Origin of the sequence: Actinoplanes sp. M2I2, from assembly GCF_023544445.1 — a bacterium.
In the GTDB taxonomy this organism is placed as follows: domain Bacteria; phylum Actinomycetota; class Actinomycetes; order Mycobacteriales; family Micromonosporaceae; genus Actinoplanes.
In genome coordinates this window covers 285,504-465,511 of the sequence record NZ_JALPVJ010000008.1, presented here as the reverse complement: position 1 = coordinate 465,511, position 180,008 = coordinate 285,504, and the positions used below count along the sequence as shown (strand labels likewise).

Below are 180,008 nucleotides of genomic sequence, written 5' to 3'. Positions count from 1 at the left end.
AGGCAGCCTCACCCTCGGCCCGATACCGGGCGATGAGCTTTGACACCCAGCCCTTGGACACGCCGTAGGCGCGGGCGGTCTCGGCCTGGCTACGACCCTCGAGGACAACGGCAGTGATCACGACACGCGCTAAGGACACCCCGCGACGATCACCGTCATCCAAAGTTTCCTATGTCCCGACACACCAGTTTCCGATGACTTGAGACAGGGGTTTCCTATGTCTTGAGCCAGGACACTACCGGGGGCACCAGGTCAGAGCCTTGACCACCGATCATGAGTCCTGCTTCAGGCACGTCCGCGGGTTTGTATCGCGCTTCCGAGCTCGGCGACCGGCCGGTCAGACGCAGGACGCTTCACTCTCCAAGCCCCGCCTTCCCTCAGCCCGTCCAGCAGGCGAGAGCTGACGCCGCGGGCAGATGACGGCCACCCGTGATGGTGTCAGGCTCGTCAGTGGTGGATAGTCGCTGGCATGGAGGAGAGCGACCACCAGCGAGCCCGCGCCCGGATGTCCGCCGCGGCCGACAAGATGGCTGAGAATTTCGAGGCTCTGGCGGAGCGGGCCGATGAGTTTGCTGAGACCGCCGCCATGAGCGCCGACATCCATGACCGCGCCGCACCGAACCTTCCCGGCGCGGCGGAGCATGCTGAGCGTGAGCGGGCTTTTGCGGCGGCGGAGACGGCGGCGGCGGACGCGTACCGCAGTGGGGAGGTGCCGTCGGATGAGGTGCGGCAGTCGGTTCGCGCGGCCGGGTCCGCGTCGGATGAGCAGCGTGATGATGACCAGCATGTGGTTGACCTGGAAGTTCGGGACACCCGGGCCACCATTCGCGAGTTGGAGCTGAACGTGCGCGAAGGGGTTGGTGACGCCCGCGAGGAAACGCGCGACGGCCGGCACCGGCTGCGGGAGGGGCAGGCCGACGAGCGGGAGCGGGCCGCGGAGGCCCGGGACCGTGCCGCCGACGCCCGTGACCGCCTCGCTGATTCCCGGGACGCTCAAGCCGATGAACGCGACCGGGCCGCCGACCAGCGGGAGATCGACTCCCAGGCCGGCTAGGTGTTCCCACGAAGCAGGAGCGTGGACCTGTGCTGAGCGACCGGGATCGCACTCTGCTGGCCCCGCATCTCGCGCTGCTGCGGTCGGCTCAGAAGGACCTCGCGGCGGCCCGGCGCGGCTTCGACGAGGCCGAGCGTGGTCTGGCCGAGTCGTCCGGCGGCACCGACTGGCGGGATCGGATGTTGGGCGGCCTGTTCAGTGCCGACGACGGCCGCACCCAGCGATACCGGCGCGCTCGCGATGCCCGCCGTGCCGCCGAGAAGACCTTGGCGGAGGCCGAGGCCGCGTACGCCAAGTATGCGCAGCGTATGGACGGGCTTCTCGACCCGATCCTGACCCGCGACGACCCCGGCTTCCGCGCGCTGCTGGATGCCGTACGGGCTTGCGACAAGGCGCTTCGGGCCTGCGAGGGGATGCGCCGGGCCATCGCGGCGACCCTCCGGACCGAGGCGCCCAAGGGTAAGCCCGTGCGTGACAGCGAGAGCTGGCACGAGGCTGAAGCCGCCCGCCGGCGTCGCACCGAGCTCGTCGACGACATCCGCGCGAAGGGGCCGGGGCTGGGACGGACGATCGAGCGGGCCGCGCGGGCGGTCGAGGAGGTGACCGGGGAGGCGCCGCGGCGACGGATCGAGCTTGATACGGGCGATGTGGCGGCCACCGGGATGGCTGTGGATCAGCGGCTGCGGGCTCTGCAGCTGCAGCTGGACGGGGCGATCAAGGAAATCGGCCGGTGGCGGGCCGCCGCCGATCAGGCTCGGGCCTCGGCACTGCGAGCTGCGCACGACAAGGTGTGAGCATCAGCCCGCGGCGGGGACGCCGCGGGCTGTTCTGCGCTGAGCGTCAGCCGACGCCCTGCTTGGCGTCCTTGAGGACGTGGACGCCGGCGCCCAGTTCGACGATCTGCGCCTCGGTCAGGCCGAGCCCCTGCCACACCTGGACGATCAGGTAGATGCCGGACGGCTGCTTGACCCACAGCGACCAGCCGCTGTCGCCGTTGGCGTCGGCCGGTTCCAGGCTCTTGAGCAGGATGCCTTCCTGGTCGCCGACTTTGACGGTCTTGCCTTCGCGTCCCGGTCCGCTCTGGTCCTTGGACTCGAGCATGACGGTGATCTTGTTTTCGAACGACTGGGGGTTGTCAAAGCCGGCGCCGGGCTTCGCCTTCTCGGGGGCGATCGTCAGGAAGCCCTGCTCGCTCGTGTGCACGTACCAGCCGTCGGGGACCTTGTCGACGGTGAAGCCTTCGGGCTGCTCACCCTTGTAGGCGACGAGCTGTACGGCAACCGTGGCGGCGGTGGTCCGGTCGGCCGGTGCGCTGGGAGTTCCCGTACTCGTGGCGACCGCGATCGCCGCGGCCAGGGCGGCGACACCGAAGGCCGAACCGGAGCAGGCCTGGACGACCCGGCGGCGGCGCAGGGCGCGGCGGCCGCGGGCGAGGTCGGCCTCCACCTGGTCTTCGGTGGGGTCGGGGACGGGACCGGCGATGTTGCGGAAGTGGTCACGCAGGTCGGTCATGGGGTGGCTCCCTGGCTGAGAAAGGTGGGTCGGACGCTGTCGTGCAGGGCGGCTCGGAGACGATCCAGAGCGCGGGCCGTCTGGCTCTTGACGTTGCCCTCCGAGCAGCTGAGCGCGTCCGCCGTCGCTGCCACGTCGAGGTCGTAGAAGTAGCGGAACACCACGGCGGCCCGCATGCGGGGCGGCAGTTCACGCAGCGCCTGCTTGACGGCCTCGCCCGCGGCTCCGGCGCCGGCCGGCGTGTCACCGGGGACGTCGGGGAGGACGGCCATGCTGCGTTCGCGGTGCCGCCAGACCCGCCGCTTCTCGTCGATCAACGCGTTGACCAGCACGCGACGCACGTACCCGTCCGGGTTGTCGGCTCGCTTGAAGGCCGGCCAGGCGACGTACAGCTTGGTGAGCGCTGCCTGGACGAGGTCCTCGGCCAGGTGGATGTCGCCCGCGGTCAGCAGGGTGGCCGTGTGCAGAAGCCGAGGGCGCCGGCTGACCACGAAATCGTGGAACTGCTCGTCTCGCTCGGTCCGGCCCGAGCCTCTGTCTCGTCTCACACCCCCATGACGATCGGCTCGGCGGCTGGGTTGCATGCGGCCCATCATCGACCAGCTCAACAACGCGAGAACAGAGATGTCCGGCTGGGCATTGCGCATGATCGATCACTTAGATCATTCTGGTGACGTCACGATGACCCACAGCGACGGGAGTGACCTGGTGAACGCGGACTCCATGCGTACCCTGCAGATCGACCTGGACGAACCGGGACCCGATCTACGTCTCGAGTCGTCGACTCAGGAGATCCGCCGGAGCTTGGCGGATCTCGGCCTCGCGGTCACTGTCCCGACGAAGCCCGCTCCACCGGGAGGCCGAGGCGTCGACCTGGTCGAGATCGGCGCGCTGATCGTGAGCTTGAAGCCCACCATCGAATTGATCACCGAGATCGTCAAACTCGTCGGCGAGTGGCGCGGCCGGGACAGAGGCGCCCGAGTTGTCCGGCTCACTTCGGGCGGCCGGGAACTGGTCGTCGAAGGCGCTAGCGATGACGACATCGCGAAAGCACTGGAACTGTTCGACGACGACGAAGACGACGAGTAGGCCGGGGTGGCGGCCTACGGGCGGGCTCTGGTTGTCGCCGTTCAGGACTTCGAACATTCGGGGATCCCTACGCTGACCGCCCCGCTCGCCGACGCGGAGCGACTGGCGAACGTTCTGCGCCGCCCTGACATCGGCGAGTACGCGGTCGAGAGCGTGCTGGTCAACCCGGATCGGTTCGCGCTGGTCAGTCGCCTGAGTGCCTTCCTCTCCGAGGTCACGGACCACGAGGTGGCGCTGGTGCACATCGCGACCCATGGGCTCGTCGCCCGCGACGGCATGTTCTATCTGGCCGCAGCCGACACCGACCCGGGCAGCCCGGACACCGGCCTCGACGCCGACACCCTTCACCGGCTGATCCGGGAATGCCGATCCCGCCGGCTTGTGGTGATCCTCGACTGTTGTTACGCCGCTCGTGCCTTCGGGGGGCCGCTCGAGCCCGTCGAGAAGTACGTCGGCCAGGTGCTCGGCCGGCCCGACGGAGGCGGCGGCAAAGTGATCATCGCTGCCGCGGCCTCCCGGGAGACCGCCTACGAGAATGAAGGCCGGTCGGTGTTCACCGGCGCTCTCGTTGCCGGGCTGGAAGGGGGCGCCGCCGACGTCGACCGCGACGGCTTCGTCACGGTCGACGACCTGGACCGCTACCTGCACAAGGCCATGCAGAATCTGGCGCAGGACCAGACTCCGCGAATGCTCGCCGACGTGCGGGGGCTCCGGTTCCGCATCGCGACGAGCCCGCTCGGCCCGGCCAAGGACAATGAGGTGCGATACCGCGAGAACTTGGATCTCGCGGTCAAGGACCGGCGCATTCTGGAGGACCTCGGTCGCCGCTACCTGATCGACAACCCGACCGACCCGGAACACGTCCGTGAACGGGTCGACTGGACGGTGAACTTCTGGCGCGAACTACAGGTGCGAAACGAGTACGAGTATCTTGCCCTGCTCCGGTGGCTCCAGAATGAGCACAAGACCAAGTACGAGGCCGTCTTCGCCGATCCCCTTGAAGATCGGCTCTTCGAGATTCAGCATGTCGTCGAGGACAGTCGCGACGCCTCCCGGGACCCGCGGAACAGGATCACCGGGATCGCCGGTTCCTGGCAGATCTGCCGGCGCAGCGACGCCGAGCGGATCCGGCAGGAGTCCGGCCTCACTGCCGAGGACCTCGAGCGCCTCGTCGACGAACTGGGCATCTATCTGGAAGAGCCCGCTTCACTGCCGGTTCTGACGCCGCTGCTGCGGGCGACCCAGGTCCAGCAGGTCATCGTCAGCACCGGCGCACGGCACGTCCTTGACCTGCTTTGGGCGGGTGACAACGCGCTCGCTGACATTCTCGGCGTGCTGGGCGATGACGTGCAGGTCGCTGATCGACCTGAGATCCGGCTCGATGAGGCGGCGGTGGCAGCGGCCGCTCGGCGAAGGCCGGGCGAGCTGAGGACTGTCTGGTCCGCACTGGAACCTTTGACGGCCGGCGATCTGCGGCACCTGTTCCTCTGGCAGATCGCCGAGCACGGGCGGAAGACGCGTCGCGCCGGATCGGACCTGATGGCGGCGCTCCGAAAGTGGGGGCTGGTCGAGGAAGACGTACGACGGCTGGCGTATGCCATCGATGCCGAAAGCACGCCGAAGCAACGACCGGCACTGGAGCACTTGCAGTCCGACCTTGACCTCGGCCGCTGCTATGGCTCCTATACCTACGTTCGGAATCTACCGCCCGACCGTCGCGACAAGGAGCTGGAACGCGCCGCTGTCTGGCTGACCCGACGGGTCGAGCAGGCCCAGGAGTGGCTTGAGGAGGCCGGCCGGGAAGAGAAACCCGAGCTTGCGTGGCAATTGCTTCACTACGCCGAGACGTGGGTGCCGGATCTGCCCGGTGTTGCGGAGGCGTGGCGACGGTTCCCGCCGCCGGCGCCGGAGCAGGTCGAGGTGACCGTGCGAGACCTCAGCGTGGAGATTCGCTGGACGCCGGCCGGGCCGCCGTCGGACGACGTGACGTACCGGGTGGTCAGGAAGATCTCGGCCAAGGACGACTTCCGTCCCGTCGAGACGGAACCGGGCGCTGATGCCTTCAGCGCGATCGACAACCGGCCGCCCGTGAGACAAACCGTGTGGTACGCGGTCGTCGCCGAACGGAACGGTGTGTCGTCTGCCCCACGTCCCGCCGAGAGCGTTCGAGTTCTCCCGCCGGTCACCGGGCTCAACGGCAGATTCGAGGCCGACCGCATCATCTTGTCCTGGCAGCTTCCTCCGGGGGCGGAGGCAGTCATGATCCGCTGTGGTGACCGAGCCGAACCGTGGGAGGTACGCGGCTACAGCTACACCGACACCGATGTCTCGGCCGGCCCGACGTACGAGTACGACGTGCTGGCCCGCTACCAGGAAGGCACGTCGGCGCCGCGCCGGGTGACTGTTTCCACGACGCGTGCGGGGGAGGCGGTGCGGCGGCTGGACGTCGGATACGCGGCGACACCCGGTCGGCTCAGCGTGAAGTTCGATCATCCGGATCGCGGCGAGTTGATGATCGCCTTCTCCCGCTCCGAGCCGCCCGCCTTCGGTACGACTCTCCGGGGTCAGGGCCTTGAAGAAGCCGGCACCATGGTCGGCGGCACTCACATCGAGATGATGATGCCGAACCGACCAGGTTGGGTCTACGCGGTCACCGTCTCCGGCGATTGGCGAACCTACGGTGCACGAACGACCTACGCGCCGATCCCTTCGATCGGCGAGCCGCCCACGGTGCTACGCCGGGGAACCGACATTCAGGTGTCCTGGAGCTGGCCGGTCGGCCTGCTCGAGGCCGAGGTCAGCTGGACGGCGACCGACGGAACTGACGGCCGCCAAGCCGTGACCAGAGGCTCGTACGAGAACCGGGGTGGCGTCTGGATACCGGCGACGGGCGCCGCCACCACGGTGCGTGTTTTCCCGATCGGGGTGTGGGCCGGCGAGCGCAAACGGGGAGCCGCCGCCGATGCCCAGGTGGCCGCCCGCCCGTTCGTGCGGTACACGCTGGACCGGACTCCGGACGGCGGGATCGACATCGGCCTGGTGAGCCCGACCAAGGTGCGCATTCCCCGGCTGCTCGTGGTGACCGCGACCGACCGCCAACCGCTGCATGGGGATGACGGGCTGGTGCGGGAACGACTTTCGGACGTCGTCCTGGACGGAGAGACGCCCTATCGGCTGACGGTCGGACCGCCGGCCGCCACGGTGAGATGGGTGCGGTGTTTCGCCCCGGAGTCGGACGTCGAACTGATCGATCCGCCCATCGGCCGGCAGCGTCAGTGGGGTGAGCGGCGGTGAAAATCTTCTGTCCGTACTGCCGCCGGCGACGGGCGACCACCGACATTCTCTATCGCTGTTCCGAACATCACGGCTGCCAGCCGATCCGGGGCCGATTCTTGCGACAGCCGACAGTGTGCCCGAAACGCCACGAGATCGAGGAGCGGGTTTGCCTCTGCGGACGCCGCCTGCCCACCAACTACTGCGAGTCCCGCAGCTATGTCGTGGCGATCGTCGGAGGTGCCGGCTCGGGGAAAAGCACGTACCTCACCGTCCTCATCCGGCTGATCAGTAAGGTCGTCGCCCCGGAACTGCACGCGGGGTTCAGTGACGCTGACGACGACACAGCACGCCGCTATCTCGAGATGGAGACCCGGCTTTTCGAGAACGGCATCGCGTTACCGGGGACGCAAGTGGAGACGCCGGCCGATCCCCGAGACCCGCTGATCTTCCGGTGGGAGCGGGGAACGGACTCGCGACACCAGAAACTCGGCTTCCTGCTGTTCTACGACACAGCGGGCGACGACGTGGCTGATGAGCAGCACACCAGGTACATCGGTGGCTACCTCAGAGAGGCCGCGGCCCTGATTCTGCTCGTCGACCCGGAGCATCTTGATTCCGGCGCGGACCTGGCCGATCGGCTGCCGGCCCAAGCGCGCCACCGGGTTCCCGGCCCTCGTACGGTTCTGGAGTACGTGACCCGCCCCCGCCGCGCACCGGGGAGGAAGTCACCGCCGATAGCCGTCACCTTGACCAAGATCGACGCACTCGCGGAACGGCTGACAACGCAGTCCGCGATGCACCGTCGACGTAGCCCGGACAGTGACGACCGCGAGTCGGTCGACGAGCAAGTTCGGTCGCTCCTGCACAGCTGGAATGCCGACCTCGAACAGTTCCTGTCGCTGCACTACCGGCGCAGCGGGTACTTCGGAGTCTCATCGCTCGGTGCGGCGATCGACCAGGGCAAGGTCGACAGTCTCGGCGTGCGGCCCCACCGGGTCACCGACCCGTTCGTCTGGCTCATCGGCGAGATCGGACTGGTCTGATGGCGTACGAGTTCTGGTACATGAGCACGTCGGCCGGGCTCGAAGCTCGCTCGGGGTGGCAGTTCGTCGCTGTTTCGGCCGGTGCCGGCACCGCGATGCGCGACGCCGTGCTCCCGTGGCTGAGGTACAAAGCGCCGCCCGACACTCCGATCGACCTGGTCGCCGAGGACGAGGCTCGGCTGCCCGTGGCTTTCTCGTACGCGCCATCCGAACTCGGCCTCGTCTTCGCTGAATGCCGGCCGCACGGCGAGGACTTCATGGGCCGGCCCGGCAACTTCCTCGGCCATGCCGTCCTCACCACCCCGGACGAGATCGAAGGGCTCCGGCCGATCGAGCTCTGGCAGTCGGCGTGGTCGACCGCGACGCCGCCGGCGCGGCTGCCGGACGACAACCTTCCGCCGGCTCAGCCCGCGCTGCCGGGAACCGAAGTCGACCCGGTGCGCGTCATGTCCTGGCTTCGCCAGGCCGGCCCCCGCGCCGAGCATTTCCTCGCTGCCCTGATCGAGGCGGTGCTGCCCCTGCTGGGCGGACATCGAGGACGCATCGTGATCGTCACCGACGAGGCCCCCGACGTTGTCAGATGGATCGCCGCCGTCTCCTACTCGCTGCCGGCCGACCTGGCCCAGCGCTTGTCGTTCGTGACGTACAGCGGCGATCCGGCCATCGCCGGCACCCTTGTCGTCGGGACCACGCCGGCGGTGTGGGCCGCGGTCGGGGGTGGCCCCGCGTACTTTGCGGAGTCGCTCGAGGCGCCGGCGACAGCCTCGAGCATTTTCGCCCGTTCGATCGCTCAGTTGTGGGCGTCGGAGGAGCTCAGAGCCTTGGGCGAACTCGTCAGCATGGCGGGCTCGCTGGCCACGGTCGCGATGCCACAGCACCATGAGTACGCGGCGATTCTGGGGCTGTTGAGCCGACCCGGGGAGAGCACGGCCGACCTGCTCCGGCTGGCGGGCACGAAGGCGATAACCGAGGCGCTGCGGGTGGGGGCACACCACTTCCCCGACGACGACTGGCAGCATCGGGAACTCGGCGTCGGCTGGACGTTCGAGGCGTACGCCACGGTGGCCGAGTCGGCCGCCGCGGCCGGACAGCAGCGATTCGCCGAGTCGGCGGTCCTGCACTGTGTCGAGGCGGTCTGCCGGGTGCCGGCCCGGCAATCCCGGGTGCCGCGAGTCAGGTCGCTGTCGGCCGCGACCAAGGACGCCGCGGCCGGGATGCTGATCACGGCCCTCAACTCGATCACATCGGTGGATGAGCTGACCGACCTGGTGACGCTGGCCGACCAGCTCACCGGGGTGTGCCCGGAAAGTGACATCCGCCGGGCCGCGGTCGGATGCGGACGCCGCGGAACGGTCGACCTCGTGAAGGTCCTCACCATGCCGAAGTATCCGCGGGAGCTGATCCTCGCGGGCGTCCTGGGTGGACTGGAGGAAGCCCCGACCGAGGTGATGGACCGTGTCCTGACTCCGCAGGCTCGCCTGGGCCTCGAGGACCGTGACCTGACGGCAACCCCGCGGATCGCGTTGGTCGTGCTCGTCGACATCGCGCGACGGGTGCCGAAGCGGCGGATCGAATGCTCGCGTCGCGCGCTGGCACTCGTCTCCGCCCACGTCTCGGTGGTCTCGGCACTCAAGCACATCTGGGAGGTGCCGCCGACCCCCGAGAACTGCCTGGAGATCTTCGGCCGGCCCGGGCACCCGCGCCCCGTACCGCCGGCATCGCCGGAGGTGCTCGAACTGTGCAGCCGCGCCTGGGCGACCTACGCCGTGAGCGGTACGGCGCCGGTCATGCTGGCGCGACGGTTGCAGGAGTTCCCCGGCGCCGGCAGGCCGGTGGGCGCCATGGTCGACGCGGTTCTGGTCCTCGGTCTCGCCGCGCTGGACGGCACCGACGAACGCGAAGCGAGAGAAGGCGCCCGGGCGATCGGCCAGTGGTACGGAGCCGCCGGTCCCGTGACCGCGCGGCGCGTCCTCGACGCCGTGGCCGCCTGGATGCTGCAGGTGTCACCCAAAGGCGTGCGAGCCGTCGGTCCCTCCCTCCGGGCGCCGCTGGCCGCCTTCGCGTCCTCGGCGCCGGACGGCCCGATGCGGAAGGCCGTCGATCGGATCGACCAAGTGAACAAGCCTCGGCGCCACTTGTTCCGGAGGCCGTCATGAGCGAAACGGGTGATCAGGACTCAGGCGTCACCCGTTTCCGTGAAGGCATGGACAAGTTCGTCTTCTACGTCCTGGTGGCCGCGGTAGTCCTCCTGTTTCTGCTCTTTCCACTGGTGACGATCGTCTCGCTCGTGATGGTCAGCGTGCAGGGCGGCCGGGCCCTGCTGGACGGGGTGCGAAACGCACCTGCCGGCAGTGCCTCCGAGGAAGGCACCACGTATCCGCCCTATCTTCAGCACCGGCTGTGGCCGGACTTCAAGCAGTTGTCGGGCCAAGGCGCGGAAACGGCGCGCGCACGGCTGGAACGAGCCTCCAACGACGCCGCCCACTGGTTCGCCCGGCCGGGCACCAAGCAGCTCTTGATTCCTGTACGTCTGGCTTATCGGCTGGGCTGGGGACTGGCGGTGGCGGTTCTGGCCATCTCCAGCGCGGTGGTAGCGGTCCTGCTCGCCGTGATCTGGCTGCTGCTCAGTGGATCGCGCTGGGCCGCCGGGTGGCTGCTCCGAGGAGTGGACGCCGCCCTGGGGTGGCGTCGCCGGATCCGGACGACCTGCCCACACAGCTCCTGCTGGCGAAAGATCAATCAGGCCGAGTACCTGTGCCCGGGAACGCGGGACGCGGCCGATCCCCACGTGCACACCGACCTGCGACCCAATCGATTCGGCGTGTTGTGGCACGTCTGCCGATTGTGCAACCGGCGTCTGCCGACCGCGACGGTGCTCGGTCGGCACCGGCTGACCGCACGTTGCCCACACTGTCACCAGCAGTTGCCGGCCCGCACCGGACGGGTGCCGATCGAGCCGATCCCGATCATCGGGGGCACGGGCGCCGGCAAGACCACGTATCTCACGTTGGCCCTGCACGAACTGACGGGGTCGTTTCACGGCGCTGTCACCATCACCGACCCCGCACAACACAACGAGCAAGAGCGTCGCCACCAGGAACTGCGGGCCGGCAATACCCGGCCGACCCAGCGAGACATGCCCACGGCCGTCGTGGCCGACGTTTCCCGGGTCGGCCGGGGAGGACGCATCCTGACCATCTTCGACGCGGCCGGCGAGCTGTTCCGAGACGAGAGCCGGACGACGCGCCTTGGTTACCTACGGCACGTTCGCAGCCTGATGGTTGTCGTGGACCCCGGCGCGGTGGCCGAGTTGCACGAGGTTGTCCGGGACAGCCGACCCACTGCCACCGGTCCCGATCCGTCGCGGGACGATCCCGTCGACGTCCTTCGGGCCGTTCTGCTGAAGATTCTGAAGGACCGATCCACCCTTGACCGGATCGCCGTGGTGATCACCAAGGGCGACCTGTTGAACGACTCGATCGTCGGCCGGCCGGCCGACGGCGACGAGGCCCGAGCGTGGTTGATCGACCGGAACCTGCGACCGTTGGTGGACCGTCTGGAACGGGTCGCGCGCGAGAAGGTCCGGTATGTCACCTCGGACCGTGACACTGATGACGACGGCCACCGCCGAGCCGACCTCCTGCTGTGGCTGGCGCACGAGGACCGCAGCAGATCACCGCTCGGACAACCGGCCACGTCCGAACGTATACGCGTCCCGGCCGGCCACGCCGGCGATCCTCCGCTGTCTTACCGCGCCGGCCGGAAAGCCATTCTGGGCCTGTACGCCGTCGGCCTCGGCGCGCTGCCGATTGCCTCGACCGTCCTGGCCATGACCGTCCGGTGACACCCGCGGCCCCGAAGTGCGCACACAACCGGGCCGGGCGGTGGGACCGCCCGGCCGTACGGCTGCTCTTTGATCCAGGACTTAGTCGAGGGCGCCCTTGATCTTGTTGACCACGTTGGCGACGCCCTGGCCGTGGGCGGCCGCGCCGGTGCCGGGCTTGCCCTTGCCCATGGAGCCGTCGTAGGTGACGTACAGCTTGGGGTCGGGGGCGGGGCCCAGCGGCTTGTCGTCGGTGAGGGGCTGGGCGTCGGGGACGTAGTCGATCTTGTCGCCGAGCAGGGTCTCGCCCTGGGCCCAGCGGCCTTCGCCCGCGGTGCTCTCCGGGTCGAAGCTGTAGAAGGTGCGGCGGGCGAAGTCCTTCTCCACGTCGGCGTTGGACTGCTCGATCGGGGAGTCGGTGAAGCCGTCCGCGATCAGCTGCTCGATGCCGAGGAGCCACTGCTGCTGGTGGTAGGTGTCACGCGCCAGGTTGAACTGGAGCATGTCCTTGACGCCGCGGTCGTCGGTCATGTTGTAGACGCGGCTGGTCATCAGCCTGCTTTGCGCCTCGGCGGCCACGTTCGACCGGAAGTCGGTCAGCAGGTTGCCGCTGGCGATGATGTAACCGGTGTTCCACGGCACGCCGGCCGCGTCGCGGGGCAGCGCTCCGCCGCCCGTGACGATGGCGTGCTGCGGGTTCATGCCGCCGATCACCGCGGCGAGCACCGGGTTGGCGGCGACCGCCTTCTCGGTGGTCTCGCTGGGAGCGCCCTCGAGCAGCCGGGCGAGCATGGTCGTCAGCATCTCGACGTGACCGATCTCCTCGGTCCCGATGTCCATGATCATGTCTTTGTACTTGCCGGGCACGCGACAGTTCCAGCCCTGCCAGAGGTACTGCATCATCACGGTCATCTCGCCGAACTGGCCACCCACCAGCTCCTGGAGCTTGGCGGCGAAGAGGGCGTCCGGCTTCTCCGGCTTGGCCTGGAACTGCAGGTAGTCGACGTGCTTGAACATCAAGTCCTCCAAGTCGATGGAAGCGGAACACTCCTCACCTACCCGAAGGGCTGTCCCTGGCGGGACAGCCGGTGGCCCGGCGGTGTCACATCACTCGCGCACCACCCGGAACGTCTTCAGATCGGGATCGGCGCTGTCCGGGATCGTCATGCCCGCGGCCAGCCCGGCCCGCAGATAGTCGACGACCGCCTCGTTGAAACGCTCGCCGGGCAGGATGGCCGGCACCCCGGGCGGGTACGGGCTGATCATCTCGGCCGAGATGCGGCCGGCCGGGTCGGCGACCTGCTCGGTGGCGGCGAAGTAGGCCTCGCGGGGGTTCATCGCCTGGTCGAGGTCGAGGTCGTGCAGTTCCGGAACGGCCGGCGCGGGACGGTCGGGACGGGGCGGCTCGGCCGCGAGCTGTTCGAAGGCGCCGGCCAGCCGCTCCATCGCGACCTCGTTGTCCGAATAGGTCAGTGAGCAGATCACTCGCCGGGCGTCGCCGAGCTGGACGAGCAACCGGTGCCGCTCCTGCATCCAGTCCTTGACCTGATAGCCGGTGAGCCCGAGCTGGGACACGTCCACCGACAGCTTGAGGGCGTCCCATTCGGCGACGCTGTCGTGACCGATGATCGACTCGTCCAGCACGCCCAGACCGGGCACCTTGCCGAGACGTACGCGCAGGTGGTTGGCCCGGCGCAGGGCCTCGTCGAGCAGTTGGTGCCCCTCGGCCACCATCCGGCGGCGGAAGCCGTCGATCGAGCCGTAGAGCAGCGCCGACGGGCTGGTGGTGGTGAGCAGGTCGAGCCGCAGGCGCAGGTCGACCGGATCGACCAGGTCGCCACCGACCAGGATCATCGACGCCTGGCAGAGACCGCCGTCGGCCTTGTGCAGGCTCTGCACCACGAGGTCGGCCCCCGCCTGAATGGCCGCCGTGGGCAGGTCGTTGTGGAACGGGAAGTGCGCGCCCCAGGCCTCGTCGACCAGCAGCGGTACGCCGTGCCGGTGCGCGAGTCGGGCGATGCCCCGGACGTCGGCGCCGGTGCCGTACTCGGTCGGCGTGATCATCAGGACGGCGGAGATGTCCGGTTCGCGGCGCAGCGCCTCGGCGACGTCGTCGGCGCTCGCCGGGTGGGCGATCTGGTTCTCCGGGTCCCAGCGCGGCCGCAGCCAGACCGGGTGGGCCCCGGCCAGGATCAGCGAGGCCACGACCGACTTGTGGACGTTGCGGTCGACCAGGATCTTCTTGCCCGGCCCGGTGACGGTGAGCATCGCGGTGTGCATCGAGACGGTGGAGCCGCAGGTGGCGAAGACAGCCTGCCTGGCGCCGACCGCATCGGCCATCAGAGCTTCGGCCTCGGACACGGCGCCCTTCGCCGTGATCACGTCCGCCTCGAAGGCGCCGCGGGACAGGACCGCAGCGGTGCGGTCGTCGATGCCGAGCCCTAGGCGGTGTCCGGGCAGCGCGAAGGTGTACCGGTCTTCCTGCCGGAACTGCTCGATGGCGTCCAGCACCGGTGTTCGTCGTTGGTCCATGGCGCGCCGGATCCCCCGGGGTCATAGGCATAAACCTTGGCCCCGACGGGTCTGCCGGTGGCACTCCTGGGACACCCGATCGGGGGACAGGACCGGCCATGGTGGTTCTCGACGTCGCGCTCCCGATCCGTCGACAGGTTGCGCGGGTGGCCCCCTGGTTCGGGCCGGCGTTCGTGGCCGCCATCGCCTATGCCGACCCCGGGAACTTCGCCACCAACTTCACCGGCGGCGCCACCTTCGGCTATCAGCTGGTCTGGGTCATCGTGGCGGCGAACCTGATGGCCATGCTGATCCAGTCGCTCTCGGCCAAGCTGGGTGTGGTCACCGGCCGCGACCTGCCGGAGCTCTGCCGCGAGCACCTGTCCCGCCGGACCTCGCGGGTGCTGTGGGTGCAGGCCGAGCTCGTCGCCATGGCGACCGACCTGGCCGAGATCATCGGCGGGGCGCTGGCGCTCTATCTCATCTTCGGCATCCCGCTGCCGGTCGGCGGGCTGATCACCTGTGTGGTGGCGTTCGCGCTGCTCGGTCTGCAGAAGCGGGGCGTACGGCGGTTCGAGGCCGTCATCGGCGGTCTGCTCGGAGTCATCCTGCTGGGCTTCGTCTACGACGCGCTGCGGGCCGGCACCGACGTCGCCGGGATCGCGGGCGGGCTCGTGCCGACGTTCTCCGGCACCGACAGCCTGCTGCTGGCCACCGGCATCCTCGGCGCGACGGTCATGCCGCACGTGATCTACCTGCACTCCGCGCTGACGAAGTCGCGGGCCCCGGCCGCCGCCGACCCGGAACAGCGGCGCACGGTGCTGCGCTGCCAGCGCGTCGACACGCTGGTCGCGCTGGCCCTGGCCGGACTGGTCAATCTGGTGATGCTCACGATCGCCGCGCGACTGTTCTTCGGCAGCGGCATCCCCGGCACCGACACCCTGGAAGGCATTCACGCCGGGCTCGGCGTCACCCTCGACCGGTACGCTGCCCTGGCCTTTGCCATCGCCCTGCTGGCCTCAGGGTTCGCGTCGTCGAGCGTCGGCACCTACGCCGGCCAGGTGGTGATGCAGGGCTTCATCGGCCGCACCATCCCGCTGACCCTGCGCCGGCTGGTCACGATGGCCCCGGCGATGGTCATCCTGCTGATCGGGGCCGACCCCACCGCCGCCCTGGTCTGGTCGCAGGTGGTGCTGTCGTTCGGCGTGCCGTTCGCGCTGGTGCCGCTGATCTGGCTGACCCGGCGCCGCGACATCATGGGCGACCAGACCAACCACCCGGTGACGACGGCCGTCGCCATGCTGGCCGCCGCTCTGATCATCGCGCTCAATGTGTTCCTGATCGTCCGTACTTTCGCCGTTTGATCCGGAAGGCCTCGGGAATCCCGCCGACCATGTCGACCTGGGGTCACAGCAATCCGGCGCTGCCCGCCAGCGCGGCTGCCTCGGCCCGGGTCGAGACGCGTAGTTTGCGCAGCAGGGTGGCGGTCTGCCGCTTCACGGTCCGCTCCGAGACGTGCAGCTTGGTGGCCATCTCGGTGGTCGACGCCCCGGCCGCGATGAGCTGGAGCAGGTCACGTTCCTCTTCGGACAGTGGTACGGAGATCCGCCGCGGCCCGGGCGACTGGGCCATCACCGAATGCAACAGGTCGGACGGCAGCACGACCCAGCCGTCCAGCGCGGCCAGCAGAGGCTGCAGCAGATCGGCCGGCTCGCTGCTCTTGGGCAGGAAACCCTCGGCCCCGGCCCGCAGCGCCTGCACCGCGGGCGCCGGGTCCTCGTCCCCCGACATGGCCAGCACGCGTACGCGGGGAGCCTCCTGCCGGATGGCGGCGATCGCCCGCACCCCGCCGGGTGGCGGCATGTGCAGGTCGACCATGACCAGGTCGGGCACGCAGCGGCGAACCATCCCGGCCGCCGAGGCCGCGTCGCCGGTGCTGTCGATCACGGTGGCCCGGCCGCCGCTGACCTCGGGCAGCAGCAGTTCGAGTCCCCGGACGAAGAGAGGGTGGTCGTCCACGATGGCGATCCTGATGCCAGCACGCATGGCGCGCGCATTCCCGGAAGAAGCCGACTCATGCGCGTGAGGCCGCGCCCCGCCGAGCCCGACGCCGCGCTACTGGCCCTCCGCAGCGTCTGCCACGAGTTGCGGCCGCCGATGGCCACGCTGTCGGCCCTGTTGAAGGCCATCGAGCACCAGTCCTCCCCGGAGCGCCGGGCGGCGATGTCCCAGCTGGCCGCCGAGCATGTGGCGCACGCCGAGGAGGTCCTCCGGCAGGCCGCCGCGGTCGCGCAGGGCATGAACACCCGACCGCCCGAGCCGGCGCCGCTCGACGAGGTGCTGCCGGTCGTGGCAGCCACCGCGCCGGCCGGCCGCCTGAGCGTGCGGGCCAGCCCGGCCGCGATGCGCTGGCGGGTGCATCCCCAGCACACCCGGCAGATCCTGATCAACCTGGTCGGCAACGCGGTGCGCTACTCCCCCGGCCCGATCCGGCTCGCCGCCCGCCTGCACGGCCGCCGGCTGCGGCTCACCGTGGCCGACGAGGGCGGTCCCAACCCCGACTTGATGACGGCCATGAGCCGGCAGAGCCCCCCGCCGGACGACCGCGGCCTGGGCCTGTGGGTGGTGCGCCAGCTGACGAGGGCGCAGGGCGGCACCCTGCGCGCGCTCCCGATCACGCCGGCCGGCCTGCTGATGGAGGTGAAACTCCCCCGCTGCCGCGGCTGACCCCGCGGGGCCACCGCGGGCCCGATCGGGTCAGACGACCGGGCACCCGGCATCCATGGGACTCGCGATACTGCTCCGGACGATCGTCCTCACCCCATGGCTGGCCGGCCTCTTCTGGCGCGGCACGGCCGACGTCGCGGCCGCGGTGCTGGCCGTGGCCCTGGTCGCCCTCTGGGTCGTGCCCCTGCTGCGCGACCAGGCCCAAGCCCGCCGCGTCGCAACCGGCGACCTGCGCCTGCGAGGCGTCGGCGCGAGCTAGCGCCGGCTCCATCTGAGCGCGGTTCCCGTACGAGTGGCACGATGCCGCCGAGGCTGAGGTCGCCCGCAAACTCGACCCGTCGGCGGGCACGGTGTCCCGCCATGGCCAAAACCTAGAGGCGCCCGGCTCGACGGATGCGCTCCGCCGCCGCATTTGCGGCTCGAATGCTTCCCGTCCGCCGGCGCAAAGCCTCGAGTTTCGCCGCATGAGCGCGGATCTGCTGGAGGTCGGCCGCGTATCCCTCCGTCATCTCGCCTGACCTTTCATCGCCCGCAGCACCCCCAGCGTCTCGGCGTAGGAGTGGAAACGCACGTCGCTGCGGTTCGCGCGCTCGGCCAGGGTGAGGACGAGGCCCCGTACGAGGGGAAGGGCGTCGATGATTTCGCGAACGTTGCCCGGTGTGTAATCCAGTCCCACGATCGTCGGGTGACGGCCGGCCAGCTCGTTCAGGTCGGCGATCTGGAATTCCTCTTCGTACTCGGGGGCGCGGTCGCGCAGGAACGCCCAGGAGTCGCGATACTCCGGCAGCACGTCGGCCTGGAAGAAGGACGCCTGCAGATCCGGGGCATCGAGATAGTCGCTGAGCACCCACGAAGGGTCGTCGTCGTGGGCGATCTCGATGCTGCCGTAGACGATGCCGATACCGGCGTCGCTGAGCCTGGCCCGGATGTCGGCCGGGGGAATCATGCGCCGCACGGGCTGCACCATCCGAGCGTGCACAGCCTCCGCGATCCGCAGAACCCGGATCGGGTCGCCGGCCAGATCCAGTACCGGCACCACCGAAGCCCGCGCGAGCCTGGTGTCGATCGCCACGGCCTGCTCGACGGAGATCTCCCGACCGTCGTCGAAGCGCGGATCGGGCGTCAGGTCGACCCCCAGCAGGTCGGCGCCCCACCCCTCGAGCTCGACGGCCTCGTCCACCGAGCGGACCCGGTCGACTTTGATCAGGCTATTCGTCATAGCGCACCACTTTCCCGCCCAGTTCGTCAGCGCCCCGGAAATCCCTCGGTACGACCCAGATCTTTCCCTGGGTACTCGTGGAGATCTTCCAATACGGCGACCCTTCCGGCGTGTGCCGACCGCCGCCGGGGTGAACTTGAATGTTCGTGACCTCGGGATGCCCTTCGATACGTACCTGCTGCGCCCGCAGCGAAGTTCCCCTCTTGGTGCTCTGCTCGACATGAGCCACGTGACCGGCAGCGGTGAATTGGTCGGCGATGTCCTGGGCTGATTTTCCCGCCACCGACCGTGGTTCGCTGACGACATTGTCGACAAAGCCGCGTGGGCTTACGACGTCTGGCCGGACCGCGCTGAGCGCGACGTCACCGTTGGTGTGTCGGTCACGGCCGATGTTCCCGGACGCTTCGCCGGCCCGCCCCGCTCGGAGCCGCGCCGACGCCATCTCCTGCTGAGCCGCCACGCTGTCGTCGCCCTCGCCGCCGGGCTTGGGACGTGGCGCGGGCGGCGGACCGTCATCACCGCCTCCGCCGCTTCCTCGCGATTTGGGCGGCGCCATGTGTCTCCCCACCAAGCGATGATTGCCATCGATGGGTGACTGTAGTTATCAGGCGCTACTGCACTAGCACACCGAGCGAGCCTGCCGACCGACTTGCCAAGCCGACAGGAAGGCGGGGAACAGCAGCTGTCCCGCCGCGCTTGCGCGGAGGGACAGCCGGACCAGGGCTGGCCGGCAGCGCGAGCGGCGTATAGCTCTCAGCGCGGGTTGGCGGCCACGAAGGCGGCGATGTATTCGTCCAGGCTGCGTTCGGGGCGCCAGCCCAGCTCGGCGGCCTTGGTGATGTCGGCCTGGCCTCGGATGCGTTCGCCGCGGAGGGCGGGGATCAGCTCGTAGGGGACGCCGAACATCTGGGCGACCTCGATCAGGGGCCACTCGTGGCCGGCGCCGAGCAGGTAGCCGTCGCCGCTGCCCTTCTGGGCGACCAGGACGATGCCGCGCACGATGTCGTCGATGTGGGTGAAGTCGCGGGTCTGGGTGCCGGGGGAGACGACCGGCAGGGGCTCGCCGCGCAGGTACTTGTCCTCGAAGATGCCGATCACCGTCGCGTACTTGCCGTTGGTGATCTGGCCGGGGCCGTAGACGTTGTAGAAGTACGTGATGGCGTAGTCGAGGCCGTACCAGCTGGCGTAGTTCCTGATGTACTCGATGTTCTTGGCCTTGGTCCACGCGTACGGGTTCAGGTGCTCGTCCTGGCCGTCGTTGCCGAACTTCGAGCTCGAACCGGCGTAGATCAGCTTGGCGCCGGCGGCCGAGGCGAACTTGACCACCTCTTTGGTCCCGAGGAGGTTGTAGTCCCAGGTCAGGTCGTGGTCCTCGAACGAGGTGACGATCCGGGAGTACTCGCCGAGGTGGAAGACGATCTCGGGGCTGGGCAGGCCGCGATCGGCCCAGATCTTGGCCAGGTCGGCGGTGGAGCCGTCGAGGTAGGTGACGCGGGGGTCGTTGACGTGGTTTTCCGGGACGCCCGTGAAGTAGTTGTCGAGCGACACGACCGCCGCCGCCGGATAGTCGGTGAGCAGGGTCTTGATCAGTGCGGAACCGACGAAACCGGCACCACCGGTGACCAACAGCGTGTGACTCAACGTAACTCTCCCGACTGACGACTCCCAGCGGAAAAGGCTACCAAGACCAGGCCGTCCCGCCCGAATCGTTCGGACGGGACGGCCGCATCGGCTACCAGGGAGCGGGGGCCGGAGGCGCGACCACCGGGGGCCGGTCGTCGCAGGTGATGGTGTTGGGCAGCAGCCACGGCGCGAGCCAGCCGCCGTCGTTGCCGCCACGGTCGGTCACGGTGAATTCGGAGCCGGCCGGGGTGAAGCCGAAGCTGCCGCAGTTGTTGACGCCGACCGCGCCGACGTTGCGGGCGTCGACGTTCTCGAAGGTCGCGCCGCCGGCCACCCGAGCGCTCAGCACGCTCGTACCCGTACCGTCGATTTTCAGGTCTTTGAAGTGGACGTTCGGGATCGAGTAGAGGTCCTTCACCGGCCAGTCCGAGACCATCATGATCGCGTTGTAGGTGCTGTCCAGGTAGTGGTCGTCGGTGACCTGGATGTCGGCCTCGATACTGCGGTCGAGCGCGAAGATCCAGATCGCGCCCAGGCCGATGTTCCAGTTCAGCTCGTACGTGCCGGCGCGCACCGTGGTGTTGCCGGTGATCTTCAGCGTGCCGGTGAACGGCTCGGCCCCGAACCGGGCGCCGGCGTGGATCGCACTGCCCTCGCGGATCGGGTCGGCGATCAGGTTGTTCGACACCGTGGTGTCCCGGCCGCCGTAGATGGCGATGCCGTTGGCCAGCACCGGCGTCTGCACGGTGTTGCGGTCGAAGGTGTTGCCGGCGTTCGTCGTCTTCTCGGCCCACATGGCCAGGCCGTCGTCGCCGCTGTTGCGGACGAAGTTGTTGCGCGCCGACGAGCCGGTGACGCCGGTGTGGAAGTTCAGGGCGTCGGCGATCTGGTCCACGATGATGTTGTTCTCGACCCGGGTGTTGGCCATCGGGCCGTCGAACCAGAGACCGACCTTGGTGTGCCGGATGTACAGGCCCTTGATCGTGGAGTCGCTCATCGCGCCGCCGACGCCGTTGACCTGGTCGGTGTCGATGCGCTCGCGGACGTCGCCCTGGATGGTGAAGCCGGAGAGGTGCACGTTGCGGCTGCCGCCGTCCTTGGCGTCCTTGCCGTAGAAGCCGACGCCGGTGTGCACCGAGCCGTCGGGCGCGGGCTCACTGAGCGCGACCTCGCGGCCCCGGATGATCGTGTACCAGTTGCCGGCGCCCTCGATCGTCACGTCGTCGACGATGATGTGCCGGTTGACCTGGAAGGTGCCCGGCGGGACGTACACCTTGAGGTTGGTCTTGCGGGCGAACGCGACGGCCTTGTCGAACGCGGGGGCGGAGTCGCGCCGGCCGGTCGGGTCGGCTCCGAAGGCCAGCACGTTGGCGGCGGCCAGGTTCACGTGGGGCAGGCCGACCAGTTCGGAGTCGAGCAGGTCGATGACCGTCCAGGGCACGGCCGACGACGCGGTGAGGCGGACCTTCTCGCCCGCCTTGACCGTGCGGCCCAGCAGCAGGCGCTGCTCGTCGTAGAAGTGGCTCGGCCGGAACGGCTTGGTGATCACCGGCGTGGGCGTGGTGGCGGCGGGCACGCAGGCGCACTCGGTGATCCACCAGTCCGGGTGCAGCAGGTCGGCGTTCGGGTCGTTGGTGAACGGATATTGGTTGTAGAGCCACGAGTACTGCGAGGTCAGCGTCATCGTCCGGCTGGCGCTGCCGGCCTTGACGGCCAGCGGGGCGGTCAGGCCGCCGCCGGTGGCCGCGTCCGGGATGCTGTAGCGCACGGTGATCGCGTTGGCCGCCCTGGGCACGGTGAACTCGACGTACTGACCGGGGGTGAGGCGGACGGCGGACCGGCCGGACGCCTCGGCGGGCAGCGTGTAGGCGGTGCGGTCGGGCCCGATGACCGTGCCGTTGGTCCGGGCCCGCTCGGCTTCCTGTTCGAGGAAGGGCACCGTGGCGCCGCGACCGGCGACGAGCGCGGGGGCGAGCGCGGCCCGGGTGACCGAGGGAGCGGCGGCGGGGGCGGCCTGGGCAGCGCCGGCGGGGACGGCCGCCACGGCACTCAACGCTATGACGGCCACGGCGACGGGCCGTCGGAGTTCCAAAAACATCGACGAACTCTTCTCTTCGCGGAGCGAGCGGGAGCAAGCGGGTGAGCGGGAGCAAGCGGGGTGAGCGGGAGCAAGCGGGGTGAGCGGGAGCAAGCGGGGTGAGCGGGAGCGTGGCTGTGACCATAAGATTGCTGTGACGTAGTCCACAAGGTTTGGTCCATTGTTTCCGGCAGATTGCTCGGTGCTTACGTGAGGTGGTCGCTTTCTTTCACGCTGGTTGCCCTGCTGCTCGCCGCTTGCAGCAACGCGCCGCAAGAGCCCGCGTGGACCAGGATCGATCTGCCGGCCGACGGAACTGTCGTGCTCAGCGAGGTCGCCGACTGCGGTGGGCAGTGGTGGGCAGTCGGAGCGGTCAGGACCGGGGAGACGACCCGTCCGGCCGCGTGGACCGGTCCACCGTGGCGGCCGGTGTCCTTCGCGCCCCGGCCGGAGAGCTACTACGGCCCGCGCCAGGTGATCCGGAGCGTCGCCTGCGCCGGTGACCGGGTCGTCCTGGTCGGCGCCACACCCGGCGGCGCGCACGGCAGCCCGCGGGTCAGCACCTGGCACCGCCGGCCCGACGGGAGCCTGGCCGAGAACGCGGCGCCCTTCGAGACGTACGGCGGGGACGAGGCCGTCGACGTGGGCCCGATCGCCGCCGGCCCGGCCGGTTTCGCGATCGCCGGTAACCGGACGAGCGGCGCGGCGGCCTGGTTCTCGCCGGACGGCACGACCTTCACCCTGAGCCAGTCCGGCCGGGCCGGCACGGCCGCACGCGACGTGGTGGCGCTGCCCGGCGGCCGGTGGCTGATCGTGGGGACCGGCGGCTGGACCGGCTCCTGGGCGCGGGACACCGAGCTCGGCGAGATGCAGCGGGCGGTCCGTGACGGTGACGACGTGCTCGCGGCCGGCCTCGACGGCGCCGACTTCCAGGTCTGGCGGCGGCACGACGGCGAGTGGCGGGTCACCGAGACGTTTCCGGGCGACCCCCGGGGCGTACGGTCGCTGGCTGTCGCCGACGGCCGGAGCGTCGTCGCCGGCGGTGGCCTGTGGATCGCCGGCGAGCGGCGCGAGGCCCCGGCCGAGCCGGTCGCCGTCGCCGCCCGCGGTTCCACTGTGCTGCTCGCCTCGGACGACAGCCTCTGGCAGACCACCGTTCACCGCTGAGACATCCATCGCTGTCGCTGCCTTGGGATGCTCGGGCCATGACCGGCCACGAACACCACCACCACTCCCCCGATCCCCTGACCCGCCGATCCCTGCTCGCGGCGTCCGGCGGCCTGCTGATGCTGGCGGCCACGCCCGGCACCGCGCACGCGGCCACCGCCGGCGTCGCCGTCGACGGCTCGCCGAAGCGGGCCACCGGCGCCTCCCGCACCTCGCGGCTCACCCAGGGCACCGCGCTGGTCCACGCCGACCTGCACAACCACACCCTGATGTCGGACGGCGACGGCGACCCGGCCAACGCCTTCGCCTCGATGCGCTCGGCCGGCCTCGACGTCGCCGCGCTGACCGACCACACCACGCTCTTCGCGGTCGAGGGGCTCTCGTCGTCGGAGTGGCGACGGGCCGGGCAGCTGGCCGACGCGGCCAACGTGCCCGGCGTCTACACCGCGCTGCGCGGCTTCGAGTGGTCGCACCCGCTGCTCGGGCACGTCAACGTCTGGTACACCGGCGGCTTCACCGACCTCGGCGGCTCCTCGAGCATGGGCCGGCTCTACGACTGGATCGAGGGGGCGGGCGGCATCAGCGGCTTCAACCACCCCGGCCGCGAGCTGCTGCGGTTCAACGACTTCTCGTACGACGCGAGCCTGCGCGACCAGATGGTCGGTCTCGAGATGTTCAACCGGGGCGACGACTACCTCTTCGACGGCTGGTCGAACGGGCAGAGCTCGCCGCTGAACGCGTGCCTCAACGCCGGCTGGCGCACCGGGCTCACCGGCGTGACCGACGAGCACGGCACCGACTGGGGCTTCCCCGAGGGCAAGGGGCGCACCGGTCTGTGGGTCGCCGAGAACACCCGCAACGGCGTGCTCGAGGCCATGCGGGCGCGGCGCTTCTTCGCCACCCGGGTCAGCGGCCTGCGGCTGGACGCCACGGCCGACGGCGTACGGATGGGCGGCAGCCTGCCGGTCGCCCAGGGCGACGTACGGTTCGCGGTCGACCTCGACCGGGGGCCGGAATGGGCCGGCAAGCCGCTGCGGCTGCAGGTGCTGCGGCCGGGCTCGCGGGCGCCGCAGGTGGTCGACGTGATCGACACGACGGCCGGCGTGACCGCCGAGTTCACCGTGCCGCTCGACCTGGCCGACGGCGCCTGGGTGGTCCTCAGGGTGTCCGACCCGGCCCAGGCCAACGCGTCGCCCGGCCCGGCCGGGCACCCCTGCAACGACTGGGGAGTGGCCTACTCGAGCCCATGGTGGCTCTCGGCCTGACCGGACGACCTCATACGGACCAATCCGCGTGCGCCCTTGCGCGATTCACCCGCCCGTCACCCGGGGCCTTGGCATGCTCCTCGGGTGAGCGCGAACCAGCACCGAGTCCGACGCCGATCCCTGCTGACCGGCGCCGGCGGCCTGCTCGTGCTGGCCGGAACCCCCGGCCACGCCCGAGCCGCGCCCGCCGGCGCCCGGCGGCGGTCGCGGGTCACCCACGGCACCACCCTGGCGTACGCCGACCTGCACAACCACACGCTGCTGTCGGACGGCATGGGCGAGCCCGAGCTGGCGTTCGCCTCGATGCGCAAGGCCGGGATCGACGTGGCCGCGCTGACCGACCACGCCACCGACTCGGCGTTCATGGGGCTGACGAGCCACAAGTGGCGCAAGCTGGGCGCGCTGGCCGACAGCGCGTACCGGCCGGGCGAGTACACGACGATGCGTGGCTTCGAGTGGTCGCACTCGCACCTCGGCCACATCAACATCTGGGGCACCGACGACTTCACCGACCTGACCGACTCGGACGACACCGCCGCGCTCTACAAATGGCTGGCCGGCACCTCGGGGATCGCCTCCTTCAACCATCCCGGCCGCCAGCGCGAGCAGTTCGGCGACTTCGCGTACGACCCGCGGCTGGCCGGTCACATGGTCGCGCTCGAGATGTTCAACAGCGGCGACGACTACCTCTTCGGGGGCTGGCCCACGCACCGCTCGCCGCTGGTGGCCTGCCTCAACGCGGGCTGGCGGACCGGGCTCACCGGGGTCTCCGACGAGCACGGCAGCGACTGGGGACACGACGAGGACAAGGGGCGTACGGGTCTCTGGCTCTCGCACAACACCCGGGCCGGGGTGCTGGCCGCCATGCGGGCGCGCCGGTTCTTCGCCGGCCGGGTGGACGAGTTGCGCCTGGACGCGACGGCCGACGGCGTACGGATGGGGGGCCGCCTGCCGATCACCCGGGGGGACGTGACCTTCCGGGTCGACCTCGACCCGGGGCCGCGCTGGGCCGGCCGGCCGCTCTGCCTGCAGGTGCTGCGGCCGGGCTGGGACACGCCCGAGGTGGTCGACATGGTCGACCTGACCGGCGGGCCGGTGGTCAAGGTGACCGTGCCGCTCGACATCGCCGACGGCGACTGGGTCGTGCTGCGCGTCTCGGACCCGACCCTGGAGAACCCGACGCCGGGCCCGGTGGGGCACCCGTGCAACGACTTCGGGCTGGCCTATTCGAGCCCGTGGTGGCTGACCGGCGGTTCCGTCCGCGCCAAGTCGTCAAGTTCCCATCGGCCCGGCCGATAGGCAGCGCGTGAGATCATCGGAGTCAGCGGACGGCACCAAGCTCGTGCACGTCGGTCGCCAGCCGATCTTCGATGTGCACGGCGACGTGGTCGCTTACGAGTTGCTCTTCCGCGGGAGCATGGACGCCGTGGCGGCCGGGCGGCAGGACACCTACGCCACCAGCACGGTGATGATCAATACGTTCACCGAGTTCGGCATCCGCGAGGTCGCCGGTGACCGCCTCTGCTTCATCAACCTGACCCGCGAGTTCCTGTCCGGCGAGCTGCCCCTGCCCTTCGGCCCGGCCCAGGTGGTGCTGGAGGTGCTGGAGACGGTCGAGATGGACGACGAGGTGGTCGCCGGGATCACCCGTCTGGCCGAGGCCGGCTATCGCATCGCGCTCGACGACTTCGTCTGGGGCTCCGGGCACGAGCAGCTGTTCGGCCTGGCCTCGTACGTCAAACTGGATCTTCTCGACGGCGATCTGAGCGACCTCGACGAGGTGGTCGCGGCGGTCCGGCAGTTCCCGAACGTCCAGCTGGTCGCCGAGCGGCTCGAGACCGACGAGCAGCTCGCGGTGGCCGATCGCTACGGCATGGAACTGCGCCAGGGGTACGTGCTGAGCCACCCCCAGGTGCTGACCGTGGCCAGCCTCTCGCCCTCCCGCCTGCGCCGCCTCGAGCTGGTCACCGCGCTGAGCGCTCCCGACGTCGACATGCCCCGCATCGTCGAGATCATCGGCAGCGACCCGGCGCTGTCCCTGCGCGTCCTGCGGGCCAGCAACTCCGTCGCGGCCGGGCACGCCAACCGGGTCTCGTCGGTGCGCCAGGCCGTGGTGATGGTCGGGCTCAAGCACATCCGCCAGTGGGCGATGCTGATGGTCCTGGACGACGTCGGCGGCGCCACCGAGGAGCACATGCTCGGGGTGCTGACCCGGGCCCGGCTCTGCGAGACCGTCGCGCAGCGGTTCAACGCCGCCCCCGACGCGGCCTTCATGACCGGGGTGATCAGCGGTGTGGCCAAGGTGCTGGGCATCCCGCCGGCCGAGATGGCCGAGCAGTTCCCGCTCGCGCCCGCGGTCACGGCCGCACTCACCAGCCACACCGGGCGGCTGGGGCAGGTGCTGCTCGCGGTGGACGCCTACGAACGCGGCGAGCTGGGCGCGTTCGACCTGGCCAAGCAGTACATGGACGCGGTGCGCTGGTCGACCCGCGCGCTCGACGCCTCGAACCGCCTCGCGGCCGCCTGAGACCGCACGGGGCTACATCTCCGCGGCCCGGGTCAGCAGGGCCCGACGCTCCGGCCCGTCCGGGGTCGCGTCGGCGGCCTCGCGGAACAGGGTCGCGGCCCGTCGCCGGTCGCCGGCCCGGGCGGTCAGGTCGGCCTCGACCGCGATGACCATGGGGTAGTCGTCCCGGATCTCGCGGACCTCGCGCAGCAGCGCCAGTCCGTCCGCCGGGCCGAAGGCGTAACCGTGCGCCACCGCCCGATTCAGGTTGACCACGGGGGTCGGCTGCACCCGGGCCAGTTCGTCGTACCAGAGCGCGATCGAACGCCAATCGGTGTCACCGGGCGTCGCCGCGGTGGCGTGACAGGCGGCGATGCGAGCCTGCAGGGCGTACGGGCCCTCGACCGGCGTACGCAGCAGGATCCGCAGGGCCTCGGCGATGGCGGCCCGATCCCAGGCCGCGCGGTCCTGCCGGTCCAGCGGCACCAGCTCCCCGGCCACGTCGCGCCGGGCGTGCCGCCGCGAGTGCTGCAGCAGGAACAGCGCCAGCAGCGACGACACCTCGGACTCCGCGGGCATCAGCGTCGCCAGGAGCCGGGCCAGCCGGATCGCCTCGTCGGCGAGGAGCGGCTCGCCGTCGTACCCGCGGTTGAACAGCAGATAGAGCACCGCCAGCACACCCGAGAGCCGCTCACCCAGCGCTTCGCCCTCGGGCACCCGGTACGGGATCCGGGCCGCCGCGATCTTGGACTTGGCCCGGGTGAGCCGGCGGGTCATCGTGGCCTCGCTGACCAGAAAGGCGCGGGCGATGTCACCGGTCGAGAGCCCGGCCACCGTACGCAGAGTGAGCGCGACCCTCGCCTCGAGCGCGAGAGCCGGATGGCAGCAGGTGAAGATCAGCTGGAGCCGGTCGTCCTCGTCCTCGTGCGCCGGACCGGTCATGGCCACCTCCCGCAGCTTGCGCTCCTCCACGGCCGCCCGGCGCAGCACGTCGAGGGCCCGGTTCCGGGCGACCGTCACCAGCCAGCCGCCCGGATTGTCGGGGACGCCGTCCCGTGGCCACCGTTGGAGCGCGGTGGCCACGGCGTCCTGCGCGCAGTCCTCGGCCAGCGTCCAGTCGCCGGTCAGCCGGATCAGGGTGGCGACGATGCGCCCCCAGTTCTCCCGGTGGGCGGTGACGACGGCTTCCATGCGTCTCCTCGCTCGACGACCGACCGGTCAGAGGTCGGCGTAGGGCCGGAGCTCGACCCGGCCGCCGTGGGCCATCGGGTGGGCCGCCGCGACGGCGATCGCCTCGTCCAGATCGGCGCACTCGAGGATGTCGAAACCCACGATGACCTCCTTGGTCTCGGTGAACGGCCCGTCGGTCAGCAGCACCTCGCCGCCGCGGACCCGCACGGTGGTCGCCGCCGTGGGCGGGGCCAGCACGTTCCCCTCGACCCGGCGCCCGGCGGCGTCGTTCTCGGCCACCCAGACGTCGATGTCGGGCACCCGGGACTCGTCGGTCTCGGGCTCGGTGTCGGTGCAGACGAACATCATGTACTTCATCGTTGTCTCCCTCGATCGTGCTGCCTGCCTGTCATCGGGATGACGAACGGCCCGCACCCGATCCGGACCGACCCCGGAAAGATATTTCAGAACAGCGGCAGATGGATCGGGGTGAGCACCTGAACGGCCGACGAGGTCGAGCACACCGGGCCCGGCACGGCGCCGAGCGCCCGCAGCACGGCCAGGCAGGCCGAGCGCAGGTCGGAGCGCAGATCGTGATGCAGCACAGCTGACAGGCGTCCGGCGCGCAGCAGAGCGACGCTCTGCTCGTCGAGCCCGTGGGCCACGAAGACGTCATAGTTGCGGCGCTCGGCGGCGAAGCCGGCCCGCACGGCCTCGGTGCCGCCGCTCACGGGGGTGTAGACGGCACGCACCGAGGGACTGCCGGCCAGTTCGGCCCGCAGCCGGTCAGGGCCGGTGACGAGCAGCCGGCGGTTCGGGGCGCGGGAGCTCAGCTCGGCCCGGAAGCCGGCGACCCGGCGCCCGGCGGCGCCCGAGGCCACCACCAGCACGTCCCCGGCCCGATCGGCCAGCCACTGCTCGACCAGGTACGCCGCGGTCGCGCCGGCCCCGGCCTCGTCCAGACCCACGTGCGCCACCCGCTTGCTCGCGGGCAGGTCGGCGCCGAGCGTGACGACCGGGATCTCGAGGTGCCCGACGGCCTCCACCAGCTGCGCCGCGAGCGGGGTCTCTGATCGCCGGCCTCCCGGCGGCTCGGCTCCCGGCGGGTCGGCTCCCGGCGGGTCGGCTCCCGGCGGGTCGGCTCCCTGCGGCTCGGCTTCCGGCGGGTCGGCGGCCTCCAGGATCAGGCCGTTCGAGCGGGAGCGGGCCACCCGGGCCAGCGCGGCGAGCGGGTCGGCGGCCGGGTGCAGCCGGGTGCGGATCACCGCGGGACGCAGGCCGGGCAGCTCGGCGCGGAGGGCGGCCCCCACCCGGGCCGGGTCGGCCACGATCAGGTCGATCGTGAACCGGGGCGCGGGCAGCGGCGGCCCGGTCCGCTGCCGGTCGAGCGCGGCCATGGCCAGCCGGACTTCCCGTACGGTGCTCGCCCGCACGCCGCCGCGCTCATGCAGCACGCGGTCGACGGTGGCCAGGCTGAGCCCGGCCTGGTCGGCGATCTCGCGGATCCGGTACGGATGCTTCACGAGAGACCACACCTCCACCCCGGGCCCGCGTCGGGCGGGTTCAGGATGAGGGGTTTCTGATGGCTTATGGAAGAGCTTTGATGTGTGGTCAGTCCATCAAGCGACTGGTCACGCGTCACCGTTCAGCAGGGCGACCATGTGGCGGTGCTCGTCGGCCATCTGGGCCAGCAGGAGGTGGCGCTGGGTGGCCGGCATCTCGGGGTTGTCCATCAGCTGATCCAGCTGAACGCCCAGGTCGGCCAGGCTGGGACGCAGCTCGGCGGCCCGGTCGAGGACGGGCGCAGGAGCAGGAATCGGAGCAGGCGCCGGCTCGTTGTCGGGCGCGGCAACCGGGGCCGGCGTTCCGGTCGGGGCCGGCGCTCCCGTCGGGGCCGGCGCTCCCGTCGGGGCCGGGGCTCCGGTCGGGGCGGGCGCTGCCGTCGGGGCCGGGGCTCCGATCGGGGCGGGCGCTTCCGCCGGGCCGGATGCCGCATCACGGGCGGGCGCCGGATCGGAAGCCGGTCGCTGCGCCTGCACGGCTTGCATTTCGACTGTCGGGCCCGTCACACCGGCCGGCATCCGATTCACGCCGGCGTCGGCGTGATCGGGCGGGGCGGCCGAGGGTGAGGTGGAGCGGGCCCGGACGAGCAGGTCGTTGACCGTGGTGGTCAGCTCGGCCACCTCGCGTGGGCTCGTCACCTCGGGCAGGCGCTGGTCGGGGTCGGCCGGGTCGAGCTCGCGCGCGGCGGTCAGCAACCGCTGGAACGGTCGCAGCACGAGCCCGGTGGCGAACCAGACCCCGGCCGCGCTCAGGAGGGCCGCGAGCAGCACCAGCAGATCCACGACCAGCACGTTATCGTCGTGCTGCTCGGCCAGGTCGTCCAGGCTGACCAGAACCTGCAGCTGGGCGCCGGAGACCAGGGTCTCGGCCAGCGACCGCCACTCGTCGTCGCCCGAGCTGACCGTCGAGTAGCCGTCGCTCACCGGCAGCGGGAAGCCGGCCGACGAGCCGACCTGCTTGAGCATCTCGCCGTCGGCGAGCAGCCGGATGGCGAACGTCCCGTCGGTCGGCAGCGAGCCGTTCTTGACCGCCGCGGCCCGCACCTGTCCGGCCCGCGCGGCCAGGACGCGGTCGAGGTCGTCGCGGTCGCGGTGGTCGATGCGCACGACGATGACCAGCCCGGCCAGCGCGACCACCAGGGCCACGAGCACGGTCACGATGAGGGTGAGCTGAGTGCGGAGCCTCATGGCCGGGGCAAGATCCTCACGACGTAGGCGGGAAAGCAGTCTGGCACTCGGTTAAACTAGACCTGCCCGCGTCGAGAGGCGCTGCGACGGACACCGGCAGGCCGGTCTCCGCCACGCTCGGCCCGGGTTGTTGACCTCAAGGGCGCCTCCTGATGAGGGAGGAGCCCTCGCGTGAGCACAGATCTTGCCAAAAGTCGTCTGACCACCGTCAACGGGGTCGAGTTCGCGGTTGCTGACCTTTCGCTGGCCGAGGCCGGCCGGCACCAGCTGCGTCTGGCCGAGCACGAGATGCCCGGTCTGATGTCGCTGCGCAAGGAGTTCGGTGAGTCGCAGCCGCTGCGCGGCGCCCGCATCGCCGGCTCGCTGCACATGACCGTCCAGACCGCCGTGCTGATCGAGACGCTGGTCGCGCTCGGCGCCGAGGTGCGCTGGGTGTCCTGCAACATCTTCTCGACGCAGGACGAGGCGGCCGCCGCCACCGTCGTCGGCCCCACGGGCACGGTCGACGCGCCCGCCGGCGTGCCGGTCTTCGCCTGGAAGGGCGAGTCGCTCGAGGAGTACTGGTGGGCCACCATGCGGCTCTTCGACTTCGGCGACGGCCAGGGTCCCAACATGATCCTCGACGACGGCGGTGACGCCACCCTGCTCGTGCACAAGGGTGTCGAGTTCGAGGCGGCCGGCGCTGTGCCGCAGGCCACCGAGGACGACAACCACGAGTACCGGATCATCCTCGAGACGCTGCGGGCGAGCCTGGCGGAGGACCCGCAGCGGTTCACCCGCATCGCGGCCGACATCCGCGGTGTCACCGAGGAGACGACCACCGGTGTGGCCCGGCTCTACAAGCTGGCCAAGGAAGACGCTCTGCTCTTCCCGGCGATCAACGTCAACGACGCGGTCACCAAGAGCAAGTTCGACAACAAGTACGGCATCCGGCACTCGCTGGTCGACGGTCTCAACCGGGCGACCGACGTGATGCTGGGTGGCAAGCTGGCCCTCGTCTGCGGCTACGGCGACGTCGGCAAGGGCGCGGCCGAGACGCTGCGCGGCCAGGGCGCCCGCGTCGTGGTCACCGAGGTCGACCCGATCTGCGCGCTGCAGGCCGCGATGGACGGCATGCAGGTGGCCCGCATCGAGGACATCATCGGCGAGGTGGACATCTTCATCACCACCACCGGTGGCACCGACATCATCACGGTCGAGCACCTGTCGGCGATGAAGCACAACGCCATCGTCGGCAACGTCGGCCACTTCGACGACGAGATCGACATGGCCGGCCTGGCCAAGGTCCCGGGCATCGAAAAGGTCGAGATCAAGCCGCAGGTGCACGAGTGGCGCTTCCCGGACGGCCACGCGGTGATCGTGCTGTCCGAGGGTCGCCTGATGAACCTGGGCAACGCCACCGGCCACCCCAGCTTCGTGATGTCGAACTCCTTCACCAACCAGGTGATGGCCCAGATCGAGCTGTGGACCAAGCCCGGCGAGTACGAGAAGCAGGTGTTCGTTCTCCCGAAACACTTGGATGAGAAGGTGGCCCGGCTGCACCTCGACGCCCTGGGTGTCCGGCTGACCACGCTCACCAAGAAGCAGGCGGAGTACCTCGGCATCGACGTCGAGGGTCCGTACAAGCCCGAGCACTACCGCTACTGACAGCCGCTTTCCCCGCCCGGCCGCATCGGTGGGGCTGGGCGGGGAAAGATGGTTTTGTGCACGTCGAGGAAAGTCTGCTCTTCATCCTGGCCGCCGTCGCGGTGATCATCGCCATGCGGTGGATCGCGGCGCGGACCGGGTTGCCGGCCGCCGCACTGCTCACCATCGCCGGCATCACGTACGCGGTCCTGCCCGGGCCGAACGTCGAGCTCGAACCTGAGCTGATCATGACGTACGTGATCCCGCCGCTGCTCTACAGCGCGGCGCTGGACTCCTCGCTGCTCGACATCCGCCGGCACCTGCGCACCGTGATCAGCCTGTCCGTGCTGCTAGTACTGGCCACGGCGCTGCTCATCGGCGTCGGCATCAACCTGTGGGTGGGCGGCGCCACGCTCGCCGCCGGCATCGCGCTCGGCGCCGCCGTGGCCCCGCCCGACCCGGTCGCCGCGCTGGCCGTCGGCCGCCGCGCCGGGCTGCCCGGCAAACTCATCACGCTGATCCAGGGCGAGGGCCTGCTCAACGACGCGACCGCGCTCACCATCCTCACCGTGGCGATCGCGGCCGCCGACGGTGACGGCTTCTCCTTCCCGTCGGCGACCGGCAAGTTCTTCGTGATGGCGATCGGCGGTGTGGTCGCCGGTGTGGTGGTGGCCTACGTCATCCGCTTCATGCGCCCGCTGCGCAAGGACCCGCTGACCGCGAACGCGATCTCGCTGGCCGCCCCGCTCGCGGCCTACGTGTTCGCCGAGTCGGTGCACGTCTCGGGCGTGCTCGCGGTGGTGATCGCCGGCCTGATCATCGGTCACGACTCGTCCCGGCACAGCGTCGCGGCCAGCCGGCTGCAGACGACCGCGGTCTGGCGGCTGGTCGACTTCCTGCTCGAAGGCCTGGTCTTCCTGCTGATCGGCCAGCAGCTGCCGATCGTGGTCGACGAGCTGAGCAACTACTCGACGGGGACGATCGTCACCGCCGTGGCTGTGACCGTCGGCGTCACGCTGCTCCTGCGGCCGCTCTGGCTGATCCTCACCCAGCTCCTGCCCCGGTCGCTGCACCTGCGGCTGGGCGGCGAGGACCTGGTCGAGGCCGACTCGGCCGGGGCCGCGGAACGCAACCGCGACATGGAGAAGGCGCTCAACGGCCGGGAGGTCACCGCGCTCAGCTGGGCCGGCACCCGAGGGGTGATCAGCCTCGCGGCGATCTTCACGCTGCCCGCCTCGGTGCCCAACCGGGGACTGCTGCACTTCTGCGCGTTCGTGGTGGTGCTGGTGACCCTGCTCGGCCAGGGTCTGACCTTCGCGCCCCTGGTGCGCTGGCTGGGCCTGCGGGCCAACAAGGCCGACGAGGCCCGCGAACGCAACGAGGCCCGGTCGGCGGCGGTGCAGGCCGCGATCGACCGGCTCGACGACATCCGGGCCGAGGAGCACGATCACGTCGAGGACGTGGCCATCGAAGGCATGCGCCGGCAGCTGGAGGTCCGCCTCGAGCGTTACCGCCGCCGGCTCGACCTGCTCGAAAAGTCCGATTCCGACCAGGTGCCGATCTCACATCAGTACGAGGCCGCGCTGATGGTGCGCCGCATGACGATCGAGGCCCAGCGCGAGGAACTGCTCCGCTGGCGCGACGCCGGCAACCTCAACGACGAAGGCCTCCGCATCCTGGAGCGCGAGCTCGACCACGAGGAACGCCTTCTTCCCGACCGGTCTTAGATTTCCGGCCCGACCACTCACGCACGTCGCCGTGGTGGGGTGAGCGTTCTGGGCGCGCCGGCGCCCAGCTCACCTCGCCGCGGCCCTCGGCGTGAGCAGCGGTCCGTACCCCCCACCCAGCCACGACATCGATCTTGACTGATTGTTGGCACATCCAGCTACACACGTGTGTAGTAATCTGCACAAGTGAGTAGTGATCTGACCGCACGCGCACGGATCCGGGATGCCGCGATCGAGCTCTTCGCGGAGCGTGGGATCGACGGCGCCACCATTCGTGACATCGCGCAGCTGGCTGACGTTTCGTCGGGGCTGCTGCGTCACCACTTCGGCTCCAAAGAGGGGCTGCGGGACGCTTGTGACGAGTGGGCGCTCGGGGAGCTGACGAGGGCCGGCGGCCGGTTCACCGAGTTCGACACGCTCGACGGGCTGACGCCGCGCGTCCAGATGCTCCAGCGCTACCTCATCCGGTCCATGATGGACGGCTCGCCGACCGGCGCCGCCATGTTCGACCGCATGCTCGAGTACGGCCACCGCTGGCTGGCCACCACCGATCTCAAGGTGGCCGATCCCGAGGCGTTCGTCGCGGTGCTCGCCGTCATGAAGATGTCGCTGTTCACCATGCGTGACCTGATGTCCCGAGCGCTGGGCAGCGACGTCACGGAGACCGCCACGTGGGCGCGCATGCTCCGGGCATCGCTCGATCTCTTCTCCCAATCGCTCATCACCCCGGAGCAGGCTCTGCGGGCGCAGGCCGCTCTCGACCGGCTGGCTGCCGGAGAGGACCCATCATGACCGAGGCCATCGACGCCACGGGGATCGTCAAACGATTCGGCAAGGTCACCGCCCTCGACGGGCTCGATCTGCACGTCGCCACCGGCGAGGTGCACGGATTCCTCGGTCCCAACGGGGCCGGCAAGACCACGACCATCCGCATCCTGCTCGGCCTGATGCGGCACAACGGCGGGACGGTCCGCCTGCTCGGCGGCGATCCGTGGAGCGAGGCGACCGCGCTGCACCGCCGCCTGGCCTACGTGCCGGGCGACGTCACGCTCTGGCCCACCCTGACCGGCGGCGAGGTCATCGACCTGCTCGGGCGGCTGCGCGGCGGGCTCGACCTGCGGCGCAAGGCCGAGCTGCTCGACCGGTTCCAGCTCGACCCGCGCAAGAAGGGCCGCACCTACTCCAAGGGCAACCGCCAGAAGGTCGCGCTGATCGCGGCTCTGTCGTCCGATGTGGAGCTGCTCATCCTCGACGAGCCGACCTCCGGGCTCGACCCGCTCATGGAGGAGGTCTTCCGCGAGGTCGTCCTCGAGGAGAAGAGGCGCGGCGACCGTACGGTGCTGCTCTCCAGCCACATTCTGGCCGAGGTCGAGGCGCTGTGTGACCGGCTGACGATCATCCGGGACGGCCGCACGGTCGAGACCGGCACGCTCACCGACATGCGTCACCTGACCCGCACCACCATCCAGGCCGAGCTGGCCGGGCCACCCGACGGGCTGGCCACGCTGATCGGCGTGCACGATTTCCAGCTCGACCACGACCGGGTCCGCTTCGACGTCGACGCCGACGCGCTCGAACCGGCCCTGCGCAAGCTCGTGCAGGTCGGTGTGCGCAGCCTGGTCAGCCAGCCGCCGTCGCTCGAGGAGCTGTTCCTGCGGCAGTACCAGGCCGAGCGATGACCGGCACCGGCAAGCTCATCCGGCTGATCCTGCGCCGTGACCGCGTCGTCCTGCCGCTGTGGGTGGTGCTGCTGGGGCTGGTTCCGGCCGGTTACGCGGCCTCCTTCGAGGGGCTGTTCCCGACCGAGGCCGAGCGCGTCGGCTACGCCCAGATCAGCGCGACCAACGCGGGCTTCGTGACGCTGTACGGGCCGCTGCACGGTTCGTCGATCGGCGAGCTGGTGGCCTGGCGGGCCGGCTTCCTGCCCGTTCTGGTGGCGTTGTGTGCGCTGCTCACGGTCGTCCGGCACACCCGCGCCGACGAGGAGGCCGGCCGCACCGAGCTGGTCGGCGCCGCGGTGATCAGCCGGGCCGCGCCGATGGCCGCCGTGCTGATCACCACCTGCCTGGCCAGCCTGGCGCTGGGCGCCGTGCTGACCGCCGCGATGCTCGGGCAGGGCCTGCCGGCCGAGGGGTCGCTGGCCTTCGGCGCCGAGATGGCGTTGACCGGCTGCGCGTTCGCCGGCGTGGGCGCGATCGCCGCCCAGCTGACCAGCAGCGCGCGTGGCGCCCGGTCGATCGCCGTCCTCGCCCTCGGGGTGTCCTTTGTGCTCCGCGTGGGCGGCGACGTCTCGGCCCTGGGTGACGGTTCGCTCTCCTGGCTGAGCTGGCTGTCCCCCGTCGGGTGGGTCCAGCACCTCTTCCCGTACGGGGGGAACGACTGGTGGCCGGCGGTGCTCGCGATCCTGTTCACCATCGGGACGGCCGCCGTGGCGGCGGTTCTGCTCACCCGGCGCGACTTCGGCGCCGGTCTGCTGCCCGCGCGGCTGGGCCCGGCCACCGCCCGGGCGTCCCTGCGCGGCCCGTTCGCGTTGGCCTGGCGGTTGCACCGCGGCCTGCTGCTGGGCTGGACGATCGGGTTCGCGCTGCTCGGGCTGATCTTCGGCGCGGTGGGCGGCAGCGTCCTCGACATCGCCTCGGACAACCAGAGCCTGGGCGACATCTTCGCCCGCCTGGGTGGTTCCAGCACGCTGGTCGACAGCTACTTCGCGGGTACGGCGGGCATCGTCGGCCTGATCGCCGCCTGCTACGCCGTGCAGGCCACGCTGCGGCTGCGGGACGAGGAGCAGAGCGGTCACGCCGAGGCGGTGCTGAGCACGGCGGTGTCCCGCTACGCGTGGGCCGGTTCCCACCTGTTCTTCTCGCTGCTCGGCCCGGCCGTGGTGCTCACCGTCGAGGGGCTGGCCACCGGCTTGGCCTATCCCGAGGGCGGCCTCGGCGGCATCGTCGCCGGCCCGGTGGTGCAGTTGCCCGCGGTCTGGGTGCTGGCCGCCCTGGCTGTCCTGACCTTCGGCCTGGCGCCCCGGTTGTCGATCGTGGCCTGGGCCCCGCCCGCGATCTGCCTGCTCATCCTGCTGGCCGGCCAGACCCTGCGGCTCGACCAATGGTTCCTCGACATCTCCCCGTTCACCCACGTGCCCCACCTGCCCGGTGGCCCAGCTCCGGCCACCCCGCTGGTGACGCTGACGATCGTGGCCGCCCTGCTGACCGCGGCCGGCGTCGCGGGCCTGCGCCGGCGCAACATCCCGGACTGAGGGCGTCCGGAACGCGCGCATCCTCGGGGCGCGTGGCGCGTTGACACGGCGTGCGAATCCTTCAGCATGTCCGCCAGACGGCCGTCGCCAGCGCCGCGTCGCCCGTGCGGTCGGCCGCGGCCGACCGCACGGGTGCGCTCACCGGCTGGGCGCCGCAGGCCAACGGCGTGGTCGGCGCCCGCATGATCGTGGTGAACCGGGGCGCGGTGGCGGCCGGTGGTGATTTCACCACGATCGGGGGCCGGGCCCAGAGGCGCTTCGCGTCCTTCGGGTGATCCGGTGCGACGCCTCACGATCTGCCTGACGCTGCTGCTCACCGTCGGCGCCGCGACGACGGCCGCCGCCGCCCCGCCACGCGACTCCACAGCCCACGCGACTCGGACCGCTGCCCCGCCGCGCGACAGCACAGCCGGCGCCACTCGGGCCGCGGCTGCTCCGCCACGCGGCAACGCCGTCGTCGCGGCCATCACTGCGATCGCCGCGCCGCCGCCCGCGGCCGGGCCGACCGGCAAGCCCACCGCGGCCGCAGCCGGGTCAGCGGGTAAACCCACGTCGGGCGCGGCCGGGCCGACCGGTAAGCCCAAGCCGTCGGCGGAGGCGGTTCGCTACACCTTCGACGGACCGGCGCCGCTGGCCGACGTCTCCGGGCACGGCCATCACCTCAGCCCGGTGAGCCGAAACGGCGGCGCCTTCAAGCTGGTCGCGCACAAGGGCGGGAAGGCGCTGGCCTTTCCGCCGCCCTGTCGCGACGAGCCGTGCCCGCGGATCGCGCTGCGGGCGGGCAGCACGACCGAGCTCAACCCGGGCCGGCGACCGCTGCGCTACGGCGCCTCGGTGCGGCTGGCCGCCGACCAGACGACCAAGGGCGAGAACGTCATGCAGAAGGGCTATTCGGTGCGGGGCAGCCAGTACAAGCTGCAGATCGACGGGCTCGCCGGCCGGCCGAGCTGCGTCCTGGTCGACGACCGCCGCACGGCGATCCACGCCGCGATCAGCAGCTCCGGGGTCGCCGACGACCGCTGGCACAGGCTGGAGTGCCGCCGCTCGGGCGCCCGCCTGAGCATTCTGGTCGACGGTGTCGTGCGGGGACGGGCCACGCTGCCGGCCGACCTGTCGGTGAGCAACGGTCTGCCGTTCAGCATCGGTGGCAAGGGCTCCTACGCCGACAACGACCAGTTCCAGGGCCTCCTCGACGAGGTCTGGGTGGGGATCGGCTAGCTTTTGGGCAACGCGTACGGGCGGGAGACGACCTCGACGTTGCTGAACCAGGTCGTGATGTGGACTTGGACCTCGGGGGTGCCGGGCAGACGGGGCACCGCGGCCAGGTGGAGGTTGCGTGACGAGAAGACGACCGTGCCGGTGACGTCGACCTCGACACCCTCGGGGACGATGATCTTCAGCTCGCCGAACGTGCAGGAGCCGGCGATCTCGATGACGTCCTGATCGGTGAGCACCTCGCGCAGGTCGAGCTCGGTCGAGCCGAACAGCGTGAACAGCTTGAGACGGGCCTCGCGCAGCCGCCACCGGCCGCGGCGCTTGCTCTCGCTGAAGATGGTGACGACCTTGTCGACCGTACGGGCCGAGCCGACGATCGGCGTCTGGCTCAGCCCGGCTGTGGCCTCGGCCAGCTCGTCGGCCGACTCGGCGGCCCAGACCGCGCCGACGCGCACACTGAACTGCTCGAGGGTCAAACGGCCGTCACCGCACGCTTTCTGCAGCAGCTCGGCCGCCCGCTCACGCTCGGGCTCGGACGGCGGCACGCGCATAGGTGTGGTCACGCGGCGAGCCTAGGGCATATCTGGTGGGTCACGCGGGGCTGCGGCGTGGCCCACCAGATATGCACCTAGGGCTTGCGCGCGACGAGGCCGTAGACCGCGACCTCGGCCGGCGTGGGACGCGGCTGCGACTCGTCGCCGGCGCGCCACTCGCTGACCACGGTCAGTCCCGGCTCGACCACCTCGAGGCCGTCGGCGAACGACCGGACCTCGTCGGCCGTCCGCGGGTGGGCGTCGAGGCGGCCCTGCTTGGCCAGCGCGTCGAACCGGGCGCGGGTCTCGGCGTCGGCGAAATCGCTGGTGCCGTTGCTGAGCACCAGATAGCTGCCGGAGGGCAGGGCGTCGAGCAGAGTGCGCACGATGTGTCTCGCGTTGTCGGTGCCCTCGACGAAGTGCAGCACCGCGATCAGCATGAGGGCGACCGGCCGGCCGAGGTCGAGGATCTCGTGCAGCGCCGGGTCGGCCAGGATCTTGTCGGGGTCACGCAGGTCGGCCTCGAGATAGGCCGTGCGCCCCTCGGGCGTGCTCGTCAGCAGCGCCCGGGCGTGGGACAGCACCATCGGGTCGTTGTCGACGTAGACCACCCGCGCGTCGGGAGCGATGCGCTGCGCGACCTCATGGGTGTTGTTCGCCGTCGGCAGCCCGGTGCCGATGTCGAGGAACTGCCGGATGCCGGCCTCGCCCGCCAGGAACGTGACCGCGCGCCTCAGGAAGCCCCGATTCTCCACCGCGGTCGTGCGGATCGTGGGGAAGGCGGCCGCGATCTGGTCACCCGACTCGCGATCGACGGCGAAGTTGTCCTTGCCGCCCAGCCAGTAGTTGTAGCGCCGCGCCGAATGCACCCGCGTCTCGTCAACCATCGACGTAGCTTAATCCTTTGTAGAGGCCTCCGTGACCCCGCGCAGCGCTTCGCAGGCCCAGGAGTGCAGGGTCGTCGGCGTCGAGGTGCGGAAGTCCCGGCTCTGCTCGGGCACGAAGTCGTCGGGGATGCCGGAGGTCATGCCGGCGATGCCCGACGCGGCCGCCTCGCTGAGCCCCGCGCCGATCAGGGCGTCGCGTAGCTGGTCATCGGTGATCCGGACGGCCGACACCGGCGTGCCCAGCACCGCGCTCAGGATCTCGGCGGCCTCGTCCCAGCTCAGGTCGGCCGGCCCGTGCACGGCCTGGACCGACGAGCCCGACCACCCGGCCAGCAGGCGCGCGGCGGCCACCTCGCCGACGTCGCGCGGGTCGACCCACGGCATCCGGCGCGACGGTGGGGCGGTGGTCGTCAGCACGCCCTCGCGCAGCCCGTCGAGCAGGCCGAACAGGTTGGTGAAGTAGTAGCCGCAGCGCAGGGTGAGCAGGTCGGCCCCCGCCGACGCGAGCTGCTCCTCGTTGCGGGCGAGCCCGTCGATCAGCCCGGCGCCGCGCCGCAGTTCGGCGCCGACGCTGCTGATCTGCAGCACCCGGCGCACGCCGGCCGCCCGTACGGCGCCCGCCGCGTTCTCCCCCATCGCCACCATCTCGGCCAGCGGGTCGGGCACGTCGAACGCCTCGGGGGTGACCCAGAGCAGCGTCTCGGCGCCCTCGACCGCACCGGCCACGAAATCAGCGTCCCGCAGGTCGCCCCGGGCCACGTCGACCAGCGGGAGCAGGTCGGCGGGCAGGCGGGACGGGTCCCGCACGAGCACACGTGGCCGGACGCCGGCCTGCACGAGCACCTGGACGACGCGGGAGCCGACATGTCCGGTCGGGGTGGTCACGACGATCGTCATGCACCCTTCATACCCGCCTCAGACCTGCCGGAACTCGATGCCCAGCAGGCTCGCGGCGGCCCGGTAGTCGGCGGCGCGGTGCCCCAGCGACAGCGACCAGTGGTGGCCGACGCCGGACGCGCTCCAGTCGTCGACCCACTCGCCGGGGTCACGGCCGAAGTCGACCCGGCTCGTGGTGTTGCCGATCGCCAGCAGCGGCCCCTCGACCACGGTGCCCTCGCCGGCGATGAACGACAGCGAGCCGTCCCGGTCCTGACCCAGCCCGAGCAGGGTCACCGGCCCCGGGCGTACGTCGAACTCGACGCTCACCCCCCAGCCGCGCTTGCCGTGATAGACGCCGAGGCCGCGCAGCAACGGCTGCCGGGAGCTGACCGCGAGGTGGGCCGGCCCGTCGTGACCCATCTCGACCACGTTGTCCTCGAAGTTGAGCGCCTGGATCTCGCAGAACGACCCGCCCGCCCCGGCGACCTGGGTGGCCAGCTGGGCGACCGTGGTCCGCAGCTCGTACTCGCCGGTGGCCGGGATGCCGCGGGCGGTCAGCAGCGACGCGCCCAGGATCATGCCGGCGCCCAGCCGCTCGTGCTGCTCGCCGGCCAGCCCGCGGTGGTAGTAGGCCAGGCTGTCCAGGTCGAAGTCGTCGGCCAGGCGGTCGAGGCCCACCGAGACCCGCGCGCCCCAGGCGAAGTCGTCCTGGTCGACCGAGTCGTCCACCACGAAGATCTTGCGGGCCAGCTCCATCCGCTCGGCGACCTCGTCGTCGGTGACGGCCAGCGCGCGCTCGCGCAGGTCGTCGAACTCGAGCACCTCGACGTGCGAGCCGAACGTGGTGGGCAGCAGGGTCAGATCGGTCGACACGTCGAGCATCCCGGGATAGAGGTGGCCCATCAGGCCGTGCCGGGCCTCGCGCAGGGCGGCCCGCACCCGGGCGGCGGTGATCCACCGGGAGATGCGCGCCCACGCCGACTCCTGCCGCAGCCAGCCGGTGACCGAGCGGAACGGAATGCCCGCGCGGCGGAACAGGTTGCCGACCTCGGGCACCGGGCACTGCCCGCAATAGGCCAGCCAGGCGCCGGTGTCGAACGAGGCGTGGTCCATCCGCTCGGTCGGCTGCAGGTCGATGACGAGCACCGGGCTGTTGGCGCGCTGCGCGATCGGCAGCACCATCGACGACGTCAGATAGGTGGTCAGGAACAGCACGATCAGGTCGCAGTCGGCCCGGCGCAGCTTCTCGGCCGCGGCTGTGCCCTCCTGCGCGTCCGAGATGAAGCCGACGTCGGTGACCTCGGCGTCCATCTCCTGGAAGCGCTCGGAGACGTACCGGGCGGATTCCTCGAGCTGGGGAAGCAGATGCGGGAACTGCGGCCAGTACGTGCCGAGCCCGCCGGCCACCAGCCCGATACGGATCTTGCGGCGTGGCTTGGGCGTCAGGATCATGCGGTCTCCCGGAGGACGATGTGGAGGTTGCGGGGGCCGTGCACCCCCTCGACCCGGTTGAGTTCGATGTCGCTGGTCGCCGACGGGCCGCTGATCCAGGTCAGCGGCCGGCCGGGGGTGAGCCGGGCGACGGCCTCGGGCACCGAGGCCACCACCTGGTCCGGGCGCAGCACGCAGATGTGCAGGTCGGGCAGGAGCGAGAGGATGCGCCGGCCCTGATCGGGCGACGCGTCGAGCACGATGGTGCCGGTCTCGACGACGGCCACCGCGGCCGCCGTGACCACGCCGTCGGCCGCGGCGATCTCGGCCGCGGAGAGACCGTCGTCGACGGAGAAGGGGACGTCCGGCGGCAGCCAGGCGGTGGGCAGACCCGGTGGCACCACGAGCCGGCCGGCCCCGATGATCCCGCGGATGGCGCCCGGAACGTCGGACACGCGATGAACCACGGCCTTGTAGTCGACGAGCCGCTCGACCAGCAGGTCGAGATCGACCGGAGCCGGACCACGCCGATAGTCGCGCGGGACGTCGACGACCTCGGGGTCCGGGCCGAGCGCCTGCCGGATCCGGCCCAGGATGAGATCTCTGCTGCTCATCGCCCCCGCCACCAGTCACGGAAGGACTCCGCCGGCGGGTCGGGCAGATCGCGGCTCGCGGCCCACCCGTTCAGCGGCGGCGGCAGCCCCCGGCCCCGCTTGCCGAGCAGCTTGGAGAACCTGACCGCGCGCTGGGCCCGCTCGTACAGCCGGGGACGGTCCATCGTGTACGCCGCCGCGGCCATCGCCGCCTTCTCGGAGCGCGGATGCGGCGCCTGGTTGCGCAGGTGGACCAGGATCGACGGGATGTCGATCTTCACCGGGCAGGCGTCGAAGCAGGCCCCGCAGAGCGACGACGCGTAGGGCAGCGACGCGTTGTCCTCGACCCCGGTGAGCTGCGGCGACAGCACCGCCCCGATCGGGCCCGGATAGACCGACCCGTACGCGTGCCCGCCCGTCCGCTCGTACACCGGGCACACGTTGAGGCAGGCCGAGCAGCGGATGCAGTGCAGCGCCTGCCGTCCCACCTCGTCGGCCAGGACGGCCGTCCGCCCGTTGTCGAGCAGCACCAGATGGAAGTTCTGCGGCCCGTCCCCGGGTGTCACGCCGGTCCACATCGACGTGTACGGGTTCATCCGCTCACCGGTCGACGCGCGCGGCAGCAACTGCAGGAACACCTCCAGGTCGGGCCAGCTGGGCACGACCTTCTCGATGCCCATGACCGTGATCAGCGTGTCCGGCAGGGTCAGGCACATCCGGCCGTTCCCCTCGGACTCGACCACCGCGAGCGTCCCGGTGTCGGCGATCGCGAAGTTCGCCCCCGAGACGGCCACCCGGGTGCTGAGGAACGTCTCCCGCAGGTAGCGCCGGGCCGCCCCGGCCAGTTCGGGCGGGTCGTCGGTGAGCGCCGGGTCGACGCCCGGCATCTCCCGCAGGAAGATCTCCCGGATCTCCGAGCGATTGCGGTGGATGGCCGGCACCAGGATGTGCGACGGCTTGTCGTGGCCCAGCTGCACGATGAGCTCGGCCAGGTCGGTCTCGACCGGGGTGATCCCGGCGGCCTCGAGCGCCTCGTTGAGCCCGATCTCCTGGGTGGCCATCGACTTGACCTTGATGACCCGCTGTTCGCCGGTCGCCCGCACCAGCTCGGTGACGATGCGGTTGGCCTCGTTGGCGTCGGCCGCCCAGTGCACCACCCCGCCCGCGGCGGTGACCTTCTCCTCGAGCTGTTCGAGGAGCTGGGGCAGATTCGCCATCGTGTACGCCTTGAGCGCGGAGCCGGCCGACCGGAGCTCCTGCCAGTCGGGCACCTCGGCGATCACCCGCCCGGACTTGCCCCGGATCGTGGTGGTGGCGTGCTGCAGGTTGCGCCGCAGCTGCGGGTTGGCCAGCGCCGTCCGGGCCGCGGCCGGAAACGGCTCGTCGCCCCGCAGCTGGCCCACTCCCCGCGGCGCGTGAGCGGGCATGCCCAGAAAGGTGCTCATACTGTGCTCCAGTTGTCATGCACTCCTGGCCCTACGACCGCTTCGCTCACTCCGGTGCAGTCGGTCATGACGTTGCTCCAGTTGTCATGCACTCCTGGCCCTACGACCGCTTCGCTCACTCCGGTGCAGTCGGTCATGACGTTGCTCCAGTTGTCATGCACTCCTGGCCCTACGACCGCTTCGCTCACTCCGGTGCAGTCGGTCATGACGGTGCCTCCGTAGACGCCAGGATCTCGGCCAGGTGGACGGTCCGTACGCCGGTGCGCAGCCGGGACAGGCCGCCGCCGATGTGCATGAGGCAGGAGGCGTCGCCGGCTGTGCAGACGTCGGCGCCGGTGTCGAGCACGTGCCGCATCTTGTCGGCCAGCATCGCGGTCGAGGTGTCCGCGTTCTTCACCGCGAACGTGCCGCCGAAGCCGCAGCACTGCTCGGCCGCGGGCAGCTCGACGAGGTCGAGGCCGCGCACCTGGCGCAGCAGCCGCAACGGCCGGTCGCCGACCCGCAGCACCCGCAGCGAGTGGCAGGTCGGGTGATAGGTGACGCGGTGCGGGTAGTACGCGCCCACGTCCTCCACCTTGAGCACGTCGACGAGCAGTTCGGACAACTCGTACGTGCGCCCGGCGACCGCCTCGGCCCGGGACGCCAGCCCCTCGTCGCCGGCCTGTCGCGCGACCGTCGCGTGCTGGTGCCGGATCGAGCCGACGCAGCTGCCCGAGGGCGCCACCACCACGTCACACGGCTCGAAGGTGCGCACGTAACGGCGTACGAGGGGAAGGGCTTCTTGCTGGTAGCCCGTGTTGATGTGCATCTGGCCGCAGCAGGTCTGCGCCTCGGGGAAGACCACCTCGTGACCGAGCCGCTCGAGCAGCTGAACGGTCGCCTTGGCCGCGGCGGGGAACATGGTGTCGGCCAGGCAGGTGGCGAACAGAGCTATCCGCACTCCCGGTTACCTCCCTACGGGGTCGTACCGGATGACCCGCTGAGTGTCGCGCAGAACGGAGCGCAGCGCTGCCAGGTCGCCGCCGATCACCCCGGCCGTCCGGGCCTGGACCAGCAGGTTGCCCAGCGCCGTGGCCTCGACCGGGCCGGCCAGCACGGGCAGCCCGCAGGCGTCCGCGGTGAGCTGGCAGAGCAACTCGTTACGGGCGCCGCCCCCGACGATGTGCACCGCGTCGACGTGCCGCCCGGACAGCTCCTGGGCCTGCTCGACGGCCTTGCGATGAGCCGACGCCAGACTGTCCACAATGCAGCGGGTCAGGACGGCCGGACTCGCGTCGACCGGCAGCCCGGCCGCCTTGGTGAGCCGCCGGACCATGTCGCCCGGCGGGAGGAAGACCGGGTCGTCGAGGTCCACCACGGCCGTGAACGGCTCGCGCGACGCTCGCCGCAGGAGCTCGGTGATGTCCGGCGAACCCCACTCGCGCATGCACTCCTGCAGCGGCCAGAGCCCCATCACGTTGCGCAGGTAGCGGATCGTGCAGTCGACCCCGCCCTCGTTGGTGAAGTTGGCCGCCCGCGACTCGGCGCTGAGCACCGGCCCGGGCAGCTCCACACCGACCAGGGACCAGGTGCCGCAGGAGATGTACGCGAAATGCTCGCCCGCCGCCGGCACGCCCACCACCGCGGAGGCCGTGTCGTGCGACCCGACGGCCACGACGCTCGTACCCCGGAAGTCCCCGATCACCGACCCGGGCGACCGGACCGGCGGCAGGAGCGAGGGCCGCAGGCCGAGCTCGGCGATCAGCGGGGCCGACCAGTCCCGGGTGCGCACGTCGAGCAAGCCGGTCGTCGACGCGTTGGTGTATTCGGCGCCGATCTCGCCGGTCAGCCAGTAGGCCAGCAGATCGGGGATGAGCAGCATCTGCTGGGCCGCTTCGAACTGCGGCGTGCCGCGCGCGGCGGCGAGCTGATAGATGGTGTTGAACGGCAGTTTCTGCAGGCCGGTGATCTCGTACAGCTTCTCGTCGCCGAGGTCCAGGCGCACGCTGTCGGTGCGGCCGTCGCGGTAGTGCACCGGGTTGCCGAGCAGCGCGCCGGACGCGTCGAGCAGGCCGTAGTCGACCGCCCACGAGTCGATGCCGATGCTGTCGACCGGACCGGCCTGGGCCAGTCCCTCGAGGACGCCGCGATAGAGCCCGAGGATGTCCCAGTGCAGGGTGCCGCCGATGCGCACCGGCTCGTTGGCGAACCGGTGCGTCTCGGTCAGCGTGACCGCGCCGCCGGCGAAGTCGCCGACCATGACGCGCCCGCTGGACGCGCCCAGGTCGACCGCGGCGAAGGACGTCATCGCGGCGCCGTCATCGCAGGAAGGCGGCGGCCACGCCGGCATCGACCGGGACGTGCAGGCCCGTCGTGTGGGTCAAGTCGCCCCCGGTCAGCGCGAACACGGCGTTGGCCACGTGCTCGGGCAGCACCTCACGCTTGAGCAGGGTGCGCTGGGCGTAGTACTCGCCCAGCTTCTCCTCGGGCACGCCGTAGACCGCGGCGCGCTGGGCGCCCCAGCCGCCCGCGAAGATGCCCGAGCCGCGGACGACGCCGTCGGGGTTGATCCCGTTGACTCGTACGCCGTGGGCGCCCAGCTCGGCGGCGAGCAGGCGCACCTGGTGGGCCTGGTCGGCCTTGGTGGCGCCGTAGGCGACGTTGTTGGGCCCGGCGAAGATCGAATTCTTGCTGGAGATGTAGATGATGTCGCCGCCCAGCCCCTGCGCCACGAGGATGCGGGCCGTCTCACGCGAGACCAGGAACGAGCCCTTGGCCATCACGTCGTGCTGCCGGTCCCAGTCCTGCTCGGTGGTCTCGAGCAGCGGCTTGGAGATGGAGAGCCCGGCGTTGTTGACCACCAGGTCGACACCGCCGAAGGCGAGCACCGCCTGACGCAGCGACGCGACGATCGCGTCGGCGCTCGTGACGTCGACCGTCGTGGCCAGGGCGACGTCCGGCCCGCCGATCTCGGCGGCGGTCCTCTCGGCCGCCTCCCCGTCGCGGTCGGCCACGATCACGCAGGCGCCCTCGGCCGCCAGCCGCAGCGCGATCGCCCGGCCGATGCCCGAGCCGCCGCCGGTGACATAGGCGATGCGGGTGGCCAGCGGCTTGGGCTTGGGCATCCGCTGAAGCTTGGCCTCCTCGAGCGCCCAGTACTCGATGCGGAACTTCTCGGCCTCGTCGATCGGCGCGTACGTCGACACGGATTCGGCGCCGCGCATCACGTTGATGGCGTTGACGTAGAACTCGCCGGCGACGCGAGCCGTCTGCTTGTTGGCGCCGAACGAGAACATGCCGACGCCGGGCACCAGCACGATGGCCGGGTCGGCGCCCCGGATCGCCGGGCTGTCGGCCGTGGCGTGCCGGTCGTAGTAGGCGCGGTAGTCCTGGCGGTACGCCTCGTGCAGTTCCTTCGCGCGGGCGACGACCTCGTCGAGCGGGGCGTCCGGCGCGGTGTCGAGCACCATCGGCTTGACCTTGGTGCGCAGGAAGTGGTCGGGGCAGGAGGTGCCCAGAGCTGCCAGCTCGCCGAGGCGGGCGCTGTTGACGAAGTCGAGGACGACGTCGGAGCCGGTGAAGTGGCCGACCTGCGCGCGGTCGGTCGAGGCCAGGCCGCGCAGCACCGGGAAGAGCGCGGCGGCGCGCTCCTCGCGCCGGTCCGCGGGCAGCGTTTCGTGGACCTGGTCGCCGAACGGGTTCCTGCGGCCCTTCTCAGCGAGATAGGCCGCGGCCGTCTCGATGATCTCGAGCGAGTTGCGCTCGCACTCCTCGCTGGTGGCGCCCCACGCGGTGATGCCGTGACCGCCGAGGATGACGCCGATGGCCTGCGGGTTGGCCTTGTGCACGGCGGCGATGTCGAGGCCGAGCTGGAAACCGGGACGGCGCCACGGCACCCACAGCACCCGGTCGCCGAAGATCTCTTTGGTCAGCGCCGGGCCGTCGGCCGCGGTGGCGATCGCGATGCCCGAGTCGGGGTGCAGGTGATCGACGTGCGGAGCGTCGACGAGCCCGTGCATGGCGGTGTCGATCGACGGAGCCGCGCCACCCCGGCCGTGCAGGCAGTAGTCGAAGGCGGCGACCATCTCGTCCTCCCGGTCGACGCCCGGGTAGGTGCGGGTCAGCGCCCGCAGCCGGTCGAGCCGGAGCACCGCGAGACCCCGCTCGGTCAGGGTGCCGAGGTCACCGCCGGACCCCTTGACCCACACCAGGTCGGCCGGCTCGCCGGTGACCGGATCGGTCGCGGTGCCCTTGGCCGAGGTGTTCCCCCCGGCGTAGTTGGTGTTGCGCGGGTCGGCGCCGAGCCGGTTGCTGCGCTCCAGAAGCTCACGCACTGCGGGGTTCGTCATGGTGTCCTTCGGCCTCGTAAGATCCGTGAAACGTTTCAGACGTTGCCGACACATTACGGGCCGGTAGCGGGCCCGGTCAAGAAGCGTCTGTCGATTGAAACGTTGCCTTGCGTCGCTTGGCGATCTCGCTGTTTGATCATGTCCATCCGACGAATCGGCCGCTTCCTCACCGTTCGGCCGACCCTGAAGGGGTCAACTGCTCACGAGCCGCGGATCTTCGGTCTGACCTGCACCGATTCGCCCATTCTTCAGTGTTCAAGCAATCTTGGGCGTGCCAATGTTGGCGCCGACATCAAGAACGACCCCGTTCCTCGTGACCGTCTGTCACGGCACGAGAAGGAGGAGTTAAGTGGCGAACATCGAGACTTCGCTGAAAGAAGCCATGACCATCGAGGGCGCCATCGGCGTGGCGCTCGTCGACTACACCAGCGGTCTCACGCTGGGTGTCATGGGCGGCGGCCTCAACATGGACATGAACATTGCCGCCGCCGGCAACACCGACGTGATCCGGGCCAAGGTCCGCACGCTCGAGATGCTCGGCCTGGCCGACAGCATCGAGGACATCCTGATCACGCTGGACTCGCAGTACCACCTGATCCGCCTGCTCCAGGGCCGCGGCAACGAGGCGTTCTTCCTCTACCTCGCGCTGAACAAGAGCCGCGCCAACCTCGGCCTGGCCCGGCACCAGCTGCGCAAGATCGAGAGCGAGCTCGACGTATGACGGCCGTCGACGAGACCGGGCTCGGCATCCGGAGCACCACGCAGCTGATCGGCGACGCGGTCAAGCACTTCCGGGTCCAGGTGCCCGAGTGCGTCGGCGCCGGCCTGGTCGACATGTCCACCGGCATGCTGCTCGCCGCCGACACCCTCGAGGACCACCCCGGCGAGGTGCTCGACCTGATCGCCGCGGCCACGTTCGACCTGTTCCAGGGCCGCAACGTCACGATGATCGAAGAGATCTTCAAGGCCCGCTACGGCGTGCTCGACGACCGGCACTACTTCCAGGAGTTCCTGGCCCAGAGCGACTCCTACGTGCACGTGTTCCTGCGCAGCGCCAACCAGGACATCGTCGCGGTCGTGATCGCGCGGAAGACGGCGAACACCGGCATGATCCTGACGCAGGCCCGCCTCGTCATGAAGCAGCTGGACGCCGGCCTCAGCTGATGTCCGTGCCACCGCTGACGGAGGCGCTGGGCATCCCCGGCGCCCACGCGGTGTCCCTGCTCGACCCGGACGGCCCCAAAGTGCTGTGGTGGGCGGGTGAGACCGCGCCGACCGAGCAGGAAGCAGCCGCTGCCGTCACGCTCGCCGCGGCATCGGCCGGACTGGTGCTGCTCGACGGCAACGGGGCCGACGAGCTCGGCGACATCCTGCTCACCAGCGCGGACGCGTTCCACGTCGTACGCCTGGTGGGTCTGGAGGAGCCGCTCGTCGCTCACCTGACACTGCGCCGGGCCGGCGCCAACCTGGCGATGGCCCGGCGCGAGTTCGGCTCGATCATCGAGTCGTACGCGGGCCGGATCGTCCGACCGGCCCCGGCCGCCGACAACGCGACGGCGCCCCCCGGCGCCTCCCTCGACCTCGACCTGATCCGCCGCGACGTGGGCGGCGGCACCGTCGACCTCAGCGCCTCGGTCACGGCCCCACCGGGTTTCCGGTCCGCGGGATTCTCCCCGGGCTTCGACCCGGCGGACGCCGATGACGCACCCGCCGACCTGCCCCGGCGGCACCGCCTCGACCCGGCCGAACCCGACGAGGCGGCCGACCTGCTCAGCCTGCTGGGCCGCCCGTACGTGACCGACGACGACGTCCTCGACCGCGTGCTGGTCGGCCTCCGCCACCTCTGAACCCTCCGTGAGCCGGCTCCCACCCCCAGGAGAAAGCGTGCAATCCTCCTCCGATCCCTACCAGCCCGTCCGAGCCGAGCTCGCCGCGCTGCGGCACCAGGTCACCGGGGTGCGCGGCTGCGTCGTCGCCGGCGTCGACGGCCTGCTGATCCTGCACGACACCGCGGCCGGCCCCGAACCCCACGACATCGCCGCGCTGGCCGCGGGCGCACACGGCATCAGCCGCACCTGCGGGGCGGCCCTGCAGCAGGGCACCTTCCAGGAGGTGACGATCCGCAACCAGGGCGGCTACCTGGCGGTGTACGCGATCGGCGACCTGGCCCTGTTGGCGGTGATCGGCGACAGCGGCCTCAACATCGCCCGCCTGCACCTGGAGGCCCGCCCGGTCACCGGCCGCCTGGCCGGCCTGCTGCGCATCCAGACCGTGGAGCCTTCCGGCTACTTCGGCTGAGCTCCGCGCGCATTCGACCGGGCCGTCCGACGGCCCGGTCTTATCGTTTTCCCCAGCGTGACCCCGGTCACGACGTCTCCTGTGGACAGCCGGGGCCGCTCCCCCGACAACGGCGTGTCTTTCGGCCCGCCCTTGAGTGGGCGGGCCCGATGCAGCGCTGCCTAGAGCACGCGGGCGCGGTTTGCGGTGGAGGCTCGGGCCACCAGCTCGGGGGTGAACTGCAACTGCTGGTGGCGGTGGTCGGGGTTGGTGGCCTCGTCGAGCACCAGCTGGGCGGCGGCGCGGCCCAGTTCCTGCCGGGGCTGGCGTACCGAGGTGAGCGGCACGGCGGCGGCCGCGGCGAACTCGATGTCGTCGAAGCCGACGATGGCCAGGTCGTCGGGGACGCGCAGGCCGGCGCCGATGCTCTGCTGCAGCAGGCCCAGGGCCAGCAGGTCGTTGGCGCAGAAGGCGGCGGTGGGCCGACGGCGCGTGGGCAGCCCGGCCAGGCGCTCGCCGGCCGTGCGGCCCTCGGCGACGGTCAGCGCCTCGGTGGGCAGATAGACGAGGTCCTCGGGGTCGCGGCCGAGTGACTCCCAGATCTCGCGGGCGCCGGCGAGGCGTTCCCGCACCTGGCCGAGCGACTCGGGACCGCCGATGAACGCGACCCGGGTGTGGCCCTGCTCGGCCAGATGTTCCACGGCGATGCGGCCGCCGAGCACGTCGTCGACCGCCACCGAGCAGCAGCTGTCGGCGCCGCGGACGCGGTCGACGATGACCATGGGGACACCGCGGCGGGTCAGCTCGTCGAGGTGGGGGGCGGCCGGGTCGACCGGGGTGATCAGGATGCCCTGCACGCGTTGCTGCAGCAGGCGGTCGAGGTGCACGGCCTCGCGCGCGGAGCGGCTGTTGCTGTTGCAGATGAACAGCGACAGGTCCGCGTCCTCGGCGGCGAGCTCGATGCCCTGAGCCACGTCGTGGAAGAACGGGTTGGTGCCGTCGAGCATCACGTACGCCAGGGTCCGGCTCGTGCCGGCGCGCAGCTGGCGGGCCGACTCGTTGCGGACGAAGCCGAGCTCGGACATGGCCCGCTCGACTCTTTCCCGGGTGCGCGCGCTGACCACCTCGGGGCGGTTCATCACGTTGGAGACGGTGCCCAGCGAGACGCCCGCGGCTGCCGCGACGTCCTTCACGGACGGCGTCCGGCCGTTCAGCACAGCATCCTCCCGGCACGACCCCGTTGAAACGTTGAAGCCGCATCTTACGGCACACCAGGAATAGCGACGGCGGTGTTTCCACAACGTTTCCGAGCAACGCTTGACAGCTGTGATCGGCGCCACCTACGTTGCTCGTACTGTCACTGAAACATTTCAAAGACGGCCCGATATTCCAGCACCGGGGAAGACGACCGGGGAAGACGGAGGTGGCCCGTGGCGGAGGCAAACGCCCGGCCCGAGAACCAGCCGCCCAAGCCCAGGACCCAGCCACCCGGGCGGGAGAGCACGGCGCCCAGGCTCGAGGTCCACGACGTCACGAAGTCGTTCGGCGCGGTCGCCGCCGTGCAGGGCGTGAGCTTCCCATTGTACCCGGGTGAGGCGCACGCGCTCGTCGGCGAGAACGGGGCCGGCAAGTCCACCATCGTCAAGATGCTGGCCGGGGTCCACCGTCCGGACACCGGCACCCTGCGGGTCGACGGCGCCGACGTGGACTTCGCCGGCCCCGCCGACGCCAAGGCGGCCGGCATCGCCGTCATCTATCAGGAGCCGACGCTCTTTCCCGACCTGTCCGTGGCCGAGAACATCGCGATGGGCAACCAGCCGCTGACCAGGCTGCGCCAGATCGACCGCAGGGAGATGACCGCGAACGCCGAGCGGCTCTTCCGCCGGCTCGGCGTCCCGATCGACCCGAGCCGTCCGGCACGTGGTCTGTCGATCGCCGACCAGCAGCTGGTCGAGATCGCCAAGGCGTTGTCGGCCGAGGCCCGGGTGCTCATCATGGACGAGCCGACCGCGGCCCTGTCGGCCGTCGAGGTGCAACGGCTCTTCGCCGTGGTGCGGTCGTTGCGGGACGAGGGCGCCGCGATCATGTTCATCTCGCACCGGTTCGAGGAGATCACCGCGCTGTGCGAGCGCGTGACGATCATGCGGGACGGCCGGCACGTGGCCACCGACCTGGTCTCCGGACTCAGCGTCGACGACATGATCCGGCGGATGGTCGGCCGTGACCTGAGCGCGCTCTTCCCCAAGCAGGACGTCGAGCCCGGCGAGGTGGTCCTCGAGGTCGAGGGGCTGAGCCGCGAGGGCGTCTTCCGCGACATCTCCTTCTCGGTGCGGGCGGGCGAGATCGTCGCGCTGGCCGGCCTGGTCGGGGCCGGGCGCTCCGAGGTCATGCAGGCCGTGTTCGGCGTCGACCCGTACGACGAGGGCTCGGTGAAGGTGCACGGCCGGCGCCTGCGGAAGAACGCGCCCCGCGCCGCGATGGCCGCCGGCATGGCGCTCGTTCCCGAGGACCGCCGCCAGCAGGGGCTGGTGATGGAGCTGTCGATCGAGCGCAACGTGACCCTGCCGCGGGCGCGCAAGCTGGCCCGGCTCGGGCTGCTGTTCGGCGGGCGCGAGCGCGAGGCGGCCGAGACGTGGACCCGCAAGCTGCAGACCAAGCTGGGCCGGCTCAGCGACGCGGTGGGCACGCTGTCGGGCGGCAACCAGCAGAAGGTCGTGCTGGCCAAGTGGCTCGCCACCGGGCCCCGGCTGCTGATCGTCGACGAGCCCACCCGCGGCATCGACGTCGGCACCAAGGCCGAGGTGCACCGGCTGATGTCGTCGCTCGCCGCGGACGGCCTGGCCGTCGTCATGGTCTCGTCGGAGCTGCCCGAGGTGCTGGGCATGGCCGATCGCGTCGTGGTGCTGCGCGAGGGCCGGGTCGCCGCTCAGCTGACCCGCGCCGAAGCGACCGAGGAATCCGTCATGTACGCGGCCATGGGCCAGGAGGTCACGGCATGATCGACCGCACCGGAACCGGGGGCTCAGCGTGACTGTCACGTCTGATCGGTCCGCGCCGGCCGACGCGCCTCTGGGCGCTCCGGCCCCGAAGCGTCTCGGCAACCTGCTCAAGACGCGTGAGCTCGGCATCGTGCTGGCGCTCGCGCTGCTGGTCGCGTACACGGCGATCGACAATCCCCGGTTCCTCTCCGGACAGAGCATCCGCGACAACCTGCTCAACACGGCGATCCTGGCCGTCATGGCCACCGGCCAGGCCGTCGTGGTGATCACCCGGAACATCGACCTGAGTGTGGGCTCGGTGCTCGGCATCAGCGCCTTCGCCGTGGCCACGCTGATGAGCGACCACCCGGGCCTGCCGATGGCCGTCGCGATCCTCGTCGGCCTGGCCGTCGGCGCGGTCGCCGGCCTGATCAACGGCGTGCTGGTGCGCTACGGCAAGGTGCCCGCGCTCGTGGTCACCCTGGGCACGCTCTACATCTATCGCGGCATCACGTACTCGTGGGCCGGCGGCTCGCAGGTCAACGCCGACGAGTTGCCCCGGCACTTCCTGACCTTCGCCAACGACAGCCTGCTGGGCATCCCGTGGCTGGTGCTGATCGCGGTGATCGTGGTCGGCGCCGGGTCGGTCCTGATGCGCAACTACCGGGTCGGCCGGGAGCTGTACGCGATGGGGTCGAGCCCCGCCGCGGCCGAGCTGGCCGGCATCAAGGTCGCCCGCAACCTGCTCGGCGCGTTCGTGCTCAGTGGCGCGCTGGCCGGTCTGGCCGGCGTGCTCTACGCGGCCCGGTTCGGCACGGTCGACGCGGCCGCCGGCACCGGCTACGAGCTCAACGTGGTGGCCGCGGTGGTGGTCGGCGGGGTGGCGGTCTTCGGCGGCAGCGGCTCGGTGTGGGGCGCCGCCCTGGGCGCTCTGCTGCTCACGGTGATCGGCAGCGCCCTGGCGGTGCTCGACATCAACCAGTTCTGGCAGCAGGCCATCGTCGGTGCGCTGATCATCCTGGCCATCTGCGCGGACCGCCTGGTCGCGGTGCGGATCGCCCGCTCGCTGCGAAAGAGGGACGCGCATGTCTGAGACGCTGCGCCGGAGCGACGCGCCGGGCGGGATCGACCTCGACCGGCGCCCGGATCGCGCGGGCGCGATCAAGAGCCGGCTGACCAGCTGGGACAGCATCATTTTGGTGCTCACCGCGCTGGTGCTGCTGATCGCCTCGGTCACCGTGGACAACTTCGGGACGAGCCGGAACTTCACCTTCATGGTGCTCGACCTGCTGCCGATCATCCTGATCGCGCTGCCGATGACCATGATCATCGTGACGGGCGAGATCGACCTCTCGGTGGCCAGCACGCTCGGCCTGACCAGCTCGATGATGGGCTGGTTGTGGAACCAGGGCCTGTCGATCGAGACGATCATCCCGATCTGCGTGCTGATCGGCGCGGTCTGCGGGGTGGTCAACGGCTTCCTGATCACCGGGCTGGGCCTGCCGTCGCTGGCCGTCACGATCGGCACGCTGGCGCTGTACCGCGGCCTCGCCTTCGTCGTCCTGGGTGACGGCGCGGTCGCCGACTTCCCGTGGAACTACACCGGTTGGGTCACCGGCACGATCGGCGGCGGCGCCGTTCCCAACGTCCTGATCCTGATCGTCGCGCTGGCCCTCGTCTTCGGGGTCGTGCAGCACGCGACCCCGTTCGGGCGCTCGCTCTACGCCATCGGCGCGAACGCCCAGGCGGCGCATTTCTCCGGCATCCGGGTGGCCCGGACCAAGTTCTGGCTGTACGTCGGCAGTGGCGCGGTGGCCGGCCTGGTCGGTGTGCTGTGGACCCTGCGCTACTCCAGCGCCCGGGCCGACAACGGTTCGGGTCTCGAACTCGCCGTCGTCGCGGCCGTCCTGCTGGGCGGCGTGTCGATCTTCGGCGGCAAGGGCAGCCTGCCCGGCGTGCTCGCCGGTGTGGTGCTGCTGACCGCGCTGCAGAACGCGTTGCGCCTGGAGGACGTCTCCGGGCAGGCGCTCAACATCGTCACGGGCTCGCTGCTCGTGCTCTCCGTCCTGCTTCCCAACATCACCACCGCCGTACGCGGCAACTGGCAACGCCGCAAGCTGCGCCGAGCCGCGGCTGCGCGATAACCGAGAACGAAGAGAATGGAGTACGCCGTGCTTCGCTCCCCCCGCACACTACTTTCCGTAGGCTCAGCCGCACTTCTCGTCATCGGGCTGAGCGCCTGCGGCGGCACCACCAAGGACAGCGCGTCCAACGACACCGCCGCCGGCGGGCAGGCCTCCGCGGCCGCCGACCCGAACGCGGCGATCAAGGAGGGCCTGAAGATCGCCTTCCTGCCCAAGCAGCTGAACAACCCGTACTCCGACGTCGAGACCGGCGGCGGCAAGGTCGCCGTCGACGAGCTCAAGGGCGAGTACAAGCTGGTCGGCCCGAACGACGCGTCCGCCTCGTCGCAGGTGTCCTACATCAACACGCTGATCCAGCAGCAGCAGGACGTCATCGTGGTCGCGGCGAACGACCCGAACGCGGTCTGCCCGTCGCTCAACCAGGCTCGCGCGGCCAAGATCAAGGTCATCACGTTCGACTCGGACGCCAGCAAGGACTGCCGCGACGCTTTCATCAACCAGGCCACCACCCAGGGCATCGGCGAGTCGCTGGCCAAGATGGCGCTCGAGCAGGCCGGCGCCGACGGCGGTGAGATCGCCGTCCTCTCGGCCACGCCGAACGCCACGAACCAGAACTCGTGGATCGACGTCATGAAGAAGGAGCTGGCCAAGCCCGACTACGCCAAGCTCAAGCTGGTCAAGGTCGCGTACGGCAACGACGACGACCAGAAGTCCTTCCAGGAGGCTCAGGGCCTGCTGCAGTCGTACCCGAACCTCAAGGTCATCGTCGCGCCGACCACCGTCGGCATCGCCGCGGCCGCGCGCTACATCTCCTCGTCCAGCTACAAGGGCAAGGTCGCGGTGACCGGTCTGGGCCTGCCCAACCAGATGCGCGAGTACGTCAAGGACGGCACGGTCGCCAAGTTCGCGCTGTGGAACCCGGCCGACATCGGCTACCTGGCCGCCTTCGCCGGCGCCGCGATGGCCTCCGGTCAGATCACCGGCGCGCCGGGCGAGAAGTTCAAGGCGGGCAAGCTCGGCGAGTACACGATCGGCGCGGACGGCGAGATCGTGCTCGGCCCGCCGACCGAGTTCACCAAGGCCAACATCGACCAGTTCAACTTCTGAGGTCGTACGCGGATGCGCTATTGCTTCTCCCTCCAGGTCCGCCCCGAGCGGATGGCGGAGTACGTGGAGCGGCACCAGACCGTGTGGCCCGAGATGCAGGACGCACTCCGGGCCACCGGCTGGCGCGACTACTCCCTCTTTCTCCGCACCGACGGGCTGCTGATCGGCTACGTCGAGGCGGACGATCTCGAGGCGTCCCAGGCGGCAATGGCGGCGCTGGACGTCAACACCCGGTGGCAAGCGGAAATGGCGGAGTTCTTCGTCGGCGGCGGGCCCAACGACGAGGGTTTCCCGCTGCTCACCGAGGTTTTCCACCTTTCCGAGATTTCTCAGGAGACCTCATGACCGACCTCGCCGCCGTCAAGCGCGCCTTGGCGGCACAGCGCATCGAGACCCCGTCGTGGGCCTTCGCCAACTCGGGCACCCGCTTCAAGGTGTTCGCCCAGCCGGGCGTGCCGCGCACCCCCCAGGAGAAGATCGCGGACGCCGCGGTGGTGCACCGCCTCACCGGCGTGGCGCCGACCGTGGCGCTGCACATCCCGTGGGACCGGGTCGACGACTATGCGGCTCTCACCGCGTACGCGGCCTCGGAAGGTGTCGGGATCGGCGCGATCAACACCAACGTCTTCCAGGACGACGACTACAAGCTCGGCTCGGTCACCAACCCCGACCCGGGCATCCGGCGCAAGGCCACCGATCACCTGCTCGAGGCGATCGACATCATGGACCGCACCGGGTCGCGCGACCTCAAGCTGTGGTTCTCCGACGGCATCAACTACCCCGGGCAGGACGATCTGCGGAGCCGGCAGGACAGGCTGGCGGCGGCGCTGCGCGAGGCGTACGACCGGCTCACCGGCGACCAGCGGATTCTGCTCGAGTACAAGCTGTTCGAGCCGGCCTTCTACGCCACCGACGTCCCGGACTGGGGCACGTCGTACGCGCACTGCGTCGAGCTGGGCGAGCGGGCCACGGTCTGCATCGACACCGGCCACCACGCGCCCGGCACGAACATCGAGTTCATCGTGGCCTTCCTGTTGCGGCAGGGAAGACTCGGCGCGTTCGACTTCAACAGCCGCTTCTACGCCGACGACGACCTGATGGCCGGCGCGGCCGACCCGTTCCAGCTGTTCCGGATCATGTACGAGATCGTTCGTGGCGGCGCGCTCGACCCGGCGTACGGGATCAACTTCATGCTCGACCAGTGCCACAACATCGAGCAGAAGATCCCGGCCATCATCCGCTCGGTGCTCAACATCCAGGAGGCCACGGCCAAGGCGCTGCTGGTCGACCGGGACGCGCTCGGCCGGGCGCAGCAGTCCGGCGACGTCCTCGAGGCCAACGCGGTGCTGATGGACGCCTACAACACCGACGTGCGCCCGCTGCTGGCCGAGGTCCGCGCCGACGCCGGCCTCGACCCCGACCCGGTCGGCGCGTACCGCCGCAGCGGTTATCAGGAGAAGATCGTCGCCGACCGCGTGGGCGGCACCCAGGCCGGCTGGGGCGCCTGACCGACCCGGCGACGGACGGCCACCGGAGAAGACGCTGCCGGTGGCCGTCGCCGCGGCTCAGGAATCGCAGCTGAGAAACCGCGGCTCAGGAATCGCAGCTGAGAAACCGCGGCTCAGGAATCGCAGCTGAGAAACCGCGGCTCAGGAATCGCAGCTGAGAAACCGCGGCTGAGAAAACCGCGGCTCAGACGTCGAGGTCGACCACCACGGCGAAGTGGTCGGACGGGTGCCGGCTGTTGATCGCCTGGGTGCCGGCCAGGAAGGCCTTCCGGGCGGTGAGATCCGCGCCGGCCCGGCCGGGCCGGGTCAGGATGTGGTCGATCCGGCGGTCGATCTGCTTGGTCGCCTCGAGGGGCGCCTCGAGCAGGGCCGAGCTCAGCGTCACCGCGCCGGGGTCGCCGCCGGCCAATGACCAGGTGTCGGTCAGCACCGCGAGGAGCGGCGCCAGATCGGGCTGGCTCACGTCGGCGTTGAGGTCGCCCAGCAGCAGCACCGGGAGGTCGCCGTCCAGGCGCGGGTCCGTGGCCAGCGCGGCCAGCGCCCGGCTCTGGGCGAGCTGGTCGGCGGCGTACGCGGGCTCCCACTCGATGCAGGTGACGATGACGTGCAGCGGGCCGCGCGGATGGTCGAGGGTGGCCAGCAGCGCCGTCGGCGCCGGACCCGGACGTTGCTCGTGCGGCAGGTCGTGAACCTCGGTGTCCCGGATCGGCCAGCGGCTGATCAGTCCCAGCCCGACCTCGATCCCGGCCTGCGACGGATATTCGGGCGGCTCGGGCCGGGGCGGCAACGAGGTGGGCGCGAAGGCCGCGTGCCGGTCGCCCAGGTCGTCGGCGAGCAGTTGGGGCTGGGTGAGGCCGTCACCGGACCAGGTCTCGACGAGACCCACCACGTCCGGGTCGAGCTCCTTGAGCACATCGGCGATCGCGGGTTCGCGCTCGCGCCAGGCGCCGCCGAAGCGCCACCACACGTTCCAGGTCATAGCTCGCATGCCCGGAACTCTACGAAGTCCGGCCGAATCGCTCAGCCCCGGCACTCCGCGGCCGATCCTGGGGGCCGACTTCCCCGACGAGACGATGGGACGACGAGGAGCCAAGGATGGATCAGTACCTCGAGACCGCGTACGACGTGACCAGCGCGCTGTTCGGGCCGTCCTCGGGCGTGCCGTGGTGGGCCTGGATGGCCGTGCTCGTGGCCCTCTTCTGGAAGGTGGCCGTCAAGGAGCCCAAGAGCGTGCGTGAGGCCGCCGCGGAGCGCGACGACCTCATGCTCGGTCAGATGTTCTCGGACGGCAAGGGCAAGAAGAAGTAGTGGTCAGGCGGTGTGCGGGGGTGGCTCGGCGGCGCCGGTCATGATCGCCACCGCCTCGCTCATCGAGTGACTCCTCGGCGTGATGACCGTGGCCCGGCGACCCAGCCGCTGGATGTGGATGCGGTCGGCGATCTCGAACACGTGCGGCATGTTGTGACTGATCAGGATCACCGGCAGGCCGCGGTCGCGCACGTCGCGGATCAGCTGGAGCACCCGGTTGCCCTCCTTGACGCCCAGCGCCGCGGTCGGCTCGTCGAGGATCACCACCTTGCTGCCGAACGCGGCCGACCGGGCCACCGCCACCGCCTGCCGCTGACCACCGGAGAGCGACTCGACGGCCTGGCCGATGTTCTGCAGGGTGGCCACGCCCAGCTCGCTCATGTGCCGCTTGGCCTCCGAGCGCATGTGCGCCCGGTCGAGCATGCGGAAGACCGAGCCCAGCGGTCCGGGGCGGCGCTGCTCCCGGCCCAGGAACAGGTTGTCGGCGATGTCGAGGCCGGGCGCGACGGCCAGGGTCTGATAGACGGTCTCGATGCCGGCGGAGCGCGCGTCCATGGGCGTACGGAATTGGACCCGTTGCCCGTCCAGGAAGATCTCGCCGCTGTCCGGCACCAGCGCGCCCGACAAGGCCTTGATCAGGCTGGATTTGCCGGCGCCGTTGTCCCCGATGACCGCGAGGATCTCGCCGGGGTACAGCTCGAGGTCGCTGCCGTCGATCGCGACGACCCGCCCGTACTTCTTGACCAGCCCCTTGGCCTGCAGGACCGGTGTCTGGTCGGCGGCGTGCCGCGGGCTCGCCGGGTTGACGTCCGTTTCCGAGCTCATGCCTGAGCCTCCCTGGACATGCACTCCTGGCCCTCGCCTGCGAGGCCGTCCAGCGGTGCGGCTGGTTGCCGCTCGGTGCAGTCGGTCATGTCTTCACCTTCCTGATCCACTGGTCGAGCGACACGGCGATGAGCACCAGCAGGCCGATCGCGAAGCCCTGCCAGACCACCTCGACCCCACCCAGCTGCAGCCCGTTGCGGAACACGCCGACGATCAGCGCGCCGATCAGCGTGCCGATCACGGCGCCCCGGCCGCCGAAGAGGCTGGTGCCGCCGAGCACGACGGCGGTGATCGAGTCCAGGTTGTACTCGACGCCCACGTTGGGGCTGGCCGAGGCGAGCCGGCCGATCAGGATCCAGCCGCCGATCGCGTAGAGCAGGCCGGCCACGGTGTAGACCGAGAACAGCACGCGGTTGGTGCGGATGCCGGCGAGGCGCGCGGCCTCGGCGTCGTCCCCGGTCGCGTAGACGTGCTTGCCCCAGGCGGTGCGGCTGAGGGCGTAGAAGAAGAAGCCGAACAGCAGCAACATGATGATCGACCCGTACGTGAGCCGGAAGTTGCCGATCGGGATCGACTGGCCGGTCCAGGTCATGATCGAGGGCATGTCCGAGCCGCGCACCGTCTCGCTGTTGCTGACCACCGCGTTGAGCGAGAAGAAGATGGTCAGCGTGCCCAGCGTGACGATGAACGGTGGAAGTTTGATGCGGGTCACCAGGAAGCCGTTGATCGCCCCCATGGCGGTGCCGCAGGCGAAGCCGAGCAGGAGCGCGATCACGCCGGGCACGCCCACGTCGACGCAGAACGTCGCCATCAGGATCGACGAGAAGACGGCGATCGCGCCGGCCGACAGGTCGATGCCGGCGGTCAGGATGATCAGCGTCTGCCCGAGCGCGAGCGTGGCGATCACGGTGACCTGTTGGAGGACGAGCGAGAGGTTCGTCGCCGTGAAGAACCGCCCGTTGACGATGGAGAAGGCGATGATCGCGACGAGCAGCACGGCCAGCGGCCCGAGGATCGGGTTGGCGTGCAGGAGGTGTTGGAGGCGCAGGCCGAGCGAGTCGTTCTTCTGTACGTCGAAGTCAGCGGTAGCGGTCGCCATTGGTCAGCCCCAGCAGTTCTGCTTGCCCCACGCGGAGTCCTTGGACTCCACGCCGGCCTGCGGGTCGTCGGTGATCAGGTCCGTTCCGGTGTCGACGAAGTCCTTGCCCTCGGTCGCCTGCGGCTTGGTGCCGTCCTGGGCGAACCGCGCGATGGCCTCGACGCCGAGCTGGGCCATCTTGAGCGGGAACTGCATCGAGGTGGCGCCGATGACGCCCTTGGAGACGTTGTCGACACCCGGGCAGCCGCCGTCGATCGAGACGATGACGGTGTCCCTCTCGCGCCCGGCCGACTTGAGCGCCTCGTAGGCACCGGCCGCCGCGGGCTCGTTGATCGTGTAGACCAGGTTGATCGTCGCGTCCTTCTGGAGCAGGTTCTCCATGGCGGTCCGGCCGCCCTCCTCGGCGCCGTCGGTGACGTCGTGACCGGCGATCCGCGGGTCGTTCTCGTCGCCGATGCGGTTGGGATCGCCGACATCGATGCCGAAGCCGTCGAGGAAGCCCTGGTCGCGTTTGACGTCGACGGAGACCTGGTTGGCGTTGAGATCGAGCATGGCGATCTTCGCCTGTTTGCCGTCCTTCTCGAACTTGGCCTTGGCCCACTGCCCGATCAGCTTGCCGGCCTGGTAGTTGTCGGTGGCGAAGGTGGCGTCGGCGGCGTCGGGCGGATCGACCGGCGTGTCCAGCGCGATCACCAGCATGTCGAGCTCGTGCGCCTTGTCGATCGAGGGCACGATCGCCTTCGAGTCGTTCGGCGTGATCAAGAAGCCCTTGGCTCCGAAGGACATGAGGTTCTCGATGGCCTGGACCTGGGCCTCGTTGTCCCCGTCCTGCTTGCCGGCGAAGCTCTGCAGCTCGACACCCTGCGACGTGGCGGCGCCCTGGGCGCCCTCTCTCATCTGGACGAAGAACGGGTTCGTGTCGGTCTTGGTGATCAGCCCGACGATGTCCTCCCCCGAGCCTCTGTTGCAGGCGGCGGCCGAGCCCAGCGCCAGGGTCAGCACGCAGCCGGCGGCCACCATCCTTCCGGCCCGGGACATGGTGGGATCGCGCATGATCCCCTCCAAACCGATTTAGCAGAAATTGAGAGACAACGTTGTCTGGCAGTAGACGCTCGTAGTCACCGCGTGTCAACAATGGGTTTCCAAGATGTTGCATTGAGTGATCAACATCGACGGAGGTTGATGCATGACGCCTCAGCGGCCCACCATGAACGACGTCGCCCGCACCGCCGGGGTCAGTCTCAAGACGGTGTCGCGGGTGGTCAACGGAGAGACGACCGTGGCGCCCGACCTGGTCGCGAAGGTGCACGCCGCGGTCGAGTCCCTGGACTACCGGCCACACCTCGGCGCGAGCATGCTGCGCCGCAACGACCGTCGCACCCGGACGATCGGCGTGCTCCTCGACGACGTGTCCCACCCCTTCTCGGCCGCGCTGCACCGGGCCGTCGAGGACCAGGCCCGTGCCCGCGGCATCCACGTGCTCACCGGCAGCCTCGACCAGGATCCGGTACGGGAACACGCGCTCGCCGAGGCCTTGGCGGAGCGCCAGACGGACGGCCTGATCCTCGCTCCGACCGGCGGCGACCTGGGACACCTCCGGGCGTACGCGGGCATGCCGGTCGTCTTCGTCGATCGCGTCCCGGCCGGGATCAGGGGCGATTCCGTGGTCTCGACCAACGTCTCCGGGGCGGCCGGCGGCGTACGCCACCTGATCGCCCAGGGCCACCGGCGCATCGGCTACCTGGGTGGCCGCCGGCTGCTGTCCACCACCCGCGAACGTCATCGCGGCTACCTGCGCGCGCTCGGCCGCACCCCCGGCCCGGCGGTGCACGATCTGCACGATCCGACCGACGCCGAGAGGGCCGCCGTCGGTCTGCTGCGCGGCCCGAATCCGCCGACGGCTCTGTTCACCACGCAGAGCATGGTCACCATCGGGGCCGTCCGGGCCCTGCGCCGCCTCGGCCGCGAACACTCGGTGGCCCTCGTCGGCTTTGACGACTTCCCCCTGGCCGACCTGCTCGACCCGCCGGTGACCGTGATCGCCCAGGACCCGGTCCGGATGGGCCGCACCGCCGCCGCGGCCCTTTTCGAGCGCATCGACGGCTACGCCGGCCCACCCCGCGAGATCAGAATCCCCACGACCCTGATCCCGCGAGGTTCCGGGGAGCTGTGACCTCCGAAGCAGCGACTCCCCCGACGCCACGCCCGATCGTCTTCAGCCAGTCCGCAGATGTCAGGCGCACCCGCCCGCAAATCGAAAGAACCGAAGCCCGCAAATCGAAAGTCGGTAGGCCCGCAAATCGAAAGCGTCACCCCTCGCAGATCGAAAGTTTGCTGGACTACTGAGACCGGGAGCGCCGTTCGGACCCCTGCTCGAGTCGTTCGTGATCTCCGAACTGGCTCGTCAGCTCACGTGGTCGAGGCAGCGGGCCGACTTGTCCCACTACCGAGATCGAGACCGATACGAGGTCGACGCCGTACGGGAAAGCCGATCCGGGCAAGTCGTCGGGATCGAGGTGAAGGCCGCCTCGACGGTGCGAGCGGACGACTTCCGCGGACTACGCCGGTTGAGCGATCGCCTCGGAGAGGACTTCATCGCCGGGATCGTCCTGTATACCGGCACGTCGACGCTGCCGTTCGGTCCCAAACTTCGGGCCATGCCGGTCAGTTCCTTGTGGCAGGTGGCCGCGCCGTGAAAAGGGCGACGCCGCGGGACAGGCCCGCGGCGTCGCGTCGTTCAGGAAGGATCGGTCACGGGAAGTTGGTCACTGTGGACGGTACGACGTTGCTGGCCTGAGCCGGAGCGCCGATGTTGTTGACCACGTGGTCGATCGTGCCCGAGGCCAGTGAGATCGTGAAGATGTTGTGGAACTTCACGCCGCCGTGGGTCGGGGCCTGGAAACCGTTGGCCGAGTGCACCGCCGGGTTGTCCTGGAAGAAGGCGTAGCTGCCCATCGCCCACGCCTCGTGGGTCTGCACGCTGTCGGCCACCTTGTAGGCCGGGTAGCCGAGGACGCCGTCGCTGCGCCACGCGGCGTTGGACGGCGGGTCGTACGGCTGCTCGTTCTGCAGGAAGTAGGTGCGGCCGCCGTTGCCGTTCCAGAGGACCTCGGTCTTCTGGTAGTGCTCGACGAACAGGCCGTACGCGGTCACGTTGTTGCCGTTGACGATCAGGCCGCTGTCGGCCGTGTTGATCGTCCAGCCGTAGGTGCCGGCGTTGCCGTGGTCGGCCCGCCAGGCCCAGATGTGGTCGATGATCACGTTGTTGCTGTTGACGAGCAGGCTGTTCGTGGCCTTGCCGGCGATGTAGCCGCCGATCCGGAAGAACACGTCCTGGACCGTCGACGGGTTGCCGGCGTGGTTGGCCGCCGAGCCGTTGGGGCCCATGACCAGCAGGTTGGGCGAGTTGGTGGTGCCCGCGTCGAAGAGCAGGCCGGCGAGCTTCACCCCGTCCACGTCGGCCACCTGCATGGCGGTGACGCCGTTGTCCGGGATGATCGTGGCGTAGCCGAGGCCGAGGACCACGGTGTTCGCCCGGTTCACGTTGATCGTCTGGTTGATGTGGTAGATGCCGGGCTGGAAGATCAGGTTGAGGCCCTGGGCCAGCGCCTGGTTGATCCGCGCGGCGCTGTCACCGGGCTTGGCCACGTAGAACTGGCTGAGCGGGATGCTCGTACCCGGGGTGTTGCCGTTGAGCCAGGTCGCGCCGGTCACGTTGGTCTGCAGGCTGGGCACGAAGACCGCGTAGTCGCCACCGGTCTGGTAGAGGTACGGCTTCTCCCGGATCACCGGGGTGTTCGGGATGACCGTGTACGGCGGGGTCGGGTAGCTGGCCGCCGGGGCGCCCTGCACACCGACGAACGTCTGGTTCCACACCGCGTTGCTGTTCGAGCCGATCGTGCTGTTGCGGGTGAACCACTGCTGCTGCGAGTACTGGCCCTCGGTGCCGGTGATCCGGGAGTCCGAGATGTAGCCGCCGGACGCCCAGCCGTACCCGTTGGGGGCCAGGTTCAGATCGCCGTGGATGTCCATGCGGCGGAACGGGGCGGCCTGCGAGACGGCCCAGCGGTTGGCCCCGTTCACCGGGTAGACCGACACGTTCTCGGTGCTGCGCCAGAAGTTCTGGGTGGCGTTGCCCTGGAACCAGCCGGCGTCGACGGTGATGTCACCGTTGATCCGTACGTCCTGCGGGTTCTGCCCGAGGCCGACGACCGAGGTGTAGAAGCCGACCTGGATGTTCAGGCCGTTGTAGGTGCCCGGCTTGAACGCCAGCACGTAGCGCCCGGTGCCGAACTGCGCCTTCTCCTGCTGCTGGAAGATCTGGTCGGCCCGCGCCTGGATGCTCGCGCTGGACATCGACGGGTCGAAGACCACCACGTTGGCGCCGAGGCTGCCACCGGCGGGGACGGGATCCCCGGTGGGCGGCGGCGTGGTCGGCGGCGGAGTGGTGGGCGGAGTGGTCGTGGTGCCGCCGTAGACCTTGAACTCCCAGAGCGAGTAGCCGTAGCCGGTGGTGCGCTGGGTGCCGTACATCCGCACGTAGCGCCCGGTGCCGTTGACCGTGAGGGACTGGTTGCCCCCGGCCGACGTGGTGGTCGAGTAGATGCTGGTCCAGCTGCTCGCGTTGTCCGAGACCTGGATCTGGAACGCCTTGGCCGCGGCGGTCTCCCAGTTGAGCTCGACGCGATTGATCGCCTGCGAGCTGCCCAGGTCGACCTGCAGCCACTGCGGGTCGCTGAACGCCGAGGCCCAGCGGGTGCCGGCGTTGCCGTCGACGGCTTCGGCCGCGGCGTAGGCGCCGGCGGCCTCGGTGGACGACGCCGTGGCCGGCTTGCCCTGGGACAGCAGAGTTTCCGCGGCGCTGGCGCCGACGGCGGTGGCAGCGGCGTAACCCGCGACGACGGTGGCGACCAGGCCGCTGATCGCGGCGAGGCGCCAGGGGGAGCGTCTCCGCTCGGGTGCGGAGGAGACGGGGATGGTCATTGCTTCTCCTTGGGCGGGGATGCGCAAGGGGGACTCTTGCGCCCTAGGGAAGACCGATCTCTCCTCGCAGCGAGGGAGAGCGCTCCCCCGGGACCGACGCTAAGGATGCGTTCATCAGCTGTCCATAGATGAACACGGTTCCGGAACTTCGAAGGACTTGCGGTTGTCACAAAGCTCCGGCCCGGCGTGTTGCCCGTTCGGGCATAAGACCTGGTCGATGCTGTACGACCATCGTCGGCACCGCCGAGGCGGAGCCCGATAACACCGATCTCGGAACCGGTTCCGGCGCAGTTCAGCACAAACGGCATGCCCGGCAATTCGGTCGATCTTGGTCCGGAGAGCGCTTCCCGAAAGATTGTTTCCTATCCTGGACCGATGCGGCTGGTCCTCACGAGCGACACCCACCTGCCCAAGCGCGCCCGTGATCTGCCACCGCCACTGTGGGCGGCGATCGACGCCGCCGACGTCGTGGTGCACGCCGGGGACTGGGTGGACGAGGCCGCGCTGGACGCCTTCGAGGCACGGTCGCGGCGGCTGATCGCGTGCTACGGCAACAACGACGGGGCGGCGCTGCGGGCCCGTCTTCCCGAGATCGCGTACGCCGAACTGGACGGGCTGCGACTGGCGGTGGTGCACGAGACCGGGGCGTCCACCGGTCGCACCGAGCGGTGCGCGGCCCGCTTCCCCGATGCCGACCTGCTCGTCTTCGGGCACTCGCACATCCCCTGGGACACGACGGCGGCCTCGGGTCTGCGGCTGCTCAACCCCGGGTCACCGACCGACCGGCGCCGGCAGCCGTTCGCCACCTATCAGACGGCCGTCGTCGAGTCGGGCAAGCTGACCGAGGTGACGCTGCACGAGCTGCCCCGGCGCACCTGAAGCGGGTCGCCGTCCGGCCGGCGGCGTGGCCACGCGCCCTAGGTTCGGCCACGTCCCAGGTCGCTCGCCAGTTCCAGGGCCGCCCGTCGCGGGTCGCCGGACCACCGGCTGGCGAAGCCGTCACGCAGGCGCCAGCCCTTCTGGGTGAGGGCCCGCTGCCGGGCCAGGTGCGCCTCCGGGCCGTCCGGGTGCGGTCCGCACAGGACGCCGACCGCGTTGCCGGGCGGGCCGATGCAGAGGTCGATTGTCCAGCGGCCCACCGCGTACCCGGGCCGGACCTCCACGTCGAGCCGGCTCAGCTCGGCCGCGAGCTCGGCCGCCCAGCCGGTCGGCGGCTTCTCGCCGGACATCCCGGGCGGCGCGTCGGCGTACCGGAAGAAGTCGCCGATCAATCCGTCGGCCTGGTCGAGGGTGGTCACCACGACGAGCCGCCGCCGCGCCCGGGTGACCATGACGGTGAACAGGTTGGGGTCGGCGACGAAGCGGCGGCGGGCCGGCGGGTCCCCCGGCAGCAGCCCCAGCGAGACGATGACGACGTCGGCCTCGCTGCCCTGGAACGCGTGCACCGTGCCGGTGCGCAGCCCGAGCTCCTCGATCCGCTCCACCGGGTAGGCCTCGACCAGCGCGGCCTCGAGCGCGTCGGCCTGCGGGCGGAACGGTGTGATCACGCCGATCCCCAGGGTGCCGGCCGCGGCCTCCTCCTCGACGATCTTGAGGACGGCCGGGAGCTCGTCGGCCACCCGCACGATGTCGATCGCGTCGGCCCGCTCCGTGGCCGGCGTCCGGGTGAGGACCTCGATCCGATCGCCGTAGAAGCGCCCGGCCGCGAACCCGATGAGGTGCGGCACGCTGCGGTGATGCTCGGCCAGCCAGGTCGCCGGCGCGGCCCCGGCGGCCAGGTCGTACGCGCTCACCCGGCGCACGTCGAGCCGCTCGTCGGCCCCGTGCCGGCGCAGCACCTCGGCGACGTCGACGTCGCTCACGAACGAGACGAACCGCAACTGCCGCGGATCGCCGACGACCATCGCCCGGCACGCCCGGGCCAGCACCGGCGCCGCCCGCACCTGGTCCACATGGGACGCCTCGTCGAGCACGACGAGGTCGAACAGGCCGGGCATGGCCGGCAACAGATCCTCGACGTCGGCCACCGTGCCGATCCAGAGCGGGAGAGCGCGTACCAAGGGCTCGGCCCGCAGACCGGCGAGCAGCTCGCGACGACGGTTGCGGCCGGCTCGCAACGCGGTGGCCAGGTCGGCTGCACCCCGCCGGGCTGCGCGGTCCCACCGCTCACGGCTGCGGGCGGCCCGCCGCATGGCCGCGCCGACGGCCGCCGCCAGCTTCTCCTCGGCGTCGTCGAGCGCCCGCCACTGCGACTCCAGGTCGGTGCCGCCGGTCGCGGCCAGACGGGCCGCGGCCCGCTGCGCGGTCGCCGCCGCGAAGGCATCGGTCACCCTTTCCGGCGGTACGCCTTTGCGCACGCCCAGCCGTCGCCGGGCCCACCACCCCAGCCGGGCCGGCCGGGCCCGTCCGGTGAAGGCACCCGGCACGTCCGCGGCCAGCGCGGTGAGGCGAGGTTGCCACTCGGGCAGCTCGGCCGCCCGATCCTCGAGGTCGAGCGCGGCGGTCAGCCCGGCGCGGATGTCCCGTACGGCGTCGTGCGCCCGCCGGACGGCCTCGGCGTCCGCCCGCAGGTCGTCGTCGGACGCGCCCTCGTCCAGCCCCGCCGTCAGGTCGGCGGCCAGGCTCTCGCGGCGGCCGGCGTCGCCGAAGAGCACCGGTACGGGCCCCGGATAGCGTTCCAGCAGCCGGGCCAGCACCTCGGCCGCGTGCGGCGACTGCGTCGCGACCAGCACCGACCCGCCCCGGTGCACGACCTCGAGGGCCGCCGCGACGACGGTGTGGCTCTTCCCGTTGCCCGGCGGACCCGACACCACCGTGATCGGCGCGTCCCGGACCCGGGCGACCACCTCGGCCTGCGCCTGACTCAACGGCAAGGGCGACAGCACGGGCCCGCCCGGCGCACCGCGGCGCCCGGCTTTCCCGCTCCCCTCGTCCCGGGAGTCGTAGAGCGCGGCCAGGGCGGTGCCCGACAGATCCCGCGCGGCCCAGCTGCGCAGGCTGTCCGCGAGCCCCGCGCCGAAGACATCGCGGACCACGAAGAGCGCGGCCTCCGGCACGAGAACGACCCGGTCACCCGGCGACCGCCGGTCGCTCGCCACCGCGTCCACCGGCAACCCGGTCGCCTGCGCCGCCGACCACAACCAGGCCCGGCTGCCGGTGGCCTCGAGCCACCCGGGCCCGGCCAGACCCGGCGCCGCCTCCAGCGCGGCGGCCAGCCCCCGATCCTCGATCAGCGGCGTGATCTCGACGTCCCCGGCCGGCACGACCCGATAGCCCAGCAGCCCGCGCTCGAGCTGCACCGGCTGGCTGAGCAGCGGCACCCGGATCTTGCGCTGCTTCCCGTCGATCTCGGTGCGCCCGGCCAGAAAGCCCCAGCCCCGGCGCAACGGCCGCTCCTCGCGGTGCAACGCCCCGATCGCCGCGAGCCGGTCGACCTCTTTCCGCCGCGGCGCCCGCTCGGCGTCCGCCAGCCACACGACCGGCTGCCCACCGCGCCCCACGTCCAGCACCCGGTCACCACCGGCCGGGGCAAGCTCGGCGAGCACAGCAAGAACGGACGACGGCACCATCGAGCCGACGCTACCGGTCACCCCGACCGACCCCGACGACGGCCAACTCAGCCGTGGTCAACCGGAGTCATCAACCCATGCTCCGTCGCATAGGCGGGAAACTCTCTACCGGTGCAGGGCAGGCGAGCACCGGTCGTTCGCAGCGCGTCGACAATGCTTCCCGCTCCGATGCGAGTCAGCTTGCCGTTCCGGCAACCTTGGGCCAGATGCCAGATGGTTCCGTGGACCTTTGCCCCATGATGACGCGCAACAACTGTGGCATCACGATCGTCGGTGATGGCGATACCGGCGCGTAGCTCCGCGGCGGCCAGGACGCTGGCTTCACCGAGGTCTCTTTCCCGGGAACCGATCAGACCTGCCCACTTCACGAAACAGCGGAGTTCGTCGAGTGCTTCCAGGTTGGCGATCTGTAACCACTCGAGCTCCAGGGCGTCGGCCAGCAGCGGATAGGCACCGACGCCTTGGCGCAGCTCGGCCAGGACACAGTCGTGGTCCAGCATTCCCGCCCGAGCAGAAGATCACGCAGGACGTCGAGCCGCTCCGCGCGCGCGAAGTGCGCGAGGCACATGGTGTCGAAGCAGTAGGGCTCGGAAGCTTTCTCGACCACCCTCAGGGCTCCAGATCGACTTCTGCGTTGTCGGGCAGGTCGCCGTCCGTTATCTGCCCGTGCATGAGTTCCACGCAGCGCCGCCGGGTGATGAGTCCACGCCGCCATGCCCGCATGACGGCGTTGGCCACCGCTGGGGAGACGCGAACCGATCCCAGGTCGGCTTGGGGCACCCAGCCGAGAGCGTCCAGGAATTCGGCCTTCGTCGGATTCGGCCACGTCCACGCCCTGGGCAGTGGGCCCACGCCGGCCACGGCGGCCTGCTTGAGAGTCAACGACCATGAAGTGCGGTAACGCGCCGCGATCTCCAGGAGCCGCTCGCGCGAAAGAGATTCCGCGCTCTCCTCCGTGAGGAAAACCGAGGAAGGCAGAAGCAGTTCGGCGGCAAACGTATCGATCAGCGCTTCCCGGCCTGCGCGTGACGCGTGCACACCGAGGTCGCTCGAGTATTCGTCACCGAGCACGAGATGACCGAGCTCGTGCGCGGCGGTCGCCCGTCGCCGGCCCGGGTCTCCCTTCAAACTGACGACGGCCGCGCCCAGTTCACCGTCGAGGGCAGAAGCGCCGTCACCGTCCAGTTCGGTCACCAGCACGAATTGGCCGGCTCGCTCGCAGAGGCTCAGCATGCTGTCCACGGGTTCGACGCCCAGCCGCAGCTCGTCACGCACCCACGCGGCAGCCACCCGGGCAGCCTGTCCGTCGTCGACGGGCGACGGATACGTCAAGGCCGGGCGCGCCTCGAGCATGCCCAGTTCGATGAGCTGCCGCAGTTCCCGCATCCAGCTCTCGAGCGCCAGTCCAAGCATGTTCGACTCGCGGCCGGCCCGGGTCTCGACGTCGTCGGTCAGCGCAACCGTGCGACGTGACAGCACGAGCGGTTGACTCTCGAGAAAGTGTGCCATCGGCACCTTGAGCACTGTGGAGAGCCGGGACAGCTCGAGCGCGTCGACCCGGCGGGTGCCGGCCTCGATCTTGGCGACCATGGTCCGATCGAGGCCCATGGCCTCGGCCAGCTCGGCCTGAGACATGCCGAGACCCGCGCGGGTCAGTTGGACCCGCTCGCCGATGTCGCTCCAGTCTCGCCCCGCCATGGTGCGATAATCGCACATCGCACATCGCCCCGAGCCGGGGTGGATCTTCCGTTTTCCGCCACTACCGCAGGTTGACCGGGCCGGCGTCGATCGGGACTCGGAACAGGGAGTACGGGTACTGGCGGCGGTCCTCGTCCTGCTGGTATTTGGCCTGGCGGTGCAGCTGGTTGGACGTCACGTAGAGGTAGCCGTCGGCCACCGACATGGTGTCGGGCCAGAGCAGGCGCGGGTCGTGGACCAGCGTCTCGACCGTGCCGTCGGGCAGGCGGCGCAGGACGGCGTTGTGTTCCCAGTCGGTCATGTAGAAACGGCCGCGGTCGTCGGTCTCCAGCCCGTCCGAGGCGCCGCCCTTGTCGCCCTCGTCCTTGACCGTGGCCGCCACGTCGGCGTCGCTCAGACCCCGGTCGAACAGGGCCTCGGCCGACACGCTGTGCCAGCGGCGGGAGATCAGCGGGCAGTAGAGGATGCGGGAGCCATCGGCGGCGATCGCGATGCCGTCGGCGCCCATGGTCACCGGCTGCGGCGGGCCGTCCTTGGGGCGTTCGAAGAAGGGCTTGCCCTCGACCATGGGGATCATGTCGGCCGGGGGCACGGCCTTGGTCGAGGGGTGGTCGTGGAGGCGCCGCCACGATTCGCCGGTGTGCAGGTCGACCACGATCAGGCCGTTGGGGCCCTGGTCGGACGAGTCGGTGATGAAGGCGGCGTTGCGGCGCAGGTCGAAGCGCACGTCGTTGAGGTAGGTCGTCGGCAGCGCCACGTCCTGGTCGAAGACGATGGTCCGGACGACCTGGTCGGTCTCCAGGTCCACGCAGACGAGCTTGGGGCCGCCGTGCTGGGTCGGCTGGAACAGCGGGCTGCCGGTGTCGAGGATCCACAGGCGGTCGGCCGGGTCCACGACGATGCTCTGGACCGAGACCAGCGCGTTGGGGTCGGCGTCGCTCGACGGGGTGTTCCAGTCGAGGTCGGGGTAGGGCACCACCTCGCCGTCCCGGATCTCCGCGACCGTGTGGCGGACGTCGTCGCCCCACTTGGGGAAGTTGACGAAGACGCGACCGGTCCGGGAGACGGACACGCCGGTGGGCATGGGCCCGTCGTCGAAGGTGTGAACGGTCTCGAGGGTGCCGGAAGGGGTGTCCTGCGGTTGGTTGCTCACGCCGGGCGGATACCCCGCCCGAACAGGTCGTAACGGGCTGGAGACCGGGTGGGCGAGTGCGCCGCCCACCCGGCTCCGGGACGTGTCAGCCGAGGTCGACCTGGGGGTAGAGCGGGAAGCCGGCCAGCAGCTCGTGGGCCTGCTTGTGGACGCGGTCGGACACCGCCGGGTCCAGGTGGAACTTCGCCTTGGAGCCCTCGGCGGGGGTCGTCCCGGAGAGCACGGTGTGGATCAGCTCGGCGATCTGGTCCATCTCGGCGGTGCCGAGGCCGCGGCTGGTCAGCGCCGGGGTGCCGACCCGGATGCCCGAGGTGTACCAGGCGCCGTTCGGGTCGTTCGGGACGGCGTTGCGGTTGGTCACCACGCCGCTGTCGAGCAGCGCCTGCTCGGCCTGGCGGCCGGTCAGACCGAACGGGTGCACGTCGATCAGCACCAGGTGGTTGTCGGTGCCGCCGCTGACCAACTGGACGCCCCGCTTGCTCAGGCCCTCGGCGAGCGCCTGGCTGTTGGTCACGATCTGCTGGGCGTACGTCTGGAACTCGGGGCGACGGGCCTCGGCGAACGCGATGGCCTTGGCCGCCATGACGTGGGCGAGCGGGCCGCCGAGCACCATCGGGCAGCCGCGGTCGACCTGGTCGGCCAGCTCGGGCTGGGCGAACACCGCACCGCCGCGGGGGCCCCGCAGGCTCTTGTGGGTGGTGGTGGTGACGATGTGCGCGTGCTCGATCGGGTTGAAGTCGCCGGTGAAGACCTTGCCCGCGACCAGCCCGGCGAAGTGCGCCATGTCGACCATGAAGGTCGCGCCCACCTCGTCGGCGATCTCGCGCAGCGTCGCGAAGTTCACCTTCCGGGGGTACGCCGAGTAGCCGCCCACGATGATCAGCGGCTTGAACTCACGGGCCGTCTCACGCAGCGCCGTGTAGTCGATCTGGCCGGTGCCCGGGTCGACGCCATAGCTGCGCTGGTCGAACATCTTGCCGGAGATGTTGGGCCGGAAGCCGTGGGTGAGGTGGCCGCCGGCGTCGAGGCTCATGCCGAGCATGCGCTGGTTGCCGAACGCCTGCCGCAGCTCGGCCCACTCGGCGTCGCTCAGGTCGTTCACCTGGCGCTTCTCGAACTTCTTGAGGTGCGGCACCTCGACCCGGTCGGCCAGGATGGCCCAGTACGCGACCAGGTTGGCGTCGATGCCGGAGTGCGGCTGCACGTACGCGTACGGCGCGCCGAACAGGGCCTTGGCGTGCTCGACGGCGACCGCCTCGACGGTGTCGACGTTCTGGCAGCCGGCGTAGAAGCGGCGGCCGATCGTGCCCTCCGCGTACTTGTCGGAGAGCCAGTTGCCCATCGCCAGCAGCACGGCCGGCGAGGCGTAGTTCTCACTGGCGATCAGCTTGAGCGACTCGCGCTGGTCGGTGAGCTCCTTGGCGATCGCGTCGGCGATGCGCGGCTCGACGGACCGGACGACCTCGAGGGCGGAGCGGAAAGCTGCGGATTCGGGATTCAGCTCGGGCATGGGACCTCCCTATCACGGCGAAGAGGCCCAGGCGCACGGCAGGTTCGTCATCAGACGAGGCCGCTCCCCGATGGTTCACCATCTTGACGCGCCAGTCACGGCCCGCCGACGAGCATACCGGGCGACTTCTCCCGGCAGAAACGATCGATCCATAAGGTGGGCGAGTGAACGGCGTACAGATCCTGCTCATCATCGGGGTGGGCATAGCCGTGTCGTCGCTCGCCCGTAGGCGTGGCGTCGAGCCCGGCATGATCATCGTCGTGCTGGCGGCCGGCGCGTCCTTCATCCCGGGCGTGCCCCGGCTCGAACTCGAGAGCGAGCTGATCCTGGCGATCGTCATCCCGCCGCTGCTCTACTCGGCCACGCGGGAGGCGTCGTTCGCGAGCTTCGGGGCCAACCTGCGGGCGATCTGGACGCTCGGGGTCGTGCTGGTGGTCCTCACCACCGGCGCGCTGGGGCTGCTCACGTCGTGGCTGCTGCCCTCGCTCGGGCTGGCCGCGGCGTTCGTGCTGGGCGCCGTGCTGGCCCCGCCCGACACGATCACCACGGTCTCGCACGGCGACGAGATCGGGCTGCCCCAGCGGGCGACCCCCTCTGCGGCAGGTACGGGATCGTCACCAGCAGCGTCGGGGCGCGGAGCCGCTGCCCGCGCCGACACACAAGGAGCGGCTGCTGGTCGGGTGGACCGGCATGCGCGGCATTCTGACCCTGGCCGCGGCCGCCTCGATCCCCGAGCACACGGCGTCAGGTGAGGAGTTCCCAGGCCGCGCCGCGATCCAGGCCATCGCCCTGTTCGTCACGCTCGGCACGCTGCTGCTGCAGGGTACGACGGTCGGTTGGCTGGCCCGCAAACTGAAGTTCGACCTGAGCGCCGAGCGGGCCCGGACCGAGGCCGAACGCGAGCGGGGACGTCAGATCGCCGCCGAGGCCGCGACCCGACCGGCCGCCGACGTCGACGCCGGTTTCGAGGCTCAGCGCCTCGCCCTCGGCAAGGCCGTTCGCCACCGCCACCTGAGCGAGGAGACCGCCCGCGAGCTGATCGAGGACGTCGACCTGCGCCAGGCGGCCCGCCACACCACGCCCTCCACCGGTCCGGTCTAATAGCCGGCGGCTGTGTGGACAGCGGCGCCCGCACCGGCCAGGTGGCCCGAGGCGACGGCGGCGGCCATCGACGGCGGGACCGCGGTGGCCGCGTCGCCCGCCGCGAACAGCCCGGGGATCCCTGTGCGGCCCATCGCGTCCACCGTGATCGCCTGCACGCTGAGCATCTCGTCGGGGGCGGTCAGCGTGGCGCCGAGGTCCCGCGCGAGCGTGGATCGCTGGTACAGCGTGCTCTTGACCAGCAGGGCGGTGACCGCGAGGTCGGCGCCATCGGTGAAGGCGACCGCCTGCAGCCCGGCGCCGGGCCCGATCAGCCCGGCGACCGGGCGTTGGTCCCAGCCGACACCTCCCACGGTGAGCAGTCCGCGCTGCTCGGCAGTCAGCTCGGCGCCGTTCGTCAGCAGGGTGATCCGGTCGCTCCAGGCACGGAGGTTCAAGGCGCCGTGGACGCCGACGGGACCGGCGGCGAGCACGCCCAGGGACTGGTCCCGCACCTCCCAGCCGTGACAGAACGGACAGTGGAACGCCGCAGAGCCCCACCGCTCGGCCAAACCGGGCACGTCGGGAAAGCGATAATCCATGCCCGGAGCGAGGACGACTGTGCGAGCCGTCTCCCGGCGGCCGTCGGCCAGGGTCACCGCGTAGGTGCTGTCGTCGTGCCGTGCCGCCCGGACGATGTCACCCGCCCACAGGTCGACCGACGGGTACGCGGCCACCTCCGCCCGGGCGGTGTCATAGAACTCGGAGGGCGGCCGGCGGTCGTACCCGAGCAGGCCGCCGAGGCCGGTGGCGACCAGGTTGCTGGGCCGGCCGGCGTCGACGAGCAGGGTCGACCGGCGGGCGCGGGCCAGCGTGAGGCCGGCGCTCAGGCCGGCTGCTCCGGCGCCGATCACGATGCAATCCTTCATGGCTCCAGGCAACCAGCCGGGCGGCCGGGCAGCCATGCTCGAACGCGGCACGACCATGTGCGTAGGTAGCATCGAGCCGGTGGATCAATTGAGTCAGGCGGTCTCCACACTGCGGGTGGGACGGGGAACGGTCCGGCGGTTCCGGCAGTCCGGCGCCTGGGGGCTGAGCTACTCCGGCCTGGTCGGGAGCGGTTTCCACGTCGTCCTGCGGGGCAGCGGCTGGCTGCTGTCGGCGGACGGGCCACCGGTGCCGCTCGTGCGCGGTGACGTCGTGCTGGTGACTGCGGGCGCGGACCACGGGCTCAGTGCCGAACCCCGGTCGATGCTCGGGCTGCCTCCCGTCCAGCTGGGCACCGCCCGGCCGGCGCCCGGCCCGGCCGACTTCGAATTCCTCTGCGGCGCCTATCGGCTGACGCGCGGCCACGTGCACCCGTACCTGGCCGCTCTCCCCGGCCTGATCGTGGTGAACGGCGCCGGTCGTACGGTCATCGATCTGCTCGACAAGTACGAGGAGGACGGCCCGGCCGCGGGACCCGGCGCCGATGCGGCCCGGCAGGCTGTGCTGGATCTTGTGCTGGTCGACGCCCTGACGCGGTGGCTGGAAGCGACGGATCGGCCACCGACCTCTGACCCGGCGATCACCGCGATCCTGGGCACCATCGACGGCAGCCCGGACACCCGGTGGAGCGTGCTGGATCTGAGCCGCGCGGCCGGCATGTCCCGAGCCACCTTCACGCGTCGCTTCACCTCGACGGTGGGACGGACTCCCCAGGCATACCTGAAGGCCCATCGCCTCGGCCGCGCCGCCCGGTTGCTTCACGAGACGGACGCCCCGCTGGCCACGATCGCCCGCCGCACCGGCTACGCCACGGAGTTCGCCCTGGCCGCCGCGTTCCGCCGGGAGTACGGCACAGCACCGGGCCGTTTCCGTCGCGCCCACCGCGCCTGAACGGGTTCCGGAGGCGAAGACTGACAGGCGATCCCCAGGGCGCCCACAAGGTGCGGACCTACGGTGGCCGCAACACCGTGCGGCACCAGGATGGGAGTACAGCGATGGTGCAGGACCGGAGACCGGCGTACGAGGGCCGGACGCTGCCCCGCCCGGACGAGGAGATCGTCGACCAGGGTCTCGGGTTCGACCTCGGCACCCTGCTGAGCCGGCGGCGGCTGCTGCGCGGCTTCGGGCTCGGGGCCGCCGCGCTGGGTCTGGCAGCCTGCGACAGTGCTCCGGACAGTGCGACGCCCACCGCCACGGCCACGTCGTCCGGCTCGTCGGGCGAGATCCCGGACGAGACCGCCGGGCCCTACCCCGGTGACGGGTCGAACGGCCCGGACGTGCTCGAGCAGAGCGGGGTGGTGCGCAGCGACATCCGGTCGAGTTTCGGCTCGGCGGGCGGGACAGCCGAGGGTGTCCCGATGACGTTGGAACTGACCATTCTCGACATGAAGGACAAACCGCTCACGGGTACGGCCGCCTACGTCTGGCATTGTGACCGCGCCGGGCAGTATTCGATGTATTCCGACGCCGTCCGGGACGAGAACTACCTGCGCGGCGTCCAGATCGCCGACGGCTCGGGCAAGGTGCGGTTCACGAGCATCTTCCCGGCCTGCTACCCGGGTCGCTGGCCGCACGTCCACTTCGAGGTCTACCCCGGCCGGGCCGACCTCACCGACGCCTCCAGGGTCGTCGCCACCTCACAGGTCGCGCTGCCCGGGGACACCTGCGAGGCGGTCTACGCCACTTCCGGGTACGAGTCGTCCGTGAGCGCCCTGAGCCGGGTCAGCCTCGACAGCGACAACGTCTTCCGCGAGGACTCGGCCGCGCTGCAACTCGGCACGGCCACGGGTGACGTGACGAAGGGGTACGCCGTCTCGCTGACCGTCAGAGTGGACACCAAGGCCACTCCGGCGACTTAGTTCCGTAACCAGTTTTACTTGCCTGTAACACATGCATCGACAAGACTGACTTTTGTCGGACGCACCCCGCCGCCGAATCCCCCACCGGATCACCTCGGCCCTTCCCCGGACCGATCCCGGCGCGGCGGCGAGGGTGCTGTCCCTTTCTCAGGCCGGGTACGCACGCCGGACACGCGCGATCAGGCGGACCCGCCCTACCGACGGTCGCGCTGGGCGCGCCGCAGGTTGCTGATGAGTTCCTCGCGGCTCTGCCCGTCGACGTGGTGGCGCCACATCGGCGTGCCCGGCCCGCTGCGCCACGATTCGCTCAGCGGGCTGTTGTCGACCGCGTCGAACCCGAGGTCGTCATAGAACCGGGTCACGAGCTCGACCGCTTCCGGGTGGTCGCTCGAGACGACCAGCGCCTTGCGGTCGGGCGCGCCGGCCGGCCGGGCCAGCCGGACGACGCCCGGCAGCAGATCCGCGGGACCACGGACCGGCGAGCGCTCGTGGAACTGGACGTGGGTGAAAGCCTTCGCCACCTTGGCGGCGGGCAGTTGCTCCTGCCGCAGCTCGTGAATCGTCCTGAGCCCGGAGTCGATCTCGGGATAGTTCCCGTCGCGCCAGGCCATGTAGTTGTTGGTGTCCAGAACGACCTTCCCCGCGAGCTCCTCGACGGGCAGCCGGTCGGCGGGCCGGTAGGGGAACGCGGTCACCACGAAATCGGCGTCCGCCGCCGCCTCCACGGCGTACGCGGCTCGCGCCCGCGGGCCCAGCTGGTCGACCAGGTCCTTCAGGGTCTCGGGCGCCCGTGAGTTGGCGATCACGACGTCGTAGCCGGCCGCGATCGACACCCGGGCCAGCGTGCGGCCGGCCTGGCCGGAACCGAGAATGCCGATCGTTGTCATGAACGGTCCCCGAAATCGGAGGTGGTCACCACGGCAGGTGGCCGGCCTCGTCCTGAAGGGTGCCGGTCGGGCCGGAAGCGTCGAGGGTAGCCAGGCGGACGACGACCCGGGCGCTCTCCTCGACCGGCCGTCCGATGCCGAAGGCGGCCGTCATGTCGGTGGCGGCGGTGCCGGGCTCGAGGGCGTTGAACTTGATCTCCGGGTGAGCTTTGGCGTACTGCACGGTGAGCATGGTGGCCGCCGCCTTGGACGCGGCATAGACCGCGAGCGGCATGTCGTGCTCGGGCCGGTCGGGGTTGGTCACCGCCCAGAAGGAGCCCATGCTGCTCGAGACGGTGACCACGGTGGGGTTCGAGGACTTACGAAGCAGGGGCAGCGCCGCCTCGGTCACCCGGATCATTCCCACCGCGTTGACGTCGAACGCCCGCAGGGCCGCCGGCCCGTTCACGGCCTCGGCCGCGAGGACACCGGCATTGTTCACCAGGACGTCGAGCCGGCCCTCGGCCGCGTCGATGGTGGCCAGCGCGTTGCTGACCGACGCGTCATCGGTCACGTCGAGCTGCACGAAGCGCGCGCCCAGCTCGGCCGCGGCCTTCTCGCCGCGTTCGGCGTCGCGGGCGCCGACGTACACGGTGTGACCCAGCTCCGTCAGCTGCTTGGCAGCCTCGAACCCGATGCCCTTGTTCGCTCCGGTGATCAGTGTGACGGTCATGAGTTCTCCTTCAGGAGCAGGACCGCTGAACTGCGGTTCCGAATTTTGTACCGATTGGTTGCCTCACGCTAACACATTTTTGTACTGATCGGTTAGAGGGCAGGTCATTTTTTGTACCGAGCAGTAGAGTGGAGTCATGAGCACTGAGACGCCGACCGCGGGACGACCGCGGGCCTTCGACGAGAACACGGTTCTCGATCGGGCCGCCGAGGTCTTCTGGCGGCGTGGCTACGAGGGCGCGTCGCTGAGCGCGCTGACCGGCGCGATGGGCATCAACCGCCCGAGCCTGTACGCCACGTTCGGCAGCAAAGAAGAGTTGTTCAAGCGCGCGTTCGCCCGCTACCACGACAGGCAGGTGGCCACCGCCCGCGCCGCGCTCGACCGGCCGACCGCGTACGCGGCCATCGAGGCCTTCCTGCGCTCGAGCGCCGACGGCCTCACCGCGGACGACCACCCGCCCGGCTGCTTCTCCATCCAGGGCGGCCTGGCCAGCGCGCCGGAGAACGCCCGCGTCAGCGAAGCGCTGGCCACCGGCCGCGCCGCCACCGAGGGCGTTCTGCGGGAGCGTCTGACCCGCGCGGCCGCCGAGGGCGACCTCCCGGACGACGTCGACCCGCGCGCGCTGGCCCGCTTCGTCATGGTGCTCAGCGAGGGCAACGCCGTCCACGCCGCCGCCGGCGCCCGGCGCGCCGACCTGCACGCCGCCGTCGACATCGCCCTGCGCGCCCTGCCCACCCGGCCGGGACCAGCCACGGCGTGAGTCACGGCCGTACGGGTGGGGACCGGCGTCAGGCCGGGGAGAGCCGCAGGCCCAGCCACAGCGCGAGCACTCCGGCGACCAGCGCGGGTGGCACGGTCAGCAGGCCGAGCCGCAGGAAGTCCCGGGCGTCGGGCGCCGCGTCGTACGTGTGCAGGATGCGCCGCCACAGCAGGGTGGCCAGCGAGCCCACGTAGGTCAGGTTCGGGCCGACGTTCACGCCGATCAGCATCGCCAGCAGCAGGCCGGGCCGGGCCTCGACCACCGGCAGCAGCACCAGCGTGGCCGGCAGGTTGTTGAGGAGGTTGGCCAGCAGGGCGGCCAGGAAGGCGACGGCCACCAGACCGGGCAGGTCGGCGTGGTCGGGCACGATCGCGTGGATCAGCCGCTCCAGGCCGTGTTGCTGCACGGCGAGCACCACGACGCCGAGGGCCAGCACGAAGGCACAGAACGCGGGGTTGGCCTCGCGGATCAGAACGCCGACCGGAACGCGGCGCGGCACGGCGAGCAGGACGGCGCCGGCGACCGCCACCCAGGCCGGATGGATCCCGAGGGGATGCACCGCGGCAAAGCCGGCCAGGGTCACGGCCAGAACGACCAGGGCATACCGCGGCGCCGGGCCGTTGCCGGTGGCCTCGACCGGTTCCTCGGTCGCTCGCAGGTCCCCGGCGAAGTAGGCGCGGAAAACCAGGAACTCCACGACGATCACGGCGATCCAGGGCAGCGCCATCAGCGCGGTGAAGCCGAGGAAGCTCAGCCCGCTGGCCGCGAAGGCCAGCAGGTTGGTCAGGTTGGAGACGGGCAGCAGCAGGGAGGCCGAGTTGGCCAGGTGCGCCGCGGCGAAGGCGTGCGGGCGGGGCCGGGCGCCGGCCCGGGCCGCCGTGGCCAGCACGACCGGGGTGAGCAGCACGACGGTCGCGTCGAGACTGAGGAACGCCGTGGTGAGCGCGGCCGCCACGAAGACCGCCACCAGCAGCCGGGGCGGGTGACCGCCGCTCAGCCGGGCCGCGACCGTCCCGGCGTACCGGAAGACGCCGTGCTCGGCCGCGAGGTGGGCCAGCACCAGCACCGCGGCTAGGAAGCCGACGGTCGGGCCGAGCTCGCGGAACTCCCCCAAGGCGTCGTCCCACGACACCAGCCCGACGGCGATCGCAAGGGCGGCCGCGGGCACGGCGGCCACCGCCTCGGGCAGGCCGCGCGGCCGTACGACGGCGAAGGCCAGCACGCCGGCCAGCAGGACCGCCGAGATGATCAAGGGCACCGCGGCAGGTTACGAGCCGGACGGCTCCCCCGCAGCGTCGAAGAGCTCCTGTGCGCCTGAGACGTTGAGCACCCGCGCCACCCCGCGCTGCGCGTTGACGACCTGGTAGCCCGCTCCGTTGGCGACCGCCGCGTTGTAACCCTCGATCAGCGCACCGAGTGCCTCGGAGTCGATGAAGGTGACCCCGGCGAGGTCGATGACCACCCGGTCGGCCGTGCGGAGCGCGCCGAGGATGCTCGCGTACAGGTCGTCCCGGGCGTTGATGTCCAGTTCGCCGAGGGGGCGCAGGATCGTCGCGGCCGGGCCGGCCGAGCGTTCCCGGCCGATCTGAGAGGAGTCCGCCACGGGGGCCTTTCTATCAAAACCACGGGGATTCAGCCCGGGAAGCTGGCCCACACATGCTTGGTCTCGTCGGCGATGTACCAGCCGACGTCGATGGCGAAGGTCTTCGTGAGCTGCAGCCCCAGCCCGCCGGCGCCCAGCGGGCGATCCTCGTCGACCTCTGGGAGCGTGCCCAGATCGTGATCCGCCACGTCCAGGATCAGGTGGTCGTCCTCGCGGAGCAGCCGCACCTCGGTCGGCGGCAGACCGTGCCGCAGAGCGTTGGTGGCCAACTCGGTGGCGACCACCGCCATCTTGTCGAACAGGTCGTCGACCTCGGCGGTCTGCTGCGTCTCGATCGCCTCCCGCAGCGCCGCGCGCAGACTCCGGAGCTCACCGAAGGTGTCGAGCTTCCATAGGCGCAGCTCAGCGGCCGACGGATGCGGAACCGAGGAGCGCAGAGCAGCCATGTACTTAATCTTTCCCGGTGCGACGTGTTTGACACAGGCCCGTGCGGGTCACCACAACAACCGTACGGACTAATCCCCCATCAGGAGCATTCAGGGTTCTCGATCCGCTCGGGCCGCCGCTACAAGATCCGCTACGTATATTTGCTATCACGCAAAGTAACTCATACTTTCGGCTAGTCTTCCTTGGCCTTGTCGGCTAGGTTAGTCATATCCGAACGGCCCAGCATGCGCGGTTGACGGTGATCTCATCGATCGTCGTCGACCAGAAGATAGGGACACCCGACCGACCCGGATCACGCTCTCGAGCGTGATCGGCTCTCCGGACAGGTGCCAGGGAGGACCACCGTATGACGATCACCGAGACCACCACGAGCGTCGAGGTCGTCGCTGTTCCGGTTGCGGCGACCGCGCCCGCCGACAGCGCCGCCGAGCTGCTGAACGCGATGGCCGCGATGCCCGCCGGTCACCCGTCCCGCGCCTCGCTGCGCGACCGGGCGATCGAGGCCTGGCTGCCGCTGGCCCGCCACCTCGCCCACCGCTACTCCGGCCGCGGCGAGCCCACCGACGACCTGGTGCAGACCGCGACCGTCGGCCTCATCAAGGCGGTCGACAAGTTCGACCCCGAGCGCGGTGTCGACTTCGCCGGCTACGCGATCCCGACCATCATCGGTGAGATCAAGCGTCACTTCCGCGACCGCACCTGGTCGGTCCGGGTGCCGCGCCGCCTGCAGGAGCTGCGCCTGGCCATCACCGAGGCCAACAGCACCCTGACCCACAGCCTGGGCCGCTCCCCGACAGTCGCCGACGTGGCCACCCACCTGGGGGTCAGCGAGGAAGACGTCCTGGAGGGCCTCGAGGGCGCCCGCGCCTACAACGCGACCAGCCTCTCGACGCCGATCTCGGCCGACGGCAACACCGAGCTGGGCGACACCCTGGGCGGCGAGGACTACGAGTTCGAGCTGGCCGAGACCCGCGTGGCGCTGGGCCCGGCCCTGGCCACCCTGGACGAGCGTGAGCAGAAGATCCTGACGCTCCGCTTCTACGGCAACCTGACCCAGTCGCAGATCGCCGACCAGATCGGCATCTCGCAGATGCACGTCTCCCGGCTGCTGACCAAGGCCCTCACCAAGCTGCGCGGCCAGCTGGCTTCCGACACCCTGTAAGACAAATCAAGATCTTCGTGGCCGGCCCGGTTCGGGCCGGCCACGAGTGCTTTCAGGCCACGAGTGCTTTCCGGCCGGCCGCGAGTGTCTTCGGGCCGGCCACAAGTGTTTCAGGCCAGGGGCGAGATCCCGCCGTACCCGGCGGCCAGCTGGAACGGGGCGCGCAGGCGCGAACCGGCCCCGGCCAGCAGCACCAGGTGGCCGGTCGTCTTCCGTACGGCGGCCAGGTCGGGATAGCCGTCCCGGTCGAAGTCGCCGACGCCGACGAGGTCGCGCAGATCCGCGGCGGAGACGTTGAGGGCGACGCGCCGGCCGGTGAAACCGCCCCGGCGGCCGGGCCACAGATAGAGCCGTCCATCGGTGGCCAGACGGGCGATGAGATCGGGGAAACCGTCCCGGTCGAAATCACCGGCGCCGGCCAGCTCCGTGCGGCCGGACCAGCCCCGGCCGACCAGCCTGGCGCCGGCCAGTTTCGCACCCGCCTGACCGGCGTACAGGTAAAGGTTGCCGGCCGGGGAGACGGCCAGCAGGTCGGGCCGGCCGTCGCCGGTGAGGTCGCCCATCGGGGTGATCTCGCGCAGCGCCCGCCAGCCCCGGGTGAGCCGCTTGCGCGGGCCGAGGCCGGTGCTCGTGCCCGGGTGGAACCACAGGTCGCCGTTGGTCTGCCGGGCGATCACATCGGCGCGGCCGTCGCGGTCGAGGTCGCCCGCCCGGACGATCGCGTTCATCGTCCGGAAGCCGGCGCCGAGGGTGCGGCGCTGGTTGTTGTCGACGAGGGACCCGTTGCCGAGGAAGGCCGACAGGACGCCGGTCGGCGACCGGCCGAGCACATCGGACCAGCCGTTGCCCGAGAGGTCGGCCGCTCCGGCCCTGGGCAGCGGTGCGAAGTCGACGTAATCGTTGTCGATGTTGATCGTGACGCCGCCGTACGTCTCCCGATGGCCGCCGCGGTATTGCTTCATGCGCCGCTTGCCGGGCCAGGCCGTCGCCGGGATGAGCGGATCGGCCGTCGTGACCTGAAGATCCCAGCGGGCGAAGTCGACGTAGTCCGGCCGGGTGTATCCGGGCGTCGCATAGTTCGCGACCTGGTCGGCCACCCCGGACGACACGCTCGAGTAGAAACCCGAGAGATAGCCGTTGTCGTGCAGCCGGGCGGTCCAGCCGTTCAGGAAGTCGAGGACGCCCCGGCGGCACGTGGGGTCGTCGGTCCGGTACGCCTCCATGTCGTAGATGATCACGCTTTCCCGGGCCAGTCCCAGCGCGACGGCCCGCGCGACGGCATCCGAGGCGGCGATGCGACCCTGCGTCCCGGCCCGCGCGTTGTCGATCAGCTCGCGGCCACCGCCGATCGTCGTGCACGTCGCCTGTGGTCCGACATAGAGCGGCAGAAGCTTCCAGCCCGCCCCCACCTGCTGCCGGACCCAGTCGGCGGTGAGCTCGGGCTGGGCGCACCCGCGGTTGACACCGCCGAGGTAGATGCCGATCGCCCGGTACGGCGAACGGGCCCGCCAGGCCCGCATCGACGCGTCGGGCGGCGCCGTGCAGGCGTCGAAGGCGTAGCCGGTGAAGGCGCCCGGCTGCACGGTCGACCAGGCGGCCGCGTCGGCCCGCCTCGTGACGATCGACGACAGGCCCACGACGACGACGGCGATGAGCACGCCGACCGCCGTGCGGCGTGCGGGTGACAGGACGGCCATGGCTCCCTCTCCGGCGACGGGCGATCACCGGGCGAAGCAGACGGCCGCTCAGGCCACCCCGGCCGGACGGCCGCTCGTCCTCGCCCGCGCGGACGCCCGGCTCACCAGCAGCAGGACCGCCGCCAATCCGAGCGCGCCCAGTTCCATGGCCGCTCCGACCAGGGGCGTCGAGTCGTAGCCCCAGCCGGCGGCGATGGCCCGGCCGCCCAGGTAGGCGCCCGCGGCGTTCCCCAGGTTGAACGCGGAGACGGCCGCCGACGATACGATCAGCTGCCCGTTCCCGTCGGCCGCGGTGATCACCCGGGTGGTCAGGCCGGGCACGGTGGCATAGGCGACGACGCCGAGAACGAAGAGCGTCACGGCCGCCGGCGTCCGCGAGTGGGCCGTCCAGGCGAAGACCACCAGGACAGCCAGCATCGCCGCCGAGGCCACGACGATCGTCGCCATCAGATGACGGTCGGCCGCCCGCGCGCCGATCACGTTGCCCAGCACCAGGCCGAGCCCGAACAGCACGAGCAGCCAGGGCAGAGCGCCCGGGCCGAAGCCGGCCACCTCGGTCATCAGCGGCGCCACATAGGTGAAGGGCGCGTAGACGGCGCCGAACGCGAGCGCGGTCATCCCCAGGGCGAGCCAGACGGTGGCGCTGCGGAACGCGCCGAAGTGCGCGCGGGCCGTGCCGTAGGCTGCCGTCGCTGGGACGAGGACAGCGGTCGCCGCGGCGGCGGCCAGGCCGAGCAGGGCCATCGCCCAGAAGGTGGCCCGCCACCCGAGTTGCTGCCCGAGCAGGGTGCCCAGCGGGACCCCGGCCACGCTGGCCAGCGTGATGCCGCTGAGCATGGCCCCGATCGCGCTGCTCCGGCGCCCGGGTCGCACCAGGTCGCCGGCCACGATGGTGGCGATGCCGATGAACGCGCCGTGGCAGAGCGCCGCCACGACGCGGCCGGTCATCATCACGCCGAAGGCCGGAGCGACGGCCGACAGGAGGTTGCCGGCGACGAAGAAGGCAAGCAGGCCGATCAGCGCGGGCTTGCGCGCCCGCCGGGCCAGCAGCGCCGTGACGATCGGGCCGCCGACCACCACCGTCAGCGCGTACGCGGAGATCAGCAGCCCGGCGGTGGGGATGGAGACGGCGAAGTCGGCCGCGATCTCGGGGAGCAGGCCGGTGATGACGAATTCGGTCATTCCGAGGGCGAACGTGCCGACAGCGAGGGCGGCCAGCGCCGGTGCCGATCGCGGTGCCATCCGGACACTCTCACAGAGACGGGACCTTTTCGCTACGCCGTGAACAAAGTCCGGAACGGGTAGCGTCGGCGGGGTGGAGCCCGCCTTCGTGCTGCATGATCACCGCAAGCCGAGGCCGCATTTCGACCTGCGGCTGGAGGAGGACGGCGTCCTGCGTTCCTGGGCGGTGCCGCGCGGGCTGCCGACCGACCCGGCCCGCAACCGGCTGGCCGTCGCCGTTCCCGACCACGCCCTCGACCACCTCACGTACACCGACGCCGACAAATCGATCGCGGACATCGGCTGGTGGCAGGAGGAGGACCGCAACGCCAAGCGGATCGTCTTCACCCTGCACGGCCGGGACGGGTCGCACCGGTACGCGCTGATCCACACCGGCGGGGTCAACTGGTTGCTGCATCGCACCAAGGAACAGCCGCGGTAGCGACTCCCCGGGGCGCGCCCGCGCAACCCCGGCTACCGTTGACCCCGATGCCACCTCCAGCCGATCTTCCCGGGTTCCTGCAGAGCGTGGCCCCTGTTCTTGATCGCTGGGGCTACTTCGCCATCGGCGGCGTGATCGGCGTCGAGAGCTTCGGGGTTCCCGCGCCCGGCCAGACGATCATGGTGGCCGCCTCCCTCTACGCCGGCGCCGGCCGCATGAACATCTTCGCCGTGGCGGCCATCTCGTTCGTCGCGGCGGTGCTCGGCGACAACATCGGCTACTGGATCGGGGTGCGCGGCGGCCGCAAGGTGGCGCTGCGCTGGGGGAAGTACGTGTTCCTGACCCCCGAGCGGCTGGACCGGGCCGAGGGCTTCTTCGCGCGTCGCGGCGGCCGGATCGTCGTGGTCGCCCGCTTCATCGACGGTCTGCGTCAGTTCAACGGTGTGATCGCCGGCATCACCGCTATGCCCTGGCGCACGTTCCTGCTCTACAACGCCATCGGGGCCGCGCTGTGGGTAGGCTTCTGGACGACCATCGCGTACCTGCTGGGCACGCAACTCATCGAGATCATCGAGCACGCCCATCGATATCAGTGGTGGGTCATCGCCGGCGGGGTGCTGGCCGTGACCGGCTACGTGACGCTGCATGTCCGGCACATCCGCCGGCGCCGCGCGCAGAAGGCCGAGGCCGCGGCTCAGGACACAACCTCCTGAAGATTGCTCACCTCCCACCGGGGTAGGGCCTCTCGGGAGGAGGGGAGAAAACGTGACCAGCAAGCAGCTCGACCGTCGCCGGGAGCAGTCCGCGGCCGCGAACGCCGCCGCCGAGCGGAGCCGGACGACCGTCACCGAACTCGAGAACAGGCTGCGCACCAACGCCGACCTGACCCGCCGGCAGACCGAGGCCCTGCGCAACGCCGAGGCCGAGGCCAAGCGGCTCAAGCGGTCGCTCAAGACGCAGGCGCGCGACAAGGATCGTCTCGAGAAGGCGCACCGCAAGGCCGTGGCGCGGGCCGGGAAGGCGCAGAGCCGGGCCGCCACTCTCGACGACAAGTACGGCAAGAGCCTGTTGAGCGACCTGATCAACCGCGAGAAGGAACGGGATCGGGCCACCGCGACGACCTCGGAGCCGGAGACGACGGCCACACCGGAGGCTCAGCCGGCCGCGGCGGCCGCACCGGTCAGCCCCGCGCTGCCGCCCGTGTCGCCGGCTGACGACCAGACAGTTCCCCCGGCGACGTCCGACACCGCCCGGGCCACCGCCGCCCGGCGTACCGCCGCGAAGGCCGCCTCGTCAGCCGCGACCACCCCGCGCACACGCACTCCCCGCAAGACCGCCCCGGTGGCCGAGGCGCCGGCCACGACAGCCCGGCGAGCCGCGCCTCGCAAGCGCACACCCTGATCCCGTACGGGATTCCGAGCCCCGCACGAGGGCGCCCGGCACGACCGAGGGCGTCCGCGTGGCGGGGTGGCGACTCACCGCCCGGCCGGCCGGGCGCACCCCCGTGGAGGCCTCAGGTGCCCGACAGCCGGGACCGGTTCGACGTGACCACCGTGCGAGCCGTGCTCTTCGACATGGACGGCACCCTCGTCGACTCCGACGCGGCTGTGCTGCGGTCGTGGGTGTCCTGGGCCGCCGAGTACGGCGTGGACGGCCAGGAGGCGTACGAGATGGCCCACGGCAGTCCGAGCGCGGCCACCGTACGCAAGCTCCTGCCCCACCTCGACGAGGCCGCCCAGGTCATGGCGTCGGCGCGGCAGCTCGAGCTGCAGTACGACGACCTGTCGGACGTGTCGGCGACGCCCGGGGCTCACGAGCTGCTGGAGCTGCTCACCCGCCGCGGCCTGCCGTGGGCCGTGGTGACCAGCGCCGACACCCGGCTGGCCAAGGCCCGGCTGGCCGCGGCCGGCATCGTCGCGCCGGTGCTGGTCACCACCGACGACATCGCGGCCGGCAAGCCCGACCCCGAGGGATACCTGCGCGCCGCCGAGCTGCTCGGCGTCGACCCGGCCGACTGCCTGGTGGTCGAGGACGCCGACGTCGGGCTGGCCGCCGGGCGAGCCGCGGGCGCCCGCACCGCCGCGCTGCGCGGGCTCGACGGCGACCTACGGCTCGGCACCCTCGCCGACCTGGCCGCCCGGTTCGGCTGACGGCGCCGGGGGCGCGTCCGGCAGGTCGTCGAGGAAGCCGGCGACCGGGACGAAGAACAGCGACCCCGTGACGGCTCTCGAGAAGTCGAGGATGCGGTCGTACGTGCCGTAGGGCTCGCCGAGGAACATCCGCCGCAGCATCAGCTCGGGCACGTCCGGGGTGGCGGCGTAGGCGATGTAGTACGTGCCGAACTGGCCCTCCTTGACCGAGCCGAACGGCATGTTGTCCCGCAGGATCTTCAGTTCGTTGCCGTCCGCGTCCTCGACGACGTTCAGGGCCAGGTGCGAGTTCGGCGCCTTCTTGTCGTCCGGGATCTCGATGTTGTCGAGCTTGGTGCGGCCGATCGCGGCCTCCTGGCCCTCGACCGTCAGCGCGTTCCACGCCTCGAGATCGTGCAGGTACTTCTGCACCATCACGTAACTGCCGCCGGCGAACGCCTCGTCCTCCGGGCCGATCAGGACGGCGTCCATCGCCTTGGCGCCGGTGGGGTTCTCGGTGCCGTCGACGAAGCCGAGCAGGTCGCGCTCGTCGAAGTACTTGAAGCCGTGGGTCTCGTCGACGATGTCGCCGGCGCCGCGCAGCCGCTCGCCGATCTTGGCGGCCAGCTCGAAGCACACGTCCATCTGCCCGGCCCGGATGTGGAAGAGCAGATCTCCCGGGGTCGACGGCGCGCTGTGCCGGGGGCCCTTCCAGGCGCGGAAGCGGTGCAGCTCGGCCGGGCGCGGACCGGCGAAGAGGCGATCCCACAGGTCGGCGCCGATGCCGGTGACGCAGGACAGCTGGGCGGCGGGCAACCGGAAGCCGACCGAACGCTGCAACGCGCTCAGATCCTCGAGCAGATCGCGCACCACCTGCTCGCCACCGGGACGGACGGTGGCCACGAGGAAGATCGCGGCGTCGGTGAGCGGAGCCAGCACGGCCTGGGATTCGACGGTCGGGCCGACGGAGCGGGGCGCGGTCATGGCCGCAGTTTAGGGGCCCGGCCCCGGCCGGGGGCCCGTTGAGTGATCGGGGTGACGCCGGCCGTCCCGCCGGCCGGGACGCCGCCCGTCCCGCCGGCCGGGACGACTCAGAACGCGGCGAAGCGGCGGCGGTCCTGACCGTTGATCGTCGTGAAGTCGCCCCCGATCTCGATCGTCCCGGCCACCCGGTTGACGCTCATCACCCGGACGCCGATCACCCCGTTCGCGGTCGGCGCCCAGCTCGTGAGCTGACCCTTGGACGTCACGGCGGCCAGCTTGAAGCGACCCCGGGCGCCGTCCACGCAACCGCCCTTGTCGCCGTTGCGCTCGGTCAGACAGGCGCTGTCGAAGTGCCCGCCCACATACGTGATGCCGCCGGTCGTCGCGATCGCCGACGCGTCCCCGTCGAAGACCCGCTGCCAGCGCATCGCACCGGCCCAGTCGTACGCGATGGCTCGTCCGCCCACGCCCGCGGTGGCCACGTGCACCCCGGCCGGGTCGAGCGAGATGGCCCGTACCTCGGCCGGCACCCGCGGGCGGAAGGGCTCGACCGCGCCGCTGACGCCGTTGACCCCGGCCAGTCGCAACGTGCCCTTGACCGCGTTGACGGTGTGGAAGCCGCCACCGAGGTAGACCCGCGTCCCGGTGACCGCGAGCGCGTGCACGGTGTCGTCGGCGGCCGGGCGCCAGCGCGGGTCCAGCACGCCGGTGGTCAGCGAGAAGGCGGCCAGGTTGCTGCGCCGCGCGCCGGAGACGTCGGTGAAGCTGCCGGCCAGATAGAGGCGGCCGTTGCCGGTGGCGAGCGCGTAGGCCGTACCGGAAAGGGAGTGCTGGAAGGATTTGACCACGCCGCTCGTCGGGTGCAGCCGGGCCAGCGAGTCGCGCTTCTCGCCGTCGACCCGGTGGAAGTCACCCGCCGCGTAGACGCTGTCCGGGGTGGCCGCGAGGGCGCGCACCACGCCGTCGGCCCGCGGCGCCCAGTCGAGCAGCTTGCCGGTGCGCGAGTCGAAGGCGGCCATCCGCTGGCGCGGGTAGGTGCGCCCGCCGGCCGTGGCGGCGGTGAACGAGCCTCCGACATAGGTGATCGCGCCGCGGTGGGCGATGGCGTAGACGCCGCCGTTGAAGGTGGGGGCCGCGGCGCGGGGCGGCGGGGCCACCGCCGCCGCCGGGGAGGCCGGAACCAGGGCTACCAGGGCCACCAGGGGCAGCAGAAGTCGAAGCACAAAGTGCTTAACCGTCGTGCGCGCGGGAAAGTCTCGGGATCACTTCCTCTTCGAGAGCCTCGTGCTCGAGAGCGCGCTGCTCGTCGGCCACCGGCGGCTGGGTGCGCAGGCCGAGCATGGCCAGCCATTCGATCAGCTGGCGGTGCACGGCGTCCGGCCCGTCGATCTCGGCCTCGGTGATCGGCCAGCGGGCCGGGTGCACCAGCACGGCGTCGGTCTGCCAGCCGCCGAGGCCGCCGTGCGAGCCGACCAGCTCCTCGAACGCCGCGACCTCCTCGGTGACCGCGTCGACGCAGCTGATCAGCACCAGATCGCCGAGGTGCACGGACTCCTGGTGGCGGAGCAGGTCATGACGGGCGCGCGGGCCGTAGGGCAGCAGCGGGTCGACGCCCTCGACGACGCCGTCGCGCAGGCGGTGGCTGCCCGAGCCGCCGATCGCCACCGGCCCGTCGCCGGTTCGCACGACGACCAGGCCGATGCCCGGGTGCGCGGCCAGACCGTGGATGAGTCGCGGGTACGCCCGGTCGATCGCGGCCCGGTCGAGCCGCTCGGTGAAGCGGGTCAGGTAGATCAGCGCGAGGTTGCCCGACGAGACGACCAGCAGAGGGGCCAGCGGCGGCTCGGGGAAGTCGGGCTCCTGGGTCGCCTCCGACTCGGCCGCCGACGCCGGCATGGCCGCCTGATCGGGCCCGGAGAACCGCTCGACCACCTCGTCGAGGCTCTCCCCGTAACGCTGCTTGAACGTCGCGCCCTGGCTCTGGCCGTGGTCGGACAGCACCACCAGGTGGTACCGCCGGGCCGCCTCGGGCGCCAGCCGTTCCAGCACACCGAGCATGCGGTCGAGGCTCTCCAGCTGACGCATCGACTCGGGCCGCGCCGGGCCGGCGTGATGCGCGACCTCGTCGTAGTCGACCAGGTCGCAGTAGATCGCCGGGGCGCCCCGGGCCATCTGCTCGGCGATCAGCGACACGTTGACGTCGCGCAGCAGCATCGAGGCCGGCCGCAGGGCCAGGAACGCGCCGGAGCGGCTCACCCGCGGCTGCAGGTTGCGGCGGCGCTGCAGACGGGCCTGGTGCAGCTCGGTGATGACCTCACCGACGCCGAGCACCAGGGCCCGCGTGAAGCCGTAGGGCGAGGCCATGAACGCCGCCCAGCCGCGCGCCGACCGTCCGGGCAGGGCCGCGTGGCTCACCGTGAGCAGGCTGACCGCCGCGTCCCCGCTGAACGCGTTGCCGATGCTCACGCCGCCGTCGCGCAACAGCCCGCGGCCGTCGCTGAGCCGGGGCTCGAGAATCGCCGCGTCGCGCGGCCGGTTGGTCACCATGAGCTTGCCGGTGTCCTTCTCGAACCACCGGAACGCCGGGATCTGCCGCGTCGCGCCGTGCAGGATGCCGGCCTGGGAGGCGGGTGTCGTCGAGGGCAGGCCGGTGTGCCAGCCCCGCATGCTGTGACTGCCGGAGCGCAGCCAGTGGCCCAGCGTGGGCAGGTTGCCGGCCCGCACGGCCCAGCGCAGCACGGGCTCGGAGAGGCCGTCCAGCTGCACCATCAGCAGACCGGGCTCGGTGCCCGGACGGGGACGGCGGAAGGTCAGCAGCGGGCCGCCGGCGAGCCGGGCCTGGCGGCGGCGCACACCGCGCATGAGCCGCGTGGCCTCCCGGACGAACGTGTCGTCGGTGCCGCTGTCGGCCATCCAGTCGACGATCGCGGCGAACACGACCGCCAGGATCGCCGTGATCACCAGCGACGGCAGGCCGCTGATCCGGTCGGCCGGGTCGAGCTCGAGCGCCACCACGATGACCACGACCTGGACCAGCACGCCGAGCAGCATCGCGCCCCAGCCGCCGAGCGCCACGACGCCGGCCAGCAGCAGCGGCCGCAGGACGGCGCCCACCCCGGCGACGAGCACCACGAGACCGAGCGTGTCGACGACGTCGTTGCTCTCCACGCCCGGCATCAGCCAGAGCGTGAGGGTGAGCACGACAAAGGTCACGAGGGCGCTGCGCAGCACGGCTCGGAGCCGGTTGAGGATCCGGCGCCAGCTCAGCAGGACGCGCAGTTCGGCGCGCCAGCTGCGGGCGGCCGGGGCGGAGGCGGGTTCGTGGGGGCTGATGGCCACCGGGAAACGATCGCACAACCCCGGCCGCCGGTGACCGGCCGTGCCCCGAATCACCGCCCCCGGCGGTACACCCGGACGAGTGATCACGGGTGGCCGGGTTGCCCCGTCCGGTTAGCTTCGGAGCGGTGCGCGCCCGATTCGTCTTGATCATCCTTATCCTGCTGGGCTCGACCGCCGGCCTCGCCGCCTGTGGAACGACCGAGGAGGAACCCGGCCCGGCGCCCGCCGCCAAGGTGGTGGGCTACTTCGCCGGCTGGGGCGTCTACGCCCGCGACTTCCAGGTCAAGGACCTGGACACCAGCGGGGCGGCCGGCCGGCTGACCCACCTCCTGTACGCCTTCGGCAAGATCAACAACGGTCGGTGTGCCGCCGCCGACCGCTGGGCCGACTACGAGAAGCCGATCGCAGCGGCCGGCAGTGTGGACGGCGTCGCCGACCAGGCCGGCGCGACCCTGCGCGGCAACATCGGGCAGCTCCGCAAACTCAAGGAGAAGCACCCCGGCCTGCGGGTCCTGTGGTCCTTCGGCGGCTGGACCGGCTCGAAGGGCTTCACCGAGGCGGCCCGCGACCCGGACGCCTTCGCCGCGTCGTGCCACGACCTGCTCACCGACCCGCGGTGGTCGGGCGTCTTCGACGGCATCGACGTCGACTGGGAGTACCCCAACGCCTGCGGCCTGACGTGCGACAAGAGCGGACCGGACGCGCTGACCCGGGTGCTCGGCTCGCTGCGCTCGGCGTTCGGGCCGGACTCGGTGATCACGGCCGCGGTGCCGGCCGACGTGGCCAAGCTGACCGTCGCCGACTACCGGACGGCGGCGGACTCGGCGAACTGGCTGAGCGCGATGACGTACGACTACTCCGGCGCGGGCGGCCAGGCGGCGGTCCAGAAAACGGCGCCGCACTCGCCGCTGACCGCGTACCCGGGCATCCCCCGCGAGAACGCGAACACCTCGGCCACCGTCGACGAACTGCTGCGCCTGGGCGTCCCGAGCGGCAAGGTGCTGCTGGGCATCGGCTTCTACGGCCGCGGCTGGACCGGGGTCTCGACCGCCGAGCCCGGCGGCGACGCGAGCGGGCCGGCCGCCGGGCGCCACGAGAAGGGCCTGGAGGACTATCACGTCCTGAGCCGGCGCTGTCCCCCGACCGGCATCGTCGCCGGCACCGCGTACGCGTTCTGCGGCTCGCAATGGTGGTCGTACGACACCCCCGAGACGATCAAGGCCAAGATGGCCTACGCCCGCGGCAAGGCTCTGGGCGGCGCGTTCGTGTGGGAACTGTCGGGCGACACCCCGCAGGCCGAGTTGCTCACCGCCGTGTCCGACGGCCTGGCCGCCGCACCACGCTGACTGGCAGCCGCGGGTGGTCCGGGACGGGCGGCTGGTTACCGGGCAGAACCCGCAGAGCGCCACCGCGGTGGCGAAGGAGATGCTGGCCGCCCTGGGCTAGCCGACCTGCACCCAGACGTTGTCGAGGGCGCCGTTGAACTGGTCGTTGTCGGCGTAGGCGCCCTTGCCCCCGATGCTCATCGGACGGTTGTTGGTGACCGACAGGCCGGGCGGCAGGGTGGTGCGGCCCCGCAGCCGCTCGTCGACGAAGACGGCCAGCACGGTGCCGGCCCGGGTGCAGCGGATCCGGTGCCAGCGGGCGTCGGCCACCGTGACCGAGCTGGTGGCCATCCGGATGCGGCGCTGCTTGTCGCCGACGAGCACGCAGCTGGGCCGCCCGGCGGCGCCGTCGATCTGCAGCTTCCACTGGCTGCCCGTGGTCGAGTAGCCCTTCTGGATGACGTTCTGACCCTTGCTCGTCTGCGTGGGGCTCAGATAGACGTCGGCGCCGAACGAGATGTTCCGGGTGCCCGGGTTGAGGTCGGGGGTCGATGGGGTCTGCAGGGCCACGTGCGGGCAGATCCGGGCCAGGCACCGGGACGGGAAGAGCAGTGCCGAGCCCTCACCGTGCACGACCTGGCGTACGGCGCCGCCATGACCCGAGATGACGCGCAGCGTGTGCCCGCGGCCGGACAGGTCGGCGATCGGGGCGGCCCGCCCGTTGAACGCGTACCTGGCCATCAGCACGGCCGGCGCGTCGGCCACCGCGACCGGACCCGCCTTTTCCGACGGCCGGCTGCGCGCCGGCGCGGGGGCACCCGTGCCCACGACGACAGCGGCCGAGACGGCAACGACCATCCCGCCGAACCACCACGATGCCATGTCTGAATTATGGCTTGTGAACGGTTCGCCGGCCCCGGGGACCTCCGGCTGCCCGCCCGAGACCACCCACCTGAACGGCTGATCCGCTCAACTCGACGCGGACGTGCTCTCCAACGGGATCGAGGAGCCCCGGACGACCCCGAGCTGCACGCCCTGCCGGGGCAGCACCGCGTCGAGCAGCCAGTCGGCAGCCACCCGGACGCGGTTGCCGGGCATCGAGAGCAGGTGATAGCCGCGGGTCACCACCTTGGCCGGGAGGCCCGTGAGCGGCACGCCGAGCGGGTTCGCGGCCGCGTCCAGGCCGCCGAGGTCGACGACGAAGCCGAGGTCGTAGTGCTTGTACGGCCGGCGTCGGCCCTGCCCGTACGAGGCCGCGATGTTCTTGGCCACGGCGGTGCCCTGACGGGTCGCGTGCTGCGCGGTCATGCCGGTGTACTCGCCCGGGCGGGTCAGGTCGGGCACGGCGGCCACATCGCCGATCGCGTACACGTCGGGGTGGCCGGGCACGTTGAGGAACTCGTCGACCACGACCCGCCCCTTCTCCAGCGGCAGGCCCAGGCTCTCGACCACCGGGTCGGGACGCACGCCGACGCACCAGATGAGCGAACGGGTGGGCACGAAGTCGCCGGTCGACAGGTGCACGCCGCGCTCGGTGGCTTCCTTCACACTCGTCCGCAGAAGGACCTCGACCCCGCGCGAGCGCAGCACCTCGTCGGACGCGACGGCCAGCCGCTCGTCGAGCGAGGGCAGCACCCGGCCGGCGGTGTCGAGCAGGATCCAGCGCACCTTGTCGCGCAGTTCGGGCCGCTCGGCCGTCAGCGCGTCGGTGAAGAGCACGCCCTGGGCCACCACCTCGGTGCCGGTGTAGCCCGCGCCGGCCACGACGAAGGTGCACCGGGCGCGTTGCTCGTCCTCGGACGTGGCGGTGGCGGCCAGCTCGATCTGGCGCGTGATGTGGTCACGCAGGTAGAGCGCCTCGGGGATGCCGCGGAAGCCGTGCGCGTACATCGTCACCCCGGGCACGGGCAGCAGCTTGTTGACGCTGCCGGCCGCGATCACCAGACGGTGGTAGCCGATCGAGGCGGTCCCGCCCTCGGGGTCGCGATAGCTGATCGTGCGACCGTCCAGATCGAAACCGTCGACGTCGCCGAGGATCTGCCGCACTCCCGGGAGGGCCGCCTGCAGCGAGACGGTGACCCGCCGCGGCTCGAGGATCCCGGCCGCCACCTCGGGCAGCAGCGGCAGATAGAGGAAGTGGTCGGTCGGGTTCACGACGACGATCTCGGCGCCGCCACGGGAGAGTCTGGCCAGGGTGCGCGCCGCCGTGAAACCGGCGAAGCCGGCCCCGACGATCACGATGCGCGGGCGTGCCATGGGCGATCCTTCCCTCCAGGGCGCCATCGCGCCGCCGAGCGAACCGATGCCCTGCCGACGCTACCGAAAACTGCTCCACCTGCGATGTGAGCGGCATGACAATCGCGGCGGGTGCCGCGATTGACCGTTCGGCCGAGCCGCGAAATCGACCGAACGGTTGTCGTCCGGCAACTGAGGTTCCGGCGTCTTGTAAGGCGCCCGGTCGGTGTCCTCACGGGGAGGCATCGCCCGGTGTTGTCGCTGGTCGGTGCCCACACGGGGTGGCATCGCCCGGCATCGTGGCGGTGGAGGGGGCGACGTGGCCGGCAGCGCGGTGTTTGAGCCGCCTGGGTACGCTCACGTCTCCCTCGACACCTCGAACGGACACCTTCGAATGGACGCCCGCGAGGCCGACTATGCGCATTTCGTCCGGACCCGGACGACCGCATTGTTGCGCTCGGCGTACCTGTTGACCGGGGATCAGCATCTTGCCGAGGACCTGGTGCAGGAGGCGCTCGCGCGGACCCACCGGGCCTGGGCGCGGCTGGACCGGCCGGAGAACGCGGAGGCGTACGCCCGCAAGGTCATGTATCACGCTCAGGTGTCGGTCTGGCGCCGGCCCAGGGTGGCCGAGATCCTGCCCGCCGACTTCCAGCCCGATCGTCGCCGGGGCGCCGACGATCCGGCCGACGCCGCCGTCGAGCGCCTGGTGCTGCGCCGCGCGCTGCTGACGCTGAGCGCCAGGCAGCGGGCCGTGATCGTGCTGCGGTTCTTCGAGGACCACACCGAGGCCGAGGCGGCCCAGCTGCTCGGCGTCTCGGTCAGCACGGTGAAGACCCAGACCGGCCGGGCCCTCGACCGGCTCCGCACCCTCCTGCCCGACCTGCGGGTCCTCACCGAAGTGCCGGAGGGCGGCCGATGAGCGCCGAACACGACCGGCTCCGGGCCACGCTGCGCGACCTGGCCGACATCGCCGAACCCACCGACCTGTACGACCGGGCCGTGCACCGCTCACGCCGGATAGCCCGGCGCGAGGCCCTGGTCGGCACGGGCGCCGCCGTCCTCGTGCTCGCGGTGCTGGGCAGCGGCCTGTGGCGCCTGCCGCAGCACCAGCCGGCCGAGGCGCCCGCCGCCGCCCGCCCGCCGTCCGCCGCCGCGGCGTCCAGCTCGCCGGCCTCGTCGCCGGCCGCGCCCGCCCCGGCCACGTCCCCGCCCACCGAGCCACCGCGGGAGCAGCCCGTCCCGGTCCGCCCGCCGCAGGGTGACAAGCCGGCTCCGAGCCGGAGCGGCACCCCCGAGCCGCGGTCCCGGGTGCTGTCCGACCTGACCGGTCACGTCTTCTACGCCGACCGCGAGGCGAACCCCGACGTCGTGCGCCTGTCGCCGGCCGACGGTGACACCCGGGTCGTGCTGCCGGACGCGCCCTCGTCGGTCGGCATCTCCCCCGACGGCAACCGCATCGCCTACGTGGCCGACGGCCGGCTGCTGATCAGCGAGACCGGCGGCCAGACCGAACAGCTGGCCGTGGGGGTGGTCGCCACCGAGCAGGCGCCGGTCTGGTCTCCCCAGGGCGACCGGCTGCTCATCGACGCCGAGGTGCCCGGGGTGCTCGACGTCGAGACCGGCACGATCACCTCCCTGCCCGCCGGGCTGGCCGCGGGGCAGCACTTCCGCTGGTCCGGTGACGGCGGCACGCTGGTCTACGCCACCTCGTACTGCGGTCTCAAGCTGGCCACCGGCGACGCGACGAGCAGCACGAGCGTGCCGGTGCTGGGCGCCACCCAGACCAGGGACAACCCGGACGGCCTGGCCGCGTGCAAGCCGACCAGCGTCGACATCACCGGCCGGCGGGTGACCGTGCCGCTGCAGACCACGGGCGAGAGCGCGACCGGCACCGACACGGCCGACGCGATCGTCGACACGTCCACCGGCAAGCTGGAGGACCTGCCGGTCCGCGGCACGGTGGTCGGCGCGGTCTTCGACGCCGAGGGTAACCTGCTGGTGCGCACGGACGAGGACGGCAAGCGGGTGCTGTCGCTCTTCACGCCCGGCAACCTGTTGAAGGTGCAGGCCACCGAGCCCGCCTCCGTGCGCGATCTCGACTTGCTGGCCTACACCCGCTGAAGCCGCCCGGACCTGCGGAAGCCCGGCGCGTCCCCGGGGCGGGGTGCGACGATGATCTCGATGGCCGTGCAGCAGGAGACCGCCCGGCCCCCGGCCGGGGCGCCGCCGTGGTGGCGGCGGGGGCCCGCCGTGGCCGCCATCGTCGTGATCGTGCTGGGGGTCGAGCTGGTGCTGGGCTGGTCGGCGCTGGCCGGGGCGCTCACCCAGCTGCGCGCCCCGCGCTGGAACTGGGTGGCCGCCGCGCTCGCCGCCGAACTGATGTCGATGGGCACCTACGCCCGCATGCAGCGCGCGCTGCTGCGCGGGGCCGGCACCAAGGTCAGCATGAAGCGGCACGTGGCCACGGCGTACGCGGCCCACTCGCTGAGCGCCACCCTGCCGGGCGGGCCGGTCTTCTCGACGACGTTCAACTTCCAGCAGCTGCGCCGGTTCGGCGTCTCGCCGGCGGTCGCCTCGTGGTGCATCGCGCTGAGCGGGGTCCTCTCGGCCGGCGCCCTGGTGGTGATCGGCGCCGTCGGCGGCCTGCTGGCCCGCAACACCGGGAGCTGGCACTCGCTGGTCGGCTATGCGGTCGGCGCCGTGGTGGTCGCCTTCGGCGTACGCCAGCTGGCCGAGCACCCGCAGCTGCTGGATCGTCCGGTGCGGGCCCTGCTGGGCGGGGTCAACCGGGTGCGCCGGCGCCCGCCCGGGCACGGCCACGACCGGCTGCTCGGCTTCGTCGGCCAGCTGCGCGAGGTGCGCGTGCGCCCGGCCAGCTTCGCCCTGGCCGTGGTGCTGGCCCTGCTCAACTGGCTCTTCGACGCGTTCTGCCTGTGGTTGTGCTGCGTCGCGGTGGGCGCGGGCGACGTCAGCCCGGTCAGCCTGGTGATCGCGTACTGCGCCGGCATGGCCGCGGCCAGCGTGCCGATCGTGCCCGGCGGGCTCGGGGTGGTGGATGCCGCGCTGGTGCTCGGGCTGGTCGCGGGTGGCCTGGTGAGTTCGCTCGCCGTGGCCGCGGTAGTGCTCTACCGGCTGATCAGCTTCGGTTTCATCATCGGCCTGGGCTGGCTGGTCTGGCTGGCCATCCGCTACCGGCACCGATCCTGAGGCCGGTCAGCCGCGCCCGAACAGGCGCCATCCGCGTTTCCTGGTCGCGGCCGGCCGTTCGGCCTCGCCGTTGAGCATGGCCAGACGGTGCTGGGCGACCGGGTTCTCGGGTTCCATCCGGAGCGAGATGAGCATCGCCTGGCGAGCCTGGTCGACGTGGCCGAGCGCGTCCAGGGTCACGCCGTGCGTGTAGTAGTAGTGCGCCTCGGTCGGGTCGAGACCGATCGCCGTGCGGGCCGCCTGCTCGGCGTCGGCGATCTGCCGCTCGGCCGAGAGCAGCGCCCAGGCGACCCGGTCGTGCCAGAGCGCATTGCGCGGTTCGGCGATGACCGCCCGGTAGGCCATGGTGACGGCCTCCTCGTGCCGGCCCAGCACGGTGAGCGCACGGCTGGCCAGGGCGAGCGGCCTCGGGTCGCCGGGGTCGAGCCGGATGGCGTGCTCGGCCGCGTCGAGGGCGTCGGCCGCCACGTCGAGGGCGAGCTGGAGCCGGGCGAGCAGGATCCAGCCCTCGCGCGCGGCCGGGTCGGCCGCGAGCACCGGCTGGAGCGTGGCCACGGCCTGCTCGTGCTGCAGCTGTTCGAAGAGGGTGGCCGCCCGGGCGACGGCCAGCTCGGTCGGGCCGCTGAAGGCACGCGGACCGCCCGGTGGTCCACCGGCGTCGAGTTGCTGATCGGGGTCGGCCCGCGGGGGGTTAGCGGTCACGTGGACCCATTCGGCCGGATCCGGCCGGGATTGAGTTTTTCGCCTAGGTCTGTTTCGTAGCTGGGGTGGGAGCGAGGCGCGGTCCAGATTTCGTCTGGTGGTGGCCCGTGGAAGCCCGGCTCCCGGTGTTGGAACCGGGCTTTCGCGGGACGCCGCCAGGCGGGATCTGGGCCTCGCCGCAGCCTCGCCCCGGCTACGAAACAGACCTTAAGAAGGCCGGACCGGCTGCCAGCCCGCCGACCGGGTGTGATCGTGCGACTCGAGCCACGGCACCTGGGCGTACGCCCGCACCGGGAACGTGCCGAAGGCGGTGATCCGCGGCGGTGCGGCGGTGAAGCGCGCGCCGTGCGGCGGCACCTCGCCCAGGCCGGTGAGGTGCTCGACGATCGGGATGCCGGCGGCCAGCAGCACGGTGTGCGCCGGCCGCTCGCCGCCCGGGACCGGGTCGTCGATGTTGACCGAGTCGATGCCGACCAGGGCCGCGCCCCGCTCGACCAGCAGCGCGGCGGCCTCGCCGGTCAGGTAGGGCGCGTCGACGGCGTACCCCGGGGTGCCCCAGCCGCGGTCGCCGCCGGTGTGCAGCAGCACGGCGTGGCCGGCGACGGTCAGCGGGGCGAGGTCGTCCTCGGTGACCGCACGGCGACCACTGCCGGCCGTCCGCACCACGACGGCGGGCAGGTCGGCCAGCCGTTCCAGCGGCAGGCCGGCCAGGTCGGTGCCGCCCGCGTAGCGGTGGCGGGGCGTGTCGAGGTACGTCCCCGTCTGGCCGAGCATCTCGACGCGGTCGAGGCTGAACTCGGTGCCTTCGGCGTAGAGCGGGCGCGACTGCTCCCAGGTCTGGTGGGCCGTGATGACGGGGGCCGCCATGCCGGGGTACGTCGTCATGCCGTCCGAGATCACATGGCTGAGCTCGACGAACCGCAGGCGGGGCCGGGCCGGGATCCCGGCGATCACCGGCTCGGCGAACGTCCGGACGCCGGTCACCTCGACCCGTTCGACGTCGCGCAGCCCCAGCGAGCCGACCAGCAGCGCGACGAGCTCGGCCTCGGTGACGTCCGGGTGCGGCACGTCGACCCGCAGGCCCTGCGCCTGAAGGCGGCCGCCGGTCGCGAAGACGACTTCGGCGGTCAGTTCGGCCCGGTACTGCTGCACGGCGACTCCCCACGGCTGATGAACTCAACGCAGCTCGATGATCGCTTCCACGAGCAGCCAGATGCCGAAGATAGCGAAGAGCGCGGCCGCCCCGTACTTGATGGCCTTCTCGGGCAGGTGCCGGCCGAGCAGCCGGCCGACGAGGATGGCCAGCGCGTCGGCGGCGACCATCCCGACCGTCGAGCCCAGCCAGGTGCCGAACCAGCCGTACTGGGTGGCCAGCGTGATCGTCGCCAGCATGGTCTTGTCCCCCAGCTCGGCCAGGAAGAACGCTCCCCCGACGGCCAGGATCGCCGAGCCGGTGCTGCGCTCGGCCTTGGTCTTCTCGTCGTCGGTGAGCTTGTCGCCGCGCAGGGTCCAGGCGCCGAAGGCGAGAAATGCCACACCGGCGACCAGGGAGATCCAGCCGGTCGGGAGTGTCGCGCCGAGGCCGTAACCGATGCCGACCGAGACCGCGTGGACGACCGCCGTGGCCACGGTGATGCCGATCAGCACCGGCACCGTCTTGAAGCGGGTGGCGAAGGTCAGCGCCATCAGCTGGGACTTGTCGCCCAGCTCGGCGACGAAGATCACCGCGAAGCTGACCGCCGTCGCGATGAGGAAGCCTTGCACAGATAACTCTCCCGGTATCAGGACCGGGAGGAAGGTGCGCAGGGCGGCCTCGACCCGGCCGTCATGTGAACAGCCAAGTCGAAGGTCTCGCTCGCCTTGTGGAAAGGCCGCGCGGCCGGACCCCGAACGAATCGAGGGTCAGTATGTCGACCGCGACATTGGGAACTACTCCCCTTCGCGGTGGGAACTATAGCGAACGGCCCCCACCCGTGGGCAGGGGCCGTGAGCGCCGTCTCATCGTCCGGTGATGAGTCTCCGCACCTCAAGGCGTTCGGCGGGCACCGGCGCCCGCTTGGCCTTGGTCGCCGCAACGGCGGCCGGCGGCTCGATCGGGCGGCACCGCTTGTCGGAACGCTCGCCCGGCTGCCGCTTCGGGAGCTTGCCGGTGGCCAGGTAGTCGGCGATCGTGTTGTCCACGCACTTGTTGCCGTAGAGCGAGCCCGAGTGGGTGGTGCCGCCGACGCCCTCGATCAGGACCGAGCGCGGGAACCGCTTGCGCACCTCGAGGCTGCCGCTGAACGGGGTGGCCGCGTCGAGCGTCTCGCTGATCAGCAACACCGGCGGCACGGTCTCACCCGAGACGGTGACCGGGATGCCGCTGCGGGCCGGCCAGGTCCGGCAGGGCGCGTTGTACCAGGCGTTGGCCCAGGTCTCGAACGGCGCCTTGCGGTGCACCTCCCAGTTGTCCGCGGTCCACTTGGTCCAGCTCTTCGGCCACTCCGCGTCGGTGCACTGCACGCCCAGGTAGACCGCGTAGTTGTTGTCCGCGGCCTTGCCCTGGGGGTTGTTGGTGTCGTACAGCTGCTTGAGCCCGGCCGCGTCGCCCTCGCGCACCCAGTCACTGAACGCGCGCGCGATGTCGGCCCAGCCGAAGGTGTAGTAGCCGGCCTGCAGGAAGATGTCGGTGAGCTCGGACGGGCCGATCACACGTCCGGCCGGCTTCTTGGCCAGCTTCTTCTGCTCGGCGTAGAAGCGCTTCTCCACCTCGCGGGCGGTCCGGCCGAGGCGGTACGCGCGGTGGTTCTCGGCGATCCAGCGGAAGTAGATCTTGATGTTCCGGTCGAACGCGATGTCCTGGTCGAGGTTCGAGTCGTACCAGACGCGCGCCGGGTTGACGTTGCCGTCGAGCACCATGCGGCGGACACGCTCGGGATAGCGGGTGGCGTAGACCTGCCCGAGATAGGTGCCGTAGGAGAACCCGTAGTAGGTGATCTGGCGGGCGTTCAACGCCTGCCGCAGCAGGTCCATGTCGCGGACCGTGTCGAGGGTCTTGAGGTGCTCGAGCAGCTTGCCGCCGGCCTTGCCACAGGCCTGGGCATAAGCCTCGGCGCGCCGGAGCCAGGCCTGCTCGATCTTCGTCGTGACCGGCACGTACGCCGGACGGTTGTATCCCGTGTAGCCGGCATCGCAGCTCAGCGACGGCTTGCTGGCGCCGACGCCCCGCGGGTCGAAGCCGACCCAGTCGTACGCCGCCCCGGCCCTCTTGGGCACCAGGGAGCCCATGACCGAGAGCCCCCGGCCCTTGCCGCCCGGCCCACCCGGGTTCACCAGCACGACGCCCTGATACTTGCCCTCGGGAACGGTGTGCCGGATCCGGGACACCGCGATCTGGATCTTCTCGCCGTCCGGGGCGGCGTGGTCGAGGGGTACGGACAGGAACCCGCATTCGGCCTTGCGCAGGCGCAGGGCCGACTCGGTGCAGGGGCTCCACGTGATCGTCGGCGCCACCTCGAGGGCCGGCCCGGTTCGTTCGCCCGCCGCCCGCGCGTCGCTCGCCGGGGCCGCGATCACCGTCAGGGCGATCGTGGTGGCCGCCGCCAGAAGTCGTCTCATACCAGCCTCTCGTGTCCAATTCGCCCCACTATGGTGGGGCGTGGACCGCCCGATCGGGGTAGTCCACGCCGGGGCGCCACGAAAGGTTCAGGCGACGGCCCGCCGGCGCAGGCGCTGCGCGACCAGGGCGGCTCCGCCCAGCAGGGCCACCACCACGCCGTAGACCAGGGCGGTGTCGTGCAGGCCGGCCGACGTGGCCGCGACGCCGGCGATCACGGCCGGAACGCTGAAGGCGACGTAGGCGATGACCAGCGCCACCGCGAACAGCTCACCACGCTCGTGCGGGGCGGCCAGCACGGCGAGCGTGCCGAACGAGGCCAGCGACGAGGCGCCGAACCCGACGCCGGAGATCACGGTGCCGGCCGCGGCCAGAACGGCGCTGCCCAGTTCGAGGCCCGTCACGCTGAGCACGGCGCCCGCGGTGAGCAGGCTGCCGGCGACGAGCAGGACCCGCTTGGTCGCGACGTTGCGCAGCAGGAACGAGCTGACCGCGCCGGTGCCGCAGAGCAGGGTCACGACCAGGCCACCGACGAGGTGGCTGCTGAGGCCGAAGACGCCGGCCGCGACCGACGGGCCGAGGGACAGGTAGAGGCCGCCGATCGCCCAGCTGGCCACGATGATCGGGGTGAGCGCGAGCAGGTCGCCGCGAAGCCGGGCGGGCACACCGAGCCGGGGTGCGAGCGACGCGGCCGCTCCCGGGCGGAGGGCCGACGTCTCGGGGATGCGGGCGACGACGACGGCGGCCAGGGCCATGCCGGCCAGGAGCAGCGCCCAGACGAAGTGGGTGGGCGAGGGGGCGTACTGGACCAGGACGCCGGTGCCGAGCGCGCCGACCGCCAGCCCGGCGACCGGAGCCAGACCGTTGATCAGGCCGGCCCGGCCGGGCGCGTGCGGCGGGTTGAGGTCGACCAGGGCCGCGCCCAGCGTGGTCATCGCGGCGCCGGTCGCGACGCCCTGGAGCAGCCGCGCGGTGAGCAGCACGCCGACGTCCCCGGCGGTCAGGAACAACACGAGCGAGACGGCTTCGAGCGCGATCGCGGCGGCCAGCACGGGCCGGCGGCCGATGTGGTCGGAAAGCGCGCCCAGGATCAGCAGCGAACCGATCAGACCGACCACATAGACGGCGAAGACCGCGGTGAGCGTGGTGGCGGAGAAGTTCCACAGGTGCTGATAGACGACGTAGAGCGGGGACGGCGCCGCGGAGGCCGCGGAGAACATCACGAAGATGGCCGTGATCGCGGCGAAGGCGACCGGACGGGAGAGCCGCCGGCTGCGGAGGGACGGCGGCGCGTCGGCAACGGTGGTCATCGGGCCTCCGGTGAGCAAGTAAACAGACAGGTCTGTCTGACTTCGCTCTACAGCACCTTCGGCAGCAAGGACGAGCTGGTCCGGGCCTATCTCGAGGGCCGGCACGAGCTACGCCGCACGCGCCTGCTGGCCGCCCTCGAGCGCTACGACGACCCGCGCGACCGCCTGCTCGGCGTGTTCGACGTGCTGGCCGAGCTGGCCGGCACGCCAGGCTTCCGGGGCTGCGCCTTCTACAACGCCAGCGCCGAGTCCACCGCGGGCGGGCCGATCGAGGAAGTCTCGGCCGCGAACCGGGCCTGGACGCGCGGCCTCTTCTTCGAGCTGGCCCGCGACGCCGGCGCCCGGGACCCGGCCGCCCTGGCCGACCAGCTCGTCGTGCTGTACGACGGCGCGTCCGTCGGCGGTCGCATGGACAAGGACTCCCGGGCCGCGCTCGTGGCGCGCGAGATCGCCACCATGCTCCTGGCCACGGCCACCCTCTGACGGGTCAGCCCCGCGGGCGCACCCCTTCGAGGGCCAGATCGACCAGGCGGGTGGCCTCGGCCGCCGCGTCGGTGCTTCCCTCGGTGGCCAGCGAGACGGCGTTGACCAGGGTGAGCAGGTCGACGATGGACACCTCGGGGCGCACCGCGGCGGCGTCGTGGGCCAGTCGCAGCAGCTCGCCCCCGGCGCCCACGAGCATCGCCTCGCAGGTGCTGTCGACCGGCGGCGCCGGGTCGCGCCCGCCGTCGAGCAACGAGCGGGCCAGGCCCCGGGTGGTCGCGCCGTAGACCGCGACGGCCCGCAGCCAGTCGACCAGCGCGGCGCCCGCATCGGGACGCTTGGCGAGCTCGTCCGCCTGCGCGCACAGCACCTCGACGCGATCGTGGAACACGGCCTCCAGCAGGGCCTGCCGCGTGGGGAAATGCCGGTGCAGCGTGGCTGAGCCCACCCCGGCCCGGCGGGCGATCTCCTCCAGGGAGGCGTCGGCCCCGTGCCGGTCGATCTCGGCCTCGGCCGCCGCGACGATCTGGTCGTAGTTGCGCCGCGCGTCGGCCCGCTTCGGCTTGGCCAGTGCCACCGGCTCCTCCATAAGTGGTGGGATACCCCACTTCTCTTGGTGAACCGGGGTGCCGCCCCATATCGTACGACAGAGAAGCGGGGCGCCACCCCACTTCCTTTCCCTCAGGAGACACCATGAACGACGCCCCTCGAGTTGTGCTGGTGACCGGCGCCAGTTCCGGCTTCGGCCGGCTGACCGTGGAAGCGCTGGCGCGACGGGGCCATCAGGTCTTCGCCACCGTGCGTGACCTGCCCGGCCGGGGCGCCGCCGCGGCCGCCGAACTGACCGCGCTGGCCTCGGCCGAGGGAATCGACCTGCGGGTCGTCGAACTCGACGTGACCGACCAGGCCTCCGCCGACCGGGCGGTGAGCGCCGTCCTGGACGCGGCCGGCCGCCTCGACGTGGTGGTGAACAACGCCGGCATGATCTTCCCCGGACCCCTCGAGGCCTTCACCGCCGAGGAGGCCCAGCGGCAGCTCGACGTCAACGTGCTCGGTGCGCTGCGGGTCAGCCGGGCCGCCCTGCCCCAGCTGCGGAGCCAGGGTCACGGCGTCCTGATCCAGATCGGGTCCACGTCCAGCCGTGTCACGCTCCCCTACTCGGGGCTCTATGCGGCGAGCAAGGCCGCGCTGGCCAGCCTGACCGAGGCGTGGCACCACGAGCTGGCGCCGTTCGGGGTCGAGTCGATCATCGTCGACGCGGCGCCCTACCCGACCAGCATCGGGGTCAACGCCGTCCTGCCGGCCGACACGGCTCGCCTGCAGGTCTACGTCGAGCACTTCGGTGGGTTCGTCGCCGGGCTCACCGAACAGCAGACCAGCGACCCCGGCGACCCGCAGGTGGTCACCGACGCGATCGTCACCCTGGTCGAGACACCGGACGGCAAGCGCCCCGTCCGGACCGTCGTCGCGCCGGCGGCCCAGTACGACGCCGTGCAGACAGTGAACATCCACGCGGCCGAAGCCACCCGGAAGGTCGGCGCCGACATGGGCGTCTCCGCCTTCCTGGCGAGCTAGCGTCCGTCTCGTGGACGGGGGTCGAGTCGGGCTCCCCTCCAGAACAGACGCTACGAGGCCTGCTCGGCGGCGAGGTCGCTGAGCCGCTCCAGGGCCGGCAGCGCGCCGACGACGGCCTCGTGCTGCGCCGGCGTCAGGCCCTGGAGCAGCTCCGCGAGCGCCTCGGCGCGGACCCGGCGGCGGTCGGCCACGGCGGCCCGGCCGGCGTCGGTGATGCTCACGACCACGGCCCGGCCGTCGTGGGGATCGCTCGTGCGCTGGGCCAGCCCCTCCTTCTCGAGCCGGGTGACCAGCTGGGTCATCGCGGGCTGACTGATCCCCTCGGGGGCATAGAGCTCGCAGAGGCGGTGCGGGCCCGAGCGCTCGAGGCGGCGCAGGGTGGAGGCGGCGGTCAGGCTGAGCGGACCGCGGGGCGTGAGGCGGCGGAGCGTCTCGTAGAAGCGCTCGAAGCCGGCGGCGATGGCGGCGTCGTCGTCCGTGACGGTGGCGGCAGGCTGCACCCCTGATTTATATCACCGGCTTATGCACGCCAGAATTCGCCCGAACGTGCCGCGCGGTCCGGCAGACCCGCGGGCGACCGAAATGTCACCATGCAGGGATGGTCGACCACAGCTCGGACCGTGACTCCTGGCTGCACCCCCACCTGGGCACCACCACCGGCGGCGGCTTCGCCCCGCGCGAGTACGTGGTCGCGCTGCGGCACGTCGCCCTGACGCTGGACGCCGACCCGCGCTGGCGTTCGTGGTGGCGGCAGTCCGGGCTCTCGGCCTGCGAGCTGGGCATCGTCGCCGAGGGGCGGCTCGACCACCTGCGGCCGAGCGCCGACATCCGCCGGTTCGACGACCGCCTGCAGGCCAATTTCACCTGCGCCTTCCCCTCCGGCACGGCCTCGGCCGGCTCGGAGGTGGCCACCCGCACCGCCGCTCAGGAGGTACGGGCGATGTTCGAGGTGATCCGCCAGGCCCTCACCCTGCCCGCCCTGCCGCCCACTCCGCCGGTGCCGAGCCTGCCCACCGACGTCCCCGACGTGCAGGTGACCGCCCGGCGCCTGCCCGAGACCGCGCACGAGCCCGAGCGGCAGGGCTACCTGACGCTCACCCAGATCCAGGAGTTCTTCGCCTGAGCCCCGGCCCTCACCAGGTCAGGGCGATCAGCTCACCGAGCTGCGCGAGCGCGTCGCCCTTGGCCGGGCCCTCCGGGAGCTCGCGACGGGCGGCCGCGAGCAGACCCGAGCGCAGGAGCGCATAGACCTCGTCGCGGCCCGCGTCCGGCAGGTCGGGGATCCAGAGGCTGCCGAGGTTCTCGTCGACGACCATGCGGAGCCAGCCGGCGGTCTTCTGGTCGTCGAGGCGCGGGATGAGGTATTCCAGCGTCCACTCGAAGAGCCCACCCGTCGCCTGCCAGTCGCGGCCCGGCCGGACCATGATGAGAGCCGCCATTGTCGCCGTCCCAGGATGAAGACCCGCGGGGCCAGGCCCAGCTCGGCCACGAACTTTTCCACCTTGGCCACCTGGTCGGAGGTGAACTGCGAAACGTCCACCGGCACCAGATCAGCCTTTCTCAGATGCAGCACGATCTGCTGCGAGAATCGCGCCCACTGCCGCTCGAACCGGTGAGCCGCGAAGGGTCCCACCGCGTCGTACGAGCGGCCGTCCTCATCGAACCAGTCGGCCCGGCACCCGGGTGCGGCCCGGGTCAGCCGCACGCCCAGTTCTCTCTCGACGCGGACGGCGGTCTCGGCCTCGTTGCGGCGGAACCGGCCGGTGGCCGGATCCATGCCCAGCGCACGGATCCGTTCCCGTTCGGGAGGCGGATCCGGCGCGCGCATCAGCGGTGCACTCGCTCGGGCCGGTGCGCGCCCGGCTCCGGGGACGACGGTCGAGGTCGGGAGGGCGGCGGAGCGGGCGACAGCGGCCGGGGAGCGGCCGGGGTGACCACCACCGGGACGCCGCCCTGGCCGATGCCCGCATAGACCACCGGACGGGCCGCGCGCAGGATCAGCGCGTGCAGCACGCCGATCGAGGCGACCGCGGCCAGTGACACCGGCACGATCCAGCGCCACGGGGAGCTGCCCGGCACGCCCAGCAGGAAGGCGAGGTCGCGGACGACCAGATAGGCGATCGAACCCAGGGCGACCGTGGCCAGCGCCGGGGCGACGAAGCGGGTGAACGCGCCCTCGCCGTCCGGCACGCGGTTGAGGTGCAGCAGCGTGGCCACCGACGTGACGAGCACAAGGATCAGGACGCCGAGACTGCCGGCGATCATCAGACGGCGGCCGATCAGCGGCGCGTCGGGCACTCCCACCGCGGCCGCTCCGGCCAGCAGCAGGGCGGTGACGGCCGACTGGGCCAGCGAGGCGGCGCGAGGCGCGAGCGTACGACGGGAGGTGCGCCCCCATCTGCTCGGCAGCACCCTTTCCCGGCCCAGCGCGAACAGGTGGCGCGACAGGGCGTGGTGCAGCCCCAGGATCGCCGCGATCAGACCGGTGAGCAGCAGGAGCCGCCCCAGCGTGACCGCCCACGGCGCGAGCCGGGCGCCGGCCAGGTCGAACAGCAGCTCGGAGCCGCGGGTCCGGGCCAGCTCGGTGATCCGGTCGGCGCCGGCGGCCGCGCTCAGCGACCACGACGTGCCGGCGAGCAGCACGGCGAAGACCGCGACGGTCACCACCGCGGCCCGGCCGGCGTCCCGCCGCGGGCGGATCGCCTCCTCGGCGTACGCCCCGGTGGCCTCGAAACCGACGAAGGCCAGCATGCCCACGGCGAGCAGCAGGCCGAGGGCGGGCCGGTCGAGCTCCGGCCCCGAGGGGAGGATGGTGCCGGCGGTGAGCCCGCCGGCGCCCGGGTCGAGCGCGTTGGCCGTGGCGAACCCGGCCGCCACCGCGGCCTCGGTCAGCACGAGCAGCGCGATCAGACCGCTGCTGACCTCGATCCGGATCGTGCCGCAGAGCGCGACCAGCAGCCAGCAGCCGGCGGCGACCACCCACCATTCGGCGCTCACCCCGAACCAGCTGCCCAGCAGGGGCGCCGCCGCCGCGCCGACCAGGCCGTAGAGGCCCAGCTGGAGCACCTGATAGGACCCGAGGGCGAGCCAGGCGGCCCCGACGCCGGCCGGCCGGCCCAGACCGCGGGTGACGTACGTGGACATCGCGCCGGCGAACGGCGAGCGGTTGGCCATGGCCGCGTAGCCGGTGGCGAAGAGGATCAGGACGACGCCGAGGACCAGGAAGCTCAGCGGGACCAGCGGCCCGCCGCCGGTGGCGTAGGCGGCGGGTACGACGGTGATAAGCACGGCGATGGGCGCGGTCACGGCGAGCGCGAAGAACGCGATGGCAGCCGCGCCGAGACGGCCGGGGGCGAGGGTGTGCGGGACTGGGCGGTCAGGAACAGCGTCGGGCGTACCCACCCACCTATTTCAACCTGCCGGGTGACCATCTGACAACTGGCCGTAAGGTTTCACTCACGGTTCGATGAGGATCTTCCTTCCGACACCGGCGCGGAACTGGTCGAGGGCCTGGGCGTAGTCGTCCAGCGGGAACCGGTGACTGACGAAGATCGACGGGTCGAGCACGCCGGCCGCGAGCAGTTCCCCGGCCCGGTCGAAGCTGTGCAGCACCGCCATCGAGCCGGTGATGGTGATCTCGCGGCGATAGATCTCGTACGGCTCGATCGCCACCCGGGCGTCATAGCTCGACACTCCGAACTGGAGGAACGTGCCGCCCCGCCCGACCCGGGACAGACCGTCCCGGATCGCCGCCTCGGCCCCCGTGCAGTCGATCACGACATCGAACCCGCGCGGCGCGTCGAGCTCCTCGGCCGAGGTGGTCGCGGCCGAGCAGCCCAGCCGTTCCGCCGTCGCCAGCCGGGCCGGATTGAGGTCCACGACCGACACCGACTCGGCCCCGGCCCGCTTGGCCAGTTCCAGCATCATCAGCCCCATCGTTCCGGAGCCGTAGATGAGGTACGAGGTAGCCATCGCCCGCGGCAGCACGTCGAAGCCGCGCACCGCGCACGACAGCGGCTCGATCAGCGCCGCGTCCCGGGCGGCGAGGTGATCGGGCAGCGCGAACAGGTTGGCCATCGGCGCCGCCACGAACTCGGCCGCGCCGCCGCTCGCCGTCACCCCGATCGCCGCCCAGTTCTCACACTGGTTGCCTCGGGCGCGTTTGCAGTAATAGCAGTAGCCGCAGTACAGCGACGGGTCGACCGCCACCTGATCGCCGACCGCGTAACCGGACACCTGCGACCCGACCGCCACGATCTCGCCGGCGAACTCGTGGCCCGGCACGATCGGGAAGGACGGCGCGAACTCCCCGTCCATGATGTGCAGATCGGTGCCGCAGATGCCGACGGCGGCCGGCCGGACGACCACGTCGGTGGGGCCGGGCGTCGGGTCCGGCACCTCCTCGACGGCGATCCGGCCGGGGGTGACCACGACGGCTGCTCTCACTTGACCGCCCCCATCGACAGACCTCGTACCAGTTTGTTCTGCGCCAGCCAGCCGGCGATGAGCACCGGCAGGGACAGCAGGGTCGCGGCGGCACAGAGGCGGGCCAGGAACGCGCCCTCGGAGGAGATGAAGCCGACCAGGAAGATCGGCGCCGTGCTGGCGTTCGTGGCGGTCAGGTTGAGGGCCAGGAAGAACTCGTTCCAGCTGAAGATGAAGCAGATCAGCGCGGTCGCGGCCAGGCCGGGACTCACGATCGGCAGGATGATCTTGCGGATGGAGGTGAGCAGGCCCGCCCCGTCGACCTCGCCGGCCTCCAGCACCTCGCGGGGCACCTCCAGCAGGAAGGACCGCATCATCCAGACTGCGAGGGGCAGGTTCATCGAGGTGTAGAGCAGAACCATCGTCCAGATGTTGTCGAGCAGGCCCAGATGCTTGACCAGCAGATAGACCGGCAGGAAGGCCGCGACCACGGGCATCATCTTGGTGCTGATGAAGAAGAACAGCGAGTCGCTCCACTTCGCCACCGGGCGCAGCGACAGGGCGTACGCCGCCGGGGTCGCCAGCACCACGACCAGCAACGTCGAGAAGACGCTGGCCATCAGCGAGTTGAGCAGGAACGGCGTGATGTTGCGATCGAAGACCTGGCCGTACTGAGCCAGGGTCGGCTCGAAGAACCAGGTCGGCGGGTTGGTCGCGGCCGCGTTCTCCTGCTTGAAGCTGGTCAGCGCCATCCAGAGCACCGGGAAGACGAAGATGATCGCGGCGATCCAGGCGACCGAGCCCCAGATCGTGTTGCTCATCCGCTTCGTCATCTTGACTCCCACCGCGGGGGCCGTCATCGGTTCTCCTCCATCTTGAAGAGGCTCGAGATGACCCGCAGCGCGAAGGTCGCCACGCCGATCGTCAGGATCACCACGATCACGCCGGCCGCGGAGGCCTCGCCGTACTCGAACTTGCGGAACATGGTCAGGTAGATCTCGTACGGCAGGTTGGTCGTCGCCGTGCCCGGACCACCCTGCGTGATGCTGAAGATCGCGTCGAACGTGTTGACCAGATAGATCGAGCCGAGCAACGCGCCCAGCTCGAGATACTGACGCAGGTGGGGCAGCGTCATCCGGCGGAAGATCTGCCACGCGTTCGCGCCGTCCACCCGGGCCGCCTCGATCACGTCGTTCGACTGCGACTGCAGACCGGCCAGCAGGATCAGCATCATGAAGGGCGTCCACTGCCACACCATCGTGGCGATCACGGCGCCCTTCGGATACGACGAGACCCAGTCGGTCGAGCCTCCGAAGAGACCGTTGATCAAGCCGTACGTCGGGTTGAAGATGGCGTGCTTCCAGAGCAGCGCCGCCGCGATCGGCATGATCAGGAACGGCGTGATCAGCAGGGTCCGGACGACACCCCGGCCGAAGAACTGCCGGTCCAGCAGCAGGGCCAGCAGCAGGCCCAGGATCATCGAGAAGACCACCGCGCCGGCGGTGAGCAGCACCGTGTTGAAGAGCGCCGACCGCAACCGGGTGTCGCTGAGGACCGTGACGTAGTTGTCGAACCCGACGAACGGCTTGTCGCCCGGCCGCAGCGCGTTCCAGCTGAGCGTCGAGAGATAGAGGGTGTAGAGGAACGGCACCTGGGTGATCACGATCGCGAAGATCAGTGCGGGCAGCAGGGGCGCTCGTCGAATCCAGCGGTCCTTGGCTCCGCCCTTGGTGGGCCGGACGGGCGGCTGGGTCCGCTCGTCCGGCCGGGCAACCAGGGTGGTCATTACTTCCGGTACTTCTTGGCCACGTCTTCGGCCTGCTTCTGACCGTCGGCAAGAGCCTTGTCGACGGTGTTGCTGCCGGCGATGGCCGCGCTCACCTCCTGCGACACCTTGGTGCCGAGGTCGGCGAACTCGGGGATGCCGACGAACTGCACGCCGAGCGCGGGCCGCGGCTGGACACCGGGGTTGGTCGGGTCGGCGTTCTCGATCGAGCCGAGCGTGACGTCGGCGAACGCCTTGGCCGACTCCTTGTACTCCGGGATCGAGTAGGTCGAGGTGCGCTTGCCCGACGGCACCCGCGACCAGCCGAGCTGCTGGCCGACCAGCTTCTCGTAGTCCTTGCTGGTCGCCCAGGACATGAACTTCCAGGCGGCGTCGGCCTTCTTGGTGGTCTTGGGCATCGCCCACGCCCACGTCCACAGCCAGCCGGAGTACTCGGTCTTGTTGACCGGGGCGTAGGCGTAGCCGACCTTGCCGGCCACCTTGCTGGCGTTCGGGTCCTCGAGCGTGCCGGCCGCCGACGTGGCGTCGTACCACATAGCCGCCTTGCCCTGGCCGAACGTGTTCAGGCACTCGGTGAAGCCGGACTGCGGGGCGCCGGGCTGGCCGTGCTGCTTGAGCAGGTTGACGTAGAAGTTCGTGGCTTCCTTGAACTGCGGCGAGTCGACCTGGGCGTTCCAGTCCTTGTCGAACCAGGCGCCGCCGTAGGTGTTGACGACGGTGGTCAGCGGCGCGAACAGCTCACCCCAGCCGGGCAGGCCGCGCAGGCAGATGCCGGAGACGCCCTTGCCCTTGTCGTCCAGCTTCGCGGCGAAGTCGGCGACCTGCGCCCAGGTGGGCTTCTCGGGCATCTTGAGGCCCTTGGCGTCGAAGAGCTCCTTGTTGTACATGAGGAACGACGACTCGCCGTAAAACGGCGCCGCGTACAGCTTGCCGTCCTCGCCGCTGAGCGACGACACCATCGGCTTGATCAGGTCGTTCACGTCGTACGCGGAGTCGGCCTGAGCCTGGGTCGACACCTCGTGCAGCCAGCCGTTCTTGGCCCAGATCGGCACCTCGTAGGCGCCGACCGTGGCGACGTCGTACTGCCCGCCCTGGTTGGCGACGTCCTGGGTGACCTTGTCCCGCAGTTCGTTCTCCGGGAGGATCGTGTACTTCACGGTGATGCCGGTCTGCTTCGTGAAGTGCTCGGCGGTCAGCTTCTGGATGTCCTCCATCTGCGGGTTGCCGACCATCAGCGCGGTGATCGTGTTGTCGGCCGAGTCGCCGCTGCCGCCGCCGGTCGAGCCGGCGCCCGAACAGCCGGTCGTGACCAGCAGCAGTCCGGCCGCAGCGGCCGCCGCTGCCTTGGTGTATCTGGACATGGGGGAACCTCCGTTTTATTCGAAAACGGCGAGTGGGAATTGTTGAATCAGACCCGGATGACTTGTGGACCCAGCCGGGCATAGCGGTTCGCCTCGGACACCGGCAATGCGGTGTCCGTGACCAGTGACTCGAAATCAGATATCTCGGCGAATCGACAGAATGTGCGAACGCCGAATTTTGTGTGAACGCCGACGAAGACCCGGCGGCGGGCGGCCGCCACCGCGCGCGCCTTCACGTCCGCGACGGCCGGGTCGGGCGTCGTGAGACCCACCTCGCGGGAGATCCCGTTGGCCCCGATGAAGGCCAGGTCGATCACGAATCCGGAGACCATGGCCGCCGCCCAGTGGTCGACGGTGGCCAGCGTGCGCCCCCGCACCCGGCCGCCGAGCAGCAGAACGGTGGCCGGGGTGGAAGCGGCCAGCCAGGCCGCGGTGTTGAGCGACGCGGTCACGACGGTGAGCGGCCGGTCGGTCGGCAACGCCTCGGCGATCAGCTGCGGGGTGAAGCCCTCGTCGATGAAGATGGTCTCCGCGTCCCCGATGAGCCCGGCCGCGGCCGCCGCGATCCGCCGCTTCTCGGGCACCCCGCGGATCGTGCGCATGGCCAGGTCGGTCTCGAACTTCGCCGTCTCCACCGGGTACGCCCCGCCGTGGGTACGGCGGATGAGCCCGTGCTTCTCCAGCAGGCGCAGGTCGCGGCGAATGGTCTCGGCCGAGACGTCGAGTTCGGCCGCGAGCTTTCCGACCTCCACCTCGCCGTGCCGGCGGGCCAGCGCGACGATCTGATGCTGTCGCTCGTCCGCATTCAATTGCCGTCACCTCCCCCGCCATCGACCGACCTATTTGTAACACCGGAGAAACCTGTGGCCTCCATCACAAGCTCACGGACTTCGTTGTTTACTTGCCCGTTTGACCGGTCGGTCCGGCCGACCAAGATCACTCTAAATTAGGGCAGGCGCCACGAAACGCCTGACCGTTTCGCGGGAAAGCATGACCACATCGTGACCGGTCGTGTGAGCTCGGGCGAGCCTGCTTCCGTCCGGTCGTTTCGCTCAAGTCCGGGCCCCGGCGGACGACTGGCAACATGTGCTAGCGACGGATCAACTGGGCGAGTTCCTCTCCGCGGTCGCCGACCGGCCTGCCGGTCCGGCCGCGCACGACGCCGCCGTGGAGTGCGCCGCCCGCGCCCTCGACGCGGACGTCGCCGTGCTCATGATCGACGGCAGCGTGGTGGCCGGCATCGGCCTGGCCGCCGACCGCGTGCCCGTCCCGTTGCTGGCCGAGGTCGCCGCCGGCCGGCGCTCGAGTCTCGAGATGTGCGACGGCCGGTACGCGGTCACCTACGCCACCATCGGCGGCGCCGCTCCGGGCGTGCTCGTCCTCGGGCGTACGCGGCCCTTCACGCCCGAAGAGGTATGCCTGCTCCGCGGCATGGCCCGCGTCCTCGAGCTGAGCCTGCAGTCGTTGCACATGATCGAGTCGGAGCGCCGGTACGCCGAGGAGAACGGCCGCCTGCTCGGCTATCTCGACCAGGGCCGTCGCGTCTTCGAGGAGATGGCCGCCGTACAGCGGGCGATCGGCCGCCGCCTGCCTCTCCCGCAGATCTACGACATGGTCCTGGTCGCGCTGCGCGACCTGCTCGGCGTCGACATGGTCGCGATCAACCTGCTCGAACGGGACGACCCGGCCCTCGGCAGCACGGTGGCCGCGCTGGGCGTGCCGCCCGAGGTGGCCGCCAACCGCCGCCGCGTGCCGGTCGCGTCGAGCGGGGTCACCGGCCTGGCCATCCTGGGCGACGAGCTGATCGCGGTCGAGGACTACGCCTCCTGCCCGATCGCGCTCCGGCCGATGACGGCCCTCCAGGTCGAGTCCGTCATGGCCGCTCCCGTGCACGAGAACGGGCAGGTCGCCGGCAGCATCACGGTCGCCACGATCGGCGCCCGCCGCGACTGGGAGAAGCCGGCCCGCGACATCCTCCGGGCGTTCGCCGAGCACCTCAGCCTGGCGCTGACCGACGCGCGCACCCAGGAGGCGATGAACCAGGCGTTCCTCGACTCGCTGACCGGACTGGCCACCCGAGCGCTGTTCCAGACCCGCATGGAGGAGGCGCTCGGCCCCGCCGGACTGGGCGCCGCGGTGCTCTTCGTCGACCTCGACCGTTTCAAGATCGTCAACGACTCGCTCGGGCACGCGGCCGGCGACGCGCTGCTCACCGGCGTGGCCGACCGCATCCGGGGCTGCCTGCGCGACGGCGACACGGCCGCGCGCCTGGGCGGCGACGAGTTCGCCGTGCTGCTGCCCGGGCTGCTGGACGCGGCCGAGGCCGTACCGGTGGCCGAGCGCATCCTCGCGGCGCTGCGCGAGCCGTTCGACCTGCTCGGCTCCGAAGCCTTCATCAGCTCCAGCATCGGGCTCGCGTTCAGCCGCCCCGACCAGCACGACGCCGCCCAGCTCATGGTCCACGCCGACCTCGCGATGTACCAGGCCAAGAAGCAGGGCGACCGGTACGAGGTGTTCGAGCCGGCCATGCAGGAGGCGTTCCAGGCCCACATCGCCCTGGAGGCCGACCTGCGCCGGGCGGTCGTGCGGCACGAGTTCGAGTTGCGCTACCAGCCGATCGTGCACCTGCGGACCGGCGAGATCACCGGCGTCGAGGCCCTGATCCGCTGGCAGCACCCCCGCCGCGGCATCGTGCCGCCGATGGACTTCATCCCGCTGGCCGAGGAGACCGGCATGATCGTGCCGATCGGCGAGTGGGTGCTGCGCGAGGCCACGACGCGGGTGGCCGGCTGGAACGCCCAGCGCAGCGGGCCGCCGCTGACGGTCAGCGTGAACATCTCGGCGGTGCAGCTCGAGCAGCCGGCGCTGGTGCAGGTGGTCGACTCGGCCCTGAAGTCGGCCGGCCTGCCGCCCGACCGCCTGGTGCTCGAGCTGACCGAGTCGCTGCTGGTCGACCACCGCGCGACGACGCTGGAACGGCTCGGCGCCCTCAAGGCCCTGGGCCTGCGCCTGGCGATCGACGACTTCGGCACCGGCTACTCGTCGCTGGCCTACTTGCGCAACTTCCCGGTCGACATCATCAAGATCGACAAATCCTTCGTGGACGACGTGGTCGACGAGCCCACGGCGGCCGCCCTGACCCACGGCATCATCCAGCTGGGGCGCGCGCTCGAGCTCTCGACGATCGCCGAGGGCATCGAGCACGCCGGCCAGCTGACGTCCCTGGCCGGCGGCAACTGCGAGCTGGGCCAGGGCTACTACTTCGCCGAGCCCCTGACCGGCGCCGACATCGCCGACCTCCTCTTCCCCCCGGCCGCCTGACTCCCCTTCCCCGGCCCGCCTGACTCGCCCTTCCCGGCCGCTCAGCCTCCGCCATTTCGCCGGGCCATGTGGTACTACGACGTATTACGATCCGGCATGGGCAATGACCTGAAGTAGGGCGCGAGGGGCCGGCCGGCGCAAGGGGCCACTGCATCGCGTAGGCCGACGTCACCGACGGGCGTCCCGCCGCGGGAGGCGAGGCACGCGCTGGGGAGAAGAGGCAGCCGTGAGCAAGACGCAGATCGACCACACCGATCCTGACCTCGGAGCCTTGCCCCGGAGGGACAGACGGCCACCGTGGCCGAGGGGAACGACCGCGTGAAGTGCGTACCGTGCACGACCCGGAGGACGGGCCGCTTCAGGTGAGGGCAGTCCGGCTCCCCGCATCGATGATCGCCGCCGTCGAAGCCGCCGGGCATCCGGCCGGGGTGTCCGGCGTGGTGCGGGAAGCGCTCACCGACTGGCTGGCCCGCCGCGCGGGTCGTGACAACGAGGTCCGCGACGCACGCGAGGCACTCGCGGTGCTGCAGCGCGTCATCAGCCACCTCGACAGCGCGGCCTGACGCCGCCCGGTCACGCCTTCACCTGAGCAGCGGGATGATCTCGGCGAGGTGGGGTGGCTCGAGGCGGTCGGGGAGCGCGGCGAAATCGGCCGGGCTGACCCAGGCGTGACCGAGCAGCTCCTCGACCTCGTACGGCATCAGGCCGGCCCCGGAGAGGGCCGGGCGCGGGGTGTCGTAGCGGGCGGCGAAGAACTGCTCGTCGCCGGTGTAGAGGCGCCCCTTCCAGCGGGACTCGCGATACACGTCGAGGTAGCTCTCGCCGACGCGGGCCGGGTCGAGCCCCGTCTCCTCGGCCAGCTCGCGCCGGGCCGTCTCGAACGGGGTCTCGCCCTCCTCGATGCCGCCGCCGGGCGGTTCCCAGAGACGCGAGCCGTCGTGCGGGTCGCGCCAGTTCATCAGGAGCACCCGGCCGTCGGCGTCGAAGCAGATCACGCGTACGGCCGGCCGGTGAGTCTCCATGATCCGACCCTAAGGCGGGAAGTCCGGCGAGAGCAGCACGCTTCAGGCGGCGGGGGCCTCGGCGGGCAGGAGCGCCTCGAAGTCGGCGGCGGACATCGGGCGGGCGAAATGGAACCCCTGGGCCGCCTGATAGCCCAGTTCGCGCAGCCGTTCGGCCTGCTGCTGGGTCTCGACGCCCTCGGCCACGGCGTGCAGGTGCAGCGCCTCGGCGAGATGCGCGAGGCCCGCGGCGACCGACACGCGGCCGTCGGGGTCGGCCTGGGTGAACGAGCGGTCGAGTTTGACCTCGTCGACCGGCACGTCGTGCAACAGGCTGAACGGGGAGCTGCCGGTGCCGAAGTCGTCGAGGGCCAGCTTGACGCCGAGCGCCCGCAGCTCGTTCAGCACCGTGAGCGACTCCCCCGGCTCCACCGGCATCGACTCGGTGATCTCCAGGGTGATCTGTGAGGCGGCCACCCCGTACTCGTCGAGAAGGGCCGCCAGGGCCGGGGCGAAGTCGGCTTCCCGCAGGTCGCGCGCCGAGATGTTGATGTTGAGCGCGGTGCCGGCGGGCCAGTCGGCGAGCTGGCGCAGCGAGGCGCGCAGCACCCAGCGGCCGAGCGGGACGATCAGACCCGTCCGTTCGGCGAGCGGCAGGAACGCGTCCGGGGCGAGCAGTCCGTGCACCGGGTGGTTCCAGCGCACGAGGGCCTCGGCGCCCAGCACCCGGCGGTGCTCGTCGAGCGTGACGATCGGCTGGTAGAGCAGGAACAGCTGGTCGTCGCGGATCGCGTCCTGCAGTTCGGCGCCCACCGACGTCGCGGCCATGTCGGCCTCGTAGTGCAGCGCCGCGGTGCCGGGCAGCGCCTTCGCGGCGTACATGGCGATGTCGGCCCGCCGCAGCAGCACACTCGCGTCGTCGCCGGCGCGGCCGTCGGCGATGCCGATGCTGGCGCGGATCGGCAGTTCGTGCCCATCGGTCAGCACCGGCGCCCGCAGCGAGTCGATCATGCGCTGGGCGGCCAGGTCGGCAGCGGCCGGATCGGCCCCGTCGATCACCACGACGAACTCGTCGCCGCCCAGCCGGGCCACGGTGTCCTCGGCCCGCAGGCAGCCGGCCAGCCGCTGGGCGACCGCGATCAGCAGCTGGTCGCCCACCTCGTGGCCGAGCGTGTCGTTGACCTCCTTGAAGTCGTCCAGGTCGATCAGCGCGACGGCGACCGGCCGGCCGACCGGCGAGCCCAGGGCCCGCCGCAGGCGCTCGTGGAAGAGCACCCGGTTGGGCAGCTGGGTGAGCGCGTCGTGGGTGGCGTTGTGGTCGAGCCGGAGCAGCAGCCGGCCGTTGTCCTGGAACGCGGTGATCTGGCGGAGCACGACGACCGCGGTGAGCAGCACGGCGCCGACCACGACGATCCGGCGGTCGGCGTTGTCGTCCCGCCAGGTGACGGTGAGCAGCAGCGCGTCGACCACGGCGACGGCCAGGTAGGGCAGGAAGCTGAACGGGCGCCGGCGGACCGGCTTGGCGCCGCGGCGGGGGCCGGTCTGCGCGGCTCGCTGGCGGTGGGTGGCGAGCGCGGCGCAGAAGTAGAGAGCAGGCAGGTCGATCATGTCCGGGAAGAGGTTCGGGTCGAGCGGCTCGAAGACCGGGCGCAGCGCCGGCCCGACCGCGCCGATCGCCACCGCGATGCCGATCATCCGGAGGGCCCCGGCGTCCATGTGGTTCTGACTGGTCAGCAGGAACTTGGCGACCGCGAAGACCGCGAGCAGCGCCAGGATGCTCAAGGCCAGCGAGGTGAACAGCATGCGGGGGTCGCCGTCCTCCAGCGCGTACCGGCCGGCGAAGTGCCACAGGAAGACGGCGCAGGCGAGCATGACGGTGCCGGCGTCGAGCACCACGCGGAACAGCTCGCCGCGAGTCTGCTGACCGAACGGCAGGCGCAGGAGGGTGTACATGACGAGCACGACGGCGACGCCCTGCAGGGCGATCTGGCCGGCGCCGGCCGCGGCGTACCGGGGGTCGGGCACGGTGAGCGCGTGGTAGGCCTGCGCGGCGTTGCCGAGCCCCACCGGCAGACAGATCACGGCTATCCGGCGCCAGAACTGCCGGACCGCCGGAGGGAGGTGTTCGGCTCGGGCGGTCCGGACGCTGTCGACGGCCAGCACCGCCGCCCCGAGGATGCCGGGCAGCCAGAGGAGCGCCCAGGGAATCACCGGCTCGATCGCGTTGACCGCCACCATGACGATCGTGACGAGCAGCAATGCCCCGGACACTAGTAGTGGCCGGCCCGGCCGACTACTGAGCACGCCCATCCGGTTCACCTCTCGCAGGGGGATGTGCCGGATCCATCGGCCACGCGGGCCCGAGGGTGAGGAATTGCGCTGTGACCCAGGTCCCCGACGGGAACGCTCGCGGGGCGGCCATACTTTGACACTGTGCTGCGACCTGCGACCTACGCCGAACGGGATCTGATCCTGCCCTGGCGCAACCACGAGTCGGTGCGTGCCGTGAGCCTGACCACGCACGAGATCAAGCCCGAGGAGCACGCGAGGTGGTGGGAAAAGCGTTGGCGTGATGTGTTGATCTACGAGGACGATCGGGGCACACCCGCCGGCGTCGTGATCTTCGACGGGAACACCTGGTCGTTCTACCTCGACTCGGCCGGTCTGGGTGACCGGCTGCTCGCGGCGTGGATGCGCCTCGAGAAGGAAGCGGTGGACTACGCGTTCGGCACACTGGGCCTGGAGACGCTCGGTGGCGAGACGCTCGCCGACAACAAGCAGGTGCTGGCGCTCCACCGGCGTTTCGGCTTCAAGGAGACGCGGCGCTACGAACGGCTCGTGGACGGCGAGATGAAGACTGTCGTCTGGACGGAGAGAGGGAAGTAATGACTAAGTTCGGGCCCGACAAGCGGCCGTACATCGTCGCGGAGATGTCCGGGAACCACAACGGCTCTCTCGACCGGGCACTCGCGCTGGTCGACGCGGCGGCGGACGCCGGCGCGGACGCGATCAAGATCCAGACGTACACGGCCGACACCATGACCGTGGACGTGAAGCACCCGCGCTTCCAGATCTCGAAGGGCCACGAGCTGTGGTCCGAGGCCTACCTGTACGACCTGTACGAGCGCGCGCACACGCCGTGGGACTGGCACCAGCCGATCTTCGAGCGGGCCCGCGAGCGAGGCATCACGCCGTTCTCGAGCCCCTTCGACCGTACGGCGGTCGAGCTCCTCGAGAAGCTCGACGCCTCGCTGTACAAGATCGCGTCGTCCGAGATCACCGACCTGCCGCTGATCCGCCTCGCGGCGAGCACGGGCAAGCCGATCATCATCTCCACCGGCATGGCCTCGGTGAAGGAGATCGCCGCCGCGGTCGAGGCGGCCAAGGGCGTCGGCGCCACCGACATCACCGTGCTGAGCTGCACCGCTTCGTACCCGGCCCCGCCCGAATACACCAACCTGCGCCGCATCCCGGTGCTGGCCCAGATGCTCGAGCTGCCGATCGGCCTCAGCGACCACACGCACGGCATCGGCGTGCCGATCGCCTCGGTGGCCTTCGGCGCCTGCCTGATCGAGAAGCACGTGACGCTGGACCGGGCGGACGGTGGCGTCGACTCGGCCTTCTCGCTCGAGCCGGCCGAGCTCAAGGCCATGCGCATCGAGTCGGAGCGGGCCTGGCAGGCCCTGGGCACCACGCACATCGGCCCGACCGAGGCCGAGAAGGAGGGGCTGCGGTTCCGCCGCTCGCTCTACGTGGTGGCCGACGTCAAGGCGGGCGACCGGGTCACGCCCGAGAACGTCCGGTCGATCCGCCCGACCGGCGGGCTGGAGCCCGACGCGATCGGCCTGGTCCTCGGCCGCACCTTCGTCGCGGACGCCGCGAAGGGCACGCCGCTGACCTGGGAACTGATCTGATCTGAGACACGGAGAAGGGGGCCCCGGCCGGGGCCCCCTTCTCGTATGAACACCTAGGCCTTGGTGGCGTTCTTGCGGGCCCGCCGGGAGCGCATGAACTTGCGGCCGTCGCGCATGATCACCCGGTAACCGCTGCGGGCGACCATGAGGACCCGGCCGGGCCAGGTCTTCTTGTAGAACTGCACTTCCCAGTCCATCTTGCTGACCGCGAGGTCGCGAGACTTGATCATCTGCTCGGTCCAGTCCATCATCGCCAGCAGATGGCTCGCCTCGTACCGCTGGCGCCACAGCGCCTCGGTGAGCTCGCGGAACCCGGGGACGTCGACCGAAGCCGTGCCGGGCGTGACGGCCAGCAGCTGGAGCCGCCGGTCGTGCTGGTCGGCCAGGCTCAGGTCGAAGTCGGCCGCCTCGAGCTGAACGTGCAGCTCGACCGCCGCGCGTACCCGGTCGGCGTCGACACCGCGGCCGACCATGCCGAGCATGATCGCGGTCAGGTCGACCGCGCTCGACGTGATCTGCCACGGGTGCGGCTGACCCGAGGTGATCAGCTGCACGGCGAACTGCCAGACCGCGCGGACCTCGGCCGTCTCGACCGACACGGGCTCGATCGGCTCCCAGCGGGTCGGCAGCAGCGACGGGCCCTGCTCGGTGACGAAGACGTCGGCCAGGCCGGCCAGCGCCACCGGGCCGGCCAGCAGGCCGTCCTGGGCCTGGGCGCGCAGCCAGGAGTCGTACTGGGCCAGCTCGACGCGCAGGCCCCGCAGGTCGTTGGTGGCCGCCAGGTGCAGCAGACGCTCCTCGACCACGTAGCCCGCGTCGGCGCCGGGGGCGGAGGGGTCGCTGACGCGGCGCAGGCCGGCCCGCTCGAGCGGACCGGAGAGCGGCTCCAGGACGGTGGTGCGCACGTCGCCGGCCACCGAGGAGACCTCGTACGCGAAGGTGCCGCTCGGGTCGCCGACGAGCAGCTCGTGGCGATCGATGCCGGACGTGGCACCGGCCCGGGCGATGACGAGCCAGGCCGGGGCCAGCGCGGACTCGGCGCCGGCCCGCAGGGCCCGGCCGACCAGGCGGCGCGGGTCGCTGAGCACCGGACGGCCACGGTAGGCCGCGGTGAACGCCTGGGACAGCGCGGTGCCGAGCCGGGGCCGCAGGGGCGAGGAGACCTGGTCGAGAAGCCCGTCGCCGACCAGCACGGTCGGGACGGACGGGTCGGGGAACACCGCGTACGACGCGCCGACGGTCAGGCCGGACTCGGCGAGCCGGGCGGCGAGCTGCTCCTGGGAGGCCGGCCGCTGCGGGTCGTGCTCGTCCTCGGGCGAATACCAGTCCGAGTCGAGGCGCTCACGGGCGCCGGGCTCGAGGCGGACCGTGTGGTGCACCCCGAGGTGGTTATCGTGCACCAGCAGCAGGACGCCGTCGGGGCGGACGGCCTCGGCGAGCCGGTCGATCAGGTGCGCCGGGGAAACCTGCTCACCCTCGGAGGAGTTCAGCCGCTCGACCCCGTCGGCCGCGACCACCAGGTCGAACCTCTCGCCGGCGTCGAGCTTGACCGCGGCACCGGACAGGACGGTGACCTGCGAGTGGTTGCGGGCAGCGTCCTCGGCGTCGACCAGCGAGCGGAGCAGCCAGGTCACCGAGGCGCCGCTGTCGGCCAGGGCGACGACGACCTCGTCGGCGTGCGGGCCGGCGACCAGGACCGTGCGACCGGGACCGGCATACCGCCCGATCAGGTGGCGAAGGACGGCGCCGCGCGGCAGCGCCTCACTGCGCTGCGGGTCGCGGTCGCTCCAGTTGAACATCTCGCCGCCGATGCGCCGCAGGTTGTTGACCGGCGGGGCGGTGAGCGCGGCAGCGAAGTCCGTACCCTGATCGGGAAGCAGGGCAGCGGAGCGTTCCGACATCACTTCACCCTCTCTGTGAAAGCGGGCCGACCCAGCTTGTGCTGACGGGCCGGCGGGTGGACGTGACCGGTGTGATTGTTGACGTGCTGCATTCCCTCGTCCATCGCCGGCTGCTGGTGCGCTGCCATCCCGTGTCACTCATCCCGTGTCACTCGGCATCAGTGCCACTCGGGCGCGCGATATCGCCAGGTCTTTCCAGACCTGCAAAGTCGGACGCCGAAAGGTACCACTCAAGGTTAAGTTCCGCGCAGACCGTTAGGGAATCGTTCCCCGGTCGTCACGGCGAGCCGAATGGGTGAAATGTCGGCAGCTGACCAGCAAACGGCCCGTCGGCGGCCCCGTCTCTGAAGCCGCACCGGGACCACCATTGTGTCACACATCACCAGAACGATCCCGTAACGCCGCCCCGACCGGCGACCGCTCCCACTGTGGACAGTTCGCTCGGGACCGACGCCGCCACGTTTGCCCCGGTCACCGGCCCGAGTAGCCTGATCAGCGTGAACGCCAGGGCACTCGCCGTGATCTCGGCCGGCGGGGCGCTAGGGGCGCTGACCCGCTACGGCTTGAGCGCCCTCTGGGCCCACCCGCCGGGCGGTTTTCCCTGGGCCACCTGGGTGATCAACGTGTCTGGATGCTTCCTGATCGGCATTGTTTCGGTGCTTGTGCGCGATAGGCGTCATACGCGGCTTTTTCTGACGACCGGCCTCCTGGGCGGATATACGACCTTCTCGACCGCGATGACTGATGTCGTGGTGTCACCGAGCGTGATCGGCGGGGCCTATCTGATCGCCACCGTGGGGACCGCGTTGGCGGCAGTCTGGGCTGGGAGTTCCCTCGCCTCCAGGGTGCGCTCGCGGCCGGACTCGCGGGCGGGCTCGCGGGCGGGCTCGCGGGCGGGCTTTCGGGTGCGGCGATGACCGTGCTGCTGGTCGCCCTCGGCGCCGCGGTGGGGGCACCGCTGCGCTATTTGATCGACCAGGCGCTCAAGAAAAAGGCCGGGACGTTCCCCGTGGGCACGTTCGTCGTCAACGTGGCCGGGTCGGCGCTGCTGGGATTCCTCATCGGCGTGCCCACCCCGGCGGACATGACGGCGCTGCTGGGAACCGGATTCTGTGGCGCCCTCACGACTTATTCGACGTTCAGCCTCGAGGCGCTGACGCTCGTCGAGAACGGCGAGCGGTTCCGCGCCATGCTGTACGTGCTGGCCAGCCTGGCCGTCGGCCTGGGCGCGGCCGCTCTGGGCCACGCGGCCGGCGCCGCCCTCTGACCCTCCCGCCATCAACGCCCGAGCCGTGGCTGCCCACCACCCAGGAACAGCCGCCGCCCCGCTTGATCGACGCGGGCCCCTCGATCTCGACCGGCGCCGCCCTCACACCGCCTAGACCCACGCCCAACTGACGCCAACAAGCCCGCCCTCAACCTGCCTCGGCCGACACCCGACCGCCACCATCACCCGATTAATACGGCGACCGCCAGCGCCACGGCCGTCGCACGCCTCAGCCGACCCAGACACATTCCTCCCGGCCGGCACCCCACCAACATCGGCGCACCCAGCCTTCGCCGCGCCTCAGCCGAGGGACAAACGCCACCTCAGCTCCCACTGGACCGATTCCGACCCACCCAGCCATCAACCCGCCTCCGGTACACCCGGCCATCAGCTCGCCTCAGCCGACCCAGATACGCCACCCCAGCTCCCACCGGACCGATTCGACATACCCAGCCATCACGCCGCCTCAGCCGCCACCGTTACACACCACCCGCCACAGCTGACGCCGGCACGCGCCCTCGCCCGCAGGGGTTGTCCACACGCGCGACTCATCCACAGGAACGGCGGCCTGCAGCGCCCAAGGACCCCCGCGTAGACGGAGGATCGACGCATGAAGTTGGCGAAGATTTTGGCAGCGGCCGCCGCCGGGGCGTTCCCGCCGCCCGACGGGCGCACGACGGTGGTGCCGCAGCCGAGCGAGCGTGACGCCGGTGTGCTCGCCTTCACCGCGCACACCGTGATCTTTCTCGACGACGACCCGGAGTGGATCCACGCCACGATCGCCGGCCTCGACTGCGACCCCCTCGCGGCCACCATGAACCCGGTCTTCCTGGCCGCGCTGATGACCCGCACCGGGCGCACCACCGAGACGATCGATCTCCTCACCGTGGCGCCCGCGCTCGCCGGGCCACCACCGCTCCCGCTGACCGAGCAGGAGCGAGACCACCCCCGCGTACGCCGGGCGCTGACCCACCGCGACGCGGTGCGCACCTGGTCGGCGCCGGGCGGCCTGCTCACGGTCGGTCGCGGGGTCGCGGGCCGCTGGGAGGTGTCGATCGAGGTGGACGAGCCGGCCCGTGAGCGTGGCCTGGGTCGCGCGCTCGCTCTTGCCGCCCGTCACCTCATTCCCGCGGGCGAGGTGCTCTGGTCGCAGCAGGCCACGGGGAACGCCCGCAGCATCCGCGCCTTCCAGGCGGCCGGTTACCGCCCCGTCGGCGCCGAGATCCTGCTGCACCGACCACCGGAGCCGGACCCCGCCACCGAGACCCGAGCCACGTGAACCCAGCGACGACATCCGACCTCGCCACCGCCTCGTTCGTCCGGCTGACCGCTTACGCGGGCCGTTGCGCTCGACCCGGCTGCCGCCGACCGGCTGAGCACCACGATCGCGACGCTGAAGATGATGCCGATGGAGGTCTGCTCGGCGTCGAAGTGGGAGACGAAGGAGGTCTGGTAGACGCTCTGGGCACCGTCGCGGTGGCGCGGATGCGTCTCGGGCACCCTCCCAGGTGGCTGGCCCTTGTGCGGGTGCCCACGCTCCCGGAGGGAGGCCGCCGGTGGCCGGCCGCGATGCGCGCGGCGAGGACATCACCACGATCCACCTCGCCGGGCCGACGACAACGGGCCGCGGCATCGCCGCGGCCCGTGGGGAGCAGTGCTCAGGAAATCGCGGCCAGCTCGCGCTCCGGCTCGGGGACGGCAGCGGGCGGGGGCTCGTGGGCGATCTGCGGCAGCCAGCCCAGCCAGCGCGGCAGCCACCAGTTCTTCTCGCCCAGCAGGGCCATGACGGCGGGCAGCAGCACGGCCCGGATGATGGTCGCGTCGAGCAGCACAGCCGCGGCCAGGCCGATGCCGAGTTGCTTGGTCGAGGCCAGCGGCAGCGTCGCGAACAGCGCGAACACCGCCACCATGACCACCGCCGCGCTGGTGATGACGCCTGCGGTGCGGCCGATGCCCTCGCGGACCGCCTGCCGGGTGGAGAGGCCGCGGTCGTGGCCCTCGCGGATCCGGCTCAGCACGAAGACGTGGTAGTCCATCGACAGTCCGAACAGGATGATGAACAGGAACAGCGGCATCCAGTTGATGATGCCGCCGGCGGCCTGGAAGTCGAGCACGCTCTCGAAGTGGCCGTACTGGAAGACGAAGACCAGCATGCCGTACGCCGCCGCGACCGACAGCAGGTTGAGCACGACCCCGGTCAGCGCGACCACGACCGAGCGGAACGACACCAGCAGCAGCAGGAAAGCCAGGCCGAGCACGAAACCGAACACCCACGGCCGGCTCGCGTCGAGCCGCGCGTTGAAGTCGGCGCTGCCGGCCGCTCCACCGGTGACCAGGGCCGACGAGCCGAAGACGGCCGGCGCCACGTTCTCGCGCAACAGCTTCAGCGCGGCGTCGTCGTCGGCCAGGCCGACCGAGACGACAGCGACCGTGCCGGCCGGGTTGATCCGCACGTCGACCGGGCCGGTGAGCCGGCCGTCGCTGGTGCGCACGGCTTCACGGAACCGGGTGACCTTCTCGTCCAGATTCGTTCCGGGTGACGTGACGACCACTTCGGCGGGCGAGGTCTCGCTCGGGAACGCCTTGTCGATCGCCAGGTACGCCTGCACGATCGGCGCGCTCGGCGGCAGGTCCTCGAGGCCCTCCGCTTTCGTCTTCAGGTCGAGCGCCGGCGCGGCCAGCGCGGCCAGCGCCCCCACGGCCAGCACGGCCGAGATCAGCGGCTTGGCCAGCACGAGGCGCAGGAACGCGTTCCACATCCGGCCGTCGCTGCGCTTGCGGTACAGCCCGGGAATCTTGATCGCGTCGACCTTGTCGCCGAGCGCCGAGAGCAGGGCCGGCAGCACGGTGAGCGAGCCCAGCACAGCCGTGGCGACCACGAGGATCGTCGCCACCGCGAAGCTGGTGAAGGTGGTGTCGAAGGTCAGGAACATGCCGGCCATGGCGACGATGACGGTGAGGCCGGAGATCCAGATCGAGCGGCCCGAGGTCTGCGCCGCGATCACGAGCGCCCGGTGCGGGTCGGCTCCGTTGCGGCGCTCGTCACGTTCCCGGCGGATGTAGAAGAGGCAGTAGTCGACGCCGACCGCGAGCCCGACGAGCAACATCACGTGAGCCGTCGTGTCCACAGTGGGCGCAAGGCGGCTGGCGAAGGCGAGGAGGCCCATGGCGGCCATCACGGCCATGATCGCCAGCGCGACCGGCAGCAGCGCGGCCACCACGGCGCCGAAGGCCACGAGCAGAATGCCGAGGGTGACCGGGATCGAGAGGATCCCCAGCTGGGTGAGGCCCTTCTCGAGGTCTTCGCCGATCAGCTTGTCGCCGCTGGCCGAGCCGCCCTCGGCGACGTAGAGGCCGGGGTGTTTCGCCTGCACCGCGGTGACCGCGTCGAGCGCCGGCTGGACCCGGTCGGCGGCCGTCTCGGCGTCGCCGCTGATGCTGAAGGCGACGAGCGACGAGCGACCGTCGGGCGATTCGATCGGCTTCTGGACGTCGATGACGTTCGCCGTCTTCCGCAGGGCCGCCGTGACGTCGGTGACCGCCGCCGCCCGGTCGGTGCCGGTCCGGTTCTGCACGATGACCATCTCGCCGGCCGGGGTCTCCGGGAAGCCGGCCGCCTCGACGATCCGGTCGGCCTTGCCCGAGTCCCCGTGACCCTGGTCGGCCGACGTCGCCTCGACGGTCCCCAACTGTCCGCTGAGGACGGTCACACCGATCACGAAGGCGATCCACCCGAGGATCGCGAGCGTCCGGTGGCGGGCGCTCCACAGCGCGGCCCGGGCCGCGATTCCCTTGACTCTTCCGTCGTTCTGCATGCCCAGAACGCTAGGGAGCGCGGCGATCGCGATCGATACCGCAGACCCGCGTATCGGTGGTGGTGGTAGCCCTACCCCTGGAGGTAGGCCAGCACGGCCAGGACCCGGCGGTGCTGCTCCTCGTCCTGGTGCAGGCTGAGCTTGGTGAAAATGTTGCGCACGTGCTTTTCGACGGCGCCGTCGGTGACGACCATCTTGCGGGCGATCGCCGTGTTCGAAAGGCCTTCGGCCATCAGCCCGAGCACCTCGCGCTCGCGCGGGGTCAGGGCCCGCAGCGGGTCGTCGCGGCGACGCCGGACGAGCAGCTGGCTGACCACCTCGGGGTCGAGCACGGTGCCGCCGCCGGCGACCCGGCGCAGACCGTCGAGGAACTCGCCGACCTGGGACACCCGGTCCTTGAGCAGATAGCCGACCCCGCCCAGGCGGTCGGCCAGCAGATCGTCGGCGTACGAGACCTCGACGTACTGGGAGAGCACGAGGATCGGCGTGCCGGGCACCAGGCCGCGTGCCTCGACCGCGGCTCGAAGTCCCTCGTCGGTGTGCGAGGGCGGCATGCGGACGTCCACGATGGACACATCCGGCTTGTGCGCGGCGATCGCCGTCACGAGGGACGGCCCGTCGCCGACGGCCGCCACCACGTCGTGGCCGTTCTCCTCGACGAGCCGGACAAGTCCCTCACGCAACAACACCGCGTCGTCGGCAATCACCACCCGCATGCCGCCACTCTGTCAGATCGACACGGCCCCCGTCGCTCCGCGGGTGACCGCGGGGGACCGCGCCTCAGACGGGGAGGGCGGCCGTGAGCCTCGTCCCGCCGCCGGCCGGGCTCGACACGTCGAGGACGCCGCCGGCCGCGCGGACCCGGTCGTCGAGACCGGCCAGGCCGTGGCCCTTCGCGACGCTCGCGCCGCCCACACCGTCGTCGGCGACCGAGACGATCAGGCCGGTGGCGTTGCGGCGCACGCTGACGTGCACCTCGTTGGCGTTGCTGTGCTTGGCCACGTTGGTGAGCGCCTCGGCGACCACGAAGTACGCCGTCGACTCCAGCGTCGGCTCGAGCCGGTCGGCCAGGGGCGCGTCGAGCTCGACCGGGATGAGGCTGCGGCCGGCCAGCGCGGTGAGCGCGGCCTGGAGCCCGCGGTCGACCAGGATCGGCGGGGCGATGCCCCGGGACAGGGCCCGCAGCTCGTCCAGCGTCTCGCGGGTCTGGGTCAGCGCTTCGGCCACGGTGGCCCGGGCGGCGGCGGGGTCGGTGGCGAACTGCTGCTCGGCGCGGCCCAGATCCATCGCCAGCCGCACCAGGCGCTGCTGCGGGCCGTCGTGGATGTCGCGCTCGAGCCGGCGCAGGGCGTTGGCCTCGGCCGAGACCGCGGCCGCCTTCTGCTGCTGGGCCACCGTACGGGCCGCGTTGGCCTCGGCGACCTGCTCGCGCAGCTCGTTGACGCCGCAGAGCAGACCACGAGCGAAGTACGCCTCGAGCAGGGCCGACGCGCGCAGCACGGGATAGAGCGTGCCGGCGAAGAACACGCCGATCGCGAAGTACAGGAGCAGGCGCGTGCCGGTGCCGTCGCCCATCCCGAGCAGCTCGGCCAGGTCCTGGTCGTCGGGGCCGCGCGGGATCGACCAGTCCCACATCCACGAGGTGAGGCCGGCGATCGCACCGGACCACCAGGTCACCACGAAGCAGAAGGCGATCGTGCTGGGGATGAACCGGAACATGCCGTGGACCACGTCGAGCCAGGCCTGACCGTCGGCCAGCGGGGCCAGCATCCGGCGCAGCGGGCCCGCGCCGGGTTCGCTCCGGTAGTGCGGGCGGTGCACCGGGTGGCCCAGCACCGGCGCGATCCGGGCCCGCTCGAGAACCGCGAACCCCCGGGCCACCATGAACGTCAGCACCAGGATCGGCAGACCGACCCAGATGATGACCAGCCCGATCCCGGTGAAGAACAGGCTCATGAACAACGTGACGGTGATCAGCCCGAGCGGGAAGCCGACGAGCACGAACTGCGTGTCGATGGCCACCTGTCGCAGCAGACGCCGGATCGGTGCGGGTGGTTGTGCAGCGTGCGTCGTCGTCATGGTGTCGACGCTAGGCATCCGCGCGCTCCGTTCCGATCCTGCTCGCCGCCCGATCGACGGTAGGGTTAACCCCACCGTACGGGTCAGCGCAACCCGTCATTCCCGGCGCGACCGGCAAACTCACCGCACCTCAAAGACCAGCGCACGTCGAAGACCACCGCACCCCGCAACTCGGCGCGCCTACCAGAAGCGCACCCCGCAGATCAGCGCACCTACTAAAAGCGCGCCCCCAGATCAGCGCACCTCGTAGATCGAGACCGGGCCCGAGGTGAAGCGCAGGTCGGCCACCTCGGCCAGATTGCCGTTGATGCCCCCGGGGGCCCGATCGTCGGCGAAGAGCCACTTCACGTTGTAGAGCCGCTTGAGCTCGGCGACGTCCTCTTCCTGCCCGTGGGCGAAGACCCGCTGGTTGAGCAGGTAACGCATCAGGTCGGGGGCGGGCTGCTTGAAGTAGCGCTCGCCGTTCACCCCGTCCTGCGCGACCGCTTCGTCGGTGTAGCCCCAGCTCTCGATCACGGTGCGCCGACCGCCGAGCCCGGCCACCCAGAACGCCCGGGAGTCGCAACTCTGCGTCCAGTCGATCGGGATGCAGTGGACGTTCGTGGCGACGATGTCGTCGCGGCCGGCGTTGTCGTCGAGCCACTCCGCCGCGATCATCTCCTCGCGCAGGACGAGCTTGCCGGGGTCGTGCTGGCCGGTCATCACCGGGTCGAGCGCCTTGCCGACGTCCTCGATCTGGAGCTTGGCCCCGCCCACCAGGCCGGTGGTGAGCACGGCGGCGAGCAGCGCGGGCGGGATCGCCCGCCACGGCGTGCGACCGGTGACGACGCGATGCGCGATGAGCGCGATCGCGGCCAGGCCGACGGCGATGACCGCGGTCCGGATCAGCGGCTCGGCCAGCACGAAGACCCAGTTGACGACCCGGTCCATGCGGGGCGGGTACATCTTCGGCGCCAGCAGGGCCCAGGTGCCGCCCGCGAGCGCTCCGGCCAGCGCCGCCCGCCAGCCCCGCGACAGGTCGGCCATCATCCAGGCGACCGCGGCCGCGCCGAAGGGCAACGCGCCGGCGAAGAAGTAGACCTGGCTGGCCGACGGATGCCAGAGCAGGAACATGGCGCCGGCGCCGGCCGCGGCCATGCCGGCCAGCAGCCACATCGCCGGTTCGCGCTTGGTGGTGCCGCTGACGATGCCGAAGAGCCCGAGCATGCGCGGTGACTGCATGACGAACCAATAGAGCACCAGTCCCGCGATGAAGACCCGGCCCGCCGTGCCGGTCGTCTCCACCCCGTACAGCAGGAAGCGGGAGCCGTCGATGACGTCGGCGTGCCCGATCGTGTCGCGGTAGGGCGACATGATGTAGAGGATGGAGAGCGGCTGGAGACCGAGCGTGCCCGCGCCGCCACCCGCGAAGAGCCGGAAGCCCAGCGCCACGCCGGCCAGGGTGAGGGCGAAAAGCGCCAGCACCGGCAGGAGCCGGCGGCGATAGCGGATCAGCACGAGCACGGTCGCGGCGAGCAGACCGGCCAGGAACGGCGGCAGCGCGCTGGACTTGGCGCCCGCGCACACCAGCGCCAACGGGAAGATCATCACCCAGGCCCAGCGCAGCCGGCGGCCCCGCAGCACGTCGACCGCGAGCACGACCATCAGGGCTTGAAGCGGCAGCACGTACGTCTGCGAGGGGCTCAGCGCGCTGACCGGGCTCGCGCCGACCGGGATGTACGCGGCGCCGAGGATCAGCGGCAGCCCGAGGATGGAGGCCGTGCCGCCCAGCGCGCCGGCCCACCATTTGCCGCTGAGCCCGCGGATGAGCGCGGCCATCACGAACACGGCCGTTCCGGCCACCGGCACCAGCCACAGCCGCAGCAGCACGACGGCCGGGTCGATCTTGGTGACCATGCTGGCCGTGGCGATGTCGGCGTCGGAGAGATAGTGGTAGTGCAGCGAGTTGCCGGCCACCTGGGGCACCTGGAACGGCATCGGCCGCATCATCTCGTGGACGAGCGCCAGGTGGTAATAGAGGTCCTGATAGAGCAGGCCGCCGGCCGGCGGCAGCGGAGTGGACCGCCATCCGGGGTACTCCGAGAGCACCAGCAGCACGAGGCCGGCCGCGACGATCCACGACCAGCGCATCGGCAGCGGGCGCGGCCGGCTCACCCGCCAGAAGCGATGAAGCTTGGGCACCGCGAGGAACGGCACCACGATCAGCATCGGCCACCAGGGCAGCAGCACGAACTTGTCGATGGCGGCCGAGAGCGCCCACGAGCCGATCATGATCACCATGCCGGTGGCCGCGCCCAGACCGAGGTCCTCCGGCACGTTGCCCCGGCTGCCGCGCAGGGCCCGGTGCACCAGGGTGCCGGGCAGCACGACGTCGACAGCGAAGTAGAAGGCGTAGAGCGCGATGTCCCGCCCGGAGACGCCCGTGTCGAGCAGCGTCAGGACGAGCGTCACCGCCGGGAACAGCCACGGCACGATCGCCAGTGGGGACCGCACCCGGCGGTGGATCGAGAAACGGCGTCGGGTTGGGGCCGCCGAGGGGCGCTCGACCGGCGCCACCTCGACAGCCTCGAGCACAGCGGTCACTCGACGAGGGTCGTCAACCGGGTGAACTCGCGGGGAAGGTCGAAGCCGTCCCAGATCGAGCCGAAGGTCAGAGCCGACCCGAACGGGACGATCCGGTCGACTCCACGCCCGCCGAGCTCGAGCGCGAAGGCCTTGAGCTCGTCGTGGGTGAAGCCGAAGTGGCTGAACGTCTGGTCCTGCCGGTTCATCGCCGGCACGAGCTCGAGCAGCGAGCCGACCTGGGCGAACGGGAAGGCGCCGGCCCCGATCCAGCGGCGCGGGGCGTCGGGCACGGTGATCAGCGACATCGCGGTGACCGAGTTGGCCGGGAACTGCATCGACGAGATCGCCCCGGTGGCGGCCAGACCGTACGCGTTGACCCGCTTCTCGACGGCCATGGCGGCGTCGATCTCCCAGCCGCGCTGGTCGACGACCTGCAGCAGCAGCTCGACGAACTCCTCACGGACGTCGTCGGTGTCCTCGCCGACGAGGAAGACCGTGCGCGGCGACGAGCAGGCCGCCTGGTCGAACCAGTACGAGTCGTTGGTGAAGCCGAGGACCGCCTCACGCCGCCGGGCCGGGTCGGCCGCGCGCCAGCCGGCCGCCGAGACGGCCGCCCAGGACGTCCGGTCGGGGAAGGTCAGGTCGCGGGCCGACGGGCGCAGCGGGTGCTTGCGGATCGCCGCGACGGCCGAGTCGCCGCCCCAGATGACCCGCAGGTCGGCCCACTGGCTGAGCGCCGCGGTGACCTGGTCGTCCCGGCCGTAGGTGATCATGCGCTGGGTGCGGCCGATCACCGGGTCGGCGTCGGCCAGCACCTCGTTGAGCGCGGTCAGGATGGTGTCGGCCGCGGTGGCCGAGCGCTCCGAGATGCGGACGACGTTGTGGTTGCCGGCCAGGGCCGAGAGCGCCCACGAGTACACGAAGATCGTGTCGACGTTGGCCGGCGGGATGTGGAAGACGTTGCCGCGCGGGAAGACCAGCGCGTCGTCCCGCTTGAGGTGGTTGACCGTGCGGTGGAGCTCGGCCGGGCGCAGGAAGAAACCGAGCGAGCCGAGCTCGGCGTGCCGCCGCGCGACGGCCGGGGCCAGCAGCTTGCGGGCCAGCTTGGCCAGGAAGTCGATGACCCGGGGGTCGCCGACGGTGAGCCGGTCGTCGGAGGGGGCGGTCAGGTCGCCCTCGGCGCCGAAACGGTATTGCATCACGCCGCCTCCCGGTAGGTGTCGGAGCAGCCTCGGGCCTCGGCCCGCGGGAGCCGGCCGAGCACCGAGAAGCGCTTGCCGGGCCAGTCCCCGTCGTCGATGCCGTGCACCACGCCCAGGTCCTCGGTCAGCAGCACGTGACCGGGGTACGAGGTGGGCAGGGTGCTGATCACCTCGAGCAGACCGGGCTTGCCGGGCGGCAGTTCCTCCCACGTCACCGGGTCGCGCACGACGATGTCGGCGAAGTCGGGGCAGTAGAGCGAGCCGCCGGTCGGGCCCTCGAGGAAGATCGTGCCGATCTGCTCGATCATGCCGTAGTAGTTGTGCACCTTGGTCAGCCCGACGCCGGCCAGCCGCTTGCGGAACTCCTCGGGCGAGACGGCCTGGTCGACCAGCTTCTTCCAGCCGCCCGAGTGGATCAGGATGCCGTTGCTGAGGTCGAGACCGTTGTCCCGGGCGACCTCGTAGAGGTGCAGCCAGACCAGGTAGGTGAAGCCGAAGATCAGGAAGGGCTCGTCGCCGTATTTCTCCAGGAAGTCCCGGAGGGCCTGCACGTCGACGTGGCCCTCGTTGTCGAGCGCCCACACGTGGTTGCGACCGAAGTTCGACATGCCGAGCACGCCGGCGCCGCGGGCGCTGAACGACTTGCGGTCCTTCAGCATGGCCTTGGTGTCGACCAGGATCATCGGCAGCCGCTTGGGGCCGAGCACGCTCTGCACGGTGGCGCCCAGCTTGCGGGTCTGCTCACCGGCCGCGGCCTTGTCGAGGTAGATCTTGCTGACCTCGGCGCCGGTGGTGCCGCTGGACGTGAGGACCTTGTACACCTGGTCGTCCGGGATGCTCTTGAGTTCGAGGTTCTTGAACAGCCGCACCGGCAGCCAGGGCAGACCCGCGACGGTGGTGGCGGGCTGATAGCCACTGGCCGCCAGGATCCGCTCGTACGGCTCGCAGTTCTCCCGGTGGTGCTCGACCAGCGCGGAGAGCTCCTTGAGAAGGATCTCCTCCTTCGCGGCCTGAGGCAGGGTGAAAACACTACTCACAGCGAAGACTCCAGCGCCCGATAGTCGATCTTGCCGTTGGGCAACAGCGGCAGCGACTCAACACTACGCACGACGACGCCGGAGAAATGTGTCCCGAGCCACTCGGAGATCTTGGTACGCAGGCCACGAGCCTCGTCGTCCGAAATGTTCTCCGCGAAGACGTGCAGTTTGTCCTCCCCGGCCACCGCGGCGACCGGGAAGTTCTTCTCCACGTCGTCCAGGTTGATGCGGACACCGAAGACCTTGCCCATGCGCTTGGTCCGGCCGGTGATGAAGAGGAAGCCCTCCTCGTCGACCCGGCCCAGATCGCCGGTGCGCAGGACCCCGCCCTGCTCGTCGCCGAGCAGCAGATCGGCGGCCGTCTCGGCGTAGCCCATCATCACGTTGGGGCCGCGATAGACGACCTCGTCGTCCTCGATCGTGAAGGCGCCGCCGGGCAGCGCCTGACCGACCGAGCCGAGCTTCTCCTCGAGCCGGGCCGGCGGCAGCGTGGCCATCCGGGGCGCCGCCTCGGTCTGGCCGTACATGACGTAGAGCCGGCCGCCGACGCCGGTCATCCGCTGCGCGAAGTCGGTCACCAGGTCGGCCCGGAGCCGGCCGCCGGCCTGGGTGAGGGCGCGCAGCGTGGGGTATTTCGCCGGGTCGAAGCGGAGCCGGCGCAGCATCTCGTACTGATAGGGAACGAAGGCCATCGAGGTGACGCCGTGCTCGTTCACCGCCGTCCAGAAGTCGCGCTGCATGATGCCGGTGCGCTCGAGCACCACCGTCGCACCCGTCAACAGGTGCGAGTTGAGCACCGACATCCCGTACGAGTAGAAGAGCGGCAGCGTCGTGATGGCCACGTCCTCGGACGTGATGTCGAGGACCTCGGCGATCTGCTCGGCGTTGGCCCGCACGGCCGAGGCGGAGAGCCGTACGAGTTTGGGGTTGCCCGTCGACCCGCTCGTGGTGAGCAGCAGGGCCAGGTCGGGGTGCACCTCGGTGGTGGTGAAGCGCTCGATCAGGTCGGTGTGGTCACCGTCGGGGTCGAGCAGCACGACCGGACGGCCCAGCCGGAGCGCCGCCAGGTAGCGCGCGATCGACGTGACAGTCGTCTCGATCGGCAGGAAGACCACACCGCCGGGCTCGGCGGCCAGCTCGGCCTCGGCCGCGGCGACCCCGTCCTCGGTCAGCGTCTCGCCGGTGACCGCGTCGATCACGCGGGCACCGGGGTGCAGCAGGTTCACAGCGTCAGTCCTCCGTCGACCCCGAGCACCTGGCCGGTCACGAACCGGGCCTGCTCGGAGAGGAGGAACGCGATCACGTCGGCGACCTCGTCGGCCTGGCCCAGCCGGCCCAGCGCCGTGTCGGCGATGCGTTCCTCGCGGCCCTTGTCGTCCAGGGTGTCGAGCATGTCGGTGGCGATGAAGCCCGGCTCGACGGCGTTGACCCGGATGCCCTGCAGGCCGAGCTCCTTGGCGGCCGACCGGGCCAGGGCAGCCACGGCCGCCTTGGACGCGGCGTAGACGGCCTGACCGGCGATGCCCCGCGAGGCGGTGATCGACGAGACCAGGACGACGGCCGGGTCGGTGCCCCGCGCGAGCAGCCGGGCCGCGCCGCGCAGCGTGTAGACCGCGCCGGCCGAGTTCACCGCGAAGAGCCGCTGGATGGTCGCGTCGTCGGTCATGCCGAGCATGCCGGCCGCGTGCGTGCCGGCGTTGACCACCAACGCGTCCAGCCGCTTGAAAGTCTGGAAGGCCAGCTGCGTGAGCGCCTTGGCCGTCTCGGGCTCGGCGATGTCACCGTGCCCGCTGACCACCGTCACGCCGTACTTACCGGCGAGTTCCTCGGCGACCGGGGTGATCGACTCGGCCCGGTGACCGTGCAGGACAAGGTCGTGACCCCGCTCCGCGAGACGCGTGGCGGTGGCCCGGCCGATGCCACGGGAGGCGCCTGTCACCAGGGCCACCCGATTACTCATTGAAGTCAACCCCGTACTTACCGAGAATGCTGATCGCCTCGGTGAAGCTGGACATGTTGATGACGTCGTCTGTGTCAATCATCACCGAGAACTCGTCCTCGATCGCCGCCACCAGAGACATGTGAGCGAGGGAATCCCACTTCTCGTTGTCCTGGTACCGCAGGTCGTCCACGGGCGCATCCGCCGGAAGGTCCAGGGAGGTGCGGAACGCCTCGCGCAGTCGCTGCAGTTCACTCACGGTGGTACTCCAAAAGGGGGGCAGGTGGACAGAGGCTTCTTAAGGTCGTCGCAACCGGCGACGAGGTCGTTAATGCTAGCGGAAGCACCGATGAACTACGGTTGTCGTTCGATGTTGGCCCGCGAATCGGCTGGTGAGCTGGTTATGCTTCCGGCTCGTATTGCGTCCTGCCCACCCCCCGGGAGAAAATCAAGTGTCTGTACTCAGCGGATCGTCGATCCTGGTCACCGGTGCCACCGGGTCCTTCGGGAAGGCGTTTCTCAACTACGCCCTCACCCACCTCGACCCGCAGCGCATCGTCGTCTTCTCCCGTGACGAGCTGAAGCAGTACGAGCTCCGGCAGATGTTCGGCGACGACTCGCGACTGCGCTTCTTCCTGGGAGACATCCGCGACAAGGCCCGGCTCGACCGCGCGATGCACAACATCGATTACGTGGTCCACGCCGCCGCCCTCAAGCAGGTCGACACGGCCGAGTACAACCCGTCGGAGTTCGTCGAGACGAACATCAACGGGTCACAGAACGTGATCGACGCCGCGATCGACAAGGGCGTCAAGAAGGTCGTCGCGCTCTCCACCGACAAGGCCTCGAGCCCGATCAACCTGTACGGCGCCACCAAGCTGGTCGCCGACAAGCTGTTCATCGCCGGCAACCACTACGCGGCGACCCACCCGACCCGCCTCGCGGTGGTTCGTTACGGAAACGTTATGGGCAGCCGCGGTTCGGTCGTCCCGCTGTTCCGCAAGCTCGCCGCCGAGGGCAAGAGCCTGCCGGTGACCGACAAGCGGATGACCCGCTTCTGGATCACGCTCCCCCAGGCCGTCAAGTTCGTCGTCGACTCGTTCGACGTCATGCAGGGTGGCGAGCTGTTCGTGCCGCGCATCCCGAGCATGCGGATCCTCGACCTGATCGAGGCCGTCGCGCCGAACTCGGCCACCCACGAGATGGGCGTCCGGCCGGGCGAGAAGCTCCACGAGGAGATGATCGCCGCCGACGACAGCCGTCGCACGCTGCGCTTCCCCGACCGCTACGTGGTGCAGCCGGTCGTCGCCAGCTGGGGCTACGAGGCTCCCGAGGGTGGCGAGGAGGTCGCCGACGGCTTCAACTACCGCTCCGACAACAACGACCTCTGGCTCTCCGTCGAGGACATGCGCAAGCTGCTCGAGGAGGGCTGATGCTGCCGTACGGACGGCAGTCGATCGACCAGTCCGACGTCGAGGCGGTCGTCGCCGCCCTCGGCAGCGACTGGCTGACGACCGGGCCCCGGGTGGCGCAGTTCGAGGCCGACATCGAGGCGGTGGCCGGCGCTCCGGCGGTCACGGTCACCAACGGGTCCACCGCGCTGCACACGGCCTACGCGGCCGCCGGCGTGACGTCGGGCGATGAAGTGATCACCACGCCGATGACCTTCGTGGCGACGGCCTCGGCCGCGGCCCGGCTGGGCGCCAAGATCATCTTTGCCGATGTCGAGGACGAGACGGCCAACATCGACCCGGCCGCGGTCGAGGCCGTGGTCACCTCGCGGACCAAGGCGATCGGGGCCGTCGACTACGCCGGTCACCCGGCCGAGTACGACGCCCTGCGCAAGATCTCCGAGGGCGTCGGCGCGGTGCTGATCGGCGACGCGGCCCACTCCATCGGCTCGACCGTCCACGGCCGCCCGGTCGGCACCCTCGCCGACCTGACGACGTTCTCGTTCTTCCCGACGAAAAACCTGACCACGGCCGAGGGCGGCGCGGTCGCGTCGATCCGCCCCGACCTGCTCAAGCGGGCCCGCACCTTCCGGACGATCGGCGTGGTGCGCGAGGACCTCCGCCGTCCCGACGAGGGCAGCTGGTTCTACGAGGTGCACGAGTTCGGCGAGAACTACCGTCTCCCCGATGTGCTCTGCGCCCTGGGCAGTTCCCAGCTCAAGCGGCTGGCCGCCTTCAAGGCCCGGCGCCAGGAGCTGACGGCCCGCTACGACGAGCTGCTCGCCGACGTGCCCGGGCTGCGCCTGCCGATCCAGCGTGAGGGCGTCGACCCACTGCGTCACCTGTACCCCGTCCGGGTGCTCGGTGGCCGGCGCCGCGAGGTCTTCGAGCGCATGCGCGAGGCCGGCATCGGCGTGCAGGTCAACTACATCCCGGTCTACTGGCACCCGGTCTTCGAGGACCTGGGCTACCAGCGCGGGATGTGCCCGGTGGCGGAGGCCTTCTACGCTGAGCAGCTATCGTTGCCGCTCTTCGTCGACCTCAGCGATTCCGACCAGGACCGTGTCGTCGAGGCGTTGCGGACCATCCTCGGGAGCTGAACGGGTGCACCACGCCAACCACTTCTACGGCCACGCGCACATCCTCGCGGAATACTGCGGCCTCGATCCGGAGCACCCACCCCGGATAGACGGCTATGTGCAGCACGGCTGGAACGTGGTGGACGGGCTCGGCCTCGGCACGCCGTACGTGCCGGGCCGGCCCATCTTCGTCTACTCCGAGCGCACCCGGCGCCGGGCGTGGTCGATGGGACGCCGGCAGGCCACCGTCGTCGGCGCCCCCTTCCTCTATCTGCTGGCCATGCGGCCCGAGCCGGCCGACGCGCCGCCCCGCGAGGGCACGATCTTCTACCCCTTCCACGGGTGGGAGCGCCAGCACGTGCTCGGCGACCACCAGCGCCAGGTCGACGAGATCCTCGAGACCGAGGACGGGCCGGTCACCTTCTGCCTGTACTGGAACGAGTACCGCGACGACACGGTCCGCTCCGCGTACGAGAAGTACGGCCGGGTCGTCTGCCACGGCTACCGCGGCCGCCAATGGCGCGACACCGACCGGCACTTCCTCGACAAGCAGCTCGCCGAGATGCGCCGCCACCGCCGGGTCGCCTCCAACCGGCTGAGCAGCGCAGTGTTCCACGGGGTGGCGGCCGGTTGCGAGCCGGCCGTCTACGGCGACCCCATGCAGCTCGACAAGGAGGACACGCCGACCGCCGAGCGCATCCGCCGGGAGTGGCCCGAGCTGCACGGCAAGCATCTCGACGGCCCCGTCGCCCGCGCCTCGGCCCTGAGCGAGCTGGGCGACGGTTCTCTCGCCTCCCCGGCCGAGCTGCGCGCCATGCTGGGGTGGACGGCACACCACCGGGCGACGACGGCTAGGGTGCCCGCGTGATCGAGATGATCGGGGGCGAGATGCCTTCCTTCACCGAGGACCGGCCGCGCGCCGGCGGGGCCCTTTTCGGCCACCTCGCCGAGCAGCTGCCGGCCGGCGTCCCGGTCCTGATCGCCGGGCCGCACGACGACGCCCTGATCGACGCGCTCGCCGCCCGCTCCCCGGTCACCTGCCTGGTCCGTTCACAGCCCGAGGCGGCCGGCCTGCAGGCTCGCGGCCTGCGGGTGCTGTGCGGCACGCTGCCCAAGCTGAGCGGCGACGAGCAGTACGACGTCGTCGTCGCGCTCGACGGGCTGGGCCGGCTCTGCTCGGTCGAGGGCCCCCAGCTCGACTGGGTCGAAAGCCTTCAGGCTCTGCGGCGTGTCCTGCGCCCCGGCGGCACGCTGTTGCTCGCCGTCGAGAACGACCTCGGCCTGCACCGGCTGGTCGCCCCGGGCAGCGCGACCTCGGCCTGGACCGACAGCGACTGGAGCCCGCTCGGCGAGTTCGGCGCCCGGCCCGGCAGCCCGGCCCGCCTGGCCGGCCGCCTCGCCGCCGAGGAGCTGACGATCGACTGGCTGGGCGCGGCCTGGCCGGTCTCCGGGGCGCCGACCCTGATCGCCACCCCGGAGGCGTTGCGCGACGGGCCGGCCGACGCGCTGGCCGCCCTGACGGCGAGCGCCGCCGCGCGCGCGTACGCGGGTGAAGAGGTCCTGAGCGACCCTCGCCGGCTCGCCGCGGCCGCCGTGCGCGGCGGCCTCGGTCCCGAGTTCGCCTCCGCCTGGATCGTCGTGGCTCACCTCGGCCCGGGTCCGGCGGCCGGGCCGGCGCTGCCGCCGGTGCTGGTGGGCGACGGCCCGGTGGTCGAGCTGGCGCCCTGCCGTGACGGCGGGTGGATCCGTCGTGTACTGCGTGAAGTTCCTGGTCGTGACGTCGCCGGGCTGAACGGGCCGCTCCCGCCGGGTCGTCTGCTCGAGGAGTTGCTCCTGGCCGCCTGCCTGCGGCACGATCTCCCGATCGTGCGGCGCCTGCTCACCGGCTGGGCCGCCGCACAGCCCGGTGCCACCGCCGACAACGTGGTGGTCCACCGGGAGACGTACGAGAGATTGGACCCGAGTGTCCCGCCGCGGACCGACGTGATCCGCCGGTTCGCCCAGACGCTGATCCGTGGTGGCTACGCGCACCCCTGGCCCGCCGCCGTCGACCTGCCGGCCCTGACCGCGATCCTGCACGCCGCCGCGGGCCGGCCCGACGACACAGCGGCCGGCTCTCCCGACGAAGAACCGCCGCTCGAGGTTTCAAGCCGGGACAATATGGAACAACTCCGGGCACTGCGCCGGCAACTGGCCGACGCGACCGCCCGCGCCCAGAAGGTCGAGCGCGAGCTCGACAAACGGGATACAGAACTTCGCAAGGCTCGTACGCAGATCGCGACCTTCAGCGGCTCCGTCAGCTTTCGCGTCGCGAAGCTGGGGTACGGAGTCGCCCGCAAGGCACGTAATCGCCTTCGAAAAGGACTTTCATGACAACCCTCGGCATCATCCAGGCCCGGATGGGCTCTTCCCGGCTTCCCGGCAAGGTGCTGCGCAAGCTGGGCAGCCGCAGTGTGCTCGAGCGGGTCGTCCGGGCCGCTCAGCACAGCGGTGTGCTCGACCAGGTCGTGGTGGCCACCACGACCGAGGCGGACGACGACGCCGTCGCGACCGAGTGCGCCGCGATCGGCGTGCCCTGCTACCGGGGCTCGGTCGACGACGTGCTCGACCGGTTCCTGGGCGTGCTGGACGAGCACGAGAGCGACATCGTGCTCCGCTTCACCGCGGACTCCCCGCTGCTCGACCCGGAGCTGATCGCGCTCACCCACCGGGTCTTCCTGGCCGCCGGGGTCGACTACCTGACCACGTCGATCACCAAGACGCTGCCCCGGGGCCTCGACGTCGAGGTGGTCCGCACGCCGATCCTGCGCGAGATCGACGCGCTCGCCACCGAGCACCACCGCACCCACGTGACGTCCTACATCTACACGCACTCGGAGAAGTTCGACGTGCTCGGGCTGACCCTGCAGCCCGACCTGTCGCACCTGCGCCTCACGCTCGACACCGAGGACGACTGGAAGCTCATCGAGGCGATCGTGGCGCACTTCGGCGACGAGCCGATCTCGGTCCGCAAGCTCACCGACTGGCTCGCCGGCCGGCCCGAGCTGATCGAGCTGAACGCCCACGTGCTCCAGAAGGCCCTGGTCCAGGCGTAGCGGTGACCATTGTCGGTATTCGTTGCGACGCCGGTGCCAGCACCGGCGTCGGCCATCTCGTCCGGTGCGTCGCGCTGGCCGAGGAACTGCTCGCCCGCGGCGTCGGGGTGCGCTTCCTGAGCGACCTCGGTGGCGTCGAGTGGGCCGAGTCCCAGCTCGTCCAGCGCGGCCTGCCCTGGCACCCGGCGCCGGCCGACGAGGCCGGTCTGGTCGCGGCGGCCGAGCAGCTCGAGCTCGACGCGCTGGTCATCGACTCGTACACGTTGCCGCCGGCGCAGTCGGTGGCGGTCCGCCGGACGGGCCGGCCGGTGCTGGCCATCGTGGACGGGGACTTCCGCGGGCAGACCGCGGACATCTACGTCGACCAGAACCTCGACTCGGTGGTCGACGTCGAGGGCGCGCTGGGTCTGGCCGGGCTCGACTACGCGCTGTTGCGCAGCTCGGTGCGGAGCCTGCGGCCACCGGCGCCGCCGGTGCACACCCCGTCCCGTACGCCGAAGGTCGTGGCTTTCTTCGGCGGGACCGACGCCTATCGGGCCGCCCCCGAGATCGCCGTCCGGCTGGCGCAGACCGGGGCGCCGTTCGACGCCACGATCATCGGCGCCAACGAGAGCCTGCGCGACGAACTGCACGCCGTCGTGCCGGCCGAGGGGCAGCGCTTCGAGATCATCCCGCCCACCGACGACCTGCCGAAGCTGCTGTCCGGCGCCGACCTCGCGGTGAGCGCCAGCGGCACGTCGACCTGGGAGCTGCTCTGCCTCGGGCTGCCCGCCGCGCTGGTCTGGGTCGTCGACAACCAGATCCTCGGGTACGACCGGACGGTCGCCCGCGGCTACGGCGCCGGGCTCGGCCGGCTCGGCCACCTGGGCGCCGACGCCGTCGACACGCTGCACGGGCTGCTCACCGACGCGGCCGCCCGCACCGAGCTGGCCCGGCGGGCCTGGTCGGCGGTGGACGGCCGCGGGGTGGAGCGGGTGGCCGACGCGCTCCTGGCTACGGTGCGGTCACCTCGATGACCACCTTGCCCACGACGTGCTGCTCGACGGCCTCGTGGGCGTCGGCGATCCGCTCGAAGGGGAACCGGACGATCGGCAGCCCGGCCTCCTCCCCCACCCGGAAGGCCCCGCTGTTCACCGCCTCGGCCACGGCGGCGACGGCGTTGTCCTTCTCCTGCTCCGAGGTCGTGTAGGTCAGCACGAAGTCGAGGCTGACGTTCTTGAGCATCGCCTTGAAGCTCGGCACCGTCACCTCGCCGCCGACGTAGATCGCGATGTTGCCGCCGGGCGCGACCACATCGAGGTCGAGGCGCAGGTTGCCGGTGTTGACCTCGACGACGACGTTCGGCCCGCTCTCGCTCAGCTCGCCGATCCGGGCCGCCACGTCCTCCTCGCGGTAGTTGATCACCGCGTCGGCCCCGGCCGCCGCGGCCAGGTCGGCCTTCTCCTTGGACGAGACCGTGGTCAGCACGGTGGCGCCGGCCCACCGGGCGAGCTGGATGGCGGCGTTGCCGACCGCGCCCGCACCCCCGGCCACCAGCACGGTCCGGCCCTCGAGAGCCCCCGGCGCCAGCCGGTCGGGTCCGTCGCTGGCCAGGGTGAGGCAGCGGTGCGCGGTGAGCGCCGGAATGCCCAGCGCGGCGCCGACCTCGAACGGGACGTCCTCGTTCATCCGCACCACCTGACGGCGGGGCAGAACGACGTACTCCTGCGCGGTCCCGTTCTCCCGGCCGTAACTGGCGTCCCACACCCAGACCCGGTCGCCCGGCTCGAGCCCGGTCACCCCGTCCCCCACCGCGTCGACGACGCCGGCGCCGTCCTGGTCGGGAACGCGCGGCGGCGAGACGCCGTCCGGCACGCCCCGGCCGGCCCGGGTGCCGGTGTCGGTCGGGTTGACCGCCGAAAGGACGATCCGGACCCGCACCTCACCGGGCCCGGCGGGCGGCAGATCACGCTCGACGATCTGCAGGACGGACGCGGGACCTGGCTCACTGAAGACGGCTGCACGCATCATGCATGCCACCCTAGTTTCACGTCCGGCCGAGCGCCGCCAAGCAGGCACGGGCGTGAATGGTGACCTGCGCAACCAGCCTTTCCGGCAAGTCCGAGCCGAGGGCCGTCACCGCATCGGCCCCCGCCGCCTCGCGAAGCGCCTCCGGCAGCCGCCCGGCAAGCTCCGCGATCCGATCGAGCATCCGGTCCGGGTCGAGTCGATTGCGTTCGGCAAATGCCCGCCAGTGCCGTCCGGTGATCGCCCCCACCCGATACTCGGAGGCGATCTTCATCGCGAGCCGAAGGCGAGGCAGGTACATGTCGTCGTACGGCAAGCTGCTCGCCACATCGTAAAGCGGCGCCAGCCGGGTCTGGCCGGGTAGCAGAAGAAGCGAATAGTTCTTGGCGTGCGCGTCGGTCCCGGCGATCAGCCAATTGAAGGCCAGCGCATCGATGAATCGGCTCACCTCTTGCTCGGCCACCACGGCCGGCCGAACCACCCGCCGAAGCAGCTCGATGATGCGCTCGGGCGACGGTCCTCCCTCACTCTGATACTTGGCGGTGGGCGGCATCCCGAGCGCCTGGCACATGTCCTCCTGATGAATTCGTTTCACTTGCCCACCACCGGATGGCAAGCGGTCGTAGCGCTCGACTACCACAGCACGTTCTGATTCGAACGAGAGCACGTGGGAAGTGGCCGCTCGCAGTCCGAGGATTCGAGACGCTTGAAGGCACAGGTGTTCGTTCAAGTCATGGTCGTCGAAGCCGGTGATGGCCGGCTTGAGGATGTGTGTGGTCGGCACCGCACCGGACGGGTCACCCCAGTACTCAGCCGCGCCGTCGTAGTACAAAGCCGTCTTGGCCTGCGCGCCGGCCAGGCTGAACTGGCCCGTACCGGCAAGATGCCAGGCAGAGGGATCACGCCGCAGTGTGCGTAGACGCTGGGCGATCTTCTCTTCGCTCAGGGGGACAACTTGCCCGTCCTGCGCGAGCATCGCCGCGACCCGGTCCCCAGTAACGAATTGAGCCGCGCCGGCGCAGTCCTCACCCACGTGGGTGAGCAAGGCGAACGGGTTGCCGGCAGATACTTGAAAGTCGCGACCCCACCGTTCCAGAACGATGTCGTTGTCAGGCAGAAGACCTTGACAGTAGGCACGGACGGCTGGTCCGGCATGGACGCGTTCCGAGAGCGGCAAAGACAAGGAAAGCGGCAGGGAAGCCTCCGCGTCTCGATAGTCGGCGTCATAGGCGAGGCCGAGGACGCCGCCTGTTCCCTGGGTCAGCAGCCCTGCCCGGCGACCGCCGATAAGCACCACGAGGTCACGGCTCATGACCGGCTGTCTCCAAACGAATCAAGATAGGCGTCAAGGTCGAGTGCGGGCTGAGGCTCAGGACGTACGTCGAGATACAACCCCAGGGCTGCCACTACTCGGAAAATCAGCCCCACTTCGGCAGTTGGCTTTCCGGACTCCAGATCGGTGAGCCAGCGACGACTCACTCCGGCCCGCTCAGCCAACTGGGCTTGAGTCATCGATACCGATCGTCGACGATCGCGCAGGTAACGGCCGAGATCGAAGGGATCGTTGAGACGCACCGGCTCTCCTTTCGCGCACGTTCGTGCACATCTTAAGCATTGCGCACGAACGTGCGCATCCTCAATCGTGCGCACGTACATGCGCAAACTAGCGAGGGGCTCAGTCGTACAGCGGGCGCACCGAACAGCAGAGTGGGTCCTTTGCTGCTCGTGTCTGGAGGTCGCCATGCCGACCGTGCTCGTCGCCGACGACGACGCCGATCACCGGGAGCTTCTGACGTTCGCGCTGACCCGGGCCGGCCACCGGGTGATCCCGGTCGGGGACGCCGGGGCGGCGATGACCGAACTGCTGTCCCGCGACGTCGACGCGGCCCTGCTCGACGTACGGATGCCCGGTGAATCCGGCATCGAGCTGTGCCGCCGGCTGCGGGCCGAGCCGGACACCGCGCTCCTGCCGGTCATGCTGATCAGCGCCGACGTCAGCGACGACCGCATCCTGACCGCGCTGTATGCCGGCGCCGACGACTTCGTGCCCAAGCCGTTCCACCGGGCCGAGCTCTGCGCCCGGCTCGACAACCTGCTGCTGCGCCGGTCGAGCGTGGGTCTGCGCCCGGCCCAGGCGGCCACCGCGGCCCTGCTGGCGGCGCGCAACGCCGTGCCCCGCACCCTGGCCGCCCCCATATCGACCGTCCGGCCGGACGTGGCACGACGCACGGCGTGAGCAGTCAATTAACCGATCCCCGGCGCGATGATCAGGGTTAATGTCGCCTGATGGAACTCACGACCGGTCAGCCGGTCCGCTACAGCTCGGCGGCCGGCCGGTGGGTGCTGCTCGCGACCGTCCTCGGTTCGAGTCTGGCCTTCATCGACTCGACGGTCGTCAACATCGCGTTGCCCGAGATCGGCCGCGACCTGGGATCCGACGCCGCCGGTCTGCAGTGGACCGTCAACGGCTACGCGCTCAGCCTGGCCTCGCTGGTCCTGCTGGGCGGTTCGCTGGGCGACCGCTACGGGCGGAAACGGATCTTCCTGATCGGCGTGGCCTGGTTCGCGGTCGCGTCGCTGCTCTGCGGGCTGTCACCGAACATCGAGACGCTGATCTTCGCCCGGATCCTGCAGGGCATCGGGGGCGCCCTGCTGACCCCGGGCGCGCTCGCCATCCTCGAGGCGTCGTTCAGCCGTGAGGACCGGGGCAAGGCGATCGGCGCGTGGTCCGGCCTGGGTGGCATCGGCGGCGCGCTCGGCCCGTTCCTGGGCGGGTGGCTGGTCGACATCGGCGACTGGCGCTACATCTTCCTGATCAACGTGCCGCTCGCCGCGCTGGTGCTCTGGGTCGGCGCCAAGCACGTGCCCGAGTCGCGCAATCCGGCCGCGGCCCGGCAGATCGACTACGTCGGCGTGCTGGCCGGCGCGGTCGGGCTGGCCGGTCTGACGTACGGCTTCACGGCCTGGCCCGAGCACGGGCCCGGCGACCCGGTCGTGATCACCTCGCTCGCCCTCGGTGTCGGCTCGCTGGTCGGGTTCGTGCTGTACGAACGGCGCGCGGCGCACCCGATGCTGCCCGTCCGGATCTTCCGGAACAAGGCGTTCAGCGGCGCCAACCTGGTCACGTTCCTGACGTACGCGGCGAACGGCGGCGTCTTCTTCCTTTTCGTGATCAACCTGCAGGTCGTCGCCGGCTATTCGCCGCTGGCCAGCGGGATCGCGCTGCTCCCGACGACCGCGCTGATGCTGCTGCTCTCGGCCCGGGCCGGTGGGCTCGCGCAACGCATCGGCCCGCGCATCCCGATGACCGTGGGCCCGTTGATCTGTGCCGTCGCGCTGGTGATGATGTCGCGCATCGGGCCGGGAGCGAACTACTGGACCGACGTACTGCCGGCGGTGCTGGTCTTCGGGCTGGGGCTGTCGACGCTCGTCGCGCCGCTGACCGCCACGGCTCTCGGCGCGCTCGAGGACGCGTACGCGGGCATCGCCTCCGGGGTCAACAACGCCGTCGCCCGGGCCGCCGGCCTGCTGGCGGTCGCCGTGCTGCCGCTGGCCGCCGGGCTGGGCGGCGGAAACCTGACCGACGCGGCCCAACTGCAGCCGGTCTACCGCAACACGATGATGATCTGCGCGGTCCTGATGGTGGCCGGCGCCGTGCTGGCCTTCCTGCTCGTACCGAACCGCCTGGTGGCGCACCCGCCGGCCCGGACCTTCTGCGACCCCTGCGCCCCGCCCGTGCAGCCCCAGGTGCCCGAGCGGGTCGCCTGATCAGAAGTGGGCCACGATGCGGCGACCGGGTCCGTCGACGGTCATCCGGCCCCCGTACGGCAGGATCCACTGCGGTGCCGTGTGTCCGAAATCGATACCGAAGACGACCATCGCGCCGGGGTTGTAGTCGCCGAGCGCCCGGAGCACCGCCTCGCGCTGGTCGTCGCTCCTCGTCACTGAACTCGGCCACCGGCACGATCGGGAAGTCCACGGTCTCGAAGAGGGCGGCTCGTAGCGAGGAGGCGTGCTCGGGGTCGATCCCGCCGCCGCGCGCCAGGTGCACCATGGTGGACCCGCCGTGATATCCGGCCACGCCGTGCGACCAGAGCCAGTTCAGCAGGTTCGTGTTGTCGGAGTAGCCGAAGTACGGCTTCGGGTCGGCCACGAAGGGCGCCGGGTCGAGATGCGGCAGCACGGTGATCTGGTCGTCGCCGCCGATGGTCGCGAAGACGGCCCGGATCGACGGGTCGGCGTAGGCAGCCATCAGGTCGGCGGCGCGTTCGGCGGCCGGCGCATCGGCCTTGCGGGTGGTCGGGAACGCTCAGATCATGCCGGCGCGAAGCGCATATGCCACAGCGTGGGACCGGTTGCGCAGCTTGAGCCGATGGGTGACGCCGTAGATCACGTTCTTCACGGTCCGCTCCGAGTAGCAGAGCTTGCCGGCGATCTCGTTGGTGTCGAACCCGTCGGCCATCAGCCGGAGCACGTCGATCTCGCGCGGGGTCAGGCCCGAGGCGTTCAACCCGTTCGGGGTGAGCACGTCGCGCTGCATCCGCTCGACGTGTTTGAGCAGCTCACCGACCAGGTTGGGGGGCAGCACCCCGCCACCGGTGGCGGCCGCCTTCACGCTGTGGACGAGCCGTTCGGGCGAGACCCCGCCGCGGGGCAGGATGGCGACGACGCGGCACTCGACCGCGGTCAGCAGATCCGCCTCGTCGATCTCGGAGACCACCAGCACCACCGGAGCGCCGGCCTCGGTGCCCGCGCGGCGCAGGGTCGCCACCACCTCGGTGCTGAGCCGTTCGGCCGCCACGACCAGCACATCAGCTTCCGCACGCTGGGCGTTGCGCACTACGGTGAGGTCGCCGCGGAACTGGAGCAACGCGGCGAGGCCGGCGTGGCTGAGCGGGTCGGTCGCCTGCACGGCGACGCGGATCTGTTCCATGGCGGCCTCCCCATAAGGTCAGGGAGGTCAGTCTGCGAAAAGTGCCTTCAGGGAACCTTCACGGAACCTTCATCGCGGGCGGACCGCCGATGAACCAGTTGACCAGAGGGCGGCGGCCGCGCGGAAGGCCGGCCGATCAGGAGTGCCCCTCCGTGCGCTTTGTGTTATCCGTTGGCACCTAGGTCGTCTCCCACTGCGTCCCCTTCGATCACCGAACCGGGAGGACACGTGCCGAACGTGCGCGTCAGTGTGCTCGGCCCGGTCCGGGCCTGGTTGAACGAGACCGAGCTCGATCTGGGTCCGGCCCGGCAGCGCGCGGTGTTCGCGGTGCTCGCCGCGCACGCCGGTCGTGTGGTCGGCCGCGACGAGCTGATCAGCGCCATCTGGGGGGACTCGCCGCCGGTCACGGCCGTGGGCAGCGTCTACACGTACGTCTCGGGGCTGCGCCGGGTGCTCCAGCCGGACAACCTGGGCTCCGGCTCGGGCGGCTACGTGCTGCGCGTCGGCGCGGACGCTCTCGACTCGGCCCGGTTCCACCGGCTGCGGGCCGCCGCGGCCGAGCGGCTCGCCGCCGGGGACGCGACGGCCGCCGTCGCCCGGCTGGACGAGGCTCTGGCCCTGTGGCGCGGGGACGCATACGCGGGTCTGGCCGGCCCCTTCCTCGAGCTCGACCGGCAACGGCTGGCCGAGTTGCGGCTGGCCGCGGCCGAGCAGCGCGCCCGGCTGCGGCTCGAGGGCGGCGGCGACGACGAGCTGATCGCCGAGCTCACCGGCCTGGTACGCGACCACCCGCTGCACGAGCCGCTGCACGAGTTGCTGATGCGCGCGTTGCACCGGGCCGGTCGTCACGGCGAGGCGCTCGAGGTCTTCCGGACGGCCCGGCGCACCCTGGTCGCCGAGCTGGGCATCGAGCCGGGGCCGGCGCTGCGCTCGCTGCACCGTCAGCTGCTGGCCGGCTCGGCCGAGCGCGGCGCCGCCCGGGCCGTTCCCGATTCCTTCCGGACGGTGGTGCCGACACCCATCGCCAAGGCCCTGCGCGACGGCCTCGGGGGGCGGTCCTGGGTCGGGCGGGTGGCCGAAATCGATCACCTTCGCGGGCTGGTGCGCACGGTGGCGGCGGGTCGCGGCGGCGCGGTCTGGATCTCCGGTGAGCCCGGCATCGGCAAGACCGAGCTGCTCACCCACGCCTTCGCCGACGCGGCCCGCTTCGGGTGCCGGGTGGCCTGGGGCGCGGCCGACCAGCTCGGGTCGCGCGTTCCCCTGCAGGTGCTGTCGCGGGCCCTCGGGCTCGAGACCGCGTCGCGCCGGCCGCAGCTGGCGGACGCCGAGCCGGCCGAGGACCAGATCGTCGCGGCAGTGCGGTCGGCCTGTGCCACCTCGCCGCTGGTGCTGGTCGTCGACGACATGCAGTGGGCCGACAACGCGACCGTACGGGTCTGGGAGCGGATGCTCGGCCTGGTCGGCAAGCAGCCGCTACTGCTGGTCGCCGCGGCCCGGCCCGACGCGCATCAGGCCGGGCTGCGCCGTCTCGTCCAGGCCCGGCAGCGGATGCCGCTCGACCTCGGCCCGCTCGCCCCGGCCGAGCTCGACCGGCTGGTCACCGCCCTGGTCGGCGCTCCGCCCGGCCCCCATCTGCGGGAGGTGACGGCCCGCTCCGGCGGCAACCCGCTCTTCGCCCGCGAGCTGGTCACGGCCCTGCGGCAGCGGGACGCCGTCGCGATCAGCGGTGGCCGCGCCGACATCGGCCCCGACGTCACCGTCGAGCCGCCGCAGACTCTGCTCGACGCCGTGCACGCCGCGCTCGACGTGCTCACCCCCGAGACCCGTGAGGTGCTGCGGCTGGCCGCGCTGCTCGGCTCGGAGTTCTCGGTGAGCGAAGTCGTGGCGGTCACCGGCCGCTCGGCGCTCGACCTGGTCGGCGCGCTCGAGGAGGCCCTCGACGCGGCCGTGCTGGTCGACAGTGGAACGGATCTGGCGTTCCGGCACCCGTTCCTGCGCCAGGCGCTGGTCGCGAGCGTGCCGCCGGCGCTGCGGGCGGGGCTGCACCGGCACGCGGCCGAGGTGCTCGCGGCCGGCGGCAGCCCGCTCACCCGGGTCGCCGAGCAGATCGACGCCTCGGCCCCGCTGGCCGACTCGTGGGTGCTCACGTGGCTGGTCACCCATCACGCGGCGGTGGTGCGCCGGGCCCCGCAGATCGCGGGCGACCTGATCCGGCGCACCCTGGCCACCGACCTGCCCTCGGCCGAGGAGCGGGCGACCCTGCTGGTCGCCCTGGTGCGGCTCGAGTACCGGCACGGTCGGGTGCCGCTGCACCAGGCCGAGGAGGCGATGAGCCTCACGACGGACCCGGTCGATCGGGCCGAGATGCGCCAATTGCTGGCCACCATGCGGCACCGCCGGGGCGAGACGGCCGAGGCCGAGGCGATGCTGCACGAGGCGGTCGACGACGACCGGGTGCCGGCGATCTGGCGCTCCCGGCACCGGGTGCTGCTGGCCAACTTCCGCCGCGGCGACCTGGACGATCTGGACGCGGCCGAGCGCCGGGCCCGGGCGGTCTACGACGACGCGGTGACCGCCGGCCAGCCCTACGAGACCGCCTTCGCCCTGCAGACCATCTGGATGACCAGTTCGATCCGGCGTGACCACGAACGCGCCCTGGAGCATGTGGACCGTGCGCTCGCCGTGGTGCGGGGTCGCCCCGGGCTGGCCGGCACATATTTCGATCTGTTGGACAACCGCCTGTTCTCGCTGCAGAACCTCGACCGGCTCGACGAGGCGCAGGAGACGCTGCGCACCGCCGCCGCCTTCGCCGCCGAGGAGCGCCTACCCGCCGGCCTGCAGGTGGCCACCGCGGTCCAGGACTACTGGCTCGGTCGCTGGGACGAGGCGCTGGCCGAGGTGGGCGCGGTGACCGAGGACGGCCCGGGCATCACGTTCCACGGTCAGCGTGAGCCGGGCGCGGTGACCATGCTGCTGCACGGGGTGGCCGCGCTGATCGCCCTGCACCGGGACGCGCGGGATCTGGCGGCGGCTCACCTGGGGGCGGCCGACGCCGTGCCGGCCAGCGAGGCGGAACGGGAGAACTGCGACTTCCTGCTGGTCGCCCGGGCGCTGGCCGCCGAGCAGCACAACCGCCCGGACGAGGCGCTCGAGCTGCTCGCGCCGCTCCTCCAGCCGGCGTACGCCCCGATGATGCTGCGTCACCAGTGGCTGCCCGACGTGCTGCGGCTCGCCCGCCGGCACGACCGCCCGGACATCGCCGAACGGGCCGCCACGATCTGCGCCACCGAGGCCGCGCACGAGGTGCGACCGGCCCGGGCGTACGCGGCGAACCTGCGATGCCGGGCGCTGCTGCTCGGCGATCCGGGCCCGGCGCTGACCGCGGCCGCCCACTACCGCAAGGTCGGTCGCACCTTCGAGCTGGCCGGGGCGCTCGAGGACGCCGCCGTGCTGAGTGGCGAGCGGCCCGAGGAGGCCCGCCGCCTGTACGCCTCCATGTCGGCGCGCTGGGACGTCGCGCGGACATCGACTCCCATGGTTTGATCAAGCCGGTCCGACAAAGACGATCGTGGATCGCGTGCACTCGTGAGCATCTATGGATCAACGTCTTGACAGAAAAAGTTCGATAGTGCGTGAATGTGTTTCGAGGTGGTTACTCCCCGATGTCACATCCACCGCTAAGGAGCACTGTCATGAGCGTTTCCCCCGGCCGTTGGCGGCCGGCGGCCGCGATCCTAGGTGCGGCTCTTCTCTTCCTCAGCGCCTGTGCCAAGTCCGAGGACAGCGGCACGACGGCGAGCGACACGCCCGCCTCCGCCGGTGCCCAGGTGGCGCAGTCGGCCGATCCCAGCGCCGCGACCTGCACTCTCGAGCAGTACGGCGGCTCCAAGTTCGACCTCAAGACGGCGAAGGTCGGCTTCTCCCAGTCGGAGAAGGAGACGAACCCGTTCCGCATCGCCGAGACGAAGTCCATCCGGGACGAGGCGGCCAAGCTCGGCATCACCAACCTCACCGCCACGAACGCGAACTCTCAATTCAACAAGCAGATCAGCGACGTCGAGCAGATGATCGACTCCGGCGTCCAGCTGCTGGTGATCGCCCCGCTCAACTCCGACGGCTGGGATTCCGTCTTCGCCAAGGCGACCGCCAAGAAGGTCCCGATCATCACGATCGACCGCAAGATCAACGCCGATCCCTGCAAGGACTACCTGACCTTCATCGGGTCGGACTTCGCCGAGCAGGGCAAGCGCGCGGCCGACGAGATGGCCAAGGCCATGGGCAACAAGGGCAAGGTCGCCATCCTGCTCGGCTCGCCCGGCAACAACGTGACCACGCTGCGGACGAGTGGCTTCAAGGAGCAGATCGCCAAGGTCGCGCCGGACATCCAGGTCGTCTTCGAGCAGACGGGCAACTTCGCGCGCGAGGAAGGGCAGAAAGTCACCGAGCAGCTCCTGCAGTCCAATCCGGACATCAACGGCATCTACGGCGAGAACGATGAAATGGCTCTAGGCGCGATCACGGCCCTGAAGGGCGCCGGCAAGAAGGCCGGCGACGTCAAGGTCGTCTCGATCGACGGCACCCAGGGCGCCGTGCAGGCCATCGTGGACGGCTGGGCGGCCGCGGTGATCGAGTCGAACCCGCGGTTCGGCCCGCTCGCCTTCGAGACCGCGCAGAAGTTCCTCGACGGTCAGCCGGTCGGCGAGGACATCATCATCCAGGACCGCCAGTACGGCCCGGACAACGCCAAGACGGACATCAGCAGCGCGTACTGAGGACCCGCCCGGCGGCGCCGCTCCTGGCACCGCCGGGCCCGTTCGAGGCACAGTCCGGCATATTGAGGTTCATCTATTGCTGACTATGTGCGATCACGTCAGTATGTGTGCATCCCCGCACGGCTCACTTCTTCGAAGGAGAGAGAACGTGACCGCACATCCCCCCAGGTTCCTGGCCCTCGTGGTCGCGGCGCTGACCGCCACCGCCGGCGCCGTCGTCGCCACCGCCTCCCCCGCGGCGGCGTTCGTCCCCAAGACGCCACCGCTGACCACGCCGTGGACCGGCCAGGTCAGCACCACCAACCCGCTGCCCGAATACCCCCGCCCTCAGCTCACCCGGACGGACTGGCAGAGCCTCAACGGCATCTGGCAGTTCGCCGGCGCCACCAACCTCAGCACCCCGCCCACGGGCCAGACCCTCGGCGAGGAGATCCTCGTTCCGTACCCGATCGAGAGCGCGCTCTCCGGGATCATGCGGCGGCAGGACTACTCGTACTACCGGCGCGCGTTCACCGTCCCGGCCGGCTGGTCGGGCAAGAACGTCCAGCTCAACTTCGGGGCGGTCGACTGGCAGTCGAAGGTGTGGGTCAACGGCACCCTGCTCGGCACCCACGAGGGCGGCTACGACAAGTTCTCGTACGACATCACCGGCGCCCTGCGCCCCGGCAGCAACGAGATCATCGTCGGCGTCTGGGATCCCACCGACTCCCAGGACATCCCGGTCGGCAAGCAGCGGATCAACCGCGGCGGCATCTGGTACACGCCGTACTCGGGCATCTGGCAGACGGTCTGGCTCGAACCGACCAACCCGGCGCGGATCACCCGGCTCGACACCACACCGAACGTCGCGGCCGGCGGACTCGACCTGACGGTGCAGGCGGCCAACGCGAGCGGACAGGCAGTCACCGCGCAGGTCCTCTCCGGCGGCACGGTCGTCGGCACGGCCACCGGCACGGTCGGCTCCTCCTTCCGGGTCGCGGTGCCCAATGCTCGACTGTGGACACCCGGCGACCCCTTCCTGTACGACCTGAGGGTCACCCTGGGCAGCGGTGACACCGTGGGCGGCTACTTCGGCATGCGGTCACTGGGCAAGGCGATGCTCGGCGGGGTCCTGCGGCCGACGCTGAACGGCAAGTTCGTCTTCCAGCTGGGCACCCTCGACCAGGGTTACTGGCCGGACGGCATCTCGACCGCGCCCACCGACGCCGCGCTGCGCTTCGACCTCGAACAGCAGAAGGCGCTCGGCTTCAACATGGTCCGCAAGCACATCAAGGTCGAGAACGACCGCTGGTTCTACCACGCCGACCGGCTCGGGCTGATGGTCTGGCAGGACATGCCCGCGCTGGCCAGCGGCCGCGAGCCGTCGGCGGCGGGGCGCACCCGCTTCGAGAAGGAGTTGCGCGAGCTGGTCGACGAGCACAAGGGCATCACGTCGATCGTCCAGTGGGTGCCGTTCAACGAGGGCTGGGGCGAGTACGACGCCGGCCGGATCGCCGATCTGGTCAAGAGCTGGGACCCGACCCGCATGGTCAACCACAACTCCGGCTCGAACTGCTGCGACTCCGACCCCGACCCGGGCAACGGCGACGTCATCGACGATCACCTGTACGTCGGGCCGGGCATCACCCGCCCGCCGACCGCGACCCGGTTCGTGGTCAACGGCGAGTACGGCGGCCTGGGCCTGCGCACGAACCGCGAGTGGCCGACGGCCGGCAAGTTCGCGTACGAGTGGCTGCCCGACTCGACCGCGCTGACCAACCGGTACGTGCAGATCACCAGCCGGATGATCGACCTGATCAACGCCAACGGGCTGTCCGGCTCCGTCTACACCGAACCGACCGACGTCGAGGAGGAGCTCAACGGCTTCTTCACCTACGACCGGCAGCAGCAGAAGATGGACTTCGCCCGGGTTCGTGACGTGCACCAGCGGGTGCTCGGCGCGGCCGACGGCAGCACCATCGCCACCGGCAAGCTGGTGTCGCTGCGGGTCACCACGGCGGGCTACACCGACCGCTACCTGCGGCACGCCGCCGGCGCGGCCCGCACCGACGTGCTCACCACGAGCAGCCCCACCGCCGAGCGGCAGGACGCGACGTACTGGGTGCGGCCGGGCCTGTCCAACGCCGCCTGCTACTCGTTCGAGTCCCGCAACTTCCCCGGCCAATATCTGCGGCACCGCGCGTACCGGGTGTATCGCGAGGCCTCCACCGGCGGCACGTTCGCGGCCGACGCCACGTTCTGCGGCCGGGCCGGGCTGTCCGGGGGCGGCACCTCGCTGGAGTCGGCCAACCTGCCCGGCCACTATCTGCGGCACCGGGGCGGGGAGGTCTGGGTCGAGCAGAGCGGCGGCGCATCCTTCGCCCAGGACGCGAGCTGGGCGGTCGTCGCCCCGCTGTGGCGCAGCGGGGCCGACCTGACCGTCGGGCAGAGCCGGTCGTTCCGGGTCACCACGGCCGGCTTCGACACCCGCTACCTGCGGCACCGGGACAACCTGGCCCGCACCGACGTGATCGCCGCGTCGAGCCCGGTCGCCGACCGGCAGGACGCCACCTTCGTCGTCCGGGCCGGACTGGCCGACAACAGCTGCTACACGTTCGAGTCGGCCAACAACCCGGGTCAGTACCTGCGGCACGCCGGCTACCGGCTGCAGAAGGCCGGGAACGACGGCTCGGCGGTGTTCGCCCAGGACGCCACGTTCTGTGCCCGGCCCGGGCTGAACGGCGGGGCGGGCACCGTCTCGCTCGAATCGATCAATTATCCCGGCTATCACTGGCGGCACTACGCGGAGGCCGTCTACATCGCCACCAACGGCGGTGGCAACACGTGGGACAGCGCCGGCAGTTACAACGCCGACGCGACCTGGAACAACGCCGCCCCGCTGGGGTAGCGGAGACCACCGGGCCGGGTGGTGCCCTGACCACCCGGCCCGGCTTCACAAGGAACTGCGCCGAATGAGGAGCCCTGCATGGCGTTGCTGGAAGTCATCGACGTCTCGAAGATATTTCCGGGCGTACGCGCCCTCGACCAGGTCTCCTTCACGCTGCAACCGGGCGAGGTCCACGCGCTGGTCGGCGAGAACGGCGCCGGCAAGTCCACTTTGATCAAGGTTCTGACCGGCGTCTACCAGCCGGACGGCGGCGACGTCCGGTACCTGGACCAGCCGGTGCAGTTCGGCACCCCGATGGACGCCCAGCGCGCCGGCATCTCGACCATCTATCAGGAGGTCAACCTCGTCCCGCTGATGAGCGTGGCGCAGAACCTCTTCCTCGGTCGTGAACCCCGCCGCTTCGGCCTCATCGACCGTGGGCGCATGGAACACCAGGCTCGCGCGATCCTGACCGACTACGGCGTCTCGGCCGACGTCCGCCGCCCGCTCGGCACCCTGGCCCTCGGCGCCCAGCAGATGGTGGCCCTGGCCCGCGCCGTCATGATCGATGCCAAGGTCGTCATCATGGACGAGCCCACCTCGTCGCTCGAGCCGCGCGAGGTGCAGACGCTCTTCGGGGTCATCCGCGACCTGCACTCCCGGGGCATCGGCATCATCTACGTCAGCCACCGCCTCGACGAGCTCTACCAGATCTGCGACGCGGTCACGATCCTGCGCGACGGCAAGCTGGTGCACACCGGCCGGCTGGCCGACCTCGAGCGCATCCGACTGGTCTCGCTCATGCTCGGCCGCGACATGGCCGAGGTACGCCGGGAGGGCGCGACCGCCTTCTCCGGGGCGGCCACCGGCGACGTCGAGGCGACCCCCGTCCTGCGGGTACGCGAGCTCAACAGCCGGCACAAGCTGCACGACGTGACCTTCGACGTGCGGCCCGGCGAGGTCGTCGGTCTGGGCGGGCTGCTCGGCGCCGGGCGCAGTGAGACGATCAAGGCCATCGGCGGCGCGTACCACCTGGACAGCGGCGACATCCAGGTCGACGGCAAGGACCTGAGGAAACCCACCCCCGTACGCGCGGTGCGGTTCGGCGTCGCGGTGCAGCCCGAGGACCGCAAGGCCGAGGGGATCATCCCCGGCCTGTCGGTGCGCGAGAACATCGCCCTGGCCGTGCTGCCCCGCCTGTCCCGGTTCGGATTCGTGTCGGACCGCAAGGTCGACGAGGTCGTCGACCGGTACATGAAGCGCCTGCAGATCAAGGCGTCCGGTCCCGATCAGGTGGTCGGCGACCTGTCCGGCGGCAATCAGCAGAAGGTGCTGCTGGCCCGGCTGCTGGCCACCGGCCCCAAGGTGCTGCTGCTCGACGAGCCGACGCGGGGCATCGACGTCGGCGCCAAGGCCGAGGTCCAGTCGCTGATCGACGAGCTGGCCGCCGAGGGGCTCGGGGTCGTGCTGGTCTCGTCGGACGCCGAGGAGCTGGTCGAGGGCTCGGACCGGGTGGTGGTGCTGCGCGACGGCGTCGTGGTCGGCACCCTCACCGGCGCCCAGGTGACCACCGAGGACCTGATGTCCACCATTGCGACGGAGGCCACCCGTGAGCACTGAGACGGTGACCGCCCGGCCCGTCGTCGACGGCGCCCGGCTGCGCGCCTGGCTGCCGAGGTACGGCGTCTACGCCGCCATCGTGCTGCTGGTCGTCTACAACATCTTCTTCACCCCGTACTTCGCGACCTGGAGCAACCTGCGCATCCAGCTGATCCAGGTGGCGCCGATCGTGATCGTGGCGCTCGGCATGGCGCTGGTGATCGGCACCGAGGGCATCGACCTCTCGGTCGGCTCGGTCATGGCACTGGCCGCCGCCTTCATCCCGCTCTACCTCGGGTACGGGGTGGTGGCCGCGATTCTGGTCGCCCTCCTCGCCGGGGTCGCGGTCGGCCTGATCAACGGGGTGCTGGTGGCCCGGGTCGGCCTGCAACCGATCGTCGCCACGCTGGCCCTGTTCGTCGGTGGCCGCGGTCTGGCCGTGGTGATCAGCGAGGGCAAGCTCGTCGACATCCGCAACGCCGACTTCCTCTACCTCGGCTCGGGCGACCTGTTCGGCATCCCGGTGCTGGTCTGGATCGCGGCGCTGATGGTGCTCATCGTGGCCTTCGTGGTGCGCCGCACGGTCTTCGGCCGGCGGCTGCTGGCCATCGGCGGCAACCGGCCGGCCGCCGAGCTGGCCGGGCTGCCGGTCAAGCGGGTGCTGATCACCGTCTACGTGGTCTGCTCGGTGCTCGCCTCGATCGCCGGCCTGCTCTCGGTGGCGCGCATCCAGTCCAGCGACGCCTCGTCGGTGGGCCTGCTGATCGAGCTCTCGGCGATCACCGCCGTCGTGGTCGGCGGCACCCCGCTCACCGGTGGCAAGGTCCGCGTCCTGGGCACCGTGGCCGGCGCCCTGCTCATGCAGCTGGTGATCGCCACCATGATCAAACACAACCTGCAGCCCTCCACCACCGAGATGGTGCAGGCGGTCATCATCCTGATCGCCGTCTACGTGGCCCGAGAGAGGAAGACCCGGTGACCATGGGAATCGCCTCGGATCCGGAAGTGTCCGCGATCGTCGCCGAGGACGTCCGCAAGGCCGAGCGCACCGACCGGATCGTCGGCACGATCCAGCGTCAGGGGGCGCTCGCCGTCCTGATCGTCGTGGCCCTGATCGCGCTGGCCACCTTCCCCAACTTCCGGAGCTTCGACAATGCGGCCACGATCCTGGTCGCGGCGGCGCCGCCGATGCTGATCGCGCTCGGCATGACGTTCGTGATCATCACGGGCGGCATCGACCTCTCGGTGGGCTCGCTCTACGTGCTCGGGGGCGTCCTCGCCGCCTGGGCCTCGCAATACGGGATTCTCGCCGCGTTCGCGCTGCCCCTGGCCGTGTGCGGGGCGATCGGCCTGGCCAACGGGCTCCTCATCGCGTACACCCGGATGGCGCCGTTCATCGTGACGCTGGCCGCGCTGCTGGGCGCGCGCGGGCTCATGCGGGCGATCAGCTCCGAGGGCTCCGAGACCTACCTGGTCCGCGACGACGCCTTCCGCACGCTCGGGAACGGCTCGTTCCTCGACATCGGATACCAGGTGTGGCTGGTCGCGGCGCTGGTCGTGGCCGGCATGGTGGTGCTGGCCCGCACCCGGTTCGGTCACTCGGTCTATGCGGTCGGCGGCAGCGAGGACGCGGCCGGCCTGATGGGCGTGCCGGTGCGGCGCACGAAGGTCTGGGTCTATGTGTTGTCGGGCCTGCTGGCCGGCCTGGCCGGAGCGATCAACGCGGCCAAGCTGGGCTCCGGCGTCACGGTCCTGGGCACCGGCATGGAGCTGGACGCGATCGCCGCCGTGGTGATCGGCGGGACCCTGCTCACCGGTGGGGCCGGCACGATCGCCGGGACCATCGCCGGGGTGCTGCTGCTCGGCGTGATCCAGAACCTCATCAACCAGGTCGGCAACGTCAACAGCAACTGGCAGCAGGTGATCAGCGGCGCCTTCCTCGCACTGGTCGTGGTGGCCCAGACCTATCTCGTACGCCTGAGAAGGGTCACTTGACCGGCGCGGCTCAGTCGACCTCGGCCGTGCCGAGGACGTGCCCCTCGTGGTCCTGGACCTCGATCCGGCTGACGTTGCGCAGCTGGATCGAGGTCGCGCCGATCACCTTGGCGTTGCCACTCGGCGTCGGCCCCCACACCATCGCCTGCTCGACCTGCCCGGCTGCCCCGCGCACCTGACAGTGGAAAGGCCCGTCGCCGCTGAGCTTGCTGACATCTAGGGCGACCGAGACACCCCACGTCTTGGGCGTCAGCACCGCCTCCCCGGCCATGCCGCTGCCCTCGGCCGGCTCGAACTGCGCGGTCACCAGCTGAGGGCTGGGCAGCACCTGCGGCTGCCGGTCCTCGCGGTTGCCGCGCACCACGCCGAAGCCGATCGCCACCGCGACCAGCACCACCGCCGCGGCGGCGAGCCAGCGGACGCCGGCCATCCGGCTCTGCCGGGACCGCTCGGCCCGCAGGCGGCGCAGCAGGCCGTCGATGTTCTCCTGGCTCGGCCGGGCCGACAGGGTGACCGGCGCCGGGGCGACATCGTCGGCCCGCTCGGCGTCGGGCAGCCGGCGCAGCAGCTCGGGCACGGGCGCGAGGCGGTCGAGCTCGTCGCGGCAGCGGTCGCAGTCGCGCAGGTGGGCGTCGAGCCGCTCGGTGTCGGCCTCGTCGAGGCCGCCGAGCAGATAGCCGCCGAGCAGGCGATGCAGCTCGTCGTGGTCGGTGCTCACCGCAGCACCCCCATCTCCTCGAACACGGTGCGCAGCGCCCGCACCGCGTAGTACGCGCGGGACTTGATCGTGCCCTCGGGCACCGAGAGTTTGCGGGCCGCGTCGGCCACGCTCTGGCCCTCGTAATACATCGCCCGCACCACAGCCTGGTGGTCGGCCGAGAGTCGCTCGATCGCCTCGGCCACCAGCCAGCCCTCCACCATCCGGTCGACGTTGTCGGCGGAGGGCATGGCGTTGACCGCGGCCTCGTCGGCCACCAGATGGGGGCGGCGCTGCTCGGCCCGCCACGCGTTGGTCACCACATTGCGCGCGATGGTCAGCAGGTAGGAGCGGGTGCGGCCGGGATCGGGGTCGAGGTGGTCGATGTGCTTCCAGGCCCGCAGCAGAGTCTCCTGCACCAGATCCTCGGCCCGGTGCCGGTCGTGCACGTAGCGCAGGACGAAGCTGAGCAGGACCGCGTAGTGCTCGGTGTAGAGCGCGGTCATCAGCTCCTCGTCGGGGCTCACCCGTCGCCTCATCCGTGCCCGCCTTAAACTCGTCCGCCACCACGTTGTACACCGCGGGAGTGAACTCGGTTCGACCGGGCTTTCGCGGGCGCCACGCGGACGGCTTGAGCCGGTGCCGCGGAACAGAACGATGCCCGGTCCCCCTCGCCGGGACCGGGCATCGCGTCACATGTCGGACCGCGGGCTCAGCAGCCCGCGCGGCCCGGACCGCCGTAGCGGAACGACCGGGTCGATTCCCTCCACGGGGTCACGGACTTGTCCATCACCTTGGCCACCGCGTACTGGTCAGGAACCGTGCTGCGCATGAACAGGACGGGAGACGGCCCGTCGACGTAGCCGACGCTCGAGAAGCGGGCTGCGGCGGAGTCCTCCGTGTCGGGAGCCGTGCCGTTGCCCATGTCGGTGCAGGGCTTGGACTGGGCGGCGGCGATCTCGCCGAAGACCTGCACGTAACCGGACCGGTCGAACTGGACGCCCGCGTCGTTCCAGATCTTCTCGGGGAAGAAGCCGACCCACTCAGTGTCGTAGGCGACCCACCAGGCGTTGTTGAAGTACTGGATGCCGAACTTCTTGGTGACGCCGTAGGTGAGCGTCGCTCCCGGCTTGATGTTCGGGCTGACCTGCACGAAGCCGCAATCGTTGTAGCACTTCGGCACGTCGTTGACCCAGTGGAAGACGAACAGGTGCGGGTCGTCGTCGCCGTTCACGACGCGGTCGACCGTCCAGCCAACCTCGACGATCTGCTCGCCGTCGGCCGACTGCAGCGCGATCTCGGCCAGCGAGTGGTAGTCCTTCTTGGCGAGCTCCGGCTTCCCGATCGTCACGTTGGCGAAGACGCCCGCGCTGTTGGCGTCCTGCGAGCCCACGTTGTAGAGGTAGTTGACGTCGTTCGCGGCGGCGGCGGCCTGCTTCACACCCGGCGGCTTCGGCGGCGCGATAGTGGTCTGCTGCGAGCGGATCACGCCGCTCCGGCCGCCGCTGCGGCCCTTCGGACCGTGCTTGCCGCGCGGCGCCAGCGACCCGCTCGCGTCGGGCGGGGCGGCGGAAAGGCCCTGGGCGCGCAGGGTCTTGCTGGTGGCGCCGTCACGGCCCTTCTTGATCCGCCGGGGCGGATCGCCCCAGGGCAGACGCGCGGGCGGGGTGATGTCGGCCGGGTCGATCTCCGTCGCGTCGGCGTCGGCGCCCGCGGCGGCCGGCGCCGAGCTGGCCTCGGGCGGGCTCGCGATCTGGTCGGCGCCCGCATTCACGGTGGAGACGACGCCGATGGCGCCGACCACGGCAACGGCTAGGCCGGCGGCTAGGAGACCGCGGCGTGACTTCAACACGTGTCCGTCCTCGTTGATCGGGGGGGGAGCCGGAGGGGGCGGGCGAGGGCACCTCCGGCACCGGTTCTCAGCGGCGAGGTCACCATATAGCCATCTCGATTGCCGAGCGCCGGCTCAGCTTGATTTCCGCCTTAACGGCTGAGGCGCTGAGCCGATCCGGTGATGCCATCGGTGTATTTAGTTCACTGAGCGTATCGACACGACTCCGGAGGGCCGCAATCGCGTTGTTTCGGAAAGAGGCTAACCGCCGCGAGCTTCTTTCAGGTGACACAATCATGATCATTGCCGCCGACGCTGCGGGCAGGCCGCCGCCGACTCCTGGAGCACGGGGAACTTGCGCCCGGGCAAGTCTTGGCGGACGCGGCGAGGAGGCGGGCAATGCCGGCCGCCGGACCGGGTTTCACTCGACGGAGACCCGTGACTGTATGCAGTGGAATCGCGCACCACGTGTCCGGATATTTCCGTATCGGTAATGCGCGGCGCATACGTTCCGGAGCGAAATATCAGGAGCGTGTCGCTATCTTCACTCGATCAACTAATGGACGCGCGAATACGTCGCGATCAGTGACGACCCAGGGAACTTCAGGGCGCCAACAGGGCGATAAGCGCGCTTTGGAGGATTTCGCGTCCATCGGAGTCGGATCGCGTGCCGCGTGGCGTCAGCCGACGACGGCCAAGAACTCCGAGTAGAACAGGCCCAGGCCGATCGCCACGCAGACGCCGGCCACGATCCAGAACCGGATCACGATGTTGATCTCGCTCCATCCGGCCAGCTCGAAGTGGTGGTGGAGGGGCACCATCCGGAAGACCCGCCTACCGGTGGTCCGGAACGAGACGATCTGGATCACCCAGGTCGTCGTGATGAGGACGAAGAGCCCGCCGATGATGATCGAGAGCAGCGTGGTGCGGGTGGCCACGGCGAGCCCGCCGATCAGGGCGCCGAGCCCGAGCGAGCCCACGTCCCCCATGAAGATCCGGGCCGGGGACGTGTTCCACCACAGGAAGCCCACACAGGCGGCGGCCGCCGCGGCGGCGATCATCGCGATCTCCAGGGGGTCACGCACCTGGTAGCAGTAGTCGTTGTTCAGCGCGTAGTCGGTGTCGCCGCACCAGTGCCGGTACTGCCAGTACCCGATCACCGCGTACGCGCCCAGGACCAGGATCGACGCGCCGGTGGCCAGGCCGTCCAGGCCGTCGGTGAGGTTCACGCCGTTGGACATGGCCGTGATCACGAAGACGAAGGCCATGACCGAGCCGACCTTGCCGACGTCGAGCCAGCTGATGTCCCGGATGAACGAGATGTGCTCGCTGATCACGGTCTGGCCGTTGGTGCTGGCCACGTAGAGCGCGGCGACGCCGAACCCACCGCTGACGATCGCCTGGCCGAGCAGCTTGCCCTTGGCGGACAGGCCGTCGGAGTTGCGCCGGCGCACCTTGAGCAAGTCGTCGACGAAGCCGACCGCGCCGCAGAACACGAACAGCCCGAGCAGGACGAGGGCCGTCATGGTCGGGCCCGTCTGGACGATCTGCCGTTCGGGCAGGGTGGTCAGGGCGATGTGCCCGGCCACGTAGGCGAAGACGGTGGCGATGATGAACACCGAGCCGCCCATCGTGGGCGTGCCCTTCTTGCCCTGGTTCGAGGCCAGCCCCAGCGATCGGATCGGCTGCCCGGCCTTGAGGGCGGTGAACACCCGGATGGCCACCGGCGTACCGAACAGGGAGATGATGAACGCGACCGCGGCCGCGACGATGACCGCCCTCATGGGCGAGCCTCCACGGGACCCGGGTCGATCCGGGCGTCGTGCGGGTAGTCCTTCGCAGAGTCATCGATCACGGGGCACGAGCCTGCCATCCGGCAGCGGGCGAAGCACACCCGGGACCGCACAGCGCCGTGGCCGGCAGCTCCGCACTCGTCCGACAAGAACCGCTCTCACATCCTGGACGCCGTTTGACGACCTGTCACCGTCGCGCCAGCATGGTGACCATGCAGCGGAAGGGTATCCCTCTCATCGCCGACCTGGCGATCGATCTGGCGCGTTGCGCCAGCGCCTGCTGTCCCAGCTGACCAGCGTTTTCCGCGTGGTTTCCGACACCGCGCGATCCTGATCGGCTGACTTCCCGCCACCTTCACCGCCGAGGCGGTACTGTGGCCCTAAACCTACTGGACTGATAGGCAATGTATAAAAAGCAACGCCTGACAAGCGAGGAGCTCCCGTGACCGTCGTCGACGCCCGTCTCGACCATCTCGCCGTCGCCACGCGCTTCGCCGCCGCTCCGCAGGAGTGGCCGACGGCCCCGCGCTTCAACCCGGTCGACCGCTGGTACCAACGCCTGCACCTCGCCGACGACCACGAGGTCTGGTTGCTGACCTGGCTGCCCGGCCAGGGCACCGAGTGGCACGACCACGGTGGCTCGGCCGGCGCTTTCCACGTCTTCAGCGGCACGCTGACCGAGGACACCGTGTCGATCGCCGACGGCCACGCGCCCCGCGTCACCCCGCGCGAGCTGGGCGAGGGCGCCGGCCGCCGCTTCGGCGGGCACCACGTGCACCGCATGACCAACCGGTCGCACCAGCCCGCCGTCAGCATCCACGTCTACGGCCCCGCACTCACCACGATGACCAAGTACCGGATCGGCGCCGCGGGCCTCGAGACGCTCACGGTGGAACGGGCCGGTGCGCAATGGTGACCGTCGCCCCGCCCGGCTCGCTGAGCATCGAGCAGATCCTGACCAACGCGCGCGCCCGCCTCACCCGCGTCGGCCCGCACGAGACCGCGGCGGCCCTGGGCCGTGGCGCGATCCTGGTCGACATCCGCCCGGCGGCCCAGCGGGCCGAGTTCGGCGAGATCCCCGGCGCCGTGATCATCGAGCGCAACGTCCTCGAGTGGCGGCTCGACCCCCGCAGCGACGCCCGGCTGCCCTTCGCCGGCGCGTACGACCTCGAAGTGATCGTGACGTGCCAGGAGGGCTACACCAGCAGTCTGGCCGCCGCGGCGCTGCAGGACCTGGGTCTGTGGCGGGCCACGGACCTGGCCGGCGGGTTCGCCGCCTGGCGCGACGCCGGACTGCCGACGATCTCGCACCGGCTCCGGTCCGCCGAGGACACTGCGGTCGCGACCTGAGGTCCGGACCGGCCCGCTCACCCGGCTGGGCGGGCCGGTCCGGACGGGTACACGACAGCTCTTCCGGAGATAAGTCCACCTGTCAGTAGATCAGCGTCCGGTCCAGTGTTGATACTGGAACCATGGAGGGTGGGATAGATCGTGGTGCGCGTCTGCCGGTGCCGGTCACGGCGTTCGGCCCGCTCCACCTGCTGGCCCTCCGGGTCCACCGCCTGGCCGACACCGGCCACGGTCACGAAGCGCTGATCGCCGCCGACGCCTACCTGGCCATCGCCAACGCGGTCGGCGACGAGCGCACGGTTCTGTTCCTGGTGCAGGGCCAGATGTATGCCAACCTCTACATGGGACGGCTGGTCGAGGCGGCCGATCTCGGCGAGCGGCTGCTGCGGCTGCACCAGGCGGCCGGCTCGGTGCTGGGCGAGGCCAAGATCCTCTGTGATCTCGCGCAGGTCGAGGTTCTTCGGGGGCGTTACTTCCTGGCCATGCGGCACCTCGCCCGCGCCGCCGTCCTGCTCGACCGGCCCTACACCGACGTCGACCGGCGCCTCTCCGCCCTGTGTTCCTTCGCCGAGGCGGCCACGGCGGCCGAGATGTACGAGACCGCCGCCACCACCTACGAGCAGCTCAGCAGCACGCAAGCGAGCTTCGGCCTGGTGCACGCGGCCACGCTGCTGCACTGGGGCCTGCGGCTGGGTCACGTCGGCCGGCACGACGAGGGCGCGGCCCGGCTGCGGCGCAGCGCCGAGATCACCCGGCGCCACGTCGAACAGCGCCCCGACGACATGGTCGCGGGCGCGATGCTGGCGCTGGCCCTGGCCAAGCTCGGCGACGTGGTCCCGGCCGAGAAACTGGCCCGCGAGGCGGTCATGCCCCTGCGCCAGGCCGAGAACTACCGGTACGCCCGGATGGCCCACCTGGCGCTGGGCATCAGCCTGCGCACGCAGGGCGCGCTCGCCGAGGCCCGCACCGAGTTCGTGGCCGCCCGAGAGCTGTGCGCGTTCAGCCCCCGCCCCGACGAGCGACCGGTCATCCGCTTCGAGATGGCGCTGACCGCCCTGGCCATCGACGGCGGGCAGGCCGCCCGGGACCTGTTCGAGGCGGTCGAGGGCCAGACCCGGGAGCTGTGGCGGTTGCGCATGCAGCGGCTCGCCATGCTGCGCCAGGCCCACCAGCGTGAGGAGTCGGAGGCGGCCCGGGCCCGGGCCGAGCGCGAGGTCCTGCGCGATCCGCTCACCGGCCTGGACAATCGGCGTCGCTTCGACCTGCTGATGGACCGCATCGACCGCGGTCTGATCCCGGCCCCGCTGGTGCTGCTGATCGTCGACGTCGACCACTTCAAGGCCATCAACGACGCCTACTCGCACGCCACCGGCGACCGCGCGCTGCGCGAGGTGGCCCGGATCCTGCGCGCGCACTGCCGGGCCGACGACATCCCGGTCCGCTACGCCGGCGACGAGTTCACCGTCTTCCTGCAGGGCGACCTGGCCGTCGGACGGGAGGTGGCCGAGCGGATCCGCGCCGCCGTGGCCCGCAGCGACATCCTCCCGGGCGTCCGGATCACGGTGAGCGTCGGCCTGGCCGCGCTGGGCGAGGGCATGTCCGGCGAAACGCTGTTCCGCGAGGCCGACGACCGTCTCTACGCCGCCAAGTGGAGCGGCCGGAACACGATCGCTTCGTAGCTTTTCACAGCGGCTTCACGACACGCTTTCACAGCGGCTTCACGACACCCGAGCGGCCGCTGTAGAGGCTGCGCGAGTTGTCCAGGCCGCGCGGCGTGTCCGGGGCGTCGAGCCACACGATGTACGCCGCGCCGGACTTCAGCCCGCTGATGGTGGCGCTGCCGGTGCACCCGCCACCGGTGGTCACCGTCTTCCACACCGGCTCGGGCTGAGCCCCGCTGACGATCTCCTGCGGTACGGCGGCGACGCGATAGACGTTCCCGTACCGGGCCGGCCACTGGACCTTCAGCGAGCGGGTCGCCGGCGTCACGATCATCGGGATCAGGACCTTGCCGATGTCCTCGTTCCAGGCCAGCTCACACGCCTCACTGGTGGGCAGGAAGGACACCGGGGGCAGAGCGGGCGGGTACGAGCCGCCGCGCTTGGCCGCCGCGCTGGGTGTCGCGCTGCCCGGCTTGACGGTCACCCACGCCTCGCCGGCCGCCTCCGTGGGACTCGCCCCGGACGACGGGCTGGATCCGTCGCCGCAGGCGCCCAGCAGGAACGGCAGCACCGCGAGGGCCAGTCCTCGGCGCATCTATCCCCCTTTTCCCTCCCGTTCGGCGGAAAGGGGACGCGGCTTAGCCGCCGGGTCGTCCGGGCGGATCAGGCTGCGCCGCGGGGCGGACCGGTCGTGCCGCGGACCACGAGGCGCGGGGGGATGACGACCTCACGGTGGGCGACCTGGGCGCCGTCGATGCGCTCCACCGCGCGAGCCACGGCCAGCGTCGCCATGGTGTCGATGTCCTGCGCGACCGTGGTCAGGTCGATGTGCGCGAGCCGGCTGAAGCTGCTGTCGTCATAGCCGACCACGCTGATGTCCGCCGGCACCGAGAGCCCGTCCCGGCGCAGCACGTCGAGCAGTCCGGTGGCGCTCAGGTCGTTGAACACGGTCACCGCGGTCGGCGGGTGCTCGCGCAGCTCGCGGGCGGCCCGAGCCCCGTCCTCCTCGCCGAAACCGCCGGTCACCACCCGCTCGTACGCCTGCAGACCGTTCCGCCGCATCGCGTCGCGATAGCCCTGGCGCCGTTCGGCCGAGGACAGCCAGCGCCCGCCGTCGACGTGCGCGATGTCCCGGTGGCCGAGCGCGACCAGATGGTCGACCGCGAGGTGCAGCCCCCGCCCGTCGTCGGTGCGCACCACGTCGACCTGGCGCTGCCGCACCGTCCGCATCATTGCCACGACCGGCAGGCGCCCGGCCAGCGTGGCCAGTTCGGCGGTCGGGAGTTGCGGTCCGAGCAGCACCAGCGCGGCGCACCGGTCCTGAAGCAGACCCGAGATCGCCGTACGCTCGTCCCGCCGCGGAGTGACGGCGCTGAGCGTCAGTTCGTAGCCGATCTTCTCGGCCGCGTCGTAGAGACCGGTCAGCAGGTCGTCGTGGAAAGGGTGCTGCACCCCGAAGACCACCCCGAGCAGCCGGCTCTGCCCACTGCGCAACAGCCGCGCTCGGCTGTCCGGCTGATAGTCGAGCCGCCGGGCCACCTCGAGCACCCGCTCCCGGGTCGCCGCGCTGGCCCCCGGCGCGTCCCGCATCACGATCGACACGAGCGCCACCGACACCCCCGCCTGGGCCGCCACGTCGGCCAGCGTGGGCCGCCGCTCGCCCCCGGTCACGACTGCTTTCCGCCCCGTACCGTTTTCACAACTGAGAATGTACTTGTGATAACTAGAACGTTCTAGAGCGACCCGCCCTAGAACGTTCTAGAGTCGATCACGTGGAGAACCTCACCGCCGGTCGTCGCCGGGCGGCCCTGCTGGCCCTGGCGCTGGGCGGCTTCGGCCTGGGCCTCACCGAGTTCGTGGCCATGGGCCTGCTGCCCGACCTGGCCCGCGACCTGCTGCCCGCCGCGTACGCCCGCTCGGCCCCCGACGCCGTGGCCACCGCCGGCTGGATGATCACGATCTACGCCCTCGGCGTGGTCGTGGGCGCCCCCACCATCGCCGCCCTGACGGCCCGCCTGCCCCGCCGCCGCCTGGTGATCCTGCTGCTGGCCCTCTTCATCGTCGGCACGGTCGCCTCCGCCCTGGCGCCCACCTTCACCCTGGTGCTGACCGGCCGCTTCCTCGCCGCCCTGGCCCACGGCGCCTATTTCGGCGCCGCCGGGCTGCTGGCCGCCTCGATGCTGGGTCCCGGCAGCCAGGGAAAGGGCTTCGCCGTCGTGCTGGGCGGCCTGACAGCGGCCAACGTCTTCGGCGTCCCCCTGATCACCGCCCTGGGCCAGGCCGCCGGCTGGCGTGCGGCTTACCTCGCGGTGGCGGCCGTCTTCGCCCTCACGCTGCTGTTCGTGCTCTTCACGGTGCCCGAGATGACGGCCGCTCCGGGCGGCTCCCCGCGCGCAGAGCTGGCCGCCTTCAAGTCCCCGCACGTCTGGCTGGCGGCCGCGGTGGCCGCCGTCGGCTTCGGCGGCTTCTTCGCCGTGAACAGCTACATCGCCCCCATCACGACGCACGTGACCGGCCTGGCCGAGTCGTACGTGCCGTGGGTCCTGGCCGTCATGGGCATCGGCATGACCGCCGGCAACGCCGTGGGAGGCCTCACCGCCGACCGCAATCTGCGGCGCAGCGTTCTTTTAGGCTTCGTCGCCATGATCGGCACCATCGCCCTGTTCGGCCTCGTGGCGGCCACCCCGGTCGGCCTGTTCGCCGGCGCTTTCCTGGTCGGCTTCGCCGCCCTGTTCATCGGCCCGGCCCTGCAGGCCCGCCTGATCGCCGTGGCCCCCGGCGCCCAACTGATGGGCGCCGCCGTCAACCAGTCCGCGTCGAACGTCGCCAACAGCGCCGGAGCGGCCTTGGGCGGCGTGGTGATCGCGGCCGGGTGGGGTTACCTGTCCTCGGTGTGGATCGGCGTCGCCCTGGCCGCCACAGGCCTCGCTCTGGCCCTGCTCAGCTTCCGCCTGGACCGCCACCCCGCCCCCACCGAGGCCCCGCGCCTCCCCGAGCCCGCATCGGCCTGACGACCCGCCACCGAGGCCCGCGCGCCTCGGGCCCGCCACAACCAGACGGCCCCGCTAGATCAGCCCGCCAAATCGGCCCGGCCAGATCAGCCCCGCCAGCCCGGCCGGATCAGCCCCGCCGAATCAGCCCGCCAGGTCAGCCCCGCCAGCCCGGCCAGGTCAGCCCCGCCAGGTCAGCCCCGCGAGAATAGCCCCGCGAGAATGGCCAACCGGGACAGCGTCGTCAGGACAGTCTCGGGACAGCCCGCCAGAACGGCCGACAGAACAGCGCCCATAGAACGGCCTCGCCAGGCCCGCCCGCGAGGACGCCTCGCCTGAACAGCCCCGCCAGGATTACCCCGCGAAAACGCCGTGCCAGAACAGCCCCGCCAGGACCGGCCCGCGAGGACCGCCCCCGCCAGAAGAGCCCGCGAGAATGGCCGCCAGAACGGCCCGCGAGGATGGCCCGCCAGAACGGCCCGCCAAGACGGCAGCCACAGCACAGCAGAAGGGCCGCGACGTCGGTTGCACGGCCGGGCGACTCCGCGGCACCAAACTACGCCGAAGCGGCGACCATCGGCGGCGCCCGTCGCCACCCTGTGGACAACGCCGGTCGGTAGCCGCTCGCCTGTGGAAAACCAGGGCGTCGTCCAGGCCCACGGCGTACTGTCTGGGCCCGCCCCCTGGTAGGGAGGGGTGGGCTACTTATGGACCTGATTCCGCCCTCAGAAAGCTCGCCCCAGCCGATGCCCAGCCATCTCCAGCACCCCGTCACCGACGGCCACCGGCGTGTGCAGCCCCGAGTCGTCGCTGAGCATCAACGTCCGCCCCGCGAGGTCGTAGGTGCCGCTCGCCCGACGCTTGCGCCCCGCCACCTTCCCCGCGTACGTTCCGTCCGTCTTGATGTCGAGACGAACCGTGCCATCCGCGCTCAGCCAGACACCGACCGGCGCCGAGACCGTCACCTTTGTGGGCTTCGGCCCGGGGTTGTCGGATTGTTCGGCGACCTGCCCGCCCATGGCGATCGCGAAGAGGGCGGCAGCGTCCAGAACGGCGGTGTCCACGTGGTGTTGCATGACGGCTCCGGGGTTAGGGGGCACAGAGCCCCCACCTTCGGCAGCCGCGCGCCCGCCTCGCGCCGATCCGGTGGTGCAAACCGGTTGCGGTCAGCCGGCCGAGCCGCGCAGAGCGACCGTCACCGCCGCCATCAGCTTCTCCAGGTACTCCGCGTCCGGCTTGGTGCGCGAGACGGCCAGCCGCCAGTACAGCGGGCCCAGGATGAGGTCGACGGCCAGGTCCGGGTCGGTGCCCTCGGGCAGCTCGCCGCGGGTCACCGCTTGACCGACCAGCTTTTCGCCGACGGCCTGCTGGTGGGTGCGCAGAGCCTTCTGGAGGGTCTCGGCGATCTGCGGGTTGCGCGCGGCCTCGGCCATCAGGTCGGGAATGATCTGGGACGCGATCCGGTGTTGCAGAGCGCGGCTCACGATCATCATGATCAGCTGGAGGTCGCCGGCGAAGCTGCCGGTGTCGGGCAAGGGCACGGTGCGGCCCGCCACGTCCGACACGATTTCCAGCACCATCTCGAGCTTGTTGCTCCAGCGGCGGTAGATTGCCGTTTTGCCGACACCGGCGCGACGGGCCACGGCCTCGATCGAGAGCCGGCCGTAACCCACTTCGGCCAGCTCGTGCATCACGGCATCGCGGATCGCCACGGTGATGTCGCTTCGCAGCACGGCCGCCCCGGCCGGTGCTCGCTTTCCTGTCGCCACGTGGTCACTATACGCCAGGACGTTACGGTTGCGTTCCGCCGTTTAGTCCGATAACCTCTCCGGGCGTCGATACGAAGCCGTTCCATCGACGGCGACTTGACATGCTGCTTAAGTGTTCTCGCCTAAGGAACCAGGGCCCGGCACCCCTCACGGGCCGACGAGATCGGAGCACCACCCCATGGCTCAGACGGCGGTTGCCGATTCCGACACCGGGCCATCGCTCACGGAGCTGGCCAGGAGTCATGGCCTGACCAAGGCCGGACGACTGCCCAGCCTGCCGGAATACACCCGGCACCTGTGGTCGTACCGGCACTTCATAGCCGCCTTCGCCAACGCGAAGGTCAGCGCCTCGCTGGGCAGCACCAAGCTCGGCGTGATCTGGCAGCTTCTGACGCCCCTGATCAACGCGGGCGTCTACTACGTGATCTTCGGCGTGCTGATCAACACGAAGCAGAACGTCGACAATTTCATCGCGTACCTCTGCGCCGGCGTCTTCGTCTTCGGATTCACCCAGTCGGTGGTCCAGGCGGGCTCGCAGTCGATCACGTCGAACATCGCCCTGATCCGGGCCCTGCACTTCCCGCGGGCCAGCCTGCCGATCGCGGTCAGCCTGGTCGAGGTGCGGAACATGATCGCCTCGATGATCGTGCTGGTCGCGATCGTGCTGCTCACCGGCGAGCCGATCACGGTCCAGTGGCTGCTGCTCATCCCGGCGCTGCTGCTCCAGACGATCTTCAACACCGGGCTCGCCCTGTTCGTGTCGCGCCTGATCTCCAAGATCACCGACATCCGGCAGCTGATCCCCTACATCCTGCGGATCTGGATGTACGGCTCGGCCGTGCTCTACCCGGTCACGTTCTTCGCCGAGCGGGTGCACGGCTGGCAGCTCCGGCTGATCGAGGCCAACCCGATGCTGATCTTCATCGAGCTGGTGCGGCACGCGCTGATGGAGAACGTCCAGCTGGCCACCGCGGCGCCGCTGCTCTGGCTGCAGGCAGCCATCTGGACGGTGTTCGTCGGGTTCGGTGGTTACGTCTACTTCTGGCGCGGAGAGAAGGGCTACGGCCGTGGCTGACGACCGGCAACCAACTGTCATCGCGGACAACGCGCACATCGTCTACCGCATCTACGGTTCGGTGGCGCCGGGCGCGAACAGCCCGCTGGCCAGCCTCAAGCGGATCGTCACGGGCAAGAAGAGCGCGGCGGTGCGCGAGGTCCACGCGGTCAAGGGCGTCAGCTTCGTCGCCCACAAGGGCGAGGCGATCGGCCTGATCGGCACCAACGGCTCCGGCAAGTCGACGCTGTTGCGGGCGATCGCCGGGTTGCTTCCGGTCGAGCGTGGCGGCGGCATCTTCGCGGCCGGCCAGCCCTCGCTGCTCGGCGTGAACGCCGCCCTGATGAACGATCTCTCGGGCGAGCGCAACGTCGAGCTGGGCTGCCTCGCGATGGGCATGTCACCGGCCGAGGTCAAGGAGCAGGCGCCCGGGATCATCGAGTTCTCCGGCATCAACGAGCGCGGCGACTTCAGCTCGCTGCCGATGAAGACGTACTCGTCCGGCATGTCGGCCCGGTTGCGGTTCTCGATCGCCGCGGCCAAGAAGCACGACGTGCTGCTGATCGACGAGGCGCTGGCCACCGGTGACGCCAAGTTCCGCAAGCGCAGCGAGCAGCGGGTACGCGACCTGCGCAAGGAGGCCGGCACGGTCTTCCTGGTGAGCCACAGCGAGCAGTCGATCCGGGACACCTGCGAGCGCAGCATCTGGCTCGAGAGCGGCGTGATCCGCGCGGACGGCCCGACCGACGACGTGCTGAAGGAATACGAGACGTACGTCAACAAATAGCCGGACGCCGGCCGGCGGAGCTCGCCGGCCGGCGAAACGGAGCTGATCGGAGCGGGGCTACCGCACCGACAGGTGAACGTGGTTGGTGTGGTCGCTGGACGGGTCCCCGTTGGCGCCCGAGTACGCCTTCCAGCCGCTGCTCGGCAGCCAGATGCGCCGGAACCAGATGACGTAGAGCACGCCCAGCCGGCTCGAGTTGCTGATGAAGTAGTTGGCCAGGCGGGTGCCGTAGTCCTTGTCCCCACCCGAGGCCGTGCCGCCGAAGCCGTTCTTCTGGGCCGCGAAGTCGCAGGCCCGCCCCTTGGGGTGTTCGCCGCTGTTCTGCTCACGGAAGCAGGCCGAATAGCGCGTGAAGCCGTCCTTCTGAGATTGCTGAAGGGCGTGCAGCATGCGCGGGCTGATGCAACCGCTGGTGGTGGGGTCGTCGGCCGTGCAGCCCTGGGAGGGCAGCGACCCGTCCGAGTTGCGCGGGGCCGGAGTAGCCCTGGAGCTGGAGCCCGTGTCCCGGTCGGTCGGTTCGTCGGCGTCCTCGCCGGTCTTGTCGGCCCCGCCGGTGTTGGCCGCCTTCAACGCGTTCTCGGCCTGCACCTTGCGCTTGGCCATCAGGTTGACCTGCTTGACCTGGTTGCGCACCTCGGCGTCGATGGCCAGCTTGGCCCGCTGCTGCGCGTCCCGGTTGCCCTTCAGGTCGGCGACGGCGGCGTTCTCCTTGACCGCGACGGTCTCGAGCGTCTCGGCGCGGTCGAGGAAGCCGCCGGCCGAGTCTGCCGTCAGCAACGCGGTCATCGGACCGAGCCGGCCGGTCCGGTACGACTTCTGGATGATCTCGTCGATCGCTGCCTGCCGTGGCGCCAGTTCGGCGTCGAGCTGCTTGACCTTGGCGCCGAGCTGCGCCTGCCGCTTGCGGGAGAGTTCGAGAGCCTCCTTGGCCTCGACGAAGCCCTTGGAGGCGGCTTCGAGCTGCTGGATCAGCGACTTGGAGCCGCCCTCACCGTCGTCGCCGTTGTCACCGGGGGCCGCACCGGCCGGGCCGGACACCGCGACCAACAGGCCGGAGATCGCGATGAGCAGCGCCAGCAGGGGCGCCAATCTTCGCCGGACAGTTTTGTGCCGCACGCGTGTTCCTTCCGTCGGCCGCCGACCGAGTTAGCTGACGGGTTCGGGACGGAAGTGATCCCTACCGCTGGATCGCGGATTCACCCCGGAAGAACAACAGTGGGTCCCCGGTTCGCCCGAAGGCGATTAGGCGGCGGCCTCCTTGGGGGTGGAAGCCGCCACCGACCATACCCAACTCATCGAACGATCGACAGTTATCGTACGCAGCGCATTTCCCTCACGACTACCCGTCACGACAATCACGGAATGTGTTGGAGCGACTACGAAATTGCTTTTCGGCGGTACTGAAGCCGCGCTGACTCTCGGGTAAACTGGCCGCCGGTTCTGCCACCGAGGCACCGCCCCCGAGGTGCCGGCAGGCCACCGCCCAATCGCCGCGAGGCGAGCCGGGGAACCAGGTCAGTGGGGTGCATCCGCGCGAGCGGTAGGGATCGCTTCCGTCCCGAACCCGTCAGCTAACCCGGTCGGCGGTTTACCGGAAGGAACTGCATTGACCGTACGACCCCGCCGGTGGCTGACGCTTGCGTTGGCGCCGATCGTGGCCCTGTCCTTCCTGGGCGCACCCGCCTCCCCGGCGAGCGCCGAGCCCGGTGAGGGCACCTCGGCCGCTCCCGACGAGGCGGGCGGCTCCGTCGGAGAGAACGCGACTCTGGACGACGTCCTCGAGTCCTCCAACCGGCGGTTCGTCGCCGCCAAGGCCGCGGTGACGAAATCGACGTCGGCGCAGAAGAAGCTGGCCGCCGAGATCAGGATCGCCGAGGGCCGGCGCCGCGCCCTGGTCCCCGAGGTCAACGCGATCGCCGCGCAGCAATACCGCACCGGCCACCTGGGCACGGCCAGCTTCCTGCTGGGCAGCCAGGGCTCGGCCGACTTCCTCGACAAGGCGGTCTCCCTTGAGGAGATCAACAGCTTGCAGGA

Annotated in this window: 166 protein-coding genes, 2 pseudogenes and 3 riboswitches (1 of these 171 only partly in view); of the genes and pseudogenes, 80 read left to right on the top strand and 88 right to left on the bottom strand. The window is 70.9% G+C overall.

Going from position 1 to position 180,008, the window contains the following annotated elements:
* The coding region (locus HJC40_RS46620) for a helix-turn-helix domain-containing protein (RefSeq protein ID WP_374272182.1) at positions 1 to 121 on the bottom strand (121 nt) is incomplete at its 3' end.
* Between the two features lie 348 nt (positions 122 to 469).
* Here HJC40_RS46620 and HJC40_RS19200 point away from each other — a divergent pair.
* Complete coding sequence (locus HJC40_RS19200; RefSeq protein ID WP_250002482.1) at positions 470 to 1,054, top strand: hypothetical protein; 585 nt, start codon at positions 470 to 472, stop codon at positions 1,052 to 1,054.
* Positions 1,055 to 1,083: 29 nt separating this feature from the next.
* Positions 1,084 to 1,848: a hypothetical protein gene (locus tag HJC40_RS19195; protein WP_250002481.1), complete on the top strand. Its 765-nt coding sequence runs from the start codon at positions 1,084 to 1,086 to the stop codon at positions 1,846 to 1,848.
* Positions 1,849 to 1,894: 46 nt separating this feature from the next.
* Here the strand turns inward: HJC40_RS19195 and HJC40_RS19190 are convergent, their stop codons facing one another.
* Positions 1,895 to 2,566 (bottom strand): hypothetical protein, encoded by a 672-nt coding sequence (locus tag HJC40_RS19190; RefSeq protein ID WP_250002480.1) that lies wholly within the window; start codon positions 2,564 to 2,566, stop codon positions 1,895 to 1,897.
* Positions 2,563 to 3,114, bottom strand: coding sequence for a SigE family RNA polymerase sigma factor (locus HJC40_RS19185; protein WP_250002479.1), 552 nt, complete (start codon positions 3,112 to 3,114; stop codon positions 2,563 to 2,565). The genes HJC40_RS19190 and HJC40_RS19185 overlap by 4 nt, the downstream gene beginning before the upstream one ends.
* Positions 3,115 to 3,148: 34 nt before the next feature.
* Between HJC40_RS19185 and HJC40_RS19180 the strand changes: the two genes are divergently transcribed.
* The 5 genes from HJC40_RS19180 to HJC40_RS19160 all read left to right on the top strand — a co-directional run bounded on the left by HJC40_RS19180 (position 3,149) and on the right by HJC40_RS19160 (position 11,818).
* Positions 3,149 to 3,655, top strand: coding sequence for a hypothetical protein (locus HJC40_RS19180; protein WP_250002478.1), 507 nt, complete (start codon positions 3,149 to 3,151; stop codon positions 3,653 to 3,655).
* 6 nt (positions 3,656 to 3,661) lie between these two features.
* Entirely contained in the window at positions 3,662 to 6,949 is a 3,288-nt protein-coding gene (locus tag HJC40_RS19175) for a caspase family protein (RefSeq protein ID WP_250002477.1), read from the top strand.
* 98 nt (positions 6,950 to 7,047) lie between these two features.
* Positions 7,048 to 7,974 carry a hypothetical protein gene (locus tag HJC40_RS19170; RefSeq protein ID WP_250002476.1) on the top strand — a complete coding sequence of 309 codons (927 nt, stop codon included), beginning with the start codon at positions 7,048 to 7,050 and terminating at the stop codon, positions 7,972 to 7,974.
* Positions 7,974 to 10,130, top strand: a complete 2,157-nt coding sequence (locus HJC40_RS19165) for a hypothetical protein (protein ID WP_250002475.1) — start codon at positions 7,974 to 7,976, stop codon at positions 10,128 to 10,130. The genes HJC40_RS19170 and HJC40_RS19165 overlap by 1 nt, the downstream gene beginning before the upstream one ends.
* Positions 10,127 to 11,818, top strand: a complete 1,692-nt coding sequence (locus tag HJC40_RS19160) for a hypothetical protein (protein ID WP_308200916.1) — start codon at positions 10,127 to 10,129, stop codon at positions 11,816 to 11,818. Before HJC40_RS19165 ends, HJC40_RS19160 begins: the two co-directional genes overlap by 4 nt.
* An 81-nt stretch (positions 11,819 to 11,899) precedes the next feature.
* Here the strand turns inward: HJC40_RS19160 and HJC40_RS19155 are convergent, their stop codons facing one another.
* Positions 11,900 to 12,814, bottom strand: a complete 915-nt coding sequence (locus HJC40_RS19155) for a manganese catalase family protein (RefSeq protein WP_250002474.1) — start codon at positions 12,812 to 12,814, stop codon at positions 11,900 to 11,902.
* A 90-nt stretch (positions 12,815 to 12,904) separates the two neighbouring features.
* Positions 12,905 to 14,329 carry an aminotransferase class I/II-fold pyridoxal phosphate-dependent enzyme gene (locus tag HJC40_RS19150; RefSeq protein ID WP_250002473.1) on the bottom strand — a complete coding sequence of 475 codons (1,425 nt, stop codon included), beginning with the start codon at positions 14,327 to 14,329 and terminating at the stop codon, positions 12,905 to 12,907.
* 98 nt (positions 14,330 to 14,427) lie between these two features.
* Between HJC40_RS19150 and HJC40_RS19145 the strand changes: the two genes are divergently transcribed.
* Positions 14,428 to 15,672: an Nramp family divalent metal transporter gene (locus HJC40_RS19145; protein WP_250002472.1), complete on the top strand. Its 1,245-nt coding sequence runs from the start codon at positions 14,428 to 14,430 to the stop codon at positions 15,670 to 15,672.
* 43 nt (positions 15,673 to 15,715) lie between these two features.
* On the opposite strand, the gene HJC40_RS19140 is transcribed toward HJC40_RS19145, so the two are convergent.
* Positions 15,716 to 16,327 carry a response regulator transcription factor gene (locus HJC40_RS19140; protein ID WP_250002471.1) on the bottom strand — a complete coding sequence of 204 codons (612 nt, stop codon included), beginning with the start codon at positions 16,325 to 16,327 and terminating at the stop codon, positions 15,716 to 15,718.
* Between the two features lie 57 nt (positions 16,328 to 16,384).
* On the opposite strand from HJC40_RS19140, the gene HJC40_RS19135 reads away from it, so the two are divergent.
* Both HJC40_RS19135 and HJC40_RS19130 read left to right on the top strand, forming a co-directional pair.
* Positions 16,385 to 17,035 (top strand): sensor histidine kinase KdpD, encoded by a 651-nt coding sequence (locus tag HJC40_RS19135; RefSeq protein WP_250002470.1) that lies wholly within the window; start codon positions 16,385 to 16,387, stop codon positions 17,033 to 17,035.
* A gap of 55 nt (positions 17,036 to 17,090) precedes the next feature.
* Positions 17,091 to 17,294: a hypothetical protein gene (locus tag HJC40_RS19130; protein WP_250002469.1), complete on the top strand. Its 204-nt coding sequence runs from the start codon at positions 17,091 to 17,093 to the stop codon at positions 17,292 to 17,294.
* A gap of 246 nt (positions 17,295 to 17,540) precedes the next feature.
* Here the strand turns inward: HJC40_RS19130 and HJC40_RS19125 are convergent, their stop codons facing one another.
* From HJC40_RS19125 to HJC40_RS19110, 4 genes are all read right to left on the bottom strand, one after another.
* Complete coding sequence (locus HJC40_RS19125; RefSeq protein WP_250002468.1) at positions 17,541 to 18,254, bottom strand: hypothetical protein; 714 nt, start codon at positions 18,252 to 18,254, stop codon at positions 17,541 to 17,543.
* The gene (locus tag HJC40_RS19120) at positions 18,244 to 18,810 is read right to left on the bottom strand and encodes a hypothetical protein (RefSeq protein ID WP_250002467.1); all 567 of its coding nucleotides are present in this window, start codon (positions 18,808 to 18,810) and stop codon (positions 18,244 to 18,246) included. The genes HJC40_RS19125 and HJC40_RS19120 overlap by 11 nt, the downstream gene beginning before the upstream one ends.
* Before the next feature lie 197 nt (positions 18,811 to 19,007).
* Positions 19,008 to 19,895, bottom strand: coding sequence for an NAD-dependent epimerase/dehydratase family protein (locus tag HJC40_RS19115; protein ID WP_250002466.1), 888 nt, complete (start codon positions 19,893 to 19,895; stop codon positions 19,008 to 19,010).
* A 91-nt stretch (positions 19,896 to 19,986) separates the two neighbouring features.
* Positions 19,987 to 21,975: a glycosyl hydrolase family 28-related protein gene (locus tag HJC40_RS19110; protein WP_250002465.1), complete on the bottom strand. Its 1,989-nt coding sequence runs from the start codon at positions 21,973 to 21,975 to the stop codon at positions 19,987 to 19,989.
* A 189-nt stretch (positions 21,976 to 22,164) separates the two neighbouring features.
* Between HJC40_RS19110 and HJC40_RS19105 the strand changes: the two genes are divergently transcribed.
* The 4 genes from HJC40_RS19105 to HJC40_RS46165 all read left to right on the top strand — a co-directional run bounded on the left by HJC40_RS19105 (position 22,165) and on the right by HJC40_RS46165 (position 26,913).
* Positions 22,165 to 23,121, top strand: a complete 957-nt coding sequence (locus HJC40_RS19105; protein WP_250002464.1) for a hypothetical protein — start codon at positions 22,165 to 22,167, stop codon at positions 23,119 to 23,121.
* Between the two features lie 38 nt (positions 23,122 to 23,159).
* Positions 23,160 to 24,386 carry a CehA/McbA family metallohydrolase gene (locus tag HJC40_RS19100; RefSeq protein WP_250002463.1) on the top strand — a complete coding sequence of 409 codons (1,227 nt, stop codon included), beginning with the start codon at positions 23,160 to 23,162 and terminating at the stop codon, positions 24,384 to 24,386.
* A gap of 84 nt (positions 24,387 to 24,470) precedes the next feature.
* Positions 24,471 to 25,685, top strand: a complete 1,215-nt coding sequence (locus HJC40_RS19095; protein WP_250002462.1) for a CehA/McbA family metallohydrolase — start codon at positions 24,471 to 24,473, stop codon at positions 25,683 to 25,685.
* Positions 25,686 to 25,692: 7 nt separating this feature from the next.
* Positions 25,693 to 26,913, top strand: coding sequence for an EAL and HDOD domain-containing protein (locus tag HJC40_RS46165; RefSeq protein ID WP_250002461.1), 1,221 nt, complete (start codon positions 25,693 to 25,695; stop codon positions 26,911 to 26,913).
* A gap of 12 nt (positions 26,914 to 26,925) precedes the next feature.
* Here HJC40_RS46165 and HJC40_RS19085 read toward each other — a convergent pair whose 3' ends face one another.
* From HJC40_RS19085 to HJC40_RS19070, 4 genes are all read right to left on the bottom strand, one after another.
* Positions 26,926 to 28,083 (bottom strand): RNA polymerase sigma factor, encoded by a 1,158-nt coding sequence (locus HJC40_RS19085; RefSeq protein WP_250002460.1) that lies wholly within the window; start codon positions 28,081 to 28,083, stop codon positions 26,926 to 26,928.
* 27 nt (positions 28,084 to 28,110) lie between these two features.
* Positions 28,111 to 28,440, bottom strand: a complete 330-nt coding sequence (locus HJC40_RS19080) for a YciI family protein (RefSeq protein WP_250002459.1) — start codon at positions 28,438 to 28,440, stop codon at positions 28,111 to 28,113.
* An 86-nt stretch (positions 28,441 to 28,526) separates the two neighbouring features.
* Positions 28,527 to 29,585: a LacI family DNA-binding transcriptional regulator gene (locus HJC40_RS19075; RefSeq protein ID WP_250002458.1), complete on the bottom strand. Its 1,059-nt coding sequence runs from the start codon at positions 29,583 to 29,585 to the stop codon at positions 28,527 to 28,529.
* Between the two features lie 108 nt (positions 29,586 to 29,693).
* Positions 29,694 to 30,812, bottom strand: a complete 1,119-nt coding sequence (locus tag HJC40_RS19070) for a HAMP domain-containing protein (protein ID WP_250002457.1) — start codon at positions 30,810 to 30,812, stop codon at positions 29,694 to 29,696.
* A gap of 171 nt (positions 30,813 to 30,983) precedes the next feature.
* Between HJC40_RS19070 and ahcY the strand changes: the two genes are divergently transcribed.
* The 7 genes from ahcY (at position 30,984) to HJC40_RS19035 (ending at position 38,636) form a co-directional block, all read left to right on the top strand.
* Positions 30,984 to 32,459, top strand: a complete 1,476-nt coding sequence (ahcY, locus tag HJC40_RS19065; RefSeq protein WP_250002456.1) for an adenosylhomocysteinase — start codon at positions 30,984 to 30,986, stop codon at positions 32,457 to 32,459.
* Between the two features lie 56 nt (positions 32,460 to 32,515).
* Positions 32,516 to 34,165 carry a sodium:proton antiporter gene (locus HJC40_RS19060; RefSeq protein ID WP_250002455.1) on the top strand — a complete coding sequence of 550 codons (1,650 nt, stop codon included), beginning with the start codon at positions 32,516 to 32,518 and terminating at the stop codon, positions 34,163 to 34,165.
* Positions 34,166 to 34,351: 186 nt separating this feature from the next.
* The gene (locus HJC40_RS45335) at positions 34,352 to 34,957 is read left to right on the top strand and encodes a helix-turn-helix domain-containing protein (protein WP_308200915.1); all 606 of its coding nucleotides are present in this window, start codon (positions 34,352 to 34,354) and stop codon (positions 34,955 to 34,957) included.
* Complete coding sequence (locus HJC40_RS19050) at positions 34,954 to 35,844, top strand: ABC transporter ATP-binding protein (protein WP_250002454.1); 891 nt, start codon at positions 34,954 to 34,956, stop codon at positions 35,842 to 35,844. Before HJC40_RS45335 ends, HJC40_RS19050 begins: the two co-directional genes overlap by 4 nt.
* A complete protein-coding gene (locus tag HJC40_RS19045) occupies positions 35,841 to 37,418 on the top strand; it encodes an ABC transporter permease (RefSeq protein WP_250002453.1) in 1,578 nt (525 codons plus the stop codon). Before HJC40_RS19050 ends, HJC40_RS19045 begins: the two co-directional genes overlap by 4 nt.
* Positions 37,419 to 37,468: 50 nt before the next feature.
* Positions 37,469 to 37,693, top strand: a complete 225-nt coding sequence (locus HJC40_RS19040) for a hypothetical protein (RefSeq protein WP_250002452.1) — start codon at positions 37,469 to 37,471, stop codon at positions 37,691 to 37,693.
* A 4-nt stretch (positions 37,694 to 37,697) separates the two neighbouring features.
* A complete protein-coding gene (locus HJC40_RS19035) occupies positions 37,698 to 38,636 on the top strand; it encodes a LamG-like jellyroll fold domain-containing protein (protein ID WP_250002451.1) in 939 nt (312 codons plus the stop codon).
* On the opposite strand, the gene HJC40_RS19030 is transcribed toward HJC40_RS19035, so the two are convergent.
* The 9 genes from HJC40_RS19030 to HJC40_RS18990 form a co-directional block, all read right to left on the bottom strand.
* Positions 38,633 to 39,196 (bottom strand): DUF1707 domain-containing protein, encoded by a 564-nt coding sequence (locus HJC40_RS19030; RefSeq protein ID WP_250002450.1) that lies wholly within the window; start codon positions 39,194 to 39,196, stop codon positions 38,633 to 38,635. The two genes, HJC40_RS19035 and HJC40_RS19030, sit on opposite strands and share 4 nt — an antisense overlap.
* 65 nt (positions 39,197 to 39,261) lie before the next feature.
* Positions 39,262 to 40,053, bottom strand: coding sequence for an SAM-dependent methyltransferase (locus HJC40_RS19025; RefSeq protein WP_250002449.1), 792 nt, complete (start codon positions 40,051 to 40,053; stop codon positions 39,262 to 39,264).
* 9 nt (positions 40,054 to 40,062) lie between these two features.
* Complete coding sequence (locus HJC40_RS19020) at positions 40,063 to 40,950, bottom strand: NAD(P)H-binding protein (protein ID WP_250002448.1); 888 nt, start codon at positions 40,948 to 40,950, stop codon at positions 40,063 to 40,065.
* Positions 40,951 to 40,968: 18 nt separating this feature from the next.
* The gene (locus tag HJC40_RS19015) at positions 40,969 to 42,384 is read right to left on the bottom strand and encodes an L-fucose/L-arabinose isomerase family protein (protein WP_250002447.1); all 1,416 of its coding nucleotides are present in this window, start codon (positions 42,382 to 42,384) and stop codon (positions 40,969 to 40,971) included.
* Positions 42,381 to 42,977, bottom strand: a complete 597-nt coding sequence (locus HJC40_RS19010; protein ID WP_250002446.1) for an LUD domain-containing protein — start codon at positions 42,975 to 42,977, stop codon at positions 42,381 to 42,383. Before HJC40_RS19010 ends, HJC40_RS19015 begins: the two co-directional genes overlap by 4 nt.
* Positions 42,974 to 44,401 carry a LutB/LldF family L-lactate oxidation iron-sulfur protein gene (locus tag HJC40_RS19005; RefSeq protein WP_250002445.1) on the bottom strand — a complete coding sequence of 476 codons (1,428 nt, stop codon included), beginning with the start codon at positions 44,399 to 44,401 and terminating at the stop codon, positions 42,974 to 42,976. Before HJC40_RS19005 ends, HJC40_RS19010 begins: the two co-directional genes overlap by 4 nt.
* A gap of 202 nt (positions 44,402 to 44,603) precedes the next feature.
* Positions 44,604 to 45,341 carry a (Fe-S)-binding protein gene (locus tag HJC40_RS19000; RefSeq protein WP_250002444.1) on the bottom strand — a complete coding sequence of 246 codons (738 nt, stop codon included), beginning with the start codon at positions 45,339 to 45,341 and terminating at the stop codon, positions 44,604 to 44,606.
* A 6-nt stretch (positions 45,342 to 45,347) separates the two neighbouring features.
* Positions 45,348 to 46,688 (bottom strand): rhamnulokinase family protein, encoded by a 1,341-nt coding sequence (locus HJC40_RS18995; protein WP_250002443.1) that lies wholly within the window; start codon positions 46,686 to 46,688, stop codon positions 45,348 to 45,350.
* A gap of 10 nt (positions 46,689 to 46,698) precedes the next feature.
* Positions 46,699 to 48,729 carry a bifunctional aldolase/short-chain dehydrogenase gene (locus HJC40_RS18990; RefSeq protein WP_250002442.1) on the bottom strand — a complete coding sequence of 677 codons (2,031 nt, stop codon included), beginning with the start codon at positions 48,727 to 48,729 and terminating at the stop codon, positions 46,699 to 46,701.
* A 349-nt stretch (positions 48,730 to 49,078) separates the two neighbouring features.
* Between HJC40_RS18990 and HJC40_RS18985 the strand changes: the two genes are divergently transcribed.
* From HJC40_RS18985 to HJC40_RS18970, 4 genes are read left to right on the top strand one after another with little or no spacing between them, the layout of a single operon-like run.
* Positions 49,079 to 49,450: a hypothetical protein gene (locus HJC40_RS18985; protein WP_250002441.1), complete on the top strand. Its 372-nt coding sequence runs from the start codon at positions 49,079 to 49,081 to the stop codon at positions 49,448 to 49,450.
* Positions 49,447 to 49,893, top strand: a complete 447-nt coding sequence (locus HJC40_RS18980; protein ID WP_250002440.1) for a hypothetical protein — start codon at positions 49,447 to 49,449, stop codon at positions 49,891 to 49,893. The genes HJC40_RS18985 and HJC40_RS18980 overlap by 4 nt, the downstream gene beginning before the upstream one ends.
* Before the next feature lie 5 nt (positions 49,894 to 49,898).
* The gene (locus tag HJC40_RS18975) at positions 49,899 to 50,576 is read left to right on the top strand and encodes a hypothetical protein (protein WP_250002439.1); all 678 of its coding nucleotides are present in this window, start codon (positions 49,899 to 49,901) and stop codon (positions 50,574 to 50,576) included.
* A 37-nt stretch (positions 50,577 to 50,613) separates the two neighbouring features.
* Complete coding sequence (locus HJC40_RS18970) at positions 50,614 to 51,027, top strand: roadblock/LC7 domain-containing protein (RefSeq protein ID WP_250002438.1); 414 nt, start codon at positions 50,614 to 50,616, stop codon at positions 51,025 to 51,027.
* Between the two features lie 161 nt (positions 51,028 to 51,188).
* On the opposite strand, the gene HJC40_RS18965 is transcribed toward HJC40_RS18970, so the two are convergent.
* The gene (locus HJC40_RS18965; RefSeq protein ID WP_250002437.1) at positions 51,189 to 52,223 is read right to left on the bottom strand and encodes a LacI family DNA-binding transcriptional regulator; all 1,035 of its coding nucleotides are present in this window, start codon (positions 52,221 to 52,223) and stop codon (positions 51,189 to 51,191) included.
* A 213-nt stretch (positions 52,224 to 52,436) separates the two neighbouring features.
* On the opposite strand from HJC40_RS18965, the gene HJC40_RS46160 reads away from it, so the two are divergent.
* The 6 genes from HJC40_RS46160 to rhaI are packed head-to-tail and all read left to right on the top strand — an operon-like array spanning position 52,437 to position 58,743.
* Positions 52,437 to 54,005: a sugar ABC transporter ATP-binding protein gene (locus HJC40_RS46160; RefSeq protein WP_250002436.1), complete on the top strand. Its 1,569-nt coding sequence runs from the start codon at positions 52,437 to 52,439 to the stop codon at positions 54,003 to 54,005.
* A gap of 28 nt (positions 54,006 to 54,033) precedes the next feature.
* The gene (locus tag HJC40_RS18955) at positions 54,034 to 55,077 is read left to right on the top strand and encodes an ABC transporter permease (protein ID WP_250002435.1); all 1,044 of its coding nucleotides are present in this window, start codon (positions 54,034 to 54,036) and stop codon (positions 55,075 to 55,077) included.
* Entirely contained in the window at positions 55,070 to 56,128 is a 1,059-nt protein-coding gene (locus HJC40_RS18950) for an ABC transporter permease (protein ID WP_250002434.1), read from the top strand. Before HJC40_RS18955 ends, HJC40_RS18950 begins: the two co-directional genes overlap by 8 nt.
* Before the next feature lie 27 nt (positions 56,129 to 56,155).
* On the top strand, positions 56,156 to 57,235 hold the full coding sequence (rhaS, locus tag HJC40_RS18945) for a rhamnose ABC transporter substrate-binding protein (RefSeq protein WP_250002433.1): 1,080 nt from the start codon (positions 56,156 to 56,158) through the stop codon (positions 57,233 to 57,235).
* Between the two features lie 12 nt (positions 57,236 to 57,247).
* Positions 57,248 to 57,580, top strand: coding sequence for an L-rhamnose mutarotase (locus HJC40_RS18940; RefSeq protein ID WP_284043337.1), 333 nt, complete (start codon positions 57,248 to 57,250; stop codon positions 57,578 to 57,580).
* Entirely contained in the window at positions 57,577 to 58,743 is a 1,167-nt protein-coding gene (rhaI, locus tag HJC40_RS18935) for an L-rhamnose isomerase (protein ID WP_250002431.1), read from the top strand. The genes HJC40_RS18940 and rhaI overlap by 4 nt, the downstream gene beginning before the upstream one ends.
* A 184-nt stretch (positions 58,744 to 58,927) precedes the next feature.
* Here rhaI and HJC40_RS18930 read toward each other — a convergent pair whose 3' ends face one another.
* Positions 58,928 to 59,731 carry an endonuclease/exonuclease/phosphatase family protein gene (locus tag HJC40_RS18930; protein ID WP_250002430.1) on the bottom strand — a complete coding sequence of 268 codons (804 nt, stop codon included), beginning with the start codon at positions 59,729 to 59,731 and terminating at the stop codon, positions 58,928 to 58,930.
* Between the two features lie 107 nt (positions 59,732 to 59,838).
* Here HJC40_RS18930 and HJC40_RS18925 point away from each other — a divergent pair, with 107 nt between their 5' ends.
* Entirely contained in the window at positions 59,839 to 60,051 is a 213-nt protein-coding gene (locus HJC40_RS18925) for a hypothetical protein (RefSeq protein WP_250002429.1), read from the top strand.
* Positions 60,052 to 60,054: 3 nt separating this feature from the next.
* Here HJC40_RS18925 and HJC40_RS18920 read toward each other — a convergent pair whose 3' ends face one another.
* From HJC40_RS18920 to HJC40_RS18910, 3 genes are all read right to left on the bottom strand, one after another.
* Positions 60,055 to 60,876: an ATP-binding cassette domain-containing protein gene (locus HJC40_RS18920; protein ID WP_250002428.1), complete on the bottom strand. Its 822-nt coding sequence runs from the start codon at positions 60,874 to 60,876 to the stop codon at positions 60,055 to 60,057.
* An 85-nt stretch (positions 60,877 to 60,961) separates the two neighbouring features.
* The gene (locus HJC40_RS18915; protein WP_250002427.1) at positions 60,962 to 61,975 is read right to left on the bottom strand and encodes an ABC transporter permease; all 1,014 of its coding nucleotides are present in this window, start codon (positions 61,973 to 61,975) and stop codon (positions 60,962 to 60,964) included.
* 3 nt (positions 61,976 to 61,978) lie between these two features.
* The gene (locus HJC40_RS18910; RefSeq protein WP_250002426.1) at positions 61,979 to 63,028 is read right to left on the bottom strand and encodes a sugar ABC transporter substrate-binding protein; all 1,050 of its coding nucleotides are present in this window, start codon (positions 63,026 to 63,028) and stop codon (positions 61,979 to 61,981) included.
* 133 nt (positions 63,029 to 63,161) lie between these two features.
* Between HJC40_RS18910 and HJC40_RS18905 the strand changes: the two genes are divergently transcribed.
* Both HJC40_RS18905 and HJC40_RS45320 read left to right on the top strand, forming a co-directional pair.
* Complete coding sequence (locus HJC40_RS18905; protein WP_250002425.1) at positions 63,162 to 64,148, top strand: LacI family DNA-binding transcriptional regulator; 987 nt, start codon at positions 63,162 to 63,164, stop codon at positions 64,146 to 64,148.
* 166 nt (positions 64,149 to 64,314) lie between these two features.
* Positions 64,315 to 64,671: pseudogene (locus HJC40_RS45320) on the top strand (DUF4143 domain-containing protein); the annotation flags it as partial.
* 55 nt (positions 64,672 to 64,726) lie between these two features.
* Here the strand turns inward: HJC40_RS45320 and HJC40_RS18890 are convergent.
* The gene (locus HJC40_RS18890) at positions 64,727 to 66,958 is read right to left on the bottom strand and encodes a discoidin domain-containing protein (protein ID WP_250002424.1); all 2,232 of its coding nucleotides are present in this window, start codon (positions 66,956 to 66,958) and stop codon (positions 64,727 to 64,729) included.
* 375 nt (positions 66,959 to 67,333) lie between these two features.
* Here HJC40_RS18890 and HJC40_RS18885 point away from each other — a divergent pair, with 375 nt between their 5' ends.
* Positions 67,334 to 67,837: a metallophosphoesterase gene (locus tag HJC40_RS18885; RefSeq protein ID WP_250002423.1), complete on the top strand. Its 504-nt coding sequence runs from the start codon at positions 67,334 to 67,336 to the stop codon at positions 67,835 to 67,837.
* A 38-nt stretch (positions 67,838 to 67,875) separates the two neighbouring features.
* Here the strand turns inward: HJC40_RS18885 and HJC40_RS18880 are convergent, their stop codons facing one another.
* The 5 genes from HJC40_RS18880 to HJC40_RS18860 form a co-directional block, all read right to left on the bottom strand.
* A complete protein-coding gene (locus HJC40_RS18880) occupies positions 67,876 to 70,527 on the bottom strand; it encodes an AAA domain-containing protein (RefSeq protein WP_250002422.1) in 2,652 nt (883 codons plus the stop codon).
* 47 nt (positions 70,528 to 70,574) lie between these two features.
* Positions 70,575 to 71,027, bottom strand: a complete 453-nt coding sequence (locus HJC40_RS18875) for a hypothetical protein (protein WP_250002421.1) — start codon at positions 71,025 to 71,027, stop codon at positions 70,575 to 70,577.
* Between the two features lie 109 nt (positions 71,028 to 71,136).
* A complete protein-coding gene (locus HJC40_RS18870; RefSeq protein WP_250002420.1) occupies positions 71,137 to 72,225 on the bottom strand; it encodes a helix-turn-helix domain-containing protein in 1,089 nt (362 codons plus the stop codon).
* 61 nt (positions 72,226 to 72,286) lie between these two features.
* Positions 72,287 to 73,378, bottom strand: a complete 1,092-nt coding sequence (locus HJC40_RS18865) for a major royal jelly family protein (protein WP_250002419.1) — start codon at positions 73,376 to 73,378, stop codon at positions 72,287 to 72,289.
* Positions 73,379 to 73,463: 85 nt separating this feature from the next.
* Complete coding sequence (locus tag HJC40_RS18860; RefSeq protein WP_250002418.1) at positions 73,464 to 74,888, bottom strand: glycine hydroxymethyltransferase; 1,425 nt, start codon at positions 74,886 to 74,888, stop codon at positions 73,464 to 73,466.
* Between the two features lie 18 nt (positions 74,889 to 74,906).
* Positions 74,907 to 74,997, bottom strand: a riboswitch (ZMP/ZTP riboswitch).
* 55 nt (positions 74,998 to 75,052) lie between these two features.
* Between HJC40_RS18860 and HJC40_RS18855 the strand changes: the two genes are divergently transcribed.
* A complete protein-coding gene (locus tag HJC40_RS18855) occupies positions 75,053 to 75,640 on the top strand; it encodes a cation:proton antiporter (RefSeq protein ID WP_250002417.1) in 588 nt (195 codons plus the stop codon).
* Positions 75,579 to 75,989, top strand: coding sequence for a hypothetical protein (locus HJC40_RS18850; RefSeq protein ID WP_250002416.1), 411 nt, complete (start codon positions 75,579 to 75,581; stop codon positions 75,987 to 75,989). Before HJC40_RS18855 ends, HJC40_RS18850 begins: the two co-directional genes overlap by 62 nt.
* On the opposite strand, the gene HJC40_RS18845 is transcribed toward HJC40_RS18850, so the two are convergent.
* Complete coding sequence (locus HJC40_RS18845; RefSeq protein WP_250002415.1) at positions 75,986 to 76,897, bottom strand: NAD(P)/FAD-dependent oxidoreductase; 912 nt, start codon at positions 76,895 to 76,897, stop codon at positions 75,986 to 75,988. The genes HJC40_RS18850 and HJC40_RS18845 overlap by 4 nt on opposite strands.
* Before the next feature lie 79 nt (positions 76,898 to 76,976).
* Here HJC40_RS18845 and HJC40_RS18840 point away from each other — a divergent pair, with 79 nt between their 5' ends.
* Entirely contained in the window at positions 76,977 to 77,846 is an 870-nt protein-coding gene (locus HJC40_RS18840) for an AraC family transcriptional regulator (protein WP_250002414.1), read from the top strand.
* A 104-nt stretch (positions 77,847 to 77,950) separates the two neighbouring features.
* Positions 77,951 to 78,814 carry a 3,4-dioxygenase subunit beta gene (locus HJC40_RS18835; protein WP_250002413.1) on the top strand — a complete coding sequence of 288 codons (864 nt, stop codon included), beginning with the start codon at positions 77,951 to 77,953 and terminating at the stop codon, positions 78,812 to 78,814.
* Positions 78,815 to 79,008: 194 nt separating this feature from the next.
* Here the strand turns inward: HJC40_RS18835 and HJC40_RS18830 are convergent, their stop codons facing one another.
* The gene (locus tag HJC40_RS18830; RefSeq protein ID WP_250002412.1) at positions 79,009 to 79,701 is read right to left on the bottom strand and encodes an NADPH-dependent F420 reductase; all 693 of its coding nucleotides are present in this window, start codon (positions 79,699 to 79,701) and stop codon (positions 79,009 to 79,011) included.
* A gap of 25 nt (positions 79,702 to 79,726) precedes the next feature.
* Entirely contained in the window at positions 79,727 to 80,413 is a 687-nt protein-coding gene (locus tag HJC40_RS18825) for an SDR family NAD(P)-dependent oxidoreductase (RefSeq protein ID WP_250002411.1), read from the bottom strand.
* 136 nt (positions 80,414 to 80,549) lie between these two features.
* Here HJC40_RS18825 and HJC40_RS18820 point away from each other — a divergent pair, with 136 nt between their 5' ends.
* Positions 80,550 to 81,173, top strand: coding sequence for a TetR/AcrR family transcriptional regulator (locus HJC40_RS18820; protein ID WP_250002410.1), 624 nt, complete (start codon positions 80,550 to 80,552; stop codon positions 81,171 to 81,173).
* Between the two features lie 28 nt (positions 81,174 to 81,201).
* On the opposite strand, the gene HJC40_RS18815 is transcribed toward HJC40_RS18820, so the two are convergent.
* The 3 genes from HJC40_RS18815 to HJC40_RS18805 are packed head-to-tail and all read right to left on the bottom strand — an operon-like array spanning position 81,202 to position 83,222.
* Complete coding sequence (locus tag HJC40_RS18815; RefSeq protein WP_250002409.1) at positions 81,202 to 82,431, bottom strand: SLC13 family permease; 1,230 nt, start codon at positions 82,429 to 82,431, stop codon at positions 81,202 to 81,204.
* 9 nt (positions 82,432 to 82,440) lie between these two features.
* A complete protein-coding gene (locus HJC40_RS18810; RefSeq protein WP_250002408.1) occupies positions 82,441 to 82,776 on the bottom strand; it encodes an STAS domain-containing protein in 336 nt (111 codons plus the stop codon).
* 29 nt (positions 82,777 to 82,805) lie between these two features.
* A complete protein-coding gene (locus HJC40_RS18805; protein WP_250002407.1) occupies positions 82,806 to 83,222 on the bottom strand; it encodes an ATP-binding protein in 417 nt (138 codons plus the stop codon).
* Positions 83,223 to 83,569: 347 nt separating this feature from the next.
* On the opposite strand from HJC40_RS18805, the gene HJC40_RS18800 reads away from it, so the two are divergent.
* Positions 83,570 to 84,385, top strand: a complete 816-nt coding sequence (locus HJC40_RS18800; RefSeq protein WP_250002406.1) for an RNA polymerase sigma factor SigF — start codon at positions 83,570 to 83,572, stop codon at positions 84,383 to 84,385.
* Positions 84,386 to 84,495: 110 nt separating this feature from the next.
* Here HJC40_RS18800 and HJC40_RS18795 read toward each other — a convergent pair whose 3' ends face one another.
* Positions 84,496 to 86,082, bottom strand: a complete 1,587-nt coding sequence (locus HJC40_RS18795) for a glycoside hydrolase domain-containing protein (protein WP_250002405.1) — start codon at positions 86,080 to 86,082, stop codon at positions 84,496 to 84,498.
* A 48-nt stretch (positions 86,083 to 86,130) separates the two neighbouring features.
* Positions 86,131 to 87,324, bottom strand: a complete 1,194-nt coding sequence (locus HJC40_RS18790) for an MFS transporter (protein WP_250002404.1) — start codon at positions 87,322 to 87,324, stop codon at positions 86,131 to 86,133.
* 73 nt (positions 87,325 to 87,397) lie between these two features.
* Here HJC40_RS18790 and HJC40_RS18785 point away from each other — a divergent pair, with 73 nt between their 5' ends.
* The 4 genes from HJC40_RS18785 (at position 87,398) to HJC40_RS18770 (ending at position 89,895) form a co-directional block, all read left to right on the top strand.
* Positions 87,398 to 87,745 carry a DNA polymerase ligase N-terminal domain-containing protein gene (locus HJC40_RS18785; RefSeq protein ID WP_250002403.1) on the top strand — a complete coding sequence of 116 codons (348 nt, stop codon included), beginning with the start codon at positions 87,398 to 87,400 and terminating at the stop codon, positions 87,743 to 87,745.
* 47 nt (positions 87,746 to 87,792) lie between these two features.
* Complete coding sequence (locus HJC40_RS18780) at positions 87,793 to 88,458, top strand: DedA family protein (RefSeq protein WP_250002402.1); 666 nt, start codon at positions 87,793 to 87,795, stop codon at positions 88,456 to 88,458.
* Between the two features lie 52 nt (positions 88,459 to 88,510).
* On the top strand, positions 88,511 to 89,146 hold the full coding sequence (locus tag HJC40_RS18775) for a hypothetical protein (RefSeq protein ID WP_250002401.1): 636 nt from the start codon (positions 88,511 to 88,513) through the stop codon (positions 89,144 to 89,146).
* A 116-nt stretch (positions 89,147 to 89,262) separates the two neighbouring features.
* Positions 89,263 to 89,895 carry an HAD-IA family hydrolase gene (locus tag HJC40_RS18770; protein WP_250002400.1) on the top strand — a complete coding sequence of 211 codons (633 nt, stop codon included), beginning with the start codon at positions 89,263 to 89,265 and terminating at the stop codon, positions 89,893 to 89,895.
* Here the strand turns inward: HJC40_RS18770 and HJC40_RS18765 are convergent.
* The 3 genes from HJC40_RS18765 to HJC40_RS18755 form a co-directional block, all read right to left on the bottom strand.
* Positions 89,851 to 90,858 carry a Dyp-type peroxidase gene (locus HJC40_RS18765; RefSeq protein ID WP_250002399.1) on the bottom strand — a complete coding sequence of 336 codons (1,008 nt, stop codon included), beginning with the start codon at positions 90,856 to 90,858 and terminating at the stop codon, positions 89,851 to 89,853. The genes HJC40_RS18770 and HJC40_RS18765 overlap by 45 nt on opposite strands.
* A gap of 107 nt (positions 90,859 to 90,965) precedes the next feature.
* Positions 90,966 to 92,081 carry a hypothetical protein gene (locus HJC40_RS18760; protein ID WP_250002398.1) on the bottom strand — a complete coding sequence of 372 codons (1,116 nt, stop codon included), beginning with the start codon at positions 92,079 to 92,081 and terminating at the stop codon, positions 90,966 to 90,968.
* Positions 92,082 to 92,088: 7 nt separating this feature from the next.
* Entirely contained in the window at positions 92,089 to 94,197 is a 2,109-nt protein-coding gene (locus HJC40_RS18755) for an alkaline phosphatase family protein (RefSeq protein ID WP_250002397.1), read from the bottom strand.
* Between the two features lie 125 nt (positions 94,198 to 94,322).
* Here HJC40_RS18755 and HJC40_RS18750 point away from each other — a divergent pair, with 125 nt between their 5' ends.
* A complete protein-coding gene (locus HJC40_RS18750; RefSeq protein WP_250002396.1) occupies positions 94,323 to 95,543 on the top strand; it encodes a glycoside hydrolase family 18 protein in 1,221 nt (406 codons plus the stop codon).
* A 96-nt stretch (positions 95,544 to 95,639) separates the two neighbouring features.
* Here HJC40_RS18750 and HJC40_RS18745 read toward each other — a convergent pair whose 3' ends face one another.
* The gene (locus HJC40_RS18745) at positions 95,640 to 96,404 is read right to left on the bottom strand and encodes a LamG-like jellyroll fold domain-containing protein (protein ID WP_250002395.1); all 765 of its coding nucleotides are present in this window, start codon (positions 96,402 to 96,404) and stop codon (positions 95,640 to 95,642) included.
* Positions 96,405 to 96,491: 87 nt separating this feature from the next.
* Complete coding sequence (locus tag HJC40_RS18740; RefSeq protein ID WP_250002394.1) at positions 96,492 to 97,778, bottom strand: NAD(P)/FAD-dependent oxidoreductase; 1,287 nt, start codon at positions 97,776 to 97,778, stop codon at positions 96,492 to 96,494.
* A 373-nt stretch (positions 97,779 to 98,151) separates the two neighbouring features.
* Between HJC40_RS18740 and HJC40_RS18735 the strand changes: the two genes are divergently transcribed.
* From HJC40_RS18735 to HJC40_RS18725, 3 genes are read left to right on the top strand one after another with little or no spacing between them, the layout of a single operon-like run.
* Positions 98,152 to 98,679, top strand: a complete 528-nt coding sequence (locus HJC40_RS18735) for a SigE family RNA polymerase sigma factor (RefSeq protein WP_250002393.1) — start codon at positions 98,152 to 98,154, stop codon at positions 98,677 to 98,679.
* Positions 98,676 to 99,881 (top strand): hypothetical protein, encoded by a 1,206-nt coding sequence (locus HJC40_RS18730; protein WP_250002514.1) that lies wholly within the window; start codon positions 98,676 to 98,678, stop codon positions 99,879 to 99,881. The genes HJC40_RS18735 and HJC40_RS18730 overlap by 4 nt, the downstream gene beginning before the upstream one ends.
* A 51-nt stretch (positions 99,882 to 99,932) precedes the next feature.
* Complete coding sequence (locus tag HJC40_RS18725) at positions 99,933 to 100,967, top strand: YbhN family protein (RefSeq protein ID WP_250002392.1); 1,035 nt, start codon at positions 99,933 to 99,935, stop codon at positions 100,965 to 100,967.
* 6 nt (positions 100,968 to 100,973) lie between these two features.
* On the opposite strand, the gene HJC40_RS18720 is transcribed toward HJC40_RS18725, so the two are convergent.
* From HJC40_RS18720 to HJC40_RS18700, 5 genes are all read right to left on the bottom strand, one after another.
* The gene (locus tag HJC40_RS18720) at positions 100,974 to 101,669 is read right to left on the bottom strand and encodes a tetratricopeptide repeat protein (RefSeq protein ID WP_250002391.1); all 696 of its coding nucleotides are present in this window, start codon (positions 101,667 to 101,669) and stop codon (positions 100,974 to 100,976) included.
* Positions 101,670 to 101,876: 207 nt separating this feature from the next.
* Complete coding sequence (locus HJC40_RS18715; RefSeq protein WP_250002390.1) at positions 101,877 to 102,821, bottom strand: cyclase family protein; 945 nt, start codon at positions 102,819 to 102,821, stop codon at positions 101,877 to 101,879.
* A 24-nt stretch (positions 102,822 to 102,845) separates the two neighbouring features.
* Positions 102,846 to 103,433 carry a TMEM165/GDT1 family protein gene (locus HJC40_RS18710; RefSeq protein ID WP_250002389.1) on the bottom strand — a complete coding sequence of 196 codons (588 nt, stop codon included), beginning with the start codon at positions 103,431 to 103,433 and terminating at the stop codon, positions 102,846 to 102,848.
* 234 nt (positions 103,434 to 103,667) lie between these two features.
* Positions 103,668 to 105,266 (bottom strand): alpha/beta hydrolase, encoded by a 1,599-nt coding sequence (locus HJC40_RS18705; RefSeq protein ID WP_250002388.1) that lies wholly within the window; start codon positions 105,264 to 105,266, stop codon positions 103,668 to 103,670.
* An 87-nt stretch (positions 105,267 to 105,353) separates the two neighbouring features.
* The gene (locus tag HJC40_RS18700; protein ID WP_250002387.1) at positions 105,354 to 106,574 is read right to left on the bottom strand and encodes an MFS transporter; all 1,221 of its coding nucleotides are present in this window, start codon (positions 106,572 to 106,574) and stop codon (positions 105,354 to 105,356) included.
* Between the two features lie 174 nt (positions 106,575 to 106,748).
* Here HJC40_RS18700 and HJC40_RS18695 point away from each other — a divergent pair, with 174 nt between their 5' ends.
* Positions 106,749 to 107,057, top strand: coding sequence for a hypothetical protein (locus HJC40_RS18695; protein WP_250002386.1), 309 nt, complete (start codon positions 106,749 to 106,751; stop codon positions 107,055 to 107,057).
* A gap of 4 nt (positions 107,058 to 107,061) precedes the next feature.
* Here the strand turns inward: HJC40_RS18695 and HJC40_RS18690 are convergent, their stop codons facing one another.
* Positions 107,062 to 107,634, bottom strand: coding sequence for a TetR/AcrR family transcriptional regulator (locus HJC40_RS18690; RefSeq protein WP_250002385.1), 573 nt, complete (start codon positions 107,632 to 107,634; stop codon positions 107,062 to 107,064).
* 116 nt (positions 107,635 to 107,750) lie between these two features.
* Between HJC40_RS18690 and HJC40_RS18685 the strand changes: the two genes are divergently transcribed.
* Complete coding sequence (locus HJC40_RS18685) at positions 107,751 to 108,632, top strand: SDR family NAD(P)-dependent oxidoreductase (RefSeq protein ID WP_250002384.1); 882 nt, start codon at positions 107,751 to 107,753, stop codon at positions 108,630 to 108,632.
* 50 nt (positions 108,633 to 108,682) lie between these two features.
* Here the strand turns inward: HJC40_RS18685 and HJC40_RS18680 are convergent, their stop codons facing one another.
* The gene (locus HJC40_RS18680; RefSeq protein ID WP_250002383.1) at positions 108,683 to 109,132 is read right to left on the bottom strand and encodes a MarR family transcriptional regulator; all 450 of its coding nucleotides are present in this window, start codon (positions 109,130 to 109,132) and stop codon (positions 108,683 to 108,685) included.
* A 98-nt stretch (positions 109,133 to 109,230) separates the two neighbouring features.
* Here HJC40_RS18680 and HJC40_RS18675 point away from each other — a divergent pair, with 98 nt between their 5' ends.
* On the top strand, positions 109,231 to 109,755 hold the full coding sequence (locus HJC40_RS18675) for a hypothetical protein (protein WP_250002382.1): 525 nt from the start codon (positions 109,231 to 109,233) through the stop codon (positions 109,753 to 109,755).
* Between the two features lie 10 nt (positions 109,756 to 109,765).
* Here the strand turns inward: HJC40_RS18675 and HJC40_RS18670 are convergent, their stop codons facing one another.
* From HJC40_RS18670 to HJC40_RS18635, 7 genes are all read right to left on the bottom strand, one after another.
* On the bottom strand, positions 109,766 to 110,071 hold the full coding sequence (locus HJC40_RS18670; protein ID WP_250002381.1) for a hypothetical protein: 306 nt from the start codon (positions 110,069 to 110,071) through the stop codon (positions 109,766 to 109,768).
* 388 nt (positions 110,072 to 110,459) lie between these two features.
* Complete coding sequence (locus tag HJC40_RS18660) at positions 110,460 to 112,034, bottom strand: APC family permease (RefSeq protein WP_250002380.1); 1,575 nt, start codon at positions 112,032 to 112,034, stop codon at positions 110,460 to 110,462.
* Positions 112,035 to 112,088: 54 nt separating this feature from the next.
* Positions 112,089 to 113,078: a zinc-dependent alcohol dehydrogenase family protein gene (locus tag HJC40_RS18655; RefSeq protein WP_250002379.1), complete on the bottom strand. Its 990-nt coding sequence runs from the start codon at positions 113,076 to 113,078 to the stop codon at positions 112,089 to 112,091.
* Positions 113,075 to 113,917, bottom strand: a complete 843-nt coding sequence (locus HJC40_RS18650; RefSeq protein ID WP_250002378.1) for a carbohydrate ABC transporter permease — start codon at positions 113,915 to 113,917, stop codon at positions 113,075 to 113,077. The genes HJC40_RS18655 and HJC40_RS18650 overlap by 4 nt, the downstream gene beginning before the upstream one ends.
* Entirely contained in the window at positions 113,914 to 114,843 is a 930-nt protein-coding gene (locus HJC40_RS18645) for a carbohydrate ABC transporter permease (RefSeq protein ID WP_250002377.1), read from the bottom strand. The genes HJC40_RS18650 and HJC40_RS18645 overlap by 4 nt, the downstream gene beginning before the upstream one ends.
* Positions 114,843 to 116,204, bottom strand: a complete 1,362-nt coding sequence (locus HJC40_RS18640) for a sugar ABC transporter substrate-binding protein (RefSeq protein ID WP_250002376.1) — start codon at positions 116,202 to 116,204, stop codon at positions 114,843 to 114,845. The genes HJC40_RS18645 and HJC40_RS18640 overlap by 1 nt, the downstream gene beginning before the upstream one ends.
* Before the next feature lie 47 nt (positions 116,205 to 116,251).
* Positions 116,252 to 117,013, bottom strand: coding sequence for a DeoR/GlpR family DNA-binding transcription regulator (locus tag HJC40_RS18635; RefSeq protein WP_250002375.1), 762 nt, complete (start codon positions 117,011 to 117,013; stop codon positions 116,252 to 116,254).
* Between the two features lie 277 nt (positions 117,014 to 117,290).
* Here HJC40_RS18635 and HJC40_RS18630 point away from each other — a divergent pair, with 277 nt between their 5' ends.
* Positions 117,291 to 119,525 carry an EAL domain-containing protein gene (locus HJC40_RS18630; protein ID WP_250002374.1) on the top strand — a complete coding sequence of 745 codons (2,235 nt, stop codon included), beginning with the start codon at positions 117,291 to 117,293 and terminating at the stop codon, positions 119,523 to 119,525.
* 332 nt (positions 119,526 to 119,857) lie between these two features.
* The gene (locus HJC40_RS18625) at positions 119,858 to 120,088 is read left to right on the top strand and encodes a hypothetical protein (protein ID WP_250002373.1); all 231 of its coding nucleotides are present in this window, start codon (positions 119,858 to 119,860) and stop codon (positions 120,086 to 120,088) included.
* 18 nt (positions 120,089 to 120,106) lie between these two features.
* Here HJC40_RS18625 and HJC40_RS18620 read toward each other — a convergent pair whose 3' ends face one another.
* Positions 120,107 to 120,547, bottom strand: coding sequence for an NUDIX hydrolase (locus tag HJC40_RS18620; protein WP_250002372.1), 441 nt, complete (start codon positions 120,545 to 120,547; stop codon positions 120,107 to 120,109).
* 42 nt (positions 120,548 to 120,589) lie between these two features.
* On the bottom strand, positions 120,590 to 122,836 hold the full coding sequence (locus tag HJC40_RS18615) for a bifunctional diguanylate cyclase/phosphodiesterase (protein WP_250002371.1): 2,247 nt from the start codon (positions 122,834 to 122,836) through the stop codon (positions 120,590 to 120,592).
* A 123-nt stretch (positions 122,837 to 122,959) separates the two neighbouring features.
* On the opposite strand from HJC40_RS18615, the gene HJC40_RS18610 reads away from it, so the two are divergent.
* Together HJC40_RS18610 and pseI are read left to right on the top strand one after the other, a co-directional pair.
* The gene (locus tag HJC40_RS18610) at positions 122,960 to 123,412 is read left to right on the top strand and encodes a GNAT family N-acetyltransferase (protein ID WP_250002370.1); all 453 of its coding nucleotides are present in this window, start codon (positions 122,960 to 122,962) and stop codon (positions 123,410 to 123,412) included.
* Positions 123,412 to 124,440 carry a pseudaminic acid synthase gene (gene pseI, locus HJC40_RS18605; RefSeq protein WP_250002369.1) on the top strand — a complete coding sequence of 343 codons (1,029 nt, stop codon included), beginning with the start codon at positions 123,412 to 123,414 and terminating at the stop codon, positions 124,438 to 124,440. Before HJC40_RS18610 ends, pseI begins: the two co-directional genes overlap by 1 nt.
* A gap of 53 nt (positions 124,441 to 124,493) precedes the next feature.
* Here pseI and HJC40_RS18600 read toward each other — a convergent pair whose 3' ends face one another.
* On the bottom strand, positions 124,494 to 126,341 hold the full coding sequence (locus tag HJC40_RS18600; protein ID WP_250002368.1) for a hypothetical protein: 1,848 nt from the start codon (positions 126,339 to 126,341) through the stop codon (positions 124,494 to 124,496).
* Between the two features lie 497 nt (positions 126,342 to 126,838).
* Here HJC40_RS18600 and HJC40_RS18595 point away from each other — a divergent pair, with 497 nt between their 5' ends.
* From HJC40_RS18595 to HJC40_RS18585, 3 genes are all read left to right on the top strand, one after another.
* Entirely contained in the window at positions 126,839 to 127,258 is a 420-nt protein-coding gene (locus HJC40_RS18595) for a CrcB family protein (RefSeq protein ID WP_250002367.1), read from the top strand.
* A complete protein-coding gene (gene crcB / locus HJC40_RS18590; RefSeq protein WP_250002366.1) occupies positions 127,255 to 127,608 on the top strand; it encodes a fluoride efflux transporter CrcB in 354 nt (117 codons plus the stop codon). Before HJC40_RS18595 ends, crcB begins: the two co-directional genes overlap by 4 nt.
* Positions 127,609 to 128,218: 610 nt before the next feature.
* Entirely contained in the window at positions 128,219 to 128,887 is a 669-nt protein-coding gene (locus HJC40_RS18585; protein WP_250002365.1) for a GNAT family N-acetyltransferase, read from the top strand.
* 379 nt (positions 128,888 to 129,266) lie between these two features.
* Here HJC40_RS18585 and HJC40_RS18580 read toward each other — a convergent pair whose 3' ends face one another.
* The 9 genes from HJC40_RS18580 to HJC40_RS18540 all read right to left on the bottom strand — a co-directional run bounded on the left by HJC40_RS18580 (position 129,267) and on the right by HJC40_RS18540 (position 140,504).
* Complete coding sequence (locus HJC40_RS18580) at positions 129,267 to 131,423, bottom strand: MMPL family transporter (RefSeq protein ID WP_250002364.1); 2,157 nt, start codon at positions 131,421 to 131,423, stop codon at positions 129,267 to 129,269.
* A gap of 71 nt (positions 131,424 to 131,494) precedes the next feature.
* Positions 131,495 to 132,139 (bottom strand): response regulator transcription factor, encoded by a 645-nt coding sequence (locus HJC40_RS18575; RefSeq protein WP_250002363.1) that lies wholly within the window; start codon positions 132,137 to 132,139, stop codon positions 131,495 to 131,497.
* 64 nt (positions 132,140 to 132,203) lie between these two features.
* Positions 132,204 to 133,502, bottom strand: a complete 1,299-nt coding sequence (locus HJC40_RS18570; RefSeq protein WP_250002362.1) for a sensor histidine kinase — start codon at positions 133,500 to 133,502, stop codon at positions 132,204 to 132,206.
* 234 nt (positions 133,503 to 133,736) lie between these two features.
* Positions 133,737 to 136,085 (bottom strand): hypothetical protein, encoded by a 2,349-nt coding sequence (locus tag HJC40_RS18565; protein WP_250002361.1) that lies wholly within the window; start codon positions 136,083 to 136,085, stop codon positions 133,737 to 133,739.
* Complete coding sequence (locus tag HJC40_RS18560; protein WP_250002510.1) at positions 136,082 to 137,266, bottom strand: acyl-CoA reductase; 1,185 nt, start codon at positions 137,264 to 137,266, stop codon at positions 136,082 to 136,084. The genes HJC40_RS18565 and HJC40_RS18560 overlap by 4 nt, the downstream gene beginning before the upstream one ends.
* Positions 137,266 to 138,306 carry an acyl-protein synthetase gene (locus HJC40_RS18555; RefSeq protein WP_250002360.1) on the bottom strand — a complete coding sequence of 347 codons (1,041 nt, stop codon included), beginning with the start codon at positions 138,304 to 138,306 and terminating at the stop codon, positions 137,266 to 137,268. The genes HJC40_RS18560 and HJC40_RS18555 overlap by 1 nt, the downstream gene beginning before the upstream one ends.
* Positions 138,303 to 139,532, bottom strand: a complete 1,230-nt coding sequence (locus tag HJC40_RS18550; protein ID WP_250002359.1) for an AMP-binding protein — start codon at positions 139,530 to 139,532, stop codon at positions 138,303 to 138,305. The genes HJC40_RS18555 and HJC40_RS18550 overlap by 4 nt, the downstream gene beginning before the upstream one ends.
* A complete protein-coding gene (locus HJC40_RS18545) occupies positions 139,529 to 140,266 on the bottom strand; it encodes an SDR family NAD(P)-dependent oxidoreductase (RefSeq protein ID WP_250002358.1) in 738 nt (245 codons plus the stop codon). Before HJC40_RS18545 ends, HJC40_RS18550 begins: the two co-directional genes overlap by 4 nt.
* Entirely contained in the window at positions 140,259 to 140,504 is a 246-nt protein-coding gene (locus tag HJC40_RS18540) for an acyl carrier protein (protein ID WP_250002357.1), read from the bottom strand. Before HJC40_RS18540 ends, HJC40_RS18545 begins: the two co-directional genes overlap by 8 nt.
* Before the next feature lie 193 nt (positions 140,505 to 140,697).
* On the opposite strand from HJC40_RS18540, the gene pseB reads away from it, so the two are divergent.
* Genes pseB through HJC40_RS18510 form a run of 6 tightly spaced genes read left to right on the top strand, consistent with a single transcriptional unit; the run spans position 140,698 to position 146,886 of the window.
* On the top strand, positions 140,698 to 141,678 hold the full coding sequence (gene pseB, locus HJC40_RS18535; RefSeq protein ID WP_250002356.1) for a UDP-N-acetylglucosamine 4,6-dehydratase (inverting): 981 nt from the start codon (positions 140,698 to 140,700) through the stop codon (positions 141,676 to 141,678).
* The gene (locus HJC40_RS18530; protein ID WP_250002355.1) at positions 141,678 to 142,796 is read left to right on the top strand and encodes a DegT/DnrJ/EryC1/StrS aminotransferase family protein; all 1,119 of its coding nucleotides are present in this window, start codon (positions 141,678 to 141,680) and stop codon (positions 142,794 to 142,796) included. The genes pseB and HJC40_RS18530 overlap by 1 nt, the downstream gene beginning before the upstream one ends.
* 4 nt (positions 142,797 to 142,800) lie before the next feature.
* Entirely contained in the window at positions 142,801 to 143,643 is an 843-nt protein-coding gene (locus HJC40_RS18525) for a hypothetical protein (RefSeq protein WP_250002354.1), read from the top strand.
* Between the two features lie 5 nt (positions 143,644 to 143,648).
* Complete coding sequence (locus HJC40_RS18520; RefSeq protein ID WP_250002509.1) at positions 143,649 to 145,148, top strand: class I SAM-dependent methyltransferase; 1,500 nt, start codon at positions 143,649 to 143,651, stop codon at positions 145,146 to 145,148.
* Complete coding sequence (locus tag HJC40_RS18515; protein ID WP_250002353.1) at positions 145,145 to 145,870, top strand: cytidylyltransferase domain-containing protein; 726 nt, start codon at positions 145,145 to 145,147, stop codon at positions 145,868 to 145,870. The genes HJC40_RS18520 and HJC40_RS18515 overlap by 4 nt, the downstream gene beginning before the upstream one ends.
* A 2-nt stretch (positions 145,871 to 145,872) precedes the next feature.
* Positions 145,873 to 146,886, top strand: a complete 1,014-nt coding sequence (locus tag HJC40_RS18510) for a spore coat protein (RefSeq protein WP_250002352.1) — start codon at positions 145,873 to 145,875, stop codon at positions 146,884 to 146,886.
* Here HJC40_RS18510 and HJC40_RS18505 read toward each other — a convergent pair.
* Genes HJC40_RS18505 through HJC40_RS18495 form a run of 3 tightly spaced genes read right to left on the bottom strand, consistent with a single transcriptional unit; the run spans position 146,864 to position 149,452 of the window.
* Positions 146,864 to 147,877: an NADPH:quinone reductase gene (locus HJC40_RS18505; RefSeq protein WP_250002508.1), complete on the bottom strand. Its 1,014-nt coding sequence runs from the start codon at positions 147,875 to 147,877 to the stop codon at positions 146,864 to 146,866. The two genes, HJC40_RS18510 and HJC40_RS18505, sit on opposite strands and share 23 nt — an antisense overlap.
* A 19-nt stretch (positions 147,878 to 147,896) precedes the next feature.
* The gene (locus tag HJC40_RS18500) at positions 147,897 to 149,189 is read right to left on the bottom strand and encodes a type II toxin-antitoxin system HipA family toxin (protein ID WP_250002351.1); all 1,293 of its coding nucleotides are present in this window, start codon (positions 149,187 to 149,189) and stop codon (positions 147,897 to 147,899) included.
* A complete protein-coding gene (locus HJC40_RS18495; protein WP_250002350.1) occupies positions 149,186 to 149,452 on the bottom strand; it encodes a helix-turn-helix domain-containing protein in 267 nt (88 codons plus the stop codon). Before HJC40_RS18495 ends, HJC40_RS18500 begins: the two co-directional genes overlap by 4 nt.
* 166 nt (positions 149,453 to 149,618) lie before the next feature.
* Here HJC40_RS18495 and HJC40_RS18490 point away from each other — a divergent pair, with 166 nt between their 5' ends.
* Positions 149,619 to 150,113, top strand: coding sequence for a response regulator transcription factor (locus HJC40_RS18490; protein WP_250002349.1), 495 nt, complete (start codon positions 149,619 to 149,621; stop codon positions 150,111 to 150,113).
* Between the two features lie 50 nt (positions 150,114 to 150,163).
* Positions 150,164 to 151,645, top strand: coding sequence for an MFS transporter (locus HJC40_RS18485; protein WP_250002348.1), 1,482 nt, complete (start codon positions 150,164 to 150,166; stop codon positions 151,643 to 151,645).
* Here HJC40_RS18485 and HJC40_RS46155 read toward each other — a convergent pair whose 3' ends face one another.
* The 3 genes and pseudogenes from HJC40_RS46155 to HJC40_RS18470 form a co-directional block, all read right to left on the bottom strand.
* Positions 151,646 to 151,822, bottom strand: coding sequence for a hypothetical protein (locus HJC40_RS46155; RefSeq protein ID WP_250002347.1), 177 nt, complete (start codon positions 151,820 to 151,822; stop codon positions 151,646 to 151,648).
* A gap of 178 nt (positions 151,823 to 152,000) precedes the next feature.
* Positions 152,001 to 152,129: pseudogene (locus HJC40_RS18475) on the bottom strand (LD-carboxypeptidase); the annotation flags it as partial.
* Between the two features lie 57 nt (positions 152,130 to 152,186).
* The gene (locus HJC40_RS18470; protein ID WP_250002346.1) at positions 152,187 to 152,810 is read right to left on the bottom strand and encodes a response regulator transcription factor; all 624 of its coding nucleotides are present in this window, start codon (positions 152,808 to 152,810) and stop codon (positions 152,187 to 152,189) included.
* A 228-nt stretch (positions 152,811 to 153,038) separates the two neighbouring features.
* Between HJC40_RS18470 and HJC40_RS18465 the strand changes: the two genes are divergently transcribed.
* The 6 genes from HJC40_RS18465 (at position 153,039) to HJC40_RS18440 (ending at position 164,042) form a co-directional block, all read left to right on the top strand.
* Positions 153,039 to 156,353: a BTAD domain-containing putative transcriptional regulator gene (locus tag HJC40_RS18465; protein WP_250002345.1), complete on the top strand. Its 3,315-nt coding sequence runs from the start codon at positions 153,039 to 153,041 to the stop codon at positions 156,351 to 156,353.
* A gap of 149 nt (positions 156,354 to 156,502) precedes the next feature.
* Positions 156,503 to 157,582 (top strand): ABC transporter substrate-binding protein, encoded by a 1,080-nt coding sequence (locus HJC40_RS18460; RefSeq protein WP_250002344.1) that lies wholly within the window; start codon positions 156,503 to 156,505, stop codon positions 157,580 to 157,582.
* A 148-nt stretch (positions 157,583 to 157,730) separates the two neighbouring features.
* A complete protein-coding gene (locus HJC40_RS18455) occupies positions 157,731 to 160,469 on the top strand; it encodes an AbfB domain-containing protein (RefSeq protein WP_250002343.1) in 2,739 nt (912 codons plus the stop codon).
* Positions 160,470 to 160,547: 78 nt separating this feature from the next.
* Positions 160,548 to 162,068 (top strand): sugar ABC transporter ATP-binding protein, encoded by a 1,521-nt coding sequence (locus tag HJC40_RS18450; RefSeq protein ID WP_250002342.1) that lies wholly within the window; start codon positions 160,548 to 160,550, stop codon positions 162,066 to 162,068.
* A complete protein-coding gene (locus HJC40_RS18445) occupies positions 162,058 to 163,026 on the top strand; it encodes an ABC transporter permease (protein ID WP_250002341.1) in 969 nt (322 codons plus the stop codon). Before HJC40_RS18450 ends, HJC40_RS18445 begins: the two co-directional genes overlap by 11 nt.
* A gap of 2 nt (positions 163,027 to 163,028) precedes the next feature.
* Positions 163,029 to 164,042, top strand: coding sequence for an ABC transporter permease (locus HJC40_RS18440; protein WP_250002507.1), 1,014 nt, complete (start codon positions 163,029 to 163,031; stop codon positions 164,040 to 164,042).
* A 10-nt stretch (positions 164,043 to 164,052) separates the two neighbouring features.
* Here the strand turns inward: HJC40_RS18440 and HJC40_RS18435 are convergent, their stop codons facing one another.
* From HJC40_RS18435 to mraY, 4 genes are all read right to left on the bottom strand, one after another.
* Positions 164,053 to 164,760 (bottom strand): zf-HC2 domain-containing protein, encoded by a 708-nt coding sequence (locus HJC40_RS18435; RefSeq protein WP_250002340.1) that lies wholly within the window; start codon positions 164,758 to 164,760, stop codon positions 164,053 to 164,055.
* Entirely contained in the window at positions 164,757 to 165,278 is a 522-nt protein-coding gene (locus HJC40_RS18430; protein ID WP_250002339.1) for a sigma-70 family RNA polymerase sigma factor, read from the bottom strand. Before HJC40_RS18430 ends, HJC40_RS18435 begins: the two co-directional genes overlap by 4 nt.
* Before the next feature lie 173 nt (positions 165,279 to 165,451).
* Positions 165,452 to 166,591 (bottom strand): neprosin family prolyl endopeptidase, encoded by a 1,140-nt coding sequence (locus HJC40_RS18425; protein ID WP_250002338.1) that lies wholly within the window; start codon positions 166,589 to 166,591, stop codon positions 165,452 to 165,454.
* Between the two features lie 659 nt (positions 166,592 to 167,250).
* The gene (mraY, locus tag HJC40_RS18420; RefSeq protein WP_250002337.1) at positions 167,251 to 168,354 is read right to left on the bottom strand and encodes a phospho-N-acetylmuramoyl-pentapeptide-transferase; all 1,104 of its coding nucleotides are present in this window, start codon (positions 168,352 to 168,354) and stop codon (positions 167,251 to 167,253) included.
* A gap of 451 nt (positions 168,355 to 168,805) precedes the next feature.
* Between mraY and HJC40_RS18415 the strand changes: the two genes are divergently transcribed.
* The 3 genes from HJC40_RS18415 (at position 168,806) to HJC40_RS18405 (ending at position 171,392) form a co-directional block, all read left to right on the top strand.
* Positions 168,806 to 169,279 carry a cysteine dioxygenase family protein gene (locus tag HJC40_RS18415; RefSeq protein WP_250002336.1) on the top strand — a complete coding sequence of 158 codons (474 nt, stop codon included), beginning with the start codon at positions 168,806 to 168,808 and terminating at the stop codon, positions 169,277 to 169,279.
* The gene (locus HJC40_RS18410) at positions 169,273 to 169,713 is read left to right on the top strand and encodes a rhodanese-like domain-containing protein (protein WP_250002335.1); all 441 of its coding nucleotides are present in this window, start codon (positions 169,273 to 169,275) and stop codon (positions 169,711 to 169,713) included. The genes HJC40_RS18415 and HJC40_RS18410 overlap by 7 nt, the downstream gene beginning before the upstream one ends.
* Before the next feature lie 122 nt (positions 169,714 to 169,835).
* Entirely contained in the window at positions 169,836 to 171,392 is a 1,557-nt protein-coding gene (locus HJC40_RS18405; RefSeq protein ID WP_250002334.1) for a diguanylate cyclase, read from the top strand.
* Between the two features lie 28 nt (positions 171,393 to 171,420).
* Here HJC40_RS18405 and HJC40_RS18400 read toward each other — a convergent pair whose 3' ends face one another.
* Together HJC40_RS18400 and HJC40_RS18395 are read right to left on the bottom strand one after the other, a co-directional pair.
* Positions 171,421 to 171,969 (bottom strand): hypothetical protein, encoded by a 549-nt coding sequence (locus HJC40_RS18400; RefSeq protein ID WP_250002333.1) that lies wholly within the window; start codon positions 171,967 to 171,969, stop codon positions 171,421 to 171,423.
* Between the two features lie 68 nt (positions 171,970 to 172,037).
* A complete protein-coding gene (locus HJC40_RS18395) occupies positions 172,038 to 173,045 on the bottom strand; it encodes a LacI family DNA-binding transcriptional regulator (RefSeq protein ID WP_250002332.1) in 1,008 nt (335 codons plus the stop codon).
* Between the two features lie 101 nt (positions 173,046 to 173,146).
* On the opposite strand from HJC40_RS18395, the gene HJC40_RS18390 reads away from it, so the two are divergent.
* Positions 173,147 to 174,385 (top strand): MFS transporter, encoded by a 1,239-nt coding sequence (locus HJC40_RS18390; protein WP_250002331.1) that lies wholly within the window; start codon positions 173,147 to 173,149, stop codon positions 174,383 to 174,385.
* Between the two features lie 704 nt (positions 174,386 to 175,089).
* Here HJC40_RS18390 and HJC40_RS18385 read toward each other — a convergent pair.
* Together HJC40_RS18385 and HJC40_RS18380 are read right to left on the bottom strand one after the other, a co-directional pair.
* On the bottom strand, positions 175,090 to 175,428 hold the full coding sequence (locus HJC40_RS18385) for an Atu4866 domain-containing protein (protein ID WP_250002330.1): 339 nt from the start codon (positions 175,426 to 175,428) through the stop codon (positions 175,090 to 175,092).
* 102 nt (positions 175,429 to 175,530) lie between these two features.
* The gene (locus HJC40_RS18380; protein ID WP_250002329.1) at positions 175,531 to 176,133 is read right to left on the bottom strand and encodes a TetR/AcrR family transcriptional regulator; all 603 of its coding nucleotides are present in this window, start codon (positions 176,131 to 176,133) and stop codon (positions 175,531 to 175,533) included.
* A 178-nt stretch (positions 176,134 to 176,311) separates the two neighbouring features.
* Between HJC40_RS18380 and HJC40_RS18375 the strand changes: the two genes are divergently transcribed.
* Positions 176,312 to 177,208: an ABC transporter permease gene (locus tag HJC40_RS18375; protein ID WP_250002328.1), complete on the top strand. Its 897-nt coding sequence runs from the start codon at positions 176,312 to 176,314 to the stop codon at positions 177,206 to 177,208.
* On the top strand, positions 177,159 to 177,974 hold the full coding sequence (locus HJC40_RS18370; protein WP_374272114.1) for an ABC transporter ATP-binding protein: 816 nt from the start codon (positions 177,159 to 177,161) through the stop codon (positions 177,972 to 177,974). The genes HJC40_RS18375 and HJC40_RS18370 overlap by 50 nt, the downstream gene beginning before the upstream one ends.
* 57 nt (positions 177,975 to 178,031) lie before the next feature.
* Here the strand turns inward: HJC40_RS18370 and HJC40_RS18365 are convergent, their stop codons facing one another.
* The gene (locus HJC40_RS18365; protein ID WP_250002326.1) at positions 178,032 to 179,090 is read right to left on the bottom strand and encodes a hypothetical protein; all 1,059 of its coding nucleotides are present in this window, start codon (positions 179,088 to 179,090) and stop codon (positions 178,032 to 178,034) included.
* A gap of 3 nt (positions 179,091 to 179,093) precedes the next feature.
* Positions 179,094 to 179,233: riboswitch (cyclic di-AMP (ydaO/yuaA leader) on the bottom strand.
* A 211-nt stretch (positions 179,234 to 179,444) separates the two neighbouring features.
* Positions 179,445 to 179,577, top strand: a riboswitch (cyclic di-AMP (ydaO/yuaA leader).
* 3 nt (positions 179,578 to 179,580) lie between these two features.
* Between HJC40_RS18365 and HJC40_RS18360 the strand changes: the two genes are divergently transcribed.
* Positions 179,581 to 180,008 carry the 5' portion of a hypothetical protein gene (locus HJC40_RS18360; RefSeq protein WP_250002325.1) on the top strand. The gene runs 604 nt beyond the window's last position, so 428 of the gene's 1,032 nt are visible here — the first part of the coding sequence; its start codon is at positions 179,581 to 179,583; the stop codon falls past the right edge of the window.

Excerpts from the sequence above, each read along its gene's own strand:
- HJC40_RS18570 (WP_250002362.1), bottom strand. The coding sequence starts at position 133,502 with ATGACGACGACGCACGCTGCACAACCACCCGCACCGATCCGGCGTCTG.
- HJC40_RS18430 (WP_250002339.1), bottom strand. The coding sequence starts at position 165,278 with ATGAGGCGACGGGTGAGCCCCGACGAGGAGCTGATGACCGCGCTCTAC.
- HJC40_RS18910 (WP_250002426.1), bottom strand. The coding sequence starts at position 63,028 with ATGCGCGATCCCACCATGTCCCGGGCCGGAAGGATGGTGGCCGCCGGC.
- HJC40_RS18730 (WP_250002514.1), top strand. The coding sequence starts at position 98,676 with ATGAGCGCCGAACACGACCGGCTCCGGGCCACGCTGCGCGACCTGGCC.
- HJC40_RS18870 (WP_250002420.1), bottom strand. The coding sequence starts at position 72,225 with ATGGCGGGGCGAGACTGGAGCGACATCGGCGAGCGGGTCCAACTGACC.
- HJC40_RS18950 (WP_250002434.1), top strand. The coding sequence starts at position 55,070 with ATGTCTGAGACGCTGCGCCGGAGCGACGCGCCGGGCGGGATCGACCTC.
- HJC40_RS18545 (WP_250002358.1), bottom strand. The coding sequence starts at position 140,266 with ATGAGTAATCGGGTGGCCCTGGTGACAGGCGCCTCCCGTGGCATCGGC.
- HJC40_RS18740 (WP_250002394.1), bottom strand. The coding sequence starts at position 97,778 with ATGGCACGCCCGCGCATCGTGATCGTCGGGGCCGGCTTCGCCGGTTTC.
- HJC40_RS18990 (WP_250002442.1), bottom strand. The coding sequence starts at position 48,729 with ATGACGAACCCCGCAGTGCGTGAGCTTCTGGAGCGCAGCAACCGGCTC.
- HJC40_RS19200 (WP_250002482.1), top strand. The coding sequence starts at position 470 with ATGGAGGAGAGCGACCACCAGCGAGCCCGCGCCCGGATGTCCGCCGCG.
- pseI (WP_250002369.1), top strand. The coding sequence starts at position 123,412 with ATGACTAAGTTCGGGCCCGACAAGCGGCCGTACATCGTCGCGGAGATG.
- HJC40_RS18615 (WP_250002371.1), bottom strand. The coding sequence starts at position 122,836 with ATGGGCGTGCTCAGTAGTCGGCCGGGCCGGCCACTACTAGTGTCCGGG.
- HJC40_RS18485 (WP_250002348.1), top strand. The coding sequence starts at position 150,164 with ATGGAACTCACGACCGGTCAGCCGGTCCGCTACAGCTCGGCGGCCGGC.
- HJC40_RS19020 (WP_250002448.1), bottom strand. The coding sequence starts at position 40,950 with ATGACGATCGTCGTGACCACCCCGACCGGACATGTCGGCTCCCGCGTC.
- HJC40_RS18845 (WP_250002415.1), bottom strand. The coding sequence starts at position 76,897 with ATGAAGGATTGCATCGTGATCGGCGCCGGAGCAGCCGGCCTGAGCGCC.
- HJC40_RS18790 (WP_250002404.1), bottom strand. The coding sequence starts at position 87,324 with ATGGCACCGCGATCGGCACCGGCGCTGGCCGCCCTCGCTGTCGGCACG.
- HJC40_RS19080 (WP_250002459.1), bottom strand. The coding sequence starts at position 28,440 with ATGAAGTACATGATGTTCGTCTGCACCGACACCGAGCCCGAGACCGAC.
- HJC40_RS19145 (WP_250002472.1), top strand. The coding sequence starts at position 14,428 with ATGGTGGTTCTCGACGTCGCGCTCCCGATCCGTCGACAGGTTGCGCGG.
- HJC40_RS19015 (WP_250002447.1), bottom strand. The coding sequence starts at position 42,384 with ATGATCCTGACGCCCAAGCCACGCCGCAAGATCCGTATCGGGCTGGTG.
- HJC40_RS18675 (WP_250002382.1), top strand. The coding sequence starts at position 109,231 with ATGGTCGACCACAGCTCGGACCGTGACTCCTGGCTGCACCCCCACCTG.
- HJC40_RS19160 (WP_308200916.1), top strand. The coding sequence starts at position 10,127 with ATGAGCGAAACGGGTGATCAGGACTCAGGCGTCACCCGTTTCCGTGAA.
- HJC40_RS18505 (WP_250002508.1), bottom strand. The coding sequence starts at position 147,877 with ATGCGTGCAGCCGTCTTCAGTGAGCCAGGTCCCGCGTCCGTCCTGCAG.
- HJC40_RS18995 (WP_250002443.1), bottom strand. The coding sequence starts at position 46,688 with ATGACGTCCTTCGCCGCGGTCGACCTGGGCGCGTCCAGCGGGCGCGTC.
- HJC40_RS19150 (WP_250002473.1), bottom strand. The coding sequence starts at position 14,329 with ATGGACCAACGACGAACACCGGTGCTGGACGCCATCGAGCAGTTCCGG.
- HJC40_RS19125 (WP_250002468.1), bottom strand. The coding sequence starts at position 18,254 with ATGACGAATAGCCTGATCAAAGTCGACCGGGTCCGCTCGGTGGACGAG.
- HJC40_RS18575 (WP_250002363.1), bottom strand. The coding sequence starts at position 132,139 with ATGCGGGTGGTGATTGCCGACGACGCGGTGTTGTTGCGTGAGGGACTT.
- HJC40_RS18930 (WP_250002430.1), bottom strand. The coding sequence starts at position 59,731 with ATGCGAGCTATGACCTGGAACGTGTGGTGGCGCTTCGGCGGCGCCTGG.
- HJC40_RS18405 (WP_250002334.1), top strand. The coding sequence starts at position 169,836 with ATGGAGGGTGGGATAGATCGTGGTGCGCGTCTGCCGGTGCCGGTCACG.
- HJC40_RS19005 (WP_250002445.1), bottom strand. The coding sequence starts at position 44,401 with ATGAGCACCTTTCTGGGCATGCCCGCTCACGCGCCGCGGGGAGTGGGC.
- HJC40_RS18600 (WP_250002368.1), bottom strand. The coding sequence starts at position 126,341 with ATGTCGGAACGCTCCGCTGCCCTGCTTCCCGATCAGGGTACGGACTTC.
- HJC40_RS18980 (WP_250002440.1), top strand. The coding sequence starts at position 49,447 with ATGACGGCCGTCGACGAGACCGGGCTCGGCATCCGGAGCACCACGCAG.
- HJC40_RS19190 (WP_250002480.1), bottom strand. The coding sequence starts at position 2,566 with ATGACCGACCTGCGTGACCACTTCCGCAACATCGCCGGTCCCGTCCCC.
- HJC40_RS19010 (WP_250002446.1), bottom strand. The coding sequence starts at position 42,977 with ATGAGCAGCAGAGATCTCATCCTGGGCCGGATCCGGCAGGCGCTCGGC.
- HJC40_RS18835 (WP_250002413.1), top strand. The coding sequence starts at position 77,951 with ATGGTGCAGGACCGGAGACCGGCGTACGAGGGCCGGACGCTGCCCCGC.
- HJC40_RS18925 (WP_250002429.1), top strand. The coding sequence starts at position 59,839 with ATGGATCAGTACCTCGAGACCGCGTACGACGTGACCAGCGCGCTGTTC.
- HJC40_RS19070 (WP_250002457.1), bottom strand. The coding sequence starts at position 30,812 with ATGAGGCTCCGCACTCAGCTCACCCTCATCGTGACCGTGCTCGTGGCC.
- HJC40_RS19165 (WP_250002475.1), top strand. The coding sequence starts at position 7,974 with ATGGCGTACGAGTTCTGGTACATGAGCACGTCGGCCGGGCTCGAAGCT.
- HJC40_RS19045 (WP_250002453.1), top strand. The coding sequence starts at position 35,841 with ATGACCGGCACCGGCAAGCTCATCCGGCTGATCCTGCGCCGTGACCGC.
- HJC40_RS18500 (WP_250002351.1), bottom strand. The coding sequence starts at position 149,189 with ATGAGCCGTGACCTCGTGGTGCTTATCGGCGGTCGCCGGGCAGGGCTG.
- HJC40_RS19085 (WP_250002460.1), bottom strand. The coding sequence starts at position 28,083 with ATGGAAGCCGTCGTCACCGCCCACCGGGAGAACTGGGGGCGCATCGTC.
- HJC40_RS18850 (WP_250002416.1), top strand. The coding sequence starts at position 75,579 with ATGCGCGGCATTCTGACCCTGGCCGCGGCCGCCTCGATCCCCGAGCAC.
- HJC40_RS18795 (WP_250002405.1), bottom strand. The coding sequence starts at position 86,082 with ATGGCCGTCCTGTCACCCGCACGCCGCACGGCGGTCGGCGTGCTCATC.
- HJC40_RS19025 (WP_250002449.1), bottom strand. The coding sequence starts at position 40,053 with ATGGTTGACGAGACGCGGGTGCATTCGGCGCGGCGCTACAACTACTGG.
- HJC40_RS18905 (WP_250002425.1), top strand. The coding sequence starts at position 63,162 with ATGACGCCTCAGCGGCCCACCATGAACGACGTCGCCCGCACCGCCGGG.
- HJC40_RS19135 (WP_250002470.1), top strand. The coding sequence starts at position 16,385 with ATGCGCGTGAGGCCGCGCCCCGCCGAGCCCGACGCCGCGCTACTGGCC.
- HJC40_RS19155 (WP_250002474.1), bottom strand. The coding sequence starts at position 12,814 with ATGTTCAAGCACGTCGACTACCTGCAGTTCCAGGCCAAGCCGGAGAAG.
- HJC40_RS18825 (WP_250002411.1), bottom strand. The coding sequence starts at position 80,413 with ATGACCGTCACACTGATCACCGGAGCGAACAAGGGCATCGGGTTCGAG.
- HJC40_RS18705 (WP_250002388.1), bottom strand. The coding sequence starts at position 105,266 with ATGAGACGACTTCTGGCGGCGGCCACCACGATCGCCCTGACGGTGATC.
- HJC40_RS19120 (WP_250002467.1), bottom strand. The coding sequence starts at position 18,810 with ATGGCGCCGCCCAAATCGCGAGGAAGCGGCGGAGGCGGTGATGACGGT.
- HJC40_RS18920 (WP_250002428.1), bottom strand. The coding sequence starts at position 60,876 with ATGAGCTCGGAAACGGACGTCAACCCGGCGAGCCCGCGGCACGCCGCC.
- HJC40_RS18765 (WP_250002399.1), bottom strand. The coding sequence starts at position 90,858 with ATGACCGCGCCCCGCTCCGTCGGCCCGACCGTCGAATCCCAGGCCGTG.
- HJC40_RS18440 (WP_250002507.1), top strand. The coding sequence starts at position 163,029 with ATGGGAATCGCCTCGGATCCGGAAGTGTCCGCGATCGTCGCCGAGGAC.
- HJC40_RS18820 (WP_250002410.1), top strand. The coding sequence starts at position 80,550 with ATGAGCACTGAGACGCCGACCGCGGGACGACCGCGGGCCTTCGACGAG.
- HJC40_RS18880 (WP_250002422.1), bottom strand. The coding sequence starts at position 70,527 with ATGGTGCCGTCGTCCGTTCTTGCTGTGCTCGCCGAGCTTGCCCCGGCC.
- crcB (WP_250002366.1), top strand. The coding sequence starts at position 127,255 with ATGACCGTGCTGCTGGTCGCCCTCGGCGCCGCGGTGGGGGCACCGCTG.
- HJC40_RS18735 (WP_250002393.1), top strand. The coding sequence starts at position 98,152 with ATGGACGCCCGCGAGGCCGACTATGCGCATTTCGTCCGGACCCGGACG.
- HJC40_RS19100 (WP_250002463.1), top strand. The coding sequence starts at position 23,160 with ATGACCGGCCACGAACACCACCACCACTCCCCCGATCCCCTGACCCGC.
- HJC40_RS18530 (WP_250002355.1), top strand. The coding sequence starts at position 141,678 with ATGCTGCCGTACGGACGGCAGTCGATCGACCAGTCCGACGTCGAGGCG.
- rhaI (WP_250002431.1), top strand. The coding sequence starts at position 57,577 with ATGACCGACCTCGCCGCCGTCAAGCGCGCCTTGGCGGCACAGCGCATC.
- HJC40_RS18890 (WP_250002424.1), bottom strand. The coding sequence starts at position 66,958 with ATGACCATCCCCGTCTCCTCCGCACCCGAGCGGAGACGCTCCCCCTGG.
- HJC40_RS18410 (WP_250002335.1), top strand. The coding sequence starts at position 169,273 with ATGGTGACCGTCGCCCCGCCCGGCTCGCTGAGCATCGAGCAGATCCTG.
- HJC40_RS18915 (WP_250002427.1), bottom strand. The coding sequence starts at position 61,975 with ATGGCGACCGCTACCGCTGACTTCGACGTACAGAAGAACGACTCGCTC.
- HJC40_RS18830 (WP_250002412.1), bottom strand. The coding sequence starts at position 79,701 with ATGACAACGATCGGCATTCTCGGTTCCGGCCAGGCCGGCCGCACGCTG.
- HJC40_RS19180 (WP_250002478.1), top strand. The coding sequence starts at position 3,149 with ATGCGGCCCATCATCGACCAGCTCAACAACGCGAGAACAGAGATGTCC.
- HJC40_RS18585 (WP_250002365.1), top strand. The coding sequence starts at position 128,219 with ATGAAGTTGGCGAAGATTTTGGCAGCGGCCGCCGCCGGGGCGTTCCCG.
- HJC40_RS18670 (WP_250002381.1), bottom strand. The coding sequence starts at position 110,071 with ATGGCGGCTCTCATCATGGTCCGGCCGGGCCGCGACTGGCAGGCGACG.
- HJC40_RS18700 (WP_250002387.1), bottom strand. The coding sequence starts at position 106,574 with ATGACCACCGTTGCCGACGCGCCGCCGTCCCTCCGCAGCCGGCGGCTC.
- HJC40_RS18560 (WP_250002510.1), bottom strand. The coding sequence starts at position 137,266 with ATGCAATACCGTTTCGGCGCCGAGGGCGACCTGACCGCCCCCTCCGAC.
- HJC40_RS18375 (WP_250002328.1), top strand. The coding sequence starts at position 176,312 with ATGGCTCAGACGGCGGTTGCCGATTCCGACACCGGGCCATCGCTCACG.
- HJC40_RS18400 (WP_250002333.1), bottom strand. The coding sequence starts at position 171,969 with ATGCGCCGAGGACTGGCCCTCGCGGTGCTGCCGTTCCTGCTGGGCGCC.
- HJC40_RS18725 (WP_250002392.1), top strand. The coding sequence starts at position 99,933 with ATGATCTCGATGGCCGTGCAGCAGGAGACCGCCCGGCCCCCGGCCGGG.
- HJC40_RS19050 (WP_250002454.1), top strand. The coding sequence starts at position 34,954 with ATGACCGAGGCCATCGACGCCACGGGGATCGTCAAACGATTCGGCAAG.
- HJC40_RS18520 (WP_250002509.1), top strand. The coding sequence starts at position 143,649 with ATGATCGGGGGCGAGATGCCTTCCTTCACCGAGGACCGGCCGCGCGCC.
- HJC40_RS18650 (WP_250002378.1), bottom strand. The coding sequence starts at position 113,917 with ATGACGGCCCCCGCGGTGGGAGTCAAGATGACGAAGCGGATGAGCAAC.
- HJC40_RS19110 (WP_250002465.1), bottom strand. The coding sequence starts at position 21,975 with ATGTTTTTGGAACTCCGACGGCCCGTCGCCGTGGCCGTCATAGCGTTG.
- HJC40_RS18805 (WP_250002407.1), bottom strand. The coding sequence starts at position 83,222 with ATGGCTGCTCTGCGCTCCTCGGTTCCGCATCCGTCGGCCGCTGAGCTG.
- HJC40_RS18645 (WP_250002377.1), bottom strand. The coding sequence starts at position 114,843 with ATGACCACCCTGGTTGCCCGGCCGGACGAGCGGACCCAGCCGCCCGTC.
- HJC40_RS18745 (WP_250002395.1), bottom strand. The coding sequence starts at position 96,404 with ATGGCATCGTGGTGGTTCGGCGGGATGGTCGTTGCCGTCTCGGCCGCT.
- HJC40_RS18490 (WP_250002349.1), top strand. The coding sequence starts at position 149,619 with ATGCCGACCGTGCTCGTCGCCGACGACGACGCCGATCACCGGGAGCTT.
- HJC40_RS19130 (WP_250002469.1), top strand. The coding sequence starts at position 17,091 with ATGGGACTCGCGATACTGCTCCGGACGATCGTCCTCACCCCATGGCTG.
- HJC40_RS18800 (WP_250002406.1), top strand. The coding sequence starts at position 83,570 with ATGACGATCACCGAGACCACCACGAGCGTCGAGGTCGTCGCTGTTCCG.
- HJC40_RS18780 (WP_250002402.1), top strand. The coding sequence starts at position 87,793 with ATGCCACCTCCAGCCGATCTTCCCGGGTTCCTGCAGAGCGTGGCCCCT.
- HJC40_RS18515 (WP_250002353.1), top strand. The coding sequence starts at position 145,145 with ATGACAACCCTCGGCATCATCCAGGCCCGGATGGGCTCTTCCCGGCTT.
- HJC40_RS18470 (WP_250002346.1), bottom strand. The coding sequence starts at position 152,810 with ATGGAACAGATCCGCGTCGCCGTGCAGGCGACCGACCCGCTCAGCCAC.
- HJC40_RS18685 (WP_250002384.1), top strand. The coding sequence starts at position 107,751 with ATGAACGACGCCCCTCGAGTTGTGCTGGTGACCGGCGCCAGTTCCGGC.
- HJC40_RS18640 (WP_250002376.1), bottom strand. The coding sequence starts at position 116,204 with ATGTCCAGATACACCAAGGCAGCGGCGGCCGCTGCGGCCGGACTGCTG.
- HJC40_RS18450 (WP_250002342.1), top strand. The coding sequence starts at position 160,548 with ATGGCGTTGCTGGAAGTCATCGACGTCTCGAAGATATTTCCGGGCGTA.
- HJC40_RS18580 (WP_250002364.1), bottom strand. The coding sequence starts at position 131,423 with ATGCAGAACGACGGAAGAGTCAAGGGAATCGCGGCCCGGGCCGCGCTG.
- mraY (WP_250002337.1), bottom strand. The coding sequence starts at position 168,354 with ATGAGGGCGGTCATCGTCGCGGCCGCGGTCGCGTTCATCATCTCCCTG.
- HJC40_RS18620 (WP_250002372.1), bottom strand. The coding sequence starts at position 120,547 with ATGGAGACTCACCGGCCGGCCGTACGCGTGATCTGCTTCGACGCCGAC.
- HJC40_RS18940 (WP_284043337.1), top strand. The coding sequence starts at position 57,248 with ATGCGCTATTGCTTCTCCCTCCAGGTCCGCCCCGAGCGGATGGCGGAG.
- HJC40_RS18860 (WP_250002418.1), bottom strand. The coding sequence starts at position 74,888 with ATGCCCGAGCTGAATCCCGAATCCGCAGCTTTCCGCTCCGCCCTCGAG.
- HJC40_RS18875 (WP_250002421.1), bottom strand. The coding sequence starts at position 71,027 with ATGCTGGACCACGACTGTGTCCTGGCCGAGCTGCGCCAAGGCGTCGGT.
- HJC40_RS18885 (WP_250002423.1), top strand. The coding sequence starts at position 67,334 with ATGCGGCTGGTCCTCACGAGCGACACCCACCTGCCCAAGCGCGCCCGT.
- HJC40_RS18460 (WP_250002344.1), top strand. The coding sequence starts at position 156,503 with ATGAGCGTTTCCCCCGGCCGTTGGCGGCCGGCGGCCGCGATCCTAGGT.